Genomic DNA, 230,686 nt, shown 5'->3' with positions numbered 1-230,686 from the left:
AGTGTATTCACTACCTGAATCTGTCCCTGAGCAATATCTGTATTTGGATATAATTCCCGGCTATAAATACGTCTGGTAGTATTTAATGACAAATCATCATTTGAAATACCCGATGGTTTTGAAGCATAAAAAACCGGGTCAATGGTATACCAGGCTAATTTTGCGCGTTTAAAACCATATTCTAATGTATTTGAATCGGCATTAAAAGTATTATCATTTAAAGAATTTATGAAAGGTGTCGAAGCCAGACTCCACGCATACGCTGATCGCATATCGATGGTAGACTGAGAACCTTCGAAATCATCCACATAAATGGTTGCCTCTCCTTCAAAATCACTGGCTTTTGGAGCATCCGGTTTTAAGAAAGCTACTTCTCCTCTTATCGAAAGATTAGAAGGAACATCGGTATCGATATTCGGTAATTTATTCACTAATCTGGTAAAGAAAGGAACTTCGGTGGAGTAATTTCCGTTAACCCCAAAAATAGTATTGTTTACGGATTCCTGACCGTAACTTGATTTTTGCGTAAACGGTCTTTCATTCATTTTCAGATAAGTTCCTCCTACCACAAATTTATCCGAGATTTTATGCTCAATATTGAACCCAATAAATCTTCGGGTCTGTTGTCCGAAAATTGAATTATTCTCCAATGACACCTCAATTGGTGTATTAGAAGCCTGAAGCGAAGGATCCAAAATCTGAACACGTCCCAATTGGTAATCTACACTATAATCGATTCCTTCAACCAGTCTTCTTCCGGCTGCCATAACGACAACAGATCCCTGCGGAACATTAAACGCTCCGATTGGAATACCATTGCTTCCTGATGATTTGTATTTTCCTCTCAGTAAAAATTTATTCTTATCACTGTCCTGCAAAGCTCCGGACTGTGTATTTCGGTACATGTTTCTAAACACATATCTTTTCTGATTGGCATTATAGGTAGTTGGATCGTCATAGTTCTCCCCTGAACCTGTATTTTGTAACTTTTTAAACAACAATTCTCCAAAAGGCTCTTTGGTGGTAAAAATAATTCGAGCGTTCTGAACGTCTACCGTAATTCCCGGAATATAATCAAAGAAACCATCTCCTCCGGCTTGCGGATCATTGTTATAATTCAATCGGTCCAGATTAAAGACATTCAATAAAGGAGTCAGTTCGACTTTATTGTCCGGTGTAGGATTTGCAGGGAAAGTTGTTCCCGGTACCGGAGAAATATAGTTGATCGGAGAAGGATCTGTATACAGTATGTTTAATCTGAAATCGTCTTGTTTGATTTGATATGCCTGAGGAATTTGGTATACGTTTTTCATCATCAGATTCCAAACCGGATTCTGAACGTTCGTCAAATTACTTTTCAGCATTTTTAACACTAAACTCTGAGTGATGATTGCTTTATTCGCATTGTTGTTTCCGGTCACTACGGTTCCGTCAACCCCATCACTTCCGAACTCTCCTACCTGATATACTTTTCCTCCAACCGTGTATTCAAATGCTACTGCTAAAATTTCGTCATTAGCCAAACGCTGCTGTAAGGAGATGTATCCCAATTGCGGATTGAAAGTAAATTCGTTTGCTGTTAGTTTTCTGGCGTTTTCTAATACCGAATAATCTGTTCCCTCGCTGGTATTTGCGTTATTGAATCCCGATTTTGCGGTTACGATTTCTCTAATATTGGAATTTAAATAAGCTCCGGGTTTGCCAATAGTAGCCGGATCGTATTTATTGTTGGTATTGTTTGTTGGCGTATCGATAGGGTTGTTAAAGAATCCAACCGGATTACTTATCACCACTACCTGATTGTCCGGAACTCCCGTAACCTGCCCTTCTCCTAAATCCTGAAGCGCGATAATGTTACGTAAGTTATTGTTGTTTGTAGCTACCCTATTTTGTTTGTTGGTTACCCAAACTTCTATTCTCGTAACCTGAACACGGCTATCAATGAAAGGATAACTTTTTAATGAGGCATCGTATTTATTTCTGAAATACTGAGACAAGAAGAAATGTCGGTCATTATCATAATCCAATGCATACAAATCAAAGTTTTGTACGGTACCGCCACCTTCTGCAACTATACTCTTGGTTTGCGACTTTTGTTCTGAGAAAACTCCGGTAACAGTTGTTTTACCAAATTGCAAAACTGTTTTCACCCCAAACAAACTTTGAGCCCCTCGAATAAGGGTGCTGTTTAAAGGCATACTCACGTTACCAACTTCCACTTTCTGAACTATATCATCTTCTGAAGGAGTGTACGCCAGTTTAAATAAATTTTGAAAGGCAAAAGTAGACTGGGTATCATAATTTGCATTTACCTCTAATCTGGTTCCTACTTTTCCGAGCAAACTCATACTGATTCGCTGATCGAAATCAAAAGTAAGACTGGATCTGTTTCTTGGTGAAAAAGCCGGATTATCCTGTTTGGTATACCGAATCCCCAAGTCCATTTCTACTGATCCTGTTGGCTTTACGTCTATAGTATTACTTCCGAAGATACTTTCGAAAAGTCCTGAATTGATATAATATCGCGGCAGTAAATTCTTTTTGGCGGCCTCACTTCCCGATTTTTTACCATCAATAGCATCTGATTTTTTTCTGAAATAATCTCTTCTGGATTCTTTCAAAACTAAATCTTCATATTCTTTTGGCGTTAATACAATTGGATAATTGATATTAAAACCATCCACTGAACTGGTGTAAATGTAGCGGTCGGTTATAGGATCATACCGATAGGCTGAAAGTATACTTGGCGGATTTCCTAATTCTACTTTACCAACAGAGAATTGTGTTTTAGTTGTATCTTGAACTGTGGGATTTACTTGCGCACGCAAAACATTACCGCAAAATAAAAACAGTAAAAAAATACAAATTTTACGCATACTAGTTGGTTTAAATAAATTGGTTTTATAGGCTTTTTAATGCTTTCTTGATGATGGTTTCTACGGTAGCTTCCGGGTCTTCTTTTACGATTTTCTCCACTACTTTTTCAGAAGTTTTACGAACAAAACCTAAGACCTCCAAAGCAGATAACGCTTCATCTCGATTTGTATTGTTCTGCACGATCGAAACTTCGTCCAAATCGTACAATTTTAACACTTTTTCTTTTAAATCTAGTATAACTCTTTGTGCTGTTTTGTTCCCAATTCCTTTTATGGACTGGATTACGCCTACGTCTCCTGAGGCAATAGCATTGATAATTTGTCTTGGTTCTATTGATGACAGCATGGTTCTGGCAATGTTTGCACCAATTCCTGAAACCGACAATAGCATTCTGAATATTTCGCGTTCTGATTTTTCTACAAAACCAAATAATGTATGCGCATCTTCTTTGATTTGAAGATGCGTATACAATTTTATATTTTCTACATTGGGAATTAATGAAAAGGTATGTAAAGAAATATTTACCTGATAACCTACTCCGCCACACTCAATGATGACTTCTGTTGGATTTTTCTCTACTAATTTCCCCTGTAAATGTGCTATCATAGTATTATTTATTAAGGTCAAATATAACAAAAATGCATTAAAAATACGACATTATTATTTGACCCTAATTATTTCTACTATTTCGCTAATTTAATCTTTTTACTTTCTTTTTCCTGAGCGTCAATAACTGCGATTGCAGCCATATTTACCATTTCTTCAACACTTGCTCCTAATTGAAAAATGTGAACCGGTTTACCCATTCCCATCATAATTGGTCCAATAGAATTTACTTTGTAAAGTTCTTTTAGCAATTTATAAGTAATGTTAGCTGAATCTAAGTTAGGAAAAATCAAGGTATTTACTTTCTTTCCTGCTAATTTTGAGAACGGGAATTTCTCTGCAAGCATTTCCTGATTCAAGGCAAAATCTGCCTGAATTTCTCCGTCAACAATCATTTCCGGGTGGTTTTTATGCAAATAAGCTACCGCTTCTCTCACTTTTGAAGCGCTTGGACTTGTTGAAGATCCGAAGTTTGAATAAGAAACCATTGCAATAACTGGCTCTACACCAAACATTTTAGCGGTTTTAGCCGTCATGATCGCAATGTTAATCAAATCTTCTGTTGAAGGATTGATGTTAATTGCTGTATCTGACAAGAACATTGGTCCGCGAGAAGTCAACATCATATTGGCTGTAGCCACTAATGAAGCTCCCGGTGCTTTTTCAATCAATTGCAACATTGGCTTTACAACAGTCGGATAACTTCTTGTATGACCTGTTACCAAAGCATCTGCTTCTCCTTCGTTCACCATCATTGCTGCGAAATAGTTTCTTTCACGCATGAATTTTTGTGAATCTAATAACGAAACGCCTCTTCTTCCTCTTGTTTCCCAGTAAGAATTAGCAAATCTGTTACGTCTTCCTTCTTCTTCATTGGTTTTAGGATCAATAATCTCAAGTTCAGCATCAAAACCTAATTCTTCTTTAAGTTCTAAAATAACTTCTTTATTTCCTAATAAAATTGGATGACCAATTCCGTCTTCGTGTACGATCTGTGCTGCTTTAAGTACGTTTAACTGATCTGCTTCTGCAAAAACAATTCTTTTCGGACTTACTTTAGCACGGTTGGTAATCAAACGTACCATTTTATTGTCGTTCCCCATACGTTCGCGAAGCGTATCTTCATAAGCTGCCCAGTCTGTAATAGGATTTTTTGCTACTCCTGATTCCATTGCTGCTTTTGCAACTGCAGGCGCAACCACGGTAATCAACCTAGGATCAAATGGTTTAGGGATGATATACTCCTGACCAAAACCTAATTTTGTTGCTCCGTATGCTACGTTAACCTGCTCCGGTACCGGCTCTTTTGCCAAAATAGCCAATGCTTTTACAGCTGCCATTTTCATCGCTTCGTTAATTTTTGTAGCACGTACGTCTAGCGCCCCTCTAAAAATATATGGGAATCCTAAAACGTTATTTACCTGATTAGGAAAATCTGAACGTCCCGTAGCCATAATAATGTCTTTACGGGTTTCTGTCGCTAAGTTATAATCGATTTCCGGATTTGGATTTGCCATTGCAAAAACAATCGGATTCTCGTTCATGGTCAATAACATTTCAGGTGACAAAATACCTCCTGAAGATAATCCGATGAAAACATCAGCCCCTTTCACTGCTTCTGCTAAATCAATTTTAGCTCCGTCAACTGCATATTTCAACTGCAATTCTGATAGTGAACTGTTGTCTTTTGTTAAAAGTCCTTTACTGTTAAACATTCTGATGTTCTTAACCTGAACTCCCAATGAAACATATAAATCCGTACAAGCGATCGCTGCAGAACCTGCACCCGAAACTACCACTTTTACATCTTCTGCTTTTTTTCCTGCCAATTCAAGGGCATTAATTAAAGCTGCTGCCGAGATAATTGCAGTACCGTGCTGGTCGTCGTGCATTACCGGAATGTCTAATTCTTCTACCAATCGTCTTTCGATTTCGAAAGATTCCGGTGCTTTAATGTCTTCCAGATTTATCCCTCCAAAAGTTGGAGCGATATTTTTTACGGTCTGAATAAATTCTTCGATATCTTTTGTACCGATTTCGATATCAAAAACGTCAATGTCAGAGAATATTTTAAACAACAGTCCTTTTCCTTCCATTACTGGCTTAGAAGCCTCAGGACCAATGTCTCCAAGTCCTAAAACTGCTGTACCGTTTGAGATTACGGCAACTAAATTTCCTTTTGCTGTATATTTGTAAACGTCTTCTACGTTTGCTGCAATGTCTAAACATGGCTCTGCAACTCCCGGCGAATAAGCCAAAGATAAATCTCTTTGGGTTGCATATTTTTTTGTTGGAACTACCTGAATTTTTCCTGGAGTTGGTTCTGAATGGTACAGTAACGCTTCTCTTCTTTTACTCTCTTTGTTCATTTATTTTTAGCTTTTATTCTAGCTTACAAAGATATAAGTCTTGTTTTAAAATGGCCTATTTTTACTGCTTTCTTTTCCTAAAAATAAAATTCGGAGCGAAAAAAAAATAGCCCAAAATAATTTGGACTATTTTTTTGATATGTTTTATTTTTTGGTTGTTTTATTGCGAAATATAAGAGTTTAAATGATTAATAGTATCTTTCTGAATTTCTATAATGGCCTTAACCACATCACTTATTGATATTATTCCTACCACAATTCCATCTTCCAGAACCGGTAAATGTCTAATTCTTTTGGTACTCATCAGTTCCATACAATCTTCAATCTTATTTGAAAGTTTTACCGAGAAAACATTGCTTTCCATAATTTCATGCACAAAAGTTTCTTTTGATGATTTATCTTTCAAAACAATTTTTCGAGCATAATCCCTCTCAGACAATATTCCTTTTAAATCGGAACCATCAATAACAAGAATGGCACCTATGTTTTTCTCTCCCATCACCTTTAAGGCTTCATAAACCGTTGTGGTTGAAAGAACTGAGTAAACATTTTTCCCTTTTGCGTTTAATATTTGTTCTACAGTCATAGCTGAAAAATTTTAGATTTATAAAGTTAGAAAAAAATGTAGATACACCACAATGAAAAACGGTTTTTTAAAACCATAAAACATTCATTTTAAGCAAAATAACTAATATTTTATGTTTTATAAATTTTAGTTTAAAGAATGAATCGAATTTTAATCCTTTTTTACGAAAAGCGCATTGTTTTTTTGATTGTCAGATTTATTCTAAATAAAAAAGAATGCTGTTAAAAATTTGCTTTTGCCCTTTCAGGGCGATATTCATTACTAACTAATTTCATAGCGCTACGCACTACGCTAATGCTTTTGGGGCTTTCAGCCCTTTTTTAAAGACCTAACTATAAACAAATGAATATCAATTAAATATATTTTGTTTTTATAATAAAGGGCTTCAAATCATAAACGTTTCTAATATACTCTGAAAGAGCCTTAGCAACAGCGTAATGTACTTCATTACGAATAAAAAATGACTCCTACCCTAAGCCCTGAAAGCTAATGTTATTTTTTGGCTTTCAGCCCTCTTTTTTAAGGTCTAGAGCAACTATAACTATAAACAAATGAATATCAATTAAATGCACTTTAGCTTACTATATAGACTGGACTTCAAATCATAAACGTTCCGAACATGCTCTGAAAGAGCCTTAACAACAGCGTAGTGCAACGCACTACGAATGTAAAAACGATTACCCCCTAAGCCCTGAAAGGGCGAAAGCACTAATCCCATAGAAAACGTTCATCATAAGCTACCTGATATTTGTTTAAAAATGCCACCAGCTCTTCTTTGAACGTACACTTTTTATGATGTTCTTCCTGATTCTTAACATATTGTATTACTCTCTCTAGTTGTGATGGATTAACAGAAAAGATCCCATAACCATCTTGCCAATAAAATTTCTCGTAACGATCGTCTATGGTTTTTATCCATTTTGAAGATTGCTTTTTTACCTCTTCGACCAATTTCATTTGAGTGACTTTTTTAGATAGTAAACACAGTACATGTACATGATCTTTATATCCTCCTATCTGAATTGGATTGCATTCTAATCCTTTACAAATTCCTCCAAGATATTCCCATAAACGCTCTTGTATGACGTTGTCAATAAAGGGATAACGTCCTTTGGTGCTAAATACCAAATGAACGTATACTTTTGATAATGATTGCGGCATGTTTTTCTTGCTTTTTTTGCTTTTGCCCTTTCAGGGCGATTGTTATCATCTATCTAATTCGTAGTGTGTTGCACTACGCTATTGCTTTTGGGGCTTTCAGCCCTTTTTTGAAGCTTCTGATTATTAATAATTGCAAATCTAGTTATTATTTTATAAGAAAAAACTTAAAAAAATAACTTTCTTAAAATTAGAAAGAATACAATATTTTATTAACACGACATAAATATCGTGCTATTTATGCCAATAGTTTAATAGATTTAATTTGTGAAAAAAGAATAGAAATTAATACATCAAAAATACTATCATGGAAACAAATGAATTTAAAAATCTAGAGCAATTACAAAAACTAACCACCCGATATTTCCGCACTCCAAAATCGGCCAATGAGAATGCAGAAGCCAATACGACTCAAATTAAGCTTGCAAATTATTCGGAGTTGGGCAGTGTGATTACTGATATGCTTAAATTATGCATTCTTGCGTTGAATCAGAATCGATATGAAAATTCCGAAAATGGTATTAATGTAGGTCTTATTTTAGAAAGTGTTCTACAGATGTTTCCTGTGGATGAATTTGAGTTTCTAAGTGAAATTAGCCAAATGGTTGCTACTAGTTCTCATCCTGCAAATGAATGAATCATTATTTTTTTGCTCGCGAAGACGCTAAGGCACAAAGTTTTTGTTGCTGGCTGGTGGTGTGATCCCTCGTTCCTCGGGATGATAAGATTGTGAAACCTACTTCATAACAACGAAAAAAGCCCTTTTCTAAAATTTAGAAAAAAGCTTTCATCTATTGCTTTTTATTTACAAATTGGTGATTACGAATTCGCTTCTTCGGTTGCGTTCATGTTCTTCATCGGTACATTTTACGCCATCAGAACATTGGTTTACCAATTGGGTTTCGCCGTATCCTTTTGCAGTTAATCGGGCTGGGTCTACTCCTTTTTGTATCAGCCAGTTTCGGGTTGATTTGGCTCTCTTGTCGGATAAAACCTGATTATACTGCTGAGTTTGTCGACTGTCTGTATGGGAACGAATATCCAATTTCAAAGCCGGATATTGTTTTAGAATTTCGACTATTTTCTCTAACTGATAAGCCGATTCTTTTTTGATCGTGGCTTTATCGAGATCAAAATAGATGATCGGAATATCGAGTGTTTTTGCCAGATCTGTTCCCACCTCAATCGGTTTAATTCTTTTTTCCAGCTGAATCAATAAAGTCGTTTTTCCGGAGTTTCTTTTTATTGCGACCGGTACTTCCTTACTCTCATAATCTGTTTTGGACGCTCGTACGAAATAGTTTTTTCCACATTTTACATTTGGAAAAATGTAATTTCCATTGTTATCAGTGATGGCTTCGGCAACGAGTTGGAAATTTTCATCGAACAATGCCACATTCGCATTTGAAAGAATGACATTGGTTTCTGAATCGGTAATTGTACCTGTTAATTGCTGTTCGCAATTTAGCTTTCGTCTTTCTATAAATCGGTAAACATCATCAAATCCATGTCCCTTATCTCTATTGGAAGAGAAAAATCCGTTTCTGTCTTTACTGTTGATTATAAAAGCAAAATCGTCTTGCGGACTGTTAATTGGTTCTCCAATATTTTGTATTTCTTCAAAGCTACCCTGATCATTTATTTTGGTCACAAATACATCTAGTCCGCCTAATCCGGGTCTTCCGTCTGTTGCAAAATAAAGTTCGTTATCTTCTGAAATAAAAGGAAACGTTTCTCGTCCTTCGGTATTGATTGCTGATCCCAAATTTTGAGGTTTTCCAAAGGTCCCATCCTCATTTATGGCTACTTTAAACAAGTCGGATTGCCCTAAAGTTCCCGGCATATCTGAAGCAAAATAGAGTGTTTTTTCGTCTACACTTAAGGTAGGATGCGCTACGCTATACTGATCACTGTTAAACGGAAGTGCTTCGATATTTTTCCATTCTCCTTCTACTAAATTTGCTTTGTACAACTTTAATAAGGTGACTTTGTTCTCGTCTCTTCCTCTTTTACCGTTCAGGAAGTTGTTTCTTGTAAAATACATTGTTCGGCCGTCTTTTGTAAAAACGGGTGTCGATTCGTTGAATTTTGTATTTACTTTTTTCTGAAAACGCTGTGGTGTTCCTAAACTTCCATCCGGTAATAATTCGGAGGTATACAAATTGGTAAAGGATCGGTTGGTCCACTTGAAATTTTTCTTTGCTACTCCACCGGTATCTCGTGCAGAGGTAAAAACTAATTTGTTATCAAAAATGGTACTTCCATAATCTGAATATTTAGAGTTTATTCCGGCATCGGCAATTTCAAATCGTCCTGAATTTGCTTTTATCTCGTTCAGATAATTTTTATTGGATTCGAACAAGATCCCTCTTTTATCTGTTGCTTGTTTTTGATTGAATTTTTCTAAGATTGCATCTGCTTTAGTGTAATTTCCAGAAGCTTTAAGGCATTGTGCATATCGGTACAAATACTCCGCTTCTTGTTCTTTGTTCATGGCAAACAGTTCATCGTACCATTTTAAAGCTTTTACCAGTTCTCCATTAAAATAATAAGAATTTCCCAGACGCTGAAACATTTTTTCGTCTTTGTATCCTTTCTCCGCTACATTTTCATAGATTTTTATAGCATCGATATAAGCGTATTTTTCGTATTTAGTATCGGCATACTTTATACTGCCCGTTTGTGCAATTGCATTGAAAAACAGGAATAAAAAGAAGATGGTATATTGTAGTTTTTGGCTTTTCATGAAGGGCTGGCTTTTTAAAAGAATCTTGGTGAAGTAATTCTATTGTAATTATTAAGGAACTCAAAACGCAGGAAGACCTCATGCGACCCCGAATTGTATCTTCTTAAATTAGTCGTTTCATGATCGTAACCATAACCTACATATAAGCCATCTGTAATCTGAAAACCTGCCATTACACTAACCGACGCACTCCAACGATAAGCCAATCCGATTACGAATTTATCATTGAACATAAAATTACCTGAAACATCGACCTGTAAAGGGGCTCCCTGAACCATTTTGGTCAACAATGCCGGTTTGAATTTGATGTAATAATCCAGATCAAAAACGTAACCTGCCATTAAATAATAGTTAATCTTATCCTTAAAAATAGCGGTATCATCATCATTGTATCGATTGGTTTCGATAAAATTCGGAATTGATAATCCCAAATAGGCTTTATCAGAATGCCAATAAACCCCGGCTCCAATATTGGGTGTGATTCGATTGTTTAAATTCTGAAACTGCGGATCTCCCTGATTTTCAGGATTCAGTTTATTGATATCCAGATTAAAAAGATTTGCTGTTGCTTTTATCCCGAAAGAAAGTTTAAAGGTTTCTGAAGTTGGAACACTATACGACAAATCAGCCGATAAAGTGTTCTCATTGGTTGGACCAATTTTATCGTTTACCAAAGAAACTCCCAATCCTAAATTGCTGTTGTTTATAGGTGTATTTATGGCGAAGGTACTGGTTTCGGGTGCTCCGTCCAGTCCAACCCATTGTGTACGGTACAATCCGAAAACACTTAACGCCCCACGGGAACCCGCATAAGCCGGATTTATTGCCATGGTATTATACATGTATTGTGTGTATTGAGCATCTTGCTGCGCCGAACACACCACTGTAAAAAACAGGAACATTACAATTATCTTTTTCATTTGAATGGCTTTTAAGAAGCGGCCCGGGAGTACCAGACCGCTGTAATTTTTACTTGTTTATATATAAATAACCCGATTGTTCATGCGAATTCGATTCGTTGTCTTTGTATTTCAGGATGTAGAAATATGTACCTACCGGTAATCCTTCGGATTGTTTTATAGTAGTACGCCCTTCTGAGAAACCTTTAAAAACACGGTCTTCGTTATTGTAGTTATCTTTTTCGAAGACCAGAACTCCCCAACGGTTGTATATTTCAACCGTATTGCTTGGATAACATTCTAAGCCCTGAATATAGAATCTGCTGTTTTTGTCATCTCCATTTGGCGAAAACGCGTTAAAGACTTTTATAACACAACCTTTTAAATCTAATACGGTAGGTTTATCTTCCAGAATACTTTCATCATCTGAAATATCATCTACAACAACTCCTTTATTGCTTCGTCCCTGAACGCTTGCCTGGTTGCTTACGCTTCCTTTATTGATATCACTTTGTGTGATTTTATAGGTAGCTTTAAAGTTATATTCGTCAGATTCGTTTACACCTAAATCAATTGCCTGTCCTGAAACGACAACTCCCGGTAAAGGATCTGAAACGGTGATGCCTTTTAATGGAACGTTTCCGGTATTGGTTACTTTAAATCTGTACGTAATGGTTTCGCCTGCATTTGCAAATCCGCTTCCGTTTTCGTCATTAAATACTGCTGTTTTAATTACTGCAATAGCAGGAACTTCAACAAAAACAGTCAATGTAGCAGTACCACAATTGGTTGGAATTGCTTTTTCACAAAGCTGATAGTTTAAGGCATAAGTTCCACCCGGAGTGTTTGGTTTCACATTTACAGTTCCGTCTGAATTAAACTCAAAATGAGGATTTTTTGACAGATCCGTAAATATAACTTCCGAAGGATTAATTGGTAAACCTTTCAATAAATCATTGCCGAAAACATTTATAAATTCAAGAGCACCATTTATACCGTCAACATTTACAATTCCATCATTTACCACTACGATTGGTCCTGGAGGTACAGGAGGATCTGGATCCACTACATTAATTACTGTAATTTTCGCCACTGCCTGACTGCAATTAGTTGGATTTAAGGCTTCACAAATTTGATACGTTAATTCATAAGTTCCGGAAGGAGTTCCTGATTTTACTTCAATTCTACCATCAGATTTTAAAGTTAAATTCGGATTTGGCACAATCGTCGTTAAGATAACGCTTGAAGGATTCAGTAATACTCCGTTTAGAGTATCGTTTTGGAAAATACTAGTTGGAGAACTTTGTCCTTTACTACTGTCAACAGTTCCGGCATTATCATTATTCGCTTTTATAACCGCTCCTGTTACCGGAACATAACTTTTTACTGTAGAACAATTCGTCGGATTCAGATATTCGCAAATACTATACTCCACTTCGTATCTTCCTATTGGTGTTCCGGCTTTTACCGTTACAGTTCCATCTGCATTTAAAGTTAATCCTGTTGGAACATTTATCGCTTTTAAGATTACTCCTCCAACACTATTTTTAATTACTGCCGGATTTCCATTCAAAGTATCATTTGTTATCAATGAAGCTGTAGTGCCGCCAATACTTCCGTTTATCGAAAGGGTCTCTTCTGTCACTGCATTAATAACCGCTTTTCCAACTTCAACTGTGGCTGTAGCAGTAGTACAGTTTGCAGGCGTAGCTCCTTCTTCACAAATAGTATAAGTGATTTGGTAAGTTCCTGACACAGTGTTTGGATCTAAAGTCAATACTCCGTTAGCATCAATACTCAATGGTCCTGTTTTGATTGGGGTTACATTGGTATTGGCAGCGGTTACCGGCTGTCCGTTTAAGGTATCGTTTACCGTTACGTTTCCAATAGTGGTCGCTGTTGTTGTACCCGGTGTTTGAACTGGGTAAGTATTATCATCGTTGGCTACGATTGGGTTTTTAACTTCAACTGTGGCTGCAGCACTTGAACAGTTTGCAGGTGTTGCTCCTTCTTCACAAATAGTATAAGTGATTTGGTAAGTTCCTGATACGGTGTTTGGATCTAAAGTCAATACTCCGTTAGCATCAATACTCAATGGTCCTGTTTTGATTGGGGTTACATTGGTATTGGCTGCGGTCACCGGCTGTCCGTTTAAAGTATCGTTTACCGTTACGTTTCCAACTGTGGTTGCCGTTGTGATACCCGGTGTTTGAACTGGGTAAGTATTATCATCGTTGGCTACGATTGGATTTTTAACTTCAACTGTGGCTGTAGCACTTGAACAGTTTGGAGGAGTCGCTCCTTCTTCACAGATTTCATAGGTGATTTGGTAAGTTCCTGATACGGTGTTTGGATCTAAAGTCAATACTCCATTAGCATCAATACTCAATGGTCCTGTTTTGATTGGCGTTACATTGGTATTGGCAGCGGTTACCGGCTGTCCGTTTAAGGTATCGTTTACCGTTACGTTTCCAATAGTGGTCGCTGTTGTTGTACCTGGTGTTTGAACTGGGTAAGTATTATCATCGTTGGCTACGATTGGATTTTTAACTTCAACTGTGGCTGTAGCAGTAGTACAGTTTGCAGGTGTTGCTCCTTCTTCACAAATAGTATAAGTGATTTGGTAAGTTCCTGACACAGTGTTTGGATCTAAAGTCAATACTCCGTTAGCATCAATACTCAATGGTCCTGTTTTGATTGGCGTTACATTGGTATTGGCAGCGGTTACCGGCTGTCCGTTTAAGGTATCGTTTACCGTTACGTTTCCAACTGTGGTTGCCGTTGTGATACCCGGTGTTTGAACTGGGTAAGTATTATCATCGTTGGCTACGATTGGATTTTTAACTTCAACTGTGGCTGTAGCAGTAGTACAGTTTGGAGGAGTCGCTCCTTCTTCACAGATTTCATAGGTGATTTGGTAAGTTCCTGATACAGTGTTTGGATCTAAAGTCAATACTCCGTTAGCATCAATACTCAATGGTCCTGTTTTGATTGGGGTTACATTGGTATTGGCAGCGGTCACCGGCTGTCCGTTTAAAGTATCGTTTACAGTTACGTTTCCAACTGTGGTTGCCGTTGTGATACCCGGTGTTTGAACTGGGTAAGTATTATCATCGTTGGCTACGATTGGATTTTTAACTTCAACTGTGGCTGTAGCACTTGAACAGTTTGGAGGAGTCGCTCCTTCTTCACAGATTTCATAGGTGATTTGGTAAGTTCCTGATACGGTGTTTGGATCTAAAGTCAATACTCCATTAGCATCAATACTCAATGGTCCTGTTTTGATTGGGGTTACATTGGTATTGGCTGCGGTCACCGGCTGTCCGTTTAAAGTATCGTTTACAGTTACGTTTCCAACTGTGGTTGCCGTTGTGATACCCGGTGTTTGAACTGGGTAAGTATTATCATCGTTGGCTACGATTGGATTTTTAACTTCAACTGTGGCTGTAGCAGTAGTACAGTTTGGAGGAGTCGCTCCTTCTTCACAGATTTCATAGGTGATTTGGTAAGTTCCTGATACAGTGTTTGGATCTAAAGTCAATACTCCGTTAGCATCAATACTCAATGGTCCTGTTTTGATTGGGGTTACATTGGTATTGGCAGCGGTCACCGGCTGTCCGTTTAAAGTATCGTTTACAGTTACGTTTCCAACTGTGGTTGCCGTTGTGATACCCGGTGTTTGAACTGGGTAAGTATTATCATCGTTGGCTACGATTGGATTTTTAACTTCAACTGTGGCTGTAGCAGTAGTACAGTTTGGAAGAGTCGCTCCTTCTTCACAGATTTCATAGGTGATTTGGTAAGTTCCTGATACAGTGTTTGGATCTAAAGTCAATACTCCGTTAGCATCAATACTCAATGGTCCTGTTTTGATTGGGGTTACATTGGTATTGGCAGCGGTTACCGGCTGTCCGTTTAAGGTATCGTTTACCGTTACGTTTCCAATAGTGGTCGCTGTTGTTGTACCCGGTGTTTGAACTGGGTAAGTATTATCATCGTTGGCTACGATTGGGTTTTGTACAATAATAGTAACTGTAGCTGTTGCACAATTCGCTGTTGGATTTGCAACCTCACAAATTTGATAATCAAAAGTGTAAGTTCCAGTTGGCGTATTTGGCTGAACTGTAACAGTTCCTGTATTAGTGTCAAAATTTAAATTTGAAGGTAAAGTTGTAGTCGAAGTAATTATAACTTCATTAGCCACTACATTTTTACAGTTTAGAGAGTCATTATCCAGAACACTTGGAACTGCGATTCCGCCCAGAACTCCATTAAAAGATGTTACACGATCTTCAGTAGCTTTGATTGGTCCAATTACTTTCACCGTTTGAGTACAAGTCTGAGTATTACCCGCAGCATCAGTAGCGGTCCAGGTTACCGTAGTGGTTCCGATTGGGAAGCTGGATGGCGCGTCGTTAGTTACCGTTACAACTCCTGAGCAATTGTCTGAAGTTACTGGAGTGCCTAAAACAACTCCGGTGGCAGCGCATGAATTAGCATCGGCTACAGCTGTTACATTCGCTGGACAAGTAATCGTTGGTTTTTGAGTATCGTTTACCGTTACCGTTTGCGTACACGTCTGAATATTTCCGGCAGCATCAGTAGCCGTCCAGGTTACCGTTGTGGTTCCGATTGGGAAGCTGGATGGCGCATCGTTAGTTACCGTTACTGTTCCTGAACAATTGTCTGAAGTTACTGGAGTTCCTAAAACAACTCCGGTGGCAGCGCATGAATTGGCATCGGCTACAGCAGTAACATTCGCTGGACAAGTGATCGTTGGTTTTTGAGTATCGTTTACCGTTACCGTTTGCGTACAGGTCTGAATATTTCCGGCAGCATCAGTAGCGGTCCAGGTTACCGTTGTGGTTCCGATTGGGAAGCTGGATGGCGCGTCATTAGTTACCGTTACAACTCCTGAGCAATTGTCTGAAGTTACTGGAGTGCCTAAAACAACTCCGGTGGCAGCACATGAATTAGCATCTGCTACAGCCGTAACATTTGATGGACAAGTGATCGTTGGTTTTTGAGTATCGTTTACCGTTACCGTTTGCGTACAAGTCTGAGTATTACCCGCAGCATCAGTAGCGGTCCAGGTTACCGTGGTGGTTCCGATTGGGAAGCTTGATGGCGCGTCGTTAGTTACCGTTACTGTTCCTGAACAGTTATCGCTTGTAATTGGAGTCCCTAAAACAACTCCGGTGGCAGCACATGAATTAGCATCTGCTACAGCCGTAACATTTGATGGACAAGTGATCGTTGGTTTTTGAGTATCGTTTACCGTTACCGTTTGCGTACAAGTCTGAGTATTACCCGCAGCATCAGTAGCCGTCCAGGTTACCGTGGTGGTTCCGATTGGGAAGCTTGATGGCGCGTCGTTAGTAACTGTTACTGTTCCTGAGCAGTTATCGCCTGTCGTTGGAGTACCTAAAACAACTCCGGTGGCAGCGCATGAATTAGTATCAGCCACAGCCGTAACATTCGCTGGACAAGTGATCGTTGGTTTCTGCGTATCGTTTACCGTTACCGTTTGCGTACAAGTCTGAGTATTTCCGGCAGCATCAGTAGCCGTCCAGGTTACCGTAGTGGTTCCGATTGGGAAGCTGGATGGTGCGTCGTTTGTAACCGCTATGGTTCCTGAGCAATTGTCTGAAGTTACTGGTGTTCCTAAAACAACTCCGGTGGCAGCGCATGAATTAGTATCAGCCACAGCCGTAACATTCGCTGGACAAGTGATCGTTGGTTTCTGCGTATCGTTTACCGTTACCGTTTGCGTACAAGTCTGAGTATTTCCGGCAGCATCAGTAGCGGTCCAGGTTACCGTAGTGGTTCCGATTGGGAAGCTGGATGGCGCGTCATTAGTTACCGTTACAACTCCTGAGCAATTGTCTGAAGTTACTGGAGTGCCTAAAACAACTCCGGTGGCAGCGCATGAATTGGCATCGGCTACAGCAGTAACATTTGAAGGACAAGTGATCGTTGGTTTTTGAGTATCGCTTACCGTTACCGTTTGCGTACACGTCTGAGTATTTCCGGCAGCATCAGTAGCGGTCCAGGTTACCGTGGTGGTTCCGATTGGGAAGCTTGATGGCGCGTCGTTAGTAACTGTTACTGTTCCTGAGCAGTTATCGCCTGTCGTTGGAGTACCTAAAACAACTCCGGTGGCAGCGCATGAATTAGTATCAGCCACAGCCGTAACATTCGCTGGACAAGTGATCGTTGGTTTCTGCGTATCGTTTACCGTTACCGTTTGCGTACAAGTCTGAGTATTTCCGGCAGCATCAGTAGCCGTCCAGGTTACCGTAGTGGTTCCGATTGGGAAGCTGGATGGTGCGTCGTTTGTAACCGCTATGGTTCCTGAGCAATTGTCTGAAGTTACTGGTGTTCCTAAAACAACTCCGGTGGCAGCGCATGAATTAGTATCAGCCACAGCCGTAACATTCGCTGGACAAGTGATCGTTGGTTTCTGCGTATCGTTTACCGTTACCGTTTGCGTACAAGTCTGAGTATTTCCGGCAGCATCAGTAGCCGTCCAGGTTACCGTAGTGGTTCCGATTGGGAAGCTGGATGGTGCGTCGTTTGTAACCGTTATGGTTCCTGAGCAATTGTCTGAAGTTACTGGTGTTCCTAAAACAACTCCGGTGGCAGCGCATGAATTAGTATCAGCCACAGCCGTAACATTCGCTGGACAAGTGATCGTTGGTTTCTGCGTATCGTTTACCGTTACCGTTTGCGTACAAGTCTGAGTATTTCCGGCAGCATCAGTAGCCGTCCAGGTTACCGTTGTGATTCCGATTGGGAAGCTGGATGGTGCGTCGTTAGTAACTGTTATTGTTCCTGAACAGTTATCGCTTGTAGTTGGTGTTCCTAAAATAACTCCGGTGGCAGCACATGAATTGGCATCGGCTACAGCAGTAACATTTGAAGGACAAGTGATCGTTGGTTTTTGAGTATCGCTTACCGTTACCGTTTGCGTACACGTCTGAGTATTTCCGGCAGCATCAGTAGCGGTCCAGGTTACCGTGGTGGTTCCGATTGGGAAGCTGGATGGCGCGTCGTTAGTAACTGTTACTGTTCCTGAGCAGTTATCGCCTGTCGTTGGAGTACCTAAAACAACTCCGGTGGCAGCGCATGAATTGGCATCGGCCACAGCAGTAACATTCGCCGGACAAGTGATGGTTGGTTTCTGCGTATCGTTTACCGTTACCGTTTGCGTACAAGTCTGAATATTTCCGGCAGCATCAGTAGCCGTCCAGGTTACCGTAGTGGTTCCGATTGGGAAGCTGGATGGTGCGTCGTTAGTTACCGTTACTGTTCCTGAACAGTTATCGCCTGTCGTTGGAGTACCTAAAACAACTCCGGTGGCAGCGCATGAATTGGCATCGGCCACAGCAGTAACATTCGCCGGACAAGTGATGGTTGGTTTCTGCGTATCGTTTACCGTTACCGTTTGCGTACAAGTCTGAATATTTCCGGCAGCATCAGTAGCCGTCCAGGTTACCGTAGTGGTTCCGATTGGGAAGCTGGATGGTGCGTCGTTAGTTACCGTTACTGTTCCTGAACAGTTATCGCTTGTAGTTGGAGTGCCTAAAACAACTCCGGTGGCAGCACATGAATTAGCATCTGCTACAGCGGTTACATTCGCTGGACAAGTAATCGTTGGTTTTTGAGTATCGTTTACCGTTACCGTTTGCGTACAAGTCTGAGTATTACCCGCAGCATCAGTAGCCGTCCAGGTTACCGTGGTGGTTCCAATTGGGAAGCTGGATGGTGCATCGTTAGTTACTGTTACTGTTCCTGAACAATTGTCTGAAGTTACTGGAGTTCCTAAAACAACTCCGGTGGCAGCACATGAATTAGCATCTGCTACAGCGGTTACATTCGCTGGACAAGTAATCGTTGGTTTTTGAGTATCGTTTACCGTTACCGTTTGCGTACACGTCTGAATATTTCCGGCAGCATCAGTAGCCGTCCAGGTTACCGTGGTGGTTCCGATTGGGAAGCTTGATGGCGCGTCGTTAGTTACCGTTACTGTTCCTGAACAGTTATCGCTTGTAATTGGAGTCCCTAAAACAACTCCGGTGGCAGCACATGAATTAGCATCTGCTACAGCCGTAACATTTGATGGACAAGTGATCGTTGGTTTTTGAGTATCGTTTACCGTTACCGTTTGCGTACAAGTCTGAGTATTTCCGGCAGCATCAGTAGCCGTCCAGGTTACCGTAGTGGTTCCGATTGGGAAGCTGGATGGCGCATCGTTAGTTACCGTTACTGTTCCTGAGCAATTGTCTGAAGTTACTGGAGTGCCTAAAACAACTCCGGTGGCAGCGCATGAATTGGCATCGGCCACAGCGGTTACATTCGCTGGACAAGTGATCGTTGGTTTTTGAGTATCGTTTACCGTTACCGTTTGCGTACAAGTCTGCGTATTTCCGGCAGCATCAGTAGCCGTCCAGGTTACCGTTGTGGTTCCAATTGGGAAGCTGGATGGCGCGTCGTTAGTTACCGTTACTGTTCCTGAACAGTTATCGCTTGTAGTTGGAGTGCCTAAAACAACTCCGGTGGCAGCGCATGAATTAGCATCGGCTACAGCCGTAACATTTGAAGGACAAGTGATTGTTGGTTTTTGAGTATCGTTTACCGTTACCGTTTGCGTACAAGTCTGAGTATTTCCGGCAGCATCAGTAGCCGTCCAGGTTACCGTAGTGGTTCCGATTGGGAAGCTGGATGGCGCATCGTTAGTTACCGTTACTGTTCCTGAGCAATTGTCTGAAGTTACTGGAGTGCCTAAAACAACTCCGGTGGCAGCGCATGAATTAGCATCTGCTACAGCCGTAACATTTGATGGACAAGTGATCGTTGGTTTCTCAGTGTCACTCATCGTTACGGTTCTCGTAGCTGTTGCATTGCCACAACCGCCTGTTCCGGTTACCGTGTAAGTGATCGTTGCAGTTCCGGCTGAAACTCCAGTGATTGCACCTGTTGTACTGTTTACTGTGGCAATTGCGGTATCACTGCTTGACCAGCTTCCGCCTGTAGTTCCGTTTGAGGTGAATGTAGTCGTTCCGGCAACACAAATAGTTTGGTTACCTGATAAAGTTCCTGCATTTGGTGCAGCAGTTACTGTTACGGTTCTCGTAGCTGTTGCATTGCCACAACCGCCTGTTCCGGTTACCGTGTAAGTGATCGTTGCAGTTCCGGCTGAAACTCCAGTGATTGCACCTGTTGTACTGTTTACTGTGGCAATTGCGGTATCACTGCTTGACCAGCTTCCGCCTGTAGTTCCGTTTGAGGTGAATGTAGTCGTTCCGGCAACACAAATAGTTTGATTCCCTGATAAAGTACCTGCATTTGGCGCGGCAGTTACCGTCACCGTTCTGGTAGCTGTTGCATTTCCACAACCTCCTGTTCCGGTTACTGTATAAGTGATGGTAGCAGTTCCGGCTGAAACTCCGGTAACAACACCTGTTGTACTGTTTACTGTGGCAATTGCGGTATCACTGCTTGACCAGCTTCCGCCTGTAGTTCCGTTTGAGGTGAATGTAGTCGTTCCGGCAACACAAATAGTTTGGTTACCTGATAAAGTTCCTGCATTTGGTGCAGCAGTTACTGTTACGGTTCTCGTAGCTGTTGCATTGCCACAACCTCCTGTTCCGGTTACCGTGTAAGTGATCGTTGCAGTTCCGGCTGAAACTCCAGTGATTGCACCTGTTGTACTGTTTACTGTGGCAATTACGGTATCACTGCTTGACCAGCTTCCGCCTGTAGTTCCGTTTGAGGTGAATGTAGTCGTTCCGGCAACACAAATAGTTTGATTCCCTGATAAAGTACCTGCATTTGGCGCGGCAGTTACCGTCACCGTTCTGGTAGCTGTTGCATTTCCACAACCTCCTGTTCCGGTTACTGTATAAGTGATGGTAGCAGTTCCGGCTGAAACTCCGGTAACAACACCTGTTGTACTGTTTACTGTGGCAATTGCGGTATCACTGCTTGACCAGCTTCCGCCTGTAGTTCCGTTTGAGGTGAATGTAGTCGTTCCGGCAACACAAATAGTTTGATTCCCTGATAAAGTCCCTGCGTTTGGTGCGGCAGTTACTGTTACGGTTCTCGTAGCTGTTGCATTTCCACAACCTCCTGTTCCGGTTACCGTGTAAGTGATCGTTGCAGTTCCGGCTGAAACTCCAGTGATTGCACCTGTTGTACTGTTTACTGTGGCAATTGCGGTATCACTGCTTGACCAGCTTCCGCCTGTAGTTCCGTTTGAGGTGAATGTAGTCGTTCCGGCAACACAAATAGTTTGATTCCCTGATAAAGTACCTGCATTTGGCGCGGCAGTTACCGTCACCGTTCTGGTAGCTGTTGCATTTCCACAACCTCCTGTTCCGGTTACTGTATAAGTGATGGTAGCAGTTCCGGCTGAAACTCCGGTAACAACACCTGTTGTACTGTTTACTGTGGCAATTGCGGTATCACTGCTTGACCAGCTTCCGCCTGTAGTTCCGTTTGAGGTGAATGTAGTCGTTCCGGCAACACAAATAGTTTGGTTACCTGATAAAGTTCCTGCATTTGGTGCAGCAGTTACTGTTACGGTTCTCGTAGCTGTTGCATTGCCACAACCTCCTGTTCCGGTTACCGTGTAAGTGATCGTTGCAGTTCCGGCTGAAACTCCAGTGATTGCACCTGTTGTACTGTTTACTGTGGCAATTGCGGTATCACTGCTTGACCAGCTTCCGCCTGTAGTTCCGTTTGAGGTGAATGTAGTCGTTCCGGCAACACAAATATTTTGATTCCCTGATAAAGTACCTGCATTTGGCGCGGCAGTTACCGTCACCGTTCTGGTAGCTGTTGCATTTCCACAACCTCCTGTTCCGGTTACTGTATAAGTGATGGTAGCAGTTCCGGCTGAAACTCCGGTAACAACACCTGTTGTACTGTTTACTGTGGCAATTGCGGTATCACTGCTTGACCAGCTTCCGCCTGTAGTTCCGTTTGAGGTGAATGTAGTCGTTCCGGCAACACAAATAGTTTGATTCCCTGATAAAGTACCTGCATTTGGCGCGGCAGTTACTGTTACGGTTCTCGTAGCTGTTGCATTGCCACAACCTCCTGTTCCGGTTACTGTATAAGTGATCGTTGCAGTTCCGGCTGAAACTCCGGTGATTGCACCTGTTGTACTGTTTACTGTGGCAATTGCAGTATCACTGCTTGACCAGCTTCCGCCTGTAGTTCCGTTTGAGGTAAATGTAGTCGTTCCGGCAACACAGATATTTTGGTTTCCTGATAAAGTCCCTGCGTTTGGTGCAGCAGTTACCGTCACCGTTCTGGTAGCTGTTGCATTGGTACAACCGCCTGTTCCGGTTACCGTGTATGTGATGGTAGCAGTTCCGGCTGAAACTCCGGTGATTGCACCTGTTGTACTGTTTACTGTTGCAATTCCCGTAGCATTGCTTGACCAACTTCCTCCCGTATTTCCGTTTGATGTGAATGTAGTCGTTCCTCCAACACAAATAGTTTGATTCCCTGATAAAGTACCTGCATTTGGCGCGGCAGTTACCGTCACCATTCTGGTAGCTGTTGCATTTCCACAACCTCCTGTTCCGGTTACTGTATAAGTGATGGTAGCAGTTCCGGCTGAAACTCCGGTGATTGCACCTGTTGTACTGTTTACTGTAGCAATTGCAGTATCACTGCTTGACCAGCTTCCGCCTGTAGTTCCGTTTGAGGTAAATGTAGTCGTTCCGGCAACACAGATATTTTGGTTTCCTGATAAAGTCCCTGCGTTTGGTGCAGCAGTTACCGTCACCGTTCTGGTAGCTGTTGCATTGGTACAACCGCCTGTTCCAGTTACCGTGTATGTGATGGTAGCAGTTCCGGCTGAAACTCCGGTGATTGCACCTGTTGTACTGTTTACTGTTGCAATTCCCGTAGCATTGCTTGACCAACTTCCTCCCGTATTTCCGTTTGATGTGAATGTAGTAGTTCCTCCAACACAAATAGTTTGATTACCTGATAAAGTACCTGCATTTGATGCAGTAGTAATCGTTACAATTCCATTTATTGTCGCAGCCGTACAAGGTGCTGTATGACCAACTGTTGTTATTGTATAAGTACCACTCGCAGTTGGTGTTCCTGAAATCGTGATTGTCTTTGCACTGGAATCAACAGAAGCTGATAAACCAGCCGGCAAGTTTGAGGCAACAGCATTGGTTGCGCTTCCTCCAAATGTATAAACAATATTAGGAATTGCTGTTCCATTACAAATTGTTGGGTTTTGTGTACCACTGGTAAATACAATCGTAGAAGCAGTGTTTACCACTGCCGCAACTGCAACTCTTGATGCTGAAGTACAACCTTCAGGTGAAGTAGCCTCTACATAATAAGTAGTTGTCGTTGATAAACTTGGTGTAGTATAACTCGTTCCAGTTTTTAATGATGTACCGCCTGTTGAAGCCGCATACCAGTTAATAGTTGCCCCTGCTGATGCTGTTGCATTTAATGTTAATGTTCCTGCACCACATCTGGAGTCTTGTGTTGTTGAATCTATTGTAGGCCTTGTATTTATTGTTGCTGTAACTGCTGTTCTTGTTCCTGTAGTACACCCGTTTCCTGTAGCATCTACATAATAAGTAGTAGTTGTTGATAAATTTGGTGTGATAAAATTCGTACCAGTCGCTAATGATGTACCTCCTGTCGCAGCAGCATACCAATTAATGGTTCCTGAAGAAGCCGTAGCGCCTAATGTTACTGATCCTGCATCACATCGCGAAGCTGGTGTTGTTGCTGTTATTGTTGGTATTGCATTAATTACAAAATTTGTAGCTGTTCTACAGCTTCCAAGTCCCGGACAAGCTGCATAATATGTTGTGGTCCCCGGTGTATTTGTATTGGTCAAACCTGAGCCCGCAACACCTACAGGATTAAAAGAAGAACCTGTAAATATGGGTGTTACACTTATAGACGATGTGTACCATTGTATAGTCCCCGAATTTGAACACGTAGAAGTAGCTGTTAGTGACCCGCTGCCTCCCTGACAGATAGAAACACCTGTAGTTGTTGGTGCTCCGGCGACCGGATTGATCGTCATACTTGCAGTCGGAGCCGAAGTACATCCCTGAGCATTAGTTGTAGTTAATACATAGCTGTTCGGTACTAAACCGGAGAAAACGCCTGATGTATTATTTACTGGTGCCGTTACCGGATTTGTTCCTCTTAAGGTATAACTTATTCCCGCTCCCGGAGCTGGGGTATTGACTGTTATTGTTCCTGTTGGTGTAAGACAATTTCCTTGTGTTACCGTAGCAGTTGGAGTTGCCGGCAATGCCAAAATTGTAATATCATCTACCGTTTCTGCACTACCTTTAAAGTTTGTGCCGGGAACATTTGCCTGACTTGCTCCTTCATAGGTTTTATTGGCAGTACCATAAGCGTTCGTAAATGCTGTAATTCTTCTACTTGGATTAGCAGTTGTACGTGTTGGATCGAGATACAATGCCTGTGCACTAGAACTGTAAGTTCCCGCCGCCATAGACGCCGCTACTTTTCCTGTTAAGGTTATCGTAACCACTCCATTTTGTGCAATATTAAAACCTCCGAATACCGGATTATTAGCTGTAGAAGTATTTGTTAAGACTCCTGAAGGTCCTGTTGCTTCTGCGGAATAAGTTGCTGTAGCAGAATCGAACTCGATACCTGTTGGAAAAAGAAAATCTAAAAATACTCCTGCAGCATTCCCTACTCCTGTATTTTTGATCTGAATTTCATAAGAAACTTTCTCTCCAATCGAATTACAGGCTGATGCGGTTGAAAGTGCTTTTACTTTTGTTTCTAAAACAGGGAAACAATTAGAATTTACCTGCAAATTTGGCGGTACATCCTGTGCTGTAAAAGTTGACGCACTACCTGCTGTTCCATCTACCGCACCATTTCTGATTCCCGCACCGGCATTAGACCTTCCTGAGCTACCTCCAACTACAGTAGTAGTTAAGGTTACAGTACCGGTAAGGTTGTGTCTGATTATTCCACCACCACCACCACCACCAGGTCCGTGTGAATTATTATTATCATTTTCAGTATTTCCTCCTGCTCCTCCTGTTGCTTCTATTCTGATCGTAGCGGTACTACTATTTGAGATATTCAATAATACTGTTCCTCCGGCACCACCACCACCTGCTCCATCGGGTGAGCCTGAAAAAGCACCTGGTGCTCCTTTTCCTCCATTGGCATAAATGTTACCTGTTCCCTGAACGGTACCTGCATTAATAAGAATAATGGCACCACCGACACCACCTTTAACACCTGTTGAAGCATTATTGGCATCTCCGGCACCACCACCACCTCCCATGACAAGTCTTGGAAAGGCAGTTGCTGTAAGATAGGATCTGAAACCCGGTCTTCCTCCTCCTGTTAATGGAAGAACATCACCGCCTCCACCTTGCCATCCGGCACCACCTAAGCCACCGAATCCACCGTTACCTCCACCTCCACCTCCGGAGTTGTGGTCATTACCCCCTCCACCAGCGTTGGCAGGGGCTCCTCTTCCTGCAGATCCTCCAGGCATTCCTTCCACTCCATTATCAACCTGATTAAATCCATCCCACATATAACGGGGCGTTCCGGCTATTCCTTCTCCTTTTCCTGAAATTGTATTATTACTTGATAATCCCACATAAGTTGTAGAATTATTAAGATTAGATACTGCTATAGGGCTATAACCTCCTCTAAAACCGCGGGCATTTCCATCAATAGAAAATCCGGCAAAATTGAATGTACCGGAAACATTAAAAGCAATAACTCCCCCTGCAACACCATTAAAAGGCGGCGTTGTTATAGAAGAAGTAAGTGTTAAATTGGAATATTGGGGTACTCTTACAATCTGAAAAGTTCTCTTTCCTCTTGTCGTTGTAGCATCTGCATTGTAAAAACTATTCAGGGTTCCACCATTAGTTCCGGTACCCTTAAACGTTAAATTCCCACCAGTCAGCGGGACATTATTAGTTGCAATAACATATTCAAAAACTCCGGTGTTACCTAAAGATGTAAATCCGGTACCTCCTAAAGAATCCGGGCCGCTATTTGACGTTCCTGAACCATAACTTGTTGTATTGGTATAATCTATCGTAGCATCCTGCATCTGAATAATCAAAATCAAATCTCCTACTGATATTGGAGTTGCACCAAAATTATTAGAATACTGATCGGTAGCGGGTACTCCTGCTAAAACTATCGATTGAGTTCCTGCATTCAGTGTTATATTTCCCGAAATAGGAAAGTAAGTATTTACAGAACTTGATACGGTAACAGGCCCATCACCTCCGGGTGTTCCACAAACTTGTGAAAAAGCAGGTAATGACACTAGTCCAAAGAACAAAACAAAAAAGATTTGTTTTAAAAAATTAAACTTGCTAAAAGTAAAGTTATACATATACGGCTGGGATTTTAGAAATAGAAACAGCGCATGCCAAAAAAACAACAGCGTTTTTTAGCACACAGGATAGATACGAGAAAAAAATAGGAATGTTTTTTTGAAGTCTTAAAAAGGACTTTTTAAAGGCTTCATTAAAAAAGGGTAGCGTTTGGACCATAGGTATATAGGTTCAAGACACAAATGGTCTTTTGGTTAAATTAGTAGTTTTTGGAGCCGCGAAAATATGCAATCAACTGGCTATCAGCTACATTTTTCGATAAACTACCCAGATTAACGATGAATGACATTTTTCAATCGACCATAATACACTTTTGACTACAAAAAAATTGACTATTTGATAACGAAGTGTTAAAAATCAGTAAGCACATTATAGATATATTACTGTTTTAAAGAATATAGCGACAAAAAAACAATAAAAAAAGCGCGACAATGTCGCGCTTTTTAACATATAATTACCTGAAAAACAATTATTTACATCATCTTGAAAAATATAAATACCCCATTAAACTTACAGGTTCATTTAAATACGTTTTATACGTAATCACGTAAAAATAAGTACCAACCGGTAATCCTTTTTGTTTATTGACCGTTGCCCTTCCTTCTGAAATTCCTGTAAAGACAACTGAGGTATTATTATAACCATGAGCATCGTAAACCAGAACTCCCCAACGGTCATAAATTTCTACATATACATCAGGATAACATTCGACCCCGTCAATTTTAAATACTTCATTAATCCCGTCACCATTAGGTGAAAATGCATTGTGAACCGTAATTTTACAAGCATCTAATGGTAGTTCTGTAGGATTGTCTTCTAAAATAGAGTTTCCGTCAGACAAGTCTTTTGCAATTTGCCCGTCCGGACTGACGGCAGTTACCTCAGCCTGATTTACTACAGATCCGGCCTCGAGATCAGCGGCTGTTAAAACATAGGTTCCAATAAAGTTATTAGAATTGGTCTCTCCCTGTCTTAAAATTATCGGATCCCCCGTAATCGTTACGCCCGGTTTAGGATCTTTAACTACAACATTTACGAGTATAATATTTCCCGTATTGGTTATGCTAAAACGATATGTAACCGTTTCCCCTACCTCAGCATACCCATTTTTGTTTTCATCGTTAAAAGTAGCCGTTTTGATAAGTGCAATAGAAGGTTTAAGACTTAAACTAACAACCGTTGGATCATCATCACCCGTTAAAGTAGGATCATCACTATCGGAGATATCGGTAACCGGATTTCCCTGAGGATCATCTCCAACGGCAAGTGCCGAATTGACTACTTCTCCTTTGGCAACGTCTGCAATAGTTACAGTATACGATGCTGTAGCTTTTCCTGTTGCACCCGGCGCCAGTACATTAGGAGAAACAGCAATGGTTGTAGTGGTTAGCATCGGATCTGTTATAACCAAATTGGTGAGTACTACATTTCCGGTATTCTTAACCGTAAAACTATAATTGATAATAGAACCTACTCCTCCGTTTCCGGTTAATTTTCCTCCTTTTATTAAAGTTAGCTCCTTATGTTGAGGCACCGGAGTAATTGTAGGATCATTAGGTCCAATTAAGGTAAGATCATTACTGTCTGACAAATCCTCAATGGCTGATCCGCTGGACGGCTGTGCTTTCACCAAAGCCTGATTTTCGACATAGCCCAGATTAATATCTGCCTGAGTCAGCACATAGGTTCCTTTATAACTTGTGGTGTTAGTTTGTCCAACTGCCAATGTTGCAATTGGTCCCCCCGTAATGTTAGCCTTCGGATCGGTCACTACCACATTGTTTAAGTCTAAAGTTCCGGTATTGGTAACAACGAAGGAATAACGAATCTGCTCTCCCGGCTGTGCATAACCATCTCCATTGGAATCCACAAAAACACCTTGTTTAAGCAATTGAATCGAAGGCTGTGCTACCGTTATTTTGATAACAGCCCGATCACAATTGAGTGTATTGGTACTCTGACAAATTTCATAAACAATCGTATAAATTCCTGTAGAAGTCCCAGGTGGAACGCTTACCAATCCTGTTGTGGTGTTTAAAACCGGAACCATTCCCGAATTGATACTGTCTGCAGGAGAAACAACATTTATTTTCACCTGTGATAAAGTTGGTGCAACACCATTCAGTAAATCGTTTGTCAGTACATTTATCACATCCGCTGCCCCATCTAAACCATTTATTCCGCTTGCTGCATCATCATTGGCGATAATAGGTCCCGAAGTAACATTGATCGTGATATCAGCCTGACTACAATTGGTCGGATTTAAAACTTCGCAAATTTCATAACGGATCGTATAAATTCCGCTTGATGCACCTGCAGGAACGTTAACATTTCCGGTAAGGATATCCAAAGCAGGAACTGCACCGCCGTTGATAGAAACCGCAGGTGTAATTACACTGGTTTTAATTTCAGACAATACAACAGCTGCCCCGTTTAACTGGTCATTTGAAATAGCATTGACTACATTTGTCGCTCCTGTAAATCCGTTTACATTATTGACGGTATCGTCAACGGCAAGAATTGGTGCTGCAATTACAGTAATAAATACGATAGCATCATCACAATTTGCCGGATTTAGTTTTTCGCAAATATGATATTTAATCTGGTAGTTTCCTGCCGGTGTTTTTGCCGGAATACTGACCATTCCCGTTAAAGGTTCTAATACCGGTACGGGGCCGCCATTGATTGGTGTTGCCGCAACATCTACTGTAAGATCGACTTTACTGATACTTGTAACCGCTCCGTTAAGTCTGTCGTTGGCAATAACATCTATCGCATTATTGGCTGCCACATAACCATTGATGTTAGACAATGTATCGTCGTTAGCTTCAATAGTCGAAGCTCCTACTACAATGGTAATTACAGCGGTATCTGCATTGGTTAAAGTTGCTTTTTCTCTTAACGTATACGTAATGGTATAGGTTCCTGCAGAGGTTCCCGGCGGAACACTAACGATACCTGTCGCAGCATCCAGTACAGGAACGTAACCTGAATTGATTGGGGTCGCCGGTATAATATTGGTAATCACAACTTCAGACGGAATTACTTTAACTCCGTTTAAGGTATCATTATCTAAAGCATTTATTGCGTTCGCCGTTCCTGTGATTCCGTTAATTCCCGCAACATTATCATCAACTGCATCGATTGGGCCTGCAATAACATTAATCCTGATAACAGCTTCATCACAATTGGACGGATTCAATTTATCGCAGATTTTATACACAATCGAGTAATTTCCGGGGCTTGTGCCTGCAGGAACATCTACAGTACCGGTCGTAACATTTAAAACCGGTACTACCGCTCCGTTTATCGAATTTGCCGGAGTTACCAAAGTACTATTAGTATTGGTCTGCAAAATCGCCGTTCCGTTTAAAGTGTCGTTGTCGTAGGCATTCAGAACATTCGTTGCTCCGGTATATCCGTTAATATTTACAGCTGTATCATCATTCGCCACAATAACCGGAGCTATTACCGTAATATTTATAACGGCATTATCGCAATTCGTTGGGTTTAATTTGTCGCAAATTCTATATCTGATCTGATAATTTCCTGCCGGAGTTCCCGCCGGAATACTTACAAATCCTGTTGCAAGATCTAAGGTAGGAACCAATCCGCCATTTATAGAATTCGCCCCGCTTAGTATCGTCGGATTAATTAAACTCACATCTGTTAAGAGAACACCGTTGTACGTATCATTGTTTGTAAAAGCATTCAGTACATTATTGATTCCTGATAAACCATTTACATTGATGATGGTATCATCTTCCGCTACTATCGAAGGGGCGTTTACAATTATTATGATGGTGGCCTGACTGCAATTCGTTGGATTTAATTTTTCACAGATCTGATATTGGATTAAATAAGTCCCTGCAGAAGTTCCCGGCGGTACATCGACATTTCCTGTAACAGTATTCAATACCGGAACAATTCCGTTTGTTGATGTCGGCGGTGCCGTAGTACTCAAAACACTGATATCAACGAGAGTGGCTTGTGCGGTTACTCCGTTAAGGCTATCATTGGTTAGAGCATTTACTACATTATTGGCACCAACATATCCGTTAATAGTATTCGCAAAATCATTATTCGCATCAATAATTGGGGCAATAACATTTACCGTTATATCGGCCTCACTGCAATTTGACGGATTTAGTTTTTCACAAATACGATAGTGAATGATGTAAATTCCTGCTGAAGTTCCTGCCGGTACATCGACATTTCCTGTAACAGTATTCAATACCGGAACCGGATTTCCGGCAACATATCCTGTTGGAGTTATACCACTTATGGAAGTAATATCAATGTTAACCAGTTGAATGTCTGAACCGTTCAGCCTGTCATTAGTAATGGCATTTATAACGTTGGCGGCACCTGTGTATCCATTAACATTACCTGCGTTATCAGCATTGGCAATGATCGTTGGCGCTATTACGGTAATGGTTATAGTTGCCGTATCAAAATTGGCAGAATTTAAGTTTTCGCTCAAACGATATTGAATGGTATAAGTTCCTGCCGTGGTTCCTGCCGGTACATTTACAGCTCCGTTTGAAGGATTTAGAACTGGTATCGCTCCGCCATTAATTGGTGTTGCCGGAACTACATTACTGATGGTTACCTGAGCAGGAATAACGGCCGCTCCGTTTAACGTATCATTCGATAAAGCATTCAGCACATTCGTTGCGCCCGTAAATCCATTAATATTGGCTGCGGCATCATTCACTGCATCAATTTGTGGCCCCACTACAGTGATAAATACAGAGGCATTATCACAATTCAACGGATTTATTTTCTCGCAAATGTGGTATTTAATCTCATAATTCCCTGCCGGAGTTCCAGCCGGAATACTTACAAATCCTGTTAGCGGTTCTAATACCGGAACCAGACCTCCGTTTATTGGTGTTGCGGCAGCATCAACGGTAATATTAACTTTCGAGATGTTAGCAGCAGCTCCGTTAAGGGTGTCATTCGATAAAACATCAATTGCATTGTTGGTCGTTACATATCCGTTTACATTAGCAATGGTATCATCATTGGCTATAATTACCGGAGCCGAAACCTCAACCGTTATAAAAGCAAAATCATTATTAGACAAGTTCAGCTTTTCATTCAACTGATATCCTATCAGGTAAATTCCCGCTGCAGTTCCCGGTGGTACACTTACGTTTCCTGTTGTCGCATTTAGTACCGGAACCAAACCTCCGTTAATAGGTGTAGCTGGTATAATATTAGTAATTGTTACTTCTGAAGGAATTACCGCCAAACCATTTAAGGTATCGTTGTTTAGAGCGTTTAAGGCGTTTGGGTCTCCAACAAACCCGTTAATTGGGGCAAAATTAGCATCATCTACGGCATCAATTGGTGCCGGAACTACCATGATGGTAACCACTGCCTGATCGCAATTTGTTGGATTTAGATTTTCACAGATTTTATACACAAATTTATATTCTCCGGCCGGTGTACCTGGTGGAACATCTACTAAACCGGTAACACTGTCTAACGTTGGAACCGGACCGCCATTTATAGGCGCAGGAGTTGATATAACAGTTGTCGTAATATCCGGAAGGTCAAGCATACCTCCGTTTAGTAAGTCGTTATCATAAATATTGATTACATCGTCTGCTCCTTCATAGCCGTTTACATTTAAAACGGTATCATCAATAGCATCAATAATAGGCACAACGACATTAATAATTACAGTCGCATCGTCGCAATTGCCCGGATTAAGATCTTCACATATCTGATATTTAATCTGATATTGTCCGGCAGGAGTTCCCGGTGGTACGGTCACAAAACCTGTCGAAACATCTAACTCAGGAACAGGAGCTCCCGGAGTTTTAGGCTGTGCCGGGGTTAGAATTGACGGAGTCAATACATCTGCCAGATTGATATTAATAATCTGACCGTTAAAAGTATCGGCTCCGGCGGCATTGGTGTACACATTAATGACGTCTACCCCGCCCTCATAACCGTTGATGTTATTCACCTGATCGTCATTTGCAATGATCGGAGCGGCATCTACTACAATGGCAATACTTCCGTTTGCGCAATTTGTCGGATTTAATTTTTCACAAATCGTATAGGTTATATAATAGGTATCGGCCGGGGTTCCTGGCGGGATGCTAATGCTTCCTGTCGCTGCACTAAAAACCGGAACATTGGCTCCAGGGTACAAAGGTATAGCAGCGATATTTTGCGAAATTGTTATTTCATCAAAATTTACTCCGGTAATCGGTACTCCGTTTAAGGTGTCATTGGTTAGAGCATTCGCCGCATTCAACTGTCCTACATAACCATTTATGTTTTCTACCCGATCATCATTTGCAATAATTTCGGCATTCCCAACCGGAACCAGAATACTTGATGTATCACAATTGGTAGGTGCTCCAATTTCGCAGATCCTATATTCAATTTCATACAGTCCTTTAACAGTCCCTGGTGGCACATTTACATTTCCGGTGGTGATATCCAGATACGGAACGGTTGTTATGGCCGAATTAATAGGCTGTGCCGGATTTACTACCGAAAGGGTCACATTAGACAAGGTTGCCTGTGCACTGGCCAGTCTGTCATTGGTTAAAGCATTAATCACATTGTTAGCTCCCGTATATCCGTTTACCAGATACTTCACGATATCGATTCGGGCATCAATTCCCGCAGTCGTAACACTAATGGATTCTGTTGCTGTCGAACAATTTTTAAAATTCGCAGGGTCTGACGGAGTTCCCGGATTTACAATTTCACATATCGTATAAGTTAACGTATAATCTCCCGGAGGAGTTCCCGGTGCTACCGAAATAGTATTGTTGGCAGGATTAAAAGTTAAGAAACTGGAAATAGAATTGATCGTAACATTAACTGACGAAGGGTTCAAAATAACTCCATTCAGCGTATCACTGTCTAAAATGGTTTGTGCTCCGGTATTCCCTCCCGTATCTCCTGATATGGAAGCGAAATTTTCTGAAACCGCACAAATTCTGTTAGAAATAGTAAAGGTAGTCCCGGATGAGATACAAGTATTCAATCCTACCCGTCTCACATAAATGGTTACATTTCCGGAAGGCAAACCTGCAAAAACGTTACTGGCCTGAAAGGTCGTTCCGTTGCTGCTGTATTCATAACCTGTTCCTAAATCTGGGTTTATGATATTCACTGTTCCCGTAGCACTGGTACAAGAAGGCTGTTCGGTAACTAAACCAACCGGAGCAGCAGGCAGATCAAAAACCTCTAATGTTACCTGATTGGAAAACGTATAACAACCGGACTCTGCCTGAGAGATATTCACTTTGAAATATCGGTTACCTGCTGTAGCGTAAGCTGGTGTGGTATAAGAAGCTGTTGTTCCGCCAACTCCAACTGTTACGTCTGTATAAGGCCCTGCCAGAGCAGCAGCACTTTGCCATTGATACAATATTGGACTTCCGGAAATATTTCCTGTTGCCGCAACAGTAAAAGTATGAGTCTGATTAATACAGGCTTCCCCATCTTTTGGTTGCGTAGTAATTATTGGAATATCAAAAACATCAACTTTCGCCGGATTAGAATTTATTGTTCCACATCCAACACCTGAATCTGTTACACGCAATCTGTAATACGCATCTGCATTTACAAAACCGGTTGTATAAGTGGTTGTATTCGCTCCCGAACCATCCGTTACGTTTGCCCACGCTGTTGTTCCATCCAAGGATTTTTGCCACTGATAAGTAAAATTTCCGGAACCGTTTTGTGCGCTGGATGTCATGGTAAATACACCTCCTTCACAAATGTTTCCTCCCACAGGCTGTACCGCTATCGTTGGATCCGGAATAACAGTTGCTACTACAACATTGGTAATAAGAGTACAGTTTGGATTTGACGAAGTGATGACACAACGATAATAGGTTGTAACGGAAAGTGGTCCTGTCAAATAATTCGGATTTTGCGCTCTGATTTCTCCGGTAATATCGGCCCAGCCATTAACTCCGTCTGGTGAACGCTGCCATTGATAAGTAAACGAAGCCGATCCATTGTTTGCCGAAGCCGCTGTTGACATCAACACTGTTCCTCCCACACAAACGGTAGTCGGGTTTACAGGCTGAGTGGTTATACTTGGAATAATTACGGAGGCAGTACTCGATAAAATTGGTGTACATCCCTGAGTAGGATCCGAAATGGCCACCTGATAAAAAGTAGTCACCGTTAAATTTGGAGTAGTATAAGATGCCGAATTCGCTCCCGCAATATCAGTAAACGGTCCCCCTAAAGCAGCAGAACTTTTCCATTGGTACGCATAATTTCCGGAACCACCTGCCACTACAACATTTAAAGTTGCGTTTGAACCACTGCAGATATTGGTTTTAAATACCGGTTGTGTCACTATTGTAATCGCCGACAAAACGGTCACGGTCGCTACGTTTGATGTAATGGTATTACATCCGCTTCCGCTGGCCGAAACATCTACTTTATAATAAGTCGTCTGAGTTAAAGCAGGAGTAGCATACGTCGCTGCCGTGGCTCCTCCTATGGCTGTAAAATTAGCATTATTGGTACTGCTGTACCATTGATAAGTTAAAGCCGGAGTTCCATTTGCACCTGTTACCGATAAAGTATGATTTCCTCCCGAACAAATTGTCGCTCCTGTTGGCTGAACGGTAATGGACGGATCCGGAACCACTGTTGCTGTAACCGTATTAGACGTCAGGATACAGTTAGTAGTCGATGAGGTTACTAAACATCTGAACTGGGTGGTCCCATTCAATGCATCTGAAGTAAAATTAGCCGTAGTTGCCGTTGCATTGGTTTCATTCACGAAACCTGAGCCTGAATTACTTTGCCACTGATAGCTAAGAGTTCCTGTACCTCCGTTTAATGAAGCCGAAATACTGATATTTACAATTCCTCCCACACAAATAGCTGCCGGAGTGACTGGCTGGGTCGTGATTGTTGCCACAAATACCGGTACTGCATTCGAATAAACTTCGCAGCCATTAGGCGATTGTGTCACTCTGACTCTGTAATAAAAAGTAGACGTTAATGCTCCGGTGGTGTAAGAGGCTGTTGTGGCTCCGCTTCCGCCAGGTGCATTGGCCCAGCCTGTTGTACCGTTTGGAGATCTTTCCCATTGATAAACCAAAGCTCCTCCCAAAGGATCTCCCGAAGCTGCTACTGTCATAGTATGTGTTGCTCCGGAACAGATGGTATTTCCAACAGGCTGCAGATTTACAACGGGATCAGGAATTACATCTACTAATACGCTATTGGAAGATACCAGACCACAACCGTTTCCGGTAGCCGAAACATCTACACGATAATAAGTATCCTGTGTTAATGCAGGAGTGGTATAAGTACTGGAAGTCGCACCGGATATTTGTGCAAAACTTATATTGTCTGAACTGCTGTACCATTGATAATTTAAAGACGGAGTTCCGCCTGTTCCGGTAACCGATAAGTTAAATGCCCCGCCTGAGCAGACAATCCCGCCTGTTGGCTGAACGGATATGGCAGGATCCGCGACTACAGTTGCTGTAACCGTGTTTGAAATCAATACACAATTGGTTGTGGATGAGGTCACGAGACATCTGAACTGTGTGGTCGTATTTAAAACATCAGAAGTAAAATTGGCAGTTGTTGCCGTTGCATTGGTTTCATTTACAAAACCTGAACCGGGATTACTTTGCCATTGATAACTAAGCGTTCCCGCGCCTCCGTCTAACGTGGCAGCAATTGTCATGTTTACAATTCCGCCTACGCAAATAGCTGCCGGAGTGGCCGGTTGCGTTGTAATTCGGGCAACATTAACCAATGCGGCATTTGAAAAAGCCTCACAGCCGCTTCCCGATTGTGTAATTTGTGCTCTAAAATATAAATTTGATGTTAAGGCTGCTGTAGTATAAGTTGCTGTATTGGCTCCGCTTCCTCCTGAAACATTAGTCCAGCCCGAAGTTCCGTTTACCGAACTTTGCCATTGATACCCAATCGTTCCTGCAGCTGTATTGGTTGTTGTCGCAGCGACTGTCATCGTATGTGTATTTCCTGAACATATTGTATTTCCTATTGGCTGAGTGGTAACAACAGGGTCTGCAACAATAGTGAGTTTGGCCACATTACTCGTAACCTGTGTACAAGTACTCGAAACCATCACTCTGAAATAATATTCTCCGATTGTTAAGGCACTATTCGTCGTAAGAGAAGCATTCGTTTGTCCTGAAATATCAGCCCAGCCTGTCACTCCATTGGCAGAAGTTTGCCATTGATAGGTATAAGGTGCTATACTTCCGGTTGGACTGGCCGTAAAAGTTGCAGTACCTCCTTCACAAATGGTGGTGTCACTCGTTAATGCCGGAAGAACTAAATCGGAAGGTCGTATTATATTGACTTCATCTTCATAAGCATTACAGGAACCGTTACTGATTGTCCATTTCAATCGTGTTGTTCCTACTGATATATTCGTTACCGTAGTATTAAAAGCATTTGGATTGGCGATTACTGCCGTACTGCCTGGATTTGTTACAAAAGTCCAGACTCCTGTTCCCGTTACCGGATTGTTTCCGTTTAAGGTTGCCGTTCCCGTATTACAAATCGTCTGATCCGCTCCTGCGTTTGCTAATGGCGGCAATGCATTTACAGTTACCGAAACATTACTCGAACTTGGCGGACACACTCCGCTTGTAATCGTCCATCTAAAAACATAATTGCCTGCCTGTGTTCCCAGAACAGTTGTTGTTGGCGAAGTTGCATCGGCAAAGCCTACTGTTACCGGCCCTGAAACTTGTGTCCATAAACCCGTTCCTATTGTTGGTGTATTGGCTGCCAGCGTTAGCGTTTGAAATTCACAGATACTAATTGGAGATCCTGCATTTGAAGTGGATGGCAAAGGATTAACCGTTAAAGTCATCTCATCAAAAAACTGACAGCTAAGATTTGTGGCTGTCCATCTCAAAACATAAGTTCCCGCAGCACTTGGCGTAAAGGCAGAAGTCGGACTCGAAGTATCAGAAAAAACTCCTGCAGGTCCACTGGTTCTTGACCACTGGCCTGTTCCAACAGTAATAACATTGGCCGCTAAAGTTGCACTACCCGATTGACAAATCGTCTGATCAGGTCCGGCATTTGGAACTGTTAAATCTGCTGTAACCGTAATTTGAACTGTATCGGTATTAGAAGGACAAAGCGCTCCATTGCTAACGGTCCAGCTGAAAACATATACCCCCCCTGTTTGTGTCAGATTACTAACCGTAGTGGTTGGCATAATATCGGAGCTGAATACTGCTGTAGTTGGTCCGGAAACCTGAGCCCATTTTCCCACTCCTGCCAGTGGCGGGATTGCCGTAAGATCTGTCACAGATCCGCAAATACTTTTATCACCACCCGCAATGGCCGGTGAAGGCGGTTCTGAATTCTCTATTCTAATCTGATCCGATTCACTACAGGTTCCTGAACTAACGGTCCAGTTAAACACATAAAAACCATAACCCGGATTGATAAACATCGTGTTGGGATCGGTATCATTTACAAAAGAGCCTGTTCCCGGGCCAAATAATACCGTCCATTTTCCGGTCGTTCCGGGATCAGGTGTCGAAGCTGCCAGCTGAAATCCTCCTGCACCTACATCACAAAATTCCTGATTAGGCCCCGCATTTGGAGGTGTTGTAATCTGACCGTTTACCGTTACCTGAATATCATCTGACGTTTCAGGACAAAGACCTTGTGCCGCAATGGTATATCGAAACACATAAACACCCGGTATTAAATTGGTTATCGCCGCGCTATTGTTGCTGGTTGTGGTAATCGTTGGTGCTCCTGCTCCTCCGGAAACATAAGTCCAGGTTCCTGTACTGTTAGTATTACCCGTTAAATATAAAGGTCCCTCTAAGCAGGTGGCATAATCAGAACCCGCTGTTGCAACTTCCGTTACTTTTACAGTCATCTGATCCTGATTTGTCGGGCAATTTATTCCCGTAGAGGTGGTCCATTCTAAAATATATTCTCCCGTTATCAATCCGGATAAAGTTGAATTAGCAGCTCTTGCATCTGAAAATACAGGCGAATTTGGTCCGCTGACCAACGACCATATTCCATTGCCAATCACCGGAGGAGCCGCTCCGAGAGTAACCGAATTTTGATTACAAACCGTTTGATCCGGTCCTGCGATTGCCGGTGAAGGGCCTTCATCAACATTAAGTTGTACCGTATCTGAAGTACTCGCACAGAATCCTCGTGAAATGGTCCATTTGAACACCCATGAACCCGGAGTCAGTCCCGTGATTGTAGTACTCGGACTGGTCGGATTGGTAATAACAGGTCCGTCTCCTCCGCTAACCAATTCCCATAGACCGCTTTCTCCGGAAGCCGGAACATTTCCTGTTACTGTTGTGGTATTAGTACACAGCCTTTGACCGGGACCTGCCTGTGCTACAGTAATATCAGGCGCTATGGTGATCCCTACACTGTCTTCACCGTCAGCACAGCCCACATTACTAACGGTCCATTTAAAAGTATAATCTCCGTCACTTAGTCCTGTTACTGTGGTATTATATTGTGTTGGATTTGTAATGGTTACTGCTGTTCCTGCCGTCTGAGTCCAAAGACCTGTTCCGGGAGCAGGATCATTTCCGTTTAAGGTAATCGTGCCCGTACCTGTTGGAAAACATTGAGCAGCTCCTGCATCGGCATCCGCTCCTTCTGTGCCATTGGTTACAACATCAACGGTATCTGCCGATGTACCGCAGCCGTTTGCAATAGTCCAGGTAAAAGTATACGTTGTATTGGCAGCCAATCCGCTCACTCTGGTGTTTGGATCACCCGGATCGCTGATAATTACCCCTGCACTGGGAGAAACGGTCCATGTACCATTTTCGCTGTTCTGTATGGCATTCCCTTGTAATTGAACTTTTGCTCCAAAACAAACTGCCTGATCTGGTCCGGCATTAGCATCTGTAGGAGCAGCACTGGATACCAAAACCTCAGAAGTGCTTTGAGAGACCTCACAGGCTTCTCCTCCGGAAATGGTCCATCTGAATTTATATGCCCCATTAATTAAGGGAGACACTGTTGTAGTCGGGCTATTGACATCAGAGAAGGTCACAGTACTGGGTCCTGAAATCTGCGACCATTTTCCTTTCCCCCGAACGACGAGATTTCCCGCCAATGTTCCGGAAGTTGAGTTACAAGGCACTATCTGCATCGTTCCCGCACTCGAAGTGGTGGGAGTCGCAGATACAACCAAGGTCACATTATCATAAACAGTTTCACACTGACTTCCCTGATTTGGTGCTTTAATTAAACGAACCACATAAGTTCCTGCAAAAGTCAATTGACTAATCGTAAGACTGTTTCCTGAAAAATTCACAGGAGCTGTCGGGAACGAAGGATAGGGCGGATTAAGAACGGGATTGATATTGGGTCCTGATACGATCTGCCAGCTCATTTGCCCGTTACCCGTAAAGGTGATCGGAAGTACAGCCTCAGAATCATTACAGCCCAAAACCTGATCCGGACCTCCTGAAATGGATATGATATCCTCTAAAACAACCACATAATTTGCCGATGTCACGCAATTGGTTACACTATTCGTCAGTGTATACAAAAAAGTATAAGTTCCTAATGCCGTCATTCCCGATACCAGCGTCGTAGAAGAAGTCGGATTTTGAATTACTGCTGTCGGGCCTCCGGTTTGCGTCCACTGTACACTTTCATTTACATATCTGGGTATGGTTCCCTGAAGAATCGTTGAGGTTCGCCCGTCACAAAAAAAAGCGGTAGAACCGGTAACATTTGTAACATCGGCTGTTGGTGGCGGTACTACTACAGTTACTTCATCCACTCCATTGGCACAGGTTCCGGCAACAGTCCATCTAAAAACATAGGTCCCTTCAAACAGACCGGTTACTGAGGTATCATTTTGATTGGCATTTGTAAAATTTGGAATGCTTGGTCCTGAAACAACTGTCCAGGTACCTTGCTGCTGTCCCGGTGTATTTCCGCCAAAACTTCCATTAAGAGTAACCGTCTGAGTAGCAGAATAACAGTTTGAAAGCGTAATGTCAGCTCCTGCGGTAACAGGCATTCTTCCTCCTAAACTCGAAATAATTACGTCATCAGTTGAAGTACAGGATCCATTTGTTATCGTCCATCTTAAAGTGGTTGAACCGGAACTATTTCCGGAAACTGAAATAGTACTGGTGGGAGAGTTTGGACTGTTAATGGTAACTCCGGCACCGTTATTCCCTACAATACTCCAGGTTCCAGTTTCTGTTCCTCCAACTGCATTTCCGCTAAGTGGATAGGTTCCCTGGCAATAGGTTTGATCCGGTCCCGCATTTGCAGCTGTAAGTGGCGAAACCGTTACTACAACATCATCAAATATGGTTGAATCGTCACCACATTTAGCCGTTAATCTAAAAGTATAACTGTTTCCGGGAACCGCTCCCTTTACCAAGACCTGCAATGCGTTCGGATCATCAATTTGTACAGCTGGTCCTCCTATCTGGCTCCATTTCGGAGCATTTATAAAATTAGTCCCCGGTGCCGTATTGGCCGTCCCCAGTAAATAAAACTGATCCGGTGGTAAAGAGGTTGCTCCACCCGGACAAATTGTTCTGTCTGCATTTGCGTTTACAGTACAATTCTGCGAAAAAGTATAAACGGGAAGTACAAATAAAAAAAAGAAAAGCGTTTTATTTAGTCCTTTATGTAATTTATCAGAGTAATTTAATTTCATAAATTTAAATTTTTGAATTAAAAACAAAGAAATAACAGTAAAACGTTGGGGCGACTTAACACAAATTTAATAAAAAAAAGCTTATCCAAGAAATAAACGCACTGATTATTAAGTAGTTACAAAAACAAGGCTTTACAATAATTTATTCCATTGATTTACAGCAAATTACATCTTTTTAAAGCTTTTGTTAATATGAAAAAACCAAACAAAAACATCCAAAATCATTAATAAAACAAAAAAACAAGACAAAATACATCCTGTTTTTAGTTTTACTCAAGAAAGAGAATATTGCGTTTTAAGCCATCAAATTTGGTTCTTTTGATAGGAGAATTTTTAAAAACTAACCGAAAAGTTTCTTCGGTAATTTCGATCCAATCCTTTTTAGAAAAAGAAAGTAATTCCGGATTGGGATTGAATAAAGGTTCGGAATGCGGCTTTGAGAACCGGTTCCACGGACAAACATCCTGACAGGTATCACAGCCAAACATCCATTCATCAAACTTGCCTTTCATTTCGGCAGGTATGTTTTCTTTGAGTTCGATAGTGTAATACGAGATGCATTTACTCCCGTCTACTACATAAGGAGCCACTATCGCCTGTGTGGGACAGGCATCAATACAGGCGGTACAGGATCCGCAATGATCGGTTGTAGCGTGGTCGTACTCTAAATCTAAATCCAGAATAAGTTCGGCAATGAAATAAAAAGAGCCTACTTTTTGAGTCAGCAGGTTACCGCTTTTACCAATCCAGCCCAGTCCGCTTTTTGCTGCCCAGGCCCTATCTAAAACAGGTGCCGAATCTACAAAAGCACGGCCGGATACTTCTCCGATATTTTCCTGAATCGAATGTAAAAATTCTTTTAGTTTTTCTTTAATGACAAAATGATAATCCTGACCGTAGGCATATTTCGAAATTTTAAAACTTTCCTCCGTCTGGATTTCTGTTGGGTAATAATTGAGTAAAAGTGACACTACACTCTTGGCATCATCTACTAATAAATTAGGATCCAGACGTTTATCAAAGTAGTTCTCCATATACGCCATCTGCCCATGATGGTTGTTGTTTAACCATTTTTCAAGACGTGGTGCCTCCTCTTCCAGAAATCCTGCCTTGGATATTCCGCAAGAAAGAAACCCAAGCCTTTTGGCTTCAGCTTTTATGAATTTTGAATAGGTCTCTTTAGAATTGATTGTCATCTTTTAGAGAATAAAACTTCTATTCCAACAGGTTTTAAAGTAATTAACGGATTGAATTGAACAACATCAGTCTCCGATTTAATTGCATATTTTTTCACAACATGAGCCACAGTAAGGCACATTTCATAGATTGCAAAACCCGCTCCGATACACATTCTTGGCCCGGCTCCGAAAGGATAAAAATATTGCATCGAGTGTTTCTTTTGCTCTCCAAGAAAACGCTCAGGGATAAATTCTTCGGGATTTTCCCAGTATTTAGGATTTCGGTGCAGCTCATAAAAAGAAACTCCAATTAGTGTTCCCTTTTTTAAATGATACTGCCCAATAATATCGTCTTCCACATTTTGTCGGTCTGTAATCCACGCTGGCGGATACAAACGCATCGCTTCATTGATAACGGCATTCAAATAAGTCATTTTCTGCAATTGTTCGACTACATTCTCCGTTTGAGATTCGATCTCCAGAATTTCATCCAATACTTTCTGCTGAATCTCCGGATTTCTTCCCAAAAGATATAGTGTAAAAGTTAAGGCATTGGCACTGGTTTCATGTCCGGCAATAAAAAGAATTTTAATTTCATCAATCAGTTGTTTGACCGACATTCCTTCACCGGTATCTTCGTAACGTGTTTCTAAAAGCAGCTGAAGCAAATCGTTTACGGGCTCACCCGAAGTGGTGCGCTCGTCGATAATTTCCTGAATGATTCGATTGTTTTCCTCAGCCAGTTCCAAATGTTTTGCCACCTGACCACTCACAGAAAACCACCATGCTTTATGCGGAAGCCGAATTTCTTTGATCAAAAAATGCTGAACTTCTTCGATGATGTATTTGATCCGATTTAATTTCTCTTCCGAAATCGAAAGATGAAACAGTGATTTCGCCACTACATTAAATGCCAACTCACTCATCACAGGAAAGAGATCAATAAACTTATCTTCCTCCAATTCCTTTAATTCTGAAACGATTGTATCGTTCATATTCTCCACCAGCTGATTCATCTTTTGTTTATGAAAAGCCGGCTGAATGAGTCGTCTTTGCTTCAGCCAAAAATCACCGTCAACGGTTAAAAGTCCTTTTCCTAAATATTTTGAAAGGTAAACGGACTGAAATTTAGATTTGTGATAGTTCCTTTGATTCTTCTGCAAAATATGCTGGGCAATCTCATTGTCACGTGATAAAATCAAGTGTTTCGAACGTCCTATCTGAAGCGAAAAAGAGTCTCCAAACTGATCAAAATATCTTTTATGATACGGAATTGGATTTCTGCGCACTCCTTCGGCATCTAAAAAGAACCTGACGATAGAAAGCTTGTTCGGGTACTTGTATTTTTTATTTTCAGACATGTTTAATAGGATTCAAACAATCCGCCCTGAATGTTGGTGTTTATTTTCCCCAGGTGTTTGTAAGCCTTATCCGTAACCTCACGTCCGCGTGGTGTACGCATAATAAACCCCTCCTGAATTAAAAAAGGTTCGTAAACTTCTTCAATGGTTTCACTGCTTTCTGATACCGCAGTTGCCAAAGTCGAAAGTCCTACAGGACCACCTTTGAATTTATTGATAATGGTCAGTAAAATTTTGTTATCCATTTCATCCAGTCCATGCGCGTCTACATTTAATGCTTTTAAGGCATAACGCGCAATTTCGATGTCGATGGTTCCATTTCCTTTTATCTGTGCAAAATCACGAACTCTTCTCAGTAATGCATTGGCAATACGAGGTGTCCCACGGCTTCTTCCGGCTATTTCGATAGCAGCGTCCAGTGAAATGGGCATTTTAAGTATAGAAGAACTTCTTTCAACAATAGTGGTCAAAAGTTCAGTAGTATAGTATTGTAAACGGGACGAAATTCCAAAACGAGCTCTCATTGGGGCCGTTAATAATCCGGAACGCGTGGTAGCTCCTATCAGCGTAAAAGGATTCAGATTGATCTGTACGGTTCTGGCATTGGGTCCGGATTCGATCATAATATCGATTTTGAAATCCTCCATAGCCGAGTACAAATATTCTTCGACAACAGGGCTTAAACGGTGAATCTCATCAATGAATAAAACGTCTCTTTCGTCAAGATTGGTCAGCAATCCCGCCAAATCTCCCGGTTTGTCCAAAACAGGGCCTGAAGTAATTTTGATCCCCACTTCAAGCTCATTGGCCAGAATGTTCGCCAAAGTAGTTTTACCCAATCCCGGAGGTCCGTGAAAAAGAGCATGATCGAGTGCTTCACCACGCTGATTAGCGGCAGCAACGAAAATCTTTAGGTTCTCTAAAACCTGATCTTGTCCGGCAAAATCATCAAATGACAGCGGACGCAATCTTTTTTCAAGATCTAATTCTTCCGGATTGTACCCTTTTGTAGTGGGATCTAAGTTTTCATTCATTTTACAAAGATAGACAAAGAAATTAGTTTGTAAAACAGTTCTATTTCAAATAAAAAATTACAAATTCCAAATCCTAGAGCCTAAATCTCAAATTCCAAATCCTAAATTCCAAGTTTCAGGTTTCAGGTTCTAAGTCATTACTTTGTCGGACTAGTGGTGAACACCCTTCGTTATCCGCCAGTTGAATTGCCATACTCTTTTTACGAGATGTTTTTTAAAAAGTCCAGAAGCTTTACTTCCTTTTTTATAATTCTCACTAACAATAGTCCGAAAAACAGTAAAAAGCCAAATCCGCTAATGAGGATATAGAGATAAAACCCTTTGGAGAAATTTTCTTTAAAAATGGGCAAAAGCAAGGTAAAGCCGGCAACATAAGTCATATAAATTATGGGCGTAAAAATGTAATGGATTTTTTTTCTCCATTGATAAAACTGCTGAGCCTGCCTGCTATATTCGATTAAAGGAACGTCTGTCTTTAAGTTCTCAAATTTTCTTGCGCTCATCCACTCCAAAGCGATACGAACTGCCAGCATGGTAATCATTATCCCCAATCCGAAACTGAAAACGGTTTGTTTGTAGGCTCCCACCCAAATGTAATAAGCGATAAGTAGGATTGCCGTCAGACTCAGAATCATTCTGGTCCACAAATGATTGCGTTTTATTTTTTTGGTATGTGCCTCTGCCTTTTCAATGACATCAGTGGCGGCTGGTTTTATATCGGATGCTGTTTGCTGATCCCAAATGTTTTGTAAATCTTCAAATGTTTTCATTTTGTACACATTGCGTTAAACTTTTTTTAATTCGATGAATTCTAACCCGAAGCGTTTCTTCCGTAATCCCGATTACATCTGATATTTCCGGATATTCGATCCCGTCTAAAATCATCAGAATGATCATCTTATTGGTTTCTTCGAGCTTTTGTATGCATTGATACATTTGCTGCAGCTGTTCTTCTTTTTCATCCGAATAGACTTCTGAAGCGACCTTAGGCATTATATCAGTTCTGATTTCTTTTTTGGCAGAAGATTTTCGTAAGTAAAGAAGACAGGTATTAACAGTGATCCTGTAAATCCAGGTACTGATGCTCGATTCATTTCGGAAGGTGTCTAAATGCTCCCAAACCTTGATGAAAACTTCCTGAGCAGCATCAGAAGCCAATGCAATATCTCCACAAAAATACCCCTTGCACAAACGAAACACTTTGTTGTAATGCTTGTCGTATATCTCGTTAAATTGTTCTTTTTTATTCACCTTAACGTATTTCTGATTTTACTTTTTCCATAAACCATTCCGGCTGATCGTACATTACAAAATGAGCTGAGTTTGCTGCAAAATAAATTTTAACCGATGGTAGATTTTCATATTGCGCTTTATAGGTATTTTGTACGGTTGCAAGATCGGGATTAGTCGCCGCTAAAATTACTACAGGGATTTTAATTTTGGCAATTTCTTTACGCAAGTCCAAATTGAGCATATCGATATAACCGTATACATAGGTTTTTCGGTCAGCGGCATTCATCCATTCGTTGATTGTTTTCTGCTTTTCTTTATTGAGACACATATAAGACGTTGCCTGAGAATTCATCGCGCTGAAAGCCTTTTGATCCATCGCCAGCATCATCTTGCTTTGCGGATTATCATAAGGAATGACATCTCCTTTGTAGTTTGGAATCATGAGAGCCGCACTCGCCGGTAAAGCATCCACTAGAATTACTTTTTTGAACAAATTTGTTTCTTCGGCTGCCAGCCACAAACTTAGAGTTCCTCCTAAACTATGCCCTATTAAGGTGGCTTTTTTTAGTTTTTTAGTATTGACATAAGAGACAACCTGATTTTTTATTGCAGACAACCAAGGACCTTCAATTGGAGGAACATTTCCGAATCCGGCAAAAGTAAAAATATGGCATTCGTAATTTTTAGAAAGTTCGGCTACAGTTTCATTCCAAACTTCTCCTGTACAGCCAAAACCAGGAAATAATAAAACTGGCGCTCCTTTTCCTTTTACGTCGACCTTAAAAGCGGTTTGCGAAAAAACAGATTTTGAAATAATAAGCATGAACACGACAAGTAAAATTGATTTAGTTTTCATAATGTTATTTTTTAAAGTTTCTCTTTTGATGCAGTGCTCTACTATTTGTTACCTCAAAAAATACATTTTTTTCAAAATAAATTACAATCCCAGAATCTGCGGTACTTCACGCGTGATTTTTTTTACCCAAAACCCGAATAATGCAGTGACTTTTGTTATTTGATCTCTTTCAGAATACTCTCTGCTATTTTGTTATAATCATTATTGTAGTGATGTGATCCGGGCAAAGCAATAGTTTTAATTCCGGCTTCTGAAAAACGATTTCGGGTTGCAGCCTCTTCTTCATCCCCAAAAAAACAAATTGGATTATATGATTTGATTTTTTTGATTTCGGAAATCACATCATAAGTATCCCTCGAACTTTCCATACTCAGCATATCTGCAATATGAATTTCAAAATCAGCTTTTGCATCCGGAGATAACAAATACAATCCTTTTAATTTTTCTTTTACGGTTTCCGGAAAATTACCTGTCACAAAAGGAATGACAGAAGCACCAAATGAATAACCGGCAAGTATGAATGTTTTTCGATTCCATTGCTGTAAATAATGTTCCACTGCTTTGGCTATTGCATTCGAAGTCTCGACAGGAGTTTTGGCATTCCAAAAATATTTCTGGGAATCCAATCCTATTACGGCAATTCCCTTCTCTGCTAGTACCTCACCGACAGACTGGTCAAAACTGGTCCATCCTCCATCACCCGAAATTAAAAAAGCTACAGGTAAAGTTTCCTCTTTACTCTTTGTCGGAATTAAGATTAACGGCATTTCAAAAGGCAAAGGTGCAAGATGCTGTTCTTTAAGCAAAGCATTTTGTTCTGATTTCTGCTGGCTATAATTCGGGGTGTTCAAAATCTCCCTGAAAGCACCGGCAAATTGTGGCAGCCAGTTTTTAGTAACAGAAAATCCATGTCCTACTTTGGGCAGTGTAATTAATTTTCCCTGCTTCATGCCTTCCATATATTTTTTGGTGTCGGCATAATTACAAACCTGATCGGTAATTCCCTGCAAGACGATAAAAGGAGCCGATAATTTTTCTGTTTTTTCCAGAAAGTAAGCTTTACCCTCTTTCAAAACATGTGAGGTTAACCCTGATCCGTCGCATAAAGTCCTGTCAGTTTCAATATCAGGACAAAACCCTAAAGCAATGGCTCCGCCAAAAGTATTCGCGGGAGCCTGGGCCAGCATACCGTAAATCAACGTTGCTCCGGAAGAATATCCGGCCAATATAGGCTTTAAATATTGCTTTAACTTTATCTTTTTTTGCAGCATCAGACTAAGCTCTTCAAAGTCTCCGGCAGGATAATAACATTTAGATTTTTCTTTTTTTATTTCCTTAAAATAATGCTGAATATCAATCCCCGCAACCACAGCGCCCTGATCGACAATATTTTTAGCCATATCCACCACACCGCTGTTCCATCCTCCATCACCTGAAACAAACAAAACAACCGCCGTTGGTGCTGTTTTGGGTTTGTAAATCGTCACTTTTCCAAATGGTCCAACTCTCAGCGTATCTGTTGTTACAGCATAACCGTTAGTCCCAAAAATAAAAACCGACAAAAGAAGTGTTATAATTTTATTCATCTTGATTATTTTTTAACATTATGAAATCCTAAACTATAATTTCCCTATTATACATTATGACGGAAATTGCCATAAAATAAACATACAGATTCAGCAGAAAAAGCCTTTGCCATAGCCCCTTGCATGAAGCAATTAAATCGCCTGCAACAGAAGGAAAACGAATCCCAAAGAGCAACAGCGTACTAATGCCAATGATAAAAACAATCCATGAAAAACAGTAAAATTGTGAATTATCTTCTTTCGAAATTACCCGACACATTACTAAAGGCAGCAATACTCCAGCAATAATTCCGATACCGCCTGCGATATCATGCAGAAGAAACGAAAAAGTCTTTTGACCGTTTATTACATCTGCTTTAAACAAACCGGAGCCTATCCCTTCTCCTAATCCATATACCATAATCAGCATAGAAGCAAGTTTTACATATCTTCCATCTTTATCAAAGGCTTTTTTGAAAATGACTCCAAAAAAAATGAATATGATTCCAATGAAAATCCACCAGGCAGAAATTAATCTCGATACCGGACTAATAGTTGCTCCCAAAGAACTAATGGTGTTACGCAGCTGACTATACTCCTGATAATATCCTCCCAAAACAAACAACACTGCAAAATCAGAAATACAGGTGATTATACAGATTACTGCTGTAATTCTAGTCCAATTGAACCGTACTGTTCTCTCCGTTTTCATCACCTAACTATGGTTTTACGACTTTATTTAAAACTAACGGGGCTTGTAATAAATCGTAATCATGCTTATAAACTAAGTATTTGTTGCACCAAACCGGAGAGAATTTTTCTTTAAAATCACGCAATCCTTTATAGTGCGAAAAATATTTAATTCTTTCATAAGCAAACTTCATTGACTTTTCGGGAAAGGTATCCGGGTCATCGATTCCACTTAACGCTGCTAACCCTAAATTGACTGAGGTCAAGCCCTGAGTTTTCAAATAAGCAAAAAGTTCCAAAAGGATAAAATCAATGATCCCGTTTGGTGCATCATTGGTTTTCCGAATCAAATCGTATGTTCCTTCACCTTTAGCATAATCCGGAATCACATTTAAAAAAGCCACGATTTTTTCTTCAGTATTTTCGACTGTTATGATGGTTTGCTGTTTGAGTTCCTCCCACTCAAATTTACCTTGCGAGAAAACGATTTCAGTTCTTCCCGTATTTGCAAGCCATTCATCGCTTACCGCTTTTATTTTTTGAAGTAATCCATCCTTTACCGGCGCGGTATGAATAGTCGTTTTAAAACCTTTTTCTTTGACTTTGCTTATCGCATTACGCAACGATTTTTTCGCACCGCCTTCCATCGTAAATACCGATAAATCCACAACCGCTTCCTGTCCTATAAACAAACTCTTTTTGTGCAATGAGGCAAAGACTTTTAAATTTTCTTCAGGAACACGATAATAAATACTTCGTAAACCGTTCTCGTAACAATACTGATCAAACTCGACAATGCATTGTTTAAATTCATCCTCCGATGCTGCCACGGGATTTTCTAAAACCACCGCAAAGCTATCCGCCACACGATAAGCTAAAAAAGACTTTTTACTTTTCGCTATAAAAATATTTTTATCGTCATACGTTTTGAAATAGTCCAAAGCAGAAGTTCCATACTGAACCAGAAGATTATTAGCCAACAAAAAATCATCTTCTACTGCTTCTTTCTTTATGGTGTAAGGCCGAATTAAAGCGAAAATCAAAAAACCGATAGATAAAAAACCGCTAATATTTATCGAAAGTAAAAACCGTCTCGCGAATCTGTCGAGAGGAATCAACTCAGAGCTGCCCACCAAAAAGTAATTCTGAAATCCATATCTAATCGATTGTTCCCAATGAAAATCGATTCCAAAATGTTTCTTATCCAAAAAGTAGAATCCCAGAATACTGTACACTAAAACCGCTGCCATAGTGATTAAAACTGTTTTTAATCCGATACTCTGCAAATGCGAATTACTTTTTATATAGTATTCTTTTCTGGTAACAATTAAGCTGATGAAAACAATCAGGGCAATTACTGCTTCTTCATAATCAATCGCCTTGGTAAGATGTCCGACGACCGAAATACCACTTAAAAAAATGGCAAACCACCAAGCATTTCGCAAACCTTTGAGCATGAATGCGGCATTCACCAGCATGAACAAACCGGCAGTTATCACGAAATAATTGGATGCTTTAATAGCCGAGACAGGAATAATATTTCTCAAAATGTGCAAACGTTCTGAAATCGCCGGGGTTAGAACGGAAACTATATTTATCAATCCCAGAACAAAAAGCAAAAACGACGGCACCACTCGCATCAATAAAGTATTGACATTGAACAAAAAAATTAATGCTCCCGCCAGCAATGGAATCCAAAATTCGAAGAAACGATACAGAAAAGTGATGGCGATAGCACTAACATTATCAAACCCGAATTGTATCAATATAAAACTCATTGAAATTTCGATAGCCCCCAGTCCCCTTAAAAAAGGAGAAACGATTAAAAAAATAACCGAAACAATGTACCCAATTACAGCGGCAGGCAATGACGGTTCAAATCCTAAGGCAATCATCGCAATATACAAATGCGCTATTCCCGCAAACTCGATGAGTACAGAATAAAAGACAACTTGCAGAAAGTTCTTTTTTAAGATTTTGTTTTGCCGCAAATCATCGAGAAAGACAACTGCAGAAGGAAGAAGTTTTATAACCAGCCGGTACAGTGCTCCCCTCTTTATTATCGAATTATAAATCAGAAAAACAAACAGAGCTAAAACCACAACTGCTCCCAAGGCATATCCCTCGCCAGATCCAACAGTTCCTTCAAATAAAGAGTAAAGTAATGCAGGAATGGCCACGATAATAACCGAGAGTATCCCGACAAAACCATAAACCACAGAAGCAAAATGAATCTGAGTCGGCTTTACACCACTCTTTTCAATCGATTTTGTAAAAAACGCCAAAGAAGAAATCCCACCCGCCGGCAAAAATACACTAACAAAGTTCCGTTTGAGAAATAAAATAATGGCCTGTTTAAACGATATCCCGCTCTGAACAGCTTTGAAAGAGGCAAAATACATTAACGCCTGAAGAGACACATACAAGAGAGCAAGGGCAATTCCGCACGAAACCCAAAAAAAGCTAGCATTGGTAATTACAGTATTAACTTCTACTAATTCCGAACGTTCGTGTTTGATAAACCAGATTCCGATTCCGATAAAAAAAATAGTAAATACAAACTGTCGGATAATTTTATCATTCTCACGTAAAAAAGAGACTCCCTTTCTGTCTTTAAAAAAACTAAAAATCGTATGGGAAATCGTCTGTGTCTTCATATTACCAGTGAATAAATTACTAATGGAAAATCAAAACTACCTCCACATAAATATACGATAATAATCTATCCCTCAAATACTTAAATTGCTATTTTTCTCACTTTTACAATCCACACTAAACTAAGGGTAATTATGACCACTACAACTAATTAACCTTTTCGGATCGGGAACAAAAGTTGGGAAGAAAAAGAACTAAAGTCTGAAAAGCATGAGCAAAGTACTATAAATTAGATTAAGATGTAGAATGACCCTGAAAGGGCAAAAGCAAATTTAAATAATGACCCTGTCACGATTGAAATTTGGATTAAATCTTATGATCGTTAAATAATATAACCTGAAATTCTATTCTAAGTGCTGAACACAGCTCTAAAAACAAATATGACTATTCATTACTCGAACTAATTTTTAAAAATGAAAAACAGCTTATACTGATTTTTTATATTGATAATCGTGGAAATCTGTCAAATCAAACGCAGATTGTACAGATTCGCTAACGCGAAGACGCAGATTAAAACGGATCTTTAATTAATCTGTTCTAATCCGCTTTTTTACGAAGTAAATCCGTATAATTCGTGTCAAAATGTGTTTTAGCGAATTATTAGTCCATTTAGCAGATAGTCTAAAAACAAAAAAGACTGTCTTTGCAGACAGTCTCTTAAAGTATTTTTAGTGGTGTAGAACTTCTTCACCTTCTTTCATCGGTACATTTTGCGGTACAAAATCTACATCGTGATTCGGGTTACTGTAGTCATACGGCCAACGGTATACGTGAGGAATTTCACCTGGCCAGTTACCGTGGATATGCTCTACAGGAGTAGTCCACTCTAATGTTGTTGATTTCCATGGATTCTGAACAGCTTTCTTACCGTAGAAAATACTAACGAAGAAGTTGTATAAGAATACTAATTGGAACGCACCTCCTACAAGAGCGAATGTTGTAATTAAAACATTCACATTTTGTAAATCATCAAATAATGGGAAGTTTGTGTTTGTATAATAACGTCTTGGTAAACCAGCTAATCCGATAAAGTGCATTGGGAAGAATACTCCGTAAGCACAAACTGCTGTTACCCAAAAGTGAATGTAACCTAAGTTTTTATTTAACATTCTACCGTACATTTTAGGGAACCAGTGGTAAATACCAGCAAACATTCCGTAAAGTGCAGAGATACCCATTACTAAGTGAAAGTGAGCAATTACGAAGTAAGTATCGTGAACATTAATATCTAAAGTACTGTCTCCTAAAATGATTCCTGTTAAACCTCCAGTGATGAAAGTAGAAACCATTCCGATAGAGAATAACATTGCAGGGTTGAATTGTAAGTTACCTTTCCATAAAGTTGTGATCCAGTTGAACGCTTTTACAGCAGATGGAATTGCAATCAATAAAGTGGTGAAAGTAAATACAGATCCTAAGAAAGGATTCATACCTGAAATAAACATATGGTGACCCCAAACAATTGTAGATAAGAATGCAATTGCAAGAACTGACATAATCATCGCTCTGTAACCAAAGATTGGTTTACGAGAGTTTGTAGCCATAATTTCAGAAACAAGACCCATCGCTGGTAAGATTACGATGTAAACCTCAGGGTGTCCTAAAAACCAGAATAAGTGTTCGAACAATACAGGAGAACCTCCTTGGTAGTGTAAAACTTCTCCGGCAATATAGATATCAGATAAGAAGAATGAAGTACCAAAACTTCTGTCAAAGATCAATAATAAAGCAGCTGACAATAATACCGGGAACGAAATAACACCAATGATAGCTGTTACGAAAAATGTCCAGATTGTCAATGGAAGTCTTGTCATAGACATCCCTTTTGTTCTAAGGTTGATAACTGTTACAATGTAGTTCAAAGATCCCATTAAAGAAGATGCGATAAAGATAGCCATCGAAACTAACCATAAAGTCATACCTGTTCCAGAACCTGGGATTGCTTGTGGTAAAGCACTTAATGGAGGGTAAATTGTCCAACCTGCAGATGCCGGTCCAGCTTCAACAAATAAGGAACATAACATTACTACAGCAGATAAGAAGAACAACCAGTATGAAATCATATTCATAAATCCGGAAGCCATATCTCGCGCTCCAATTTGAAGTGGAATCAATAAGTTACTAAAGGTTCCGCTCAAACCGGCCGTCAGTACAAAGAATACCATGATGGTACCGTGAATGGTAACCAAAGCCAGATAAATATCATTTGCCATTACACCATCAGGTGCAAATTTATCTCCTAATAATACATTAAAGATTTTAAAAGACTCTTCTGGCCAAGCCAATTGCATTCTGAAAAGCAACGACATTGCAATACCAATTACTCCCATTACAATACCTGTAATTAAGTATTGCTTAGCAATCATTTTGTGATCAATACTAAAGATATATTTAGTAATGAACGTGTCTTTATGATGATGTTCGTGCTCGTGATCGTGTCCGTGATCGTGACCGTGCGCTTCTGCTGACATATATGTGTACTTTAAATTTTCTTAATAAATATTATTTCATAGCCACTTTAGCTACAACTGCCTTAACTGTATCAATAACTGCTTTCACAGTATCTTTAGCAGTACTATCAGTGCTTGCTTTTGCTTCTTCACCAGCCTTTTTTTCAGCATCTGCAGCAGCGGCAGCTTTAATATCCTGAGCTAAGGTAGCTTTTTCGCTTAACCATTTTTTATAATCTTCCGGAGTATCTACAACTACTTTCATTTGCATGTTGTAGTGAGAAGATCCGCAGATTTTATTACACAATAATAAATAATCAAATGTGTAAGGATCTAAAGCTGTTCCACCTTTAGCAACTAACTCAACACTTTTTTCAGCTCTAAGTTTGTTGATGTGTGCAACTTTCTCCACCATAAATGGCAACTCTCTGTATTCAGAAGTTGTATAAGTTGGAACGAAAGCAAATTCAGTAACCATTCCGGGAACACAGTTCATTTGCGCTCTAAAGTGAGGCATGTAAGCTGAGTGTAATACATCTTGAGAACGCATTTTGAAATGTACTTTTTTACCTTTTGGAATATGCAATTCAGTAACTACAATATCATCCTGAGCATTAGGATCAGACATGTCTACTCCTAAAGTATTTACACCTTCAATTAAACGAACGTTTGCTTTTCCTAAAACATTGTCCTGACCAGCATATCTTGCTGTCCATTTAAATTGTTGTGCGTATAATTCGATTTCAATTACATCTTCGTCTTTATCAACAAACATAATGTTGTTCCAAGCGTATAATCCGTAAAGGATCAAACAAGCCAAAACTACAGATGGAATAATACTCCAAATTGCTTCTAATTTATTACTATCAGCAAAGAATAAAGCTTTTTTATCTTTATGTCCTCTGTTTTTGAAAGAGAACCAGTATAATAATCCTTGTGTAATAACCTGAACTGTGAATATTAATACCCATGTAATGTTCATTAAGTTATCTACCAAAAGTCCGTGCTCTGAAGCCGGTGTATGAAGTGCTAAATTACCCCATTTCAATAAACCGTAAATCGTAAAGATATAAATGAAAGCCAAGAAGCCAAACATGATATATCCCTGAACATTATTATCATTATCGGATGCAACCTGCGAATCGTCCGAAGAAGAGGATCCTACCTGCGTAAGATCAAATATCTTGGTCAATTGCCACAATGCAACTGCTAATAAAACTAAAACTATAATTACCAACAAACTTGTCATCTGTTTACTTCTTTAAATATTAATAATGAAAATGTTTACTTTCTTCAATGAAAGGATTTCTTTTTGCTAACAAAGGAGCTTTAGTTAATGCAGTAAATACAACAAAAATAAATAAACCTAAGAAGAAAAGAATAGATGCAATTTCAGAAACTCCAATAAACCATTTATCTCCAACTGTACCAGGCATAATCATATTAAAGAAGTCAACATAGTGTCCTAACAAGATCACTATACCAGCCATTACAATAACCCAATTAAGACGTTTGAAGTCTGTATTGATCAATATTAATAATGGGAACAAAAAGTTCATAACTACAGCTCCAAAAAATGGTAAGTTGTATAATTGAATTCTAGTTACGAAATAAGTAACCTCTTCTGGAATGTTTGCGTACCAGATCAACATGAATTGTGAGAACCATAAGTAAGTCCAGAAAACACTGATACCAAACATGAATTTAGCTAAATCGTGAATGTGACTTGTATTTACATACTCTAAATATCCTTTAGATTTTAAGTAAATAGTAACTAATGCAATTGTAGTAATACCGCTTACAAAGAAAGAAGCAAAAACATACCACGCAAATAAAGTACTGAACCAGTGTGGGTCAAATGACATAATCCAATCCCATGCCATGATAGACTCAGAAACAATAAAGAATACTAAGAATCCCGCAGAGATTTTGAAGTTCTTTTTGTAGTAAAGATCATCATTAGCTTCGTCCTGAGCCAAACAGTTTTTTCTGGAATAGTGACGGTAAATGTTCCATCCTAATAAAAAGATTGCTGCCCTAACGATCCAGAAAGGAAAGTTCAAATAACCTGCTTTTCCTGCAATAATTGCATCATAATTAGCATGTTTAGGATCTGTAACTCCTTCTCCTAACCATACAAAAATATGATTGAAATGCAATCCGCAAAGTACCAGAATAATAAAGAATATTACAGAACCAGCTGGTAAGTAAGCTGTGATTCCCTGCATAACTCTGAATAAAACCGGAGACCATCCTGCCTGAGCCACTTGTTGAATAGCATAAAAAGCTAATACTCCCATAGAAAGCAACAAGAAGAAAATAGAGGCAACATATAATGCTGACCAAGGCTTGTTTTGCAATTGGTGTAATACGTGTTCTAAATGTTTTTCATGCTCACCTGCGGCATCAACTTTCGCATGCTCACCACCTTCGTGTGAATCATGTGAATCTTTAGCAGCTTCAGTAGAAACCGCTGGAGTTTCTGCGTGTGCTGCACCTTCGTGTGAATCATGTGAAGCTTCTGCTTTTTCATGAGAAGCTGCCGGAGCTTCTACATGTGCAGCACCTTCATGTGAAGCTTCAGTAGCTTCATGACCTGCAGTTTCATGAGAAGCCTCTGTAGCTTCACCATGTGCAGCTCCATGAGAACCATGAGCATCTGCAGCTAGTATTTTTTCAACTTCTTGAATATCTTTAGGTGCATTTAAAAAACCATACCCAATTCCTAATAGGCCAAGAACCATTAGGACGATAGAAAAAGTTTTTAATTTACTTGAAAATGTATACATATCTATTACGATCAGTTTGTTCAACAATTATAATTGGCTTTTTAGTTTTAGAACATAGTCAGCAACTAACCAACGTTCGTGGGCACTTAATTGATTTGCATGTGAACCCATTGCATTTAAACCATAAGTCTCAACGTGAAAGATACTTCCTTCAGTGATTTCTCTGTCTTTGTAGCTAGGTACTCCAAGAAATTTTTCTCTTTCAACCAATTTACCTTTACCATTTCCAGTTGCACCATGGCAGCTGATACAGTAAATTTCGAAAAGTTCTTTTCCTTTTTCAGAACTTTTTTCAGCTTCAGTCAAAGGTGATTTTAAATTTGCTTTCGCTAATTCATAACCAGCAGTTGAATTCTCATACTCATAAGGTTCAAAACCTCTATTGATAGTTCCTTCTACAGGAAGCTGTCCTTCTTTTCCTCCCTTAAATATTTTTGCTTCTGTATATGGCTCGTAAGCAACAGATTCATACATATTTGGGAAATACTGATAGTTTGGTGCCGAATTATTGTGGCAAGATGAAACTAAAATAGTTATACCAACTAAAAGTGTTATTTTATATATCCTTTTCATAGCTACAATTAATTCTTTTCGATTACTTTAACTTCAACAGCTCCTGTTCCTTCGAAAAAAGAAACTAGTTCTGCTTCGTTATCATTTACAGCAACTTCCATTAAGAAATGGTCGTCTGTTGTTCTTACATCAGGATTTTCAGCTTGCTTGAATGGCCACAATCTACTTCTCATGTAAAAAGTGATCACCATTAAGTGGGCAGCAAAAAATACAGTCATCTCAAACATAATTGGCACAAAAGAAGGCATATTCTGAATGAAACTGAAACTTGGTTTTCCACCAATATCCTGAGGCCAGTCATGAATCATGATATAACTCATCATGAATGTTGCAACAGAAATACCAACACATCCGTATAAAAATGCACAAATTGCTAATCTTGTTGGTGCTAAGCCCATAGCTTTATCCAATCCGTGAACTGGGAATGGAGTAAAAACCTCTTCAATATGATGATGAGCAGCTCTGGTTTTCTTTACTGCATCCATCAAAATATCATCGTCATTATAAATGGCGTATATTACTTTATTACTCATGGTGTGAATCTTTATTTGCTGCTCTTTCTCTAATATAATTATCTCCTGTTCCTTTCAAAATTGTTTTCACCTCTGCCTGAGCAATTACAGGGAATGTTCTGGAGTATAATAAAAACAATACGAAGAAGAAACCAATTGTTCCGATGAAAATTCCAATATCAACAAATGTTGGTGAGAACATTGTCCAAGAAGATGGAAGGTAATCTCTATGTAAAGAAGTAACAATAATTACGAATCTTTCAAACCACATTCCGATGTTTACTACAATCGAAATAATGAATGAGAACATGATACTTGTTCTTAGTTTTTTGAACCACATGAATTGTGGAGAGAAAACGTTACAAGTCATCATCGACCAATATGCCCACCAGTAAGGTCCGGTAGCTCTGTTTAAGAACGCATATTGCTCATACTCTACACCTGAATACCAAGCTACGAATAACTCAGTGATGTAAGCAACACCTACAATAGAACCGGTGATCATGATAATAATGTTCATCAATTCGATATGTTGTAGTGTAATGTAAGCTTCAAGGTTAGAAACTTTTCTCATAACGATCAACAAGGTGTTTACCATTGCAAATCCTGAGAATACTGCTCCTGCAACGAAGTAAGGAGGGAAAATCGTGGTATGCCATCCTGGGATTACAGAAGTAGCAAAGTCCATCGATACAATGGTGTGTACAGAAAGTACAAGTGGAGTAGCTAAACCTGCAAGTACTAAAGATACTTCTTCAAAACGCTGCCAGTCTTTTGCTCTACCGCTCCATCCAAAACTTAGGATAGAATATACTCTTTTATTGAAAGGTGTTATTGCTCTATCACGTAGCATCGCAAAATCAGGCAATAAACCAGTCCACCAGAAAACTAATGATACCGAAAGATACGTTGAAATTGCAAATACGTCCCAAAGTAATGGCGAGTTAAAGTTTACCCATAAAGATCCAAATTGATTTGGAATAGGTAAAACCCAGTAAGCCAACCATGGACGACCCATGTGAATAATTGGAAATAAACCTGCCTGAACTACTGAGAAGATAGTCATCGCTTCAGCAGAACGGTTAATAGCCATTCTCCAACGTTGACGGAAAAGTAATAATACCGCAGAAATTAATGTTCCGGCGTGACCAATACCAACCCACCAAACGAAGTTCGTGATATCCCAAGCCCAACCAACTGTTTTATTTAATCCCCATGTTCCGATACCTGTAGATACAGTGTAAATTATACAACCTAATCCCCAAAGGAAGGCTATTAATGCGATTGAAAATACAATCCACCATTGTTTGTTTGCAGGCCCCTCAACAGGTGCAGCTACATCTACTGTTACATCGTGATAAGATTTATCACCTATAACTAAAGGTTTTCTAATGGGTGCTTCGTAGTGAGACGACATAATCCTTTATATTGTTTCTAATTAATAATTTTACTAAGTATTTCTAACTTTTACATGATAGAAAACGTTCGGTTTTGTACCAACATGCTCTAATAAATGATACATTCTTTCGCTTTCTGCTAACTTAGCAACTTCGCTTTCTTTATCATTTACATCTCCAAACACCATAGCTCCAGAAGAACAAGCCGCAGAACAAGCACAAGCATTGTTGAATTCATCTTTCGCCACAACTCTTCCTTCACGTTTTGCCTGAAGAATAACAGCTTGTGTACTTTGAATACAGAATGAACATTTTTCCATAACTCCACGAGAACGAACGTTTACGTCTGGGTTTAATACCATACGACCTAAATCGTCATTCATGTGATAGTCGAATTCACTGTTTTTGTTGTACAAGAACCAGTTGAAACGACGTACTTTGTATGGACAGTTGTTTGCACAGTAACGAGTACCAACACATCTGTTGTATGCCATGTGGTTTTGACCTTGACGACCGTGAGATGTTGCGGCAACCGGACAAACTGTTTCACAAGGTGCGTGGTTACAGTGTTGACACATTACTGGTTGGAACGCAACCTGAGGATTGTCTCCTGGTTTTTCCATTTCATTAAATGTAGATAATGAACTTGATAAACCTGCAATTCCTTCTTTTCTTTCGTTATCACCTTCAAAAGTACTTTCAGAAGAATAGTATCTGTCGATACGTAACCAGTGCATATCACGGCTTCTTCTTACCTCTGCTTTACCAACAACAGGAACGTTGTTTTCAGCATGACAAGCGATAACACAAGCTCCACAACCTGTACAAGCATTTAAGTCGATAGAAAGGTTAAAGTGATGTCCTGTAGAACGATCAAATGATTCCCATAAATCTACTGTTGTAGCCTCAACTTCCTGGTGATCTAAAGATACCATTGGCTGCTCATTCCAGTGTTTTGCTTCTTTAGTATTGAAGATCTCCAAAGTAGTTTCTTTGATGATATCTCCTCTACCCATTAATGTTTTTTGTCCCTGAACACAAGCAAACTCATGCTCTCCATTTGCTTTCGCAATAGAAACAGACTGAACACTATTGAAATTTTTATATAAAGCGTAAGCATTTAAACCTACTTGCATTTCTTCTTTCAAAGCTGCTTTACGACCGTAACCAACTGCTAAACCAACTGTACCAACAGCTTGTCCTGGCTGAACAATTACCGGAACGTTTTCTAACTTAACACCGTCAGCAGTAGTAATAGTAGCATAACTTCCGTTCAAACCTCCGTTTGCAACAATCTCATTAGATAATCCTAATTTCTTAGCATCAGCATTTGAAACGGTAACGTAGTTATCCCAAGAAACTCTTGTAATTGGATCCGGAAACTCTTGCAACCAAGGGTTGTTAGCTTGTTGTCCATCTCCCATACCTGTTTTAGTGTACAATACTAATTCAAAATCCCCAGCTGATTTCGCTTTTGAAACTGCACTAGCCGCAGCCGCATAATCAACTGAACCTGCAGATAAAGCAGTAGAACCCGTTACAAAAAGACCATCGTGTAATACTTTATTCCAAGAAGAACCTGCAATTAAAGCTCCAGAATTTGCTTTTAAATAATCGTAGAAATTACCTCCAACTCCGTTTAAAGATAATAAAACATCCTGGAATTGTTTTGTATTGAATATAGGACGAATAGTTGGCTGAGTCAAACTATAAGTTCCTTTAGTAATTACAACATCTCCCCAAGACTCTAAGTAGTGAGGTGCCGGAGCAGCGATAGTTGCAAGAGAAGCTGTTTCATCTTCTTTTAAAGAAAAAGCAACTGATGTTTTTACTTTTTTCAATCCAGATACAAAAGAAGCAGAATCTGCTAATGTGTAAACCGGATTAATACCGCTCATGATTAAAGTATGAACACTTCCAGCATTCATATCTTTGATTAATTGAGCAACAACCGCATTAGATCCTTTTCTAATTTGTCTTGTACCAGCAGTGCTGAAAGCCTCACTAGCCAAAATTTGGTTGATTGCTAAAACTAATAACTGAGCGTTTTTATCTTCAATTCCAGATACCAGAACCCCTTTAGATCCTGCAGCTTTTAATTGCTGAGCAGCTTTCACTACCTCTGCTTTATAAGCAGCATCTAAAGTAACAGGAACTGCAGCACCTGCAATAATGTTATATATTTGAACTAAAGCTTGTCTTTGAACAGCAGTAGTCATTGGAACACGCTTATCAGCAGCTGCTCCGGACAATGTCATATTTGATTCGAATTGGAAGTGACGAGACATTTTTCCATTTTGAGGAATACGTCCTTTTGCATATCCGCCATCGTATCCACCACCTTGCCAATCTCCTAAGAAATCAGCTCCAACAGAAACAATTAAAGATGCTTTTGAGAAATCGTAATCAACCAAAGCTCTTTCACCGTAAACCGTTTGGAATGCATCTAATGCTTCAGACGAAGAAACTGCGTCATAAACAACATGTTTTGCATTTGGGTTTTTAGCGATAAATTCACCAATTAATCTTTCAGTAGACGGGCTCGCCAAAGTGTTTGTTAACAACACTACTTGTCCGCCTTTTGCTTTTGCATCAGCAATACTTGATTTAATTTTTAAATCAACAGCAGACCAGCTGCTATTTTTACCTTCCAATTTAGGTTCTTTCAAACGCATGCTATCGTATAACGATAAGATTGACGCGTGAATTCTAGCATTGGCTGCAAACTTAGCTCCAGAAATAGTATTGTTCTCAATTTTAATCGGACGACCTTCACGAGTTTTTACTAATAAGTTAGCAAAATCAAAACCATCAAAAACAGTTGTTGCATAATAATCTGCAACACCAGGAATGATTTGTTCCGGTTGTAACACGTAAGGGATAGACTTGTGAACAGGACCTTCGCAGGCAGCAAGTGTAACAGCTGCTGTACTAAACCCTACGTACTTTAAAAAGTCACGACGTGAAGTTCCAGATGACGCTAAGGCATCTGCATTTCCTAAGAATTCATCTGTAGGAATCTCTTCAACAAATTCGTTATTTCTAAGCGCCTCAACAATAGAACTATTTTCTAGTTCCTCAACACTTTTCCAGTATTTTTTGTTTGATGACATTGTATATAAATATTAAAATCTTAATAATTCGATTAATAGTGGCATTTACCGCATTCTAAACCTCCCATTTGCGCTGCAGTTAATTTCTCTACACCGTATTTTTTAGAAAGTTCAGCATGAATTTTATCATAGTATGCATTTCCTTCCATCTTAACATCAGTTTTTCTATGGCAATCAACACACCATCCCATTGTTAATTTAGAGTACTGCTTCATGATTTCAAATTCTTCCACAGGACCGTGACAAGTTTGACATTCGATACCTCCAACAGTAACGTGTTGAGAGTGGTTGAAGTAAACAAAATCAGGTAAGTTGTGAATACGAACCCATTTTACTGGCTGCGTTTTTCCGGTATAAGCTTGTTTAGCCTTATCCCAACCAACTGCATCATATAATTTTTGGATCTGAGCATCGTAAAATGCTTTGCTGTACTCAGGAGTAGCAGTAGTTTCAGCAACCTCAGAGATGTTTTTATGACAGTTCATACAAACATTCAAAGATGGAATACCAGCAGTCTTACTTACACGAGCAGCAGAGTGACAATATTTACAATTGATTTCGTTATCACCAGCGTGAATTTTATGAGAATAATGAATTGGCTGAATTGGCTCATAATTTTGATCCACACCAACTTGCATTAAGTATCCGTACACAAAATATCCACTTGCCAATAGCAAGAATATTGCAGTAACTAATACTAAAAACTGGTTTCTGGCGAATGCTTTCCAGATAGGAGTTGTAGCCTCTTTAGGAGCAACAACAATTCCGTTATTACTAGCTACTTTAGTCAATACTTTGTTCACCATGAACAACATCACAACCAAGATAGCCATTACAAGTGCAAGTGCACCTAAAATAATATTGTTTGAAATACCACCACCTTCAACGTTAGTTCCAGGAGGAGTTGCAGCCCCACCACCAGCAGCAGCCGGCTCAGCTTTTACTTCAGAAGTATAGGCGATAATATTATCAATATCCCCCTCTGACAATTGAGGGAAAGAAGTCATTACTGACTTGTTGTTTTCTTCAAAAAGTTTCACAGCTACAGGGTCTCCTGACTTAATCATGTCAGAACTGTTGTGAACCCATTTGTAAAGCCAAGCTTTATCATGCTTTTCAGCAACTCCTCTTAAGGCAGGACCTGTTGATTTTGCATCTAATTTGTGACATGCAGCGCAATTTGCATTAAAAAGTTCTTTCCCTTTTACCGGATCACCACCAGCAGTTGCAGCCGGAGCAGCAGCAGCTTCAGTCGCCGCAGGAGCAGCTGGATCTTGAGCAAATGAAGTTAGGGAGAAAATCAGCGTTAGCGATAAGCTAAGCAGCAATTTTCTTGAGATCGAATTATGGTTACCCACCTTTTTCATATAGTATAATAATTATCTACTAATTTTTGGTATGATTTTTTCTGTAGTAAATCAACAAAAAATTAATACCTTCTTTTAAAACTTGCACAAAAATACGACTTATGTGTTATTCTCAAAACCTTAAAATAGTCTTAAATATCAATTTATATCAATTCTAAATAATATCAAATTTTCGCATACAAATTTTAAATAGTATTTTTGCTCAAAAACCACCACATTATGAGAATTTTAACCCCTTCTAAAAGAGTTTTCTTCACACTAACAATGATCACTTTAGCTTATAACATTCAGGCTCAGGATCAAAATTTAACACTAAATCAGGATCCAAAATTTGAGCAATTATTGAACGATAAACGCAAAATTAACACATCAATAAGTACAAACGATACCTATAAAATTCAAATCTTCAGTGGCAAAAGTGAAGAGGCAAAGAAAACGTTATCGGATTTCAAAAGAGAATACAGCAACATCGATGGAACCATAATTTTCAACACACCTAACTATAAGGTAATTGTAGGGAATTTTAAAACCCGAATAGAAGCCGAAAGAAATCTGGCAGATATCAAAAAGAGATATAAAAGTGTATTTTTACTGAAGCCCGGAAAGTAACCTCCGTTTTAGAACAGTACAGAAAAAAAGCAGCTTCGATGAAGCTGCTTTTTTTTATGACTTATCCCTGATTACAAAACTGCAAATTCGCCCTCTCACATCAAACATTATTTATCTTTTTTTTAGAATCTAAAACCTGAATAATCTCTTCCTTAACCAGCTTTAAATCCGCATTAAAAACAGCATTACTATAAAGACACCTCACAACAGCCTCTCCCATTTCTCTTCCTTTAACCACATCACTATACCAGTGCACATTACAAACAACGCGGCTCTCACCAAAATCATGTCCACCTTTAAGAATCAACTCTTTCTTATCCGGAAAAAGCTCACTTAACACCAGAGCCCACGCCCACCCTACAGCAGCATGACCAGAAGGGAAAGCCCCAACTTTGCGCAAAATTTCTTCCTGATCGGGAGTACAGACTTTTTTCCCGTTCACCATAAAGGGCCGCTCACGATTATAAAAATTCTTGGCCGTATAGGTCGATAATCCTGCATCTGTCATCACCCGGCGCATCAAATGGTACAATTTTGGCGTAAGCAAATCACTAATATCAATCGCTACAATAGGTTCAAATGATTTCACCGCGTTAGGAAAAGACAAATTTGCATCGTTTACGGCCTGCAAAAAAACGAATCTGATCCTTAGACTTTGACATCTTTCTGACATACTCTAAATCGAATCCAAAAGCTTCCGATTCAGGTTTGTGCAGAGGAGTTAACAACACCAGGCTATTTGGCATTTCCTCATCAGAAAGATACCCTTCCAATAATCCAGGCATTACTACTCTGAGCTCTTCAACATTTGTAAACTTAGGTATAGCGCTAGCCCTAATACTAAATCTTTTACCAAAAAGTTCAGCAATCCTATAAAACATCTTTAGTTTCATACAAAATGAGCAATTGTTTAAACTTCACCTTCTTATACAAACGAAAAATAATCTTACAAAGAAAATCAATTATCCTCACTCAAAAAAGAAAAATCAAATAACAGCTTCTTGGTTCCAGGCACTAATTTTAATTCCACAAGCATCTTACCGCAATTATTCACTCAAAGCAAGTTCGTTTTACTCCAAAAAAAAATCCCAACTTTAGTCAGGATTTTAAAATTCAATATCAATAAATAGCAGATCAAAAAATACATTTAATTCACCACCTTAATTCCATCCGCCATAAATCGAATTTCTTCTTTCGGCTTGGTTATCGCATCAATTTCAGCTTTCGATTTTTTAGCATCTTTTGCATAATGCTTCAACTCATCGACAGAGGTAATTTTTTTCTCAGCTGTACCTTCCAAAACAACATTTTTACCTTTTAAGGCCGTTGGCACAAAAAAAGCATAATCTTTCATTTTTACAAAAAACGGAGAACCATCCTCTGTTTTAACCGTAACCCAGCATCCTTTCTTCGGACAAACATCGGTCACCACTCCTTTCACCGATATATTTTCAGCTTTATTAGTCGTTTTTAAGTCGTTTTTCAACTTCTCAACCGTGATCGCTTTGCTTTCTGAAATTTTCGAAACATCAGCACCATAATGATCTCCCACTATAGCATTTCCTGCCGGAGGAGCACTTTTTTCAACTGCTTCCTGCGAAAAAGACGCTGAAGAAAAACTCACAAAAAGAACGATTGCATATATAAATTTTCTCATAATTAATTTTTTTTTCAATCAAAAATAGCATTAAAATTGAAATAAACGAAAATAATAATCAACCTTCATTTTTTAAACACTACAAACTTCGTTCAAATATTCCCACAAAAAAAAGCCCCAACTCTCGCTGGGACTTTTGATATAAGTATTGACTATTATTTCAATTTCTTTTTGATTGCTACTTCGTGGTAAGCCTCAATAACATCTCTTTCTTCGATATCATTGTAACCTTTGATCTGAATACCACAATCGTATCCTTTAGTAACTTCTTTAACATCATCTTTGAAACGTTTCAATGCTACAAGTTCTCCTGTATGCACCACTACTCCGTCTCTGATTACTCTAATTTTAGAAGTTCTCATAATCTTACCATCCATCACCATACAACCAGCGATTGAACCCACTTTAGAAATTTTGAAAATCTCACGAATTTCAGCAGTTCCTAAAATTTCTTCTTTCATCTCAGGAGCCAACATTCCTTCCATTGCATCTTTTAAGTCATCGATTGCAGCATAGATAATAGAGTAGTAACGGATATCAATTTCTTCTTTATCCGCAAGCTGTCTCGCATTTCCTGCAGGACGAACGTTAAATCCGATAATAATCGCATCAGAAGCAGAAGCCAACATAACGTCAGTTTCCGTAATTGCTCCAACACCTTTATGAATGATATTAATTTGAATTTCTTCTGTAGATAATTTAGAGAACGAATCTGATAATGCTTCAACAGATCCATCAACGTCTCCTTTAAGGATTACGTTCAATTCTTTAAACTGACCAAGAGCAATACGACGTCCAATCTCATCAAGTGTAATGTGACGTTGTGTACGTACTGATTGTTCACGCATTAATTGAGAACGCTTAGAAGCAATTTGTTTCGCTTCTTTTTCGTCTTCAAAAACGTTAAACTTATCACCCGCAGTTGCAGCTCCGTCAAGACCTAAAACAGATACCGGAGTTGAAGGACCTGCTTCTTTAACAACATGTCCACGTTCGTCATGCATTGCCTTAACTTTTCCATGGTGTTTACCAGCCAGCATATAATCCCCAACTTTTAATGTACCTTGCTGTACCAAAATTGTTGACACATATCCTTTTCCTTTATCAAGGAATGCCTCTACAACAGTTCCCTGAGCAGCTTTATTTGGATTTGCTTTTAAATCTAAAATTTCCGCTTCTAATAAAACTTTTTCCAACAATTCTTTCACACCCAATCCTGTTTTTGCAGAAATATCATGCGATTGAATTTTTCCTCCCCAGTCCTCAACAAGTAAATTCATACCTGCCAGTCTTTCTTTAATTTTATCCGGATTAGCATTTGGCTTATCCACTTTATTGATCGCGAAAATAATTGGCACATTAGCCGCTTGTGCGTGACTAATCGCCTCTTTTGTTTGTGGCATGATATCATCATCCGCCGCAATTACAATGATAGCAATATCAGTAACCTGAGCTCCACGTGCACGCATCGCGGTAAACGCCTCGTGACCTGGTGTATCTAAAAATGCAATTTTCTGTCCGTTATCTAAAGTTACTCCATATGCTCCAATGTGTTGTGTAATACCTCCCGACTCCCCAGCGATAACATTTTCTTTACGGATATAATCCAGCAAAGATGTCTTACCGTGGTCAACGTGCCCCATTACCGTAACAATTGGCGCTCTCGTTACTAAATCTTCTTCTTTATCCTCAACAACCTCGATTGCTTCTTCGATATCAACAGTGATAAACTCCACTTCGTAACCAAATTCATCCGCTACGATTGTTAAAGTTTCAGCATCCAGACGCTGGTTCATGGTAACCATGATACCAAGAGACATACAGGTTCCAATTACTTTTGTAATCGGCACGTCCATCATGATTGCAATTTCACCTACCGTAACAAACTCCGTAACCTTAATGGTTTTACTTCCTTCGTCAAGTGCTCTTTGCTCATCATCCGATTTCTGACGGTGCGTTTCTCTTTTATCTCTTCTGTATTTAGCAGCTTTAGATTTTCCACCTTTACCCTGAAGTTTTTCAAGAGTCTCTCTAATTTGGTTTTTTACTTCCTCTTCAGTTGGCTCTACTTTTGCTACAATTGCAGGACGGTTTCCTTTAACAAAACCTGGCCTTGCACTTCTGTTTGCATTAAAACCTCCTCCACCGGTATTTGGTGTAATTTTATTAGGATTTGGAGTTCCCGGCGCATTACCTGTTACAGGTTTTGGCGCACCCGGAGTTCCCGGCTTAGGAGCGATTCTTTTTCGCTTGTTTTTATTAGCGTTATTTCCGGCTCCCGGAGCTCCCGGTTTATTAGGAGTTATCTTTGGATCTTCCTTCTTTTTCTTAGGCTTATTGAATTGAGACAAGTCAATGGTCTGCCCGGTAAGAGTAGTTCCTGATAATTTTTGATATTGTGTAGTAATCGTTTCTTCAGAAGTTGTAGGATCAGTTGAAATAATCGGTTCCTGTGCTACTTTTGAAGACTCAGCTTTTACTTCTTTTTTCTCTGTAATAATAGGGTTTTCTACCTTTTTCTCTTCAGAAACTACAGGAGCAACTACCGGCTCTGGCTGTACAATTTCTTTTTGAACAGGTTTTTCTGGTTGAGTTGGAGTAACAACTGCTTTTGGCTCTTCGGTTTTAGCCGGTTCCTCAGAAGGAGTAGAAACAACTGCAGGTTTCTTCGGGTTTAAATCAATTTTACCTACTTGAACAGGCCCTGTTACAACCGCTCTCGCTTTTATAACTTCCTGTTGTTTTTGGCGTTCTTCGTCTTGTCTGCGTTTGTCTTCAATTTCTTTCTCACGTTCAACACGTAATGCTTCTTTCTCTTTTCTTTTCTCTTCTCCTACTTCTTTAGAAGCTTCCTTATTCCCCTTATCGCCCGCAAATTGGCTTTGTAGGATATTAAATTCGCTATCAGAAATTTTTGCATTTGGATTTGCATCAATAGCAATTCCCTTATCTTTTAGATAATCAACAGCTCTTTCTAACGAAATATTTAATTCCCTTAAAACCTTGTTTATTCTTATTACTCTCTCTTCAGACATATAACCTTTTTATTATTACCTTTTTCGTTGTGTTGTTAGAGCAGACAACTAACTGTCAAACTCTTCTTTTAGTATTTTCATAACATCAAGAATAGTTTCCTCTTCTAAATCTGTTCTTCTTACTAAATCTTCTACTTCCTGCTTCAGAATACTTTTTGCTGTATCCAAACCAATTTTAGCAAATTCTTCGATTACCCAGCCTTCGATTTCATCTGAGAATTCTGTTAATTCTACGTCATCTTCATCTGCTGTTGCTCCTGCAACATCTCCTTCACGAATAACGTCTAACTCGTAACCTGTTAACTGACCTGCTAATTTAATATTGTGACCTCCTCTACCAATTGCTTTAGAAACTTCTTCTAATTTCAAGAAAACTTCAGCTCTTTTGTTTTCTTCGTCAATTTTGATAGATGAAACTTTTGCCGGGCTTAAAGCTCTTGTAATAAACAATTGAATATTGTTTGTATAATTAATTACATCAATATTCTCATTTCCTAATTCACGAACGATTCCATGAATACGAGATCCTTTCATCCCCACACAAGCTCCAACAGGGTCAATTCTGTCATCATAAGAATCTACCGCTACTTTTGCTTTTTCTCCAGGAATACGTACTACATTTTTAACTGTAATCAAACCGTCGAATACTTCAGGAATTTCCTGTTCAAATAATTTCTCCAAAAACTTCTCAGAAGTTCTTGACATAATAATTTGAGGTTTGTTCCCTTTTAATTCAACGCTTTCAATAATTCCACGAACGTTATCTCCTTTACGGAAAAAGTCAGATGGAATTTGTTTTTCTTTTGGAAGCACAATCTCATTTCCTTCATCATCGACCAAAATTACAACTCTTGGACGTACATGGTGCACTTCGGCAGTATAAATATCACCGATAATATCTTTAAACTGCTTGTAAAGATTGGTATTATCGTGTTCGTGAATTTTAGATATTAAGTTTTGACGCAAAGCCAAAATAGCTCTTCTTCCTAAATCAATCAATTTCACCTCTTCAGAAACCTCTTCACCGATTTCAAAATCAGCTTCAATCATTCTTGCTTCCGTCAAAGTAATCTCTTCATTTTCAAAATCCAGATCTTCATCAGCAACAATTACTCTTCTTCTCCAGATCTCCATATCTCCTTTATCAGGATTTATGATGATGTCAAAGTTATCATCAGAACCGTATTTTTTCTTTAATGCATTTCTAAACACGTCCTCTAAAATTGCCATAAGCGTTACACGATCAATAAGTTTATTATCTTTAAACTCTGAGAATGAATCGATTAATGCTAAATTTTCCATGCGAATTCTTTAATTAAAATGTTACTGTAACAATTGCCTCTTTAATTTCTGTATAAGGTATTTGTTGCTCTTTTTGAACTGTTTCTTTTCCTTTTCCTACTTTTTTCGGTTCTCTTGCTTTCCAAGACAAAATTATAAAAACATCGTTAGCTTCCACCAATTCTGCCTCAATTTTTTCAGTATTTGTAGTAACAATCAACGTTCTACCAATATTTTTAATGTATTGTCTTGTCATTTTCAAAGGCGACCCTACTCCAACAGATGCTACTTCAAGCGAAAAATCCTGTTCTTCACGATCCAGATTATTCTCGATTGCACGACTTATATCAATACAATCCTGCAGCGCCACTCCATTATCACCATCTAAACCAACACTAATCTTAAAAGAGTCTGACACAGCCAGATCAATCAAAAAGATCGATGGCTTCTCCAGAAGAGCTTCTGTAATTAATCCGTTTACTTTTTCTTTAAATGTCATAATTTTATAAAAAGAGGGGACACTTAGTCCCCTCATTATTTAGATTTTAATAAATAACGGTGCAAATATAGTGTTTTTTTTATAAATCAAAATAAATAGATTAACCTAAAAATATTTCTTATCTTTATAAAAGCATCAAAACGATCGATTTTTTAACTATTCAAGCCCTAAAACACCATGAAAAGAATCCTAGTACCTACCGACTTCTCCGAACATGCAGAGGACGCTTTAAAAGTTGCCTCACAAATTGCAAAGAAAAACAATGCTGAGATCATCATTTTACACATGCTCGAATTACCCAGCCAGATGAACGATGCCATTTTAGGAGGCGCAAGCATTCCCGAAACAATGCTTTTCATGAAAAAAGCCAACGAGATGCTGGATCAGGTTTCTTCAAGACCCTATCTGGACGGAATTTCGATTACGGAAATTGTAAAAATAGACAAACCCATTCACGGCATCACCCAGGTAAGCAAAGAATACGAAATCGATTTGATCGTAATGGGATCACACGGATCGTCAGGCATGGAAGAACTATTAATAGGATCAAATACAGAAAAAGTAGTTCGAAATTCTGAAATCCCAGTTCTAGTAATAAAAAAAGACACTACAAATTTCAACACCTCTACTATTGTTTTTGCGTCAGATTTCTCAGAAGAAACCAAGGAACCTTTCAAAAGATTCCTAAAACTCGCCAGTGTTTTTGATTCCAAAATACACCTAGTCACCATCTGCACCCCAAACAGTTTTAAACCAACTCATGAATTGCAGAAAACAATAGACACCTTCGCAACCGAATTCAACTTAACCAATTACTCTGCTCATATTTACAACGACACCAACATCGAAAAAGGAATCATCAACTTCTCCAACAGCATCAATGCCGACATCATAGGAATGTGTACACACGGAAGAACCGGCTTTGCTCATTTTTTCAATGGCAGCATCAGCGAGGGATTAGTCAATCATGCTATCAGACCGATACTTACTTTTAAAATTTAGAAAAAATACAGCGCAAAAAAAAAGCCTCTCAATTGAGAGGCTTCTTATTGTTGGTCTACTAGGACTCGAACCTAGAAAGACGGCACCAAAAACCGTAGTGTTACCATTACACCATAGACCAGCAGTGCGATTAAGCGAGTGCAAAATTAAAACTTTTTTTAGTTTACACAAGCTTTTTCTCAACAAAAATGTCAATATTTCAGAATTAACAAATCATAACACCACCCCCTTGGCACTCTCACCCCTTTTCTCCAATCCTAAAACCTCTCACAAACCTCACAAAACCAATCACTAACCCCAAAAACAAACAAAGCACAAATTTTTTGTTTTTTTTCTTCACACACTCCAGTATTTTTTTCCTCTCAACAAACACTTATCGTAATAACATCCATACATAAAGACCAAAAATCAAGAAAATCACAAATGAAATTTCAGAAACTTCAGCCACATCCTCCCCTTTTTTCGGCAAACACACGCAACACTTGGAACACCAGAAACACTACTAACAAAACAACAAACACTCACTTCAAACATCATAAAAACAAAAAAAAAGAGAAAGTTTCACAACGCAAAACTTTCTCTTTTTATTTTCAAACATTTTTGAACTTAAAAATTCAACAACGTTTCTTTTTTTTTCACAAAACTAGACAAGTACGGCAAGTAATTGCTGAACAGTTACACCTAGAATTCGTGCTACCTCCCATATTGTCTTACCCTCATTCAGCAAGGCTAAAGCATCACTCAAAAGCCCCCCACCTTTTACTTGTTTCATTTGAGTAGAATCCAACTCTGTAAAATTCATTTCTTTAATAGTTTTCATAATTTTAATTTTTTAGAATTATTAATTAGCTATAACAAAAAAACTTATTCTACCATCAAATATACGTAAAAAAACTTACAAACAACAATCATTATGTACTATATTTTTCACTTTTAAACCCAAACACACTTAACCAACCACTATCTCGTCAACACAAAAAGCCTTAAAACCTATTAAAACCCTAATACTAACCGAAACATCAGCGCATAAAAAAAGCCTCTCGAATGAGAGGCTTCTTACGTTGGTCTACTAGGACTCGAACCTAGAAAGACGGCACCAAAAACCGTAGTGTTACCATTACACCATAGACCAGCAGTGCGATTAAGCGAGTGCAAATTTAAAGCTTTATTTAGTTTCTGCAAACTTTTTGAGCAAAAAAAATCATTTTTTATTGTTTTTTTCTCTTTAAAATCGCTAGCAAAAACACAAGTATTTCACAAACAATAACTTAATCCAGCCAAATACTTTTGTAGAATTTTTTGTTAATGCTCGTTTCTTTCCATAAAAAAACATTTTCTTTGTAGGATATAAAAAATACAAAATTTTAACACCTGAATATGGCACAATTCAATTTCAATAAATGGAATACTATTATTGGTTGGTTTGCATTTGCAATCGCTTTAATTACTTACACATTAACTGTTGAACCCACGATGAGTTTCTGGGACTGCGGAGAATATATTGCCACTGCCGCAAAACTGGAAGTAGGACACCCGCCGGGAGCTCCTTTATTTCAAATGATGGGTGCTTTTTTCGCAATGTTTGCGACAGATGCACAACACGTTGCTTTAATGGTTAATATGATGTCCGTTTTTTCAAGTGCCTTTACCATTCTATTTATGTTCTGGTCTTCTTCTATGATTTTGAAAAAACTAGTAGGACGTTTTGCCGAAATTGACCAAAACAATTCAATTGTTATTTTAGGAAGTTCTTTTGTTGGAGCTCTTGCCTACACTTTCTCAGACAGTTTTTGGTTCAATGCTGTTGAAGCGGAAGTTTATGCCATGGCCTCCCTTTTAATCGCTTTACTTTTCTGGCTTGGTTTACGCTGGGAACAGGACATGGACAAACCAAAAGGAAACAAATGGTTATTGATCATTTCTCTTGTTATCGGACTTTCGTTTGGAGTTCACTTTATGGCCTTATTAACCATTCCTTCTATTGGTTTTCTATATTACTTTAAACATTACGAAAAAGTTACCATCAAAAACTTTCTTATTGCCAATGTTGTTGTAATTGGTGTGCTGCTTTTCATTTTCAAACTGCTTTTACCTTTAACAATGGAAGCCTTTGCAGATACTGAAGTTTTCATGGTAAATAGTTTTGGATTACCTTTTAACTCGGGAACCATATTCGTGACACTGATTCTAATTGCTTTCTTCTATTTTGGGCTAAAATACACGAAACAAAAAGGATTAATTTTCTACAATACAATCATCCTTTGCATTCTCTTTATCCTTATTGGATTCTCTACTTGGATCATGCTTCCTGTACGTGCCAATGCCAATACTGTAATCAACGAAAATAAACCTTCGGATGCTGCCGAAGTACTGGCGTACTATAATCGTGAGCAATATGGAGTAAATCCTCTTTTTTACGGTCCTCAGTACACTGAATATTTCGCAGGTCTTGATGCAAAAAATCCGTATTCAGACAAAGCACCAAACTACGAAAGAGATTACAAAACAGGTAAATACATCATTACCAATAATTTCAAAAACGCTCAGCAAAACTCTGACGACAACCAAAAAACGATTCTTCCAAGAATGTGGAGCACCGAAATGGGACACATTCAAAACTATATCAACTTTACGACTCCGCCTAACTTCAGAATAAACCCAAATTATGACTACGAGCAGGATTTAGGAAAATACGGAATTGATGCCAGTCAGTTAACCGAGGAAGAATACAACAAAGCTACAGCACAATTGCGAAATGAAGTTGAAAAAACAGTTTCAGAATTCAGAAAAGCTTATGCTCAAAAACAGATTGATAACGAAGGTTATGTGAAATTCTTAAAAAGCTATGGTGATTACCTGATTATCGAAAAACCATCTGCTGTGGACAACTTTAGCTTCATGTTTGAATATCAATTCGGATACATGTACTGGAGATATTTGATGTGGAATTTCGTTGGGCGTCAAAGTGATGTTCAGGGGAAATACGACAATATTGACGGAAACTGGATCAGCGGAATCAAAGCTCTTGATTCTTTACACCTTGGCTCACAAGACAACTTACCCTCTGATGTCACCAACAATAAAGGAAGAAATGTGTATTACTTCCTGCCATTTATTCTTGGGCTTATCGGATTAATGTACCATGCTAATAAGGACTTAAAAAGTTTTTATGTACTATTGGCTCTGTTCTTATTTACCGGAATTGCCTTAAAAATATACTTAAACGAAAGACCTTTTGAGCCTCGTGAAAGAGATTATGCATTGGTAGGATCTTTTTATGTGTTTGCCATCTGGATTGGTTTTGGTGTTTATTCACTTTATGAAAGCATTCAAAAATATATCGCTCCTAAAATTGCCGGTCCAATTATTATTGCCGGAAGTTTGTTAGCTGCACCGGTTTTAATGGCTTCTCAAAACTGGGACGATCACGACAGATCGGGAAGATATACTGCAGTTGCAATGGCAAAAGCATACTTAAACTCATGTGATAAAAATGCTATTTTATTTACTATTGGAGATAACGACACCTTCCCGCTTTGGTACGCTCAGGAAATTGAGGGCATCAGAACCGATGTCAAGATAGTAAACACCAGCTTGTTCATGACCGACTGGTACATTGATCAAATGAAAGCGAAAGCCTACGAATCTGATCCGTTACCGATATCTTTTACTCACGATGAATATGTGGGAGATAAATTGGACTATGTAGCTCATATTCCTAAAATTGACACGCGCTGGAACATCAAAGATTTTATTGATTTCATCAAAAATCCAAAATCAACTGTAGGTTTACAAAACGGACAAACGATCCATTTTTACCCTACAAACAAAATCAGAGTTCCTATTGACAAAAATGCGATTATCAAAAACAAAGTAGTTAATCCAAAATACAACGACTCTATTGTTCCATATATGGATATCGACATCAAAGGAAGCGCTTTATACAAAAACCGTTTAATGATGCTGGACATTCTTGCGAACAATAATTGGAAAAGACCAATTTATTTTAGCGGAGGAGCTTTTGACGATGAAGATTACTTATGGCTGAAAAACTATCTGCAATTAGACGGAATGGTTTACAAATTGGTACCTATTAAAAATGTACCTTCAAAAGACGGAGGACCTATGGACATGGGACAAATGGATGCAGATAAATCATACGATATCGTAATGAAATGGGATTGGGGTAATAGCAATGGTAATATTTATCACGATCCTGAAACCAGAAGAAACAGTATTACCTACCGTACTAACTTATCCCGTTTGATGGATCAGTTAATTACTGAAGGCAAAACCGATAAGGCTAAAAAAGTGATCGAACTGGCAATGACAAAAATGCCGGTAGATAAATTTGGCTACTATTCATTGGTAGAACCTTTTGCAGGAGGATATTACAAAGTAGGAGAAACTGCCAAAGCGCACGATTTACTAAACCAACTGGTTCAGAAATACAAAGAAGAACTAAACTATTATGCTACTCTTAGTCCGGGTGACCAAACTGACTTAGCGATTGACATTATTACCGACATCGAACGCTACAGAAGTCTATTACAAGTGATGAAAGAAAACAACGATCTTACTTTCTATGAAAAACACAAAGTAACGTTTAACACCTATGTAAATGTCTTTGAACGTTTTGGAAGAGAAAAAGAATAATAAGATACAAAAAACATAGCAATTAAAAAAATGCAGCGCCGCTTGATTAGTAGCGCTGCATTTTTTAATTTTACATATCTGTAAACCAAAACAAAATGAGCTTTTATTGGGTAAAAACTAATTCATTCATCAAAAAGGTGTTTTCTAAATATTGTTGGGACATTCCGAACAACGAAAAGAAAATATACCTCACCTTTGATGATGGCCCAACTCCCGAGATTACAGACTGGGTGCTGTCTGAATTGAAAAAATTTGATGCAAAAGCCACTTTCTTCTGTATTGGAAAAAATATAAAAGCGAACCTTTCTTTGTTTGAAAAACTAATCAAAGAAGGACATTCCATTGGCAACCATACCATGAATCATGTTAATGGCTGGAAAAGTCATACGGATGATTATATTAAAAATGTACAAAATTGTGCTGCCGTTCTGGAAGAGGAAAAAACATGCAACCTTATCTTTCGTCCGCCTTATGGAAAAATCAAAAAGGCACAGTCCAGAATCCTTCGAAAATTAGGGTATAAAATTATCATGTGGGATGTTTTAAGCGCCGATTTCGATCAGAGCATCACTCCTGAGAAATGTCTTGAAAACGTAACAAAAAATGTAAAATCGGGAAGCGTAATTGTATTCCACGACAGTATAAAAGCCTCGCCAAATTTAAAATTCGCCCTGCCTAAAACCTTACACTTTTTAAAAGAAAATGGGTATACATTTGATATTATTCACTAAATAATATCCTTAAGAAGTAGTATTCTATAAATTAAATTGTTCCTGAACAATTCCTATAATTGTATTCGCATCTAGTTCGCCGGATTGTCTCCAAATCATCTGTCCTTCTTTATAAATCATTAAAGTAGGAAGTCCCTTAATACGCAGTGCTTCTGCTAATTCCTGATTTTTATCCACATCAATTTTGATCACCTTGGCTTTATCGCCAAGTGCAGCCGCAACATCCTTAATTACAGGATGCATTGATACAGATGATTCGTTCCAATCGGTGTAAAAATCAATCAACACCGGAACTTGAGCATTTATAAGTTCTCCAAATTTTGACATAAAACCAAAAATTTAATTCTTTTTTAATCTTTTAAAAAGAGGTAATTATATACAAATGTAGCATTTTTAACGAATTAAGCCACATTGTTCCCTTTTTTTAGTTCAATCACGGTTATTTCGGGCATAATCCCTACACGCCCCGGATAAGCATGAAAACCAAATCCCCGATTTACATAAACGTATCGACTTACATTTTCATATAAGCCTGCCCATTGTTTGTAAATATACTGAGCCAGACTCCATTTAAAATAACCCGGTATTTCTATCCCAAATTGCATGCCATGTGTGTGACCTGACAAGGTTAAATGAAAATTTTTCGGATGATCTTTAATTACGTATTCCCAATGTGTCGGATCATGACTCATGACCACTTTAAAATCGTCCTGAGACACATTCTGCGAGGCTTTATCTATATCTCCGTACTTTGCAAAATTCTTTCCCCAGTTTTCGACACCAATCAGTGCAATTTTGTCATCTCCTTTTTGAATGTATCGGTGTTCGTTTAACAGAAGTTCGAATCCAATTTGTCCATAAAGACTCTTAATTTCTTCAAAATTTTCCTTTTTATCTTTTTCGGAAGGCCAGGTTACATATTCACCATAATCATGGTTTCCTAAAACAGAAAATTTCCCGTATTTGTAGTTTTTTATTCTCTTAAAAGTCTCCAGCCAGGGATGCATTTCTTTAGCATGTGTATTGACGATATCACCCGTAAACAAAATCAAATCAGATTCCTGGGCGTTAATCAGATCTATAGCATAATTTATTTTATCCGGATTGTCAAAACTGCCGCTGTGAACGTCTGATATCTGAGTAATTCTGAAACCATCAAAAGCATCCGGAAGGTCCGGAAAAAAGACAGTCTGTTTGATTACTTTAAAATTATATTTCCCCTCAAATATCCCATAAATTAAGGAAAGAAACGGAATTGCTGCCAATCCCATACCAATTTGACTGATGAATTTTCGTCTTGACGGAATTGCCTCGGAACCATTTGAATTGTAGACAAAATAATTTACTATACCAGCTCCTAATCTATAAATATCTTCTCCAAACATGATAAGTGTGAGAACAATTTTTGGTACATAAACGAGCAGCATTAAACCGGTCGTAAACATAAACTGTCTGGTTTGTCCGACAGAGCGATCAACCTGCGAAAAGGAATAGACGATAAAAATTAAAAGCAGCACGCTTATAACCTGATACCCTACCAACACCCATCTTAATTTAATCAAAGTGCGAAAGGTCTGATAGGAATAGAACTCAATAAATAAAAGAAGAGCACATAAAATTACAAAACGAAGAATCATTTATTTTTAGTTTTAAGCAAAGTAACAAAGAATGAAAATCTTATAGCTTTTTATTATCAAAAATTTAACGCTGTTAATAACAAAAAGCTGACAGATTACTCTATCAGCTTTTTCTCTACCAAATTTTTAAAACCTTTTAAAATCCACAACATGTGTTTACCGAAGTAAACTACACCTTTTTATTTTTGTGTTTTTGCTGCTTCCGGTTTAGCGGCTGCTTCTTTTTTCGCTTTTTTATCTGCTTTTTTCTCTTTTTTAGGAGCTTTTGCTTCTTTTACAGGGGCTGATTTAGCTGGAGTTGTCTGAGCGTTTACCATTGCAACTGTTCCTAAAACAGCTACTGCTAACATTACTAATTTTCTCATGATTTTAGTTTTATGATTATTATTATCCTCATTTATTATACCCCAAAGATATTCTCACAAAATGAAGATAAAATGAAGATTGGGCCAGTCTGAAAAAATTAACTTTTAATTATGTTTTATAGCTTCCGGAAACAACAATGTGAAAGTGGTTCCTTTACCAATCTCAGAAGCAACCTTAATTTTGATATGATGAAAAGAAGCAATACTCTCGGCAATAGCAAGCCCCAAGCCCTGCCCTTCCTGATCTGAGCTAATTCTGGTAAACCTGTTGAATATCTGTTCTAACTGAAAATCATTCATCCCGACACCGGAATCGGCTATTGAAATAAAATAGTGGTGGTCCTGAAAACCGTCTGAAACCATTATACTGCCTTGCGGTTTATTGTATTTTATGGCATTGGTAACCAAATTATAAATGAGAATATGGATTAATGTTTTATTTCCTGTAAAAACATAATGATGCTGCATTTTATTCCAAAACTGAATTTCTCTGTCGTCGATGCGATCCTGCAAGTCTTCCTGCAAATCGGCAACCATTTCATGAAAATTTATATTCTCATTGGCTTCATATTGATTGTTTTCAATTCTGGAGATCAACAATAAATTGTTGATGATTTTTTTAAGCATATCTAATGTTTTCAGTGATCCTGCAATTTTATCAACGGCATTATCATCTAATGACTCATTTTGCAATAAATTTTCAAACTTGCTTTTGAGCAAGGCAATTGGTGTTAGCAGCTCGTGGGAAACATTTGATATAAACTGTTTTTCCTTTTTAAAAAGCTCCGCAATACGATCCATCATTTGGTTTAAAACAAAATCAAGTTCCATGAAATCGTGCGACCTGGCTTTTATTGGGGTATGATCGAAGGCTTCAGGTTCGTTGACCCGCCTTATCTTGGTATCAATAATTTTATAAAAAGGCTTTAATAAGTATTCGATATAAAAGGTATCTGCTAAAAAAGTAATTAGCAATATCACTACAAAAACGATGATAATAAAAAACCGAATGATAAAAGTAAGGTCTTTTACTTCTCCCAAACTGCTTCCGATTTCGAGCTGATATCCCTGATTTCCGAAGGTAAAATGATATTGCAGAATTCGGTATTCGTTTTCTTCGCCTTCGATAACCCGATAGTCATTACTAAAAACAGGTTTTTTCTGGTCGTGTTTCAGAGAAGATTTAGAGAGTACCAAAAATTCACTGTGAAGAGTTGAAAACTGCGAGTAGGTTTCTGTCGAATCGCCTGAATTTTCAATAAAGTCATCAATTTCATTCTGATTCAGATGTTCGATAAACTTCTGTTTCTTTTCGAGCAGTCCGTTATTGATATGTCTGTACACCACATTTTCTACCAAAATAGGCAGCATCAGCCATAAAATAAAAATAACCAACAGTCTTGTCAGCGCATTAAAAATAGCCAATTGGTGTTTTATCTTCACAGTCTGTATTGTTTATTCGTTTATACGATATCCTACATTCCTAACGGTTTCAAACCAATCAATCTCGGTATGCCTGTCCAGTTTTTTTCGAAGATTTCTAACGTGGACGTCAATAAAATTAGAGTCGGAATTGACTTCTAGAATGTCTCCCCAGATATGTTCTGTTAGTTGTAATCTGGTAATTACTCTGTTTTTATTGAGGACTAAATATTGAAAAATATCAAATTCCTTTTTGGTCAGATTAATGGGCGTTTCATCATAACTCACTTTATAATCCTGAAGCTGCAATAAAAAACCATGAATACTTAAATTATTCAACGTAAAACCGTGCATCCTGCGAATGACTGCAAACAATCGTGCACTAAGTTCTGTGAGCGCAAACGGTTTGGTCAGATAATCATCGGCTCCCAGATGCAGACCGTTTATTCGATCATCTAGTTCTCCACGTGCTGTAAGCACAATAACAGCCATTTTCGATTTGGTTTTCCGAACGGTTTTCAACACTTCAAATCCATCTCCGTCAGGTAAACCAAGATCCAGCAGCATAGCATCATAATCATTACTGTTTACCTCTTCCAGGGCATCACTGCAATTGTGAACTATTTTACAGATGTAGCCCGCATTACACAGAAAATCATACACTTCTGCCGCAAGTTCTTTATTATCTTCAACAATCAAAATATTCATAATTCAGCTTTTAAGCGCAACTAAATTTAAGCAATTATAAAAAGCATTGCTGCGCATTATTGAAAAATTTAACGAATAAAAAAAGCCAGTAAATTTCTTTACCGGCTCTCTTCAACCGCATTCTCATAATCATTACTTCTGTTTTGCCCCATATACAATTCTTTGAAAGCAAAACGAAAACAATTCTCCCTACTTCATTTTAGTTGTTTCTGCTTTTGGAGCTTCGCTTTTTTGCGATTTCATTTTTTTATCGGCTTTGTTTTTGTGATGTTTAGTTGCTTTCACTTCTTTTGCAGGAGCTGTTGGTGCCGGAGTTGTTTGTGCACTAACCATAACACTTGTTCCTAAAACTGCCACGAGTAACATTACTAGATTTTTCATAACTTTTAATTTAAATTGGTGTCTTTTATTTTATTCTTACTACTGTCTTAACTTTTTGCTTTTGGAGCTGCTGTTTTTGCTGCTTTTACTTTTTTATCCGCTTTGTGTTTAGGATGTTTGGTTGCTTTTACTTCTTTTGCAGGAGCTGCTTTAACATCTTTAGCAGGAAATGCATGTACCATAACGCTTGTTCCTAAAACTGCTACTAATAACATCAATAAATTTCTCATGATTTCTACATTTTTATATTAATACCTTTTATTTTACAGATCAAATTTACCCTCGTAATATGAAGACAAAATGAAGAAACCATGCTCTATTCAAATTTTAACTTTAATTTATAAAAAAGCAACCTGAAGCTCGCCTTACTACTGCTTCAAGATCGACGCCCCATACTAAAGTCGCATTGTTTTACGGAATTTAGAGCTATAAGCTATTGACATCTGAATCAATAACAAATAACAAAGCATTTTCTTCCCTAATATTATAGTGATATTCGTAACTTTGAAAATTGAATTGATAAATTGTACTTATGTCGTCACAAAAACGCCTTTTTCTACTTGATGCTTACGCTTTAATATTTCGCGGCTATTATGCCTTCATAAAAAATCCAAGGATTAACTCTAAAGGAATGGATACCTCGGCGATCATGGGATTCATGAATTCGCTCTTGGATGTTATCAAACGTGAAAAACCGGATCATCTGGCTGTAGCTTTTGATAAAGGCGGAAGTACTTTGCGTAACGAAATGTTCCCGGAATACAAAGCCAATCGTGATGTAACACCGGAGGCTATAAAAATTGCGGTTCCTTATATATGTGAATTGTTAAAAGCCATGCACATTCCGATTATCGAAGAGTCAGGTTTTGAAGCTGACGATTTAATTGGAACTATCGCCAAACAAGCAGAAAAACAGAACTATAAAGTTTTTATGGTAACTCCGGATAAGGATTTTGCCCAATTGGTTTCTGAAAACATCTTCATGTACAAGCCTGCCCGTATGGGGAATGGGATCGAGATTTGGGGAGTTCCTGAAGTTTTAGCTAAATTCGAAATTGAACGTCCGGAACAGGTGATTGATTTCCTTGGGATGATGGGTGATGCTGCCGATAATATTCCTGGACTTCCGGGAGTTGGTGAAGTAACAGCCAAGAAACTTCTTAAGGAATTTGGTACAATGGAAAACCTATTAGCGAATACAGACAAGCTGAAAGGAAAAATGAAGGAGAATATTGAGGCTAATAAAGAGAAAGGATTATTGTCTAAAAAACTGGCTACTATCTTACTAGACTGCCCGGTAACTTTTGATGAAAACGATTATGAATTAACGCGTCCTGACATTGAAAAAACCGAAGCTATCTTTCAGGAATTGGAATTCAGACGAATGGCCGAACAATTTGACAATTTGTTTAAAACGGGCGGCGGAGAAGAATCGACAGCTTCAACACCAGTTTCTGACGCTAAATTGTATAAAAAACCACAGCCTAAAAATGAAGATCAGTTTGATCTTTTTGGAGGAGGATCTACAGAAGAGTCTACAGAAACAGCCCGAACTTCTTTTTACAATACTTTAGAAAATACTCCTCACTCCTATCAGGCGATTCAGGGAGATTTGGGAATAAAATTACTTTTACAGAACCTGCAAAACCAGACTTCTGTTTGTTTTGATACCGAAACTACCGGTTTAGATGCTTTGCACGCCGAGTTAGTGGGTATTGCATTCTCTTACGAAAAAGGAAAAGCTTTTTATGTTCCGTTTCCGGAAAGTCAGGAAGAAGCTCAGGTTTTAATTGAAAAATTCAGACCTTTCTTTGAGAATGAAAGCATTGAGAAAATAGGTCAGAATTTAAAATACGATTTAAAAATCCTTTCTAATTATGGCATAACTGTAAAAGGAAAACTTTTCGATACCATGATTGCGCACTATCTGATCAATCCGGATATGCGTCATAACATGGATATTTTATCGGAAACGTATTTGAAATATGCTCCAAAACCAATTGAGGAATTGATTGGCAAAAAAGGGAAAAATCAGATTTCAATGCGCGATGTAGCCCTGGAAGACATCAAGGAATATGCCGCAGAAGATGCTGACATCACTTTACAACTGAAAGAAATTTTCACTACAGAGCTAGACAAAACCGAGACTAAGAAACTATTTGATGACATCGAGATTCCATTAGTAAGTGTTTTGGCCGATATGGAAACAGAAGGAATTCGTCTGGACGTGGAGTTTTTAAAAGCGATGTCTAAAGAAATGGATATTGAAATCAAAGCTCTGGAACAAAACATATACGAAACTGCCGGAGAAAAATTCAATCTGGCTTCTCCTAAACAGCTGGGTGACATTTTGTTCGACAAGCTTAAAATTGGAGGAGCAAAACAAAAGAAAACCAAAACCGGTCAATATGCTACCGGAGAAGAAGTTTTAACCTATTTAGCCAACGACAATCCAATCGTAAAAGAAATTTTAGACTGGCGTCAAATGGTGAAATTACAAAGCACTTATATACTGGCTTTACCGGAACAGGTAGACAAAAAAACACAGCGCGTTCATACGGATTATATGCAAACAGTTGCCGCAACAGGACGTTTGAGCTCTAACAATCCGAATTTACAGAATATACCTATTCGTACCGAAAGAGGGCGTCAGATTCGTAAAGCTTTTGTTGCACGTGATGAAAACTATACTTTAATCTCTGCCGATTACTCGCAGATCGAATTAAGAATTATTGCCGCTTTAAGTGGTGAAGAAAATATGATTGCTGCTTTTAAAAACGGAGAAGACATTCACAAAGCCACTGCAGCCAAAGTTTTTGATGTGCCTTTGGATGAAGTTTCCCGCGAACAAAGAAGTAATGCCAAAACGGTTAACTTCGGAATTATCTACGGGGTTTCTGCTTTCGGACTGAGCAATCAGACTTCTTTATCCCGCAGCGAGAGTGCCGCTCTGATCGAAGCTTACTACAAAACATATCCAAGACTGAAATCTTATATTTCAGAACAAATTGAATTTGCTCGTGAAAAAGGATATGTACAAACTATTTTAGGCCGTCGTCGTTATTTAAAAGACATCAATTCGGCAAATGCCGTTGTTAGAAGTGCTGCTGAACGAAATGCTGTAAATGCTCCCATCCAGGGAAGCGCTGCCGATGTGATTAAAATTGCCATGATCAACATTCATAAAAAACTAAAAGACGAAAACTGGAAATCTAAAATGCTGCTTCAGGTACATGATGAGCTTGTGTTCGATGTTCACAATGACGAACTCGAAAAAATCCAGCCTATGATCAAACACGAAATGGAAAACGCCTTTACCATGGCTGTTCCATTAGAAGTTGAACTTGGAATGGGTAAAGACTGGCTGGCTGCACATTAATAATTTTAGATTTCAGAGTGTTGATTTTAGATTTTGCCTTAAATTTATATGACAGACGATTTTAAGCCGCCTATTAAAAGCAGAACAACAAAGGAATTACTGGCGATAGCAGGAGCTCCAAAAAAATGGAATCCCCTGGCATACAAATTAGCAATTGACGAACTCTATACCCGAAAAGTCAATTTTAAATTAATAGATCAGGCAAAATATGTAGAAAACAGAAAGGAAAACCTTAAGGCGTTAAAAATTTCCAGAGAAAGTTACAGTATTTTTGACTTTATATTTAATTTAGGAGAAACACTTATAGAAATTATATTCGCCTGGGATTTAGAAAAAGAGGGCTATTTGCGTAAAGCAGAACAACAAAAGAAATTCAGAATACTATTATTTTTTCTAGTAGCATTTATTCTTTTACTTTTACTTTAAACATAAAAAAAACCATCAGTTGCAACTGATGGTTTTCTGTTTATTAAGCTTTTCTCGTAGACTCTCGTTCTTTCAGTTTTGTTTTGATAACGATTGTTTCATAATCTGATGTTTCTTCTTCAGATTCCTCCTCCAAACGTTTGATTAACTGTCTGGCTGCGACCTCGCCTATTTCCACTCCATGCTGGCTCACCGTTGTTAAACTTGGCGACAAACGTCTTGAAGCCAGAATTCCATCTGCAAAACCTATAATTGAAATATCTTCCGGAACTTTGTATCCTTTTTTCAGGCTTACGCGTAAAGCAGCCACCGAATCATTCTCATCTAAAGCAAAAATGGCATCAATTTTATGTTCAAAAATGCTATCGATTTTACTCTTCATATCATCTTCAGAGTCGGTACGAATAATGATATTTTCATTTACCGGAATATTATTATCTGCTAATGCTTTTAAGTAACCGTCGGCTCTTAATTTCCCAACGCTCAAATTATCTACTGACGAAATCAGCGCTATATTTTTGCATCCTAAATCAATTAAATGCTGTGTTGAATTTAAAGCAGAATCAAAATCGTCTACTATTACTTTGTCGCATTCTACTCCGTCTGCTATTCTGTCAAACATCACAATAGGAGTTCCATCAGCGATGATCGCCGAGAAATGACCGTAATCTTCTAATTTTTGCGCTTCTTCAGATACTGACAATATAAATCCGTCAATCGTTCCATTGCTTAACATTTCAAGCGTATGAACTTCTTTTTCCAGAGATTCGTTCGAAATACAAGTAATTACATTATATCCTTTTTTATCGGCTACTTTTTCGATACCACTAAAAACCTTTGCAAAAAAGGAGTTAAGTATATTAGGTATAATTACACCTATTGTTTTGGTTTTACGATTCTTTAAATTCAAACCAATAACATTCGGTTTATAATTTTTGAGTTTGGCATACTCCTTAATCTTCACCTTTGTTTGCTCACTGATCTCCGGGCTATCATTCAATGCCTTAGAAACAGTCGATACAGAAACACCCAGTTCCTTCGCAATTTGCTTTAGAGTTGCTTTAGCTTTCATTTAAAAATAAATTTTATGTAATTAATACAAATATAGTAGAATTACCTAAAATAAAACAAAAAACACCTTATCCTATTTAAAATTTCAGAGTGTTTTTTAAAATTAACTTCTTTTTCAAAACCGCAAGCCTTAAAATTTCGTTAATACCTGAATACATGCTTTTAACCTTTTAAAATCCTTGATTATGAAAAACGAAGTTAAAATTCATGAAGTTGATCCTTCATTGAACAACAGAAGGAGCTTTCTTAAGCTCAGCGGCCTAACATTAGTTGGCGCAGGCCTTCTTATGGCCGGGTGCAGCGATAACGACAATGACGATGATATGGAAGACACTACGCTGCCCGGAATCAGAAACGGAGTCTTTGATTTAGGGTCCGGCGATTTTGGAGTACTGACCTACGCGTATGCTCTGGAACAGCTGGAAGCCGATTTTTATACTAAAGTCGTAAACTCAACAAGCTTTAATGTTACTTTTAATCCTATCGAACGTCAGGTATTAACAGACTTGTATCATCACGAAGTCATTCACAGGGATTTTTTCAAGGCCGCCTTAACAGGAGCACTTCCTGACCCAAGTTCTCAATTGCTTCCCTCCTTGGCTTTTAACTATGGTTCTTTAAATTTCAACAGCCGTACCGAGGTTCTTGCGACAGCAAAAGCTCTTGAAGATACCGGAGTTGCCGCTTATAATGGAGCAGGAAAGCTAATTAAAAGTGCTGATTATTTACTTTTAGCCGGAAAAATTGTTTCGGTAGAAGCCAGACACGCCTCAGCTATCAGAAGCTTAATCAATCCTAACTCTAAGGATTTTGCCGGCGATGATATTGTAAACGCAAGTACCGGTTTGGATGTTGCTCAGGATCCTTCCAAAATTCTACCCATTGCAGGAGGCTTCATTACCACAAAATTCACAGCCAAATACTTACCTTAATCTTAACAAGCTAAAACTTAGAAATTATGAATATTTTAAAATTTATAGAAACGTTTACTGATGATAGCTTGATGAGAAGCACTGGTTCAAGAAGAGACAGTTTTAATCAGTTTGGAAATATTGGAAAAACACTGGCTTATGCCTCAATCCCTTTCGGATTATCTGCAATGGCGAACAAAGCACTAGCAAAAGACATTACCGCAACACCGGCAACTCCAATCGGAGCTCTGCAGTTTGCCTTAACTTTAGAATATCTGGAAAACGAATTTTATGCCATGGCATTAGATTCAGGTGTGATTCCGGCAGGAGAAAATGGGGGACGCGATTTGAAAGTTTTCCAGCAAATAGCTGCGCACGAGTCAGATCACGTTGCTTTTTTAATAAAAGGACTGGGCGGTACAATGAGTCCCAACTTTGTTCCTAAACCTACTTTTGACTTTACCGTTGGAGGAGCTTTTGATCCGTTTCATGACTACCCAACCTTTTTGGCACTAGCACAAGCCTTTGAAGATACAGGTGTTAGAGCCTACAAAGGTCAGGCAGCAAATTTAATCACTACACCGGATTTATTGACTGCCGCATTACAGATTCACTCTGTAGAAGCCCGTCATGCTTCTGAAGTACGACGATTAAGAGGATTAAAAGGATGGATCTCTAACAGTGAGAGAGGCGCAGGAATGCCTGCCGCAACACAAGCTGTCTACGATGGCGAAGGCGTTACCGTACAGGCAGGATTCAACACCGCAGCTTCGTTTGGAGCTGCTGCAGGATCAGAAGCTTATGATGAGCCGCTTACGACACAACAGGTCGTTGATATTGCCAATTTATTTATTGTTTAGTACAAACAATTCTAAATATTGAACCATCTTTGCACTACTTTGTGAAGGTGGTTTTTTTTATGGTTTTAAATCGAAAACTGATGTCCTGATTTTCAGCAGATAAAATATTCTTTTCAGGTATTTGGTTTTAAAATAATTAATTGTACTTTTGCATCCCCTTTATTGGGGATGGAATGTTTAATTAAAATAATATTATGGACGCATTAAGCTACAAGACAATTTCAGCGAACAAAGCCACTATCACTAAAGAGTGGATTGTTGTTGATGCTGAAGGTCATAACTTAGGTCGTCTTGCTTCAAAGGTTGCAATGATCTTAAGAGGTAAGTACAAACCAAGTTACACACCGCACGTTGACTGTGGAGATAACGTAATTGTTATCAACTCAGAAAAAATTAACCTTACAGGTACAAAAATGAATGACAAAATTTACATGCGTCATACAGGTTACCCAGGAGGACAAAGAACTTTAACTGCTAAAGTATTGCAATCTAAGAATCCTGCATTATTAGTAGAAAAAGCTGTAAAAGGAATGTTACCTAAAAACAAATTAGGAGCTGAACTTTTTAGAAATCTAAATGTTGTTGTAGGTGCTGAGCATACTCACGGAGCTCAAAAACCTAGAACTGTTAACCTAAACGATCTTAAGTAATGGGAGTTATTCACAAAATCGGTAGAAGAAAAACCGCTGTTGCACGTGTATATGTTTCTGAAGGAACAGGAAAAATCACTGTAAACAAAAAAGAATTCGCAACTTACTTTCCAACTGCAACTTTACAATACAAAGTTTTACAACCATTATCTATGACAGAAAATGCTGGTAACTTTGATGTAAAAGTAAACGTTTACGGAGGTGGTTCAACTGGTCAGGCAGAAGCTGTAAGAATGGCATTAGCACGTGTAATGTGTGAAGTGAACATCGAAAACAGAGCTATCTTGAAACCAGAAGGTTTATTAACTAGAGATCCAAGAATGGTTGAGCGTAAGAAATTCGGTCAGAAGAAAGCTCGTAAGAGATTCCAATTCTCTAAACGTTAATATTACCTGTCTTGTACATTTGGTACAGGACACTATCAATTATTTATTGAAATTAAAAAACACAGTTGTTGTTGCTCTCCTATCGAGGTAGGAAATAGTTTAGCATCTAAATGGGTTAAGTGATTAAAAGATTGAAAGACTAACGATTGAAAAATCTAAAATCTAAAAATCTAAAATCCAAAAAGACACATTGCTAATCAACAGAACGTAAACTAGTACAAAAATGGCAAACAAAATAGAAGTAAAAGAATTACTAGAAGCAGGTGTTCACTTCGGACACATGACTAGAAAATGGGATCCAAACATGGCTCCTTACATTTATATGGAGCGTAATGGTATTCACATTATCAATCTATATAAAACTGCAGCTAAAATTGAAGAAGCTAACGAAGCTTTGAAAAAAATCGCTGCATCAGGTAGAAAAATCTTATTCGTAGCTACCAAAAAACAAGCAAAAGACATCGTTGCTGATAAAGCAAAAGCTGCAAACATGCCTTACATCACTGAAAGATGGCCAGGTGGAATGCTAACTAACTTCGTAACTATCAGAAAGGCAGTTAAAAAAATGTCTTCTATCGATAAAATGAAGAAAGATGGTACTTTCAACACGCTATCTAAAAAAGAGCGTTTGCAAGTTGATCGTTTACGTGCTAAATTAGAGAAAAACTTAGGTTCAATCGCTGATATGTCTAGACTACCTGCAGCATTGTTCGTAGTAGATATCAAAGCTGAACATATCGCAATAAAAGAAGCACAAAAATTAAACATTCCAGTTTTCGCAATGGTTGATACGAATTCTGACCCAAGAGAGGTTGATTACGTAATTCCAGCAAATGATGATGCTTCTAAATCAATTGACAAAATTTTATCTTTAGTGACTACTGCAGTAATCGAAGGTCTTTCTGACAGAGGTTCTGAAAAAGAAGTTGAAGTAGCTGAAGAAGCTGCTCCTGCTGCTGAGGCTGAGGCTGCTCCTGCAACTGAAGAATAAATCAAATTTTAAATTCCAAATTTTAAATTCCAAACTCCAAATAAGAATTAAAAACGTTATGTTGATAATTTATTAAAATTGGAGTTTGGGATTTAGAAGATGGAATTTTTACTTTTAACATTAAAATTCAAAATATTATGGCAACAATTACTGCTGCAGACGTAAATAAATTAAGACAATCTACAGGTGCCGGAATGATGGACTGTAAAAAAGCTTTAGTTGAAGCTGAAGGAGATTTCGATAAAGCTATCCAAATCCTTAGAGAAAAAGGACAAAAAGTTGCTGCTAACCGTTCTGACCGTGAGTCTTCTGAAGGAGCTGCTGTTTCTTTCATCAATGCTGACAACACTAAAGGAGCGATCATCACTTTAAACTGTGAGACTGACTTCGTAGGTAAAAATGAAGCTTTCGTAACTTTAGCTAAAGATTTAGTTGAAAAAGCGATCAACTTCTCTTCTAAAGAAGATTTCTTAGCTTCAGATTTCAACGGAATTACTGTTGCTGAAAAATTAATCGAGCAAACAGGTGTTATCGGTGAGAAAATCGAAATCGGTGGTTTCGAAATTTTAGAAGGTGCTTTCGTTGGATCTTATGTTCACGTTAACAAAATTGCTGCTTTAACAGCTATTTCTGCTAAAGTTGACAACGCTGAGACTTTAACAAAAGACATCTCTATGCAAGTAGCTTCTATGGGAGCTGATACATTATCTTACAAAGATTTTGATCCTGCTTTCGTTGAATCTGAACTTGCTGCCCGTATTGCTGTAATCGAAAAAGATAATGAAGAAGCTGCACGTTTAGGAAAAACTTTAAAAAATGTTCCTAAATACATCTCTTTCTCTCAATTAACTCCTGAAGTTATCAAACAAGCTGAAGAAGATGCTAAAGCTGAATTAAAAGCTGAAGGTAAACCAGAGCAAATTTGGGACAAAATCCTTCCAGGAAAAGTACAACGTTTCATCTCTGATAACACTACTTTAGATCAGGAAAAAGCTTTATTGGATCAAAACTTCATCAAAGATGACAGTAAAAAAGTTGGTGATTACGTTAAAGGATTCAACGTTGAGATCACAGGTTTCAAAAGAGTTACTTTAGGTTAATATATTATTTTCAATACAAAAAAGCCCGAATATTAATTTATTCGGGCTTTTTTATTGTGAGATGTTTATTTGTGAAATGTTGTTTGTGAGATGCAAGATGTTAGAATCGCATCTTTTAAGGTGACGGCCTGAATCTATCTCATCTTCAAAGTAACTCTGATTATTTAGTATATCTCAAGCTTCCTAATTCCATCTCACATTTTACATCTCACAAATAACATTTCGCATACAACTATTTACTTCTTGATTGGAAAATTTCTGGCTCTCATCAAGGCATCAGATTTAGGAGCTCTTCCTCTGAAATTTTCATAGGCTTTCTCCTGATCAATAGTGTTTCCTACGCTAAATATGTTATCTAACAATCTTTTACCTACCGCTTTATCATAAGCACCTTTTCCTTCTGTAAAAGCTTCCCATGCATCAGCATTGATCACATCAGCCCATAAATAACCGTAATATCCGGCAGAATAACCATCTCCTGAAAAGATATGCCCGAATTGCGGGATTCTGTGACGCATTACAATTTCTGAAGGCATATGAAGGGCATCTAAAGTTTCTTTTTCAAATTTCTTTGGATCAATTTTTTCTGTAGCTAAATGTAATTTCATATCAATCAATGAACTTGAAATCGTTTCAACAGTTGAAAATCCTTCTCCAAAAGTACCTGCTCTCTCAATTCTTTCCACTAGAGCCTTTGGCAAAGGTTCTCCTGTTTTATAATGCAATGCAAATTTGTTTAATACTTCCGGAGTCGCTAACCAATGCTCTAATAATTGAGACGGGAACTCCACATAATCACGAGCTACAGAAGTTCCGGCTAAACTTGGATACGTCACATTTGAACACAATCCGTGAAGCGCGTGTCCGAACTCATGAAACAACGTTGAAGCATCTTCCCAAGAGATTAAAATAGGCTCGTTTGGAGCTCCTTTCACAAAGTTACAGTTATTAGACACAATCGTTAACACATCCCCATCCATTCTCTCCTGGTTTCGATAGGCATTCATCCACGCTCCTGAACGTTTACCTGCACGTGCATAAGGGTCAAAATACCACAAACCAACAGCCTTACCTGTCAATTTATTAGTTACTTCCCAAACACGAACATCAGGATGGTAAACCGGCACATTTGTAATTTGTTTAAAATTCAAATTAAACAACTCGCCCGCTACCCAAAACATTCCTTCTCTTAGTTTTTCTAATTGTAAATACGGCTTAACTTCATTTTGATCTAAATCGTACTTCGCTTTTCTAACTTTTTCAGCATAATAACGGTAATCCCATGGCTGAATTTTAAATTTACCTCCTTCTGCATCTGCGATTTTTTGCATTTCGGCTACATCTTCACGCACTTTTGCAACTGCAGGCTCCCATACAGAAAGCATCAAATCTAAAGTTTTCTGAGGATCCTTTGCCATTTTGTTCGATAAACTCCAATGCGCAAAAGTTGGGAAACCTAATAACTTAGCTTTTTGAGTTCTTAATTCTAAGATAGAAACCGCCGTCGAATTGTTATCATTAGCGTTTCCATTATCTCCACGTTTTACAAAAATCTCAAACGCCTTCTCTCTTAAATCTCTGCGTGTAGAAAAAGTCAGGAAAGGCTCAATTGACGAACGTGTATTAGCAATACAACCCATAACATTCAGCTTTCTGTCTTTAGCCTCAGCAATAGCTGCTTTCTTAACCTCTTCAGGCAGACCATCAAAATCACTTTCTGTTTTCAATTCCACATATTGATTTTGTTCTTCTGCCAATAAGTTTTGACTAAAACGGGTAAAAAGTGACGCCAACTCTTTATTGATTGCAGCCACTTTCGTTTTATCAGTCTCATTTAGTTTTGCGCCCTGACGTACAAAATTTGTATAATACAACCATATTAAACGCTGCTGTTCACTAGTCAACTTTTTACTCTCTTTAGCATTATAAAGTGTTTCAATTCTTGCAAAGAGTTTTTTATTCTGATTGATTTTATCACTAAACTCCGAAAACTTAGGAGACATTTCTCTGTCAATAGCACTAAATTCCGGGCTGCTTAAATTAGATCTGTAAATTCCGTAAACAGTCGAAATTCGATCCATTGTTGCACCTGAACGCTCCATAGCAGCAATCGTATTCTCAAAAGTTGGCGCTTTTGGATTGTTTGCAATCGCATCTATTTCGCTTAATTTTTCCTGAATCGCAAATTCAATTGCCGGTTTAAACTGTGAAACCTGATACTCATTAAATGCAGGAACCCCACCATAAGGACCTTTCCATTTTTGAACCAGTGGATTATCCTGAATGGTCTGTGCGTCAGCCGCAAATAAGGTTGTTCCCATGAGAAAAATTGTCATTAATTTTTTCATTATCGTTGATTTGTTTTTAAAATAGGTTATTGTTCCAAATGTAACTAAAAATCAGTATTCATTTGGAAATTTTAACTTTGGAATCCGCTAAAAACTACCCTTTAATTTAAATATTCCGCTAAAAAGTTATAGAGAAATAGTTTAAATTTGAAACATCATTAACCGAACCACATGTTTAAAACCCGTAGAGAAATTGTTTTTGTAGTACTAGCCGGTATCTTTATAACCAATGCTGTCGTAGCTGAACTTATTGGAGGAAAATTAATCCAGATTGGCCCTTTTGTAATGAGTATCGGTATTTTACCGTGGCCGATTGTCTTTCTGACAACCGATTTAATCAATGAATATTTTGGCGAAAAAGGAGTCAAAAAGCTGTCCTTTATTACGGCTTGTCTGATTGCTTATGCTTTTCTGATCTTATTTATGGCAATCGTAATACCCGCGGCCAAAGGAATCAGTCCGGTTAATGACGAGCAATTTAAAGCGGTTTTCGGACAAAGTATGTGGATCATTGTGGGGAGTTTAATTGCCTTTATGGCTTCTCAATTGATTGATGTCTGGATCTTCTGGTTTTTCAAAAGACGTACCGGAGAGCGAAAAATATGGCTCAGAACAACTGGATCAACTGTAATCTCACAATTGTTTGATTCTTTTATTGTACTTGGAATTGCCTTTTGGTTACCCGGAAAAATTGATTTTGACACCTTTATTTCCTCAGGACTAACAGGTTACATTTTCAAACTGTCTGTAGCTGTTTTACTGACACCGGCGATTTATGCAGGACATCACCTGATTAAGAAATATTTAGACAAAGATCCTGTTCACGAAAAATCCAAACACCTAAATGATGGAGAATAAAAATCTGGTACGCTGCGGCTGGTGTTCTTCCAGCGATTTATATAAAAAATACCACGACGAAGAATGGGGTGTTGCCATTTATGACGACCCGTCTATTTTCGAATTTTTAATTCTGGAAACTTTTCAGGCAGGTTTAAGCTGGATTACGATTCTGAATAAAAGAGAGAATTTCAGAGCCGCTTTTGATCAGTTCGATTATAAAAAAATCGCTCAATATCCGGAAGAAAAAATAGAGTCCTTACTACAGGATACTGGAATTATTCGCAACAAACTTAAAATTCGCGCCACTGTTTCAAACGCACAGGCATTCCTGAAAGTGCAGGAAGAATTTGGCACTTTCTCAGACTATATTTGGAAATTTGTCAACGGAAAACCGATCGACAACAACCCGAAAACATTAAAAGACGTCCCTGCTACTACTCCCATTTCGGACGAAATTAGTAAAGATTTGAAAAAAAGAGGCTTCAAGTTTGTCGGATCAACCGTGATTTACGCTCATATGCAGGCTACCGGTATGGTTAACGATCATGTTGCAGACTGCTGGACAAGGACTAGATAGTTTACAGTTTTCAGTCGCAGTCACGGTTACAACTTTCAGTTTTTAAACCTAAGTATTTTAGGCTAAAATTTGAAAACTGAGAACTGAGACTAAAAACTTAAAAAAAAATTATTACATTTGCTTCACACTTTAGGGGTGTCTGCAACTTTGCAGGCTGAGATTTTACCCTCTGAACCTGATCTAGTTCATACTAGCGTAGGGAAAAGTAAGATGACTTCTGCGCGCATTTCTATGCGTGATTGTAGCCATTCCTAAAGTATAACTACATACTAAACTTACAAGGAATGGAACTAAAAATCAACCAACAAATCAAAAAATTCAATGCTGAATCGCTAAGCATTCAATCATTGCTCGATCTCGAAATTCCGAACAAACAAAACGGAATTGCCGTTGCCATCAACAATACTGTTGTTCCAAAATCCAACTGGAACCAACAACTTGTATCCGAAACTGACGAAATTCTGATTATTTCTGCTACTCAGGGAGGTTAAGAATAACTTTCAATTCTAAAAACTGCAAATTCCAATTTCATCTAAGATTTAGGAGTACCGTAGTACATCTCCACATTTCACATCTTACATCTTACATCTTACAATATACAACAAACAAGCTATGACTACAGAAGAACAAATTTCCAGAACCCCGTTTCCTAATTCTAAAAAAGTTTATATCAACGGAGAATTACATCCGATCAAAGTGGCCATGCGCGAAATACATCTTAGCGACACCAAACTTTCAAACGGCGGAGTTGAAAAAAATCCTCCCGTAACCGTTTATGACACTTCTGGCCCCTATACTGATCCTAATGTTGAAATCGATATTAGAAAAGGGCTTCCAAGATTAAGAGAGCAATGGATTTTAGACCGAAATGACGTCGAAATTCTGGATGAAATCACTTCAGATTACGGACAAAGCCGATTACGCGATGAGAGCTTAAATCATCTTCGATTTGAATATTTGCACCAGCCTAAAAGAGCCAAAAAAGGAGCCAACGTTACACAATTGTTTTACGCCAAACAAGGTATTATCACACCTGAGATGGAATATATTGCTATTCGTGAAAACCAGCGAATAGAGCTTTTAAACGAACAAACCAAAGCAATGCAATGTCAGCACGGCGGTCATAGTTTTGGAGCTAATACCCCTAAAAGCAAAATTACTCCCGAATTTGTTCGCAGCGAAGTAGCTTGCGGAAGGGCCATTATCCCTAACAACATTAACCATCCTGAGAGTGAACCTATGATCGTTGGGCGTAACTTTTTAGTAAAAATAAACGCCAACATCGGTAATAGTGCCGTGACTTCGAGTATTGAAGAAGAAGTAGAAAAAGCGGTCTGGGCTTGCCGTTGGGGAGCAGACACGATTATGGATCTTTCAACAGGTAAAAACATCCACGAAACCCGAGAGTGGATTATCCGTAACTCTCCTGTGCCGATTGGTACTGTGCCGATTTATCAGGCCTTAGAAAAAGTAAAAGGAATTGCCGAAGATTTAACTTGGGAAGTTTTCCGTGATACTTTAATTGAACAGGCTGAACAAGGGGTTTCTTATTTCACGATTCATGCCGGAGTACTGTTGCGCTATATCCATTTGACTGCCGATCGTGTTACCGGAATTGTTTCTCGCGGTGGATCTATCATGGCCAAATGGTGCTTGTTTCACCATAAAGAAAACTTCTTGTACACTCATTTTGAGGAAATCTGTGAAATCATGAAACAATATGACGTGGCTTTTTCTCTTGGAGATGGTTTACGTCCTGGTTCTATTGCAGATGCCAACGATGCAGCGCAATTTGCCGAATTAGAGACTTTAGGAGAGCTGACTAAAATTGCCTGGAAACATGACGTTCAGGTTTTCATCGAGGGTCCTGGTCACGTTCCGATGCACATGATCAAAGAGAATATGGACAAACAACTGGAACACTGTCATGAAGCTCCTTTCTATACTTTAGGACCTCTAACGACGGATATTGCACCAGGTTACGATCACATTACCTCTGCTATCGGAGCCGCGATGATTGGCTGGTACGGCTGTGCGATGTTGTGCTATGTTACTCCAAAAGAACACCTTGGCTTACCTAACAAAAAAGATGTAAAAGATGGTGTAATCACCTATAAAATTTCTGCCCATGCTGCCGATCTTGCCAAAGGTCATCCGGGAGCACAATACCGCGACAATGCTTTGAGCAAAGCTCGTTTTGAATTTCGTTGGGAAGATCAGTTCAATTTAGCCCTTGATCCGGATACGGCCAGAGAATTTCACGATGAAACTCTTCCTGCTGACGGTGCGAAAGTTGCTCATTTTTGTTCGATGTGCGGCCCTAAATTCTGCTCGATGAAGATCTCTCAGGAAATTCGTGACGTAGCCGCGGCTGAAAAAGGAATGCAAGAGAAATCAGAAGAATTTATTGAACAGGGGAAAGAGATTTATATCTAGTATGTAAAATGTGAAATGACTGCTATCCACTCTACATTTCACATTTCACAACTCACATCTTACAACTCAAAAAAATATGATCGTAATTACCAATCCTTCTGCTATAGCAAATGAAATCAGCATTCTGGATTCTTTATTTGAAGAAGGATTGGCATTGCTTCATATCAGGAAGCCTGATTTTTCTGAAAATGAAATGGCAGTTTTTCTTCATCAAATAAAATTAGAAAACAGAAACAAACTGGTTTTGCACAATTATCCTGTTCTGGCAGAAGACTTTGGAATAAACCGAATTCATTTTTCGGAAAAAGAAAGAAAAAACAACAATTTAAATACTGTAAATGGAATCATATTTTCCACATCAACGCATTCAATAGAAGATTTCAATTCCTTACCACCCGAGTTTGGCTACGCATTTTTAAGCCCGGTCTACCAAAGTATTTCCAAAGAGGACTATTATCCGGAAACGAATCTTTTTGAAGCTTTAAACTCGAAAATAAATCACAAGACTAAAGTTATCGCTTTAGGAGGAATTGATGTCAAAAACATCCAAAAAACACTAGAAAATGGCTTTGATGATGTGGCTCTTTTAGGAGCTATCTGGAAAAATAAAAACCCTATAAAACAATTCAAATTATGTCAGCAAATCGTCCAATCACACTTTCAATAGCAGGTTTTGATCCTTCGGGCGGTGCCGGTGTTTTAGCGGATATCAAAACATTCGAGCAGCATCAGGTAACAGGTTTTGCTATCTTAACTGCCAATACCATTCAGACGGAAGACGAGTTTATTGAAATTCAATGGACCGATTTGAGCTTTGTAATTCATTCTATTGAAACCTTTTTTGATCGTTATAAAATCAGTGCGGTCAAAATTGGAATTGTACCGTCTTTGGATTATCTGAATCCCATTCTTTCGACCATAAAACAAGCATCCCCAAGCACTTTAATAGTTTGGGACCCGGTTTTAAAATCGTCTACCCAATTTGAATTTATGAGTATTGAAGATCGTTTAGAATTAAATGATACGCTGTCAAAAATTGACTTAATTACTCCTAATTACAACGAAATTGAAATATTGTTTCCGGGTTTTATTACCAATCAATCTGAATTTCAGAATAAAATTCCAACAAACATTCTATTAAAAGGCGGGCATAATCCTTCGGCAACCGGAACGGATCGTTTGTTCCTAAAGAACGAAATCATCGACCTTCTGCCTTCTGATAAAAAATGCTTTGCCAAACACGGTTCCGGCTGTGTATTATCCGCCGCGATTGCCTCAAATCTTGCACGTAATCCATCTTTGGAAAAAGCTTGCAGGAATGCGAAAAACTACATCGAAAAATACCTGAATTCCACTCCAACCTTAATCGGACATCATTATGTATCATAAATTACAATATATCTCTCAGGGGAAAACCATAGAGGAACAACTGTATAATATCCATCAGGCTCTAGATGCCGGATGCGATTGGGTACAGTTACGTTTTAAAAATCAAACGGAGAAAGACACTTTCACTCTGGCGGAAGCAGTAAAATTTTTATGCGAAGAATATCTCGCTAATTTTATTGTAAACGACAACCTGCATCTCGCTCAGCAGATCGCCGCAGACGGAGTTCATTTGGGACTATCAGACATGAAAATTGACGAAGCAAGGACAATACTTGGAAATACCAAAATCATAGGAGCAACAGCCAACACTTTTGAAGACATTGAAAATCACATCAAAAATGGCTGCGATTATATTGGTTTGGGGCCCTTTCGTTTTACAACAACCAAAGAAAAACTAAGTCCAATTCTGGGATTGTCAGGTTATTTTAAAATTATTCAGGAGCTAAAACGCAATAAACTGGAGATTCCTGTTTATGCTATTGGAGGAATCACTCTGAACGATGTCTCTCCTTTAATGGAAACCGGGATTCATGGAATTGCAATCTCCGGAATGCTTACAGAAAGTGATCAAAAAGAAAAACTCATTCAACAATTAAACGAAAAGTTATATGCAAACGTCATTGTTTAACATCGGAGACAAAACCTTAAGCTCCCGTCTATTTTTAGGGACAGGAAAATTCGGTTCGAATCAGGAAATGGAAAATGCTATTTTGGCATCAGAAAGTGAGTTGGTCACGGTAGCGTTGAAACGTATCGATCTCGAAACCGAAACTGATGCTATTCTAACGCATTTAAATCATCCGAACATCCATTTATTGCCCAATACGTCGGGGGCACGAAACGCCAAAGAAGCCGTTTTCGCTGCGCAATTGGCGAGAGAAGCGTTAGAAACGAACTGGCTGAAACTTGAAATTCATCCCGATCCGAAATATTTAATGCCCGATCCGATAGAGACTCTAAAAGCAACAGAGGAACTCGCCAAACTTGGTTTTTTCATCTTGCCGTACATCCATGCCGATCCTGTATTATGCAAACATCTGGAAAGCGCCGGAACAACAGCTGTTATGCCTTTAGGTTCTCCTATTGGGAGCAACAAAGGTTTAAAAACGATTGATTTTTTAGAAATTATTGTCGAACAAAGTAATGTTCCCGTGATCGTCGATGCCGGAATCGGATCACCTTCGGATGCTGCAAAAGCAATGGAAATTGGTGCTGATGCTGTTTTAGTGAATACTGCAATTGCCGTAGCCGGAAATCCCACATTAATGGCCGAAGCGTTTAAAGAAGCAGTCATTGCTGGCCGAAAAGCTTTTGAGGCTAAAATTGCTCATCAGCAAAATTACGCTGTGGCTTCGAGTCCTTTAACGGCTTTTTTACATGACTAGACAAACTAATTTAACCGCAAAATTCCCAAAGAAAAGTGCTAAGAACACCAAGCTTTGTGAACCTTGCGTAAAACTCCGCGCACTTTGCGGTTAAAAACTATGAAAACATTTAAATCTGTTTTTGAAAACTATAATTGGGATGATATTCAATCCAGAATCTATCAAATTACATCGAAAGATGTCGAGCGGACTTTGGCCAAAGCCAAATACACCCTCGATGATTTTTTGACTCTGATTTCTCCTTCTGCACAAAATTATCTGGAGCAGATGGCACAAAAATGCCATGAAATTACCAAAAAGCGTTTTGGAAAAACCATACAAATGTACGCTCCTTTATATCTAAGCAACGAATGCCAAAATATCTGTACATATTGCGGATTTAGTTTGGACAATAAAATCAAACGAAAAACCCTTACTGATGCTGAGATAAAAATTGAGGTAGAAGCTTTAAAAGAGATTGGTTTTGACCATGTTTTATTGGTGACCGGTGAAGCAAATTATACCGTCAACATCAATTATTTTTTGAATGCAATTGCCTTAATACGAAAAGAATTCTCCATTATTTCTGTGGAAGTCCAGCCGCTTTCAACCGAAGATTACGAACGTTTACATCAGGCTGGTGTATATTCCGTTTTGGTATATCAGGAGACCTACCATCAGGAAGTGTATAAAAAATACCATACAAAAGGCAAAAAATCAAACTTTGATTATAGACTCGAAACTCCCGATCGTATTGGGACAGCAGGTATCCATAAGATGGGATTGGGGGTTTTATTAGGCTTGGAAGACTGGCGAACCGATAGCTTTTTTAATGCGCTACATCTGGATTATCTTCAAAAGAAATACTGGCAGACTAAATATTCGGTTTCTTTTCCGAGACTACGCCCGGCAGAAGGCATTATTGAACCTAATTTTATTATGGATGACAAAAATTTGACACAGCTTATTTGTGCCTATCGCCTATGGAATGAGGATTTGGAAATCTCAATCTCGACACGTGAGAATGAGAAGTTCAGAAACAATATTATCCCTATTGGTGTGACCAGTATGAGCGCGGGCTCTAAAACCAATCCCGGCGGCTACGTTGTTGATCCGCAATCTCTGGAACAATTTGAAATCAGTGACGAGCGTTGTGCCAAAGAAATTGCACAAATTATAACGAATTCAGGCTACGAACCTGTCTGGAAAGACTGGGATAAAAGTTTTAGTCAACAAATTTAAAGTTTCAGGTTTCAGGTTTCACAAACCACATCTCACATTTCACATTTCACGAACCACATTTCACCAAAATGAGCATCATACAGGAATTTTTACGTTACAACAGGCAAACCATTCTTCCCGAAATTGGCGACGAAGGTCAGGAAAAACTCAAAAAGGCAAGGGTTCTAGTAATTGGTGCCGGTGGTTTAGGATGTCCTATTTTACAATACATTGCCACAGCAGGAGTTGGTTATATCGGTATTATGGACTTTGACACTATCGAGATTCATAATCTTCACCGACAAATTTTATATACCGAAAAAGAAATTGGCCAACTTAAAGCTGTTGTTGCAAAAGAAGCAGTTTCAGAACTCAATCCATTAATAACAGTCGAAGCTATAGTCGAGAAAATAACTCCGGAAAATGCCGTACAGGTTATTGAACAATATGATATTGTGGTCGATGGTTCGGATAATTTTACTACACGCTATTTGGTTAACGATACCTGTGTGGCGCTGCAAAAAACTCTGGTTTATGGCAGCATCTTAAAGTTTGAAGGACAAATTTCCGTTTTCAATCACAAGGGCAGTAAAAATTTACGTGATTTATTTCCCGAAATGCCGGACCCGAAAGATGTCCCGAATTGTAATCTGAATGGTGTTTTAGGAACATTACCCGGAATTATGGGTACGATGATGGCACATGAGACCCTCAAAATAATTTTGGAATTACCAACTTTAAACAATGAGCTGGTGCTTTTTAATACGATAAACTGGAATTTTACAAAACTTAATTTCTAACAAACAATCTCGTTTTTAAAAAGCCCTTTTCACAACATGAAGTGTACCTCTTTCACTCCTTTTTTAAGATCGCTATAAACTCCTCGCGATCAATCTCACGACAGCCCAAACTTTCTAAATGGGAGTTGTAGACCTGACAATCCAGGAGTTTATAATTTCCTTCTTTTAAATAATTCACCAAAGCTATGAAAGCTACTTTTGAAGCATTTGATACTTTCGAAAACATACTTTCGCCGCAAAAAACATGACCCAAATCGATCCCATACAAGCCTCCAACGAGAACGTCATCCTGCCAAACCTCGACAGATTTTGCGATTCCCTGCTCGTTAAGCTTACAATAAGCATCAATCATTTCGTTTGAAATCCAGGTTCCATCCTGTCCTTCACGTTTTATTTTTTGGCAATTCGAAATCACCTCTCTGAAACTTTTATTAAAAGTAACCTTGAATTGTTTTCTATTCAAAACATTACGCATACTTTTTGACACGATCAGTTCATCCAAAAACAAAACCATTCTGGGATCCGGTGACCACCAAAGAATAGGCTCTCCTTCATTAAACCAGGGAAAAATTCCGCTTTGATAAGCCAACTTTAGTCTTTCCGGATCTAAATCTCCGCCAATGGCGAGAATTCCTTCTTCATCGGCTTCTGAAACGGGCGGAAAGAACAAATCGTTAAATACGTAATACATTTAAAAAAAATCAATTATAAAATTCCAAATTCCAGGATTGAGTTTCAACCTTTCCTTTTTCAGAACTAACAAACTACTGCACTAAATTTACATACAAAAATAAATTCCAAATCCCAATTGCACATTTACGAATTGGAATTTGGAATTTAATTTTTGAAATTTAAACTTTCTTAGAACGGTAAATCGTCCGGTTCGTCTTCGTTTAAATTAGTTGCAGGTGCAAAAGCTTCTGCAGCTGGCATTGGAGGCGTTTGTCCAGGACCTTCCGGTGCCAGTCTTTCGATTCTCCAACCCTGAATACTATTGAAATATCTGGTTTCTCCTTGTGGATTAACCCATTCTCTTCCTCTTAAATTGATAGAAACTTTTACTGCCTCACCTTGTTTGTAGCTACTTAATAAATCGCATTTATCTTGCGTAAATTCGATCAAAATATGCTGTGGATATTGCTCATCTGTGGTAACAACCAACTCTCTTTTTTTGAATGCAGCACTAACTTGTTGCTCTGGGTTCACCACTTTTACTTTCCCTGTAACTTCCATCTTCTTTCTATATTAATTATTGTTTCTATTCTTATTGTTTTGCTAAAAGTACTTTCCAGGCCGACAAAATATCATCTTTATTGAGGTATTTTTTGGCTTCCAAATGTACTTTTTCAAGATCGTCAGAGCTTAAAACTCCTTTTACCGAAAAATTTTCTTTCACAAATATACTAACTTCTTCTGTGGTAGGCAAGGCTTCAATATTCCCTAATTTCCCCAGATCATTCCCATCAAAAACAGGGCTTTCTTTAATAAAGTCAGGAATTACATCTACTCCTACTCCTAAAGTGGTCAAGGGTTTTGGCACTTCAAAAAGTCCCTGATTCGATCGGGAGTACCAATTACTGCCCAATCTTGAAACCAAATCTATTTTATGCTGATCAATGGCTCCGTTTTCATCTAAAATGGCTTCGCTAATGTGAAGTTTAACCACTTCACAAAGAATCAGATTTCCCGCACCACCCTGATCTCCTAATGGAATAATCTGAGTGACTTTACATTCAAACTGTACCGGAGACTCTTTTACACGGTAAGGCTTTACAAAATCAGACGGAACTTGCGTCAAACCGGCTTTTATAAATTCATTTACACCATCTCCGTATTCAGTACTCGCTAACGATGTTTGCTGTACCAAATCATAATTCACAACATTTATAACTACTTCACGAGTTTCCTCAGCGTTAATCAGGGTGTGTTTAATGGTATTATCACGTACACGTCGCGCTGGCGAAAAAACCAAAATTGGCGGATTGGCACTGAACACATTAAAGAAACTAAAAGGCGACAAATTAGGTATTCCCTTAGCACTAATTGTACTTGCAAATGCAATTGGTCTGGGCCCTACAGCACTTTGTAAATAGCCTTGCAATTTGGCCGTTGGTATTTCTTTTGGATCAATACTAATCATATTTTTCTTTTTAAAGGAATCTCATTTCCGTAGCTACAAAAATAGAAAAATCGTTTAATCCAAAGAAATAGTTTCCGACTTTAAAACAAAAAAATCTTTATCGTTACACAAAATATTAAATGTGTATATTTCGTTATATTTATACCACAAAAAAATAGTTATGTCTTTTTCTGAGAGAAGAAATACAACCCGTTGGATCATTATTACCATTTCCTTTTTAATCATTTCCCTGATTCTCTGGAACACTTATACTTTTTTCCAAATCTTTAAAAACGAAGAGCGCTTAAAGATGAATCTTTGGGCCAATGCGCAAAAGACACTGATCAATGCAGATGAAAATACTAATTTAGATTTGCCGCTTGAAATCATCAACAACAATACTTCGGTTCCTGTTATGCTTACCATGTATAACAAAGTGATTAGTTCTGTGAATGTTCCGGAAGAAGTACTGCAAAATAACGAAAGCACCTTATCCTATCTTAAAAATCTGAAAAACGAAAACGAGCCTATCGTTATTGAATATGCACCTGGAAAACATCAGGAATTGTATTATGGAAATTCGGCATTGATAAACAAGCTGAAATATTATCCCATCGCTTTATTGCTGATTATCTTTTTGTTTGGGGCTTTGATTTATAATTTTTACAGAAGCACCAAAATGGCTACCCAAAATAAACTCTGGGCAGGAATGGCAAAAGAAACGGCGCATCAAATCGGAACACCTTTATCCTCTTTAATTGGCTGGGTTGAGATTTTAAAAGCAGAAGAAATTGATTCGTCTATAACTCTTGAAATTGAAAAAGACATTGAACGCTTACAGACTATCACTGACCGTTTTTCTAAAATTGGATCGGTTCCTGTTTTAGAAGAAAAAGATATTGTTGCCGAAACTTTAAATACATACCAATATTTACAATCCCGTTTTTCGAAACAGGTTACTTTCTCTTATCAAACTCCTCAACAAAGCATTTTGGCAATGATAAATCCAACGCTCCACAGCTGGACTATTGAGAATTTAGTTAAGAATGCGATTGATGCGATGAAAGGAAAAGGAACGCTGGATCTTCTAATTGAAGAAGATGCACATCATGTCAAAATTAATGTAAAAGACTCCGGAACTGGAATTTCTAAAAAGCAGTTCAAAACTATTTTCGAACCCGGTTTTACAACCAAAAAACGTGGTTGGGGGCTTGGACTTTCCTTAACCAAAAGGATCGTTGAGGAATATCATAACGGAAAGATAAAAGTTTTACAATCTGAAATTGGAAAAGGAACTACTTTTCAGATTTTACTAAATAAAAAAGTGTAGTAAAATTACTTTCACTACACTTTAATCTATTTTATTTCACCTTTCAAACCGAGCGAAGTCATTTTTTTTAAACCAAACTTCAACTGTCAAATCGAGCGGAGTCGAGATTCTTTTATTTTCAAACAACCCTCAACTTCGACTTCACTCAGTTGGACAGTTTGTTTTCGATCAGTTGAACCCTTTGTTTTTTTGCTTATAAATTCGCCTGAATATCTTTAGCTAAAGCCTCAAACTCTTCTTTAGAAAGTTTTACTTTGTTATGAAAACGCATTTCATCCATTTCGTTTAACGGAATCAAATGTACGTGTGCGTGAGGTACTTCAAGACCAACAACTGCCACTCCAACTCTCTTGCAAGGAACCGTTTTTTCCAAGGCTGCTGCAACTTTTTTAGAAAACTTCATTAATCCTAAATACAACTCCTCTTCCATATCAAAAATCTTGTCGATTTCTTGTTTCGGAATACAAAGTGTGTGTCCTTTTGCATTTGGGTTTACATCTAAAAAAGCCAGATAATTATCATCTTCAGCAATTTTATAAGCAGGAATTTCTCCGTTTACTATTTTGGTAAATATTGATGGCATTATTTCTTTGTTTATGGGGTAAATCGTCTAACCTATTTAACGATTAAACAGTTAAACGTAAAAAATTAGTCTCTGGTAATTTCAAGAATCTCAAATTTCAAAACTCCATTGGGAACAGTAATTTCAGCTACTTCTCCAACAGATTTCCCCAGTAACCCTTTTCCAATAGGAGACGTTACAGAGATTTTTCCTGTTTTTAAATCTGCTTCACTTTCAGCAACAAGTGTATATTTCATTTCCATTCCGTTACTTTGATTCTTAATTTTTACATTAGAAAGAACCAACGCCTTCGAAACATCTAATTGTGATTCATCAATTAATCTTGCATTAGAATACACTTCTTCCAGTTTAGCAATTCTCATTTCTAATAAACCCTGTGCTTCTTTTGCTGCATCATACTCCGCATTTTCAGACAAATCTCCTTTATCTCTTGCTTCTGCTATATCTTGAGATGCCTTTGGACGCATTACACTTTTTAAATGCTCCAACTCATCTTTTAATTTTTTTAATCCTTCTGCTGTATAATAAGATACTTTACTCATAACTTCGTCGTTTATATAAATACAAAAAATCCCATCGGGACGGGATTTCTTAATTACAAATATACTATTATTTTTAATAGTACATAATTATATGTTAATCATATAGAATCCAAATGTAAATAATTTATTTTTGTTTCACTAATTCTTATTCAAATAATGAAAAAATTCTGGCACTTAATTGTCTTTGTTTCTCTGCTTTTCTCCTGTAGTGAAAATAGTAGACGCGACAAAAACCCTTACATTCCTAGTTATGCTGTTAACCTGTCTGTTGATACTAATCTGCCTGCTTATTCCAATCTTAAATTTGTAAGTAATGGTGTGATTATTCCAAATTACGGAGCAAAAGGAATTATCATTTTTAATACCGGAAGTGGTTACAATGCGTTTGATGCTGCCTGTCCAAATCAGCCCGTAACTTCCTGCACTGCCATGACAATCGATGGTATAAATGCGGTTTGTTCCTGCGACAAAACAGCCTATAGCTTATTTACCGGATTGGGAGGCAAAGATTATCCATTAAAACAATATCGGGTAGAATTTACCGGAACAATAATCCACGTTTACAATTAAAAAACAAAAGCCTGAAAATTAAAACTTTTCAGGCTTTTGTTTACATTTTACTTTTTACATTTTACTTTTTTCTAGAATTTCAATGTCAATCCTGCTAAGAAATTAATTCCTGCCTGAGGATAGTAGTAAGGGTACACATCCCACATTGCTCCATTTGAAACATATTTTTTATCCAGAAAATTGTTTACCAGACCTGTAATCAAAATAGATTTGAATACTGATTTTGGTTTGATTTCATAAGACACATTCAAATCGTTTACGAAATAATCTGCCAGTTTCGCTGCTGGTAATTCGATATTGTTCATGTATTGTTCTCCTACAAACTTTTGCAATAGCGAAATGTGCAGATTTTGGATTGGACTATATACAATAATATTTCCTGCGATAACTGATGGAGAATAAGCGATATTGGTTGTTCCATAATGTGTCCCTTCAACCGCTAAATCAATATTTTTATTACTGCTTAAAGTGAAATTAGGTCTAAGGATAAACTTTTCAGAAAGCTGTATTGTAGCATCAACTTCTAAACCTAGACGGTAACTTTTCTCCGTGTTAGCACGAATTGGAGCTCCAACATCATCCAGTCTTCCGGTCAAAATCAACTGATCTTTGTAAGCCATATAATAGACATTCGAATTCAATTGAAATTTCTCTGAATTGAATCTCCAACCTAATTCAAAATCATTTAATTTTTCAGGCTTTACATTCCCGCCTTCGTAATCGGTTCTGTTAGGTTCACGATTCGCTCTTGCGTATGAAAAGTAAAAAGTATTTTTTGAGTTGACTGCGTAATTTAAACCTGCTTTAGGGTTAAAGAAATTGAAGTTATCATCAACTAATCCTGTGTCTTTTCCGTTAGCCTTGTAAGTTACATTTCTGTATTGTAAATCCCCATAAAAGCTAAGTTTTTCTGTTAACTGATAATTGGCTTTCGCGAAGATATTCCCATCTGTTTTGGTCGAAAAATCATCATAGTAATGATCTCCAGGCAGAGCCTGAGAAGAATTTCTGGCCCAGATTACTTTACCAAAATGAGCTCCCTCGTATTTATTCCAGCCTCCGCCTACGATTACGTCTAATTTCTCTTCTTTGTATTTTACAGAAAAAGTTGTCCCGTAAAAGTCGTTGTCTAGCCATTTCTGACGAATTAGATCCGTTCCCGGAACTAATTCTCCAAGGTCATTTTCTACCATTTTAGTAGGCTGAATCGCCCCATATCCTTTAACTGGCTCATTGTATTTGAAGTTTTCGTAGTATCCTTGTCCTTTAGTATAATGAAGGGCTAAATTGCTGCTCCATTTATCAGAAAACGATTCACTCCAATGCAATTGATAATGGTTTTGTTTGTAATTATCGGTTTCATTATCGTAAAAATGAGTATTTCCTGCTTCATCTTTATATTTTCCGGCTGAATTATAAGTACGGTCCGAATTTAGTTTTTCAGCATCTATTCCATTCCAGGACTGGTATGTTTTTTCGGTTCCTCCAAAAACCAGAGCCTTGATTAAAGTCGTTTTACCAACATAAGTTCCCTGAAGAAAATACGATTTTAAATCAGAACTTGCGCGATCTACATAACCATCGGATTTAATGGTAGACAAACGCCCTGCCAGCTCAAAATGATCGTTGAGTAAGCCTGTACTGAATTTTACCGTATTTTTATTGGAGTTGAAACTTCCATAAGAACTTGAAACTTCTCCGGTCGCTTTTGTAGCATAATTGTCTGTCAGCATATTCAAACTGGCTCCAAAAGCAGAAGAGCCATTAGTCGATGTTCCAACACCTCTTTGCAATTGCAAACTCTCAACAGAAGAAGCAAAATCAGGCATATTTACCCAAAAAGTTCCCTGACTTTCAGCATCATTATAAGGAATTCCGTTAATCGTTACATTTACTCTTGTAGCATCGCTACCACGTACTCTGATTCCGGTGTAGCCTATTCCTCCCCCGGCGTCAGAAGTAGTAACAACCGATGGCAGATAATTCATTAAAATTGGAATATCCTGACCCAGATTTCTAAATTTAATATCCTTTTTATCCAGATTACTGAAACTTACCGGAGTTTTAGCAGTAACGCGAACTGCCGAAACTAGAACATCATCCAGTTTATTAACTTTCGTAGAATCCTGCTCTTGCGCGAAAGAAAATTGAGAAAAGAAAATAGAAAAAAGAAGTAAGAAAATAGATTTGGTTCTGCTCGACTTTTGAATCTTAGAACCTTTGTGAATTAGTACCTTAGTACTTAAAAAAAAAGTTTTCATCCGTAAAAAATTTACGAATAAAAGGGGGAATTATTCTTTTTGTTAAATTAATAAAAGTTTCACGACAAAATATAGTGTGCACGCTAAAATTTGTCGTTTTTCCCTTAGCAACATTACTCGCTCAGGTTCTTTGGGTATGATCTCAGCTCGTTATTTGGAGCACCCCTTTGAGACGATGCAAATGTAATGTTAAAAAAACCAATTTTCAAATTCCAAATTCCATTTTTTGACAGGGAAATCTAAACGCTATAATTGGAATTTGGAATTTAAAGAGTTGATATTTAATCCAAATTAGGTTTCTTTCTGGATTGTTTTATCTCTGAAACGCTCTTTTTATCCCTGATTCGCTTTTTAATCACCGATTTAGGAATTTTAGTGGCTTTACGAACTTTTGGAACATGCAGTCCTTTTTTGATTATCTCTAAAAAGCGTTTTATAACAATGTCTTTATTTTTAAGCTGACTTCTGTCTTCATCGCAATTTAAAATCAGGATATTTTCTGTAGTTAGACGCGCTGCTATATTCTTTTGTAAAAGCAGTTTTTCTTCTTCAGACAGTGCCTGAGACACATTCAGATCAAAGGTCAACACTACTTTCGATGACACTTTGTTTACATTTTGTCCACCCGCACCACTGCTTCGTACAGCTTTAAAACTTAACTCTGATATGATTTTTTCGATATCCATTATTGTGGCTGATGTGCAGCTTTTAATAAATCGTTTACGGTTTTTACCGGATTAAAGGTAATTAAAGGTACTGCCACAAAAATAGTTAGCCAGTTGGCCATTGCTCCGTTCCAAAGTCCCGGAAGCTCGTAACTCTTTACTAATTTGCCATCTACACTTTTCTCAACAATAAACCCAGTCTTTTGATCTACAAATTGCAATAAATCAAACTTTTCATTTTTGTAATTTTTGATTCCGCAAACTAAATCGACGGGATTAAAATGCGTAGCCGAAGCCAAAATCTCCTGTTGTTTTTTGTTTGTCAGATCGATTTGTGAGGCTTCTACAATCTGCAACGAAACTGATCCTTTAGGGCTCATTACCCAAAATGGTCCGCCGCCGGGTTCTCCTTCATTTTTCACCATTCCACAAACACGGATTGGTCTGTCCAACAAATCTTTAATCCTTTTGATTTTATTCTCGAAAGTAAATTTACTATAATCACTGTTCAGCTCAACATTAAGTTTTTTTGATAGAAAAACAACGATTTCTTCAAGATCTTCTTCCTGTATCTCTCCTTTTTCAATTGCATGTAAATAACCAAAAACTTTTTGCTGTATTTGAATTAAAGTTCCGGCTAATGCTTTTTTATACAATGTAATCTGATCCATATGATTTTGAATGACATTGTCAATATTTTTGACAAAAATGACATCCGCATCAAGTTCATTTAAATTCTCAATTAACGCACCATGTCCTCCGGGTCTAAAAACTAATTTATTGTTTTTGTCCCGAATTGGGCTATTTTTAGCATCCACACAGATCGAATCGGTACTTTTGTTTTGATAAGAATAAGAGATATCTATTTTAACTCCCGAATCTTTCTCTATTTTTTCTTTAAGAACCTTAATTTGATTCTCAAACAAACTTTGATGTGCTTCTGAAACAGTAAAATGCAAACTAGAAATCTGATTTGAAGAAGCGTAATGAACACATTCGTTCAAATGTTCTTCAATTGGATTTGCAATATGTCTTTTATATTGATGAAAAGGTAAGACTGCCTTTGGCTTATTCGCAAAATCAAAGTGATCGACAGATAACAATGTTTTTATAAAATAATAATTCTTATAATCTCTGTCTAAAACTTCAAAATCCGGATAAATTTCTTTTAGTTTTTTATCAACCGTTTTAAAAAACGGAAATTTCTCCATTGCTACGATAAAAATCGACAGCTCTTTGTCGTTTTTACGATTGATATAAGCATTTATGGTTTCTTTCTCAATGTCAAAATCATTTAAAAAAGCACTTAAGAATTTAAACATTCTGCTGGCAGCACCCGAAGCCGGGACAAACTTTTTCAGTTTAATTTCTGATTTTTGAAGATCAAAAAAGGCTGCTTTCTCTTCAAATTCTACTTCTGACAAACTTACTATTCCACTGGCAATTGCAGCCGGACTAACCAAATTAGACTTGTTTATTCCGTTTTTGAAAATCTGCAGCTGCCGTAAAATCTTTTCAAAAGAAATACCATGTTCATAGATCTGAACGAAATCTTCGGAAGAAATACCATGCTGTTTTGCAGCAACCAATTGTTCTATGATTGCTACTGCTTTAGTCAGACGGCTTTCTTTATCTCCGGAAAGGGTAATAAAAGGTTTTTTAGTATCAATAAGAGTCTGTTTGAAGACTGAAAACACGGTTTCACGCCCTTCAGGAGTATCTCTGATATCGTCTTTTTCCCAAGGGACATCAATGTCAGTCAGGAAAAATAAATCGTATTCATGCTCTAATGCTGCTTCGTTTAAAAGTGGGTCACAAAATCCATAATACATTTCAGAGAAAACCTTTGTCACCATTAAATTGGTATCACAAAACAGGTACTTACTTGACAAAGCCAGCTTTTGATTTTCAAGAGCTACTTGTCCATATGCGATAGGCATCATATCATCGGCCACACAAATGTGCTGATTCTCTTCCCATTTTTCCTGCAAATAATCGCGTGCGAACTCAGGAACCCATTCGGTTTCATAATATTCTGCAAGTTGTTTTGCCAAGGTAGTTTTTCCTGTGCTTTCAGGACCAAATAAAGCAATTTTTATGATAGCTGTTTTTTGCTGTCTAAGATTTTTCTCCATTCTAAATAAGCTGAAATAGCCAAAATTGTAAAAATTAAATACTGAAGTGACAACATCCCTAAACCGCGATAAGCATAAAGGGGCACCACAATAATATCACCAATGATCCAAAGCGTCCAGTTCTCGATCTTTTTCTTCGCCATGTACCACATTCCTGCAAAAAATATTCCAGATGAAATCATATCGACATAATTGTCGTTTCTAATCTCGTAATCAAAGTATTTATAAATGCCGAAAACTACAAAAACAGTTATGAAAAACAATACAAATCCAATTATTTTTTCATTGTTGTTCGTTCGTGTTATGGGCAGATTATCTTCAACCGTTCCTCCTTTTGCCCATACATACCACCCGTATATACTCATAATAGAAAAATATCCATTGATGATCATATCTCCGATATAACCTGCAACATATAACAGATAAACTGATATTACGGTGGCAATTAATCCGGTTGGGTAAACCCAGATGTTTTCTTTTTTTGCAAACCAAACACTCAAAATCCCACAGATAAAAACTAAAAACTCCAGACCAATATGCCATAACGGAGTGTTCTTATAACTGTCCAGAAAAAAATCAATCATAATTGAGCAGGTTAGTTTGGGTTGTATATTTTATTTATGATTCAAAAAAAAGGCTGTCATTTTCAAAAGCGGTTCCAATAACCACTAAATCTGCACCGGCACTATAAGCCTTTTGAATTCCATGCAAATCTACAATTCCTCCACCAACAATTATAGGAATCTCAACATTTTGAGCGATTAGTTCTATCATTTCTAGCGGAACTGCTTTTTTCGCACCGCTGCCCGCCTCCAGATAAATCAATTGATTCCCTAACATTTCTCCTGCCTGAGCCGTTGCCAGCACCAGATCAAAGTTGTCCCTGTCAAGTGGTTTTGTTTTACTTACACGGGCTACGGCAGTTTCATTTCCGCTTTCAATCAGAATATAACCGGTTGAAATTACTTCCAGATTTGTCTTTTTTAAAATTGGAGCCGCCTGTACCTGATACTCTATTAAATAATCGGGATTTCGGCCTGATAATAAAGATAAGAACAAAATCGCGTCTGCCTGAGGTGAAATCTGCGAAGGATCACCTGGAAATATAACAACGGGTAAATTAGTCTCTTGTTTTAATTTTGATATTAAATCTTCTAAAATTGTTGCCTGCACAATACTTCCTCCCACAAAAATATGCGTTGCAGGGGATTGATTTATTTTAAGCAATAAATGATCTAAATTTTCCCAAACAATTTTGTCCGGATCTAATAATATGGCCAGTAATTTTTGTCCATTACTTTTAGCTTCTAAAATTTCCTGCCGTATACTGAGTATTTTTTGTCTCATAGTGGGCGTAAAAGTAAAAGTTTTTTGATGTAGAAGAACTATTTTGAATGAATTATATTTGTGTTATCGTTATACAAAATTATGATTGCAATTGATCTGCTGGAGAAATATGGTGCTTTGAGAAAGTCTTTCGTTAAAAATGAAATCATTTTTGAAGAAAACAATCTGCCGGCGTATTATTATCAAATTGTTTCCGGTGAAGTAAAAATGAGTAATTATAACGATGACGGACGTGAATTTATTCAGGGTATTTTTTACAAAGAGCAGCCTTTTGGAGAACCGCCCTTATTTCTAAATCAAAAATATCCGGCAAATGCCATCACTGTTGAAGATTCGGAAATTCTTCTCCTTGACAGAAATAGTTTCATAATACTGCTGAAAGAAAACCCGGATATCAGTCTTAAAATAATCGAAAATCTGGCGCAGCGGCTGTATTACAAATCAGTTATGGCAGCAGAGATGTCTACTCAGGAACCGGAACATCGTATCTTAAAATTAATCGATCACGGAATTGTCTATTTCAATTTTAAAAAAGACACCAATGGTTACCTCATTAATTTCACAAGACAACAGATTGGAGATCTAACAGGTTTACGCGTTGAAACAGTCATTAGAACCATAAAAACTCTGGAGAAAAAAGGAGCTCTAAAAATTATAAACAGAAAAGTATACCGATAAAATAATTATGATTTTATGATTTAAGTCATAAAATGGAGCCCTGTAGTGCCTGTACCTTTGTAGTATAAAAAACTCAATATCATGACACTATATCAAACAACATTCGAAATTTTCAATAAAAACTACATGGGTTCAGCTGCAATGGCGGTAATTGGTCAAAGCTGTCTGGGAGGAGCGGCAGCAATGTACATTTTGTCACACGGAACTTCTATTGGTCAAATGGTACAATTGGGAATTATTGTTCTGGCTTCTATTTTTGCTAACACTTCAATTCTGGCACAAATGAAACACAAATTGGTTTTTAATCTTATTATTTTAAGTTCGCTTTTAAGTGTTTTATTCATCTTTTTAAATGGTTTTGTACTATGAGAAAACAAATAGAAAACCGGGCAGATGTCAAATTTTTAGTACATCAGTTTTATGCTAAAATAAGAGCCGATAATGAAATCGGCTTTTATTTCAATACTATGATTAAAGATTGGGATGCGCATTTAGAGAAACTTACTGATTTTTGGGAAAGCAACTTATTTGCCGTAAGAAAATACAATGGCAATCCCCTTACTGTACACAATGAAGTCGATTCGCATTTTGAAGGAAGAATCACTTCAAATGAATTCGGAATCTGGCTCAACTATTGGTTTCAGACTTTAGAAGAACATTTTGAAGGCGAAAATGCCGAAACGCTAAAACGACGCGCCCGCAAAATGGGAACTTTTTTGTTTCTGAGTATGTTTGAAAATCGAAAGAAAATAGCGGAAACCAGTGGTGAATAAATTGCTTTTTGTTATTTCTCATTTCCAGTAACAATAGATTTTCCAAACAAAATATCTCCAATCTTTGTCGAGTCACTAGTGGGATTTGCTTCGCCTGTTCGCTATCGCTCGAGTCTCCTTGCGGTCGAAACGACAAGGTTTTGAGAAAACTGAAAACTGGGACTGAAAACTGAGACCGGAGACTAGGACCTACTTATCAAAAGCATACACCAAGGTAAAGTTCTGCCCTGAAGTATTCGATTTAATTTCTTTGTAATACACGTCAAAATCTATTGCGAGATCATTAAAATGAAGACTGGCTTCGGTTTGATTTTTATCTAACAAAAAAGCGTTTACGCTAATATGATCTTTAAAACTGATTCCTTTTTCGTTTCTAATTTTAAAAATAGCTTCTTTCGCTCCCCAAATCACTGTCAGCTCCCTGATATAATCGGGAGTGTTTTCGGTATTTAAATAAGTGTTTTCGGTATCTACAAATTTGTCTGCGATTCGAAGAATTTTTTCGCGTTGCAGTTCCATGTCTATTCCTACTGTTTTATCACTAATGATAATCGCTGCAAAATCATGGGAATGTGTAATCGAGATATGATTTTCGCAATTGAAATAGGGTTTCCCAAATTCATCATAGTGCAAATCCTGATCGGTAAAACCCATTTCCTGAATGAGCATACGGACGCTCAAAAAGGCGCGCTGATGCATTACAGATTTCATCCCGTCCAACCTCAACTGTGTTTTCTCTTTTAAAACTACATTGCTCACTAACTCCTCAAATGATTCTGTTATGTGCCAAACTAAGATTTTAGTCGTTTCGTTGAATTGTATGGTTTGAAATAAAGGCATTCTTTTTTAATTATGAGTTTTTAGTTATGAGTTATGAGTTGTTTTCCTGATTTGAAAACGAAATTTCTTATTTAACCTCTCGTCTTTTAGCCCTGATGGGAACGGCATCCTTTTGCAGTCTTGTTTTTTTTCACGAGACTGCAAAAGATATAGTGGACAGCAGGATTAGCTTCTTATTTCGACTACACTCCATATAACCGCTATAATAATCAACTAATATTCTAAAGATTAAGAAATTAAACATTTCACAATTCTGACAGAAAGTAGTCTAAATTAAAAACCTATTCCGTAAATTTGCAAAAATTTTACAATTACAAATATACTATAAATGAGTACTACAACTACGCCTTTTGTGGCTTTCAAAGTAAAAGACATCTCTCTAGCGGCTTGGGGAAGAAAAGAAATTGAATTGGCTGAAGCTGAAATGCCAGGTTTAATGGCGCTTCGTGCTGAATATAAAGACGAACAGCCTTTGAAAGGTGCTCGTATTGCCGGATGTTTGCACATGACGATTCAAACTGCTGTTTTGATCGAAACTTTAATTGCTCTTGGTGCTGAAGTTACCTGGTCTTCTTGTAACATTTTCTCAACTCAAGATCAGGCTGCTGCTGCTATTGCTGCTGCAGGAATTCAGGTTTATGCATGGAAAGGTCTTGATGAGCAATCATTTGACTGGTGTATTGAGCAAACTTTATTCTTTGGTGAAGACAGAAAACCATTGAACATGATTCTTGATGACGGTGGAGATTTAACAAACATGGTTATTGACCGTTACCCGGAATTAGTTCCTGGAATTAAAGGTTTATCTGAAGAAACTACTACTGGTGTTCACAGACTTTACGAAAGAGTAAAAGCCGGAACTTTACCAATGCCTGCAATTAACATTAACGACTCTGTTACTAAATCTAAATTTGACAACAAATACGGTTGTAAAGAATCTGCTGTTGATGCTGTTCGTCGTGCAACTGACTTAATGTTAGCTGGAAAAAGAGTTGTAGTTTGCGGATATGGTGACGTAGGTAAAGGAACTGCTGCTTCTTTCAGAGGTGCAGGATCTATTGTAACAGTTACTGAAATTGATCCAATTTGTGCTTTACAAGCTGCAATGGACGGTTATGAAGTTAAAAAATTAAACACTGTAATTGCTAATGCTGATATCATCATTACGACTACAGGAAATAAAGATATCGTTCTTGGAGAGCACTTCGAGCAAATGAAAGACAAAACTGTTGTTTGTAACATCGGACACTTCGATAACGAAATCGATATGGCTTGGTTGAACAAGAACCACGGTGCTTCTAAAATCGAAATCAAACCACAAGTTGACAAATATACTATCGCCGGAAAAGACATCATCATTTTGGCTGAAGGTCGTTTAGTAAACTTAGGTTGTGCTACAGGTCACCCAAGTTTTGTAATGAGTAACTCATTTACAAACCAGACTTTGGCTCAAATCGAATTATGGAACAACAGTGCTGCTTACAACAATGACGTTTATATGTTACCAAAACATTTAGATGAAAAAGTAGCTGCTTTACACTTAGCTAAATTAGGAGTTGAACTTGAAGTTCTTCGCGAAGATCAGGCTGCTTATATTGGTGTTGAAGTTAAAGGTCCATTCAAACCGGAATACTACAGATATTAATATTTTAGATTGCAGATTTCTATTTTTTAGATTTCTTCAATTACCTATTAAAACCCGACAGATTTTTAAAATCTGTCGGGTTTTGTTTTTAAAAGCCTTAGATGACAAAAGATCTTTTTATATTTGAACAAAACATTTTCTTAAAAACTGTACTTTTTAAAAAATAAGCCCCTAATTTTAACCACAAATAAGTCTCAGTTTCTCAACTACTTAAACGATGTAATTTTGAAAAAAACACCTTATTTCTTGATCTTATTTTTTTTACTTACGATCTCTCAGATTGGTCTTTCTCAGGAAAAGAAACCTAAAGTCGTTTTAGTATTAAGTGGTGGTGGAGCAAAAGGAATTGCACATATTCCGCTTTTACAAAAACTGGATTCTTTACACATCGTTCCGGATCTTATTGTTGGAAACAGTATGGGGAGCATCATTGGCGGACTATATGCTATGGGATATTCCGGTGATAGTATAGAAAAGTTAACCAAAGAAATCAATTGGGAGAAGCTGCTTGGAGGCGGCCAGTCGTTACGATCTGTTAGCGTCGAGGAAAAAAGAGAATTTCAGCAATATCTGGTTGGAATTGGAATTAAAGATAAAAAACTCAACAGTATTGGCTCGTTGTTAAATGATCAGAATTTAAGAGAATATCTTTCTGAATTAACCTTCCCGGTCTATAATATTAAAGATTTTGACAGTCTGTCGATACCCTTTAGAGCCATGGCTACCGATTTATCAGAAGGGAAAGAAGTCATTTTAAGCAAAGGAAATTTAGCTTATGCCATGAGAGCCAGCATGTCGCTGCCGGCTATTTTCAAACCCATGCCTTATGGACAAACAGTACTGGTAGACGGTGGTGTATTAAACAATTTCCCTACTGATGTTGCTCAACAAATGGGAGCGGATATCATTATCGGAAGTGACGTAGGAGGCGGAATGCAGCCCATTGATAAACTAAACAATTTGATTACTATACTGACTCAAACCAGTATGTTCCCGAGCAATATTAAGAATCCCGCAAACCGAAAGCTCTGTACCGTCTTAATTGATCATATGCCAAACCTGCGTTTTTCTACTGCTGATTTTGGAAAAAGTAATGAAATTTATAAAGACGGTAAAATTGCAACCGAAGGAAATCTTTCTGCTTTAATCGCTTTATCAGAAAAACTGAAAGGATATCCGCAAAGGGTTCACAAATTGCCCGATATGCCTAAAGAGTTTGTTCTTGATACTATTGTTTATAGAAAAATCAGTCCTGAAAATCTGCCATTGGTAATTGGAAGAGCAAATCTTAAAACACAGCAAAAATATACCACAAAAGATCTAACAGCGGGCATTAACAGAGCTATGGGTACTAATCTTTTTGACGAGATTAGCTACAACTATTTTATCAAAGACAAAGATAAATTAGGAATCACATTATTTGGATTCGAACGTGCCAAAAACCAACTTAATACATCGATACATTTCGACACTTACAGAGGAGTTGGGATTATCTTTAACTATACTGCCAGAAACGTTCTTGCAGATGCCTCACGTCTTTTAGTAACTGTCGATATTGCGGAACAGCCAAAAGCAAGAATCAATTTTCAGAAAAATTTTGGAGAAAACAGAGACTGGTGGTGGAAATCGGAGCTTTACGGCTCTTTCCTGAAACAGGAAATTTATATCAACGGAAGGGCCTCGGATAATATCCTTACTAATTCTTTTGAGTTCAATAATGAAATGAATAGAAATCTAAGCTCATTAAAAAGTTATTTCGGCTATGGTTTAAATTATCACTATACCAACTTAAAGCCAAAATACGATAGAGAATACAATCCTAACGAAATCAATATTAACAATTATTTTTTAAATAGCATCGAAGCAAATATACATTTTGTTTACAATGATATGGACAAGGTTTTCTTTGCTGAAAAAGGGACAATCATAAAATCAAATGTAAGTCGTTCATTACTATCGGATATGAGTGTATCCTTTTCCGACCCGGATTTGACAAATGTATCAGGATCAACTAATGGATACACACAATTTGGTTTCAGTTTTGAAAAAAGAGTATTCATCAAAAAGAAAATTACAGGAATCATTGGTTTTGATTCTTACTTTATTTTTCAGGATAGACTTAAAGACAATCAAATCTCATTTACAGACTTCGGTTATACCTCAAAATATTTCTTAGGAGGAGTCCTTCCCAGTCCTGGAAGTAATCGTTTTTGTTTTCCAGGTCTGAATGAGGACGAGCTTAATGTCACACAGTTTATGAGTGCCAAACTAGCTACTCAGATCAATCTTATTGGAAAAGTTTACCTCACCCCACATTTTAATGTCGCAACCGTTGGTTTCGATACTTTTGACAGCTATATTCGTAACGCATTTAAACCAAAAGGAAAATGGGACGCTAATATAGATCCCAGCCTTGTTATCTCAGGCGGAGCTTCAATTTCCTATCAATCCATTTTAGGACCAATACATTTTGATACTTCCTGGATCAACAATATTGATAAAGTAAGACTGTTTTTTAGTGTTGGACTATTATTCAATCCGTAGCACATATCAAATTTGTAAGACACTACCAATATTCAAAAGCAGACCCGACAGGTTTTGGAAAACTGTCGGTTTTTTTTTTTTTGAAACTTCTGAGTAAAATTTGACATTCTTTTTCAAAATCGAATTCTTATATTTACTTAAAATACACTCTAATGAAATACCTCATTATTCTTTCTTTAATCCTCCTAACTAATTACAATACACAGGCACAGAATAATGACCTCTGGATTTCATTTTGGGATAAAGACACTACACATATCGGATTTAAAGATGTAAACGGATCCATTAAGATAGTCCCAAAGTTTATGGGATTCACTTCTGCCCGTAAATTTGATAAAATTATTGCTGTAACGGAAGAGACAAACAACAGCTGGAAAAGTTACTATCTAACTAAAACCGAAAAAATAACGGGACGCGATAGTTTATACATCTTTGATAATGGCCCGGATTGCGAAAATGAAGGTTACATCAGATTTACAGACCGAAAAACCGATAAAACCGGCATGTTTAATAGCCAGGGAAAGATTGTAATTCCTGCCGACTACGATGTTTTGTCAAAAGTCCAAAACGGAATGATCACAGCCTTAAAAGGCGCCTTAAAAAAACAGGATGGTGAACATTTTTTCTGGAGTGGAGGAAAAAGATATCTGATAGACCTTAACAATAAAGTCTTGATTGAAAATTTTACAGACAATACAGATCTTAATTTTTATTCTTTACAAAAATCAAAAGATCCCAATAAAGAAGCGACACGAGACTATTTTATCGGCATCGACGGTCAATATTATTCTTTTACCAATTACGATAAGGAATTTAAGTGGTGGTTAAAAAACAATTTACTTTCTGATTTATCCAAAGAAAATTTAATGAAGATCTCTTTTGATAAAATCACTTACTGGAAAGAACCAAATGGATGGAAAAGTGAGTCAAAGGCAAAATTTATTGAACAGAATTATACTCTTTTAAAATCAAAACTGCAACAACTTAAAGCTTCCGGAACGGATTATTTCATTTCATCAGATGGGCTGAATCCTTTTATCTTTGAAACAAGCGAATATGGTGAGTATTTTAACAACTGTAATGAGCCTAAAGAATGGATGTACCCCGTTAAGAACATTATTATTAATTCAAACAATAAAGCCGATTTCAAACAAGATCATTTTGAATTTTTACGAACCGATAAAGGTTATAAACTGATAAGTGTTTCTGTTGCGAAAGAAGAACTGAAATAACTTAAAGTTTTCAAATCTAAAATCTCTGAAATACCGCTTTATTTTGCAGGTTAATTCTGAAATATATCAATACATTTGCCGCAAAATAAAACTAATTAGCTAAACCCAAAAAATAAAAGCTTAAAATGAAAATACAATTACTTATTACAAGTTTGCTTCTACTTATTACGTCAGTTTCTTTCTCACAAAAAGTATCCGTTAGCGAGATCAATGAAAAAAGATCTACATCTGATAACTCATTTAGCAATGAATGTGAAATTGAACTAAAAATCTGGGGAGATGAAGTACGAAAATACAAATTTGTAAAAATTAGTAAGATCACTAAAGCGGTAGACGATCAAGGTATCGATTTATTAAATGAAGATCAAAAAGATAATGATTTTAGTAAAATAGATCAAACAGCCAAAGTTAAATTAGAGACAAAAATTCCTGCCAGAAAAGCCAAAACTATCAAGGAACTTAGTGGAGAAGTGAGTTTATACAATCCAAATCAGGCCAATGGAAGTGAAATAAAAATTACCAATTATCAAAATAAAACAAACGTAAATCTTCTACCGAATAAATCAGGAATAGAAATTATTTACTTAACAAAAGAATCTTATACAAAATACGTCCAGGAAAACAAGGACAAAAAAGAAGAAGAACTAAAAAAACTTCCTGAAGCTGCAAGGCTATTAGCTCAAGGTCTTTTGGGGGCCTTCGATGGTCTTTTTAGCTCTGGCGACACTGATGATAATCAGGTTTACTTCTATGTAAATGGAGATAAATCTAAATTTGTCAATTTGTATTTCGAAGATACAACCGGAAAAAAAATTGAGCGAAATGGAAGTATGAGCAGTAGCCGCTTGTTTACTTATTATTTTGAAGAAAAACCAAATCCCAATTGGAAATTAGTAATTAACATCGAAAACGATAAATCCATTAAAAAGATTCCTTTTAAACTAGTTGATATTGAATTGCCGTAATTAGAAAAATATTATCTGTTTTCCAGACTATTTGTGAATTCATCTTTTCACGTCAATACAAAGATTAACTTTGTAAAAAAACGTGATATGAAAAACTTTTTCTTTTTAGGCATTGCTATAATCTTTGAAATCATTGCTACTTCAGCCCTAAAAAAGTCTGAAGAATTTACCCGACTAATCCCAAGTATTATTACCATTTTAGGGTATTTTGCCGCTTTCTATTTTTTGAGTTTTGCCATCAGAACCATTCCGGTTGGAATTGCTTATGCGATCTGGTCGGGAGTTGGCATTGTACTAATCACGGTTATCGGCGCTGTTTTCTTCAAACAAATCCCTGATCTGCCAGCGATAATTGGATTAGCACTAATTATGGCAGGTGTTATTGTGATTAATGTTTTTTCTAAAACTACAGCGCATTAAAGTATTTTAAATCAGTCCTTGATACTATCAAATGACATTACAAAAAGATTCATTACCCAATAAATCAACAACTTGACGAATTTCAAAAAAGCAACAATCTCAGACTTAGCAGAAATGCAGCAATTGTACACCGAGACCATACAATCAGTGTGTAAGAACGATTATAATCCAGAACAAATTGAGGTCTGGATTTCGGGTGTGCAAAATACTGAGCGTTGGTTAGAAGTCATTCAAACACAATTTGTTCTACTGGCTATCCTTGAAACTAAAATAGTTGGTTTTGGAACTTTGAAAGACGGAAATTATATTGATTTTTTTTACATCCACAAAGACTATCAAAAACAGGGAATCGCCCATAAGCTTTTAACCGAATTACTGCTAGAAGCTCAAAAACAACATTCAAAAATCATAACCTCAGACATTAGTATTACGGCCAGACCCTTTTTTGAAAAAAACGGTTTTGTTGTAAAAGCTGAACAGATAAACATCAGGTCCGGCGTTGAGCTCATCAATTATAAGATGGAGAAAGCAATTAAATAATTGGTTTCAAGTTTCAGGTTTGAACAGAGCTTGAAACTTGAAACCTGAAACAAAATCAACAAAAAGTTACTTCCGCAAGTTTCGGATTTTATACCAGCGAAAACGTATCGATATTTGCCTTATAAAATGAAACGAAGATGAACACACAGGAAAACATTAATTATAATCGGATTGCTGAAGCGATTGATTATATCAAAGCCAATTTTAAAGCGCAGCCTAATCTTGATGAAGTTGCCGAAAAAGTGCATTTAAGTCCTTTTCACTTTCAACGTTTGTTTACCGAATGGGCAGGCACAAGTCCGAAGAAGTTTTTGCAATACATAAGTGTTGAACATGCCAAGAAGATCCTTCAGGAGGACCGTCAGGCCACTTTGTTTGATGCTGCTTTTGACACCGGTCTTTCAGGAACCAGTCGTTTGCATGACTTGTTTGTAAACATCGAAGGTATGACACCTGCCGAGTATAAAAATGGGGGAAAGAATTTAGAAATTAACTTCAGTTTTGCCGAAAGTCCGTTTGGCAATATCATTGTGGCTTCAACACTCAAAGGCGTTTGCTTTATGGCTTTTGCCGAAAATGAAGAAACGGGTTTTGAAGATTTGAAACATAAATTCCCTAATGCCACATTCTGCAGAAAACTGGATCTGATACAACAAAATGCGCTGTTTATTTTCCAAAATGACTGGAATAAATTGTCCGAAATTAAACTGCATTTAAAAGGTACCGACTTTCAATTGAAAGTTTGGGAAACCCTTCTAAAAATTCCAATGGGACAGCTTTCTACTTATGGTTCTATCGCACAGCAAATTGAGAAGCCAAATGCTTCGCGTGCAGTTGGTACAGCTATCGGAAGCAACCCCGTAGCTTTTTTGATCCCTTGCCACCGTGTCATTCAATCCACGGGAACCTTTGGCGGATATATGTGGGGAAACACTCGTAAAACAGCCATTATTGGGTGGGAAGGCGCGCAGATAAATCCATAAATATCATACTATTTTTTTGCCACGAATTCACGAATTAAACTAATTCTACATTGCAGATTTTTCTAAAATCCAGAAAATAATTCGTGAATTACTTCGTCCGTTCGCTAACGCTCAGATCGTGGCGAAAACAAACCTCAACTTAAAATCATTATGCAAAACATATCTTCAAAAATTGCTTCCCTTCATTGGGACAGCATCACCGAATCTATGCACGAAAACGGGTTTGCCGTTATTCCAAACCTTTTAGACAACGAACAATGTGAAGCTCTAAAAGCCGATTATTCAAAACCTGAATTATACCGAAAGACAGTCGTCATGGAACGCTACCGTTTTGGTTTAGGTGAATACAAATACTTCACTTATCCCTTACCCGATCTGATTCAGAACATTCGTACTTCTATTTATCCTAAACTGGCTCCTATCGCAAACGCCTGGATGAAAGCACTTAATATCCCGACCACTTTTCCAAATACGCATCAGGAATTACTGGAACAATGCCATGCCAATCATCAATTAAAAGCAACTGTTCTGATTTTAAAATACGGTAAAAGCGGTTTCAATACACTGCATCAGGATTTGTATGGAGATATTTATTTTCCAATTCAAATTGTTCTTTTTCTGAACGAACCCGATGAAGATTTTACAGGCGGAGAATTTGTACTGACACAGCAAACCCCACGAGCACAATCCAAAGCTATTGTGCTGAAACCTAAAAAAGGAGACGTTTTAGTTTTTACCACCAATTTCAGACCTGTAAAAGGTACAAAAGGATATTACCGGGTAAATATGAAGCATGGCGTCAGCGAAATACATTCGGGCGAACGACACACCTTGGGGATTATTTTTCATGATGCATTATCCTGAGGTTCTAAGGTACTGAGATTCTAAGGTTCTAAGCCTTTGCAACTTAAAAACTGATATCTTAACAATCAATGCTTTACAATTCCAGATTCAGATTTACAAAAAACACAAAGTCATGAATATTAGCACCTTAGTGCCTCAGCACCTTTACAACTAAAAAACAAATGCTCCTACACTCAAAAATTTCCGATTCGGATTTACGAAGTAAAATTAAAAATGAAGAAATTTGCTTTGGTGGAAACCGAAAACTAAAAATCTACGGAACGCTAAAATGCAAATCCGGAAAAAGAATGAAACGCGAAAACCGGGTTTTCTTTGCAACCGAGGACGAAGCCGAAAAAAACAATTTCCGACCTTGTGGGCATTGCATGAAAACTGAATATCAAAACTGGAAAAATGGACTTATTTAATCCGCATACAGACGAAACAACAAATCTGCTTCCTAAAGACGGGACGGTTAATTATTACGGAAAGTTGTTTTCGAGAGAAGACTCCAATCATTATCTGGAGGTTCTTTTAAATACTATCGAATGGAAAAATGATGAAGCCATTATCTTTGGTAAATTAATTTTAACCAAACGAAAAGTGGCCTGGTATGGCGATTCAGGTTTTGAATATACGTATTCCAATACCACCAAAAAAGCGCTTACATGGACTCCGGAATTACTGGAACTAAAAGCTGTGATAGAAGAAAAAACGGGAGAAACCTTTAATTCCTGTCTGCTCAATTTATATCATTCCGGCGAGGAAGGAATGGCCTGGCACAGTGATGCTGAAAAAGATTTAAAAAAGAACGGTGCTATTGCCTCCGTAAGCTTTGGTGCTGAACGAAAATTTGCCTTCAAACACAAAGAAACCAAAGAAACGATTTCTCTAATTTTAGAACACGGGAGTTTACTGGTTATGAAAGATGCTACCCAAACGAATTGGCTGCATCGTTTGCCTCCCACAAAAACAACTTCAAAACCCAGAGTAAATCTGACGTTCAGAACTATTGTAACCTAACAGTACATTTTCACATCTCACATCTTACTTTTCACATCTTACTTTTTTTTAAAGGCTACATTTTGATAAGAAAGAGTCAAAGCATCTTCAAACATTTCCGGTCTTACTTTTGAAAGCTCTACAACCGTCCAGCCTTGTTTGCCCCATTTATTGGGAACCGGGTAAAAAATCAATTCACTTGAAGCGCAAAAAACCGACTGATCGATTTCGTTCAGTTTTATAACGGCTGTATTGTTCTTTTCATCAAAAGTGGCGAATATTTTTTTGTTGATGCGGAAAGAGGTTTCCGCAAAATGAGGTTCTTCTGTTGCATCTGGAAATGACAGTGCGAGAGTTCTAAATGTTTCAATGGTAACCATATTATGCTCTTGTTATTAGGATTCTAACACTTAAGTCCCGTTTTACCATCCCTGATTCAGTCCGTTTTTAAGGACCTCATTGTACTTAACGGTGTCAAAAGTGTATAAGTTCGGGGCTTTATGTGCCACATTGCTTTTCTTTTCGTCCAGTTTATTCAGAATTCCAATGTTGGTGATTTTACGCAGAAAGTTTCGTCTGTCTAATTTGCGGTCCAAAATCGTTTCATACAGCTTTTGCAGCTGTGGAATTGTAAATTTTTCGGGTAACAAATTATACCCCACAGGCATTAAATTCAACTCGATTCTAAGAGTGTACAAAGCTTTATCCAGAATTTCTCTATGATCCAGGATAAGTTCAGGAACCTCTTTATGATCGATCCACTCTATAATTTCCTGACTGTTTTCTTTTTGCGGAACCGCTTTTAAAAAATCAATCAAGGCATAATATCCAATGGTTATAAAACGCTGAATAAACCATTTTCCGTCTTCTCTGGGAATATTATAGTGATCCAGTACGGCATTCCCAAAATTCGGATCGTTTCGTTTGACACGGCCAAAAGCAGCAAACTGTCTTAAAAAAATACCCTGCATTCCGGTACGTTCCTTTAAAACGGTCACGGCTGCGGTATCAATATCTTCCTCAATGGGTATAAATCCTCCGGGCAGGGACCATTTATCATCAAAAGGAGTTTTAATAAGTAAAACTTTTAGCTGATTGTCATGAAATCCAAAAATGACACAGTCAATTGAAAGTCCGGGCTGGTAGTTTTCGCTATTTTCTATTATCTTTTTTGGCATTTAACGTTTCTTAAATCAGCATGTTGTTCCTAACTGAACTGCAATTTAAGGCATTTTTACAAATCCGAAACATTTTTAGCAAGAAGTGATTTAAACTTCTAAAGGTCATAATTGAGTTTCATCTCTTTAAAGTCAGCAAAAAGGGTTATTTATGAATATTTTTAAAGGTCAAAACCTCCCAGAGTTTGCCGAACGTTTCAAAACAAAAAAGAGGCTGTCACTTTTCGGGCAGCCTCTCTTTAACTAGATTTTTTTTCCTTTATATATTTGTGACCAGAAACTCAGTTCTTCTGTTTTGCTGATGTTCTTTTTTAGAACATTTCACACCGTCAGCACATCTATTGACCAATTGTGTTTCTCCAAATCCTTTTGCAGTTAAACGATCTCCTTTAACTCCTTTCTTAATTAACCAGTTTTTAGTGGATTGCGCTCGTTTTTCTGATAAAATCATATTGTATGAAGCGGATTGCTGGCTATCTGTATGTGAACGAATATCTAAGGTTAATACCGGATACTGATTCATTATTGCAACAATTTTCTTCAATTGAGATTCTGATGATTTTCTGATAGTCGCTTTACCCAAATCAAAGAAATCCAAAGGAATTTGCAGGGCTTTTGCTAAATCTGTTCCCACTCCGATTGGCTTCACCTTTGCCTTGACTTCCACCGACGGAGTTTTGATCATGGCCGTTTTAGCCACTAAAGGCAAAGGTTTTTTATCTAGTGAAATTGGCAAAATCGTTTTTCCGTTTTCTCTCTTAACTGCAAATGGAATTTCTTTTATTTCGTAATCATCCTTTGCTGTCTTTATGGTATATTCTTTACCACATTTTACTTTCAAAAAAACATAATTTCCATTTTGATCCGAAACAACCTGTTGTAGGTTCTGACGGTTTTCATCAAACAAAACTAAAGTTACATTGGAAAGGATTTGTTTTGTTTCAGAGTCTGTAAGGCTACCCGATAATTCCTGTTCGCAAATTAATCTTTTGGTCTCTGTAAATCGGTAAACATCATCTGATCCCTTTCCGCCGTCTCGATTTGAAGAGAAAAATCCTTTTCTGTTTTCACTGTTTATGATAAAAGCAAAATCGTCTTTTTTACTATTTACAGGTTCTCCTACATTTTGTACTTCCTCAAAGGTACCATCGTTTTTTATTTTAGTCACAAAAACATCGAGTCCGCCTAATCCGGGTCTTCCGTCAGTTGAAAAATAAAGTTCCTCTTCTCCTGAAATGAAGGGAAAAGTTTCTCTTCCTTCTGTATTCACCGAAGCTCCCAGATTTTCAGGTTTACCGAAGGTTCCATCATTGTTTATTGCTACTTTAAACAAATCGGATTGTCCTAACGTCCCGGGCATATCTGACGCAAAATAAAGTGTTTTTTCGTCGGTACTTAAGGCCGGATGAGCCACGCTATACTGATCACTGTTAAACGGAAGTTCCTGAATGTTCTTCCACTCTCCATCAATTATAGTAGCTTTATATAGCTTTAATAAAGTAATTTTATTTTCAGCTCTTCCCCTTTTTCCGTCCAAAAAGTTATTTCGGGTAAAATACATGGTCTTTCCGTCTTTTGTAAAAACAGGAGTTGATTCATTGAACATGGTATTTACTTTTTTTTGAAACCGTTTAGGATTTCCCACGCTTCCATCAGACATTAGTTCAGCAGTATAAAGATCCGTAAAAGATTTGTTGGTCCATCTGAAGTTTTTCTTTACCACTGTTCCGGTATCTCTTGCAGAAGTAAATACCAGTTTATTTCCAAAAACAGTGTTTCCATAATCTGAATAATTAGAATTAATTCCGGCATCGGCGATTTCAAATCGTCCTGAATTAGACCTTATTTCATCTAAATATTTTCTGTTGTTTTCAAACAAAACACCTCTTTTATCAGTAGCCGCTTTTTTGTTTAATTTTTCAAGAATTGCATCTGCTTTAGTATAATTTCCGTCTGATTTCAAACATTGAGAGTATCTGTATAAATATTCAGGTTCTTGCTGATCATTCATGGCAAACAATTCGTCGTACCACTTTAATGCTTTTACTGACTCTCCGTTAAAATAATAAGAATTCCCCAGACGCTGGAACATTTTTTCGTCTTTGTAACCTTTATTCGCCTCACTTTCGTAAAGTTTTATCGCTTCACTATAAGCGTATTTTTCATATTGTTCATCCGCATGACTGATGATCTTTTTCTGGGCAAATGTGTTTAAAAAAACAAATATTAATAAAACGGAGTATTGTAGGCTTTTAGTTTTCATAAGGCAGTATTAAAAAAATCTTGGTGATGCTGTTTCACTATAATTATTAAAAAATTCAAAGCGTAAGAAAATCTCGTGAGATCCTGAATTGTATCTTCTTAAACTAGTGGTATCAAAATCGTAACCATAGCCAACATATAAGCCGTCTCTCACCTGAAAACCTGCCATTGCACTAAATGAGGCATTCAAACGATACCCTAGCCCTGCGACAAATTTATTATTGAACATAAAGTTACCGGAAACGTCAACCTGTAGAGGTGCTCCCTCTACCATTTTGGTTAGCAATGCCGGTTTGAATTTGATATAGTAATTCAGATCAAAAACATAACCTGCCATTAAATAATAGCTGATTTTATTCTTAAAAATTGCGATGTCATTATCATTATATCGAGTGGTTTCGATAAAATTCGGAATTGACAATCCAAGATATGCTTTATCAGAATGCCAATAAACTCCCGCTCCAATGTTAGGTGCAATTTTATTGTTGAAATTCTGAAACTGCAAATCTCCCTGATTTTCTGGATTCAATTTGTTTATATCCAGATTAAAAACATTCGCTGAAGCTTTTATTCCAAAAGAAAGCTTAAAGGTTTCTGAAGTTGGAACACTATAGGACAAATCGGCTGATAGCGTATTCTCATTGGTAGGGCCAATTTTATCGCTTACCAAAGAAACCCCCAATCCTAAATTACTGTTTTTCAATGGTGTATTTATTGATAAAGTACTTGTTTTGGGTGCTCCCTCCAGTCCAATCCATTGGGTTCGGTACAACCCAAAAACGCTTAATACGCCCCTGGATCCTGCATAAGCCGGGTTTATTGCGACAGTATTGTACATATATTGTGTGTACTGTGCGTCTTGCTGTGCAAACCCAATCGTGGAATAAATTAAAAAAAATAAAACTAATTTTCTCATATTCTTTTCTTTAAAAAAAGGGCTCAGCTTTGTCTCACTAAGCCCTTTTTTGTTTAATTTTTACTTACTGATATATACGTATCCTGCTTTTTCATGAGTTTGAGACTGGCTATCACGGTATTTTAAAACATAAAAATAGGTTCCTGGCAATTCTCCAGATCCTCCTCTGAAAACACGATCTTCATTATTGTAGCGCTCACATTCAAATATCAACCTGCCCCAACGATTGTAGATTTCTACCTTATTATCCGGAAAACATTCCAGCCCATGGATATAGAAACGATCGTTCTGGGAGTCCCCATTTGGAGAAAAGGCATTGGATACCTTAATCTCGCAGCCATCGACCTCTATTTTAACTGTACCTGTACCACAATTTGTAGGATTACCCACTTCGCAGATCTGATATTCTACCGTATAACTCCCTCCAGGTGTGTTCGGAGGAACTGTAACCGTTCCGTCAGGGTTCAGGATAAAACCTAGTGGCACTTTTGTACCAGTAAGGGTTACTTCTCCCGGATTTGTTCCGATTACTGCAGGCAGGCCGTTTACTTTAACATATGATATGACTGAAGGCGTAGTGCCTCCTGTATCTCCAATAGTAAAAGTGGACGTTTGAGTTGAGATTTCTATTTTTGAAACTTCAACCACCACTATTTTAGCGGTAGAGGTATTACAATTTGTAGGGTTGATCACTTCGCATACCTGATATTCTACCGTATAACTTCCTACCGGTGTCTTTGGAGGAACTGTAACTCTTCCATTAGGATTTAATGTAAATCCCGGCGGCACTTTTGTACCCGTAAGAATTACCTCTCCCGGTTTTGTTCCAATTACTGCAGGCAGACCGTTTACTTTAACATTTGATACGACTGAAGGCGTAGTTCCTCCTGTAGCCCCAATAGTAAAGATGAGCGTTTGATCTGAGATTTCTATTTTTGAAGTTTCAACCACTATTGTAGCGGTAGAGGTACTACAACTTTTAGGGTTGCTGCCTACTTCGCATACCTGATATTCTACCGTATAACTTCCTGCCGGGGTGTTCGGTGGAACTGTAACTCCTCCATCAGGGTTCAGTGTAAAACCTGGCGGCACTTTTGTACCCGTAAGCGTTACCTCTCCCGGTTTTGTTCCGATTACTGCAGGCAGACCGTTTACTTTAACATTTGATACAACTGAAGGCGTAGTGCCTCCTGTAGCCCCAATAGTAAACGTTTGAGTCGGGCTTTCTATTTTTGAAGCTTCAACCACTACTGTAGCGGTAGAGGCACTACAATTTGCAGGGTTGGTGCTCATTTCGCATACCTGATATTCTACCGTATAACTTCCTAATGGTGTGTTCGGAGGAACTGTAACTCTTCCATCAGAATTTAGTGTAAAACCTGGCGGCACTTTTGTGCCCGTAAGCATTACCTCTCCCGGTTTTGTTCCAATTACTGCAGGCAGACCGTTTACTTTAACATTTGATACAACTGAAGGCGTAGTGCCTCCTGCAGCCCCAATAGTAAACGTTTGAGTCGGGCTTTCTATTTTTGAAGCTTCAACCACTATTGTAACGGTAGAGGCACTACAATTTGTAGGGTTGCTGCTCACTTCGCATACCTGATATTCTACCGTATAACTTCCTATCGCTGTGTTCGGAGGAACTGTAACTCTTCCGTCGGGGTTTAGTGTAAAACCTGGCGGTAATTTTATACCCGTAATAGTTACTTCTCCCGGGTTTGTTCCGACTACTGCAGGCAGACCGTTTACTTTAACATTTGATACAACTGAAGGCGTAGTTCCTCCTGTAGCCCCACTAGTAAAGGTTTGATTAGGGCTTTCTATTTTTGAAGCTTCAACCACTACTGTAACGGTAGAGGTACTGCAATTTGGAAGATGTAAAGGATCACAAATCGTATAATCAAATGTATAGGTTCCTAATAGAGTATGCGGATTTACACTTACTTTACCCGTTGCAGTGTCAAAATTTATTCCTGACGGCAATGTACTGGCCAAAGTAATATTTACCTTATCTGCTGTAGCTGCAAGACAATTCAGTAAATCATTATCTAAAACATTTACCACAATACCTCCTACAGCCCCATTTACAGGAGATCCATAATCATTGGCCGATTTTATCGAGGTGGCCGTAGTAACCGCAGACACCTTCTGTTCACAAGTAGAGACATTACCGTTAATATCAGTGGCTGTCCAGGTTACTATCGTAACTCCTACCGGAAATACAGGCGGTGCATTATTAGTTACGGATGCGACCCCGCAATTATCTGTAACCGTTGGTGGAATCAGGACAATTTTAGTCGTGGTACATAAACCAATCTCTGCGTCAGTTGTCAAATCTTCCGAACAGTTTATAACCGGTTTTTCATTATCGGTAACAGTAATGGTCTGCTCACAGGATAACGAAATTTCACAAGTAGAGACATTACCGTTAATATCAGTGGCTGTCCAGGTTACTATCGTAACTCCTACCGGAAATACAGGCGGTGCATTATTAGTTACGGATGCGACCCCGCAATTATCTGTAACCGTTGGTGGAATCAGGACAATTTTAGTCGTGGTACATAAACCAATCTCTGCGTCAGTTGTCAAATCTTCCGAACAGTTTATAACCGGTTTTTCATTATCGGTAACAGTAATGGTCTGCTCACAGGATAACGAAATATTTCCGGAAGCATCTGTAGCGGTCCATGTAATAGCTGTCTTTCCTGTCGGATAAGCAGCCGTTAAGTCCAAAGCATCTGAACGAACTCCGTTATAGGTAAAAGTAGTCGAACAGTTATCGGTAGCCGTTGGGTTTACAATGGTAACGTTTGTGCTGCATTTTCCTGTATCGGCAGTTTTTTCAATGTTAGCCGGGATGACTATGATTGGTTTTTCTTTATCTATAATGGTAATAGTCTGTGCACAAGGTGCCGAAACATTTCCATAAGCATCTGTGGTAGTCCATGTAATGGTGGTCATCCCTATTGGATAAGCAGCAGTTAATGCCAAAGCATCAGAACGAACCCCTGCAAAAGTAAAAGCAGTCGAACAGTTATCCGTAGCCGTTGGGTTTGTAAGAGTAATGCTTGCACCGCATGTTCCTGCATCGGTAGCTTGTGTAATGTTTACAGGACAAATCACCACCGGTTTTTCATTATCGGTAATGGTAATGGTCTGTGTACAGGATGCCGAAACATTTCCTGAAGCATCTGTGGCAGTCCATGTAATGGTGGTCATCCCTATTGGATAAGTAGCAGTTAATGCCAAAGCATCAGAACGAACCCCTGCAAAAGTAAAAGCAGTCGAACAGTTATCAGTAGCCGTTGGCTTTGTAATCGTAATCTTTGCGCCGCATGTTCCTGCATCGGCAGTTTGTGTAATGTCTGCAGAACAGGTTATAACCGGTTTTTCGTTATCGATAATGGTAATAGTCTGTATACAGGATGCCGAAACATTCCCCGAAGCATCTGTAGCCGTCCATGTAATGGTTGTCGTTCCTGTCGGATAAATATCGTTTAAGGCCAAAGCATCAGAACGAACCCCGTTGAAAGTAAAAGTAGTCGGACAAATATCGGTAGCCGTTGGGTTTGTAATCGTAACGTTTGCGCCGCATGTTCCTGCATCGGCAGTTTGTGTAATGTTAGCCGGACAGTTTATAACCGGTTTGGTATTATCAGTAATGGTAATGGTCTGTATACTGGGTAACGAAATATTTCCCGAAGCGTCTGTAGCCGTCCATGTAATGGTTGTCGTCCCTGTCGGATAAGCATCGTTTAAGGCCAAAGCATCAGAACGAATTCCGGTATAGGTAATTGTAGCAGGACAGTTATCGGTAGTCGTTGGGTTTATAATCGTAACACTTGCATTACATTTTCCCGGATCTGTAACCTGAGTAATGTTGACAGAACTTATAACAGGCTTTTCGGTATCAGTAACCGTAATGGTCTGCGTACACGGTTCCGAAATATTTCCTGAAGCATCTTTGGCAGTCCATGTAATAGTCGTTATACCTGTAGGGTAAGCATCGGTTAATGTCAAAGCATCCGAACGAACCCCTGTGAAAACAAAAGCGGTCGAACAGTTATCCGTAGCCGTTGGTTTTACAATAGTAATGCTTGCACCGCATTTTCCTGTATCCGCAGCTTGATTAATATCTGCAGGACAAGTTATAATCGGTTTTTCGGTATCGGTAACATCCACAGTGATTGCATCAGAAGTCTGCTCACAGGAAGTAGTACCATTAATAGCCCTTACTTTATATTTTCCATTGGCTGTTACCACAAGTGTTGCCTTAGTCTGCCCGTTGATAATCGAATTGTCTTTGTACCAAACAAATCTTGGAGAAGGAACATCGGTAACTGCCGTTAAGGTAGTTTTTAAACAATCTTTTGACGTTCCGGAAATAGTGACAACAGGTTTAGGATTTACGATAATGTTTAGATCGGATAAACCGCTTCTGCACCCTGAACTGCTAACCTGTTCTATTTGATATCTTGTAGTACTAAACAAAACCGGGGTAGTATAAGTTAATCCTGTATGAAGTAAAATCCCGCCTGAGTCATACCAATAAACGTTAAAATTCTCTTTAACAGTGGCCGTAAGTGTTGTCGAATTTCCCGCACACACCACCTTGTCAGCATCTCTGATTGACGGCACCCCTACAACAGCAGTAAAATTTATCGCATCTAATAAATTACCTGCACTTCCATCATTATTTACTCCTGCAGCCGAAACACTCTCGAAAATAAACCTTGTAGTATTCTGGTAAACGGGTATTTGATACGTTCCGGTATACACCTTCCAGGCTTGTCCTGTCGAAAATCTGCCTACTTCGGTATAAGGGCCTCCGGGAGGACCTGCTTTTAACACCATAACATCAGTACCAAATCTTCCCCTGTGTGCAAACGAGTAAGTAAACATATTAGCACTACTAGTATCATAATCCTGGTATAATCCCGCTGGAATAGTAGCATTAAGTTCGGCATGATGTGTTCCTTCAAACGCTGGAATAGTATTATCACCGTATCCTGTGTTGCTCCAAACTTCTATCAGTCCATCCGGAGCTGTCGTTTTCCATCCAGGAAACGTACTTTGATTCAGTAGCCCACCACTCCCCCCAGGTAACTCAAACCCTGAATTTATGGTATTTACGGTACATTGACTGTGCACCATATAAGGAAGCACAAGCAGTGCTACTCTCAACAAAAAAGAATAACCTCTGTATTCTTTATAAAATAAATTGAGAAAATCGCGTATTTTAAAACTGGTATTTTGCATATTTTGCTATTTTTTTAATTAAGAACCCAAATTTGGATTGTGGTAAAAATGTTTTGAAGCCACAATCTTTGTCCAAGGGAACAGCTACTGTTTTGAATGAAATTAAAAATTATAATAAAGTATAAATGCTATCTTTAGTTGGTTCTCCTGTCTAACGGTAAGGGCTCTAAACCAATTATTGGCTGCCTCCGGATTTACAAAAGAGCACCATAACAGCCCGGTTACTTTTTTCTTCATTTACAACCTGCTTATTCTTCCGGGCAGATTGAAACCGGTTTTGCAGGATCTGTTATTTTAATCTTTTGCACACAGGATGCCGAGATATTTCCGAAGGCATCTGTAGTAGTCCATACAATCCTTGTTATTCCTGCCGGATAAGCAGCGGTTAATGCCAAAGCATCCGAACGAACTCCGGTATAGGTAAAAGTAGTCGAGCAATTATCGGTAGCCGTTGGATATACAAGGGCAACTGTTGCACTAATTTTTCCGGTATCCACCGTCTGATTAATATCAGCCGGACAGGTTAGGATTGGTTTTTCAGCGTCGATAATTGTAATGGTTTGTGTACAGGACGACGAAATATTTCCCGAAGCATCTGTAGCGGTCCAAATAATGGTGGTTGTACCTATTGGGTAAGCAGCGTCTAGTGCCAAAGCATCAGAACGAACTCCGGTATAAGTAAAAGTAGTCGAACAGTTATCGGTAACTGTTGGGTTTACGATGGTAACGTTTGCATTACATTTTCCTTTATCGGTAATTTGGTTAATGTTTGCCGGACATGTGATAACCGGTTTTTCGATATCGGTAACCGTAATGGTCTGCGTACACGGTTCCGAAATATTTCCTGAAGCATCTGTAGCCGTCCAGGTAATGGTAGTTGCACCTACCGGGTAAGCAGCCTTTAAGGCCAAAGCATCCGAACGGACTCCGGTATAGGTAAAGGCCGCAGAACAATGATCGGTAGCTGTTGGGTTTACAATAGCAATGCTTGCGCTACAGGATCCTGAATCGGCAACCTGAGTGATGTTTGCCGGACATTTTATGATTGGTTTTTCGGTATCAGTAATGGTAATGGTCTGTACACAGGATGTTGAAACATTCCCGGCAGTATCTTTGGTCGTCCATGAAATGGTTGTTGTTCCTATCGGATAAGAAGCGGTTAAAGCCAAACCATCCGAACGAACCCCGGTAAAGATAAAATTTGCAGCACAATTATCGGTAGCCGTTGGATCTGCGATAATAACCTCTGCATCACATCTTCCTGTTTCAGCAGTTTGTGTAATGTTTGCAGGACATTTTATAACCGGTTTTTCATTATCTGTAACTGTAACGGTCTGTTTAGAAGACGCTGAAACATTTCCTGACGCGTCCGTGGCAGTCCATGTAATGGTTGTTGTTCCTATCGGATATGCCGTTTTTAAGGCTAAAGCATCTGAACGAACCCCGTTATAGGTAATAGTGCCAACACAGTTATCGGTAGCCGTTGGGTTTACAATCGTAACGCTTGCATCACATTTTCCTGTATCGGCAGCTTGGTAAATGTTTGCCAAACGGGTTATCACAGGACTCGTAGTATCAACAAATACTACCGTTTTTGTATCAGAAGTCTGTGCACAGGAAGTACTGCCATTTACAACTTTTACTTTATAATCCCCGCCATCTGTTACAACAAGTGCGACATTAGTCTGCCCAGGTATAATTGAACCATTTTTATACCATACATAACTTGGAACGGTGACATCGCTAGCTGCTGTTAAGGTGGTTGTTGAACAAGTTTTTGAGGTTTCCGATATAGTAATAATAGGTTTTGGATTCACTGTAACATTAATATCAGATAAACCACTTTTACATCCTGAGGCACTAATCTGTTCGATTTTAAATTTTATAGAATTAAATAAAGGTGAAGTGGTGTAACTTAATCCTTTGTTAATAAAACTCCCTTCCGAATCATACCAATTAACAGTAGCCCCTGGTCTGGCATCAGTAACCGTTAGTGTTACTGTATCTCCTTCGCAAACAGCATTAGCTGCACCACTAACTGTGGGCATACCCACAGTGGCCGTAAAATTTATTGCATCTAAAAAATTACCCATACTTGTATCACCATTTGCGGTTGAAATAGCCTCGAAAATGAATCTTGTACTAGTTTGGCTAACCGGTATCTTATAAGTTCCGGTATATACTTTCCAGGCTGTATTTCCTGTTGTGGCTCTTGTTACTTCGGTATAAGGACCTCCCGGAGGGCCGGCTTTTAACACCATAACATCGGTACCAGTTCTTCCCCTGTGCGCAAACGAATAATTAAACGTAGTAGCCTCTACGGTATCAAAATCCTGATACAATCCCGCTGCAACGTAAGCATTAAGTTCGGCAAACTGGTTCCCTTCAAATGGTACAAATCCCCATTTTTCTCTGGGCCAAATCTCTATCATTTGATCCGGAGCTGTCGTTTTCCATCCCGGAACCATACTTTGATTCACGATCTGGAGTCCAGAACCTACAGGATATTCAAAACTCGGATTTATGGTATTTACTGTACATTGACTATAAGAGAGATACGGAATTACAATCAATGCTATTTTAAGGAAAAAAGCAGGTATTTTAAAATACTTATTTTGCATATTATAATTTGTTATTTATTAAAAAATCAAAAATCTGAAACTGTTTTTATACCAAACAATCAGACTCTTTCAACTGTCTGTAATTTTTTTGATCAACTACTCCAAATGAATAGGCTGTATTGATTTATTTGCCTATTTAGTAAAGAGAGACTGCCTGGGATGAAAGTTCCCATAAACCAATTCTCCCAGTACCTGAAGTAGTTATAGGCTCTCTTCCTGATATTCTAAATTGAAGATTAACCGGATCTGTACTGCCTATACTATTGGTTTCTGCATTTGTTTTGGTATTTCTGTTAAAAACCAATAGACTTCAGGATTACCACTCGACCTTATTGTCATATCACTTGTACTGTTTAAAGGAACTCCGGAAATAATTAATCCTTTGTTATTCAATACCGTATCTAACACGGTATATCTATGTAGATTTAGCCCACTATCCAATCTGTACAGACTAAGTATTTTTTTTCATAATGCCTATTTTCAGACAAATGTCAAATAATGCTTATAATTTCAAAGTCAAAATCAACATCCTCAAAAAAGGACGTAATAAGTGCGTCTATACGGGTAATAACTGGTATTATAAATGGTTTTAGATGCGTTTAACTGAGGTACTAAACCAAACAAACACCACGTGAAAAAGGTGGTGTCAGTTGTAATTTGCTCCATTCTTTCAGACCTTTTTTAAATTTTTTAAGGTGAAATTTCTTCAAAATCAAATAATAAATTTATTTATTGTAAGAAAACTGAACTTATCCTAATAATACATTCGGTCTTTTTAGATATAGACAAAAAGCTATATTTTTGTTATAAACCGAAGATTTTACTTACTTCAATTAAAAGCCTTATTATGGAACAAGATATCCAGTTAGAAATTTACAAAATTCAAAAGCCTGAACCGTGGGCAAGTGACCTTAATGACAACCAGCTTATAGATTATATCAAAGAATCTGAATTCTCTCAAAAACAAGCAGAAGAGGGACGTGACTATTGTTATTTTTTAGATAAGATTTATTATACCAATGATAACGAAAACAGCGAATATGCCTGTGTGGCCTATACCTTAAATGAGCCTGCCAATTTGGAGAAAGCTTCTGTTGTGGATGTTGTATTGGAAGAAAGTGAAACTTATGTGATACACCGAATCAGTGTTTTAAGAGATGGTGTTTTAGTAGACAAAATTCCCGATACTAAAGTTAAAATACTGGACAGCGAAAATCAAAGCGGTGGTGGTGTTTTGAGCAGTAACAAAAAAATTAATATTACGATAAAGGATCTTCGTTTGTATGATATTTTGATTATGGAAGATTCCAGAATTAAAATTTTTACCGAGCGTGATTTTCTGCGCAAAGAATTCGCCAGATACGTTTGGGTAGGTCCTGACAGTTACTGGGCATACGGAAAATACAAATTCACTTTTATAAACGATCGCGAAAAGGCGGTTGCTTACAAAAAATCGTTCTTTAGAGATGAAGACGGAAATGTACTGGAACCACAGACCGCTTATTTGCAAAAAGGAGAAAAATATGTACGGGAAGAAGAGAATTACATCAATTTTGTAGATTCAAACCGTGAGGTTTCTTCATTTATAGATTTTACCACGGCTGCCGACTGGAAAGAATTATCCAATTACATCTCTCCTATTTATGAGACTATTTTCGAAAAATCTTCTCTGGCAGAATTTGCTCCGGAACTGGTTGAAAAACTGGACAAAATAGGTTCTAAAGACGATCAGCTGCAATTTGCAATTGAATATGTTCAAAACCATATCAATTATATTTACAATGCCGATGAAATGAACGGCCACAAACCGCAGGAGCCTGCTGTAACGTTTACTAACAAACAAGGCGACTGCAAGGCTAAATCGGTTTTACTAAAAGTTATTTTAAATTATATTGGTATTGACTCTTCAATTATTCTGGTCAATTTCGGTACTGATTTTTATATAAAATATTATTTACCGTCGTTACTGACTTTTAATCACGTAATTGTAAAGATCAATTACAAGGGTGAAAGCTATTTTGTTGATGCTACACTGCGTGATGAATTCGGACTGATTGAAAATCGTGGTTTTATTTTCTTCCTGCATTATCTGGAAGTGAAGCCTAATTTGGAATTACAACATAAACCTCCTTATCGTTTCCCTTATTATGCTATTGACGAAAAATCAGAGCTTATTGCGGAGAACAATGTGGGTAAACTAAAATTAACAACTACATACAAAGGAAATCGCGCCAACAGTATGCGCAGGTATTTCAAAAACACCAACAAAAGGGAGATCATTGACAGCTGGAACAATTTCTTCTTTTATACGCTAAACTATACGAATGACCGAAACGGAACTGATCTTCGAAAGATTTTTAAAGATGCTGTAATTGAAATTGTCAGTGATGATAAAAGACTGAATGAATTTAAAATTGAATATCAGACTACTATTGAAAACCCTTATTTCCTGGACGGGAAAAACAATCGTTTCCTGATGTATTTTGACTCTAATATTGTAAAAAACAGAGCTAGAGATTTTATGCATAAAGACATTTCTTTCTGGCACAATTTTGACAATGAACGATATGAAATCACTTTGGTAACGGATCAAAAAATTGATGTTACCGAGAAGTTTACGGTGCAGGAAAGTACGATCAACAATGCTTATTTTGATTATGTGAGCCGTAAAAAAATCAACAAAAACGGAGGAACTATTTACATCGACTATAAACCGCTGATTAACGTAGAAATTCCTGAAAAAGATTTTGAAGATTTCAGAGAGGCCCATAATGAAGTAGCCGACAGTAATTTTGGTATTGGAGTCGATATTATAGAGGACGGTTTATTGAATAAATTGAAATTCAATTTCAAAAAATTAGTAAAATAGTAGTCCCAAAAGGAGGTTAATTGTAGCCTACTGTTAAACACAAATTACACGAATGTGCACAAATTTAATACGTTAACCTTGTTTGTGAAATTAATTCCACAAACAAATTAGTGACAATTTGTGCAATTCGTGTTACTTTTTATAGTAATGATCTATATTACTACCTGTTAAAGAAGTTAAAGCAATTCAAAATCAGATTTTAATTTGATGTCAGCTGATGAAGCTCCGATCATGACTTCGAAGTCTCCCGGTTCTGCTGTCCATTCTAATTTATTATTGTAGAAAGAAAGTTTTTCTTTGTCAATCGTAAATTCTATTGTTTTAGATTCTCCCGCATTTAATTTTACTTTTTGAAAATCTCTCAATTCTAAAACGGGTCTTACCACCGATCCGAATTTGTCTTTTAAATACAATTGTACCACTTCTTCTCCTGCTGCTTTTCCAACATTAGATAATTGAAAAGAAACTTTAATAGTTTCGTTGGTTTTCATTTTTACTGCTGACAATTTCAAATCGGAATAATTGAATTTGGTATAACTCAATCCGTATCCAAAAGGAAACTTAGGAGAGTTTTTCAGATCTATGTAAGCCGAAACATAGTTTTTGGCATCTTCATCTTTAGCAGGTCTTCCGGTACTGAAATGGTTGTAATAAATCGGGATCTGCCCTACTTCTCTTGGGAAAGTCATTGGCAATTTCCCCGATGGGTTGTAATCTCCAAATAAAACATCAGCGATCGCGTTACCTGCTTCTGTTCCCAGCCACCAGGTGTAAACAATTGCCGGAACATGATCTGCCGTCCAGTTAAAGATAAGAGGTCTTCCTGCATTTACCAGAACGACTACCGGTTTTCCTGTGGCCTGAATCGCTTTTACCAAATCTTCCTGAACACCCGGTAAGTGAAGATCGCTTCGGCTTTTGGCTTCACCGCTCATATCTCGTCTTTCACCAATACTCAAAATTACAACATCAGCCTGTTGAGCTGTCGCCACTGCTTCTGCAAAACCGTCTTTGTTATCTCCGTCTACATCACATCCTTTGGCATAAAGCAGTTTTGTGTTTTTACCCACTTTGTTCTGCAGACCATCCCATTGTGAGACGATCCATTTATTGTAATCAACCTCGGGTAATTCTACAGACCAAAACCCCATATTTTCTTTGTACTCTTTCACCATTGGGCCAATGAATGCAATTGTTTTCAGGTGTTTAGACAGCGGTAATGTTTCGTTGTCGTTCTTTAATAAAACAATACTTTTCTTAGCTACTTCAAGAGCTGCTTTTCTGTTTTCCGGATTGTTTAAAGCTTTATCCGCTCTTTTTTGATCTGAATATCGGTAAGGATCATCAAATAAACCCAATTCAAATTTCTTGCGTAAAATACGCTTCACAGCATCATCGATCAGATCAACCGGTACTTTGCCTTCTTTCACTAATTCTGCCAAATGATATCGGTACGCATTACTTTCCATATCCATATCACTTCCGGCTGTAATCGCGGCAAGTGCTGCAGCTTTCAAATCTTCAGAATATCCGTGTGCTACCATTTCCCCAATCGATCCCCAGTCTGAAACTACGAATCCCTGAAAGTTCCATTTTCCTTTTAAGATATCACGCTGCAAATGCACATTTGCGGTAGCCGGAATTCCGTTTAAATCATTAAAGGAATTCATAAAAGTGGCTGCACCGGCATCAAGAGCTGCTTTAAAAGGAGGCAGATAGGTTTCTAAGAGCATTCGTTCGCTCATGTCTACGGAGTTGTAATCTCTTCCTCCCACAGCTGCGCCATAAGCGGCAAAATGTTTTACACAGGCCATAACCGAGTTCAGATCTCCGAGTTTATTTCCCTGAAAACCTTTAACTCTGGCATAGGCAATTTTAGAACCCAGATAGGTATCTTCTCCTGCTCCTTCCATTACTCTCCCCCAACGCGGATCACGGCCAATGTCGACCATTGGAGCAAATGTCCAGTGAATCCCACTTGCTGAAGCTTCTGTAGCTGCAACTCTCGCCGCCAATTCAATAGCTGCTAAGTCCCAGCTCGCTGCTTCGGCTAACGGAATTGGAAAGGTGGTTTTGTACCCATGAATGACATCCTGACCAAATAGTAAAGGGATTTTTAAACGGGACTGCATCGCCAGTTCCTGATATTGTCGGGTATATTTTGTTCCGGTTACGTTTAACATCGAACCTATTAGTCCTGCCTTAATCTCAACTTGTTTGTTGGCGTTTATCGTAATGGGACCTGTTGCTGCATTATCACCCGTGTATTGATTAAGCTGACCAATTTTTTCTTCCAGCGTCATTTTTTTCAATAGAGCATTTACTTTCTGATCTATTGTTTCTTGTTGAGCGGCCGCAAAAAACGATACCATCAACAGGGCAAATGTGGTTAATTTTTTCATTCTTGTTTAATTAATTTCGATAAAATCGAGGTAATTCTTTTATTCTTAAAACCTGTCTGAATAATACAAACTGTATATTAATTGTAGCTTTTCAATCATTTATACTATTCAGACAAGTATTAATTTTTTATATTTTTATAATAGTATGTGATTCAGAGAAACTATCAAAAGTAATACTAACATAATAAGTACCGCTTGCAAAAGAAGTCATATTATAACTATTATATCCGGTACCGTAAAATACGGTATTGTTTTGTAAAAGCTGTCCGTATTGCGAATAAATTTTAATGACTTTTGGACTGGATGTTTGTGGTACTATACTTGGATTTATTAAACTGATATCAAAATAAGAAGACACCGGATTTGGTGTAACTTTGAAATATGCTGTTGGCGGTGTATTAGGATTAGTTGGAGTTGGAGTTGTTGTTCCGTCTGTCCAATGATAGGTTCTCCAGTTACTCCACCCACAGGCATTTTTTACCCTAACTTTAAATTTTGCCGGATTATCCGTTGGATTTGCACCTGTTAAATAGATATTTCCTTGCGTACCAGTAGCAGTTGCACTATTATACAATCCATTGTTTAAAAAATAAAAGTTTCCTGAAATTTTTTCCCATTGCCAATCGGTACTTAAAGGAACATAACTTCCTATTGGAGCTGTTAAATTGTAAATCAAATAATTATTGTTTGCTGCATTATTTAATGCACAAGGGGCACTTTCCGTTGGGCAATAATAACCATCGATAAGAGGCATTGGGCTTCCTAAAATAATATTTTTTGTAATCGTTCTGGTTTCATTACAAGCATTTACAATTGTAGCAGTTAAGGTAACCTGCCCCTGGTAGGATGTTGATAAAGTTGTTGATGGACCTGTTGTATTGCTTAAAGATGCAATAATAGTATTAGGTATACTCCAGGATTGTATGGATAATCCGGGTTCTAAGCCAGAGACAGTATAAGAGGCGCTGGAACATACGGTTTCATTTCCTGCTATAATTGCTGCAGTATTAAATAATGTTCTGGTCACTGTTTTTGAACCAACTGCATTATAATTTGTATTTCCTCCCGGATTTTTCACTGTACAGGAAACAGAGAAATTCCCCGTCAAAGGAGGTGTTACATTTACTGTTGTGCCTGTAGCAGAACCCACTATTACTGCACCTCCGGTAACTGACCAGACTTTCTGATTAACGGAATCAGAACAACTAAATACCTGATTGTTCTGTGTACAGCTTGTTACTGTTTCAGGTCCGGTAATTACGGGAGGAGTTAATCTTTCTATAGTTACATTTTTTTCTGCTTGTGGCTGAAAAGTAAAATAACTAACATATTCACCTGTGCTTTTTATGATATATTTTCCGCTTACCTTAACTGTAATTTTATCTGTTTTAGAAGAAGAAGCATCACTCCATTGTATAGGTATCGTTTTAGGATTTGAATTGTTCAGAGTAGAATCATTATAATAACTGCTTTGGTTAGTAGGTATTCCTATGTAACCGGGAACGCTTCCGCCGCCGCCATTATAGCTGGTTAAAACAACCCATCCATCAATGAGGTAGCCATCTGCAGGGGTACCACTTGCATTTGATGGATAAACAGGATTAAATTTAAAGGTATAATTATAAGGAATCCCAACTTGTACAGACGATGGACCGGTTATATCAATCGAATGTTGGGCAACTAAAAAATTAGTAAAAACTAAACTAAAAAATAAAAATAAAGTTTTCTTCATAATAATAAAGTATTAATTTTTCTTTTCGCAATATGCCAGGCAGAAAATTATCCTCTTTAAATATTTTATTTTATTAATTCATTCCTCAAAGCTGTGAACTATTATTCCTAAATAATTCTATACCATTTTATATCTCCAAATTCTCCTTCTTTTTATTATTTAAATAGCAGCAACAATACCACCAATACCTTTTTTAATACTCGTTAATCTCTATCAAAACAGGCAAATGATCGGATGGATATCTTAACTCTTTTGAATCACTTAAAACTGCGTGTTTTTGAATTTTTAATCCGCTATTTTTTGACACAAAAATATAATCCAGCAACAAGGCCACAGGCTCATTGTGTTTGAATTCATTAAAGGTTCCCGAAGGACCAAAAGGCTTTTCTATCGAAACATCCCTGGTATCGTCCATCACCTTTTTGATCTCCACAATTTGTTTCGTATCCGGTACTGAATTGAAATCTCCCATTAAAAACACGGGATAATTTTTAGTATTGGCTTCCTTTATTTTTGAAAGGGCCAGTTCAACTCCTTTTACACGGGCTACCTCGCCTACATGATCAAGGTGAAGATTAAAAACCCAAAACATTTTTTTTGTTTTTAAATCTTTAAACAACCCATAAGTACAAACTCTGTTACAGGCAGCATCCCAGCCTCTTGACACTTTTTCCGGTGTTTCTGACAGCCAAAATGTATTGGTCTGTTGTACCTGAAAACGGTCTTTTTTATAGTAAATCGTACAGGCTTCTCCGGTTCCTTTTTCTTCTCTGCCTATTCCAAATTTAGTGTACTCCGGCAAGGCAGAAGCAATCTCTGTCACCTGATGGGGCAGTGCTTCCTGAATTCCAAGAATATCCGGACTGTAAAATCTGATTTGAGAATTAAAAAAATCTTTCCGGTTTGGCCAGGCATTTTCTCCGTCAGAAGCAACATCTAAACGGATATTATAGGTCATCATTTTTACACTTTGAGCATAAAATGAAGCGCTTACAAAAATCAGAAGCATTACGAGAACAATTGTATTTGTCTTTTTCATAGTAAAAAAATTTGATCCGTAAAGCTACCATTTCAGTAGTGCTAAAGAAAATATCAGCTCCAAAATAATGTTAATTTAACACCCTGCTAATATCACGTTCCGGTTCTGTTATCGTAATCTCCATTCTTTTTTTTCTTTAGAAATACCTTATTCAAACTTTTTTTCTTTAACTACAAAAAATCCAGATAATTCAGATTGAAACCTCCTTTTTCGAAAACCACTTTAATTTTTTGTGTTCCTTTATCTAGCGACACTCCGGACAACACAACTGTTTTCCATTTGTCATTTCCTCCCGTTACAGGTAATGTAATCGTCTGGGATTTCTTTCCATTTTCTGCTTCAAGATGTATTTTCCCTTCTGAATTTTCGGCCGAATATCGAATCGCTACTTTATATGTATTTTGCTTCTTTACTTCAGCTGTAAACTGCAGCCATTCTCCATCCTCAATAAATGAAACCTGATATCCGTTTGATCCGGCATCTTTACAGGGTAGAATGTCAACACCATCATTTCGCATCATATTTCCTTTATTCCACTCGTCAAATTTTCCGGTTTCGACTCTGTAGTTTATAAAATCTTTGTCTGAATAAGCCTTTTCATTTGTTCCTAAATCATACTGTGTTGCTGCAATTTTCCCGGGAATCAAATGTCGTTTATACGGTTTGGTATCGTTGGTCTGCACTTGTCTGAACATGGCATCGATCACATCCGGTTTTACGGTTACGTTTTCCATTTTGTAATTGTCGGCGATTTTCATTAAAGTTTTTTTCGCAAAATCAGGCTTTGGTTTCTCTCCGCCGTCCTTCCAGTACTTTAATAAAACATCGTATTCTGGAATCTTTGTAACGGAGGTCACTCCCGCGATATTCTCGATTTTTTTCATGGGCCAGAATGCCCAGCCTATATTGTTGTTTTCAACTAATGTCAATGCCTCTTTAAACCATACGTTCGAATTTTCTCCGCTTTCACCCAACCAGATCGGAACGTTGTATTGTGTTCTGTAGTCCAGCATTTTCTGAATGGAAGCTGTAGTATTGTAGTTCCAGTATTTGTGAAAACTCAAGGCCATATTTTCATCCCATAAAGGAAAAATTCCGTTGTAATTGTTTCCCCAACAGTTTCCTTCAATAAAAATTAAATGGTTGGTATCGACTTCGCGAATGGCTTTTGTAACGCGAACCATCAAATCTCTTAAAGGGCCGTTTGAGTTTTCATCGCAGCCGTTTTTATTGGTTCCGGTAAAATTCCAATTGGGTTCGTTGATAATGTCGTAGGCTCCAATCCATGGATTATCTCTGTAACGTGAGGCCAGTTTTTTCCATAAGGCAATCATTTTTTTCTCATTGGCTTCGCTCTCCCATAAAGATGGTTTTGTAGTATCATAATCCGAAATTGCGGCGTCATTCCCCTGACCTCCGGGAGCGGCATGTAAATCTAAAATAAGATACATTTTATTTTCGGCGCACCATTTCAGCAAATTATCGGTCATCGTAAAACCTTCTTCAATCCAGGTGATTTCATCTTTTTTTTCGGCTTCGATTGGTGGTGTGTACAAATTGTAGTGCATTGGCAAACGAATCGAATTGAATCCCCAGGCGGCTAACGAATCTACATCTCTTTTGGTAATTCCGTTTGCTTTGTAGGCCGCATAAAATTCTTTGGTTGCTTCTTCACCAATAACATCCTGAATCTTCTGTCTGATAACATACTGTGGACTTGCAAAAGGCTGCGTTTGTAACATATAACCTTCCTGAACCATCCAGCCTCCTGTTCCGAGGCCTCTTAGAATGATATTCTTTCCGGTTCCGTCTACAATTTTTTGCCCGTCTCTATGTAAAAACCCCTGACCGAAAGCGGCAAAGGAAAGTAGTAACTGTAGGGTAATAATTATTTTTTTCATGTCTTTCTAATATGAAATAGCTAATTTTCTTTTGACATTCAAACACCAAACATCTTTCCGGAAAGAACGATGTTTGGTTTCTTTACTGTAATAAAAAGTCCTTTTTAAGATTTCCAATCTGAATCGTAAAGGTTCCTTTTTCGGAAATCCATTTCAGGTCTTCGTTTACGAATTGCAAATCTTTTTGGTTTAAAGTAAACTTCACCGTTTTGGTTTCGTTGGTCTCTAAACTAATCTTTTCGAATCTTTTTAAGGCTTTAACCTCTGGTGTTATGGAGGCATAATTATCTGACAGGTACAATAAAACCGATTCTTTTCCGGCTCTTTTTCCAGAATTGGTAACATCAACTGTTATATTTACTTCATCGGTATTCGCAATTTCTGCTTTGTCTATTTTTAAATTCGAATAGGTAAAAGTGGTATAGGATAATCCCGTTCCAAATTCAAACTGAGGGGAATAACTTTTCTCATATTTAGCATCATTATTTTGTTCTTCATCTGCTAAACTTTCTGTATGTTTTCTGTTGTATTTTTCTAATGAATTAGGGAATCTCGGATAGTTATAAGGCAATCTTCCGCTTGGATTTACCTCTCCGTACAGAATGTCAACCAATGCTATTCCTCCTTCATTTCCAGGTAAATAACATTGTACAACGGCACTCATTTTATCTTCAAAATCACTAATTAGTCTTGGTCTTCCTTCGTTTAAGACCAGAATAATTGGTTTGTTTACTTTGGCTAAAGCAAGAGCTAATTTTACCTGAGATTTACTCATATAAAGATTACTGATATCTCCCGGAGTTTCAGTGTAGTTTTTCTCTCCAAGGCACAATACAATTTTGGATGCTTTTTGGGCCAGTTCAACCGCTTTTTGAATTTCGGCATCATCTTCTTTTTCGATATCTGCTCCGACGGTATAGAGTACATTTTCTTTCCCTAATTTAGCCTGAAAGGCTTCCAGAATGGTTAATTTGTCAGCAGCGTAAGTATCTGCATTTTCACCCTGCCAGGTGTACGACCAGCCTCCGTTCAGGTTTTTCATACTGTTTGCCGTTGCTCCGGTTACCAGAATTTTTTCCCCTTTGTTTAAAGGTAAAACGGCATCGTTATTTTTTAACAATGTAATGGATTCTGCAGCCGTTTTATAAGCTTCCTGAATGTGTTCGGCCGAACCAAATTTTGGATAATCTTTTAGATTGGCAACTGTATTCTGAAACAGGTTTAACTCGAATTTCATTCTCAGAATTCTGGTTACGGCATCATCAATACGGGACATTGGCACTTCTCCTTTTTGAACTAAATCGACAAGATCGGTGTAAAAAGTAAATTCTTCGGGTACCATACTCATGTCTATTCCGGCCATAACTGCGATACGAACCGCATCTCTTTTGGTCGCTGCAATTTTATGTCTGGTGTTCAGGTAAATGATATCTTTCCAATCGGTTACTACTACTCCTTCAAAACCTAATTCTTTTTTAAGAATGTCTGTAATCAGATGTTTGCTGGAATGCACCGGAGTTCCGTTAATTTCTCCGGAACTTACCATTACGCTTTTGGCTCCGGCTTTTATAGCAGCCTGATATATGGTTAAATCGTATTGTCTTAGAATACGCTCGGGAATAATACTTGGTGTCCTGTCTTTTCCGGTAGTGGTGCTTCCGTAACCAATATAATGTTTCATACAGGAGGCTACGCTATATTTTGATCCTACATTGCTTCCTTCAAAACCATCTACCAAAGCGACGGCCATTTTGGAAGACAAATAGGCATCTTCTCCAAAGGATTCCCACATTCTGGACCAGGCCGGGTTTCTCGGAAAATCCAAATCCGGTGAAAATACCCATGGAATGGAGGATGCTCTGGTTTCGTAAGCCGAAATTTCGGCCCCGCGTTTTACCAGCTCTGTATTAAACGTTGCGGCCAGACCAATTTGCTGCGGAAACAAGGTGGCTCCGGCAGTATAACTCGCTCCGTGTATGGCATCTATACCGTACAATATCGAAATTTTAAGTCTCGATTTGTTGGCTTCATTGGTAATGGCGGTCATGGTTTCCTGCCATCTCTGAAGGGTTGGTGCTCCCGGATTGGGCACATTCAGAATAGAACCGATGTGATATTCCTGAATTCCTTTTTTTAATTTAGCCGCATCAAAATACCCCGGTTTTTTTGCATCTTCAAAAACAGTAACTGTAATTTGAGTCATTTGCCCCACTTTTTCTTCCAGCGTCATTTTTGATAACAACTCTGAAACTCTGGCATCTATTTCTGCTTTTGTTTTCCTGGCTTCCTGACTCCATACTGCTCCACAAAAAAATAGAGCAACTACTATAAACTTCGTGTTTTTCATTGTATTTCTTTAATTTAATATGCTGTTAAAAGAGGCTAATACACTAACGTTTGCATGGCATGAGCCGGTATGGTAAGCGTTTTTTTCATCACATTGATTACTATTTCGTACACCACTTCTTTGTCTGACTGATTCATTACAACTGTGGCAATTTTTCCGTTTGTATTGAGAAAAGAAGTACTTAATACACTTTTGTTGCTTATTACATTTCCAATTCTCTTCGCTCCCGGTTGGATGAATTTTGAAAAATGTCCAATATAATAGTACATCGGTGTGTAGATCAGTTCATCTTTTGTAGTGTCAGCATGAATTGGGGCAAAACAAAAATTACCGACGTGATTAGGCCCTCCGTTTTGATCCAGCAAAATGTTCCAGTCCGTCCAGCCTACCGTTCCGTTGTTAAAATCATTGATCATATTGATTCCGTATCGTTCCGCATTTCCCCAAAACTGGAATTTCGAAGCATCAAATTTTTCCACACAGCCTTCAGTAAAAAGCAGGTTTTTGTTCGGAAAAGCTTCGTGTACTTTCCCCACGGATTCAAATTTCGGACTTCCTCCGTTCCAGGTTTCATACCAATGGAATCCAATTCCCCAGGCATATTTGGAAACTTCAGGATCAGAAAAAACTAAATTGGCTCTTTTTTCGAGCATGTCTCCGCGGTTATGGTCCCAAATAATGATCTTTTTAGATCCCAATCCTTCTTTTTCTAAAGTAGGTCCCAGAAAGTTTTTCAGAAAATCTCTTTCGGCTTCCGGAGTGTAAATGCAGGACTCCCATCTCTGACTTGCCATTGGTTCGTTTTGAATTGTCAGTCCCCAAACCGGAATTCCTTCTTTTTCATATGCTTTTATAAATTTAGCATAATAATTGGCCCATGATGGTGCAAACTCCGGCAATAAAACGCCGCCGTGCAAAATATCATTATTGTCTTTCATGAAAGCCGGGGGACTCCAGGGACTAACAAATAACGTTAATTTCCCGCCGGCTGTTTCAATTGCTTTTTTGAGTAATGGGATTCGGTATTTTTTATCGTGGTCAATAGTAAAGGTTTTCAGTTCCTTGTCGCCTTCCTGAATATAAGTATAACTTTCGCTGCTAAAATCACAGCTATGAATATTGGTTCTGGCCAAAGAATAACCTATTCCTTTGTTTTTGTCGTAGTAGGCGGTTAGGAATTCCTGTTGCTTTTTGGATGACAGTTTAGCAAAAACTTCGGCACTGGCATCGGTAATCGCTCCACCAATTCCCAAAAAGGTCTGATCTTTTTTTGAAGGATCAATCGCAATTGAAACGGTTAATTTTTTTTGTTGTGATGCTTTATTTAAAATTAAATCATTGGATAATGACAATCTTAATTGGGTGTTTTCGGCAGTAGTATATACCTGTATTTTTGGGTTTGATTTAGATGAGGGTGCTGCTGACTGCGCTCCAACTTTTGAAGAAGAAACGAACTGCAGCACCAGTAATGGGGCGATTAAAACTCTATTGATGGCTTTCATGGTACACTCAAAACGATTTCATTATTATTAAAAAGCAAGGGGCGAAACGGACGAATCAGCTTGCCCCTCTAACTAACTCCAAATTTTAATAGACCAGCGTTTGTATCGCGTGTGCAGGAATTTTTACAATGGTCTGTTCTGTTGCAATAATAAAATTATAGGTAATAGCATTGTCAGTATTGTTCATCACTACAGTCGCCATTTTTCCGTCAGTATTTAAAAAAGAGGTACTTGACAAATAACTGCGGCTCACCGAAGTGCTTACACGAACGGCATTCGGACGAATGAATTTTGAAAAATGACCGATATAATAATACGACGGGGTGTAAATCAATTCCCCTGTAGTGGTATCTGCATGTATGGGTGCGAAGCAAAAATTGCCTACGTGGTTTGGTCCTCCGAACTGGTCCAAAAGTATGTTCCAGTCTGTCCAGCCTACGGTTCCGTTGTTAAAATCATTGATCATAGAAGTACCGTATCGTTCTGCGTTTGGCCAGAATTGGTATTTTGCAGCATCAAATTTCTCAACACAGCCCTCCGTAAAAATGAGTTTTTTGTCCGGATATGCTTCGTGTACTCTTGCGACATTGTCAAACATTGGCTGAGCGCCTGTCCAGGTTTCGTACCAGTGAAACCCCATTCCCCAAACATATTTAGAAGCTTCCGGGTCGGAGAAAATGACATTGGCTCTCTGTACCATTAAATCACGATTGTGATCCCAGGCAATAATTTTCACCTTCCCCAATCCTTCTTTTTTTAAGGTTGGTCCAAGGTAATTCTTCAGGAAATCTCTTTCCTGTTCGGCGGTGTACAAACAGGATTCCCAGGTTTGAGTAGCCATGGGTTCGTTCTGAACGGATGTTGCCCAAATTGGAATTCCTTCTTTTTCGTATGCTTTTATAAATTTCGCATAGAAGTTTGCCCACGGCTGATAAAATTCCGGAAGTAATGTTCCTCCTTTGAGTACATTTTTATTGCTTTTCATAAAAGCATTTGGTGACCACGGAGTAGCATAAGTAATCATTTTTCCGCCAGCCGTTTTTATGGCCGCTTTAATCATTGGCAAACGGTATTTGCGGTCATGATCAATCGAAAATGTTTTTAAATCTTTGTCGCCTTCTTCGATATAAGAATAACTTCCGCTGCTAAAATCAGAACTTTGAATAGTTGTTCTTAGCAATGAATATCCAATTCCTTTTTGAGTATCGTAGTAGGCGTTTAAGAATTCTGTCTGTTTTTCTTTTGATAATTGGGCAAAAATTTCGGCACTTGCATCGGTAATTGCACCACCAATCCCCAGAAAACTCTGGAAACGTTTGGAGGGTTCAACAAAAACGGACAGCTCTGTTTCTATAGGCTGTCTGGATGCGGTAAAACTTAAATGATCTGTTGGGGTTAATCTTAATTGTGTATTCGCTGCTGTGGTGTAAACCGTTATTTTTTTATTGGTAGTGGTAAATTTTTGTTGCTGTTTTTGGTTTTTCTGTTGTGGAAAAACAGATAAAGAAAAACATAAACAAGTAATAATATAGCCAATCTTTCTCATTGAGTATGTTTTAATAATTGAGACTTTGATCAAATTTCTTAGTCAGATGATTTCCGGTTTGATTTAAAAATAGCCCATACTCATAATGATTATGGGCTATTTACAACCAACCTTAAACTTAAACTTAACTTACTTTATTATTGTGGATATCCCTGATTTTGAACCATTTTAGTGTTATTAAATTCACTATATGGAATTGGGAATGCTTCATTTTTATTAGCTGTAAATCCTTTGAAAGCAAGTTTGGCAGCAGCCTGACCTGTTCTCACCAAGTCAAACCAACGGTGACCTTCACCTGCAAGTTCTAATCTTCTTTCTGCAAGAATAGCAGCAATAGAAACCGGTACAGATCCTAATCCAACTCTTGCTCTTACAGCATCTAAAAGTGCCTGAGCTCTGGCTCCTGTTCCTCCTAAAGCTTCAGCTTCTAACAAATAAGTATCTGCTAAACGGATAACATAAGTATTAATTCCAAAATTCAGGAAAGGATTAGACGCCTTAATGTCAGCATTAACCGGTGCGTATTTAATAAAATGATACCCTGTTTCGTTATAACTGTCTGTATAGGTTATCGAACCGTTTGGATCATCATTTCCTGTACCTCTCAAAGGACCTGCATCAAAAATAGTGGAAGCATAACGAGGATCACCTTTTAAAGCAGCTTGTAAATCTTTAGTAACCACCATGAATCCCCAACCATTGATATAGTCCGGTAATCCTGCGTTGATCCCCTTAGTTTTTCTGGAATAATCTCTGATTCCCATTAACTGAGCTGCTACGTTACCTTCATCGTCTCCTCTTTCAAAATTACCCCAATCTGCATTTGACTTGTCTGAGTAACTAATCTCAAGAATAGATTCTGAATTAAACTTATGCTGTTTGTCCCACAAGTCAGCAAAACTGCCCAACAATTTGTAACCATAACTGCTGGTTCCACCCGGAGTACCATTAACTAAGGCTAATTGAGTAGCAGCCTCAGCCTTTTTATTGTCATACAAATAGGCTTTTCCTAAAAGTGCTGTTGCGGCTCCTTTTGTTAATCTTCCTAATTCATTAGTAGGTAATGTAATTGGTAAATTTGGAATAGCTTCGTTCAGATCTTTTTCAATCTGTGCATATACTTCTTCCGGTTTAGCCTGTGTAATCTCAGAAATCTGACTTTGCACTACCGGTGTTAAGATTAATGGAACATTTTTGAACATTCTCACCAAATCTAAATAGTAATAAGCACGTAATGCTTTTACTTCTGCCATAAATCTTGCCTTTTTAGTTTCATCCATAGGAACTGCAGGAAGTTTTACGATCATGATATTACATCTGGCTACTCCTTTGTAATAATCTGCCCAAATATTTGGCGGGATATTAGTTGGAGTGATTGAATAATTAGATGCTACCTGAAGTCCCGGCTGATCACCTGCTCCTCCTCCTCCTGCATAAAAATCATCTGATGCAGAATTTAAGAATAACAACGGTGCATTTTCCATTGCTCCGGCATATTTTCCTATTTTATCATAAGCTGCTACTAAACCGGAGTAAGCTTCTGTTTCATTTCTGTAAAAATTATCTTCAAGTACTACACCATCCCCTTTTACCTCGAGTTTTTCATCGGTATCACACGATGCAAGTGCCAATAACACTCCAAATGCGATAAATGATTGTTTAAAACTTATAAGTTTCATAATATTTTATTTTTAGATTAAAATTGCACATTAACTCCTAACATATACGACTTTGCCTGAGGATAAAAACCTCTGTCAACACCTTGTACATTGTTCATCCCAGCCGTTGTAGGTCCACCAATTTCAGGATCAAAACCAGTGTATTTTGTAATGGTGAATAAATTTTCTCCGGTTACATACAATCTTACTTTTGATAATGCGATACTGTTGATCCATTCTTGTGGGAATGAATACCCAAACTGAATCGTTTTGAATCTGAAGAAATCACCTTTTTGTAAATTAAAATCTGATGGATTGGTAAAGTTTTTATTGGTATCATCTGTTGTAACTCTAGGATAAGAATTGGTTGATCCCGGACCTGTCCAACGATTTAAAACTGAAGTTTGGTAGTTTGCATTTGTGATATCTAATCTTCTTAATCCCTGATAAATCATATTTCCACCGGCACCCTGACCAAAAACCAATAAGTCAAACCCTTTATAATCTACGTTTAAAGTTAAACCGTAAGTAAATTTAGGTAATGAAGATCCTAAGAAATCTCTGTCGCTGCCATCAATTTTACCATCTCCGTTTAAATCCTGCCAACGGAAATCACCCGGTTTAGCATTTGGTTGTATCAATCCTCCTGAAGCATTTTTATAAGCATTTACTTCGTCGACTGTCTGGAAAATTCCGTTAGTTCTAAATCCGTAGAAGGAGTTATAAGCATGACCAACTTGTGTTCTGTTGATTTCGTAAGAAGTCGATTGTACTGTTTCATCACCGGCGATGAAATTAACTCCTTTATCTATATAAGTAATTTCATTTTTGATGTAAGAAAAGTTTCCGTTTACAGACAGGTTTAAATCTCCAATTCTTTTACGGTAGCCCAATTCAATATCAATACCTTTATTCTGCATGTCCGCCAGGTTAGCATAAGTATCTCCACTTGCTCCAACAAATCCCGGAATTGGCACTTTCATTAAGATACCTGAAGTCTTTTTGTTAAATAAATCTACGCTTAAATTAAAATCATGGAAAAGCACACTTTCAAAACCTACGTTAACTTGTTTTGTTTCTTCCCATTTCAAATCAGGGTTAGCAATTGCATTAGGGCTTTGTCCCGGAGTAACGATTCCTCCGATAGTATAATTTCTTTTATTCCCAATCGTAGAAAGATATAAGAAATCCGGAGATGAATCGTTTCCTGTAACTCCATAACCTCCTCTGATTTTCAGGTTACTTACCACATTATTTTCTTTCCAGAATCCTTCTTTAGAAGGTACCCATCCCAAAGAGAATGAAGGGAAAGTTCCGTATTTATGGTTCGGACCAAATCTTGTAGAACCATCGCGACGAATAATACCGGTCAGGATGTATTTTTCTTTGTAGTCATAGTTTAATCTTGCAAATAAAGATTCAACTCTGTGCTCTACAGCTAATGAATTGTAAGCATTAACAAATTTATCTGTAAGCGGGATATCTACATTAAAAGAAGCTTCTGCGTGAGTCGTTGCAGGAATACCCTGGTAAGTAGCATCATTACCTGATGTGATGTTATCTACATAAGTTCCTTTTCCTAATAAAATACTGAAGTTATGATCGCCTAATTTTTTAGCATAGTTTAAAGTATTCTCCCAGTTCCAGCTAAATGATTTTTTGTATGATCTGAATAATTCATTTTTATCTCTCTTCGTAGCTCCGTTCAAAAAGAAAACCGGAGTAAAGTTATCAGATCCATAGTAAGCTAATTTTGCACCGGTAGTAGATCTAAATTTCAGACCCGGTAAAATCTCCGCCTCAATAAAGATATTACCCACAAAATTATCTGCAAAATCATTATTCCCTAGTCTGGTTTGAGTGTAAGCCAGCGGGTTTGTGTTTTCCTGAGTTACAATAGTCGAAATACCATAGTAGTGACCGTTTGCATCCTTAAGTGTATTTGGATTAGCATAGATAGAACCCGGCCCTGTTTTAGACGGATCCGTTTCGATTACCGGAGTTAGCGGATCTAAGTTGATTGCTGATGCCAAAGGCCCTCCAAACTCATCATTTGTATTACCAATACCAATCGTTTTTTCATTAGAATATCCTAAAGTTTGTCCAACTTTAATGTACTTACCAATTTTGTGATTAGAATTTAATCGGATATTTTTTCTTGTATAATGAGAGATATCAGTAGTAACAATACCTTCCTGATCTGTTATACCAAAAGACATGTAAAATGTAGAAACATCATTACCTCCGCTAAAACTCAATTCGTGAGAAGAACGCTGAGCGTGATTGTTAAAAATAGCATCCTGCCAGTTTGTTCCTTTTCCATAGTTTATTAAACTGCCATCACCATTTTTGGTTGGGAATTTTTCACCTGTTCCTCCACCATTAGTAAAAGCCTCGTTCATTATAGTAACATATTGGCTCGCATTTAATAAATCTATTTTTTTAGCAGCCTGGGAAGTTCCGGCAAAACCAGTATAGTTTACAGAAATTTTACCCGCTTTACCTTTTTTAGTCGTAACCAAAATAACTCCGGCAGCAGCACGAGAACCATAAATAGCACCCGAAGCACCATCTTTTAAAACCTCGATAGACTCGATATCTGACTGATTTAAATATCCAATTCCGCCATTGTCAACTACAACACCATCCACAACCCACAAAGGATCATTATTATTCAACGTAGTAAAACCTCGAATACGTATGGTAGAAGCTGATCCCGGCTGTCCTGCATTTGCTGCAATAGAAACCCCTGAAACCCTTCCTTGTAACGCTTGTTCTACCCTTGTTATAGGGAGACTCTCTAAGTCTTTTGCCTTAACACTGGAAATAGAACCTGTAACGACACTTTTCTTTTGTGTACCATATCCTACTACTACAACTTCATTTAAGGCCTGAGATTCTGCTTTTAACTTAACATCAATTTTAGTTCTTCCATTTACAGCTTCCTGTACTGTATTGTAACCTACAAAACTAAATGTTAAAATACCGTTTGCAGGAACATTAATCTGAAATTTTCCATCGAAATCAGATGCTGTCGCCTTATTTGTGCCTTTTATTAAAATAGACGCACCCGGAACTGGCATTCCATTTTCATCATTTATGATTCCGCTTACTGTAACATCCTGCGCCATGGTGACAACTGAAAACAACAGAAACGAAAAACAAAAAATAAGTAATTTTGTTAATTTCATTTTTCTAAAAATTTTGGTTAATTAATTAGTAATTCGATGCAATAATAAATTTAAAATTTCAGTATGTGCAATTAAAATTCCCTACAAAAACACATCAACATATAAATTCATACATTACAAAAACACATCAAATAAAAAATAATATACTCATTTTCAGAATTTTAAAAATAATTTTATATTGTTATAGAATTGTTAACTAAATAAAATAAACACTACATTTACTAAAAATGAATTATTTTCGATTTTATGGAGAATTTCCACAGAAAAATACAATATTCCAATTGCAATAATCCAAAAAAAGAGGATTACAAAACATTACTAATAGAAACACTGATCTAAAATTATGAAATTCGCAAATGCATCTATTTCGATTTTTATCCTTTTTATACTGCCTTTTACTATTTTCTCCCAGGTAAAAAACATCGGATTACCTGCAATCAAAAACTATAAGCGATCCGATTATAAAGGAGGCACTCAAAACTGGAATATTGATCAGGATAAAAATGGCAATATCTATTTCGCAAACAATAATGGTCTAATCCAATTTGACGGATCAACCTGGAGCAAATATCCACTTCCCAACAATACTGCAATCAGAAGTTTAAAAATAGACGGCCAGTCCGGAAGAATATACGTTGGCGGAAACAATGAATTTGGTTATTTTAAGAGTGATACAAAAGGCAGATTACAATACCATTCCCTTTCTGCCTTAATCAGTAAAAAAGACAGCAGAAACATTAACCTGATCTGGAGAATACATCTTTATAAAAGAGAAGTTGTATTTCAGTCCTTCACAAAGGTCTTCTTTTACAAAAACAATAAATTACGCCTTATCAATGCCCCAAGAAGATTTCAATTCTCTTTTCTTATAAAGGAACATCTTTATTTTCAGGATAAAGTTCTGGGAATTTTAGAATACAAGAACCAAAAACTAGTACCTCTAAAAGGAACCACTGCTTTAAACGACAAAGAGATCTGGGCGATGTTTCCGCTACCCAACAACAAATTACTTTTTGCTACCTTAGAAAAAGGACTCTTTACCTATGACTATAATAACATTACACCTTGGGAAACCGAAGCCAATAATTTTATCAAAAAAAACACCTCTTTGGGTGGAGCAATTATCGGAAACAAATTCATCGTACTCAATTCGGTACTCAACGGCGCAGTCATTTGCGACCTGAATGGAAAAATCCTTCAGCATCTCAATCGACAAAAAGGACTCCAGAACAATACGGTACTGACCTCTTTTGTTGACAATAAAAATAATTTATGGCTGGGACTGGATAACGGAATCGCCTTTATCAACCAAAACTCTCCTTTTACTTTTTTTGACTATAGTTATAATATAGGCACCGTTTATGCTTCTGTAATTTTCAACAAAAACTTATATGTCGCCACCAATCAGGGCTTATTTTATCATTCCTGGAACACTCCTTTTAATGATGAACCATTCAACCGCGTTGAGGGTACCATTGCGCAGGCCTGGAACATTCAGGTCATCAATAATAGGCTTTTGTGCGCAAGCAATAGCGGTGCCTTGATAATTGATCAAAACAGAGTCTCTAAAACACTGGACAATAGAGGTTATTTCGGCTTCAAAACCATTCCAAACCACCCCGATTACATTATTGGTGAGAGCTACAGCGGTTTTTCCATCTTTAAAAACTCAGCAAACGAAATCAGTTATGTTAATCAGATCGCGGGATTTGACGAAACAACCAATACATTTGAAATCGAGCTGGACAACAATTATTTGTGGTTAAAAAAAGATCCTTATCTGTATCAGATGAGATTGTCTGAAGATTTAAAAAAATTTGACCTTGTAAAAAAACATTCACAGCTTTCTGCATCAACAAAAGGAATAAGTAGTATTCAGTTGATCAACAACAAAGTCTATTTTCAAACCAAAAATCACTTTTACAGATACAGTGACGAACAGGAAGACTTTTTTGAAGACAAAAAAGTAACCGCTTTGTTCCAAAAAATTCCGACTGTAAATACTGTAATAGAAGACAAATACAACAATTTGTGGTACTCTTACAATGAATCACTTGGTATTTTAATAAAGAGTTCCAATGGAAAATACACCCGCACAGAAGTTCCATTTTCTAATTTAACAGGCAACCTGGTAAACAAATATATTTCGGTCAACACAATCGATCCGGAGAACATCTTTATCGGATTAACTGATGGACTAGCACATTATGATTCCAAAATTTCAAACAAATTCATCACAAAACCTAAGGTCTTTTTTGAAAGTTTCTCCTCTACCAGCGATACCATTATAACCGGTAATCTTGAAAAACCACTAACTGACCTTTTAATACCTTATCAGTCCAACCACGTCAAATTTACGTTCTCATCGCCTACCTTCGAAAATCAGGAGAATGTAACCTATTCCTATAAACTGGAGCCCTTTGAAGAAAACTGGCGCAATTGGTCGACCACCTCTATAAAAGAATACACCAATCTGAGAGAAGGCAAGTACACCATGAAAATTAAAGCAAAAAACAGTTATGGTATGGAGTCCGGTGTATCTGAAATCAATTTTACTATTTCACCGCCCTGGTACAGACATTTTCTGGCTTATCTGACTTACTTTTTATTACTACTGGCAGGAATTTATATCATTTCAAACAGAATTAAACTGAAAATCAGGAAAAACAAATATTATGAAACGATAGAACAAAGAAGGCTTTATCTGGAAAAAGAATCTAAGATCAGACATGAACAACACGAACTGGAGAAAGAAATTGAACGCCTAAAAAGCGACAAACTTCAGATAAAAATCCTCGCCAAAGACAAAGAACTGGTGAACAATTCTCTTCAGGTGGTAAAGAAAAACAAAGTCTTAAATGGTATCATTCACAAACTAAAAGAAATCGACAATGATGCTCTCGATGAATCTACGAAATTTCAGGTAAGTAAATTAAACAAAAGCATCGTAAAGGAGGTTAATACCGATAAAAGCTGGAAAGACCTCGAGAAGCACATCAAAAATGTACACTTTGAATTCTTAAAACGTTTAAAAGAGAAATACCCGACCATTTCCCCACGTGAGCTGGATTTATCCACTTATTTACTGATGAATATGTCTACCAAAGAAATAGCCGAGATTATGAATATTTCGACAGGCGGAGTCGAACTGGCACGCTACCGACTCAGAAAAAAACTAGGCTTAAACAAAAAAGAAAACCTGATTGGTTTTCTGATGAGCATCTAAAAAACAAAAAAGGCATTCTGTAGAGAATGCCTTTTTATTAGTTGATAAATTCCAATGTTCGTTCCAAAGCCATTCCTCTGGATCCTTTTATCAGAATCGTATTTTCTTTAAAATGTATCGTTTTCAAAAACTCAGCAAAAACATCGAAAGTTTCAAAAAACTGAAGTTTGTCACTGGTCACCTTTGTTTCGTAAAAGTACTTCCCAATCAAATAACAAACAGATTGATTTTGATTGGACAATGAATCTACAATTTGTTTGTGCTCCTGCAGGCTTTCGTCGCCAAGTTCAAACATATCGCCTAAGATCATCACCTTATTCGAATTTTCCAATTGCAGGAAATTAGTAATAGCCACAGCCATACTGCTTGGGTTTGCATTGTAAGCATCCAGAACAATCTCATTCGATCCTTTCTTTAACAACTGCGATCTGTTGTTTTCCGGTATGTAATTCTCGATCGCGTGTTTTACCGCTTTATCTTCTACCTTAAAATAAGCTCCGATTGCTACAGCGGCATTGATATTATTTGCGTTGTAAAGCCCAATTAAATGCGATTCTACACTAAAATTATCGTACCCGATTACCACAAATGGATTTGCCTGAATACTATTGATTTTCAGGTTGGCCTGAGCATTATTCACTCCAAATGTAAAAGATTCAATTCCTGCTGATTTTTCAATCTGGATTGGATCTTCGAGATTTACAAAAGCGATCTTATTGTTTTTTGCCAGATATTGATACATCTCGCTTTTACCAATAATTACTCCTTCAACACCACCAAAACCTTCTAAATGTGCTTTTCCGAAATTGGTAATATAACCAAAATCAGGTTGTGCGATCTCACACAAGAACGCTATCTCTTTCTTGTGATTGGCTCCCATTTCAACGATTCCGATTTCTGTTTCTTTCGTAAAAGACAGCAAAGTCAACGGAACTCCAATATGATTGTTTAAATTTCCAACAGTTGCTTTGGTTTTGAACTTCTGAGATAAAACTACATTGATCAATTCCTTAGTAGTCGTTTTTCCGTTACTGCCTGTTAAAGCAATAATTGGAAGTTTCAAATAAGATCTGTGGTACTTTGCCAGTTCCTGTAATGTCTCTAAGCTGTTTTCTACCAAAATTGTTCTGTCATCAATAGCATAAGCAGCGTTGTCGATAACCACAAATAAGGCTCCCAATTCTATTGCCTTCGCAGCAAAAGTATTGGCATCAAAGTTTTCACCTTTTATAGCAAAAAACATAGAATCCTTTTCAATTTTCCTCGTATCAATTGAAACTGATTTACATTTTAAAAACAAGTTATGAAGGTCCTGAATATTCATTTATATAAATTTTTACATATTAAAAATAAGCAATAAAAAAATTCCAAATTCCAAAAGCTGCGTAAATCAGTTGGAATTTGGAATTTTTTTATTGAGTTTTCAAGAATTTAGTTTCTTGGTGATTTTCTTTTTTCAGATTTAGCACCCACTCTAGACATTGCACATCTAAATCCGATGTAGTCAGTTGCCATATCCTGAGGGAAATATCTTCTTTGACCCGGATCTAACCAATAAGCTCTGTCTCTCCATGAACCTCCTTTGTAAACTCTTACATTATCATCGATTAATGTTGTACGTTTACTTGAGTTGTCATATTTCTTAATCATCTGACCTAAACTATCTGTTGTGATATTGTGTTTAGGAGAGTTGTACATCGCCTGATCTGCTTTTGATCCTGATTCAGAATCTCCGAAATCAAAATATTTAGAAGATTGTTTGTCTCCGTCTCTGTAGTTAATGTTGTTACTTGTATCGAAGTTAGTTCTTAAGTAAGTTTCATTCTCATCAACAGGAACCTGAGCGATTTCTCCAGGTAAATTTGTTGCTACTTTTTTACCGTTACTTAATGTTTTGTACTGAATATTATCTTTAGTAATAATTTCAATTTTTCCATCTTTCCCGATTTTGTTTTTAGCATATTGATTTCCTCTAAAGTAGTTGAAATCATTTGCTTCGTTATCGATAATAGGTCTGTAAACGTCAGCAACCCACTCGGCAACGTTTCCTGCCATATCGTACAATCCAAAATCGTTAGGAGCGTAACTTTTTACAGAGTTTGTAATATCTGCCCCATCATCAGACCAACCTGCAATTCCACCGTAATCACCGTTTCCTTGTTTGAAGTTAGCCAATTGATCTCCTTTGTTTTTACGTTTTGAAGAACGGGTGTAATCACCAGACCAAGGATATTTCTTTTGTCCTTTATAGATATTGTATTCTCTTTGTCCAACATCGGCAGCAGCAGCATACTCCCACTCTGCTTCGGTAGGAAGTCTGTATTCCGGCAAAATAAGTCCTGAAGAACGTTGTGCGTACACATTTTTCTCTTCCTGAACAACACCGTCTTTACCTGTTTTAGGTTTTTTTCTTCCGCTAGGATTTTTCTTTAATACAAGTTCTTCATTCCCTCCGTAAGTTGTACTTGGAGAAGCAACATAAGCTTCTGTATTAAATAAACTTTCAGCGCTAACATCCTGAGTTTTTGCTCCTCTTTTAAGGTAACCATTTTTCTCTAAAACTGCTTCGTTCACACGATCCGTTCTCCATTTAGCAAATTCAACAGCCTGAATCCAGTTTACACCTACTACCGGATAGTTTGCGTAAGATGGGTGTCTTAAGTAGTTGTTTGTCATCGTTTCGTTGTATCCTAAACGATTTCTCCATACTAAAGTATCAGGAGATGCTCCTTCGTAAATATTCTTGTAATTTTCTTCTGTTGGTGGGAAAACTTTCTTTAACCATTCCAGGTATTCTAAGTACATACCGTTGGTAACTTCAGTTTCATCCATATAGAATGACTGAACGTGTTGTTGAGTTGGTGTGTTATTCCAATCGTGCATAACATCATCCTGTACTTTACCCATCGTAAATGTACCTCCCTCAACAAAAACTAAACCAGGACCAGCCTGTTGTTTTTTTCCTGCATTTCTGGCAGCAGTTCCATTCTGACTGTCTACGTCCCAACCAGTTGCCCTGGAGGCATGACTGGAACTCGATTTTTTGCTACAACTAGCCGTGCCTAACATCAATACCATTGACATCATTAATTGCAAGACTACAATTTTGTTTACTTTCATACTCATTCTTAGGTGATAAATTTAGGTGCTGCAATATAATAATTAACATTTAATTGGCAACATCCGTTCTAATAATTTTATTTCGCTGTTTTTTTACCAGAAAATAACCTATTGTTACGAACGCAAAAATATACTTTTTATTATTTACTGTAACATGAAATACTATATTTTTACCTACTAAAATATTTTTAATTAAAAACCGTTTTATTCGCTAATGAAACAAGTCCTGATCTTATATCTTTTTCTACTTCCATTTATCTCATTTTCCCAGATAAATGAAGACTTTACATTAGATTGGCAAAACAAAAAAGAGATGAGTTTTGGTGACTCAAAATTAAAAATACCGTATTTTTCCGGAAACAGTTTTCGGTATGATACTACTAAAAAAAGCATAATATTACTGCTCAATCTGACCGAATCCGGTTATTCAAACTACAATTCGATTCAAATTTTCAACGTGGTTTACGAGTCTGTTTCAACTGCCGATCTGGGTGACCTTTCACTCGAAAATATCCATGAAAAGCCAAATGAGACTCTTAAAACAACTACCTCAAGAGACCTAAAGCAGGTATTTTTATCATTATCGCCTATCATAAAAGAAGGAAACAGCTTCAAACGAATCCGATCTTTTTCTTACAAAAAAACAGCTGATAGTTCTGCAAAAAACAACAACACTTCTTCTTTTCAAAAATCAAATACGGTTTACAATTCTGTGTTAGCTACGGGAGACTGGTACCGTTTTTATATTGAAAAATCGGGCGTCTACAAAATTTCGAGATCTTTCCTTCAAAGCTTAGGATTTGACCCCGGAAAAACTGACCCGAGGAGAATCAAAATTTACGGAAATGGAGGAAAAATGCTTCCTCTTGCGAACAATGTTTATTATCCGGAAGATCTGGCAGAAAATGCAATTCAGATTGTAGGCGAAACAGACGGTGTATTCAACAACGAAGATTATATTCTTTTTTATGGTGAAGGAGTCGAAAACTGGAACACCGAAAGTCAGACAAACCTGAACCTGTACGACACCAAATCCTATTATTATATCACTACTACAGGCGGTGACGGAAAACGAATCGCTCCTCTAAACCAACCCACCGCAAACAGCACTTTAGACCTGAACACTTTCGACGATTATCAGTTTCATGAAATCGACAAAATAAACATTGCTCATTTGGGTCGACAGTGGCTTGGAGAATCTTTTGACATTACTCAGGAGCAGGAATTCAGCTTTAACTTTCCTAACATTGACACTTCTGTACCTGTAAAAATAGAGCTCAAAGCAGCTTCAGCAGCCTACACTCCCACTTCATTTACCATTTCTGCCAACGGACAAAACATCGGAAACCTTAATTTTCAAGCCTTGGCATTAAATTCTGATATCAAATATTACAATCAGGAATTACCCTCGAACGCAGCCTTTACGGGGACTGAAAATGTAAAAATAAAACTTACCTACAACAACAATGGGGTTCCGGGATCAAAAGGATATCTTGATTTCATTAATCTGACTGCCAAAAGAAAGCTTTTGGGCATCGGTAAACAATTCAGATTTCAATACAATTTAGCAGGTTCAACTCCTGGAATAGCCAATTACACCATCGGAAATGCCGCTGCTATTTCTCAGATTTGGGACGTGACTGATCCAGCTAACACCTTAAAAATAGAAAACAACAACCAACCCAACTTTAGCTTTAAGGCGTCATTGGGAGAAATAAGAACATACATCGCCCTTGATCCTGCCGATTATTATGCCCCTTTAAAAGAAAGCCAGTCTAAAGTTACCAATCAAAATTTAAAAGGAACACTTTTCAGGAATGCTCAAAACAGTTTTCAGGACATCGACTATATAATTGTAACACCAAAAACTCTTGTTTCCCAAGCTGAAAAACTAGCCACTTTCCATCGGATAAATTCTAATTTGAACGTAAAAGTAATTCCATTAGAGAACATTTATCAGGAATTCTCTTCAGGAAAGCAAGACGTAGCTGCCATCAGAAACTGCATTCGATACCTCTATAATAATGCCTCAACTTCTGACAAAAGACTTAAATATGTAAATCTGTTCGGAGATGCCTCATTTGACTACAAAGACCGAATTACAAATAATACCAACATTGTACCCGTATACCAGTCCGTCATCAGCAACTCTACGGGAGAAGCCTCATTTGCCTCAGATGATTTTTACGGACTTATGGATCCTAATGAAGGCGTTGTCGTTTTCCCTTTTGGAGGAATTGATATCGCAGTAGGCAGAATGTTAATTTCAGACAATGCTCAGGCATCAGAAATGGTCAACAAAGTTTTGGAATACCACGACCAGAAATCATTTGGAAACTGGCGCAACAACGTGGTTATGGTAAGCGACGACTCTGACCGAGCCTCAGACGCCACCTTACAATCACGCCAGAACACCCTGGCCGATGCCATCTCTGCCCAAAAACCTTTTTTAAATATTGAAAAGATTTTCCTTGATTCTTACACCCAGGAGGCTTCCGCAGGAGGATCGAGATACCCGAAGGCCAGAACCGATATATTTAATGCTTTTGAAAAAGGCGCCTTAGTTTTTAACTATCTTGGACATGGCGGTGAAGACGGTCTTGCAGCCGAAAGAATTTGGGAAAAATCAGACGGTCAAAATCTGAACAATCAATACAAATACCCTTTATTCATTACGATAACCTGCGAGTTCTCAAGATTTGATGACCCAACAAGACCAACCGCAGGAGAATACACTTTTTGGAATCCAAAAGGAGGCGCCATTTCCATGCTAACCACTATTCGAGCCATAGGACAATACAATGCTGAAAACTTTAACGACAGCCTGAACAAGAATTTGTTTTCATACGGATCCAGCCAATACACAAGCATCGCCGAAGCGCTTAGAATTTCTAAAAACGAAAATCCAAGTTCTTCCAGCAACGTCATTTTTTACATTGGCGACCCTGCTTTGATGCTTTCCATCCCGAAACCAAAAATCAATTTAACAAAAATCAATGACATTGCGATTTCTCAACCCATTCCCGATTTTAAATCTTTGTCAAAAATTAAAATCACAGGAGAAATAACCGACGAAAACAACACGCTGCTAAGCAATTACAACGGTGAACTGGCGACCGCTATCTTTGACAAGCTGATTACCAGCAGTACCCTAAACAACGATGGATATAGCCCTGCGATGTCATTCAAAATATTAGGAGAAACTATTTTCAGAGGAAATGCTTCGATAACCAATGGTCAGTTTGAATTCAGCTTTGTTGTACCCCGGGACATCCGTGTTCCTGTTGATTACGGCCGAATCAGCTTTTACGCCAAAAAAAACCAAACACTTGAAAATCAATCAGGTTACAACACCACTATAAAAATTGGAGGAATAAATGAAAATGCTCCACAGGACAATATAAGTCCAAAAGTGAAGTTATATATGAACGACGAAACTTTTGTATCGGGAGGAATTACAAACGAATCGCCCTTTTTACTGGCGTTTCTTGAAGATGAAAATGGAATCAATACAGCAAGCGGAATCGGGCATGATATTACAGCAGTGCTGGACGGCGACGTAAGCAATCCTTTTGTCCTAAATGATTATTATCAGACAAAACTTGACGATTACACCAGTGGAAATTTGCGTTTTCCATTGCGGAATCTTGCTGCCGGAATGCACACAATAACATTTACAGCATGGGACGTTTACAACAATCCCGTAACCAGTGAAATTCAGTTTATAGTTGTCGGAAATGAATCGCTGACCCTAACACACGTTCTTAATTATCCTAACCCATTCTCAACCTATACGCAATTTTGGTTTTCACACAACCGACCTTATGAACCTCTGGATGTGCAAGTTCAGGTAATGACCATAACCGGAAAAGTAGTCTGGACAAAAAACCAAATCGTCACCACAGAAGGCTTTTTATCGAGAGATATCACCTGGGACGGGAAAGATGATTTTGGCGATCGAATCGGGAAAGGCGTTTACATTTACAAACTCACTGTCAAATCTAATTTAACAAATAAAAAAGCAGAAAAATACGAAAAGCTTGTCATTTTATAATATTCTATATATTTGTATCACCAACACCATACCTAACATAAATGAAAAAAATATCGCTTCTATTAATTTGCCTTTTAATTATTCCGTACGCAAAAGCTCAAAACATTGAACGCCCAATTACTACAGGAGTACCTTTTTTACTTGTCGCAGCTGACGCAAGAGCAGCAGGTTTAGCCGATCAGGGGGTCGCTACATCAGCCGACGCTTATTCGCAACAATGGAATCCTGCGAAATATGCTTTCTCAGTAGACAAACAAGGATTCTCTGTCAGCTATACTCCTTACTTAACAGACTTAGCCAATGATATTTCATTAGGTCAGGCAACCTATTACAACAAAATCAACGACCGAAGTGCCTTTGCAGGAAGCTTCCGCTATTTTGGTTTTGGAGATATTGAACTAAGAACAACCGGAGACCCAAATGAAGCAGCAAGAATCGTCTCTCCAAATGAGTTTGCCTTAGACGGTTCTTACTCTTTGAAATTAAGCGAAACATTCTCAATGGCAGTAGCCGCAAGATACATTCGTTCTAATCTGAAAATTGCTTCTGAAGAAATCGATGCATCAGCTTCAAGCTCTTTTGCTGTAGACGTTGCCGGATTCTACCAATCAGAAGAAATTGCTTACGCAGATTTTAACGGAAGATGGAGAGGTGGTTTCAACCTGCAAAATCTTGGACCAAAAATAAGCTACGATAACGATGATATCAGTTCCAACTTTTTACCTGCAAATCTTAGACTAGGAGGAGGTTTTGACTTTATCTTAGACGATTACAACAAAGTAGGTCTTAGCGTTGAATTTTCCAAACTTTTAGTTCCAACACCTCCGGGACCGGGAACTCCTGTAGATGCAAATGGTGACGGTGATTTTACAGATCCGGGAGACATTTCTCAGGCACAGGCTGACGCAGCAAAATACAAAACTTACAAAGACATTGGCTGGGTATCGGGAATTTTTAAATCATTCGGAGATGCTCCGGGCGGTTTCAGCGAAGAGTTAAAAGAGATCACCTATAGTGTAGGTGCCGAATATATGTATCAGGATGCCTTTGCCGTAAGAGCAGGATATTTTCACGAAAGCCCCGTAAAAGGAGCCAGACAATTCTTCTCTTTAGGAGCAGGATTCAAATACAATGTAGTAAAAGTTGACGTTTCGTATTTATTTTCGACATCAAAAGTTAAAAATCCGTTAGAAAATACGCTTCGTTTTTCTTTAACCTTTAACTTTGGCGACAAATACGAAGTTTATTAAAACCAGAAAATAAAAAATTAATAACAATCCAAATTCCTGTTTCTTTAGGAATTTGGATTTTTTTTCCCTTAAACAGAAATGAAAGAAATAAGCATTACATCATCCTTTAACATCTATAACAACCTTGAAGAACTTCCGAAAGACATACAGGACTTAATGAATCAGGCGGTAGAAGTTCGCAAAAACGCATATGCGCCCTATTCCCAATTCCGGGTTGGAGCTGCTTTACTTTTAGACAACGGAAAAATAGTAGTAGGATCTAATCAGGAAAATGCGGCATATCCTTCAGGATTATGTGCTGAACGCGTTGCCATTTATCATGCCGGAAGTGTATATCCGGAAGCTAAAATTCTAAAAATGGCCATTACAGCAGCTTCAGACACCAACCAGACCACAGCACCGATTCCACCTTGTGGATCTTGCCGTCAATCTATTGCAGAATACGAGATCAGACAGGATACCCCTATCGAAATCTTTTTTATGGGAGAAATCGGCGAAGTTTACAAATCGGCATCTCTAAAAAATTTACTGCCGTTTATGTTTGATAAAAAGTTCTTGTAAAAAAAAGCCAAAAAGTAGCTTTTAAATTTTACTTCTTACTAGGAATGTCTTATTTTTGCATCCCGACCTTTCGGGCGCAAATTTGTGGGAGGAAACTATTTTGCGTTACAGGCAACAATTGATAACACAAACAAACTTTAGCAAAAGAAAGAATTCAGATGAAAGAAGTTACAAAAGAGGTATATTTAAAGTGGTACGAAGACATGCTACTTTGGAGGAAGTTTGAAGATAAACTTGCAGCATTATACATTCAACAAAAAGTTAGAGGTTTTCTACACCTATATAATGGTCAGGAAGCTGTATTAGCAGGAGCTTTGCACGCTATGGACCTGACCAAAGACAAAATGATTACTGCTTACAGAAACCACGTACAGCCAATTGGTATGGGGGTTGATCCAAGAAACGTAATGGCTGAACTTTTAGGAAAAGCAACCGGTACCTCTAAAGGTATGGGAGGTTCTATGCACATTTTCTCTAAGGAACACCGTTTTTACGGAGGACACGGAATCGTAGGTGGACAAATTCCGGTAGGAGCTGGTTTAGCTTTTGCTGATAAATATTTTAACACCGGCGGAGTTACCATGACTTATTTTGGTGACGGAGCTGCAAGACAAGGTTCTCTACACGAAGCTTTCAACATGGCCATGTTATGGAAATTACCGGTTGTATTTATCGTTGAAAACAATGGTTATGCAATGGGAACTTCTGTTGAAAGAACAGCAAACCACACAGATATTTGGAAACTTGGTTTAGGATACGAAATGCCTTGCGGACCTGTTGACGGAATGAACCCTGTAAAAGTTGCTGAAGCAATGACAGAAGCAATCGACAGAGCACGTCGTGGTGACGGACCAACTTTCCTTGAAATGAAAACGTACCGTTACAGAGGACACTCTATGTCTGACGCACAATTGTACCGTTCTAAAGAAGAGGTAGAAGAATACAAAAAAATTGACCCTATTACTCAGGTTTTAGATGTAATTATGGATCAGAAATACGCTACAGAAGAAGAAATTGAAGTAATCGACCAAAGAGTAAAAGACCTGGTTGAAGAGTGTGTGAAATTCGCAGAAGAATCTCCATACCCTGAATTACAACAATTATATGATGTAGTATACGCACAAGAAGACTATCCATTCACACCTCATAAACTATAAATCAATGGCAACAATTATTACAATGCCTCGTTTGAGCGATACTATGACGGAAGGAACGGTAGCGACTTGGCTTAAAAAAGTAGGCGACAAAATTAGCGAAGGAGACATCTTAGCTGAAATTGAAACAGACAAAGCAACAATGGAATTTGAGTCTTTCAACGAAGGAACTCTTTTACATATCGGAATACCAGCAGGAGAAACTGCTCCTGTTGACTCTTTATTAGCAATCATTGGAAACGAAGGAGAAGATATTTCTGCTCTTTTAGCCGGTGGTGCTGTTCCTGCTGCGGAAGCTCCAAAAACGGAGGCTGCTCCAGCTGCAGAAACTAAAACAGAAACTGCTGCTCCTGCAAAAGCAGCAACTGAATTACCAAAAGGTGTTGTAGTGGTTACTATGCCACGTTTGAGCGACACAATGACTGAAGGAACAGTAGCTACCTGGTTGAAAAAAGTAGGTGATGCCGTTGCTGAAGGAGATATCTTAGCAGAAATTGAAACAGACAAAGCGACTATGGAGTTTGAGTCTTTCAATGCGGGTACTTTATTATACATTGGAATTCAGGAAGGAAATACAGCTCCTGTTGACAGCTTGTTAGCTATCATCGGACCTGCCGGAACTGATGTTTCGGGAATTTCCGCAAACTATACTGCAGGAAGCACTCCAAGCGCTCCTGCTGCTGAAGAAACAAAAGCTGCTCCTGCTGCTGAAAAAGCTACAGAAACGGTAGCTGAAACTTCAAACGGAGGAAGAATTCTGGCTTCACCATTAGCAAAGAAAATCGCTTCTGATAAAGGAATTTCATTAAATCAGGTTAAAGGTTCAGGAGAAAACGGACGTATCGTGAAAAGCGATATCGAGAACTTCACTCCTGCTGCTCAGACACCTGCTGCAGCCGCTGCAACTTCTGCTGCTAAGCCACAAGAAGCCGCACCTGCTGCACCAAAAGTATTTGTTCCTGCCGGAGAAGTTTACACAGAAGAGATCAAAAACTCTCAAATGCGTAAAATTATCGCAAAACGTTTGGCAGAATCTTTATTTACAGCACCTCACTACAACTTAGTGATCGAAGTAAGTATGGACGAAGCTATGGGCGCAAGAGCAACAATCAATACAGTTCCGGATACAAAAGTATCTTTTAACGATATGGTAATCAAAGCTTGTGCTTTAGCCTTGAAAAAGCATCCGAAAATCAACTCTCAGTGGAAAGAAGATGCAATCATCATCAACCACCACGTAAACATTGGTGTTGCTGTAGCAGTTGAAGACGGATTAGTAGTTCCTGTATTGAAATTTACAGATGCTATGAGTTTATCTCAAATTGGCGCAAGCGTAAGAGATCTTGCCGGAAGAGCAAAAAACAAAAAACTGGGACCACAGGAAATGGAAGGAAGTACTTTTACTGTTTCTAACCTTGGAATGTTTGGGATCACTGAATTCAATTCAATCATCAACCAGCCAAACTCTGCAATCCTTTCTGTAGGAGCAATTGTAGAAAAACCGGTAGTAAAAAATGGTCAGATTGTAGTTGGAAACACCATGATGCTTTCATTAGCATGTGACCACAGAACAATCGACGGTGCAACCGGAGCTCAGTTTTTACAAACATTAAAACAATACATCGAAAGCCCGGTGACCATGTTAGCATAATTTCTATGCCCATGTCCGTCTGAGCAAAGCCAAATGTCAGTCTGAGCGAAGTCGAAGACCAGTCCGAGCGAAGTCGAGGACCACTCATAATAAAATCCCGTCCCGAAGTTTTTCGGGACGGGATTTTTTGTTTAATTTTCATCCTCAAATCCAAAACACATAAAAATGAAGAAAATAACTCTTGTAGCTTTATTCTTAGCAGCTCTCGCCTGCCAGAAGAAAGAACAAACCGAAAAAAAGACAGCTGTCATCGACGAACACAGCTATTCTAAACCCGATCTGGCCGTCGTTAAACATCTTGATCTCGACATCAAAGTAGATTTTAACACGCAAACCATTACGGGAAAAGCATCTTGGCAAATTGACAATATTAACAAAGGAAACGAAATTATCTTCGACGAAAATACGCTTAACATCACCAAAGTAACTTTAGGTGACGAAGAAAAAGAAACCAAATTCAAACTTGGTCCAGACGTAGAATTTCACGGAAAACCACTCCACATTACCATCGAACCCAATACTACCAAAGTTAACATTTACTACAGCACTACTAAAGACGCGGTGGCACTGCAATGGTTAACTCCGGAACAAACTGCAGACAAAAAGAAACCATTTCTTTTCTCTCAGGGCGAAAGCGTTTGGTCCCGTACCTGGATTCCATGTCAGGATTCTCCGGGAATTCGTTTTACCTACAATGCAAAAGTTACTGTTCCTAAAGATTTAATAGCCTTAATGAGCGCTGTTAATCCGCAAAAGAAAAACGACACAGGAGTTTATACCTTCAAACAAGACAAAGCGATTCCTTCTTATTTAATGGCTATCGCCGTCGGAGATCTTGAGTTTCAATCTATCGATAAAAGAACCGGAGTTTACGCAGAACCTTCTTTGTTGAAAAAAGCAGCATGGGAATTTGCTGAATTAGGCAACATGGTTGGCGCTGCCGAAAAATTATACGGACCATACCGTTGGGGACGTTATGACGTACTGGTTTTACCTCCGAGCTTTCCTTATGGCGGAATGGAAAATCCAAACTTAACTTTCCTTACTCCGGGCGTTATTGCCGGAGACCGCTCACTTACCAGCTTATTGGCACATGAATTAGGACACAGCTGGAGCGGAAATTTAGTAACCAATGCCACCTGGGATGATATTTGGTTAAACGAAGGATTTACAACTTATGTGGAGCACAGAATTGGAGAAGCTATCTTTGGAAAGAAAGAATTTGAAATGCAAAACGTTATCACAAACAAAGAATTAACTGATAATGTGGCCGAATACGGAAAAGAAAATCCGGATACAAGATTGAAAGTTAGTCTTACCGGAAGAAATCCTGACGATGGAATTAGCCAAATACCGTACGTAAAAGGGTATGCATTTTTAAGAGTTATCGAGAATGCTGTTGGCCGTGACAAATTCGATCCGTTTATTAAAAATTATTTCGATTCACATGCCTTTCAATCGATCACAACAGAAGACTTCGTAAAATATATCAACGAAAACCTTATTAAAGACGATAAAGCTCTGGCGGATAAAATAAAACTGGACGAATGGATTTACAAACCGGGAATTCCGTCAAACATTCTTCCGGTAAGTTCTCCTGATTTTGATGCGATTGATAAAATCCAAAAAACATGGAGAGAAAAAGGCGTAACAGGACTTAACAAAGAAATCACAACAACTGCCGAAAAACAGCATTTTATAGATCATCTTCCAGCTGATATCACCGTAAAAGAAATGGAAGCTATTGACAAAGAATTCCACTTTACAAAAGGCGGTAATTTCATCATCAAACGCCAATGGTTTGTTCAGGCCATCGAACATCAATACAAAGCAGCCAATCCTGCTATCGAACAATTTCTAATAGGAACAAGCCGAACAGGATCTGTCATGATGCTTTACAAAGAAATGGTTAAAACTCCTGAAGGAAAAGTTTGGGCGAAACAGATTTTCGAAAAAGCAAAATCAGGTTACCACGCGACAACTATTCAGGCTGTTGAAGGTATTTTGAAATAGTATTCAGTTTTCAGTATTCAGTCTCAGTACTCAGTCTCAGTTTTCAGTAACCGGGACTGTAAACTGCGACTGAAAACTGAATATTTACTTATTCTTAGCCTCAATCCATTTTGACATGTACATCGTACTTTTATAAGCATGATGCTGCAATAAACTACCCATAAAATTATGCAGACGATGACTTTTAGAATCTGTCAGTAGTGAATTTACCACAGACATGAATCCACTTGAGTAATTATCTTTTAAATAACACTCGTTGATAATTGCAATTCCCTTCTTTTGAGCCTCGTTCCAAAGGCTCTCATCCTGATAAAGTGTAATTGCTTTCTTAGCAAACTCAGCCGCATCATCTTCTATAAAACCATTCCAGGGCAAATTAGCATGCATCGCTTCAGAACCAATTGCCGTGGTCACACTTGGCGTTCCGCATTGCATGGCTTCCAACAATTTCCCTTTTAAACCTGCTCCAAAACGAATTGGCGCCAGTACAACTCTTGCATTTTTCACGATTTCAACAGCATCCACTGCCCTTCCCATGATATAAAATCCATTTTTAGGCTGATGAATCTGCAAAACTTTCTGTGACGGATAAGCGCCGTAAATTTCCAAAGCAGCTTCAGGGAAATCTTTTTTGATCAGAGGCCAAATTACCTCTCTTAAATACTGAACTGTATTCCAATTGGGCTCATGAAAGAAATTCCCAATAAAAACAAATTTATCTCTTTCTTTAAATGATGGCAATTGCAAAAGATCATTCTCAGACATAGAATCTGTTAAAAAAGGAAGATACAAGAGTAAATCCTCATGGATTCGGAACCTCTCTTTTAGAATATCCATTTCAAAGGTCGAAATGATCAAAGACAAATCACATCTTAAAATACTGGCAATTTCTCTTTTTGCTACTTCTTCAGAAAACAAATTCTCTATCTCAAACTTTCGGTTTTCTTTAAAAGCTTTCTGCCTTGCAGCCCTCAAACAATGCAAATCTTCGGTATCGAGAATCCGAATCGCTTCAGGACAGTTTTCTGTCACACGCCATCCAAATTGTTCTTCGATCATAAAACGGTCAAAAAGAACAACTTGCGGATTTAGTTCCTTTACAAAATCATCAAAACTGGCCGAATTGAGTTCAATGCTTTTTTTCGCTACTCCAAACTCAGACAAATCCACCATGAAATCACTGTCTAACGCCGCGCTGACAAATGTAATATCAAATTCATTTTGTTTAAAAATAGAAATTAACTGCATCATTCTTCCTCCGGCAGCAGACGAATTTGGCTCAGGCCAGACAGAACCAATAATTAAAAGTTTTTTCACTTGATTCATTTACATTCCATTCAAGCTACAAAATAATGCTTTTTTGGGCGTATTCGCATGGTATTTCCTGTTTTTTGGTCATAAAAATGAGTATTTTTGCAAAATACAAATTTCGGAATCAATTATGTTAGGATTAAAATTAGCCACAGACCCGCGCTGGGTAAATATAGTAGAATCAAATATCGAAGAGATTTTGACGGATCATGCGTGGTGCGAGCAAAAAGCAGCTTCAAATGCCATCAGCTTAGTGACTTACAATTCTGAACTGGAAGAATTGGTTACTGAAATGCTTGTAATCGCCAGGGAAGAACTGGAACATTTGCAGATGGTGCACGATATGATCAAAAAAAGAGGTCTGACTTTGGGACGCGAACGAAAAGATCACTATGTAAATGAACTTTTTAAATTCATGAAAAAAGACGGAAGCCGCAGAGACGCTCTTTGCGACCGCCTGTTGTTTTCGGCTATGATTGAAGCAAGAAGCTGTGAGCGTTTTAAGGTACTTTCTGAAAACATAAAAGACGAAGAATTGGCTAAATTCTATCGCGATTTAATGATTTCTGAAGCCGGACATTATACTACATTTTTAGGTTTTGCACGAAAATACACAGACAATATAGATATTGATAAACGCTGGAAAGAATGGATTGAATTTGAAGGTTCAATTATTACCAACTACGGAAAAAGTGAGACCGTACACGGATAATATTCTTTTAAACTCGATTTTCATTTTTACCTATAAATACCACAACTTGTTATGTCTACAAATAAAATAAAGACCATTTTACTAAAAACGGCCAAATACCTTGGGATTACCATTGTTGTCATTGTAGGACTGCTATTCCTTACTCCCATTATTTTTGAAGATCAAATCAAGGAACAAATTAAAAAAACCGCTAACGAAAAGCTGAGCGCAGAACTGAACTATTCTGATGTTTCGGTTTCGTTTTTCCAACATTTCCCTTCTCTAACTTTAACGTTAAGTGATTTACACCTTAACGGATCGGCTCCTTATACAAACGAAAAATTCATCACTGCGAAAGAAGTTTCTTTTGGAATAAATGTAGCCAGTCTCGTTTTCAGCAAAGAAGTAAAAATCGATCAGATTTATTTGTCAGATTCCTTTATCAATGTAAAAGTAAATGAAGAAGGAGAAGCCAATTACAATATTTACAAATCAAGTTCTCAGGCCGAAACCCCTAAAGACAGTACCGAAACCGCTTTAAAACTGGAGCGGATTGAAATTTTAAACAGTAAAATTGTTTACGATGACAAATCAACCAAAATTCATTTTGATGCTTTAGGATTTGACTATTTAGGAAAAGGCGATCTCAACAAAGCTGTTTTTGATTTGTATTCGAAAGCAAAAATTGAAAAACTGAATATTGTTTATGAAAATGAACCTTATTTAATGAATAAAAAAGTGAACGCTGATTTGATTACAAAGGTCAACGTAAACTCTTTATCCTTTTACTTCCAGCAAAACAACCTTAAGATAAACGACTTACTAGTTGACTTTATAGGGAAATTCGACTTCCTGAAGGACGGTTATAACATGGATTTTGTGATCAAATCAGATAATAGTGATTTACACGACGTTTTTACCGCTTTCCCTCCGAAATACATCACCTGGCTGTCTAAAACTGAAATAAAAGGAAATACCAACCTGCTTTTGACTTTAAAAGGGGACTATATTGCAGCACAAAAAATTGCTCCGGATCTAAATCTGGAGGTAAAAGTCGACAGCGGTTTTGTCAATTACAACAAAAGCGCTTTTCCGGTTTCCAATTTAAATTTAGAGATCAAAACTAAAGTTCCGTCTTTAAATCCGGATTTGCTTACTGTCGATGCTAAGAATCTGTCGCTGAACATGAACCAAGATTATTTAAAATCGAAATTTTACGTAAAAGGCATAAACACTCCGGATATTAATGCTGATTTTAAAGCCAAAATTGATCTTGGAAAATTAATGTCGGCACTTGGAATTCCAACTATTGTTTTAAAAGGGAATCTGGCTGGTGACGTAAAAGCCAATGGAAAATTTGACTTAAAAAACAAACTTCTTCCTGTTACCAACGGAACTATTGACCTGGTAAACGGTTACTTAAAAACACCTTATTATCCAAATCCGATCACAGACATTACGATTAAATCTAAAGTTGAAAACCCGAAAGGAACTTTTGGCGACTTAAAAATAAACCTAAAACCTGCTCAGTTTACCTTTGAAGGAAAACCTGTTTTTGTAGAAGCCGATCTTAGCAATTTTAATGATTTAGCTTACGGCATCAAGGCTAAAGGAGAACTGGACGTGAACAAAATCTACAAAGTTTTCTCTCAGCAAGGACTTGATCTGGACGGTTTCGTAAAAGCCGATTTGGTTTTGAAAGGAAAACAAAGCGACGCCGAAAAAGGAAATTACCGAAAGCTGTACAACAAAGGAACACTTGAACTTAGAAACATCGGAATAACTTCTGAATATCTTCCGAAGAAATTCATCATCAAAGAAGGTATTTTCAAAATCAATCAGGACAAGATGTCCTTCAATAACTTTTTGGCAGCATACGGTCAGTCTGACTTTAGGTTAAACGGTTACCTGCAGAACGTTTTCAATTATGCTACTACCAATACCGGTGTTTTAAAAGGCTCTTTTAAATCGACTTCACGATATATCAATGTGGACGAATTTATGTCGAGTACTCCAACAAATACCACCACAGCAGCAACCTCGACAGAAACCAAACCTCAGACTCAGCCAGCTCAATCCGGTGTTATTATTATTCCTGCCAATCTGAATCTGCACTTTACAGCCAACGCTCAAAAAGTCAATTTTGACAAATTGAATCTTTTAAATGCCGTTGGAAACCTAAGCATGAACAAGGGCAAACTGAACATGCAGAATACCGGTTTCAATCTAATTGGATGTGATGTCAGCATGAATGCAAATTATCAGGCTATAACTCCAAAAAAGGCCAATTTTGACTATGCCATTAAAGCTTCTGACTTTGACATCAAAAAAGCCTATAACGAAATTGAAGTCTTTAGAAAGATGGCCAGTGCCGCTGAAAAAGCACAAGGAATCGTTTCTTTAGATTATCAGTTAAAAGGACGTTTAAACAGCAATATGTCTCCGGTTTATCCATCGCTTGCAGGTGGAGGAACACTTTCGATAAAAGATGTAAAAGTTCGCGGGCTGAAAATGTTTAGTGCCGTGAGCAAGCAAACCAATACAGAGTCTATCAAAAATCCGGATCTTTCGAAGGTAGACATTAAGACGACCATCAAAAACAACATCATGACGGTAGAACGTTTTAAGTTTAAGTTTGCAGGCTTCCGACCAAGAATCGAAGGCACCACAAGTCTGGACGGAAAACTGAACCTAAAAATGCGTCTGGGTCTTCCTCCGTTAGGGATTTTTGGAATTCCGCTAACTATTACCGGAACTCAGGACAATCCAAAAATAAAAGTGGGAAGAAAATCTCAAAACTTAGAAGAAACAAAAGATACTGAAGAATAAAATCAGAAAACCTGTTCATTATGAGCAGGTTTTTTTTATTCAAGAACCTGTTTAATCAAATTATATTTTTAGTTTTGAACAGCAATGCAGCGTAATCATGAAACAATCTAAAAAAGGAGAGTTTTACGGCCAGACTAACAAAACGATTTCTCTTGAAGGAATAACGTTGACTGATACCGTATACACACATCCTACAGTAGACTGGCATTATCATGAGCATGCCTACTTCACCTTTATTCTGCAAGGCAATGTAATTGAAGGAAACAAAAAAGAAGTCTACAATTGCTCCCCCGGAAGTCTCCTGTTTCATAACTGGCAGGAAGCACACTACAACATCAAACCGGAAGGCTTCACCAGAGGTTTTCATCTTGAAGTTGAAAAAAAATGGTTTGATGATCTTACTCTGAACAGCAACAACCTACAAGGTAGCACAACTGTCCTAAACCCCGACATCAAACTTTTGATGTATAAAATTTTCAGAACAACCAAGGTTGACGATTTTCATTTTGATCTTTCTACCCAAACACTGTTAATTGAAATCTTATCCAAACTAAATGGCGATTTCGAATCTATAAAACATAAAAATCCCAAATGGGTTACAATGATTGATGAAATCCTTCACGATCAGCTTACCGAAACCATTACACTTGATTATTTATCTAAAACGTTAGGCATCCACCCTATTCATCTGTCAAGAGATTTTTCAAAGTATTTTCATTGCAATCTGGGAGAGTACATGAGAAAATTAAAAGTAGAAAAAGCACTCTCGCTCATTGCTCTTCAAAGCAAATCTCTAACCGAAATTGCATACGAATGCGGCTTCTCTGACCAAAGTCATCTGACCCGATCCTTCAGAGAAATAAACGGTCTGACCCCTTCTGAACACAAAAAAATACTGTTCAAAAAATAAGTCAGATGTTAATCCTGTACAATTTTTAGAATGTATTGTGGCATAACTTTGCCTTTCAATCTTAAAATCAATCAATCAAATGACAAAACACTTTTTTTTACTTGTTCTGCTATTTTGCAATGGCATAATTTCAGCACAAAACAACGATCTGGTCAAACCCGACGAAATCACCACCGAAATACATAGAAACAACATCGGTAAGGTTACTTTTATGAAAGGCAACATTCCTTTGGACCAGTATAAAGAATCTGATCTTCTGAAATCTTTCGAACTAATCTATAAATCCGATTTGAATATCAGGGTTTTCATGAACAACTCCGTTATCAATTACCTGCATCAGTTGAATCCGGAACTAGATGCCGATAAACTCTTGGCCACAGGCAATCTTCAGTTTACTTTTTACATTGACAGCAAACTCATCTACACCGAAAACCTTAACTACGGATGCAGTTTTGGATCAGCAGGCAGTAAAAACACTTCAACAACTTTTAGGGTTCCTTTAACCAGCACGAAAAAAGAAGATTGGTGGTCTATTTATCTATGGGAAAGATTCAAATTGAATGGCGGAGAAAAAGCACTAACCAACGGCAAACACAAACTAAAAATAGAAATTCGTCCTTACCTTAAATCCGATATAAACCATGAGATCAAAACAGGTGATTTAATTGCGAAAGGAGAAGTTCAGCTCATCTTAAAAGCTCCGAAATTAACCGCCAAACAAATCGAAGTGCAGCCTATCCAACCTAACAGTGGCTGGGAAATTTCGAATTTTGCTTTTGATAAGAAGAAAATTGAAAAACTTAACGCTGCTATCACCAGCTACAATTTGAAGGAGATCACAAGCGTAGTGGTCATCTACGACAAGAAACTACTGCTTGAGGAATATTTTAATGATTCTAACCGAAGCACACTGCACGACACCCGATCGGCAGGAAAATCTTTTGCATCAACTTTAGCCGGAATTGCCATAAACGACGGTTATCTTAAAAACGAAAATCAGACATTAGATCAATTCTATGATTTAAAAGGTTTTGCCAATTACGACCCTAAAAAAGACGCTGTAAAAATAAAAGACTTACTCACCATGAGCTCTGCTTTTGAAGGTTCTGATCAAAACAGTGATTCTCCCGGGAACGAAGAAAATATGTATCCTACCGATAATTGGGTGAAATTCACTTTAGATTTACCTATGGACAAATCTAAAACCAATGGCGATCAATGGGATTATTTTACTGCCGGTACAGTTTTATTAGGCGACATAATCCATAAATCTGTTCCGGACGGATTAGAAAAATATGCCGATGAAAAGCTTTTTAAGCCTTTAAACATTACTCATTACCAATGGCAATATACTCCTCAGAAAGTAGCCAATACTGCAGGAAGCCTTCAAATGACTTCTCTGGATTATGCAAAATATGCACAATTGTATCAAAATAACGGCCTCTGGAACGGCAAACAAATTTTGACCACTGATTGGGTTCAAAAAACACTATCACACCAGATTCAAATTCCGGAAAGACAAAATGAATTCTACGGTTACTTGTTCTGGAATAAAACTTTTACTTTCAAAAACACTTCTTACGAAACCTACTATTGTGCCGGAAATGGAGGCAATGAGTTTATGATTTTTAAAAATATTCCACTTGTCGTTATTATTACTTCAAAAGCGTATAACAAGCCTTATGGACACGCACAGGCTAATACCATTGTACAGGATTATATTTTGCCGGCAATTATCAAATAAACAAAAGTAATTACCTTAAAAGACAAAGCCAGAGTCAGGCCGAGCGAGAGGCTTCGACTTCGCTCAGCCTGACATCGTGATATCAATATAAATTGAGGTCAGACTGAAACCTGAAACCTGAAACATGAAACTTAACTTTCCATCATCCCACAAAAAAACCCGTTCATCAAAAATGAACGGGTTTTTGTAATAAGTAATCTAATGATTATGCTTCGAATGGAAGGATAGATACATAAGATTTGTTATCTTTTTTCTTTTGGAACTTAACAACTCCTGCTACTCTTGCGTGTAGTGTGTGATCTTTACTGATGTAAACATTTTCACCTGGATTGTGTTTAGAACCTCTTTGTCTAACGATGATGTTCCCAGCAATAGCAGCTTGACCACCAAAAATCTTAACGCCTAGACGTTTTGATTCTGATTCTCTACCATTCTTCGAACTACCGACACCTTTCTTGTGAGCCATGACGTATGAGTTTAAATATTGTTATTATTCTTTAGTAGCTTCTTTTTTTGCTTTTGGAGCTGCTTTTTTTGCTTTTGGAGCTTCTGCTTCAGCAGATACTTCTTCAGCTACAACCGCTTTTTTAGCTGCTGCTTTTTTAGTTCCACCAGCTGCAGTAATACCTTCAATTACAATTTGAGTAAGATATTGTCTGTGACCATTTCTCTTTTTGTATCCTTTTCTTCTTTTCTTTTTGAAAACGATAACTTTGTCTCCTTTTAAGTGTTGTAACACTTTAGCTTCTACTGAAGCACCTTCTATAGCTGGGGCGCCTAAAGTTACATTTCCGTTATCGTCTAATAAAAGAACTTTGTCAAAAGAAACTTTTGAACCTTCTTCGTTAGCCAAACGGTGAACATAAACCTTTAAGTCTTTGCTTACTTTAAATTGTTGCCCTGCTATCTCTACGATTGCATACATACCAAATTGATTTATTGATTTTTAAGGTTGCAAATATACAACTAATAATTTACTGTGCAATCCCTTACTTCAAAAATATTTATTTAGGCTTTACAACTGTTTTTCAGGGCATTTCATTACTCCAACAAATCATTTTAGAAGTAAAAGACTGTTAAAATTTAATCATTTTAACCTCTCATTCCTAAATGCTGATTAAAATAAACTATTTTTGGTGTAACGATAATCAACTCTTGACTACCTATTTATTTAGGTAAATATAAATTTATTAATCTCTATGAAAAATTCAATCATTATGTTAAGTGCGGCACTAATGCTCGGCGGAGTGGCTCATGCTCAAAAGGTAGCTTTTGAAGAATACAATTTAGACAACGGTATGCACGTCATTTTACACAATGATCCTTCAGCTCCGGTTGTGATTACCTCGGTTATGTACCATGTAGGATCAAAAGACGAACGTCCGGATCGAACGGGTTTTGCGCATTTCTTTGAACATTTATTATTTGAAGGAACTAAAAATATCAAACGCGGAGAATGGATGAAAATCGTTACAGCTAATGGAGGTGTAAACAACGCCAACACTACTGATGACAGAACATATTACTACGAAGTTTTACCTTCAAACAACTTAGAACTTGGTTTATGGATGGAATCGGAAAGATTAATGCATCCGATTATCAATAAAATTGGAGTTGACACCCAAAACGAAGTCGTTAAGGAAGAAAAAAGATTACGTTATGACAATCAGCCTTACGGAAATATTTTGTCGGTTGTAAAAGAAAACATGTTCAAAAAACATCCGTACCGCTGGACCACTATCGGTTCTATGAAAGATCTGGATGCTGCAACTTTGGAAGAATTTCAGGCTTTTAATAAAAAATTCTACACCCCGAACAATGCTGTTTTAGTAGTGGCAGGTGATTTTGACAAAGCCAAAACGAAAGAATGGATTCAGAAATACTTCGCTCCAATCCCAAAAGGAGAAGAAGTAAAAAAACAAACTTTTATTGAGGAACCAATCAATCAGACGATAAAAGCAACTTACGAAGATCCAAATATCCAGATTCCAATGGTAGTTGCTTCGTACAGAACACCATCGATGAAAACCAGAGATGCAAGAGTTTTAGATTTGATTTCTTCTTATTTAAGTGATGGAAAAAGCTCAAAACTGTACAAAAAAATCGTTGACGACAAGAAAATGGCGCTTCAGATCGGAGCGGTAGGATTTAGTCAAGAAGATTACGGAATGTACATTTTATACGGCTTGCCAATGGCTCCTCATACAACAGCCGACATCTTAAAAGAAATGGACGAAGAAATTGTAAAAATTCAAACAGACTTAATTTCTGAAAAAGACTATCAAAAATTACAAAACAAATTCGATAATAATTTTGTGAATGCCAATTCAACGGTAGAAGGAATTGCAGAAAACCTGGCTTCTTTTTACCTGCTTTACGGAGATGTAAACCTGATTAATACCGAAATCGACCTTTATCACTCTATCACCAGAGAAGAGATCAGAGAAGTAGCAAAAAAATACCTAAACCCTAATCAGCGTTTAATTTTAGACTATATCCCTTCAACTAAAGCTCAAAACTAAGTCATCGAACCATGAAAAAAATACATACATTTTTAATCCTTTTATTCCTAACTGGAATTATGCAAGCACAAGACCGTCCACAACCAAAACCAGGCAACTCTCCTGTAGTCAACATCAAAAAGCCACAAACTTTTGTTTTGACCAACGGGATGAAAGTTTTGGTAGTTGAAAATCATAAATTACCAAGAGTAAGCTTTACATTAACCCTTGACAACGCTCCTTTTGCAGAAGGAAACAAAAAAGGGGGTGACGAACTGACAAGCGCCTTAATTGGTAACGGAACTAAAAAAATAACGAAAGAAGCTTTTAACGAAGAGATCGACTTTTACGGAGCAAATATTAATTTTTCTTCTTCAGGGGCTTCCGGAAGTTCACTTTCCAAATATTCAGGACGTGTTCTGGAACTTTTAGCCGAAGGAGCTTTACAACCTAACTTTACTCAGGCAGAATTTGATAAAGAAAAAGCAAAATTAATCGAAGGACTTAAAGCCGACGAAAAAAGCGTTCCGGCAATTGCCAGCAGAGTGGTTGACGTTTTAGCCTTTGGAAAAAACCACCCATCCGGAGAATATCTTTCAGAAGGAACAGTGAAAAACGTTACTCTTGCTGATGTTCAGTCTAATTACGCTACCTATTTTGTTCCTGAAAATGCTTATTTGGTAATCATAGGAGATGTTAAATTTAAAGAAACGAAAGCCGCTGTAGAAAAACTTTTTAGCGGATGGAAAAAGCAGGCTACACCAAAAAATACGTATCCAAATCCCGAAAATGCGGCCAAACTTCAAATTGATTTTGTTGACGTTCCAAATGCAGTTCAATCTGAGATATCATTGGTAAATACTGTAAATTTAAGAATGAGCGACCCGGATTTCTTCCCTGCTGTAATTGCAAATCAAATTTTAGGTGGTGATTTCAACAGTTATCTGAACATGAATTTACGTGAAAAACACGGTTGGACGTATGGTGCAAGATCAACTATTGATGGAGGAAAATATGTAACCAAATTCAAAGCTTCTTCTGCCGTTAGAAATACAGTTACCGATAGTGCGGTGGTTGAATTCATAAAAGAAATTAAAAGAATCAGAACTGAAAAAGTTTCTGAAGATATTTTAAAAAATGTAAAAGCAGGATATATTGGACGTTTTGTAATGCAGGTTGAAAAACCACAAACCGTTGCACGATTTGCTTTAAACATTGAGACAGAAAAACTTCCTGCCGATTTCTACGAAAAATACATTCAAACCATCAACAGCGTTACTGCCGATGATATTTACCGTGTTGCCAACAAATATTTCATGCTGGACAACATGCGAATCGTAATTGCCGGAAAAGGATCTGATGTACTAACAGGTTTAGAGAAACTTCAAATTCCGATTTTCTATTTCGACAAATACGGAAATCCCGTTGAAAAACCGGTAACTAAAAAAGAAGTTCCTGCCGGAGTTACTGCTAAAACTGTTTTCGAAAACTACCTTAAAGCAATTGGTGGAGAAAAAGTAGTGACTACTGTAAAAACACTTTCGATGACAGGATCTACTACTATTCCACAGGCTCCTTCTCCATTAACTTTTACTTCTAAATTAGATTCAAAAGGAAAAATGATGGTATCTCTTGCGATGGGACCAATGAATTTAATGAAACAGGTTGTAAACGATAAAGGCGCTTATATCGAACAACAAGGACAACGCAAAAACCTTGAAGGAAACGATCTTGCCGAAATGAAAGCCAGCGCTGCTCCGTTTGAAGAACTACAACTTGTAAAAAGAACCGACTTAAAAGTAGAAAGTATCGAACCAATAAATGGTAAAGATGCCTACGCTATCAAAGACGGTAAAACAACGTATTTCTACGACGTTGCATCAGGATTGAAACTCGCCGAATCAAAAGTTCGTGAACAAGGCGGAAAATCAACAACACAAATTACCAACTTCAACGATTACAAAGACGTAAAAGGCGTTAAAATCCCTTTCAATATCGTTCAAAATGTAGGTTTTGAATTAGATATTAAAATGTCTGACATTAAGATTAACGAAGGAGTTTCTGAGGCAGATTTCCTATAAGGTGCTAAGATACTAAGGCGCTGAGGCACTAAGATTTTTTGAGGCTTAGTCAAAGTTTAAAACTTTGGCTAAGCCTTTTCTTTTTTGACAGGCTGAGCTACAATCGTTTTCTTTAGATTCTCGTTACGGAGTTACTTACGAAGATTTCTCCTCCGTCGAAATGACAACTTTGGGACAAGCCTTTGTCAGTCCGCACGAAGTCAAAGCTTTGTCCGACTGAGTTAAAACAAGCCTTTGTCCGGCTGAGCGAAGTCGAAGCCCCCCGTTCCAATTGGTGCGCCCTTCGACTCCGCTCAGGGCGACAAAACAAAACAAAACAAAACAAAACAAAAAGAAGGCTGTCAGTTACGACAGCCTTTCTTATTTTAATCATTCAGTTTCCAGATACGGATTTAAAATTTCTGCTAATTCATTCAGCCAGTAAAAGCCGTTTTCAAGACTTATTTTGTCTTTCTCAAAGGTTTCACATTCTCTCATCATACTTAAGGCAAGCAAATAATTTACTTTTCGAATGGTCTTTGCCATAAATTCAGGATCAACTGACTTATTGAAAAAATCAATCAATTTCAATTCTGTTTCTTTCGAAAGGGTGTTTGTACTCATAATTTAGAACAGTTAGGAAGTTAGAAAGCCCGCACATTTTAGGTGTCCTACGCTGTTCAAAGCGTTGCGATTGTTTCCAATATCGCCACCATATTGTACGGGCAAAGTTTTTTCGTAAATCATAATTAGAACAGTTAGGAATTCAAATATACCTAAATCTAATTAAATAAGTACGAATTTTCTTTAAAAAATAAATAGTAATCCGTATGACTTAGCTGTCCTACGCAGTTAAGAACGCGTTGCGGTTGTTCCCAATACCACCGGCATACCATACGGATATAAGTTTTTTCGATGTCTCTCCAGCTTCAAAAAGACAAACTTAACAAAAATATTCACATGAAAATAATTGCCCTAGCCCCGATAGAAGTGGAAATCCTTTTGTGGCGGGGTTCGCCACAAAAGATTGTAACGAATAGCGGGATTAGCTCCTGAAAGAAAACTTAATCAAAAACCGTATGTCCTTTCGACCGAAGGGAGACTCGAACGATAGCGAACAGGCGAAGCAAATCGCACTGAAAACTCCATGCAGAATGTCGCCAATCTTTGCAGAGTTACTCGCGAAGATTTCTCCTTCGTCGAAATGACAACTTTACAATAAATCAATGTCCGGCTGGGCGAAGTCGAAGCTTTCTCAAACTGAGTCAAGACAAAGCTTTGTCCGGCTGAGCGAAGTCGAAGCCCCCGTTCCAATTGAAACACCCTTCGACTTCGCTCAGGGTAACATTTGCATAAAATCAATCACATCTAACCTTTTACAAACAACATTTTACATCTCACTAATCACATCTCACCTCTAAGATCACTTCTTAGCCGATAAATATACCCCAATCAAAATAATAAAAGCACCAAAAAACTGAATTGGCGTAAGCATTTCGTTATCCAAAAGTCCCCAGAAAAATGCCACAATCGGCATTAAATAGGTTACCGAAGTTGCAAATACAGGCGATGAAATTTGGATTAATTTAAAGAACAAAACATTGGCGATTCCGGTTCCAAGAACCCCTAAAATCATGACAAACAAAATAGAATGCTGTGTAACTTCAAGGTTTATTCTTTGAGAGAAATCGGTCGTGCTCAGAATAAGCAAAGCCGGTAAAAGCAATACCGCAAAATTTCCGGTTGTAATGCTGAGTGAATTTAAATCGGACAAATATTTTTTAATCAGATTGACATTTATGGCATAACTAAGTGTCGCAATAACCACCAGAATCACATAATAGTAATTTTGCCCGGGGTGCGAAGATGCTCCACTTAAAACCAGCAGTAAACATCCTACTAAACCTATAAAAACTCCTAAAACCTGTCTTTTTTGAAATTGAATTCCGAAAATAAGTATCCCCAAAACTAAGGTATTCAAAGGGGTAAGCGAGTTCATTATCGCTACAATTGAACTGTCTACTTCCGTTTCGGCAATGGCAAAAAGAAATGCCGGTATAAAGGTTCCGAAGAATGACGTTATGGCGACAAATTTCCATTGACGGCGAGAAATCTTCTTCAAACTTCTAAAACCAACAATCAACAAAAATAAAGCTGCAAAAATAATCCGGAACGAACCTACCTGAACTGCTGTGAGTCCAACCAAACCTCTTTTGATAAGGATAAAAGAACTTCCCCAGATTAGTGAAAGCACCAATAAATAGGCCCACTTTAATTGTTTTGCATCCATAAAACGTATTTTAGTGCAAATTTGTAATAATTTTACGAATTGACCTCTTCCTTTTTACTAATTTTGCAAAGAACATTTTTTCGCAAATTAAAATCTTAAAAATATGAAATTTACAAGAATCATAGCTTCGATTGCAATTGCAGGACTAGTACTGGTAAGCTGCAAAAAAGAAGAAGATAAAAATCTGGCTAACATCAAAAATATAGAATCGGCTCCAAAAGAACACAAAGCAATTGCTGCTGAAAATGTGCAGACTTCAAGTTTTAAAATCGAAGGAATGACTTGCGCCATGGGATGTGCTAAAACAATCGAAAAAGAATTGTCAAATTTGGACGGTGTAGAAAAAGCAACGGTTGATTTTGAGAAAAAAACAGCTACTGTTGTATTTGACAAAACAGTTCAAAACCAGGAAAATATAACTAAAACAGTTCAGGCAACCGGAGACGGAAAAACCTATAAAGTTTTAGACGTTAAATCGTAACTCAAAAATTGTTCAGTTCTAAAAAAAATTGACAAACAAATAAATCTTTAAACAGTAGTAAACTCAGGCTTGCTGCTGTTTTTTTTATGAATCATCTTCATTACAGCCGTAAAAAACAATGAACCTTAAATTTAGCCACATAGACATCTTAGTTAACGATCTTCAATCGGCATGCGACTATTATGCAAAAATCCTTGGAGCAGAAATCTCAAAAACATTCACCTGGGAGAGAGATGAGCTGCATGTTGTATATGCCGTCGTAAGAATTGGCGAAGAACGATTTATGCTGGTTCAGCCATTTTCCGGAAATCTAAAAAATCTGTTGGATACGAAAGGCGAAGGAATGATTTATCGTCACTGCTATTCAACTCCCGACATCGAAGCTGCTTTTGATGAATTGGTAAATTCAGGGGTGCAGCCAGAGGATGAAAATGGAAATGCCTTATCACGAGAAAGCCTTAACACTCCAAGTGGTGTTAGAATTATATGGCTTCCGAAACGTTTTGGAGAATTCTCAATTGAAATCCTTGAAGAGGCAGGACTTCAACAATTTATGAATGATGCTTTTTCAGCTTCCTGAGTTGTGGAAAATAAAATTCTGGATCCATATCGTGTAAATCTGCTTTTGCCCCTTCAGGGCAATACTTACCTTTAATCTATTTCATAGTGCGCTGCGCTATGCTATTGCTAAGGCTCTTTCAGAGCGAGACTTCGCCAGCAAATGATTCCTAAATTACAAATAATAAAAATCGAGATCAATATCTTGCTAGTCTGCTTTTGCCCCTTCAGGGCAATACTTACCTTTAATCTATTTCATAGTGCGCTGCGCTATGCTATTGCTAAGGCTCTTTCAGAGCGAGACTTCGCCAGCAAATGATTCCTAAATTACAAATAATAAAAATCGAGATCAATATCTTGCTAGTCTGCTTTTGCCCCTTCAGGGCAATACTTGCCTTTAATTTATTTCATAGCGCGTTGCGCTATGCTATTGCTAAGGCTCTTTCAGAGCGAGACTTCGCCAGCAAATGATTTCTAAATTACAAATAATAAAAATCGAGATCAATATCTTGCTAGTCTGCTTTTGCCCCCTTCAGGGCAATACTTGCCTTTAATTTATTTCATAGCGCGTTGCGCTATGCTATTGCTAAGGCTCTTTCAGAGCGATGGATTTCAATATTTACGGTTAATACTTGTTCCTTTCAGGCTCTCGAATTGATCCATAATTTGATTCCTTAAAAACCTTAAAAAAAAATGCCCTCAAATAGTATCTAACTTTTTGAGGGCATTGTAAAATCTAGTATATTGTTTATTTCCACTTCAACGTTTCCATCAGCCTTTGCATATCATTTCTGATATAACTTGCTGCCGGCATAACCGAATCGAAATTAGGCTTCGCATAAAAATAAACCGATCCTGTTATAAAGTGTTTTGTGCTGTCTGTAACATAAAATTGTGAATTTGTAGCAGCATTTCCGTCTACACGGTAAAACATTCCGTAAACCTTTTTTTGAGGGTTTAAATACGGCTGTTCTAAGATATCGTCTGCTTTAATAACGTGTTCATAGGTTAACTTTTGAGCATCTTTGAGCAATTTCTCAATATCACCATGTACCGGTTTATAGGTGAGATAAATTGTGGCTTTCATTTTTGGATAGGTAATCGCAAATCCGCAATTTTTCTCTCCTTTGATTACGGCCGCTTCATTCATTTCAAAAGTAAAAGGGCAATTGTTTTCAAAACCTACATATTGAGCCTCGGGATAGTCCAAACGAAGGAAACCGGCAGGTTTTGGCACTACATCATCTTTACAACTTAAAACAGTCAATGCCAGTAAAATGGTTGCTAGTGAAAGGATCTTTTTTAGCATTCTTAATCTATTGTTACTTTTATTTGTTTTATACGCTTCTTATCCACTGTTTCTATAGTAAAAACACAGTTTTCAAAAGCTACTTTTTGGTCTTTTTTAGGGAAATTACCCAAAATCTCTAAAATGAATCCGGCCAATGTCTCGGCTTCACCTTTGTGAGATTCAAAAATTTCTTCGTTAACCTCTACAATTCTGTAAAAATCCTTGAGATTAATTTTTCCTTCAAAAAGAAAATTCTTTTCATCAATTTGGGAGAAATTCAGATTCTCATCGTCAAACTCATCACTAATATCCCCTACTATCTCTTCAATAACGTCTTCCAGAGAAACTAATCCCGATGTTCCGCCATATTCATCCACTACTATCGCCAAATGGCTTTTAAGGCTCTGAAAATCCTTCAGCAAATTATCCAGCTTCTTGTTCTCAGGAACAAAAAATGCTTTTCTAATTAAAGAGGTCCAGTCAAATTCTTCCTTATCAATATGCGGCAACAAATCCTTGACAAACAAAACGCCTTCTATCTGGTCTATATTGTCGCGATACACCGGAATTCTCGAAAAACCTTTTTCTATTATTTTAGGACAAATCCCGGAAAAAGGTTCTGACATTTCTAAAGCAAAAATATCAATTCTCGGGCTCATTACCTGCCTGGTATCAGTATTACCAAAAGATACGATCCCTTCCAGTATTTTTTGCTCTTCTGTTGACGTACCTTCTGAATCTGTCAGTTCCAAGGCTTGCGAAAGCTGATTTACGGAGAAACTATTCTTCTGTTTCCCTAATTTATGATGCAAATATAGGGTAACACTTCGCATCGGCAAACTGATTGGCGTGAGCAATTTATCCAATACAGCCAATGGATAGGCGGTTCGTTTCGCAAATTTTACATTATTACGGCTGGCATAAACTTTAGGAAGCACATCTCCAAACAACAAGATCAGAGAAGCAACCAGAACAATCTCGAGAATAAACTTAAGAGCCGGAGACTCTATCGCTCCAAAAATATTCCGTCCAGTAAAGGAAAACAAAATAACTATTGTAATATTAAAAAGATTGTTGGCAACTAATAAGGTCGCCAGAAGTTTCTTCGGTCGATCTAAAAGCCCGGAAATAATTTTCCCTTTTGAATGATTCTCCTGCAAGGTGTCGTCAATATCTTTTTGAGACAAAGAGAAAAGTGCCACTTCGGCACCTGAAACTATCGCTGATAAAAACAGCAAAACAAATATTCCGACAAAGCCAATTATCAAATTGATGTCTACTGTCGTATTAAGAAACAAACTGGGCTCCGGGTCCAAATTAAAAAGAATTAGTTATACATTCAAAAAGGCAGATCATTTATAGGTAAGCCTTCATTTGCTGCGTCAAAGTTAGTGTTTTTTGGCGACTCACTGTCCGTATTCGGTTTATGATTTCCGGTTTCTTTTTTGGTATTCAAGAAAGTAAACTCAGTCACCTGAATTTCGGTGGTATATTTTGTGGTACCGTCTTCGGCTTGCCATTGACGTGATTTTATACGTCCCTCAATAAATATCTTGTCTCCTTTCGACAAATATTTCTCGCAAATTTCGGCCGCTTTATTACGCACAACTAAATTGTGCCATTCGGTTGAAGTTATTTTTTCATTGGTCGTTTTATTGATATAGACTTCGTTTGTCGCCAATTGAAAACGCCCAATGCAGTTTCCTCCCTCAAAATAATGCATTTTTACATCATCGCCTAAATGGCCGATTAACATCACTTTATTTAATGTTCCGTTCATAGTTTATTAGTGGTATTTATACCAAAGATACATTTTTTTAGCAAATTATTTCCTGCTTTTCCAGAAAATTATGAATCACAATTGGAAAAGGAAAAACACCTAATTCACTGGATTTCAGGCCTTTTTTTATTAAACCCTCAATTTTAACCTTCCAGAACTGTATGTGCAGATGTTGGTGCGAAAGTTTGTGAATAACAGTACTTTCTGTATAACCCTCTATACCTATAATTGTATACGAAGAAAAAACAGTATCTGTAACTGCTTTCGAAACCACGTCAAAATCTACGATTTCATCCGTTTCAAAAAGTGGAAATTCATAGAGATTGTGCCAGATTCCTTTTGCTGTTCTTTTTTGAAGCAGCGTATTCCCTAAAGCATCTTCTACAATAAGGTAATTAAAGAAACGGTTAGTTACCTTAACTTTCTTAGACTTAACCGGCAAAACAGCTACCTTTTTCTTTTGTAATGCTGCACAGCTATCATTAAAGTCACAAACTGTGCAATCAGGACTTTTAGGCACGCATTGTAAAGCTCCGAACTCCATTATCGCCTGATTAAAAATAGCAGGATTGTCCTTTGGCATCAATTCGTAAGCCAGTTCTGCAAACTCTTTTTTAGTTGCAGGCGAAGCAATATCTGATTCAACATCAAAATAACGAGATAACACTCTGAATACATTTCCGTCCACTACAGGAACAGCTTCGTTATAAGAAAAAGAAGCAATTGCCGCAGCTGTGTATTCTCCAACACCTTTTAATTTTAAAAGCTCTTTATAGTTAGGAGGAAAAACACCGTTGAGTTCATTGGCGACATACTGAGCTGTTTTATGCAGATTTCGGGCACGTGAATAATAACCTAATCCCTGCCAAAGTTTCAAAACCTGCTCTTCTGAAGCATTTGCCAAATCAAATACAGTAGGAAATTCCTTCGTAAAAGCAAAAAAATAGGGGGTTCCTTGCGCAACTCGAGTCTGTTGCAGCATAATTTCTGAGAGCCAAATATGGTATGGATTGGTCGTTTTACGCCATGGCAAATCACGTTTGTTTTGTAAATACCATTTTATCAACACGTTAGAAAAATTCATTGCAAAATACTTAGAATACAAAAGTAAATGTTTATGTAATTAAAATTTAACGATTTAGCTTGATTAATTATTTTTTTAATTCCTATATTTGCAAACTCAAAAAAATAGTACACCATTTATAAAATAAAATAGGAAAGAAAATGACGAAAGCAGATATCGTAGCGAAAATTTCGGAGAAACTAGGTCTTGAAAAAGGAGATGTTCAAGCAACAGTTGAAACTTTTATGGAAGAAGTTAAAACTTCACTAGAAACTGGAGACAATGTTTACTTAAGAGGTTTTGGAAGTTTTATTGTAAAAACAAGAGCTGAAAAAACTGGTAGAAACATTTCTAAGAACACCACTATCAAAATTCCAGCACACAATATTCCTGCGTTTAAACCTGCAAAAGTTTTTGTAGAAGGAGTAAAAACAAATAACGAAGCAAAGTAATACTATTAATTAATTATAAAATCGACACGATATGCCAAGTGGTAAAAAAAGAAAGAGACATAAGGTAGCTACTCACAAACGTAAAAAAAGAGCGAGAGCTAACCGTCACAAAAAGAAAAAGTAGTTTTAAACTACTTTTTTCTTTTTAAACGTTCATTGAAATTGAGATTAGATTATAAGATCGCTAGTTAGATTATTAGATTTCTAAAAATCCAACAATCGAATAATCCAAAAATCTAAACTCCCCGGGTTAATACCTGTTAAAAATATTGTTTAATCCATCCTTGTAGAAGTTGATGGTTTTGGTTTTTGGTTTTTGGTTCTTTTACCAACAACTATCAACAAACAACCGACAACCAATTCACGGATAAAAATTTACAGTGTGAATAAAGAATTAATCATTAGATCTAGTTCTGAAGCCGTAGATTTTGCCTTATTAAAAGATGGAAAACTAATTGAATTACACAAAGAAGAAGAGAAAAGCAACTTTCAGGTTGGTGATATTTTTATTGCCAAAATCAGAAAACCAGTTGCCGGACTTAATGCTGCTTTTGTAAATGTAGGCTTCGAAAAAGACGCTTTTTTACATTATCACGACTTAGGTCCAAACTTAGCTTCCCAACTGAAATTCATAAAACTTGTAAGCGCAGGTAAAATAAAAGATTTCTCCCTAAAAACCTTTCAGTTTGAAAAAGAGATTGACAAAGATGGCATCATTACTGATATTTTAAGTGCCAATCAATCTGTTTTAGTTCAAGTTGTAAAAGAACCTATATCGACCAAAGGTCCAAGGATAAGCGCTGAGCTTTCACTGGCAGGAAGATTTATTGTTCTCGTTCCGTTTTCCGACCGTGTTTCTATTTCTCAAAAAATAGAGGACAAAAAGGAAAAGGATCGTCTAAAAAAACTTGTTCTATCGATCAAACCTAAAGGATTTGGTGTTATTGTTCGTACAGTAGCCGAAGGCAAAAACGTAGCCGAATTAGAAAAAGATTTGCAGAACCTGCTTGGCAGATGGACTGCAATGTGTAAAAAATTACCAACTGCTCATCATCCCTCAAAAGTATTAGGAGAACTCAACAGAGCTTCTTCCATATTGAGAGACGTTTTCAACGATACCTTTAGTGGTATTCAAATAGATGATGAAGAGTTGTACCATCAAACGAAGGAATATCTGCAAGAAATTGCACCTTCAAAACAATCGATTGTTAAGTTTTATCAATCAAATGACACTCCAATTTTTGAGAAATACAATATAGAGAGACAAATCAAAACTTCATTTGGAAGAACCGTCTCCATGAGTAAAGGTGCTTATCTTATCATCGAACACACTGAAGCTCTTCACGTTATAGACGTAAACAGCGGAAATCGTTCGAATAAAGCAACCAACCAGGAAGACACTGCCATGGAAGTAAATATGATTGCCGCTGCCGAAATTGCCAGACAGCTTCGTTTGCGTGATATGGGCGGAATAATCGTAGTTGATTTTATCGATATGTCTAATCCAGAAAACAGGAAGGTTTTGTTCGACTTCTTGCGAGAAGAAATGAGCGACGATAAAGCAAAGCATAAAATCTTACCGCCTAGTAAATTTGGCTTAGTTCAGATTACCAGACAACGCGTAAGACCAGAAGTTAATATTAAAACCAGAGAAGAAGATCCAAACAATGAACATGGCGAAATTGAAGCGCCAATTTTAATCATTGATAAAATCTCATCTGATTTAGATAGAATTCTAAAAACCCACAAAAAAGTTGTGCTTAATGTACATCCGTTTGTGGCTGCATACCTCAGTAAAGGTTTTCCATCATTACGTTCAAAATGGTTTTTTGAACATAAGAAATGGGTGAAAATCATACCTCGTGACGCTTACACGTACTTAGAATACCATTTCTATGATAAAAAAGGAAATGTTATTTCAGAATAAAAAACAAAAACCGCCTTTCGAAAGACTGGCGGTTTTTTTGTGCATTTAATCAACCTATAACTATAAGCCTAATTAAACAAATATGACATCCTAAATACGCCTCCAAACAAATAATAGATAATATATTATCCATTATTGTATATTTTTTGTATATTTAGCTAATATTTTATCCTAAATGAAAAATTATTCCATCAATAAAATACCTAGTCAGGTTCAAAGTGAATTAGCCGGGCGATTCAAAAAATTCAGAAAAAGCAAAAAAATAGCACAATCTGAATTAGCCAATAAATCAGGGGTTTCCTTGGGAAGCATCAAACGTTTCGAGCAAACCGGACAAATCTCATTAGAATCTCTATTAAAACTTGCTCATCTCTTTGATCGCTTAGAGGATTTCAATTCTATATTTAAAATTGATGCAGATTTAAAAGAAATTGAAAAATTATTTAAACTGTAATTATGGAAAACACTTCAAAAGTAAAAGCTTTTTTAAATCTTGGAAGCAATAAAACAGAAATAGGTGATTTAGTGCAAAATAAAAATAAAATCTATTTCAAATATCATCCCGATTTTATAGAAAGCGGTTTAGAAATCTCACCTTTTAAAATGAAATTATCCCGAGAAATTCTCACTCCGAATGAACTTCATTTTGACGGGCTTTTTGGTGTTTTCTCTGATTCTCTTCCTGATAGATGGGGGAGATTGCTGCTTGACAGGAAATTACTCTCTGCAGGAATCAGCTTAAATAATATAACGGCATTAGACCGATTAACTTTTATAGATAATAATAGTATTGGAGCTATTTCTTATGAACCTGAACATAAAAATACAAACGGTCTTTCAAACAATATTGATTTAGATCATATTTCAGATGAAATAACAACTATTTTAAACGGAACTTCTGAGGAAATAATAGACGAATTGTTTCAACTTGGAGGCTCTTCCGGTGGAGCGAGACCCAAAATCTTAGTCGGCTTCAATTCCAAAACGGAACAATTATTTTATGGAAAATCTGATTTACCGGATGATTTCGAACATTGGATCATTAAATTTCCTTCTTCTAATGATTTGCCTGACATCGCATTAATTGAATACGCATACAATAAAATGGCGCAAAATGCAGGAATTGAAGTCAACGAATTTCGTTTATTCAAAAGTAAAAAAGGTAATTATTTTTTTGGCTGTAAGCGTTTTGACAGAATAAAGAATGAAAAAATCCACCTTCACTCTGCGTCAGGATTATTACATGACAACTACAGAATGAGCGCTTTAGATTACGGACATTTAATGGATTGCGCATTTATACTAGAAAAAGACTTTAATGCCTATGCCAAAGTATTACGACTGGCTGCTTTTAATGTTTTAGCACATAACAGGGACGATCATAGTAAAAATTTCTCTTTTCTGATGAATAAAAACGGAGATTGGAAATTTTCACCTGCTTATGATCTGACTTTTTCTAATTCTTTGTACGGACTTCATAGTACAACTGTAGCCGGAGAAAGTAAAAACCCCGGACTAAAGCAGCTACATGAATTAGCGAAACATTTTGGTGTTAAAAATGCCAATCAAATTTTTGAAGAAGTAAGTCAATCCTTAAGTATGTTCGAAAAAACTGCTTGTTCTTTAGATATCAGCAGAACCTCTGTTAAACTAATAAAAAGCAATTTATTAATTTAATCCCATTTTTCGAAAAAAATCGAATGTCCATCTGAGCGAAGTCGAAGACTTTCTCATCAAAAAAGGGCTTCGACTTCGCTCAGCCGGGCACGCACACACAATAATCTTGTAAAAATTTAGTAACGATTAGATTTTAGTCTGCTTAATGTTTCCTGTGAAATATTCAGGTAAGTGGCTACTATCCGATTGGGTAAACGCTGAATAATTTGGGGATTTATACTCATCAGCTGTTTGTATCTTTCTGTTGCATCAAGAGTCAGGAAAGACATAAGCCTGTTGGTATTGTTTACATACGCTTTTTCTAAATAATGGCGATAAAACTTCTCCCAAGCCGGAATAACTTCCAACAGATGATAAAAATCGCTACTCGAAATGTATAGCAGTTCTGTAGTTTCTAAGGCCTGAATAAATTCTAAAGACGGCTCGTTTGAAATAAAACTGCACAATGCAGTCGCAAAATTATTCTCGAACGCGAGATATCTCGTTGCTTCCTGTCCGTCTTCTGTAATAAAATAGATTCGCAAACAACCAGAACCAACAAAAAAACTTCGTTGGTTGGTTTGCCCATGAACCACTAACGGTTCATTCTTTTTTGCGGTTAAAGATTTAAAATAAGAAAGAATTACGACCAACTCTTCCTCGGTAACCGTAATAATACTTTTGATATAATTTGCGAGCTGTTCTTTCATTTCTTAATTTCTTCTAATTGTAAACCTAAAAACATACTGCAGATTAAGATCCTGCAGTTGTCTTTTCTGCCAGTTTTCTGGCGTTTGGAATAATAACAAAGGCTGCAATATAGGCAACCGGTAGCATTACACTCCAGGCTTTCAAAAACTTTAAAAACCAATCTTCACCAAATCCATAATTCCGCATTAAACCTACAAATGCCATAATTAATGTCATTGGAATCACAACAAACAATGTGTTGATGTACTTAAAATACTTTTTGTTCATTTTAAAATTTATTTAATATTAATCGAACACAAAGGTGTATAAACCCAAAAGTAAAAATCTTGATATAAATCAAAAAACACTTTTCCAGCCGCAATTAGATTCTTTATAAAAATCTTATTCCCTGACAATTTCAATTTTTCGTCTGATTTCATTACCAGAAGCATCTACTACTGTGATGTAATGCGTTCCCGAAGTTGGCGTAACCGGCAATTCGTGAAAAGTTTTTGTGGTGGCTTTGTAAACATCATCCACGTACCAAAAAAGCTCTTTCTCTCTTTCAGAATAAGCTACTTTTAAAATCACGGGCTGCACTTTGCTATTAAAATCTTTGGTTAAATAAATTTTACCATTAGTTTTGGGATAAATAAAATCCATAGTCGTGGTTTGCGTACCCTCACAGCCTTCTTTAAACGGAGGCAAAGGCAAATATTCAATGTGCTGGCTTTTGTAATACCATGCCATAACCGGAGGCAAAACAAACCAGTTTTTAGTCACAATATTATCAATACTCTCACAACTGCTGTTTACCTGAAATTGTCCGGTTATATCCAGATGAACGGTTTTATGATACGGACAAACACTGGTCGATTTTCCTTTTTTGGGAACCCATTGTTTTATTTTCGGACAGCCATCTTTGGCTAAATAACCACTTAAACGACATACCTCAACCTCTGCTAAATCTTTATAAGGTGTTTGAAACCATCTTTGTCTTGGCAGCAAATTAAAAACATCAAATAAAATTGGCGCGGCACTTGTAACTCCGGTTAAGGTTGGCCTGCCCTCACCTGTTGCATTCCCAACCCAGATTCCCACTACATATCTTGAATTTGTACCAATTGCCCAGGCATCACGATTACCAAAACTGGTTCCGGTTTTCCAGGCAATTTTAAGAGAGCTGTCATAAAATTTCCAAGCCTCATCTCCTTCGGGCCTGTTAACTTCTTCCATGGCATTATAAGCCGCCCAAATTGATCCGGCACCCAAGATGTTCTTCTGATCACTTTCGGAGCCAAAATCGGGTTCAAAATCGTTTTTATAATTTAAATCTGTGAATTCATTCGTTCGGTATTTTGCCTGATTCTTAACATAATAATTTAATGTGGAAGACAAATTCGCGTAAGTTCTGCATAAATCCCACAAATTACTTTCGGCGCCTCCTAAAATAAGTGACAATCCGTAATGATCAGGTGTTTTATTGATGTCCTTCAATTTAAACTTCTGCAATTCCTCATAAAATTTATTCACGCCAAACTCCTGCAGCATCAGAACCGACGGGATATTCAGAGAACGCGCTAAAGCCCGGTGTGCCGGAACTGCTCCGTCAAAAGTCAGATTAAAATTCTGCGGAGTATATCCGGCAATCTGTGTTGGAATATCGGCAACCAAAGTATTTGGCAATAACTCCCCATCGTCAAGCATTCCGGCGTACAAAAGAGGTTTCAGAATACTTCCTGTACTTCTGGGCGCATCGATAATGTCAACGTCCTTTTGATGATCTTTATCGGTTGGAGCATTCCCAACGTAGCTGATTACATTTCGATTGGAAACATCAATGACCAGAATCGCCAGATTGTGTACTTCGTTCTGCCTGTATTGATTGTAATAATATCTCGCAATTTGATTGACTCTGTTTTGCAATGCATAATCGATTGTTGTCTTTACTCGTGTCCCTTCCTGATCTTTAGCAGCTCTTTGCAATAAATGCGGCGCTATTTGCGGCAAATCATATGGCTTTTGAGGCAAAGGTTCTTCAATAGCAAGTTCATACGTCTGCCGGTCGATTACACCTTCTTTATGCAGTTTGAGGAGGAGTCGGTTTCGCTTGTTTAATAATTTGATTTGATTTTTTCCGGGATAGATCAGACTCGGTGCATTGGGTAAAACGGCCAATGTAGCATTTTCAGCCCATGACAATTGATTCGACTGCACGCCAAAATAACGCCACGAAGCCATCTCGAGTCCTACAACATTTCCTCCAAATGGGGCATGAGCCGCATACAATTCGAGAATTTCATTCTTAGAATAGCCCAGTTCCAATCGTGTAGCAAGAATCATTTCGATCAATTTTTCAAAATAGGTTCTTCCCTTTCCTTTTCGGGACAATCGGATCACTTGTTGTGTCAATGTACTTCCTCCGCGGACTACTTTCCCTGCTTTTCTGTTTTGTTTGATAGCATTTACCATCGCAACCGGGTTAAAACCGGGGTGTTTATAGAAATACTCGTCTTCAAAATAAACGATACATTTCTTGAATTTATCGGGAACACTGTCCTGTGCCGGAAAACGCCATTGTCCGTCAGGAGCGATTTTGGCTCCCAGCAGTTCTCCTTCCTTGCTTTCAATAACCGTTGAATACGGCTCTTTAAACAATGTTCGGGGAATGGAGAAATAATAAATCAGCAAGAGCACAAATGCAATTGCTGATTTTATTTTATTCTTTTTAATCCAGTTTATAATGCGCTGAAGGAACGCTTTTAATTTATTTTTCAATCTTTTTATTATTTAACCGCAAAGGCGCTAAGTTATGCGCTAATTTTTTTTCTCGCAGATTTAGCGAATTTAGCAGATTATATTTTATCTGCCTGATCTGCAATATCTGCGGGAAACTTTATTTTTTTGTCACGAATTCACGAATTAATTTATAATAATTTAGATTCGTGAATTGCTTCGCCTGTTCGCTATCGCTCGAGTTGTGGCGAAAAATCTATTCCCAATATTTTACTTTACAACCTCAACCCAGAATCCTTTTGTTCGGGCCAGGAAGGTGTTGTCGTACATCGCTTCGCACTGCAATCCCGGTAAATAATAATTACCTAAATAGGACGCGTTCAATAAAATTCGGAATACTTTGGTTTCTCTGGATTTCATTCCAAAATAGAAATTGGTTCTGTCGTCGCGAATATCAATGTAGTCTGCAATATTATTGACTGCATCACCATAATCTGTGAAACGGGTATTTACGATTTCAAATCCTGATGGTAAGATTTGAGACAGCGCCACATTCTGAACGCTTTCATTTCTCTGGTTTCTAACGGTAACTTCTGCCACAAATTCGGTTCCCTGACTGATTTTCGAAACATTAATAACACTTCCTTTTCTGTTTTTGAAAACAATATTGGCAGAAACATCACTCTGAACAGCATTTTCCTGTCCGATTGGTAATATTCCGGTATTTAAAACTCTAACGTAAACCGTATTGTTTTTAAGATTCTTCAGAACAACACTATTGGCACCCGTCTGAACTGTTAAGCTTCTGTCGGCAATTGTTTTTTGTGTATTTATAGTTTCCCCTTTTCCATTTTTACTGAACTGAAGATTAATTCCTTTAGGTCCATTGCTCGCAGCAAATTTAGACATGGCATACAGGCAATAAGCAGTTGTTTGCGTGCTCATCCATTGGTTCGTCGACATTTCTTTAGCCAATTTAGAAGCCATAGTGAATGCTTTTTGTTTTTGTCCTAAAAGCAGCATCGTTTCTAAAGCCATCGCTCTGTTTCTCTCGTTTGATCCATAATAGTAATAATTGTACTCGCTGGACTCGTTGTCAATGCTGGTGCGCAATAATAAATTTTGCCCTGCTGATTTCTGTCCGGCCAAAACATAGGCAGCAGCCAGACGAAGCATACTTTCGTTTGAAATGCCTTTTGTTTCGCGCAATCTGTTCATCGAAGACAAATCTGCATTACCAGCCAGAGCCAATGTGTACAGTCGGTAAGCCTGAGCAAGATCATTACCGTACTTAGGTTCAAAACGCCATTGTTTGGCTTCTCTTTGCTGATAAGAAATCCATTTTGATTTAAAGTTAATCGGTAAAACATACCCTTTTTTCTCTGCTTCAATCAGGAAATGTCCGGCGTAAGAAGAACCCCAATCATCGGCAGTGGTACTTCCCTGCCAATACGTTAAACCGCCTGATGGCAATTGGAAACTTCCCAACTTGCTAATTCCGGCCGTTATGTTCTTTTGAATGACTCCTTTTCGGGTATTATCCAAATCAACAATATCACTTAAAAACAACTGTGGAAAAACAGACGAAGTGGTTTGCTCTACACAGCCATGTGGGTACTGAATCAAATATTGCAGTCTTCCGTTAAGGTTGATGGTCGGCATTGATGAAACTTCCAGTCTGGCTTTATTGCTTCCCGAAACTCCAAAGGTCTTCCAGGTAATGGTTTTACTGCTGTTTGGAGGCAAAATGACATCTGTATAGGTATTTGTAACCGGATTAGGATTGGTCATATCGATCTCGACATCATATACTGATTTCTCTTTTCCTGATGTCGCAACTACCTGCACTTTTCCAATACCGGTGGCAGAACCTACTACCAGATTAAAATAAGCCATTTTTTCATCAGGCTGAGCAAAATTAAGACTTTGAGCGTTACTTCCCATTACTTTTAGTCCACCGCTTGTTCTAAGCTGAATTGTTACTTTTTTAATATTCTTTTCGGTCGCAAAAACGGTTACCGGAATGGTTACTTTTTCTGAAGGCGATATTTTTCGAGGCAATGAAGCCAATACCATCAGCGGACTTTTAACCGGAGTTGCTTTTTCGACACTTCCGTAGGCACTTGTATTCGCATCACCTGCAACGACCATCGTACGAACCGAACCAATATATTTAGGCAATTTTAACTGATGTGCTTTCGTTTGACCTTTTTCTAATTTGAATGGTCCGTAATACAATACTACAGGTTTAAATCGGTTGGCCTTTTTGGCTTTGCCGCCTCCTAAATCCTGATCTCCACCAATACTAAAGATTTGATTTATTTTTCCTCCGTATGCTCCGATCACATCATCGTAAATGTCCCAGGTTTTAACTCCTAAAGCTTCACGCACATAAAAACTGTCCCAGGCATTTGGCGTTTTAAAACGGGTTAAATCTAAAAGTCCCTCATCTACAACTGCAATGGTATAGGTCATTTCTTTTCCGGTTTTCTCTCCCACTTTTACGGTAAAAGTCTGCTCCGGTTTTAAAACATCCGGCATGGAGAGCGTCGGTGCTAAAATGGTATTTTTATCCACCACTTCTATCGGAACAATTCCATACATACGAATAGGTGAATCGTTTTTAGTTGAAGCGTGTGGCTGCAAAAGTGTGATGTTAAAATATACGTTTGGTGCCATTGCTGCCGTAATCGGAATTTCGACTTTAGTTTCTCCCTGTTTGGTTTTAGCCCAGATAGTCTGTACTACTTTTGAACCATTTTCGATCGAGATCAAAGCGCGGCCTCCTTCACTGGAAGGAAAAGAGATCTGTGCTTTTTCGCCTACAGCATAATTTTTCTTATCGGTAGAGAATACCAGCATATTGGCTGTAGATGCATCTCTGTTACGGGTTTTTCCGGACCAGATTGGCCAGTCAATATTTACGGTTAAAGCAGTTGCGTGTCCGTCTGTGTGATCGGCAACGCGTATCAAATAGCGTCCCCATTCTTCATCGGTTAAAGAAAATTGAATACTTCCTTTTCCACTCGAATCTGTATTGATCACAAAAGTTTTATAAGATGTGGTCGCATCCGATGAGTTATAATTAGATAGATTATCACTGGAAGCATCCCACCACCAGCGCCAATCTACTTTATAGACTTTTACTTCCAGATTTCTTACTGATTTTGGCCTTCCGTTTTCATCCACTGTCACGATATCAAAACGGTTGTTCGTTCTGGTTTCCAGCATTCCGTATTTGTTAGGCTCAGGCGATTTTATCCCCACATAAGTTTTGTATGGTGAATAGGTCGTCGAAATAACATCAGTACTAAAATCGCCTCCTTCTTCATATACTTTTGTAATGAAGGCGGCACGTAACATGCCGGGAGCCTGCCCTTGTAATTTTGGATGGATATCGACCGATGCTTTACCGTTCTCATTTAATTTTCCGGAGAAAATATTAATTTCTTCTGAACTAAACTGACGCACCAAATCGTCAAAATTAAACTTCTCATATCCTTTAAAAGTGGTGGTTTGCTGCGAAAATTTTGCCTGCATTTCTACATTTAGATTTTTTGCAATAGCACCATGAAGCCAGGTCACTTCGAGAGTACTGGTATTTGGATACGAAGATGATAATGTTTTTCTGGAGAAATTATTTTTGATTTTTAAACGATTCGGTTTAATCGTTTCGATCTTAATGCTTTTGTAAAACTTGGCACCACCCACACTTATCATTGCTTCCCAATTTCCGGTTGGCGCGTCGGCACTTGTTGGAACGATAAAACTGTAATGATTCAGATCGTTTGTTTTCTGAATCGTCTGATACGTTGTTTTACCGTTCGGGTCGTTTAATCTAAATTTAATCGGGTGTGATTTTGGAAGTTTATTCGACGCATCGTTTAAGATAAATGACAGATACAAATTATCTCCCGGGCGCCAAACACCGCGCTCACCGTAGATAAATCCTTTTAAGCCTTTTTGCAAAGTTTCACCCGCAACATCAAAATTACTTACCGATAACGAATAGCCGTCATCCAACTTCACATAAGTGGACTGATCTCCTAAAGTAACAATAGCAAAGTAAGCAAACTTGTTGAGCTGAAACGTAGCAATTCCTTCGCTGCTTGTTGCGGCAGTTGCGATTTTTTGCTGTTGAAAGGTGTACAGATCCACTCTCGCATTCGAAACCGGCTCTGTGGTTACGATATTATTGACTGCAAAGACATACGATTTATTTTCGCCTCTTTTGGCTATAACCCCTAAATCGGTTGCTAAGATATTTGTCGCAATTCTGGCATTATAGTAGTACGATCCTGTGCATGGGTCCTGACTTTCTCTCCAGTCGTAATCGTCATAATAGTAATCGTCGTATGAATTGCCGCTGTAATTCACATCATTTTCATCTACTTCCTCCTCCTCTTCCTCCGAACTCTCCTCTGAGGTTTCACATTTATAAAGGGAATATTTCTTTTTGTAAACAAATTCTACACGGTAAATTGCTCCCGGTTCCGGCGTAATGATTTTAGACAAATCCAGAGCAAAGGTGTTCCACTTAGCCGGATTTATCAGTTTGCTTTCGACTAAATTCAGTGTGGTTTTGGCTATCGGCTGTGCCACTTTCTTGAGATTCTGACTTCCGTTCAGTTCATTATACTGCAAAAACTGAAGAATATTGTTCTTGTAAATTTTATACACCTTTACATCAACCGCACTTAGATTTACTGCTTCGAAGTTTAATTTTAGGTTGTTTGAACTTGGCAAAATTGTTCCATTTTTAACCAATCGAACGTTAGGTTTTATTTGATCAAAATTAATTTTCTCAGTATAATTGGCCTCCATCTTTTTGCCGTACTGACTTTCGATTCCCTGAAAAACTTCCAACAACAACTCTCCCGATAAATTTACTTCCGCTTCCTGCTCCGGTTCTTCATTCTGAACGACTACCACAGCAGCGCTATCCACAACAACCGCCGCTGAATCGACCACAACCGCTGACGAATCAACTGCCAAGGCTGTGCTTTCTTCTGCCACTACCGGAACTTCTTTTTTCTCCGGAGCGGTATTGCTAAAATATACTTTCAATACATTCCCCTGAGTCGAAAACTTTAAGTTGTTGGTATTTTGAATAGAAACTAATCCTTTAAAATCCTGTCCTTTTTCTAATGGTTCCGAGAAATTAATCAAAAGGGACTGATTGCTTCCTTCAGGAATATCGACTTTTACAATTTTAAATTCGTTTACACCTGTAATCGGATAATCCAATTGCCCTTTCTGCTCAATATCAAAATCACTTCCGTCGTATGCGATTTCCAGATTCGAAGCTTCCAGAAACCGCTGAATACTGTCAATTTTGAAACGGAATTCCTTAGCTGTTCCTGTTTGTTTTTCGAATTTAATTTTAACATCTTTCCCGTTCTGACTAGCTGTAACAAGCTTTTTAGCCGTTTCAACATCCATATTGTCTGCCGTCTTTAAAACGCAATTCAGATACTGGTAATCTTTACTGTAAGACTGAATATCCTCCGTATTAATGGTAAAATCCTGTTTGATGGTTTTAACTGTAAAGTTGAACTTTGAAAGGTCCTTCTCTTTTTCCTTTGGAATAGTGATAAGCTTATCTAAGTTTAAAGTCACCTGATATTCTGTTCCTGCTTCCAGTTTTTTCTCCGGAATAAAAGCAATTGTATTGGTTGAAAGTGCTACTACTTTTCCACGTACATTTGGCGAGATATCAAACAAATCGTCGTCTAATTCCTGATTGACTTTCCATTCTTTTTTATCAAAAGCCAAAACAACTCTAATATCAGATTCCGAAGAGACGATACCTCCAGTAAAACTAACAATGTACTCTTTGAATAATGAAAAATCGGAATTGAAATCGGCAGCTGATTTGCGGCCACAGGATTGAAAAATAAAAAACGTACAAAACACGAGAAATAGTCCTTTTACTTTCACTTTTATTTAGAATTACAGGTTTACGAATTTGGAAATTGACAGTGTACTTTAGCTTTTACTGCTATACAAATAAACTAGTGGTATGTCAATTATATTGCATAAATATAATGTATTTTTCTAAATCTTTTAAGAGGAAAATTCTCCAAGGTAAAATATTTAAATGCCCTTAAGGACAAAAATGATTTACAGCATTCTCAAAGACTATTTCGGGTTAATTCTTTCCTTTTTTTGTTACTTCAGGAAATCATCTTTTTAAACTATCCCCTTTTTATAACTCTGTCCCAAGTCCGGACAATAGTTTGTCCAATGCAACGAAATGTTCTTTTGTGTCAGCTGCATAAAACAGTTGATTCGCTGCCTGCACTATGACTACATCATCATCATAATTGCCATAAAAATCTATTCCTCCAAGCCACTTTTTAAAAGAGAATCCTTTATTTCTGAAGTTTGCGCGAACAAAATTCAATTCATCTTCTTCCAATTCATAAAATGTATTACCCGGGAACTTTAAAGCAAAACCCGCCTGAAGAAAAGCCATTGCAGTAAAAAAATCACTTAACGTTTCCGTTTCCAGATTCCAGTCCTTTTCATCTTCACTCATGTATACCGGCGGATCAGATTTTGACAAATCCTCTTTATGAATCCCCCAAACACAAGCTTTTTGATTTTCAGAATAAAATATCAAATAATCATTGTGTTTATAATATTGAAAACGCTCCGGTACGATTAATAAATCCTGTGTATGGTTTAGATTTTGAATTTTACCCAGTTCCATATAGTAGTCAACAAATACCTGCGGAAGTGCTCCAAAGATATTTTTAACTGCCTCAATTTCACTATCTGCAAAACCATTAGATTCAGTGATGCGAAATAGTTTTTTTATGGTTGAAAAATTGGTCATGATTTACAGCAATTATTTCCGTCTCTCTACAAAAAAACGCTTCATCAAATCGGCAGCTTCATTGGCCATCACTCCGGAAACCACAGTCGTTTTGGGGTGTAATTTGGTTCCCATGGTCATAAAACCCCGATGTTCATCGCGTGCGCCAAAAACAATTTTAGAAATCTGGCTCCAATACAAAGCTCCCGCACACATTTGGCAAGGTTCGAGGGTAACATACAACGTACAGTCTTTAAGGTATTTTCCACCTAAGAAATTGGCAGCAGCTGTTATCGCCTGCATTTCCGCATGAGCCGTAACATCATTAAGCAATTCGGTTAAATTATGGCTTCTTGCAATGATTTTATCGGCAACTACAATGATTGCTCCAACAGGAATTTCGCCTTTTTCAAAAGCCATTTCAGCTTCCTGCAAAGCTTTTTTCATAAAATACTCGTCGGTGAAAGGATTTATCATAGTTACAAAAGTACATTTTACTTATATTTTTTATTACATTTAATTATTGAAATTTAAATGATGAACAAAAGACGCAAAATTACTATTCCTGAGCCGTGCCAAGAAAACTGGGATAAAATGACTCCAAAAGACAATGGGAGATTTTGCCTAAGCTGTACCAAAACTGTAGTTGATTTCACAAAAATGTCAACAGAAGAAATTCAGCATTATTTTATTTCATATCAAAATAAAAGTATCTGCGGAAGATTCAAAAATACACAGATTGACAATGTAATTATTCATATTCCGAGTCGTGTTTTATACTCGCAAACGCAATACCACAAAATGTTTTTGCTGGCATTGTTTATTGCGATGGGGACTACATTATTCAGCTGTCAGGATCAAAACGGTAATAAACAAAAAATTGACAAAGTTGAAGTAGTACCTGCAGAACATAAAAACTATACAACTGGTATAGCGATTACACCTGCGAATGATTCTGCATTAACAAACACTCCAAATGGTACGTATGCTATTATTTACAACTCAAGTGACTTGGATATTTTACCTGTTCCAAAAAATGGAATGAAGAAATTTCAAAAGTTTTTCATTAAAAATTATACTGCTCCAAGTAAAACGAAAATAGATCCGGACAAAACAACTGTGGTATTTGTAATAGAAAAAGATGGCAGTTTAACTAATTTCAATATTATTAAAAACACATCAATAGAAAACGGTAAAGAAGCAATAAGAGTTTTAGAAAAAGGCCCCAAATGGCTTCCTGGAAAATTTAAAAATAAAATTGTTCGCTCGACTTATACTTTATCAATTCCATTTGAACAGTAAAAATGGTGCAATACATCGTTTAACATATCTATTGCTAAATATTAGATAATTTCATTGAACTGAATTTAATTTTAAAAACCGTAAATTTGCTTTTTACCTTACAATGAAAAGTAACTTACTCTCCAACATATACAATCCCGCTGATTTACGCTTATTAACAGAAGCGCAGCTTTCTAAGGTTGCACAGGAATTACGCGATTTTATTATTGATGTTGTTTCGGTTAAAGAAGGGCATTTAGGCTCCAGTCTGGGTGTAATCGAATTGACCATTGCACTTCATTATGTGTTTAATACTCCCGACGATTTATTGGTTTGGGATGTGGGACATCAGGCCTACGGACATAAAATTTTGACGGAAAGAAGGGAAGTTTTTCACACGAACAGACAGCTTGAAGGTATTTCCGGTTTTCCGAAAAGAAGCGAAAGTATTTACGACACATTTGGCGTAGGACATTCCTCCACTTCTATCTCGGCGGCACTTGGAATGGCCATTGCTTCAAAACTAAAAGGCGATTTCAATAAACAGCATATAGCCGTAATTGGTGATGCATCGATTGCTTCAGGAATGGCTTTTGAAGGCTTGAATCATGCCGGGGTTACGGATGCCAATCTTTTGGTCATTCTAAACGATAATGCCATCGGGATTGATCCAAGTGTAGGAGCTTTGAAAAAGTATTTAACGGCTGTTAAGAACGGGAAAAACCCAAAACAGAATAACATCATCAAGTCATTAAACTTTGATTATTCGGGACCAATTGACGGTCATGATCTTCCAGCCCTGATCAAAGAACTTAATCGTTTAAAAAAAATAAAAGGTCCTAAATTCCTGCACATTGTAACCACAAAAGGAAAAGGTTTACAGCAGGCTGAAGAAAATCAGGTAAAATATCATGCTCCGGGGAAATTTGATGCTTCAACCGGAGAAGTCTATGCTAAATCAGAAGAAAATTTACCTCCTAAATATCAGGATGTTTTTGGTCTGACGATCTTAGATTTAGCCAAAAAGAACGAAAAAATCATCGGAATCACTCCGGCAATGCCATCCGGAAGTTCTCTTAAATTTATGATGGATGAGATTCCAGAACGTGCTTTTGACGTTGGAATAGCCGAACAGCATGCGGTAACACTTGCGGCAGGAATGGTTACTCAGGGAATGACGGTTTACTGCAATATTTATTCGACTTTTTTACAGCGTGCTTACGATCAGGTCATTCACGATGTTGCACTGCAAAACTTGCCTGTTATTTTTTGTCTCGACCGCGCCGGATTAGTAGGCGAAGATGGAGCAACACATCATGGCCTTTTTGACATTGCTTATTTACGTGCCATTCCGAACCTGATTATTTATGCTCCTCTCAACGAAATTGACTTACAGAATATTTTATATACGGCACAATTAGGGCTAAATCATCCCATCGCCATTCGATATCCAAGGGGCCGGGGCGTCATCCCAAATTGGGAAGTAGAAAATTTCGGACATTATAAAAAAATTGAAATTGGTACAGCAAATTGTTTAAAAGAGGGCACAAAAACAGCCGTTTTGTCTACGGGAACAATTGGAAATAATGTGATCGAAGCAATAAACGAATCTCACAATTCCGAGACCATCGCTCATTACGACTTCCCATCCATCAAACCACTAGACATCAATACATTAACCACTATTTTATCAAGCTTCGAGAGGATCATTACAGTCGAAGACGGTACTATAAACGGTGGTTTTGGAAGTGCCATTTTGGAGTTTGCGGCCTCACATAATTTCAAAAATACCATCGAAGTTTTGGGTATTCCGGACACGTTTATAGAGCATGGAACGGTGAATCAGTTACAACAATTGTGTAAAATTGACGTTAAAAGTTTAATAAATCTTTTTTCAAACGATACAAAATAATTATTTTGCGCTGTCAAAAAATAAAATCACAATGAAATTATTGCGTTCTGCCCTTTTGCTTTTGCTGCTTTTGTGTACTTCAAATAACTTTGCTCAAATTATACAAACGACATTGGATCCTGGCGAATTACCTGCACCGCCATCAAACTGGACCAAAAAAAATCAACTGGGCTTTGACATTTCCGAAATTGCTTTTGTAAACTGGAGTGCGGGGGGAACAAGCTCGATCTCGGGACTTTTCAAAGGTGAGTTTAACCGAACTTACATCAAAGGGAACCACAAATGGGCCAATGAACTTATTGTAAAATACGGTTTAAACCAGCAGGACGGTACCGAACTCCGTAAAACTGATGATGCTTTTCTATTCAATTCGACTTACGGTTTTAGAAAAGATACGATTTCAAATTGGTACTACTCGGCGAAATTCAACTTCAATACTCAATTTACCGACGGATACAACTACCCTAACAAGGATGTTGCTATCTCCAGACCTTTTGCACCGGCTTATGTCTTCCTTGGAGCCGGAGCTGAAAATTCAGATAAAAAGAAAAACCGAACCTTATATTTCTCTCCTTTTACCTTAAAAACTACCTTAGTTCTCGATCAGGCTTTAGCGAATCAGGGAGCTTTTGGTGTGCGAAAAGCGACTTATATAGTGGACCCAATGGACCCAAACTCTAAAATTTTAGTTGAAAACGGACAGAAGGTAAAAGCCGAATTTGGTATTCTGCTTACCGGATACATGAAAAGTGAGATTTTTAAAAATATATTCTACGAAAATCGTTTGAGTTTGTATACCGATTATCTAAACAAATTTGGAAACGTCGATATAGATTACGATACCCGTTTGGATCTTGTGGTAAATGCTTATGTAAAAGCAAATATTGGTGTACATCTGGTGTATGATGATGATATCAAAACCAAAAAAGACTTTTTTGATCCTGCTACCGGAACAACTTCACAAGTCAACAACGGACCAAGAGCCCAGCTAAGACAAGTCTTAGGTGTGGGTCTGGTGTATGCTTTTCAATAAATCAGCAATTGTTGATTCTTAATTGGTTTTTCTGCCATTGATCGTTTCAAACAGCTCCAGTGCATTTCCGTCTGTTAACAAAGAAACATAATGACAGATGTGCAGCAAACGCTCGTATAAATTGGTTTTTTCTAAATGATGCTTTTCAGGCAGCATTTTCAAAAGCAGTTTATCGTAGTTTGAAGCTGTTCCTTCGTATTTGTTGTTGAAAGCCGTTATAAATTTATCCAACAGGGTTTGAATAATCTGATACCCTACAATTTCTTTTTCAACCACCTCACGGCTCTGGTAGATTTTATCGACACTTAGTTTGATTATATCATCCATCTGTGCTTTGTATTTACTCTTATCCGTTAAGGCAAAAGGAAATTTCCCTTCCAAAATAGCCTCTTCATTCTCGATGAAAACATTTACAGCGTCATTAATCAACGTTCCGATAGCCAAAGCACGTAAATAACTAATTCGGTCTTCTTTTGTTGTTAAAGTCTTGTATTTGGCTACTCCGATATTGTCTTTTACCAGTTTAATCAAATATTCTAAGGCATAATCTTCTGAAACTAATCCCAGATTTATCCCGTCTTCAAAATCAATAATGGTATAGCAGATATCATCGGCTGCTTCAACCAAATAAGCCAACGGATGTCTTTCGAAACCAATATCATCTCCTGTTTTATTGACAATCATGCCCATGTCATTGGCCACTTCTTCAAAAAAAGATTTATCGGCCTGAAAGAAACCGTATTTTTTATCGGCAATATTCTGAGTAGGCTTTTTAGGTAAACTTTCTTTCGGATATTTCATAAAAGCGCCAAGCGTAGCATACGAAATTCGAAGTCCTCCCTCAATTCCCGGACGACTTGCCGTAAGCACCGAAAATCCATTGGCATTTCCTTCAAAATCAATTAAATCCTGCCATTGTTTAGCCGTTAATTGGTCTTTGTATTTTAAACCGTTTCCGATCGAAAAATACTCTCCAATTGCTTTTTCTCCTGAGTGTCCAAAAGGAGGATTTCCTATATCATGCGCCAGAGAAGCTGCGGCGACGATAGCACCAAAATCGTTCATGTGATACCCGTGAACTTCTTTTAGATGAGGATATTTTTCAATAATTTTTTTCCCAACCAAACGTCCTAGTGAACGTCCGACCACCGAAACCTCTAAACTGTGTGTCAATCTGGTATGCACAAAATCGGTTTTCGAAAGCGGAATAACTTGTGTCTTATCCTGTAAAGAGCGAAATGCCGCCGAAAAGATTATTCTGTCATAATCAACTTCAAAACCCAATCGGGTATCGTCCTGTTCTACACGTAATCTTTTGCTGGTATCGCCTTGGCGTTTGAGTGATAAAAGTTGTTCCCAGTTCATGGTAATTTTAGATTTCAGATTGTGGATTTTAGATTTTTGATCTAAGTGCCAAAAATACGTTTTATTTTATGATTTTACCGGGACAAAAATATACTTGCAAAACAAAATTGCATCTTGAATCTCATAAGTCAACTCCAAAATTTCGCTAAACACATAGAAACATAGATCTTAGCAGTAAAACAAAGATGACATACAAAAATATATTTCTCCCACATAGCAGTTTATGTATTCTTAAACAAGTGAAACACCTTTTTAGACAACTAAATCTATACTTCTATGTGCTAAAAACAATTTCTCCTAACAGATTTTATTTAAATATATTTTGTTTTTTTAGTACCAACAGGCGAAAGCGAAGTTCTTGTAGTTATGATTTTTTCAACTTCACTATTGTTAGCATTGCTTCGTACATTAATACAAAAGGACTAAACAAAAAAAGCACCCGCCGCGGCGGATGCTTTTCTGAAATTGAATACTATTTAAGATTAGAAGTTTTTAGAAACTCCAATGTTAAATGTTCTACCAAAATTAAAATTGAAGTTTTTAACTTCTGGTCCATTGTTATCATAGTTTAAAGTGTTGTACCCTAAACCACCAATGTTAAAGTTTAAACCAAAACCTTTTTTCATATCGATGAAAAGAGCTGGTGTAATACCAATGTACATACCGTCAGCTTTAGCAGTTGAAGTCATTGGTCCAGTGTACGTTTTGTCTTTTGCACTTTGAAAACCTGTTCCTAATTCAGCGAAGAATGCGAAAGTTTGGTTTAATGGCATAGTGTAACGTAAAAACGCACCTAATTTAGTAGTGTTGTTTTTCACTTCATTTACTCCTTGCTCAGTTTTGCTTGAACCAAAAGAAGCCTCACCCCCTACAGTCCAGTTGTCGTGAAATTGGTAACCTACTTTTGGAGAAAAATCAAATTCATTCGTTTTAACCTCATTGTTTCCTAAAGTTCTGGTTTGAGAAGTGTAACCAATACCACCACCAACTAAGATTGTTCCTTTTTGTGCGTTTGCAAAGCTAACCATAGCTAATGCAAGAACCACCAACATTTTTTTCATTATAAATTATTTTAAATTTGATATCCCTTTAACAAGAACGATGCCGTAACGACTGGCTTTTATATTTTTTTTATGATTTCTTTAAAAGACAAAAATGTAGCAATCGAGCGTATTTCTGTTTACTTTTGTAGCAAATAAAAAGTCATGTCGATAGCAGTACACAACATATCAAAAAGTTACGGAACGCAAAAAGCGCTAAATGAAATTTCATTCTCTATTGAAAAAGGAGAAATCGTCGGATTTTTGGGTCCAAACGGAGCCGGAAAATCTACATTAATGAAAATTTTGACGACCTATTTACTGGCAGATAACGGCTCAGCCCTTGTAAACGGTCATGATGTCATGACGAATGCAAAGGCAGTTCAACGTTCTATTGGCTATTTACCGGAGCATAATCCGTTGTATCTGGATTTGTATGTTCGTGAATATTTGGCTTTTAATGCCGATGTTTATCAGGTTCCGAAATCAAGAATTGAAGAAGTCATACAACTGACAGGACTGTCAGGTGAAAGTCATAAAAAAATAGGACAGCTCTCCAAAGGATACCGCCAGCGTGTGGGACTTGCCAATGCTTTATTGCACAATCCGGAGGTTTTAATTCTGGACGAACCTACTACCGGACTGGATCCTAACCAGTTAATGGAAATTCGAAATGTTATCAAAAATGTAGGGAAAGATAAAACCGTTTTTCTGTCTACTCATATCATGCAGGAAGTTGAAGCCATTTGCGATCGTGTCATTATTATTGACAAAGGACAAATTGTTGCTGACAAAAAATTAGACCACCTGGTATCTGAAGACAAAGAACAAGTGATCGAGGTAGAGTTTGATTATCAGGTAGAAGAGCAGCTTTTGGCAAAACTTGAAAACATTACGGCCTACAAAAACACACATGACATGACCTGGGAGCTGACTTTTATTGCCGAAAAAGACATGCGTCCGGCTATTTTTGATTTTGCCAATGAAAATGGTTTAAAAACATTACAACTGAACCAGAAAAATAAAAATCTCGAAGCTGTTTTTAGAGAAATTACAAAATAGGATTTCCAGCTTTACTTCATTTTAAAGTAAAAACCAATTTGTTCTCTTATAGAATAAGTTGGTTTTTCTGCTTTTATTCCTCTTCCCTTTTTCCATTTTCTAAAATCTTGTGAAGCCCGATTTTTATTGGTTTTATTCTCAAGTTTATCCGATAATTTAAAATTTTCCACTTTTTTACAAAAACACTAAGCACTCATTATTAGCAGGTTATATAATTTGTTTCAAATTTTAACTATATTTATTTAGACTTATTATAAATAGTGTTATATTTGACAACTGAAACTTCAAATAATCACTCATGTTTTCCATATTTCCTCCCATAAAAGCCTCCATATATAAGCTCTCAAACCGATTAATACTTCTTCAAAATACACTTTCTGACAAACTCGAACAGCTCGTTCTACAATAGAATACAGCTTCCGGAAAATATTAATTTTTCTACTTATTCGCCCAAAATCAAAAATTACTTTACCCCTATCATTCCAAAATACCATGAAGAATATTATAACATCTATTGTACTTGCCTTTTCAGTCTACGGATATTCGCAGACGGAAAAAGGAAAAGACAGCATTGTCGAAACCTCGATTAATGTTTTAGATGAAATTGTAATCACAAAAAAGAAAGTTTTATATACTCAGAAATCAGATCGACTGGTTTTTAATGTAGAAAATAGTATTGTTTCTGAAGGCGGTACTGCCTTAGACGTTTTATCACGTGCTCCGGGCGTTGTCGTTTCTCAGGATGGCGAATTATCGATTCGTGGGCAGCAAGGTGTCGGAGTGATGATCAATGGGAAGTTAACACAGCTTTCGCAAAAAGAACTTGCCAATTATTTAAAGTCAACTACCTCATCCAATATCAAGCAAATTGAAGTGATTACTAATCCTTCTTCTAAATATGATGCGACCGGTAAAGCCGGAATTATTAATATTGTTCTAAAGAAACCTAATACGGGCGGACTTAAAGGAACGGTGTTCACTAATTACGGAAGAGCCCGTAAAAACAGAACCAATTCCGGTGTTAATTTAAGTTATAACAAAGACAAATTTGGCGTTTACGGAAACTACAGTTACACCTTTAGAGGGGAGGAAGAACGTAAAGAATTCGACCAGATTCAATATACTGACAATACACGTCAGACTATTTCGACAAACAACCATCAGACCTCCATTACAAACGAACCGCTGACTTCGAATAATTTTAAAATTGGAACCACTTATGAGGTTTCTCCTAAAACGAATTTAGAAGTATATATTGATGCCAAACTGGGGCGTTACGAAAACATCGCCAACGGAAGAAATACATTGCTGAATGCTTCGAATCAGGTGCAATTTGATGCTCTGACCTTCAACGACAGTAAAGAGAAGTGGAACGATTATACGTATGGCTTTTCCGGAGTTCATAAATTTAATACCGAGGGCAAAAACATGTCTTTTGATTTCGAGTATGAAACGTCGAAATTCAGATCGAATCAGTTTCAAAGTGCAAAAAATACAGATCCTGCGACAGTCAACATTAATGACCGTAGAGGTTTTATTCCGTCGCAATTGAGTGTTTTTACGGGGAAAATTGATTTCGTTAATCCGTTAAAGGAAAAGCAATCTATCGAATGGGGAGCTAAAGCCAGCGTTAAAAACAATGACAATCCATCGGTTTACGAATATTACGACAATAATCAGTGGGTTGTTGATCCTAACTCAACCAATCATTTTGAGTACAAAGAACAGATTTATGCTGCTTATGCCAATTATAAATACCAACTGGAAAAGTTAAATATTCAGGGAGGGTTAAGAACGGAATATACTGCGATTGAGATAGTACAAAAAACTTTAAATGAAACTCATAAGGACGATTATTTAAAATGGTTTCCGAGTGTTTCTTTAAAATACGAGTTAAACAGCAATCATTCTCTACATGCCTCTTACAGTAAAAGAATCAACAGACCGAGTCAGTTTGATTTGAATCCGTTCCGTTTTTACGATGATTCGTTTAACTATTCACAGGGAAATCCGAATCTGGTTCCTGAGATTACACATTCGACGGAAATTGGATATGCCTGGAAAAGTGCTTTTATGGCTTCGTTGTATTTCAGTAAAACCAAAGATGTTTTTACAGAGGTTTACGATTACAATCCCGCCAACAACACTACTGTAACTTCCCAAATTAACGTGAGCAAATCCTTTAATTATGGCGTAAATATTACCAATACAGCCGAAATTTACAAATGGTGGTCAGTAAACACTCTTTTCAATGTTTTTGAGAACAAGTTTATGGGGAATGTGGTAAACACAGATAAAATTGATCCTATCGTTACTTTAAATCTGAGTATACAGAACTCCTTTACGATCACCGATAGCCTGAAAGCTGAAGCTAATGCACAGTATCAATCCAAATCGAATCTGGGTATTTATGAAAGAGATGCTTTTTTTGATTTTAGTATTGGAATCTCAAAACAGGTACTGGCTAAGAAAGGAAGTATCAAATTTAATATTACGGACATTTTTAATACCAATAATTTTCATATCAATTCAGTCATAGCTCAAACGAGCATCAATAAAAGATATGATCTGGACAACCGTATTGCTACTATAGCGTTTACGTACAGAATTTAATATTTGGATCTTTAGTTTCCTTGTTTTTGTTTTTTTTTTGAATGAAAGAGCCTGTTTGTAGTTAGCAGGCTCTTTTTGTTTATGAAATTAACCGCAAAGCAAGTATGGCATTTTTGCTCGCAAAGACGCAATTCCAGAGCTTCGGTCAATGTGATTAAGTTAAGAGATTTTAGAATGAAGATTAACGATTCTTGATTTCAGATGTTTGGAGCTGTACAAAATTGACAATTTCACTATTGAATAACAAGAGATCAAAAATCTTAAATCATTTTCCGGTGCTTTGTCTTGTTGAGATTATTTATCCTTCAGCATACCGCCACAAGTAAAAAGACCTTGAAAATGATATTAAGAACTTTGTCAGACTGAGCGAAGTCGAAGTCCCACAAAGCCAAAAAAAGTCTTTTGAGGAATTTTACTTCACACAAAAGACTTTAAGGAAACTAACTAACACAAAACTGCTAAAATCAAATCAACACTAAACTTTTGATTTTTGCTTTTTCTTTCTGCCCCACCAGATGTAAAATCCGGTAATGGGTAAACTGGCGCAGATTAAACTGCCTATGAAATAAATTATTTTGGTCGACAATCCTCCTATTGCACCAATATGAAGGCTGTAATTGGATCGCATCAACCAATCTGAAAAACGTTCATTACCAATATATTTTTCTGATTTTGGAAGTAATTCAAGCGTTTTGGAGTCAAAATACAGATCTCTCCAAATGCCTTTGTACATATCCGTACAGGCGTAAAAATCTTCTTTCGGATCATCGGGAAAATGAATGATGACTGCTTCTTTATTTTCTTTGGCAATTTCCGTCCGAACCTTTTTCCAAATAAAATCGGCAGCAGTCAGTTTGTCTAATTGCTCTTTAGACAGGGGCTCCTTTTTAACAGAAACCGTCTGCTCCTTTACCTCTGCCCATCCACCACTAATCCAGTAGGTACTTTCCCTTAGCCAATGAAAACTCATTAACAATCCGGTAAAAGAAATCAGCAATGCCAAAATGAGCACATAAAAACCCATTACATTGTGCAAATCGTAATTGAGGCGCTTGAACTTAGCCTCCCACTTTATTTTAAAACTGCTGTTAATGGTTGTTTTGTTCCACTTTTTCGGAAACCACAATATCAGTCCGCTTATCAGTAAAAAGAAAAAAACAAAGGTTGCCCAGGCCGTTATTTGCGCTCCAATATCCCGCTCCAGCCAAAGATTCCGATGCCCTTCATCGATTATGTGAAAGAAATCTTCATGATCAACCATCCCGGTAATTTTACCGTTATAGGGGTTTACATAAATCAACGAATCCGATTCGATATCGACTTTAACTGATTTGTCTAAACCATTATACCAGAAACCATGAATTTCTTTGTTGGGCAGTGCTTTTTGAACTGCTGCATAAATTTTAGAAGGGGGTAATAACTGCTCAGGACTTTGAGCTTCGACATTGAGCCAGGGCGAAGTAAACTCTTTGATTTCTTCTTCAAAAACCAAAATACAGCCGGTAATTGCCATGATAAATACAATTATTCCGGAAGCAAGTCCCAGCCATAAGTGCAGCCAGGCATTGATTTTACTAAAACGTGATTTTCCTTTATTGGGCGGTTTACCTGTGCGGTTTTTAATAGCATTCATTAAAATATTAGTTTTAAACTATGTTCGTTTATAAATAAAACGGCTTGAGGATTATTAAAAACCCTCAAGCCGCTTAAAAATGTGGTAATTTAGTAAGTAAGTTTACCAATTGAAGGCAAATAAAGACCTTCTTTGATAAGCGCACCCGCTTTTGCAGCACCGGTTGCAATGTCGATTTGGTACACACGTGCCTGATCGCCTGTTACAAAACTTTTGTATGCTTTTCCGTTTTCTACAAACATACTTCCCAATCCGAAGAATTCATCTCCGCCATGATCCGGTAATCCGGTAACCGCTAGGATTGTTTTGGCAGATAAATCCAATATTGCCGATTTGAAAATTGTTTTTGTGTTAAGGAAACTGTATACAGAATTAACAGCATCAACTTCGGTAGGAATATAAGAGATGAAAACTTTCTCTCCTCCTAAAGGATAAGCAGCAAGAACTTTACCTTTTAAAGTACTTGACTGAAGATCGAAAAAGTAACCCGGATCAAACTTGGCATCGCCTTTTCTAACACGTAGAACTCCTGATGAAACTCCTGTAACCGGATAACCTCCTGCACGAGCATTAGAGGAGAACGTATAAATATCCCCAGATTCTGTCTGAACAATTCCGGTATTGGTATAATAAAGACCAATTGCAGTTGTTCTGGTGTCTTTTATCGTCGTTACATATTCTAAAGAAGGATATTTGTATACTCTCATTGTAGCATCAGACGATAATACTTTATTGGTTCCGTCGCTTACATCTTTGGTATACACCGGAACAAAAAGTTTATCCCCTGAAACTGCCGCTCCTGTTGGCCAGTATAATATTTTTTTATTGGCTGGATTCACACTAAAATCGTTGAACTTACGGGCATCGATAGAAACTGTCGCAGGATTGTAAATCATCAATTCATAATCAGATGAACTACCGTCCCAGGTTGCGCCAATATTGATTAATTTTTTATCATCCGTATACCCTACAGCATAAGAAGACTCGAAAGAAATCTTATCTCCCGCTGCCAGCTTTCCGGCATTGTTCAGACGAAACGATACCGACCCTTCATCTTCTGTGCTTAAGGCAAAAAATGTATTGTTCACAGGAAAACAACTTCCTCCCTGCTCAATCCCCACTCCTTTTGCACTAATTTCTCCGGTCATTAACTGATCTGTAGAATTAAAATCTAATATATACTGTGTATAATCGGCCAGCCAATAAGATGCTACATATTTAGTTCCGTTTACAGTTGGTGTTCCATCTTTCGAGGAATCATCACTGCTGCATGAAAAGATAGAGCATGACAGAAAAGCCAATGCAAAGCATTTTGCGAATTTGTTTACAAACATGATTATAATTATTTAGGGTTATTATTTAAATTACTGTAGAAAGTATCTGAACTTCACTGAAAAAGCACGTCCGGGTTTTTGAACCTTAAAATAGTCGTACACTTTTATGTCGGTAATATTTCTGCACTCGAAAGCCAGATTGTATTTGCCGTTTACAAAAGAATAGGCAACCATAGCGTTTTGTGTAAATTGTTCCGGAATAGCTTTTTTGGTCTCCAGACTTCCCAGTACCGGCCAGGTCAGATAAAAGGCATCTATATAATTGGCGCTTACATTTAGAGAAAGTTTGTCGTCCTGATGTCTGATGTTTTTAAAATTAAAAGTCAGATCAGCATTTCCGTAGAAGATCGGAACGTTGGGCAATTGTGCGTCATACAGTGCGTCAGGACTGGTTGTTCCTGCTTTGTATTTGTTTTTGTTAAGGCTCTTTTGATAAGTTCCGTTTACTTCAAAATGTATGAAGTCTTTGTATCCGTATCTAAAAACACCGTCAATGCCTGTTATTTGTACGTTTTGAAGGTTTTCAAAAACCGTTTTGTCTCCCTCCTGCTTTTCTCTGATAAAATCTTTTGCTTCTCTGTAAATGATACTTGTCTCAACATTAAAATGATTTTTACTGTTCTGAGTATTAAAAGCCAGCCCCAAATTAGCATTATCACTACTCTCAGGTCTTAATCCGATATTACTGTTTATGGTAAGTCCGTCGCCTAGCATTTCTGTAGCAGAAGGCAAACGATACGCATGTTCATAGGAACCTTTAATTTGAAATTTATCTGTCAAATGGTATGCTGAAGTAGCACCATAACCATAATTTGTTGATGAAGAAGATTGTGTTATGTTATTGGCAATCATTTGAGTTGCTAAATCAAACATTTTACCAAAACCCGAAATAGCCAATCGATTATCGAGACCGCTAAAATTATAACTCAGCCCCAGAATATTTTTGTCAATGGTAGGTTCTCCCAGTTCTACAACTTTTAAATACTCGTTTGTCTCTTTGCGTTTGTAGCCCAAATAAGAATAGTTTACCGCTAACGAATGCTGTTCATTTAACTGATATTTTAAATTTGTTGTCAGCTGTGCATTAGCCTCGTCGTAAACGTATATTGTTTTGTTTCCTAATTCACCTTTATCATTTGCTCCTGCAAATTGTCTGTACATATAATTCCCTGTCCAGTCGTACACTCGTGAAGACGTATCGATCGAGCGGTTGTTTACTAAAGCATAAGTGGAGTTAATACTTAAAGACAATCCTTTGGTAAAAAGATCACTTTTTTTGAATTTCAGAGAGGTAATAAAACTTTCACTATCTGTAAAAGCCTGCCCAACTACTTTTTGCATGGTTCTTCCCTGCTGAATTTCTTTTTTATTGCCCGCAACAGCAAAACCAACAAGCAAATAATCAGCAAAACTCTTGTTTTTAAATCCTGCTTCTGCCATTATAGTTCCTGATTTATAGGCATCATGAAAATGCTTGTATTTTTGTTCCGGTAAAAACTTCGAGGTATTTTTATCCACAACACTTACATCTACCTTATAATCATTGTCGGCATAATTTGCAAAGGCATTAATATTAGCGATAAAGCCATCTCTACCGGAAAATCTTGTGTTTATGGCTGCTCTGTGCGTATTAAACGATCCGTAACTATAAGAAGCATCGATGTAACGATTTACATTTTTGTTGGTTACGATATTAACAGCTCCCCCCAGCGCATCTGCCCCCAATTCTATAGGAACAACGCCTTTGTAAACATCAATTCGTTCGGCCATGTTTACCGGAATATTATTCAGCGTAAGAGCCGAACCATAACTGTCCATCGGTACTCCGTCCAGAAAGAATTTAACCTGATTCCCGGAGAAACCATTCAGTGAAAAATTAAAAGCCGATCCCAATCCTCCATATTCCCGAATGCGGACTCCAGTCGTTTTATTCAGAACCTGATTTAAATCGGCAGACGTATTGTAGGTTTTCTTTAAATCTATAGCGGTAATGTTATAGGCCTGTTCTCGTACTCTTTGAACTTTTGACTTTCCTATTACAGCCACTTCATTTAAAGCTGCCATATCTTCTTCCATCGTAATATTCTGAGTAGGCTTTCCTCCCAGCTTTAAAAAAATTGCCGTTTCTGTGGTTTTATAACCCACATGAGTAACAAGCAAAACATAATTTCCCGGCTCGGCACTAATTTTATACTCTCCTTTATTATTCGTCAGTGTACTGTATGCTGTTCCTTTTAAAGCTACTGAAACTCCTTCGGCAGTTTTCCCAAGGTGATTAACAACAACTCCGGTTAAACTTACTTTGTCCTTTTGTGAATACCCCTGAAGTGAAATAAAAAAAATGGCGATCAAGAGTATTAATCTACTTATTTGCATCTAATAAATTTTGGTTTGAAAATTAAATTAGCAACAAAATTAGGCTCTCAAAAGATTTTTTCCAAGTTATTTTTAATTATTCTAAATAAGAATAGTAATTAACTTTTAAACGAAAGAAAACATAACAAACAGGCCGATACTTAAAGAATAATTAAATTTTACTTAATCTTTCCTTAAGAAATTATGGGATAAAAATTAAAAATTACGGACTGACCGTTCTTCCAATTTTCAAAAAAAGGCAAAAAAAAGCCCGACTAGAATCTAATCGGGCTTTAAAATTTTAGATTATCGGATTAAAAATCCAATTCAGAAAGGGTCTTTTTTATCTCTTCGATAATTATTTTGATATCATTTTCAGTAGTACGCCAATTGACGAAAGACGCTCGGATTCCTTTTCGGTTTTGATAAACTGTTGGCGTCATAAACACCTTTCCGGTATCATTTAAATGCGTCAAAAATTTGCTTACATTCTCCTGATTATGATCTCCTTTTAATGTAAAACAAACATTATTCAGTCGGATTGGGGCTAGCAGTTCGAAGTTCTCGTCTTCGATAAGAGCGTTTGCGAAATGCAGTGCCAATGCCGTACTTTTCTCAATGATGTCTTTAAATCCTTCTTTTCCATAGGCCAATAAAGAGAACCAAACCGGTAAAGCTCTTAATCGGCGTGAATTTTCAGGCAGCACATTCAGGTAATTAAAATTCTCCAGAGGATTCCCTAAATAAGGCGCATTAGAATTTTGGAACGTCTCAATTTGCAGTCCGACATGCTCTTTCTTAATTAAATAAAAAGCACTTTCATAAGGTACATTTAACCATTTGTGACAGTCAATTGTAATACTGTCCGCACCTTCCCAGCCTTCTGTCAGGTGTTTGAATTTCTCAGAAACCGCAGCAAAACCGCCAAAAGCAGCATCAATATGCCACCAGAAATTGTACTTTTCTCTAAGCTTTGCAATGGCTGTAAAATCATCAAAATCGGCTGTATTAACGGTTCCCGCACTCGAAATCAAAATAAATGGTTTTCCTTCTAATGCCTCAATATTCTTCTGCAGATCGTCGATATCAATAGCTTCTCTATTGCCTTCTGCCGTTTTAAGTACCGTATAATTGTTACTTCCAATACCCAGCATCGATAATGTTTTTATGGATGAAGAATGTGGTGTCGCAGTTAAGATAGGTATGGCCCCGGAAACTCCGTTTTTAGCAAAATCTTTTCCTGACTGAGCACCAATCCACTGTCTCGCCACACCTAAACAGGTAAAATTTGACATTGTCGCTCCGGTCACGAATCCTCCTAAAAAAGATTCCGGAAGCTCTAATAGCTGTCGCAGCAAATGAATGGTTTCAAACTCGATTAGAGCCGAAGTTCCTCCCTGAGCCTTAACCGCCTGAGTATTCTGATCGTATACTGTAGACAGCCAATCGCCTACAATAGATGCGGGCGTTGATCCTCCGGTAACAAAACCTAAGTATCTTGGCCCTGGAGAAGCTACCATCAAGGGTGCCAGTCTCTCGTTAAATTCTTCCAAAGCTCCTAATGATCCTAAACCTGTCTCATTTAGTACTCGCGTTGGATCAATTGTATTTTTACTGGAAGTTGGAACGCTTTCAAGATTATCCAAAAACGCTATTCCGTGCTGTTTTGCTTTTTCCAGAATGTTTTCAAGATCGTTCAGATCATTTTGAAGTATTGAATTCATTGTAAACTACTTTTTATGCCTAGCTGTAAGCCTTCCTTGCCGCTAAAAATTAGCACACGGATTTTACAGGTTAAGCAGATTAACGCTGATTTTAATATTTAAATTGATTGGTCGGGTGTAATTTATTTTAACACATAGAAACATAGCTTTCTGCCTGAAATTAAGTCGTTTCACTTGTTATAAAACACAGAATCGGTATAAAAAAATGTATTTCTTCCAGACATTCTTTTCACATCTCACATTTCACTTCCTAAAATCTATGTTTCTATGTGTTAGATCATTTTTTTTGGAAGCCTGAAGTTACCACTTCGTTTTTTCGGAAAACCGCGAGACCACCATTGAACAAATGAGATCCCCATTGACATTTAACAAAGTCGCTATGGGGTCGACCAGAGTTCCTAAAATCATGGCAACCGGCAAGGCCTGTTCCATTGGCAATCCGTAAACTGTGATGGCCAGAATTTCTCCAATATAACCTCCATTTGGAATTCCGCCTTCTACAATTGAAACGATTACAGTAATTCCTAGTGCTAAAAGTATGGTCGAAGGTGCCGTGAAATCTTTTCCAAACATGGCAAAAAGAACGGTTATTTTAAGGATAGAAGACATACTCGAACCGTCTTTGTGCAAGGGCGCTCCAAGCGGAATGACCAAATTGCGAACGTGCTTAGGAATGTTCATCTTCTCGGCAGCTTCCAGATTTGCAGGGATGGTCGCAATACTGCTGCAGGTTCCAACCGCCGTTAAAGCGGGTGTAATGTTATTGCTCCAAAATACCATAAAAGCTCTCTTTCCTCCGGCCACTAAGGCATACAAACTAAAAAAAACGAAGAAATAGAAGGTACAGGCCGCATAATAAACCCCTAAAGGCTTGGCATAAACACCAAACAATTGTGGACCAAAAACACCAACCTGATAAGCAAAATACGCTCCCAAACCAATTGGAGCCAATTTCATAATGAGGTTCAAAAGCTGCTTCATGACTTCGTTACCTGAATCCAGAAAACTTCTGAAAGCGCTTCCTTTTTCTCCGGATTGCAGACTTGCAAAACCAATTAAAAAAGAAAAGATAATAAGCGCCAGCATACTTTTTCGGGACAGCAATTCAAAGAAATCATTTACGGTAACCAGTTGCGCTATTTGCTCACCAATACTTCCTGATTGGATGTTTTCTATCGGGACTTTAGACAATATAATATTCTGATGAATCGGAAAAAGATACACTGCCACAATCATTACGATGGCCGAAATTAAAATGGTGCTTAAAAAAACCAGAACCATGATTACAAACAGTTTGCCCAATTTCTCTGTTCTTTCCAGACTGGCAATTGAAGATGCAATTGTAAAGAAAATTAAAGGGATAATGGCCGTAAAGAGCAGATTGAGGAAAATATCTCCCAGAGGTTTTATAACTTCAACTTTTTCTTTGAAAACCAATCCTAAAACACTTCCGAGCAGGATCCCGCCCAAAAGCAATAGAATACTGCTGTAACTTTTTAGAAAATCGATCTTTTTAATCTCCATAATTTTAACGGATTACATTCAGAAATAGCAACATGAAATAAAGTCAATTAAATTACTCAAAAAATGAGTACTAAAATTAACGGTGCATTTTTTTAATTCCAAAGAGTCAAATTACTCCGGAATTTATAAAAATATTAAAAAAAATACGGTGAAGAAGATCAGGAGATCAACGTTTCCCTAATACCAAAGTTGTAAAATCTCTGTCTACCCATTCACCCAGTTTACTTTTTACACTTTCGGTCAGTGTTTCTTTATGTACGATTTGGAAAGCCGTTCTTTCAATCAAATTTTCTGCTTTTTCAGTGCTGTAAAGATTAAATTCAAACTGAGTAAAAGGCAGCTGTTTCATAAAACTTTCTTCGGCAAAGGTGATGCAAAAAGTGCCTTCAGGTTTTAAAACTCTGTAAATTTCTGAGAGTAACTTCTCCGGTTCCTGCCAAAAGTAAATGGTGTTTACTGTAAATATTTTATCAAAAGAGGCTTCTTTAAATGGAATATCGGTTCCGCCATAAAGAGAGAAGTGAGCCTGTTTTTTAGTCACAAAAGCGGCATTAATTTGCTGCGCTTCCTGATACATTAACTCCGACATTTCAAGTCCGTAGTACCTCAGATCCTGGGCTTGCTCGAGTATATACTCTAAATGTCCGGCATTTCCGTGACCTAATTCTAAAATTGTATTTCCCGATGTTACCTGCAGATTTTGAACGGAATGGCGCGTCATATTGATATTAACTTCATGCATCATATTCGCCATTTCTATTCCTTTTTCTCCTGTAGGATGCTTTAGCTGAGAGGCTATTGCCTGTAATTCTTCTTTTTCCATCATCTTTAAAATAAATTCAAAATTAGTCCTAAAAAGTAAATATCGGTAAAACTTTGTCATTTCTACTATATCGAAATGACAAAAATTTATGCTTAAAATCTTAGAAAACCTGACGCGCAATCTGACGGATATTCTCTGATTTCCCCATTGAATAATAATGTAAAACAGGGACTCCGGCTGCTTTTAATTCTAATGATTGCTGAACGGCCCACTCGATTCCGACTTGCTTGATTTCGGCATTGTTTTTACATTTATCTACAGCATCAATTAAATCTTCCGGCAGATCGATTCTAAAAATCTGAGGCAAAATTTGTAAATGTCTCTGAACTGCAATTGGTTTGATTCCCGGAATAATCGGAATTGTAATACCAATTTCTCTTGCTTTTTCTACAAAGGCAAAATATTTAGCATTATCAAAAAACATTTGGGTTACCACATAATCGGCTCCCGCATCTACTTTCTCTTTAAGTCTTTTTAAATCAGACTGTAAAGAAGGAGACTCCAAATGTTTTTCAGGATAACCCGCAACACCAATGCAAAAATCGGCTTTATTATCAGTATCCATTAATTCATGAAGGTACTTTCCGTTGTTTAAGTCGTTGATCTGACGCACCAAATCAATAGCGTAACTATTCCCGCCCGCTTTTGGCACAAAAGATTGTTCGTCTTTCATAGCGTCACCACGAAGTGCCATTACATTATTGATTCCTAAATACTGGCAATCTACCAGCATGTATTCGGTTTCTTCCTGTGTAAAGCCTCCACAAAGTAAATGTGGTACTGTATCAACATTGTATTTATGTTTTATAGAAGCACAAATTCCAAGTGTTCCCGGACGCATACGCGTTAGCTTTTTATCTAAAAGTCCATT

159 protein-coding genes, 2 tRNA genes and 1 riboswitch (2 of these 162 only partly in view) are annotated in these 230,686 nt (G+C 37.8%); of the genes, 63 read left to right on the top strand and 98 right to left on the bottom strand.

Translation table 11 applies throughout. From position 1 onward, the window contains the following. The 5 genes from sprA to tnpA all read right to left on the bottom strand — a co-directional run. On the bottom strand, positions 1-2,876 hold the 5' end (the start) of the coding sequence (gene sprA / locus ACAM30_RS11400) for a cell surface protein SprA (protein WP_369618597.1). 4,348 nt of this gene lie to the left of the window's left edge; 2,876 of the gene's 7,224 nt are visible here — the first part of the coding sequence; the start codon lies at positions 2,874-2,876; its stop codon lies beyond the left edge, outside the window. Between the two features lie 25 nt (positions 2,877-2,901). Further along, positions 2,902-3,483, bottom strand: a complete 582-nt coding sequence (gene ruvA / locus ACAM30_RS11395; protein WP_369618596.1) for a Holliday junction branch migration protein RuvA — start codon at positions 3,481-3,483, stop codon at positions 2,902-2,904. A 77-nt stretch (positions 3,484-3,560) separates the two neighbouring features. Beyond that, positions 3,561-5,852: an NADP-dependent malic enzyme gene (locus ACAM30_RS11390; protein ID WP_369618595.1), complete on the bottom strand. Its 2,292-nt coding sequence runs from the start codon at positions 5,850-5,852 to the stop codon at positions 3,561-3,563. 160 nt (positions 5,853-6,012) lie between these two features. Beyond that, a complete protein-coding gene (locus ACAM30_RS11385) occupies positions 6,013-6,438 on the bottom strand; it encodes a CBS domain-containing protein (protein WP_017497881.1) in 426 nt (141 codons plus the stop codon). A gap of 708 nt (positions 6,439-7,146) precedes the next feature. Beyond that, positions 7,147-7,599, bottom strand: a complete 453-nt coding sequence (gene tnpA, locus ACAM30_RS11380; protein WP_369618594.1) for an IS200/IS605 family transposase — start codon at positions 7,597-7,599, stop codon at positions 7,147-7,149. Between the two features lie 304 nt (positions 7,600-7,903). Between tnpA and ACAM30_RS11375 the strand changes: the two genes are divergently transcribed. Further along, positions 7,904-8,233: a hypothetical protein gene (locus ACAM30_RS11375; protein WP_369618593.1), complete on the top strand. Its 330-nt coding sequence runs from the start codon at positions 7,904-7,906 to the stop codon at positions 8,231-8,233. 168 nt (positions 8,234-8,401) lie between these two features. Here the strand turns inward: ACAM30_RS11375 and ACAM30_RS11370 are convergent, their stop codons facing one another. The 21 genes from ACAM30_RS11370 to ACAM30_RS11270 form a co-directional block, all read right to left on the bottom strand. Beyond that, positions 8,402-10,342 (bottom strand): OmpA family protein, encoded by a 1,941-nt coding sequence (locus ACAM30_RS11370; protein WP_369618592.1) that lies wholly within the window; start codon positions 10,340-10,342, stop codon positions 8,402-8,404. 14 nt (positions 10,343-10,356) lie between these two features. Continuing rightward, positions 10,357-11,262 (bottom strand): type IX secretion system membrane protein PorP/SprF, encoded by a 906-nt coding sequence (locus ACAM30_RS11365; protein ID WP_369618591.1) that lies wholly within the window; start codon positions 11,260-11,262, stop codon positions 10,357-10,359. Positions 11,263-11,311: 49 nt separating this feature from the next. Further along, positions 11,312-26,659 carry an HYR domain-containing protein gene (locus ACAM30_RS11360; RefSeq protein ID WP_369618590.1) on the bottom strand — a complete coding sequence of 5,116 codons (15,348 nt, stop codon included), beginning with the start codon at positions 26,657-26,659 and terminating at the stop codon, positions 11,312-11,314. Positions 26,660-27,138: 479 nt separating this feature from the next. Beyond that, the gene (locus ACAM30_RS11355; protein ID WP_369618589.1) at positions 27,139-41,352 is read right to left on the bottom strand and encodes a gliding motility-associated C-terminal domain-containing protein; all 14,214 of its coding nucleotides are present in this window, start codon (positions 41,350-41,352) and stop codon (positions 27,139-27,141) included. Between the two features lie 269 nt (positions 41,353-41,621). Beyond that, positions 41,622-42,548: a tRNA epoxyqueuosine(34) reductase QueG gene (queG, locus tag ACAM30_RS11350; protein WP_369618588.1), complete on the bottom strand. Its 927-nt coding sequence runs from the start codon at positions 42,546-42,548 to the stop codon at positions 41,622-41,624. Beyond that, entirely contained in the window at positions 42,545-43,891 is a 1,347-nt protein-coding gene (locus ACAM30_RS11345; protein WP_369618587.1) for a cytochrome P450, read from the bottom strand. Before ACAM30_RS11345 ends, queG begins: the two co-directional genes overlap by 4 nt. Before the next feature lie 2 nt (positions 43,892-43,893). Then, a complete protein-coding gene (ruvB, locus tag ACAM30_RS11340) occupies positions 43,894-44,925 on the bottom strand; it encodes a Holliday junction branch migration DNA helicase RuvB (protein WP_369618586.1) in 1,032 nt (343 codons plus the stop codon). A 200-nt stretch (positions 44,926-45,125) separates the two neighbouring features. Continuing rightward, positions 45,126-45,695: a hypothetical protein gene (locus tag ACAM30_RS11335; RefSeq protein ID WP_369618585.1), complete on the bottom strand. Its 570-nt coding sequence runs from the start codon at positions 45,693-45,695 to the stop codon at positions 45,126-45,128. After that, positions 45,682-46,176, bottom strand: coding sequence for an RNA polymerase sigma factor (locus ACAM30_RS11330; RefSeq protein ID WP_369618584.1), 495 nt, complete (start codon positions 46,174-46,176; stop codon positions 45,682-45,684). The genes ACAM30_RS11335 and ACAM30_RS11330 overlap by 14 nt, the downstream gene beginning before the upstream one ends. A gap of 1 nt (position 46,177) precedes the next feature. Next, positions 46,178-47,014 (bottom strand): alpha/beta fold hydrolase, encoded by an 837-nt coding sequence (locus tag ACAM30_RS11325; RefSeq protein ID WP_369618583.1) that lies wholly within the window; start codon positions 47,012-47,014, stop codon positions 46,178-46,180. Between the two features lie 155 nt (positions 47,015-47,169). Next, a complete protein-coding gene (locus tag ACAM30_RS11320; RefSeq protein WP_369618582.1) occupies positions 47,170-48,600 on the bottom strand; it encodes an AcvB/VirJ family lysyl-phosphatidylglycerol hydrolase in 1,431 nt (476 codons plus the stop codon). A gap of 28 nt (positions 48,601-48,628) precedes the next feature. Next, positions 48,629-49,291 carry a DUF998 domain-containing protein gene (locus ACAM30_RS11315; protein ID WP_369618581.1) on the bottom strand — a complete coding sequence of 221 codons (663 nt, stop codon included), beginning with the start codon at positions 49,289-49,291 and terminating at the stop codon, positions 48,629-48,631. Between the two features lie 7 nt (positions 49,292-49,298). Next, positions 49,299-51,926 carry a bifunctional lysylphosphatidylglycerol flippase/synthetase MprF gene (gene mprF, locus ACAM30_RS11310; protein ID WP_369618580.1) on the bottom strand — a complete coding sequence of 876 codons (2,628 nt, stop codon included), beginning with the start codon at positions 51,924-51,926 and terminating at the stop codon, positions 49,299-49,301. Positions 51,927-52,592: 666 nt separating this feature from the next. Then, positions 52,593-54,395, bottom strand: coding sequence for a cbb3-type cytochrome c oxidase subunit I (locus tag ACAM30_RS11305; RefSeq protein ID WP_369618579.1), 1,803 nt, complete (start codon positions 54,393-54,395; stop codon positions 52,593-52,595). Positions 54,396-54,426: 31 nt separating this feature from the next. Next, the gene (locus ACAM30_RS11300; protein WP_369618578.1) at positions 54,427-55,623 is read right to left on the bottom strand and encodes a cytochrome c oxidase subunit II; all 1,197 of its coding nucleotides are present in this window, start codon (positions 55,621-55,623) and stop codon (positions 54,427-54,429) included. 19 nt (positions 55,624-55,642) lie between these two features. Then, positions 55,643-57,163 carry a quinol:cytochrome C oxidoreductase gene (locus ACAM30_RS11295; RefSeq protein WP_369618577.1) on the bottom strand — a complete coding sequence of 507 codons (1,521 nt, stop codon included), beginning with the start codon at positions 57,161-57,163 and terminating at the stop codon, positions 55,643-55,645. Between the two features lie 27 nt (positions 57,164-57,190). Then, the gene (locus tag ACAM30_RS11290; protein WP_369618576.1) at positions 57,191-57,736 is read right to left on the bottom strand and encodes a cytochrome c; all 546 of its coding nucleotides are present in this window, start codon (positions 57,734-57,736) and stop codon (positions 57,191-57,193) included. A gap of 8 nt (positions 57,737-57,744) precedes the next feature. Next, positions 57,745-58,269 carry a DUF3341 domain-containing protein gene (locus ACAM30_RS11285; protein ID WP_017498155.1) on the bottom strand — a complete coding sequence of 175 codons (525 nt, stop codon included), beginning with the start codon at positions 58,267-58,269 and terminating at the stop codon, positions 57,745-57,747. Next, complete coding sequence (gene nrfD, locus ACAM30_RS11280) at positions 58,262-59,665, bottom strand: NrfD/PsrC family molybdoenzyme membrane anchor subunit (protein WP_017498154.1); 1,404 nt, start codon at positions 59,663-59,665, stop codon at positions 58,262-58,264. The genes ACAM30_RS11285 and nrfD overlap by 8 nt, the downstream gene beginning before the upstream one ends. A 33-nt stretch (positions 59,666-59,698) precedes the next feature. Continuing rightward, a complete protein-coding gene (locus tag ACAM30_RS11275; protein ID WP_369618575.1) occupies positions 59,699-62,758 on the bottom strand; it encodes a TAT-variant-translocated molybdopterin oxidoreductase in 3,060 nt (1,019 codons plus the stop codon). Positions 62,759-62,790: 32 nt separating this feature from the next. Continuing rightward, positions 62,791-64,125 (bottom strand): c-type cytochrome, encoded by a 1,335-nt coding sequence (locus ACAM30_RS11270; protein ID WP_369618574.1) that lies wholly within the window; start codon positions 64,123-64,125, stop codon positions 62,791-62,793. A gap of 219 nt (positions 64,126-64,344) precedes the next feature. Between ACAM30_RS11270 and ACAM30_RS11265 the strand changes: the two genes are divergently transcribed. Further along, a complete protein-coding gene (locus ACAM30_RS11265; protein ID WP_202702264.1) occupies positions 64,345-64,734 on the top strand; it encodes an SPOR domain-containing protein in 390 nt (129 codons plus the stop codon). A 100-nt stretch (positions 64,735-64,834) separates the two neighbouring features. Here ACAM30_RS11265 and ACAM30_RS11260 read toward each other — a convergent pair whose 3' ends face one another. The 6 genes from ACAM30_RS11260 to rimP all read right to left on the bottom strand — a co-directional run bounded on the left by ACAM30_RS11260 (position 64,835) and on the right by rimP (position 71,206). Further along, positions 64,835-65,341 (bottom strand): phosphatase PAP2 family protein, encoded by a 507-nt coding sequence (locus tag ACAM30_RS11260; RefSeq protein ID WP_369618573.1) that lies wholly within the window; start codon positions 65,339-65,341, stop codon positions 64,835-64,837. Then, positions 65,328-65,627 carry a hypothetical protein gene (locus ACAM30_RS11255; RefSeq protein WP_369618572.1) on the bottom strand — a complete coding sequence of 100 codons (300 nt, stop codon included), beginning with the start codon at positions 65,625-65,627 and terminating at the stop codon, positions 65,328-65,330. Before ACAM30_RS11255 ends, ACAM30_RS11260 begins: the two co-directional genes overlap by 14 nt. A 254-nt stretch (positions 65,628-65,881) precedes the next feature. After that, positions 65,882-66,391 carry a DUF4920 domain-containing protein gene (locus tag ACAM30_RS11250; protein WP_369618571.1) on the bottom strand — a complete coding sequence of 170 codons (510 nt, stop codon included), beginning with the start codon at positions 66,389-66,391 and terminating at the stop codon, positions 65,882-65,884. A gap of 155 nt (positions 66,392-66,546) precedes the next feature. Continuing rightward, positions 66,547-69,426: a translation initiation factor IF-2 gene (infB, locus tag ACAM30_RS11245; RefSeq protein WP_369618570.1), complete on the bottom strand. Its 2,880-nt coding sequence runs from the start codon at positions 69,424-69,426 to the stop codon at positions 66,547-66,549. Positions 69,427-69,474: 48 nt separating this feature from the next. Continuing rightward, the gene (gene nusA, locus ACAM30_RS11240) at positions 69,475-70,728 is read right to left on the bottom strand and encodes a transcription termination factor NusA (protein WP_017498147.1); all 1,254 of its coding nucleotides are present in this window, start codon (positions 70,726-70,728) and stop codon (positions 69,475-69,477) included. A 13-nt stretch (positions 70,729-70,741) separates the two neighbouring features. Beyond that, positions 70,742-71,206 (bottom strand): ribosome assembly cofactor RimP, encoded by a 465-nt coding sequence (gene rimP / locus ACAM30_RS11235; protein WP_017498146.1) that lies wholly within the window; start codon positions 71,204-71,206, stop codon positions 70,742-70,744. A gap of 177 nt (positions 71,207-71,383) precedes the next feature. Between rimP and ACAM30_RS11230 the strand changes: the two genes are divergently transcribed. Continuing rightward, positions 71,384-72,208, top strand: coding sequence for a universal stress protein (locus tag ACAM30_RS11230; protein WP_369618569.1), 825 nt, complete (start codon positions 71,384-71,386; stop codon positions 72,206-72,208). Between the two features lie 50 nt (positions 72,209-72,258). Here ACAM30_RS11230 and ACAM30_RS11225 read toward each other — a convergent pair. The 3 genes from ACAM30_RS11225 to ACAM30_RS11215 all read right to left on the bottom strand — a co-directional run bounded on the left by ACAM30_RS11225 (position 72,259) and on the right by ACAM30_RS11215 (position 73,340). Then, positions 72,259-72,329: transfer RNA gene (locus ACAM30_RS11225), tRNA-Gln, on the bottom strand. 522 nt (positions 72,330-72,851) lie between these two features. After that, positions 72,852-73,028: a hypothetical protein gene (locus ACAM30_RS11220; RefSeq protein ID WP_017498143.1), complete on the bottom strand. Its 177-nt coding sequence runs from the start codon at positions 73,026-73,028 to the stop codon at positions 72,852-72,854. A 241-nt stretch (positions 73,029-73,269) separates the two neighbouring features. Next, a tRNA-Gln gene (locus tag ACAM30_RS11215) sits at positions 73,270-73,340 on the bottom strand. Between the two features lie 245 nt (positions 73,341-73,585). On the opposite strand from ACAM30_RS11215, the gene ACAM30_RS11210 reads away from it, so the two are divergent. Further along, positions 73,586-76,864, top strand: coding sequence for a DUF2723 domain-containing protein (locus ACAM30_RS11210; protein WP_369618568.1), 3,279 nt, complete (start codon positions 73,586-73,588; stop codon positions 76,862-76,864). 95 nt (positions 76,865-76,959) lie between these two features. Next, complete coding sequence (locus ACAM30_RS11205; RefSeq protein WP_369618567.1) at positions 76,960-77,595, top strand: polysaccharide deacetylase family protein; 636 nt, start codon at positions 76,960-76,962, stop codon at positions 77,593-77,595. Positions 77,596-77,619: 24 nt separating this feature from the next. On the opposite strand, the gene ACAM30_RS11200 is transcribed toward ACAM30_RS11205, so the two are convergent. The 7 genes from ACAM30_RS11200 to ACAM30_RS11170 all read right to left on the bottom strand — a co-directional run bounded on the left by ACAM30_RS11200 (position 77,620) and on the right by ACAM30_RS11170 (position 82,338). Then, complete coding sequence (locus ACAM30_RS11200) at positions 77,620-77,922, bottom strand: co-chaperone YbbN (RefSeq protein WP_068844990.1); 303 nt, start codon at positions 77,920-77,922, stop codon at positions 77,620-77,622. Positions 77,923-77,996: 74 nt separating this feature from the next. After that, a complete protein-coding gene (locus ACAM30_RS11195; RefSeq protein WP_369618566.1) occupies positions 77,997-79,232 on the bottom strand; it encodes a metallophosphoesterase in 1,236 nt (411 codons plus the stop codon). Positions 79,233-79,411: 179 nt separating this feature from the next. Beyond that, entirely contained in the window at positions 79,412-79,597 is a 186-nt protein-coding gene (locus tag ACAM30_RS11190; RefSeq protein WP_026110152.1) for a hypothetical protein, read from the bottom strand. A 105-nt stretch (positions 79,598-79,702) separates the two neighbouring features. After that, positions 79,703-81,040 carry a sensor histidine kinase gene (locus ACAM30_RS11185; RefSeq protein WP_369618565.1) on the bottom strand — a complete coding sequence of 446 codons (1,338 nt, stop codon included), beginning with the start codon at positions 81,038-81,040 and terminating at the stop codon, positions 79,703-79,705. Between the two features lie 12 nt (positions 81,041-81,052). Further along, positions 81,053-81,727 (bottom strand): response regulator transcription factor, encoded by a 675-nt coding sequence (locus ACAM30_RS11180; RefSeq protein ID WP_369618564.1) that lies wholly within the window; start codon positions 81,725-81,727, stop codon positions 81,053-81,055. A gap of 189 nt (positions 81,728-81,916) precedes the next feature. Further along, on the bottom strand, positions 81,917-82,108 hold the full coding sequence (locus tag ACAM30_RS11175; RefSeq protein ID WP_369618563.1) for a hypothetical protein: 192 nt from the start codon (positions 82,106-82,108) through the stop codon (positions 81,917-81,919). Positions 82,109-82,155: 47 nt separating this feature from the next. Continuing rightward, on the bottom strand, positions 82,156-82,338 hold the full coding sequence (locus tag ACAM30_RS11170; protein WP_369618562.1) for a hypothetical protein: 183 nt from the start codon (positions 82,336-82,338) through the stop codon (positions 82,156-82,158). 302 nt (positions 82,339-82,640) lie between these two features. On the opposite strand from ACAM30_RS11170, the gene polA reads away from it, so the two are divergent. Then, on the top strand, positions 82,641-85,487 hold the full coding sequence (polA, locus tag ACAM30_RS11165; RefSeq protein ID WP_369618561.1) for a DNA polymerase I: 2,847 nt from the start codon (positions 82,641-82,643) through the stop codon (positions 85,485-85,487). 48 nt (positions 85,488-85,535) lie between these two features. Then, complete coding sequence (locus ACAM30_RS11160) at positions 85,536-85,913, top strand: hypothetical protein (RefSeq protein WP_369618560.1); 378 nt, start codon at positions 85,536-85,538, stop codon at positions 85,911-85,913. 43 nt (positions 85,914-85,956) lie between these two features. Here the strand turns inward: ACAM30_RS11160 and ACAM30_RS11155 are convergent, their stop codons facing one another. Next, positions 85,957-86,985: a LacI family DNA-binding transcriptional regulator gene (locus tag ACAM30_RS11155; protein ID WP_369618559.1), complete on the bottom strand. Its 1,029-nt coding sequence runs from the start codon at positions 86,983-86,985 to the stop codon at positions 85,957-85,959. Positions 86,986-87,169: 184 nt separating this feature from the next. Between ACAM30_RS11155 and ACAM30_RS11150 the strand changes: the two genes are divergently transcribed. The 6 genes from ACAM30_RS11150 (at position 87,170) to tsf (ending at position 91,882) form a co-directional block, all read left to right on the top strand. Beyond that, the gene (locus tag ACAM30_RS11150; protein WP_017497944.1) at positions 87,170-87,916 is read left to right on the top strand and encodes a ferritin-like domain-containing protein; all 747 of its coding nucleotides are present in this window, start codon (positions 87,170-87,172) and stop codon (positions 87,914-87,916) included. Between the two features lie 26 nt (positions 87,917-87,942). Further along, positions 87,943-88,755 carry a ferritin-like domain-containing protein gene (locus ACAM30_RS11145; RefSeq protein ID WP_369618558.1) on the top strand — a complete coding sequence of 271 codons (813 nt, stop codon included), beginning with the start codon at positions 87,943-87,945 and terminating at the stop codon, positions 88,753-88,755. Between the two features lie 194 nt (positions 88,756-88,949). Then, positions 88,950-89,405 (top strand): 50S ribosomal protein L13, encoded by a 456-nt coding sequence (gene rplM / locus ACAM30_RS11140; RefSeq protein ID WP_369618557.1) that lies wholly within the window; start codon positions 88,950-88,952, stop codon positions 89,403-89,405. Then, positions 89,405-89,791, top strand: coding sequence for a 30S ribosomal protein S9 (rpsI, locus tag ACAM30_RS11135; RefSeq protein WP_116752865.1), 387 nt, complete (start codon positions 89,405-89,407; stop codon positions 89,789-89,791). Before rplM ends, rpsI begins: the two co-directional genes overlap by 1 nt. A 223-nt stretch (positions 89,792-90,014) precedes the next feature. Beyond that, entirely contained in the window at positions 90,015-90,782 is a 768-nt protein-coding gene (gene rpsB / locus ACAM30_RS11130) for a 30S ribosomal protein S2 (RefSeq protein ID WP_073412718.1), read from the top strand. A gap of 137 nt (positions 90,783-90,919) precedes the next feature. Beyond that, the gene (gene tsf, locus ACAM30_RS11125; protein ID WP_369618556.1) at positions 90,920-91,882 is read left to right on the top strand and encodes a translation elongation factor Ts; all 963 of its coding nucleotides are present in this window, start codon (positions 90,920-90,922) and stop codon (positions 91,880-91,882) included. 236 nt (positions 91,883-92,118) lie between these two features. Here the strand turns inward: tsf and ACAM30_RS11120 are convergent, their stop codons facing one another. Next, on the bottom strand, positions 92,119-94,230 hold the full coding sequence (locus ACAM30_RS11120; protein WP_369618555.1) for a M3 family metallopeptidase: 2,112 nt from the start codon (positions 94,228-94,230) through the stop codon (positions 92,119-92,121). A 171-nt stretch (positions 94,231-94,401) separates the two neighbouring features. Here ACAM30_RS11120 and ACAM30_RS11115 point away from each other — a divergent pair, with 171 nt between their 5' ends. The 10 genes from ACAM30_RS11115 to ACAM30_RS11070 all read left to right on the top strand — a co-directional run bounded on the left by ACAM30_RS11115 (position 94,402) and on the right by ACAM30_RS11070 (position 102,857). Then, entirely contained in the window at positions 94,402-95,088 is a 687-nt protein-coding gene (locus tag ACAM30_RS11115; protein WP_369618554.1) for a queuosine precursor transporter, read from the top strand. Next, entirely contained in the window at positions 95,078-95,647 is a 570-nt protein-coding gene (locus tag ACAM30_RS11110; protein ID WP_369618652.1) for a DNA-3-methyladenine glycosylase I, read from the top strand. The genes ACAM30_RS11115 and ACAM30_RS11110 overlap by 11 nt, the downstream gene beginning before the upstream one ends. 121 nt (positions 95,648-95,768) lie before the next feature. Then, positions 95,769-95,866: riboswitch (TPP riboswitch) on the top strand. 65 nt (positions 95,867-95,931) lie between these two features. Beyond that, complete coding sequence (gene thiS / locus ACAM30_RS11105) at positions 95,932-96,138, top strand: sulfur carrier protein ThiS (RefSeq protein ID WP_369618553.1); 207 nt, start codon at positions 95,932-95,934, stop codon at positions 96,136-96,138. A gap of 121 nt (positions 96,139-96,259) precedes the next feature. Then, complete coding sequence (gene thiC / locus ACAM30_RS11100) at positions 96,260-98,083, top strand: phosphomethylpyrimidine synthase ThiC (protein WP_369618552.1); 1,824 nt, start codon at positions 96,260-96,262, stop codon at positions 98,081-98,083. Positions 98,084-98,159: 76 nt separating this feature from the next. Next, a complete protein-coding gene (locus ACAM30_RS11095; protein ID WP_369618551.1) occupies positions 98,160-98,750 on the top strand; it encodes a thiamine phosphate synthase in 591 nt (196 codons plus the stop codon). After that, positions 98,717-99,472 (top strand): hydroxymethylpyrimidine/phosphomethylpyrimidine kinase, encoded by a 756-nt coding sequence (locus ACAM30_RS11090; protein ID WP_369618550.1) that lies wholly within the window; start codon positions 98,717-98,719, stop codon positions 99,470-99,472. Before ACAM30_RS11095 ends, ACAM30_RS11090 begins: the two co-directional genes overlap by 34 nt. Beyond that, complete coding sequence (locus ACAM30_RS11085; RefSeq protein WP_369618549.1) at positions 99,462-100,100, top strand: thiamine phosphate synthase; 639 nt, start codon at positions 99,462-99,464, stop codon at positions 100,098-100,100. Before ACAM30_RS11090 ends, ACAM30_RS11085 begins: the two co-directional genes overlap by 11 nt. Continuing rightward, the gene (locus ACAM30_RS11080) at positions 100,081-100,857 is read left to right on the top strand and encodes a thiazole synthase (protein ID WP_369618548.1); all 777 of its coding nucleotides are present in this window, start codon (positions 100,081-100,083) and stop codon (positions 100,855-100,857) included. Before ACAM30_RS11085 ends, ACAM30_RS11080 begins: the two co-directional genes overlap by 20 nt. 99 nt (positions 100,858-100,956) lie before the next feature. Continuing rightward, entirely contained in the window at positions 100,957-102,078 is a 1,122-nt protein-coding gene (thiH, locus tag ACAM30_RS11075) for a 2-iminoacetate synthase ThiH (RefSeq protein WP_369618547.1), read from the top strand. A 68-nt stretch (positions 102,079-102,146) separates the two neighbouring features. Next, positions 102,147-102,857: a ThiF family adenylyltransferase gene (locus ACAM30_RS11070; RefSeq protein ID WP_369618546.1), complete on the top strand. Its 711-nt coding sequence runs from the start codon at positions 102,147-102,149 to the stop codon at positions 102,855-102,857. 52 nt (positions 102,858-102,909) lie between these two features. On the opposite strand, the gene aat is transcribed toward ACAM30_RS11070, so the two are convergent. The 3 genes from aat to ACAM30_RS11055 all read right to left on the bottom strand — a co-directional run bounded on the left by aat (position 102,910) and on the right by ACAM30_RS11055 (position 104,997). After that, entirely contained in the window at positions 102,910-103,548 is a 639-nt protein-coding gene (gene aat, locus ACAM30_RS11065) for a leucyl/phenylalanyl-tRNA--protein transferase (RefSeq protein ID WP_369618545.1), read from the bottom strand. A 170-nt stretch (positions 103,549-103,718) separates the two neighbouring features. Then, on the bottom strand, positions 103,719-104,090 hold the full coding sequence (locus tag ACAM30_RS11060) for a DUF3127 domain-containing protein (protein ID WP_017497965.1): 372 nt from the start codon (positions 104,088-104,090) through the stop codon (positions 103,719-103,721). Between the two features lie 31 nt (positions 104,091-104,121). Then, on the bottom strand, positions 104,122-104,997 hold the full coding sequence (locus ACAM30_RS11055) for a flavin reductase family protein (protein ID WP_369618544.1): 876 nt from the start codon (positions 104,995-104,997) through the stop codon (positions 104,122-104,124). A 160-nt stretch (positions 104,998-105,157) separates the two neighbouring features. Here ACAM30_RS11055 and ACAM30_RS11050 point away from each other — a divergent pair, with 160 nt between their 5' ends. After that, positions 105,158-106,306, top strand: a complete 1,149-nt coding sequence (locus ACAM30_RS11050) for a PAS domain-containing sensor histidine kinase (protein WP_369618543.1) — start codon at positions 105,158-105,160, stop codon at positions 106,304-106,306. Between the two features lie 193 nt (positions 106,307-106,499). On the opposite strand, the gene ACAM30_RS11045 is transcribed toward ACAM30_RS11050, so the two are convergent. After that, positions 106,500-106,889, bottom strand: a complete 390-nt coding sequence (locus tag ACAM30_RS11045; protein WP_369618542.1) for an HIT family protein — start codon at positions 106,887-106,889, stop codon at positions 106,500-106,502. Positions 106,890-106,954: 65 nt separating this feature from the next. Next, positions 106,955-107,431 carry a transcription elongation factor GreA gene (gene greA / locus ACAM30_RS11040; RefSeq protein WP_017497969.1) on the bottom strand — a complete coding sequence of 159 codons (477 nt, stop codon included), beginning with the start codon at positions 107,429-107,431 and terminating at the stop codon, positions 106,955-106,957. Between the two features lie 156 nt (positions 107,432-107,587). On the opposite strand from greA, the gene ACAM30_RS11035 reads away from it, so the two are divergent. Further along, entirely contained in the window at positions 107,588-108,001 is a 414-nt protein-coding gene (locus ACAM30_RS11035; RefSeq protein WP_369618541.1) for a Rieske (2Fe-2S) protein, read from the top strand. Between the two features lie 71 nt (positions 108,002-108,072). On the opposite strand, the gene ACAM30_RS11030 is transcribed toward ACAM30_RS11035, so the two are convergent. The 5 genes from ACAM30_RS11030 to ACAM30_RS11010 all read right to left on the bottom strand — a co-directional run bounded on the left by ACAM30_RS11030 (position 108,073) and on the right by ACAM30_RS11010 (position 114,409). Then, positions 108,073-110,262, bottom strand: coding sequence for a TonB-dependent receptor (locus ACAM30_RS11030; RefSeq protein WP_369618540.1), 2,190 nt, complete (start codon positions 110,260-110,262; stop codon positions 108,073-108,075). 281 nt (positions 110,263-110,543) lie between these two features. Continuing rightward, the gene (gene arfB / locus ACAM30_RS11025) at positions 110,544-110,948 is read right to left on the bottom strand and encodes an alternative ribosome rescue aminoacyl-tRNA hydrolase ArfB (RefSeq protein WP_369618539.1); all 405 of its coding nucleotides are present in this window, start codon (positions 110,946-110,948) and stop codon (positions 110,544-110,546) included. Further along, the gene (locus ACAM30_RS11020; protein ID WP_369618538.1) at positions 110,948-113,062 is read right to left on the bottom strand and encodes a DUF4301 family protein; all 2,115 of its coding nucleotides are present in this window, start codon (positions 113,060-113,062) and stop codon (positions 110,948-110,950) included. The genes arfB and ACAM30_RS11020 overlap by 1 nt, the downstream gene beginning before the upstream one ends. Beyond that, complete coding sequence (gene pnuC / locus ACAM30_RS11015; RefSeq protein ID WP_369618537.1) at positions 113,023-113,646, bottom strand: nicotinamide riboside transporter PnuC; 624 nt, start codon at positions 113,644-113,646, stop codon at positions 113,023-113,025. Before pnuC ends, ACAM30_RS11020 begins: the two co-directional genes overlap by 40 nt. A gap of 34 nt (positions 113,647-113,680) precedes the next feature. Then, the gene (locus ACAM30_RS11010) at positions 113,681-114,409 is read right to left on the bottom strand and encodes a geranylgeranylglyceryl/heptaprenylglyceryl phosphate synthase (protein ID WP_369618536.1); all 729 of its coding nucleotides are present in this window, start codon (positions 114,407-114,409) and stop codon (positions 113,681-113,683) included. An 81-nt stretch (positions 114,410-114,490) separates the two neighbouring features. Between ACAM30_RS11010 and ACAM30_RS11005 the strand changes: the two genes are divergently transcribed. From ACAM30_RS11005 to ACAM30_RS10995, 3 genes are all read left to right on the top strand, one after another. Next, positions 114,491-115,087 carry a Crp/Fnr family transcriptional regulator gene (locus tag ACAM30_RS11005; protein WP_369618535.1) on the top strand — a complete coding sequence of 199 codons (597 nt, stop codon included), beginning with the start codon at positions 114,491-114,493 and terminating at the stop codon, positions 115,085-115,087. A gap of 81 nt (positions 115,088-115,168) precedes the next feature. After that, positions 115,169-115,456 carry a hypothetical protein gene (locus tag ACAM30_RS11000; protein ID WP_369618534.1) on the top strand — a complete coding sequence of 96 codons (288 nt, stop codon included), beginning with the start codon at positions 115,169-115,171 and terminating at the stop codon, positions 115,454-115,456. Continuing rightward, complete coding sequence (locus tag ACAM30_RS10995) at positions 115,453-115,860, top strand: group III truncated hemoglobin (protein ID WP_369618533.1); 408 nt, start codon at positions 115,453-115,455, stop codon at positions 115,858-115,860. The genes ACAM30_RS11000 and ACAM30_RS10995 overlap by 4 nt, the downstream gene beginning before the upstream one ends. Before the next feature lie 189 nt (positions 115,861-116,049). Here the strand turns inward: ACAM30_RS10995 and ACAM30_RS10990 are convergent, their stop codons facing one another. Further along, the gene (locus tag ACAM30_RS10990; protein WP_369618532.1) at positions 116,050-116,700 is read right to left on the bottom strand and encodes a 4'-phosphopantetheinyl transferase superfamily protein; all 651 of its coding nucleotides are present in this window, start codon (positions 116,698-116,700) and stop codon (positions 116,050-116,052) included. A gap of 328 nt (positions 116,701-117,028) precedes the next feature. On the opposite strand from ACAM30_RS10990, the gene ahcY reads away from it, so the two are divergent. The 10 genes from ahcY (at position 117,029) to ACAM30_RS10940 (ending at position 126,895) form a co-directional block, all read left to right on the top strand. After that, on the top strand, positions 117,029-118,345 hold the full coding sequence (gene ahcY, locus ACAM30_RS10985) for an adenosylhomocysteinase (protein WP_369618531.1): 1,317 nt from the start codon (positions 117,029-117,031) through the stop codon (positions 118,343-118,345). 225 nt (positions 118,346-118,570) lie between these two features. Then, positions 118,571-120,889: a patatin-like phospholipase family protein gene (locus tag ACAM30_RS10980; RefSeq protein WP_369618530.1), complete on the top strand. Its 2,319-nt coding sequence runs from the start codon at positions 118,571-118,573 to the stop codon at positions 120,887-120,889. A gap of 152 nt (positions 120,890-121,041) precedes the next feature. Next, positions 121,042-122,121, top strand: a complete 1,080-nt coding sequence (locus tag ACAM30_RS10975) for a hypothetical protein (RefSeq protein WP_369618529.1) — start codon at positions 121,042-121,044, stop codon at positions 122,119-122,121. A 125-nt stretch (positions 122,122-122,246) separates the two neighbouring features. Next, positions 122,247-123,086, top strand: coding sequence for a hypothetical protein (locus ACAM30_RS10970; RefSeq protein ID WP_369618528.1), 840 nt, complete (start codon positions 122,247-122,249; stop codon positions 123,084-123,086). Positions 123,087-123,173: 87 nt separating this feature from the next. Continuing rightward, the gene (locus tag ACAM30_RS10965; protein ID WP_369618527.1) at positions 123,174-123,506 is read left to right on the top strand and encodes a multidrug efflux SMR transporter; all 333 of its coding nucleotides are present in this window, start codon (positions 123,174-123,176) and stop codon (positions 123,504-123,506) included. Between the two features lie 72 nt (positions 123,507-123,578). Beyond that, positions 123,579-124,046 (top strand): GNAT family N-acetyltransferase, encoded by a 468-nt coding sequence (locus ACAM30_RS10960; RefSeq protein WP_369618526.1) that lies wholly within the window; start codon positions 123,579-123,581, stop codon positions 124,044-124,046. A 137-nt stretch (positions 124,047-124,183) separates the two neighbouring features. Beyond that, positions 124,184-125,029, top strand: a complete 846-nt coding sequence (locus ACAM30_RS10955; RefSeq protein ID WP_369618525.1) for a methylated-DNA--[protein]-cysteine S-methyltransferase — start codon at positions 124,184-124,186, stop codon at positions 125,027-125,029. 150 nt (positions 125,030-125,179) lie between these two features. Then, positions 125,180-125,893 (top strand): 2OG-Fe(II) oxygenase, encoded by a 714-nt coding sequence (locus ACAM30_RS10950; RefSeq protein WP_369618524.1) that lies wholly within the window; start codon positions 125,180-125,182, stop codon positions 125,891-125,893. A gap of 161 nt (positions 125,894-126,054) precedes the next feature. After that, positions 126,055-126,300 carry an Ada metal-binding domain-containing protein gene (locus ACAM30_RS10945; RefSeq protein ID WP_369618523.1) on the top strand — a complete coding sequence of 82 codons (246 nt, stop codon included), beginning with the start codon at positions 126,055-126,057 and terminating at the stop codon, positions 126,298-126,300. After that, complete coding sequence (locus ACAM30_RS10940; protein ID WP_369618522.1) at positions 126,287-126,895, top strand: alpha-ketoglutarate-dependent dioxygenase AlkB; 609 nt, start codon at positions 126,287-126,289, stop codon at positions 126,893-126,895. Before ACAM30_RS10945 ends, ACAM30_RS10940 begins: the two co-directional genes overlap by 14 nt. A gap of 38 nt (positions 126,896-126,933) precedes the next feature. Here ACAM30_RS10940 and ACAM30_RS10935 read toward each other — a convergent pair whose 3' ends face one another. The 7 genes from ACAM30_RS10935 to ACAM30_RS10905 all read right to left on the bottom strand — a co-directional run bounded on the left by ACAM30_RS10935 (position 126,934) and on the right by ACAM30_RS10905 (position 139,414). Continuing rightward, the gene (locus ACAM30_RS10935) at positions 126,934-127,254 is read right to left on the bottom strand and encodes an MmcQ/YjbR family DNA-binding protein (RefSeq protein ID WP_369618521.1); all 321 of its coding nucleotides are present in this window, start codon (positions 127,252-127,254) and stop codon (positions 126,934-126,936) included. Positions 127,255-127,296: 42 nt separating this feature from the next. Further along, complete coding sequence (locus ACAM30_RS10930; RefSeq protein WP_369618520.1) at positions 127,297-128,052, bottom strand: NUDIX domain-containing protein; 756 nt, start codon at positions 128,050-128,052, stop codon at positions 127,297-127,299. 259 nt (positions 128,053-128,311) lie between these two features. Then, a complete protein-coding gene (locus tag ACAM30_RS10925) occupies positions 128,312-130,315 on the bottom strand; it encodes an OmpA family protein (RefSeq protein WP_369618519.1) in 2,004 nt (667 codons plus the stop codon). 9 nt (positions 130,316-130,324) lie between these two features. Continuing rightward, the gene (locus ACAM30_RS10920; protein ID WP_369618518.1) at positions 130,325-131,230 is read right to left on the bottom strand and encodes a type IX secretion system membrane protein PorP/SprF; all 906 of its coding nucleotides are present in this window, start codon (positions 131,228-131,230) and stop codon (positions 130,325-130,327) included. Between the two features lie 60 nt (positions 131,231-131,290). Next, positions 131,291-136,489 (bottom strand): HYR domain-containing protein, encoded by a 5,199-nt coding sequence (locus tag ACAM30_RS10915; protein WP_369618517.1) that lies wholly within the window; start codon positions 136,487-136,489, stop codon positions 131,291-131,293. A gap of 248 nt (positions 136,490-136,737) precedes the next feature. After that, a complete protein-coding gene (locus ACAM30_RS10910; protein ID WP_369618516.1) occupies positions 136,738-139,110 on the bottom strand; it encodes an HYR domain-containing protein in 2,373 nt (790 codons plus the stop codon). A gap of 136 nt (positions 139,111-139,246) precedes the next feature. Further along, positions 139,247-139,414, bottom strand: coding sequence for a hypothetical protein (locus tag ACAM30_RS10905; RefSeq protein ID WP_369618515.1), 168 nt, complete (start codon positions 139,412-139,414; stop codon positions 139,247-139,249). Positions 139,415-139,957: 543 nt separating this feature from the next. On the opposite strand from ACAM30_RS10905, the gene ACAM30_RS10900 reads away from it, so the two are divergent. Next, positions 139,958-141,979, top strand: a complete 2,022-nt coding sequence (locus ACAM30_RS10900) for a DUF3857 domain-containing protein (RefSeq protein WP_369618514.1) — start codon at positions 139,958-139,960, stop codon at positions 141,977-141,979. Between the two features lie 176 nt (positions 141,980-142,155). On the opposite strand, the gene bglX is transcribed toward ACAM30_RS10900, so the two are convergent. From bglX to ACAM30_RS10855, 9 genes are all read right to left on the bottom strand, one after another. Then, positions 142,156-144,381, bottom strand: a complete 2,226-nt coding sequence (gene bglX, locus ACAM30_RS10895) for a beta-glucosidase BglX (protein WP_369618513.1) — start codon at positions 144,379-144,381, stop codon at positions 142,156-142,158. Positions 144,382-144,508: 127 nt separating this feature from the next. Further along, positions 144,509-146,113 (bottom strand): T9SS type A sorting domain-containing protein, encoded by a 1,605-nt coding sequence (locus ACAM30_RS10890; RefSeq protein ID WP_369618512.1) that lies wholly within the window; start codon positions 146,111-146,113, stop codon positions 144,509-144,511. Between the two features lie 193 nt (positions 146,114-146,306). Further along, positions 146,307-147,152 (bottom strand): endonuclease/exonuclease/phosphatase family protein, encoded by an 846-nt coding sequence (locus ACAM30_RS10885; protein ID WP_369618511.1) that lies wholly within the window; start codon positions 147,150-147,152, stop codon positions 146,307-146,309. Between the two features lie 170 nt (positions 147,153-147,322). Beyond that, positions 147,323-149,053, bottom strand: a complete 1,731-nt coding sequence (locus ACAM30_RS10880) for a cellulase family glycosylhydrolase (protein WP_369618510.1) — start codon at positions 149,051-149,053, stop codon at positions 147,323-147,325. Positions 149,054-149,135: 82 nt separating this feature from the next. Beyond that, positions 149,136-151,400 carry a glycoside hydrolase family 3 N-terminal domain-containing protein gene (locus ACAM30_RS10875; RefSeq protein ID WP_369618509.1) on the bottom strand — a complete coding sequence of 755 codons (2,265 nt, stop codon included), beginning with the start codon at positions 151,398-151,400 and terminating at the stop codon, positions 149,136-149,138. Positions 151,401-151,435: 35 nt separating this feature from the next. Next, positions 151,436-152,902, bottom strand: coding sequence for a glycoside hydrolase family 30 beta sandwich domain-containing protein (locus ACAM30_RS10870; RefSeq protein ID WP_369618508.1), 1,467 nt, complete (start codon positions 152,900-152,902; stop codon positions 151,436-151,438). Positions 152,903-152,987: 85 nt separating this feature from the next. After that, on the bottom strand, positions 152,988-154,448 hold the full coding sequence (locus tag ACAM30_RS10865) for a glycoside hydrolase family 30 beta sandwich domain-containing protein (protein ID WP_369618507.1): 1,461 nt from the start codon (positions 154,446-154,448) through the stop codon (positions 152,988-152,990). A 137-nt stretch (positions 154,449-154,585) separates the two neighbouring features. Then, positions 154,586-156,127: a RagB/SusD family nutrient uptake outer membrane protein gene (locus ACAM30_RS10860; RefSeq protein WP_369618506.1), complete on the bottom strand. Its 1,542-nt coding sequence runs from the start codon at positions 156,125-156,127 to the stop codon at positions 154,586-154,588. Between the two features lie 17 nt (positions 156,128-156,144). Continuing rightward, the gene (locus ACAM30_RS10855) at positions 156,145-159,297 is read right to left on the bottom strand and encodes a SusC/RagA family TonB-linked outer membrane protein (RefSeq protein WP_369618505.1); all 3,153 of its coding nucleotides are present in this window, start codon (positions 159,295-159,297) and stop codon (positions 156,145-156,147) included. A gap of 343 nt (positions 159,298-159,640) precedes the next feature. On the opposite strand from ACAM30_RS10855, the gene ACAM30_RS10850 reads away from it, so the two are divergent. Continuing rightward, entirely contained in the window at positions 159,641-162,523 is a 2,883-nt protein-coding gene (locus ACAM30_RS10850; protein WP_369618504.1) for a triple tyrosine motif-containing protein, read from the top strand. A 37-nt stretch (positions 162,524-162,560) separates the two neighbouring features. Here the strand turns inward: ACAM30_RS10850 and murF are convergent, their stop codons facing one another. Both murF and gldJ read right to left on the bottom strand, forming a co-directional pair. Further along, positions 162,561-163,847: a UDP-N-acetylmuramoyl-tripeptide--D-alanyl-D-alanine ligase gene (gene murF / locus ACAM30_RS10845; protein WP_369618503.1), complete on the bottom strand. Its 1,287-nt coding sequence runs from the start codon at positions 163,845-163,847 to the stop codon at positions 162,561-162,563. A 107-nt stretch (positions 163,848-163,954) separates the two neighbouring features. Then, a complete protein-coding gene (gldJ, locus tag ACAM30_RS10840) occupies positions 163,955-165,643 on the bottom strand; it encodes a gliding motility lipoprotein GldJ (RefSeq protein WP_369618502.1) in 1,689 nt (562 codons plus the stop codon). Positions 165,644-165,857: 214 nt separating this feature from the next. Here gldJ and porU point away from each other — a divergent pair, with 214 nt between their 5' ends. The 6 genes from porU (at position 165,858) to ACAM30_RS10810 (ending at position 176,326) form a co-directional block, all read left to right on the top strand. Beyond that, the gene (gene porU, locus ACAM30_RS10835) at positions 165,858-169,697 is read left to right on the top strand and encodes a type IX secretion system sortase PorU (RefSeq protein ID WP_369618501.1); all 3,840 of its coding nucleotides are present in this window, start codon (positions 165,858-165,860) and stop codon (positions 169,695-169,697) included. A gap of 41 nt (positions 169,698-169,738) precedes the next feature. Beyond that, a complete protein-coding gene (gene porV / locus ACAM30_RS10830) occupies positions 169,739-170,947 on the top strand; it encodes a type IX secretion system outer membrane channel protein PorV (protein WP_369618500.1) in 1,209 nt (402 codons plus the stop codon). Between the two features lie 78 nt (positions 170,948-171,025). Then, positions 171,026-171,508 (top strand): cytidine deaminase, encoded by a 483-nt coding sequence (cdd, locus tag ACAM30_RS10825; protein WP_369618499.1) that lies wholly within the window; start codon positions 171,026-171,028, stop codon positions 171,506-171,508. Positions 171,509-171,666: 158 nt separating this feature from the next. Beyond that, positions 171,667-172,665, top strand: a complete 999-nt coding sequence (pdhA, locus tag ACAM30_RS10820; protein WP_017497233.1) for a pyruvate dehydrogenase (acetyl-transferring) E1 component subunit alpha — start codon at positions 171,667-171,669, stop codon at positions 172,663-172,665. A gap of 4 nt (positions 172,666-172,669) precedes the next feature. Further along, the gene (locus tag ACAM30_RS10815; RefSeq protein ID WP_369618498.1) at positions 172,670-174,313 is read left to right on the top strand and encodes a 2-oxo acid dehydrogenase subunit E2; all 1,644 of its coding nucleotides are present in this window, start codon (positions 172,670-172,672) and stop codon (positions 174,311-174,313) included. Between the two features lie 165 nt (positions 174,314-174,478). Continuing rightward, a complete protein-coding gene (locus ACAM30_RS10810) occupies positions 174,479-176,326 on the top strand; it encodes a leukotriene A4 hydrolase C-terminal domain-containing protein (protein WP_369618497.1) in 1,848 nt (615 codons plus the stop codon). A gap of 84 nt (positions 176,327-176,410) precedes the next feature. Here ACAM30_RS10810 and ACAM30_RS10805 read toward each other — a convergent pair whose 3' ends face one another. After that, positions 176,411-177,652: a glycosyltransferase gene (locus ACAM30_RS10805; RefSeq protein ID WP_369618496.1), complete on the bottom strand. Its 1,242-nt coding sequence runs from the start codon at positions 177,650-177,652 to the stop codon at positions 176,411-176,413. A gap of 115 nt (positions 177,653-177,767) precedes the next feature. Here ACAM30_RS10805 and ACAM30_RS10800 point away from each other — a divergent pair, with 115 nt between their 5' ends. The 4 genes from ACAM30_RS10800 (at position 177,768) to ACAM30_RS10785 (ending at position 183,811) form a co-directional block, all read left to right on the top strand. Then, positions 177,768-178,349, top strand: a complete 582-nt coding sequence (locus tag ACAM30_RS10800) for a tRNA-(ms[2]io[6]A)-hydroxylase (RefSeq protein WP_369618495.1) — start codon at positions 177,768-177,770, stop codon at positions 178,347-178,349. 51 nt (positions 178,350-178,400) lie between these two features. After that, positions 178,401-181,157: an AsmA-like C-terminal region-containing protein gene (locus ACAM30_RS10795; protein WP_369618494.1), complete on the top strand. Its 2,757-nt coding sequence runs from the start codon at positions 178,401-178,403 to the stop codon at positions 181,155-181,157. Between the two features lie 97 nt (positions 181,158-181,254). Beyond that, entirely contained in the window at positions 181,255-182,067 is an 813-nt protein-coding gene (locus tag ACAM30_RS10790; RefSeq protein ID WP_369618493.1) for a helix-turn-helix domain-containing protein, read from the top strand. Between the two features lie 79 nt (positions 182,068-182,146). After that, positions 182,147-183,811 (top strand): serine hydrolase domain-containing protein, encoded by a 1,665-nt coding sequence (locus ACAM30_RS10785; RefSeq protein ID WP_369618492.1) that lies wholly within the window; start codon positions 182,147-182,149, stop codon positions 183,809-183,811. Positions 183,812-184,016: 205 nt separating this feature from the next. On the opposite strand, the gene rpmA is transcribed toward ACAM30_RS10785, so the two are convergent. Then, positions 184,017-184,277, bottom strand: coding sequence for a 50S ribosomal protein L27 (rpmA, locus tag ACAM30_RS10780; RefSeq protein ID WP_017497241.1), 261 nt, complete (start codon positions 184,275-184,277; stop codon positions 184,017-184,019). 24 nt (positions 184,278-184,301) lie between these two features. Then, entirely contained in the window at positions 184,302-184,736 is a 435-nt protein-coding gene (gene rplU, locus ACAM30_RS10775) for a 50S ribosomal protein L21 (protein WP_070905843.1), read from the bottom strand. A gap of 274 nt (positions 184,737-185,010) precedes the next feature. Here rplU and ACAM30_RS10770 point away from each other — a divergent pair, with 274 nt between their 5' ends. Together ACAM30_RS10770 and ACAM30_RS10765 are read left to right on the top strand one after the other, a co-directional pair. Further along, positions 185,011-186,333, top strand: coding sequence for a M16 family metallopeptidase (locus ACAM30_RS10770; RefSeq protein WP_369618491.1), 1,323 nt, complete (start codon positions 185,011-185,013; stop codon positions 186,331-186,333). 11 nt (positions 186,334-186,344) lie between these two features. Beyond that, complete coding sequence (locus ACAM30_RS10765) at positions 186,345-188,393, top strand: M16 family metallopeptidase (RefSeq protein WP_369618490.1); 2,049 nt, start codon at positions 186,345-186,347, stop codon at positions 188,391-188,393. A gap of 369 nt (positions 188,394-188,762) precedes the next feature. Here the strand turns inward: ACAM30_RS10765 and ACAM30_RS10760 are convergent, their stop codons facing one another. Together ACAM30_RS10760 and ACAM30_RS10755 are read right to left on the bottom strand one after the other, a co-directional pair. Then, on the bottom strand, positions 188,763-188,996 hold the full coding sequence (locus ACAM30_RS10760; RefSeq protein WP_369618489.1) for a hypothetical protein: 234 nt from the start codon (positions 188,994-188,996) through the stop codon (positions 188,763-188,765). Between the two features lie 799 nt (positions 188,997-189,795). Continuing rightward, the gene (locus ACAM30_RS10755; RefSeq protein ID WP_369618488.1) at positions 189,796-190,662 is read right to left on the bottom strand and encodes a DMT family transporter; all 867 of its coding nucleotides are present in this window, start codon (positions 190,660-190,662) and stop codon (positions 189,796-189,798) included. Positions 190,663-190,765: 103 nt separating this feature from the next. On the opposite strand from ACAM30_RS10755, the gene ACAM30_RS10750 reads away from it, so the two are divergent. Together ACAM30_RS10750 and ACAM30_RS10745 are read left to right on the top strand one after the other, a co-directional pair. Next, positions 190,766-191,143 (top strand): heavy-metal-associated domain-containing protein, encoded by a 378-nt coding sequence (locus ACAM30_RS10750; RefSeq protein ID WP_369618487.1) that lies wholly within the window; start codon positions 190,766-190,768, stop codon positions 191,141-191,143. Between the two features lie 118 nt (positions 191,144-191,261). After that, entirely contained in the window at positions 191,262-191,723 is a 462-nt protein-coding gene (locus ACAM30_RS10745; protein ID WP_369618486.1) for a VOC family protein, read from the top strand. Positions 191,724-192,449: 726 nt separating this feature from the next. Here ACAM30_RS10745 and gldD read toward each other — a convergent pair. From gldD to mutY, 4 genes are read right to left on the bottom strand one after another with little or no spacing between them, the layout of a single operon-like run. Beyond that, a complete protein-coding gene (gene gldD / locus ACAM30_RS10740; RefSeq protein ID WP_369618485.1) occupies positions 192,450-193,010 on the bottom strand; it encodes a gliding motility lipoprotein GldD in 561 nt (186 codons plus the stop codon). A 2-nt stretch (positions 193,011-193,012) separates the two neighbouring features. Then, positions 193,013-194,308, bottom strand: a complete 1,296-nt coding sequence (locus tag ACAM30_RS10735; RefSeq protein ID WP_369618484.1) for a gliding motility-associated protein GldE — start codon at positions 194,306-194,308, stop codon at positions 193,013-193,015. Between the two features lie 23 nt (positions 194,309-194,331). Next, entirely contained in the window at positions 194,332-194,772 is a 441-nt protein-coding gene (locus ACAM30_RS10730) for a single-stranded DNA-binding protein (RefSeq protein ID WP_369618483.1), read from the bottom strand. 37 nt (positions 194,773-194,809) lie between these two features. After that, a complete protein-coding gene (gene mutY, locus ACAM30_RS10725) occupies positions 194,810-195,856 on the bottom strand; it encodes an A/G-specific adenine glycosylase (protein ID WP_369618482.1) in 1,047 nt (348 codons plus the stop codon). A 140-nt stretch (positions 195,857-195,996) separates the two neighbouring features. Here mutY and ACAM30_RS10720 point away from each other — a divergent pair, with 140 nt between their 5' ends. From ACAM30_RS10720 to ACAM30_RS10705, 4 genes are all read left to right on the top strand, one after another. Continuing rightward, the gene (locus ACAM30_RS10720; protein ID WP_007805026.1) at positions 195,997-196,287 is read left to right on the top strand and encodes an HU family DNA-binding protein; all 291 of its coding nucleotides are present in this window, start codon (positions 195,997-195,999) and stop codon (positions 196,285-196,287) included. 382 nt (positions 196,288-196,669) lie between these two features. After that, positions 196,670-198,214: a ribonuclease E/G gene (locus tag ACAM30_RS10715; RefSeq protein ID WP_017497253.1), complete on the top strand. Its 1,545-nt coding sequence runs from the start codon at positions 196,670-196,672 to the stop codon at positions 198,212-198,214. A 175-nt stretch (positions 198,215-198,389) separates the two neighbouring features. After that, a complete protein-coding gene (locus tag ACAM30_RS10710; protein WP_369618481.1) occupies positions 198,390-198,668 on the top strand; it encodes a helix-turn-helix domain-containing protein in 279 nt (92 codons plus the stop codon). A gap of 2 nt (positions 198,669-198,670) precedes the next feature. Then, positions 198,671-199,891 (top strand): type II toxin-antitoxin system HipA family toxin, encoded by a 1,221-nt coding sequence (locus tag ACAM30_RS10705; RefSeq protein ID WP_369618480.1) that lies wholly within the window; start codon positions 198,671-198,673, stop codon positions 199,889-199,891. 116 nt (positions 199,892-200,007) lie between these two features. On the opposite strand, the gene ACAM30_RS10700 is transcribed toward ACAM30_RS10705, so the two are convergent. The 6 genes from ACAM30_RS10700 to ACAM30_RS10675 all read right to left on the bottom strand — a co-directional run bounded on the left by ACAM30_RS10700 (position 200,008) and on the right by ACAM30_RS10675 (position 210,593). Continuing rightward, entirely contained in the window at positions 200,008-200,580 is a 573-nt protein-coding gene (locus ACAM30_RS10700) for a Crp/Fnr family transcriptional regulator (protein WP_369618479.1), read from the bottom strand. Positions 200,581-200,623: 43 nt separating this feature from the next. Beyond that, positions 200,624-200,848 (bottom strand): DUF2798 domain-containing protein, encoded by a 225-nt coding sequence (locus ACAM30_RS10695; RefSeq protein WP_369618478.1) that lies wholly within the window; start codon positions 200,846-200,848, stop codon positions 200,624-200,626. Positions 200,849-200,962: 114 nt separating this feature from the next. Next, positions 200,963-203,338, bottom strand: a complete 2,376-nt coding sequence (pbpC, locus tag ACAM30_RS10690; protein ID WP_369618477.1) for a penicillin-binding protein 1C — start codon at positions 203,336-203,338, stop codon at positions 200,963-200,965. A 228-nt stretch (positions 203,339-203,566) separates the two neighbouring features. Beyond that, a complete protein-coding gene (locus ACAM30_RS10685) occupies positions 203,567-209,236 on the bottom strand; it encodes an alpha-2-macroglobulin (protein WP_369618476.1) in 5,670 nt (1,889 codons plus the stop codon). Between the two features lie 268 nt (positions 209,237-209,504). Beyond that, complete coding sequence (locus ACAM30_RS10680; RefSeq protein WP_369618475.1) at positions 209,505-210,137, bottom strand: hypothetical protein; 633 nt, start codon at positions 210,135-210,137, stop codon at positions 209,505-209,507. A 12-nt stretch (positions 210,138-210,149) separates the two neighbouring features. Then, positions 210,150-210,593, bottom strand: a complete 444-nt coding sequence (locus ACAM30_RS10675) for a nucleoside deaminase (protein ID WP_369618474.1) — start codon at positions 210,591-210,593, stop codon at positions 210,150-210,152. Positions 210,594-210,650: 57 nt separating this feature from the next. On the opposite strand from ACAM30_RS10675, the gene ACAM30_RS10670 reads away from it, so the two are divergent. From ACAM30_RS10670 to ACAM30_RS10660, 3 genes are all read left to right on the top strand, one after another. Further along, positions 210,651-211,418: an energy transducer TonB gene (locus ACAM30_RS10670; protein ID WP_369618473.1), complete on the top strand. Its 768-nt coding sequence runs from the start codon at positions 210,651-210,653 to the stop codon at positions 211,416-211,418. Positions 211,419-211,521: 103 nt separating this feature from the next. Next, a complete protein-coding gene (locus ACAM30_RS10665; RefSeq protein ID WP_369618472.1) occupies positions 211,522-213,309 on the top strand; it encodes a 1-deoxy-D-xylulose-5-phosphate synthase in 1,788 nt (595 codons plus the stop codon). A gap of 31 nt (positions 213,310-213,340) precedes the next feature. Continuing rightward, positions 213,341-214,342: a DUF3078 domain-containing protein gene (locus tag ACAM30_RS10660; protein ID WP_369618471.1), complete on the top strand. Its 1,002-nt coding sequence runs from the start codon at positions 213,341-213,343 to the stop codon at positions 214,340-214,342. An 18-nt stretch (positions 214,343-214,360) separates the two neighbouring features. Here ACAM30_RS10660 and ACAM30_RS10655 read toward each other — a convergent pair whose 3' ends face one another. Next, positions 214,361-215,707, bottom strand: coding sequence for a deoxyguanosinetriphosphate triphosphohydrolase (locus ACAM30_RS10655; protein ID WP_369618470.1), 1,347 nt, complete (start codon positions 215,705-215,707; stop codon positions 214,361-214,363). Between the two features lie 482 nt (positions 215,708-216,189). Next, on the bottom strand, positions 216,190-216,768 hold the full coding sequence (locus ACAM30_RS10650; protein WP_017497267.1) for an outer membrane beta-barrel protein: 579 nt from the start codon (positions 216,766-216,768) through the stop codon (positions 216,190-216,192). 144 nt (positions 216,769-216,912) lie between these two features. Between ACAM30_RS10650 and gldA the strand changes: the two genes are divergently transcribed. Then, positions 216,913-217,809 carry a gliding motility-associated ABC transporter ATP-binding subunit GldA gene (gene gldA, locus ACAM30_RS10645; RefSeq protein ID WP_369618469.1) on the top strand — a complete coding sequence of 299 codons (897 nt, stop codon included), beginning with the start codon at positions 216,913-216,915 and terminating at the stop codon, positions 217,807-217,809. 11 nt (positions 217,810-217,820) lie between these two features. On the opposite strand, the gene ACAM30_RS10640 is transcribed toward gldA, so the two are convergent. Beyond that, on the bottom strand, positions 217,821-217,979 hold the full coding sequence (locus ACAM30_RS10640; RefSeq protein ID WP_369618468.1) for a hypothetical protein: 159 nt from the start codon (positions 217,977-217,979) through the stop codon (positions 217,821-217,823). Between the two features lie 322 nt (positions 217,980-218,301). Between ACAM30_RS10640 and ACAM30_RS10635 the strand changes: the two genes are divergently transcribed. Further along, on the top strand, positions 218,302-220,422 hold the full coding sequence (locus tag ACAM30_RS10635; RefSeq protein WP_369618467.1) for a TonB-dependent receptor: 2,121 nt from the start codon (positions 218,302-218,304) through the stop codon (positions 220,420-220,422). A gap of 475 nt (positions 220,423-220,897) precedes the next feature. On the opposite strand, the gene ACAM30_RS10630 is transcribed toward ACAM30_RS10635, so the two are convergent. From ACAM30_RS10630 to metF, 7 genes are all read right to left on the bottom strand, one after another. Further along, entirely contained in the window at positions 220,898-222,055 is a 1,158-nt protein-coding gene (locus tag ACAM30_RS10630; RefSeq protein ID WP_369618466.1) for a PepSY-associated TM helix domain-containing protein, read from the bottom strand. 89 nt (positions 222,056-222,144) lie between these two features. Then, on the bottom strand, positions 222,145-223,389 hold the full coding sequence (locus ACAM30_RS10625) for a DUF4374 domain-containing protein (RefSeq protein ID WP_369618465.1): 1,245 nt from the start codon (positions 223,387-223,389) through the stop codon (positions 222,145-222,147). Positions 223,390-223,419: 30 nt separating this feature from the next. Continuing rightward, positions 223,420-225,765, bottom strand: coding sequence for a TonB-dependent receptor plug domain-containing protein (locus tag ACAM30_RS10620; RefSeq protein ID WP_369618464.1), 2,346 nt, complete (start codon positions 225,763-225,765; stop codon positions 223,420-223,422). Positions 225,766-226,058: 293 nt separating this feature from the next. Then, positions 226,059-227,468 (bottom strand): aspartate aminotransferase family protein, encoded by a 1,410-nt coding sequence (locus ACAM30_RS10615; protein ID WP_369618463.1) that lies wholly within the window; start codon positions 227,466-227,468, stop codon positions 226,059-226,061. A 300-nt stretch (positions 227,469-227,768) separates the two neighbouring features. Beyond that, a complete protein-coding gene (locus tag ACAM30_RS10610) occupies positions 227,769-228,992 on the bottom strand; it encodes a dicarboxylate/amino acid:cation symporter (RefSeq protein ID WP_369618462.1) in 1,224 nt (407 codons plus the stop codon). Positions 228,993-229,158: 166 nt separating this feature from the next. Next, a complete protein-coding gene (locus tag ACAM30_RS10605) occupies positions 229,159-229,818 on the bottom strand; it encodes a class I SAM-dependent methyltransferase (protein ID WP_369618461.1) in 660 nt (219 codons plus the stop codon). A 97-nt stretch (positions 229,819-229,915) separates the two neighbouring features. Then, a protein-coding gene (gene metF, locus ACAM30_RS10600; protein ID WP_369618460.1) for a methylenetetrahydrofolate reductase [NAD(P)H] crosses the window boundary here: on the bottom strand, positions 229,916-230,686 show its 3' portion. It continues 186 nt past the right edge of the window; the window shows 771 of its 957 coding nt (coding positions 187-957); the start codon falls outside the window, past its right edge; it ends in the stop codon at positions 229,916-229,918.

Origin of the sequence: Flavobacterium sp. CFS9 (assembly GCF_041154745.1) — a bacterium.
In the GTDB taxonomy this organism is placed as follows: domain Bacteria; phylum Bacteroidota; class Bacteroidia; order Flavobacteriales; family Flavobacteriaceae; genus Flavobacterium.
This window is presented reverse-complemented; position numbering and strand designations above follow the sequence as displayed.

Excerpts from the sequence above, each read along its gene's own strand:
- ruvA (WP_369618596.1), bottom strand. The coding sequence starts at position 3,483 with ATGATAGCACATTTACAGGGGAAATTAGTAGAGAAAAATCCAACAGAA.
- ACAM30_RS11390 (WP_369618595.1), bottom strand. The coding sequence starts at position 5,852 with ATGAACAAAGAGAGTAAAAGAAGAGAAGCGTTACTGTACCATTCAGAA.
- ACAM30_RS11385 (WP_017497881.1), bottom strand. The coding sequence starts at position 6,438 with ATGACTGTAGAACAAATATTAAACGCAAAAGGGAAAAATGTTTACTCA.
- tnpA (WP_369618594.1), bottom strand. The coding sequence starts at position 7,599 with ATGCCGCAATCATTATCAAAAGTATACGTTCATTTGGTATTTAGCACC.
- ACAM30_RS11375 (WP_369618593.1), top strand. The coding sequence starts at position 7,904 with ATGGAAACAAATGAATTTAAAAATCTAGAGCAATTACAAAAACTAACC.
- ACAM30_RS11370 (WP_369618592.1), bottom strand. The coding sequence starts at position 10,342 with ATGAAAAGCCAAAAACTACAATATACCATCTTCTTTTTATTCCTGTTT.
- ACAM30_RS11365 (WP_369618591.1), bottom strand. The coding sequence starts at position 11,262 with ATGAAAAAGATAATTGTAATGTTCCTGTTTTTTACAGTGGTGTGTTCG.
- ACAM30_RS11360 (WP_369618590.1), bottom strand. The coding sequence starts at position 26,659 with ATGTATAACTTTACTTTTAGCAAGTTTAATTTTTTAAAACAAATCTTT.
- ACAM30_RS11355 (WP_369618589.1), bottom strand. The coding sequence starts at position 41,352 with ATGAAATTAAATTACTCTGATAAATTACATAAAGGACTAAATAAAACG.
- queG (WP_369618588.1), bottom strand. The coding sequence starts at position 42,548 with ATGACAATCAATTCTAAAGAGACCTATTCAAAATTCATAAAAGCTGAA.
- ACAM30_RS11345 (WP_369618587.1), bottom strand. The coding sequence starts at position 43,891 with ATGTCTGAAAATAAAAAATACAAGTACCCGAACAAGCTTTCTATCGTC.
- ruvB (WP_369618586.1), bottom strand. The coding sequence starts at position 44,925 with ATGAATGAAAACTTAGATCCCACTACAAAAGGGTACAATCCGGAAGAA.
- ACAM30_RS11335 (WP_369618585.1), bottom strand. The coding sequence starts at position 45,695 with ATGAAAACATTTGAAGATTTACAAAACATTTGGGATCAGCAAACAGCA.
- ACAM30_RS11325 (WP_369618583.1), bottom strand. The coding sequence starts at position 47,014 with ATGAAAACTAAATCAATTTTACTTGTCGTGTTCATGCTTATTATTTCA.
- ACAM30_RS11320 (WP_369618582.1), bottom strand. The coding sequence starts at position 48,600 with ATGAATAAAATTATAACACTTCTTTTGTCGGTTTTTATTTTTGGGACT.
- ACAM30_RS11315 (WP_369618581.1), bottom strand. The coding sequence starts at position 49,291 with ATGAAAACGGAGAGAACAGTACGGTTCAATTGGACTAGAATTACAGCA.
- mprF (WP_369618580.1), bottom strand. The coding sequence starts at position 51,926 with ATGAAGACACAGACGATTTCCCATACGATTTTTAGTTTTTTTAAAGAC.
- ACAM30_RS11305 (WP_369618579.1), bottom strand. The coding sequence starts at position 54,395 with ATGTCAGCAGAAGCGCACGGTCACGATCACGGACACGATCACGAGCAC.
- ACAM30_RS11300 (WP_369618578.1), bottom strand. The coding sequence starts at position 55,623 with ATGACAAGTTTGTTGGTAATTATAGTTTTAGTTTTATTAGCAGTTGCA.
- ACAM30_RS11295 (WP_369618577.1), bottom strand. The coding sequence starts at position 57,163 with ATGTATACATTTTCAAGTAAATTAAAAACTTTTTCTATCGTCCTAATG.
- ACAM30_RS11290 (WP_369618576.1), bottom strand. The coding sequence starts at position 57,736 with ATGAAAAGGATATATAAAATAACACTTTTAGTTGGTATAACTATTTTA.
- ACAM30_RS11285 (WP_017498155.1), bottom strand. The coding sequence starts at position 58,269 with ATGAGTAATAAAGTAATATACGCCATTTATAATGACGATGATATTTTG.
- nrfD (WP_017498154.1), bottom strand. The coding sequence starts at position 59,665 with ATGTCGTCTCACTACGAAGCACCCATTAGAAAACCTTTAGTTATAGGT.
- ACAM30_RS11275 (WP_369618575.1), bottom strand. The coding sequence starts at position 62,758 with ATGTCATCAAACAAAAAATACTGGAAAAGTGTTGAGGAACTAGAAAAT.
- ACAM30_RS11270 (WP_369618574.1), bottom strand. The coding sequence starts at position 64,125 with ATGAAAAAGGTGGGTAACCATAATTCGATCTCAAGAAAATTGCTGCTT.
- ACAM30_RS11265 (WP_202702264.1), top strand. The coding sequence starts at position 64,345 with ATGAGAATTTTAACCCCTTCTAAAAGAGTTTTCTTCACACTAACAATG.
- ACAM30_RS11255 (WP_369618572.1), bottom strand. The coding sequence starts at position 65,627 with ATGAAACTAAAGATGTTTTATAGGATTGCTGAACTTTTTGGTAAAAGA.
- ACAM30_RS11250 (WP_369618571.1), bottom strand. The coding sequence starts at position 66,391 with ATGAGAAAATTTATATATGCAATCGTTCTTTTTGTGAGTTTTTCTTCA.
- infB (WP_369618570.1), bottom strand. The coding sequence starts at position 69,426 with ATGTCTGAAGAGAGAGTAATAAGAATAAACAAGGTTTTAAGGGAATTA.
- nusA (WP_017498147.1), bottom strand. The coding sequence starts at position 70,728 with ATGGAAAATTTAGCATTAATCGATTCATTCTCAGAGTTTAAAGATAAT.
- rimP (WP_017498146.1), bottom strand. The coding sequence starts at position 71,206 with ATGACATTTAAAGAAAAAGTAAACGGATTAATTACAGAAGCTCTTCTG.
- ACAM30_RS11230 (WP_369618569.1), top strand. The coding sequence starts at position 71,384 with ATGAAAAGAATCCTAGTACCTACCGACTTCTCCGAACATGCAGAGGAC.
- ACAM30_RS11220 (WP_017498143.1), bottom strand. The coding sequence starts at position 73,028 with ATGAAAACTATTAAAGAAATGAATTTTACAGAGTTGGATTCTACTCAA.
- ACAM30_RS11210 (WP_369618568.1), top strand. The coding sequence starts at position 73,586 with ATGGCACAATTCAATTTCAATAAATGGAATACTATTATTGGTTGGTTT.
- ACAM30_RS11205 (WP_369618567.1), top strand. The coding sequence starts at position 76,960 with ATGAGCTTTTATTGGGTAAAAACTAATTCATTCATCAAAAAGGTGTTT.
- ACAM30_RS11200 (WP_068844990.1), bottom strand. The coding sequence starts at position 77,922 with ATGTCAAAATTTGGAGAACTTATAAATGCTCAAGTTCCGGTGTTGATT.
- ACAM30_RS11195 (WP_369618566.1), bottom strand. The coding sequence starts at position 79,232 with ATGATTCTTCGTTTTGTAATTTTATGTGCTCTTCTTTTATTTATTGAG.
- ACAM30_RS11190 (WP_026110152.1), bottom strand. The coding sequence starts at position 79,597 with ATGAGAAAATTAGTAATGTTAGCAGTAGCTGTTTTAGGAACAGTTGCA.
- ACAM30_RS11180 (WP_369618564.1), bottom strand. The coding sequence starts at position 81,727 with ATGAATATTTTGATTGTTGAAGATAATAAAGAACTTGCGGCAGAAGTG.
- ACAM30_RS11175 (WP_369618563.1), bottom strand. The coding sequence starts at position 82,108 with ATGAAAAATCTAGTAATGTTACTCGTGGCAGTTTTAGGAACAAGTGTT.
- ACAM30_RS11170 (WP_369618562.1), bottom strand. The coding sequence starts at position 82,338 with ATGAGAAATTTATTGATGTTATTAGTAGCAGTTTTAGGAACAAGCGTT.
- polA (WP_369618561.1), top strand. The coding sequence starts at position 82,641 with ATGTCGTCACAAAAACGCCTTTTTCTACTTGATGCTTACGCTTTAATA.
- ACAM30_RS11160 (WP_369618560.1), top strand. The coding sequence starts at position 85,536 with ATGACAGACGATTTTAAGCCGCCTATTAAAAGCAGAACAACAAAGGAA.
- ACAM30_RS11155 (WP_369618559.1), bottom strand. The coding sequence starts at position 86,985 with ATGAAAGCTAAAGCAACTCTAAAGCAAATTGCGAAGGAACTGGGTGTT.
- ACAM30_RS11150 (WP_017497944.1), top strand. The coding sequence starts at position 87,170 with ATGAAAAACGAAGTTAAAATTCATGAAGTTGATCCTTCATTGAACAAC.
- ACAM30_RS11145 (WP_369618558.1), top strand. The coding sequence starts at position 87,943 with ATGAATATTTTAAAATTTATAGAAACGTTTACTGATGATAGCTTGATG.
- rplM (WP_369618557.1), top strand. The coding sequence starts at position 88,950 with ATGGACGCATTAAGCTACAAGACAATTTCAGCGAACAAAGCCACTATC.
- rpsI (WP_116752865.1), top strand. The coding sequence starts at position 89,405 with ATGGGAGTTATTCACAAAATCGGTAGAAGAAAAACCGCTGTTGCACGT.
- rpsB (WP_073412718.1), top strand. The coding sequence starts at position 90,015 with ATGGCAAACAAAATAGAAGTAAAAGAATTACTAGAAGCAGGTGTTCAC.
- tsf (WP_369618556.1), top strand. The coding sequence starts at position 90,920 with ATGGCAACAATTACTGCTGCAGACGTAAATAAATTAAGACAATCTACA.
- ACAM30_RS11120 (WP_369618555.1), bottom strand. The coding sequence starts at position 94,230 with ATGAAAAAATTAATGACAATTTTTCTCATGGGAACAACCTTATTTGCG.
- ACAM30_RS11115 (WP_369618554.1), top strand. The coding sequence starts at position 94,402 with ATGTTTAAAACCCGTAGAGAAATTGTTTTTGTAGTACTAGCCGGTATC.
- ACAM30_RS11110 (WP_369618652.1), top strand. The coding sequence starts at position 95,078 with ATGGAGAATAAAAATCTGGTACGCTGCGGCTGGTGTTCTTCCAGCGAT.
- thiS (WP_369618553.1), top strand. The coding sequence starts at position 95,932 with ATGGAACTAAAAATCAACCAACAAATCAAAAAATTCAATGCTGAATCG.
- thiC (WP_369618552.1), top strand. The coding sequence starts at position 96,260 with ATGACTACAGAAGAACAAATTTCCAGAACCCCGTTTCCTAATTCTAAA.
- ACAM30_RS11095 (WP_369618551.1), top strand. The coding sequence starts at position 98,160 with ATGATCGTAATTACCAATCCTTCTGCTATAGCAAATGAAATCAGCATT.
- ACAM30_RS11090 (WP_369618550.1), top strand. The coding sequence starts at position 98,717 with ATGTCAGCAAATCGTCCAATCACACTTTCAATAGCAGGTTTTGATCCT.
- ACAM30_RS11085 (WP_369618549.1), top strand. The coding sequence starts at position 99,462 with ATGTATCATAAATTACAATATATCTCTCAGGGGAAAACCATAGAGGAA.
- ACAM30_RS11080 (WP_369618548.1), top strand. The coding sequence starts at position 100,081 with ATGCAAACGTCATTGTTTAACATCGGAGACAAAACCTTAAGCTCCCGT.
- thiH (WP_369618547.1), top strand. The coding sequence starts at position 100,957 with ATGAAAACATTTAAATCTGTTTTTGAAAACTATAATTGGGATGATATT.
- ACAM30_RS11070 (WP_369618546.1), top strand. The coding sequence starts at position 102,147 with ATGAGCATCATACAGGAATTTTTACGTTACAACAGGCAAACCATTCTT.
- aat (WP_369618545.1), bottom strand. The coding sequence starts at position 103,548 with ATGTATTACGTATTTAACGATTTGTTCTTTCCGCCCGTTTCAGAAGCC.
- ACAM30_RS11060 (WP_017497965.1), bottom strand. The coding sequence starts at position 104,090 with ATGGAAGTTACAGGGAAAGTAAAAGTGGTGAACCCAGAGCAACAAGTT.
- ACAM30_RS11055 (WP_369618544.1), bottom strand. The coding sequence starts at position 104,997 with ATGATTAGTATTGATCCAAAAGAAATACCAACGGCCAAATTGCAAGGC.
- ACAM30_RS11050 (WP_369618543.1), top strand. The coding sequence starts at position 105,158 with ATGTCTTTTTCTGAGAGAAGAAATACAACCCGTTGGATCATTATTACC.
- ACAM30_RS11045 (WP_369618542.1), bottom strand. The coding sequence starts at position 106,889 with ATGCCATCAATATTTACCAAAATAGTAAACGGAGAAATTCCTGCTTAT.
- greA (WP_017497969.1), bottom strand. The coding sequence starts at position 107,431 with ATGAGTAAAGTATCTTATTATACAGCAGAAGGATTAAAAAAATTAAAA.
- ACAM30_RS11035 (WP_369618541.1), top strand. The coding sequence starts at position 107,588 with ATGAAAAAATTCTGGCACTTAATTGTCTTTGTTTCTCTGCTTTTCTCC.
- ACAM30_RS11030 (WP_369618540.1), bottom strand. The coding sequence starts at position 110,262 with ATGAAAACTTTTTTTTTAAGTACTAAGGTACTAATTCACAAAGGTTCT.
- arfB (WP_369618539.1), bottom strand. The coding sequence starts at position 110,948 with ATGGATATCGAAAAAATCATATCAGAGTTAAGTTTTAAAGCTGTACGA.
- ACAM30_RS11020 (WP_369618538.1), bottom strand. The coding sequence starts at position 113,062 with ATGGAGAAAAATCTTAGACAGCAAAAAACAGCTATCATAAAAATTGCT.
- pnuC (WP_369618537.1), bottom strand. The coding sequence starts at position 113,646 with ATGATTGATTTTTTTCTGGACAGTTATAAGAACACTCCGTTATGGCAT.
- ACAM30_RS11010 (WP_369618536.1), bottom strand. The coding sequence starts at position 114,409 with ATGAGACAAAAAATACTCAGTATACGGCAGGAAATTTTAGAAGCTAAA.
- ACAM30_RS11005 (WP_369618535.1), top strand. The coding sequence starts at position 114,491 with ATGATTGCAATTGATCTGCTGGAGAAATATGGTGCTTTGAGAAAGTCT.
- ACAM30_RS11000 (WP_369618534.1), top strand. The coding sequence starts at position 115,169 with ATGACACTATATCAAACAACATTCGAAATTTTCAATAAAAACTACATG.
- ACAM30_RS10995 (WP_369618533.1), top strand. The coding sequence starts at position 115,453 with ATGAGAAAACAAATAGAAAACCGGGCAGATGTCAAATTTTTAGTACAT.
- ACAM30_RS10990 (WP_369618532.1), bottom strand. The coding sequence starts at position 116,700 with ATGCCTTTATTTCAAACCATACAATTCAACGAAACGACTAAAATCTTA.
- ahcY (WP_369618531.1), top strand. The coding sequence starts at position 117,029 with ATGAGTACTACAACTACGCCTTTTGTGGCTTTCAAAGTAAAAGACATC.
- ACAM30_RS10975 (WP_369618529.1), top strand. The coding sequence starts at position 121,042 with ATGAAATACCTCATTATTCTTTCTTTAATCCTCCTAACTAATTACAAT.
- ACAM30_RS10970 (WP_369618528.1), top strand. The coding sequence starts at position 122,247 with ATGAAAATACAATTACTTATTACAAGTTTGCTTCTACTTATTACGTCA.
- ACAM30_RS10965 (WP_369618527.1), top strand. The coding sequence starts at position 123,174 with ATGAAAAACTTTTTCTTTTTAGGCATTGCTATAATCTTTGAAATCATT.
- ACAM30_RS10955 (WP_369618525.1), top strand. The coding sequence starts at position 124,184 with ATGAACACACAGGAAAACATTAATTATAATCGGATTGCTGAAGCGATT.
- ACAM30_RS10950 (WP_369618524.1), top strand. The coding sequence starts at position 125,180 with ATGCAAAACATATCTTCAAAAATTGCTTCCCTTCATTGGGACAGCATC.
- ACAM30_RS10945 (WP_369618523.1), top strand. The coding sequence starts at position 126,055 with ATGCTCCTACACTCAAAAATTTCCGATTCGGATTTACGAAGTAAAATT.
- ACAM30_RS10940 (WP_369618522.1), top strand. The coding sequence starts at position 126,287 with ATGGACTTATTTAATCCGCATACAGACGAAACAACAAATCTGCTTCCT.
- ACAM30_RS10935 (WP_369618521.1), bottom strand. The coding sequence starts at position 127,254 with ATGGTTACCATTGAAACATTTAGAACTCTCGCACTGTCATTTCCAGAT.
- ACAM30_RS10930 (WP_369618520.1), bottom strand. The coding sequence starts at position 128,052 with ATGCCAAAAAAGATAATAGAAAATAGCGAAAACTACCAGCCCGGACTT.
- ACAM30_RS10925 (WP_369618519.1), bottom strand. The coding sequence starts at position 130,315 with ATGAAAACTAAAAGCCTACAATACTCCGTTTTATTAATATTTGTTTTT.
- ACAM30_RS10920 (WP_369618518.1), bottom strand. The coding sequence starts at position 131,230 with ATGAGAAAATTAGTTTTATTTTTTTTAATTTATTCCACGATTGGGTTT.
- ACAM30_RS10915 (WP_369618517.1), bottom strand. The coding sequence starts at position 136,489 with ATGCAAAATACCAGTTTTAAAATACGCGATTTTCTCAATTTATTTTAT.
- ACAM30_RS10910 (WP_369618516.1), bottom strand. The coding sequence starts at position 139,110 with ATGCAAAATAAGTATTTTAAAATACCTGCTTTTTTCCTTAAAATAGCA.
- ACAM30_RS10900 (WP_369618514.1), top strand. The coding sequence starts at position 139,958 with ATGGAACAAGATATCCAGTTAGAAATTTACAAAATTCAAAAGCCTGAA.
- bglX (WP_369618513.1), bottom strand. The coding sequence starts at position 144,381 with ATGAAAAAATTAACCACATTTGCCCTGTTGATGGTATCGTTTTTTGCG.
- ACAM30_RS10890 (WP_369618512.1), bottom strand. The coding sequence starts at position 146,113 with ATGAAGAAAACTTTATTTTTATTTTTTAGTTTAGTTTTTACTAATTTT.
- ACAM30_RS10885 (WP_369618511.1), bottom strand. The coding sequence starts at position 147,152 with ATGAAAAAGACAAATACAATTGTTCTCGTAATGCTTCTGATTTTTGTA.
- ACAM30_RS10880 (WP_369618510.1), bottom strand. The coding sequence starts at position 149,053 with ATGAAAAAAATAATTATTACCCTACAGTTACTACTTTCCTTTGCCGCT.
- ACAM30_RS10875 (WP_369618509.1), bottom strand. The coding sequence starts at position 151,400 with ATGAAAAACACGAAGTTTATAGTAGTTGCTCTATTTTTTTGTGGAGCA.
- ACAM30_RS10870 (WP_369618508.1), bottom strand. The coding sequence starts at position 152,902 with ATGAAAGCCATCAATAGAGTTTTAATCGCCCCATTACTGGTGCTGCAG.
- ACAM30_RS10865 (WP_369618507.1), bottom strand. The coding sequence starts at position 154,448 with ATGAGAAAGATTGGCTATATTATTACTTGTTTATGTTTTTCTTTATCT.
- ACAM30_RS10860 (WP_369618506.1), bottom strand. The coding sequence starts at position 156,127 with ATGAAACTTATAAGTTTTAAACAATCATTTATCGCATTTGGAGTGTTA.
- ACAM30_RS10855 (WP_369618505.1), bottom strand. The coding sequence starts at position 159,297 with ATGAAATTAACAAAATTACTTATTTTTTGTTTTTCGTTTCTGTTGTTT.
- ACAM30_RS10850 (WP_369618504.1), top strand. The coding sequence starts at position 159,641 with ATGAAATTCGCAAATGCATCTATTTCGATTTTTATCCTTTTTATACTG.
- murF (WP_369618503.1), bottom strand. The coding sequence starts at position 163,847 with ATGAATATTCAGGACCTTCATAACTTGTTTTTAAAATGTAAATCAGTT.
- gldJ (WP_369618502.1), bottom strand. The coding sequence starts at position 165,643 with ATGAAAGTAAACAAAATTGTAGTCTTGCAATTAATGATGTCAATGGTA.
- porU (WP_369618501.1), top strand. The coding sequence starts at position 165,858 with ATGAAACAAGTCCTGATCTTATATCTTTTTCTACTTCCATTTATCTCA.
- porV (WP_369618500.1), top strand. The coding sequence starts at position 169,739 with ATGAAAAAAATATCGCTTCTATTAATTTGCCTTTTAATTATTCCGTAC.
- cdd (WP_369618499.1), top strand. The coding sequence starts at position 171,026 with ATGAAAGAAATAAGCATTACATCATCCTTTAACATCTATAACAACCTT.
- pdhA (WP_017497233.1), top strand. The coding sequence starts at position 171,667 with ATGAAAGAAGTTACAAAAGAGGTATATTTAAAGTGGTACGAAGACATG.
- ACAM30_RS10815 (WP_369618498.1), top strand. The coding sequence starts at position 172,670 with ATGGCAACAATTATTACAATGCCTCGTTTGAGCGATACTATGACGGAA.
- ACAM30_RS10810 (WP_369618497.1), top strand. The coding sequence starts at position 174,479 with ATGAAGAAAATAACTCTTGTAGCTTTATTCTTAGCAGCTCTCGCCTGC.
- ACAM30_RS10805 (WP_369618496.1), bottom strand. The coding sequence starts at position 177,652 with ATGAATCAAGTGAAAAAACTTTTAATTATTGGTTCTGTCTGGCCTGAG.
- ACAM30_RS10800 (WP_369618495.1), top strand. The coding sequence starts at position 177,768 with ATGTTAGGATTAAAATTAGCCACAGACCCGCGCTGGGTAAATATAGTA.
- ACAM30_RS10795 (WP_369618494.1), top strand. The coding sequence starts at position 178,401 with ATGTCTACAAATAAAATAAAGACCATTTTACTAAAAACGGCCAAATAC.
- ACAM30_RS10790 (WP_369618493.1), top strand. The coding sequence starts at position 181,255 with ATGAAACAATCTAAAAAAGGAGAGTTTTACGGCCAGACTAACAAAACG.
- ACAM30_RS10785 (WP_369618492.1), top strand. The coding sequence starts at position 182,147 with ATGACAAAACACTTTTTTTTACTTGTTCTGCTATTTTGCAATGGCATA.
- rpmA (WP_017497241.1), bottom strand. The coding sequence starts at position 184,277 with ATGGCTCACAAGAAAGGTGTCGGTAGTTCGAAGAATGGTAGAGAATCA.
- rplU (WP_070905843.1), bottom strand. The coding sequence starts at position 184,736 with ATGTATGCAATCGTAGAGATAGCAGGGCAACAATTTAAAGTAAGCAAA.
- ACAM30_RS10770 (WP_369618491.1), top strand. The coding sequence starts at position 185,011 with ATGAAAAATTCAATCATTATGTTAAGTGCGGCACTAATGCTCGGCGGA.
- ACAM30_RS10765 (WP_369618490.1), top strand. The coding sequence starts at position 186,345 with ATGAAAAAAATACATACATTTTTAATCCTTTTATTCCTAACTGGAATT.
- ACAM30_RS10760 (WP_369618489.1), bottom strand. The coding sequence starts at position 188,996 with ATGAGTACAAACACCCTTTCGAAAGAAACAGAATTGAAATTGATTGAT.
- ACAM30_RS10755 (WP_369618488.1), bottom strand. The coding sequence starts at position 190,662 with ATGGATGCAAAACAATTAAAGTGGGCCTATTTATTGGTGCTTTCACTA.
- ACAM30_RS10750 (WP_369618487.1), top strand. The coding sequence starts at position 190,766 with ATGAAATTTACAAGAATCATAGCTTCGATTGCAATTGCAGGACTAGTA.
- ACAM30_RS10745 (WP_369618486.1), top strand. The coding sequence starts at position 191,262 with ATGAACCTTAAATTTAGCCACATAGACATCTTAGTTAACGATCTTCAA.
- gldD (WP_369618485.1), bottom strand. The coding sequence starts at position 193,010 with ATGCTAAAAAAGATCCTTTCACTAGCAACCATTTTACTGGCATTGACT.
- ACAM30_RS10730 (WP_369618483.1), bottom strand. The coding sequence starts at position 194,772 with ATGAACGGAACATTAAATAAAGTGATGTTAATCGGCCATTTAGGCGAT.
- mutY (WP_369618482.1), bottom strand. The coding sequence starts at position 195,856 with ATGAATTTTTCTAACGTGTTGATAAAATGGTATTTACAAAACAAACGT.
- ACAM30_RS10720 (WP_007805026.1), top strand. The coding sequence starts at position 195,997 with ATGACGAAAGCAGATATCGTAGCGAAAATTTCGGAGAAACTAGGTCTT.
- ACAM30_RS10710 (WP_369618481.1), top strand. The coding sequence starts at position 198,390 with ATGAAAAATTATTCCATCAATAAAATACCTAGTCAGGTTCAAAGTGAA.
- ACAM30_RS10705 (WP_369618480.1), top strand. The coding sequence starts at position 198,671 with ATGGAAAACACTTCAAAAGTAAAAGCTTTTTTAAATCTTGGAAGCAAT.
- ACAM30_RS10700 (WP_369618479.1), bottom strand. The coding sequence starts at position 200,580 with ATGAAAGAACAGCTCGCAAATTATATCAAAAGTATTATTACGGTTACC.
- ACAM30_RS10695 (WP_369618478.1), bottom strand. The coding sequence starts at position 200,848 with ATGAACAAAAAGTATTTTAAGTACATCAACACATTGTTTGTTGTGATT.
- ACAM30_RS10680 (WP_369618475.1), bottom strand. The coding sequence starts at position 210,137 with ATGACCAATTTTTCAACCATAAAAAAACTATTTCGCATCACTGAATCT.
- ACAM30_RS10675 (WP_369618474.1), bottom strand. The coding sequence starts at position 210,593 with ATGATAAATCCTTTCACCGACGAGTATTTTATGAAAAAAGCTTTGCAG.
- ACAM30_RS10670 (WP_369618473.1), top strand. The coding sequence starts at position 210,651 with ATGATGAACAAAAGACGCAAAATTACTATTCCTGAGCCGTGCCAAGAA.
- ACAM30_RS10665 (WP_369618472.1), top strand. The coding sequence starts at position 211,522 with ATGAAAAGTAACTTACTCTCCAACATATACAATCCCGCTGATTTACGC.
- ACAM30_RS10660 (WP_369618471.1), top strand. The coding sequence starts at position 213,341 with ATGAAATTATTGCGTTCTGCCCTTTTGCTTTTGCTGCTTTTGTGTACT.
- ACAM30_RS10655 (WP_369618470.1), bottom strand. The coding sequence starts at position 215,707 with ATGAACTGGGAACAACTTTTATCACTCAAACGCCAAGGCGATACCAGC.
- ACAM30_RS10650 (WP_017497267.1), bottom strand. The coding sequence starts at position 216,768 with ATGAAAAAAATGTTGGTGGTTCTTGCATTAGCTATGGTTAGCTTTGCA.
- gldA (WP_369618469.1), top strand. The coding sequence starts at position 216,913 with ATGTCGATAGCAGTACACAACATATCAAAAAGTTACGGAACGCAAAAA.
- ACAM30_RS10635 (WP_369618467.1), top strand. The coding sequence starts at position 218,302 with ATGAAGAATATTATAACATCTATTGTACTTGCCTTTTCAGTCTACGGA.
- ACAM30_RS10630 (WP_369618466.1), bottom strand. The coding sequence starts at position 222,055 with ATGAATGCTATTAAAAACCGCACAGGTAAACCGCCCAATAAAGGAAAA.
- ACAM30_RS10625 (WP_369618465.1), bottom strand. The coding sequence starts at position 223,389 with ATGTTTGTAAACAAATTCGCAAAATGCTTTGCATTGGCTTTTCTGTCA.
- ACAM30_RS10620 (WP_369618464.1), bottom strand. The coding sequence starts at position 225,765 with ATGCAAATAAGTAGATTAATACTCTTGATCGCCATTTTTTTTATTTCA.
- ACAM30_RS10615 (WP_369618463.1), bottom strand. The coding sequence starts at position 227,468 with ATGAATTCAATACTTCAAAATGATCTGAACGATCTTGAAAACATTCTG.
- ACAM30_RS10610 (WP_369618462.1), bottom strand. The coding sequence starts at position 228,992 with ATGGAGATTAAAAAGATCGATTTTCTAAAAAGTTACAGCAGTATTCTA.
- ACAM30_RS10605 (WP_369618461.1), bottom strand. The coding sequence starts at position 229,818 with ATGATGGAAAAAGAAGAATTACAGGCAATAGCCTCTCAGCTAAAGCAT.